The organism is Serratia sp. PAMC26656 (assembly GCF_016469055.2).
Classification (GTDB): Bacteria; Pseudomonadota; Gammaproteobacteria; order Enterobacterales; family Enterobacteriaceae; genus Serratia; species Serratia plymuthica.
Map to the genome: position 1 here is coordinate 2,220,168 of NZ_CP150486.1, position 226,659 is coordinate 2,446,826.

217 protein-coding genes, 3 tRNA genes, 7 pseudogenes and 1 other annotated feature (2 of these 228 running past the window's edge) are annotated in these 226,659 nt (G+C 55.8%); of the genes and pseudogenes, 119 read left to right on the forward strand and 108 right to left on the reverse strand.

What is annotated here, in order from left to right:
- From JEM67_RS11440 to JEM67_RS11465, 6 genes are all read left to right on the forward strand, one after another.
- Positions 1-647, forward strand: the 3' portion of a protein-coding gene (locus tag JEM67_RS11440) for a NupC/NupG family nucleoside CNT transporter (protein ID WP_199638844.1). The gene continues 625 nt to the left of window position 1, outside the view; only the last 647 of its 1,272 coding nucleotides appear in the window; its start codon lies beyond the left edge, outside the window; it ends in the stop codon at positions 645-647.
- Complete coding sequence (locus JEM67_RS11445; RefSeq protein WP_199638846.1) at positions 644-1,096, forward strand: DUF1097 domain-containing protein; 453 nt, start codon at positions 644-646, stop codon at positions 1,094-1,096. The genes JEM67_RS11440 and JEM67_RS11445 overlap by 4 nt, the downstream gene beginning before the upstream one ends.
- Before the next feature lie 74 nt (positions 1,097-1,170).
- Positions 1,171-1,485 (forward strand): ArsR/SmtB family transcription factor, encoded by a 315-nt coding sequence (locus tag JEM67_RS11450; protein WP_199638848.1) that lies wholly within the window; start codon positions 1,171-1,173, stop codon positions 1,483-1,485.
- Positions 1,482-1,826, forward strand: coding sequence for an SRPBCC family protein (locus JEM67_RS11455; protein WP_199638850.1), 345 nt, complete (start codon positions 1,482-1,484; stop codon positions 1,824-1,826). Before JEM67_RS11450 ends, JEM67_RS11455 begins: the two co-directional genes overlap by 4 nt.
- Positions 1,827-1,868: 42 nt before the next feature.
- Positions 1,869-2,462 carry an ATP-dependent Clp protease proteolytic subunit gene (locus JEM67_RS11460; protein WP_199638852.1) on the forward strand — a complete coding sequence of 198 codons (594 nt, stop codon included), beginning with the start codon at positions 1,869-1,871 and terminating at the stop codon, positions 2,460-2,462.
- A 146-nt stretch (positions 2,463-2,608) separates the two neighbouring features.
- Positions 2,609-3,541, forward strand: coding sequence for a GGDEF domain-containing protein (locus JEM67_RS11465; RefSeq protein WP_013812501.1), 933 nt, complete (start codon positions 2,609-2,611; stop codon positions 3,539-3,541).
- 309 nt (positions 3,542-3,850) lie between these two features.
- Here JEM67_RS11465 and ychF read toward each other — a convergent pair whose 3' ends face one another.
- A complete protein-coding gene (gene ychF, locus JEM67_RS11470; RefSeq protein WP_006324802.1) occupies positions 3,851-4,942 on the reverse strand; it encodes a redox-regulated ATPase YchF in 1,092 nt (363 codons plus the stop codon).
- Positions 4,943-5,273: 331 nt separating this feature from the next.
- Here ychF and JEM67_RS11475 point away from each other — a divergent pair, with 331 nt between their 5' ends.
- Positions 5,274-6,803 carry a SulP family inorganic anion transporter gene (locus JEM67_RS11475; protein WP_199638854.1) on the forward strand — a complete coding sequence of 510 codons (1,530 nt, stop codon included), beginning with the start codon at positions 5,274-5,276 and terminating at the stop codon, positions 6,801-6,803.
- Positions 6,804-6,842: 39 nt separating this feature from the next.
- Here JEM67_RS11475 and pth read toward each other — a convergent pair whose 3' ends face one another.
- Entirely contained in the window at positions 6,843-7,433 is a 591-nt protein-coding gene (pth, locus tag JEM67_RS11480; RefSeq protein ID WP_041416052.1) for an aminoacyl-tRNA hydrolase, read from the reverse strand.
- A gap of 313 nt (positions 7,434-7,746) precedes the next feature.
- Here pth and ychH point away from each other — a divergent pair, with 313 nt between their 5' ends.
- Positions 7,747-8,025 carry a stress-induced protein YchH gene (ychH, locus tag JEM67_RS11485; RefSeq protein ID WP_199638856.1) on the forward strand — a complete coding sequence of 93 codons (279 nt, stop codon included), beginning with the start codon at positions 7,747-7,749 and terminating at the stop codon, positions 8,023-8,025.
- A 185-nt stretch (positions 8,026-8,210) separates the two neighbouring features.
- Here ychH and prs read toward each other — a convergent pair whose 3' ends face one another.
- The 3 genes from prs to lolB all read right to left on the reverse strand — a co-directional run bounded on the left by prs (position 8,211) and on the right by lolB (position 10,817).
- Positions 8,211-9,158: a ribose-phosphate diphosphokinase gene (prs, locus tag JEM67_RS11490; RefSeq protein WP_004943207.1), complete on the reverse strand. Its 948-nt coding sequence runs from the start codon at positions 9,156-9,158 to the stop codon at positions 8,211-8,213.
- Positions 9,159-9,330: 172 nt separating this feature from the next.
- Positions 9,331-10,197, reverse strand: a complete 867-nt coding sequence (ispE, locus tag JEM67_RS11495) for a 4-(cytidine 5'-diphospho)-2-C-methyl-D-erythritol kinase (RefSeq protein ID WP_199638859.1) — start codon at positions 10,195-10,197, stop codon at positions 9,331-9,333.
- Positions 10,194-10,817, reverse strand: a complete 624-nt coding sequence (gene lolB, locus JEM67_RS11500) for a lipoprotein insertase outer membrane protein LolB (protein ID WP_013812506.1) — start codon at positions 10,815-10,817, stop codon at positions 10,194-10,196. The genes ispE and lolB overlap by 4 nt, the downstream gene beginning before the upstream one ends.
- 486 nt (positions 10,818-11,303) lie before the next feature.
- On the opposite strand from lolB, the gene JEM67_RS11505 reads away from it, so the two are divergent.
- The 7 genes from JEM67_RS11505 to kdsA all read left to right on the forward strand — a co-directional run bounded on the left by JEM67_RS11505 (position 11,304) and on the right by kdsA (position 17,781).
- On the forward strand, positions 11,304-12,056 hold the full coding sequence (locus tag JEM67_RS11505; RefSeq protein ID WP_199638861.1) for a lytic polysaccharide monooxygenase: 753 nt from the start codon (positions 11,304-11,306) through the stop codon (positions 12,054-12,056).
- A 329-nt stretch (positions 12,057-12,385) separates the two neighbouring features.
- Positions 12,386-13,648, forward strand: a complete 1,263-nt coding sequence (hemA, locus tag JEM67_RS11510; protein WP_006324808.1) for a glutamyl-tRNA reductase — start codon at positions 12,386-12,388, stop codon at positions 13,646-13,648.
- Positions 13,649-13,679: 31 nt separating this feature from the next.
- Positions 13,680-14,765: a peptide chain release factor 1 gene (gene prfA, locus JEM67_RS11515; RefSeq protein ID WP_199638863.1), complete on the forward strand. Its 1,086-nt coding sequence runs from the start codon at positions 13,680-13,682 to the stop codon at positions 14,763-14,765.
- Complete coding sequence (gene prmC, locus JEM67_RS11520) at positions 14,765-15,598, forward strand: peptide chain release factor N(5)-glutamine methyltransferase (protein WP_199638865.1); 834 nt, start codon at positions 14,765-14,767, stop codon at positions 15,596-15,598. The genes prfA and prmC overlap by 1 nt, the downstream gene beginning before the upstream one ends.
- Positions 15,599-15,646: 48 nt before the next feature.
- On the forward strand, positions 15,647-16,045 hold the full coding sequence (locus JEM67_RS11525) for a SirB2 family protein (RefSeq protein WP_013812510.1): 399 nt from the start codon (positions 15,647-15,649) through the stop codon (positions 16,043-16,045).
- Positions 16,042-16,851 carry an invasion regulator SirB1 gene (gene sirB1, locus JEM67_RS11530; protein ID WP_004943232.1) on the forward strand — a complete coding sequence of 270 codons (810 nt, stop codon included), beginning with the start codon at positions 16,042-16,044 and terminating at the stop codon, positions 16,849-16,851. Before JEM67_RS11525 ends, sirB1 begins: the two co-directional genes overlap by 4 nt.
- A gap of 75 nt (positions 16,852-16,926) precedes the next feature.
- Complete coding sequence (kdsA, locus tag JEM67_RS11535) at positions 16,927-17,781, forward strand: 3-deoxy-8-phosphooctulonate synthase (RefSeq protein ID WP_004943235.1); 855 nt, start codon at positions 16,927-16,929, stop codon at positions 17,779-17,781.
- 49 nt (positions 17,782-17,830) lie between these two features.
- Here kdsA and dauA read toward each other — a convergent pair whose 3' ends face one another.
- From dauA to JEM67_RS11555, 4 genes are all read right to left on the reverse strand, one after another.
- A complete protein-coding gene (gene dauA, locus JEM67_RS11540; RefSeq protein ID WP_199638875.1) occupies positions 17,831-19,519 on the reverse strand; it encodes a C4-dicarboxylic acid transporter DauA in 1,689 nt (562 codons plus the stop codon).
- A 231-nt stretch (positions 19,520-19,750) separates the two neighbouring features.
- A complete protein-coding gene (locus JEM67_RS11545; protein ID WP_013812512.1) occupies positions 19,751-20,236 on the reverse strand; it encodes a heme-degrading domain-containing protein in 486 nt (161 codons plus the stop codon).
- A 119-nt stretch (positions 20,237-20,355) separates the two neighbouring features.
- Positions 20,356-23,835, reverse strand: coding sequence for a transcription-repair coupling factor (mfd, locus tag JEM67_RS11550; RefSeq protein ID WP_199638877.1), 3,480 nt, complete (start codon positions 23,833-23,835; stop codon positions 20,356-20,358).
- A 233-nt stretch (positions 23,836-24,068) separates the two neighbouring features.
- A complete protein-coding gene (locus JEM67_RS11555; RefSeq protein ID WP_199638879.1) occupies positions 24,069-25,052 on the reverse strand; it encodes a threo-3-hydroxy-L-aspartate ammonia-lyase in 984 nt (327 codons plus the stop codon).
- Positions 25,053-25,139: 87 nt separating this feature from the next.
- Here JEM67_RS11555 and JEM67_RS11560 point away from each other — a divergent pair, with 87 nt between their 5' ends.
- The 7 genes from JEM67_RS11560 to JEM67_RS11590 all read left to right on the forward strand — a co-directional run bounded on the left by JEM67_RS11560 (position 25,140) and on the right by JEM67_RS11590 (position 31,663).
- A complete protein-coding gene (locus tag JEM67_RS11560; RefSeq protein WP_199638881.1) occupies positions 25,140-25,781 on the forward strand; it encodes a helix-turn-helix transcriptional regulator in 642 nt (213 codons plus the stop codon).
- 117 nt (positions 25,782-25,898) lie between these two features.
- Positions 25,899-27,101: a lipoprotein-releasing ABC transporter permease subunit LolC gene (gene lolC / locus JEM67_RS11565; RefSeq protein ID WP_199638883.1), complete on the forward strand. Its 1,203-nt coding sequence runs from the start codon at positions 25,899-25,901 to the stop codon at positions 27,099-27,101.
- A complete protein-coding gene (gene lolD / locus JEM67_RS11570; protein ID WP_006324815.1) occupies positions 27,094-27,798 on the forward strand; it encodes a lipoprotein-releasing ABC transporter ATP-binding protein LolD in 705 nt (234 codons plus the stop codon). Before lolC ends, lolD begins: the two co-directional genes overlap by 8 nt.
- Positions 27,798-29,045: a lipoprotein-releasing ABC transporter permease subunit LolE gene (gene lolE / locus JEM67_RS11575; protein ID WP_199638885.1), complete on the forward strand. Its 1,248-nt coding sequence runs from the start codon at positions 27,798-27,800 to the stop codon at positions 29,043-29,045. The genes lolD and lolE overlap by 1 nt, the downstream gene beginning before the upstream one ends.
- Before the next feature lie 55 nt (positions 29,046-29,100).
- Complete coding sequence (gene nagK / locus JEM67_RS11580) at positions 29,101-30,018, forward strand: N-acetylglucosamine kinase (protein WP_199638887.1); 918 nt, start codon at positions 29,101-29,103, stop codon at positions 30,016-30,018.
- An 11-nt stretch (positions 30,019-30,029) separates the two neighbouring features.
- The gene (gene cobB / locus JEM67_RS11585) at positions 30,030-30,866 is read left to right on the forward strand and encodes a Sir2 family NAD+-dependent deacetylase (protein WP_013812519.1); all 837 of its coding nucleotides are present in this window, start codon (positions 30,030-30,032) and stop codon (positions 30,864-30,866) included.
- 83 nt (positions 30,867-30,949) lie between these two features.
- Positions 30,950-31,663 (forward strand): MurR/RpiR family transcriptional regulator, encoded by a 714-nt coding sequence (locus tag JEM67_RS11590; protein ID WP_199638889.1) that lies wholly within the window; start codon positions 30,950-30,952, stop codon positions 31,661-31,663.
- Between the two features lie 18 nt (positions 31,664-31,681).
- On the opposite strand, the gene JEM67_RS11595 is transcribed toward JEM67_RS11590, so the two are convergent.
- Positions 31,682-33,067 carry a glycoside hydrolase gene (locus JEM67_RS11595; RefSeq protein ID WP_199638891.1) on the reverse strand — a complete coding sequence of 462 codons (1,386 nt, stop codon included), beginning with the start codon at positions 33,065-33,067 and terminating at the stop codon, positions 31,682-31,684.
- 25 nt (positions 33,068-33,092) lie between these two features.
- Positions 33,093-34,652, reverse strand: a complete 1,560-nt coding sequence (locus JEM67_RS11600) for a PTS transporter subunit EIIC (RefSeq protein ID WP_199638893.1) — start codon at positions 34,650-34,652, stop codon at positions 33,093-33,095.
- Positions 34,653-35,013: 361 nt separating this feature from the next.
- Here JEM67_RS11600 and pepT point away from each other — a divergent pair, with 361 nt between their 5' ends.
- A complete protein-coding gene (gene pepT, locus JEM67_RS11605) occupies positions 35,014-36,249 on the forward strand; it encodes a peptidase T (RefSeq protein ID WP_013812523.1) in 1,236 nt (411 codons plus the stop codon).
- Between the two features lie 81 nt (positions 36,250-36,330).
- Entirely contained in the window at positions 36,331-37,419 is a 1,089-nt protein-coding gene (locus JEM67_RS11610) for a malate/lactate/ureidoglycolate dehydrogenase (protein WP_199638895.1), read from the forward strand.
- A gap of 46 nt (positions 37,420-37,465) precedes the next feature.
- Here JEM67_RS11610 and JEM67_RS11615 read toward each other — a convergent pair whose 3' ends face one another.
- Both JEM67_RS11615 and JEM67_RS11620 read right to left on the reverse strand, forming a co-directional pair.
- Positions 37,466-38,305: an MBL fold metallo-hydrolase gene (locus JEM67_RS11615; RefSeq protein ID WP_199638897.1), complete on the reverse strand. Its 840-nt coding sequence runs from the start codon at positions 38,303-38,305 to the stop codon at positions 37,466-37,468.
- Complete coding sequence (locus tag JEM67_RS11620; RefSeq protein ID WP_199638899.1) at positions 38,298-38,843, reverse strand: sugar ABC transporter; 546 nt, start codon at positions 38,841-38,843, stop codon at positions 38,298-38,300. Before JEM67_RS11620 ends, JEM67_RS11615 begins: the two co-directional genes overlap by 8 nt.
- A 141-nt stretch (positions 38,844-38,984) precedes the next feature.
- On the opposite strand from JEM67_RS11620, the gene JEM67_RS11625 reads away from it, so the two are divergent.
- Complete coding sequence (locus JEM67_RS11625) at positions 38,985-39,887, forward strand: LysR substrate-binding domain-containing protein (RefSeq protein ID WP_199638901.1); 903 nt, start codon at positions 38,985-38,987, stop codon at positions 39,885-39,887.
- Positions 39,888-40,070: 183 nt separating this feature from the next.
- On the opposite strand, the gene JEM67_RS11630 is transcribed toward JEM67_RS11625, so the two are convergent.
- The 6 genes from JEM67_RS11630 to JEM67_RS11655 all read right to left on the reverse strand — a co-directional run bounded on the left by JEM67_RS11630 (position 40,071) and on the right by JEM67_RS11655 (position 47,550).
- Positions 40,071-41,192, reverse strand: a complete 1,122-nt coding sequence (locus JEM67_RS11630; protein ID WP_122288614.1) for a cupin domain-containing protein — start codon at positions 41,190-41,192, stop codon at positions 40,071-40,073.
- Positions 41,193-41,276: 84 nt separating this feature from the next.
- Positions 41,277-42,734: a two-component system sensor histidine kinase PhoQ gene (phoQ, locus tag JEM67_RS11635; protein WP_041416559.1), complete on the reverse strand. Its 1,458-nt coding sequence runs from the start codon at positions 42,732-42,734 to the stop codon at positions 41,277-41,279.
- A 5-nt stretch (positions 42,735-42,739) separates the two neighbouring features.
- The gene (phoP, locus tag JEM67_RS11640) at positions 42,740-43,411 is read right to left on the reverse strand and encodes a two-component system response regulator PhoP (protein WP_004943295.1); all 672 of its coding nucleotides are present in this window, start codon (positions 43,409-43,411) and stop codon (positions 42,740-42,742) included.
- A gap of 351 nt (positions 43,412-43,762) precedes the next feature.
- Positions 43,763-45,034: a c-type cytochrome gene (locus JEM67_RS11645; RefSeq protein WP_199638903.1), complete on the reverse strand. Its 1,272-nt coding sequence runs from the start codon at positions 45,032-45,034 to the stop codon at positions 43,763-43,765.
- 20 nt (positions 45,035-45,054) lie between these two features.
- Positions 45,055-46,833, reverse strand: coding sequence for a GMC family oxidoreductase (locus JEM67_RS11650; RefSeq protein WP_199638905.1), 1,779 nt, complete (start codon positions 46,831-46,833; stop codon positions 45,055-45,057).
- A complete protein-coding gene (locus JEM67_RS11655) occupies positions 46,834-47,550 on the reverse strand; it encodes a gluconate 2-dehydrogenase subunit 3 family protein (protein ID WP_199638907.1) in 717 nt (238 codons plus the stop codon).
- Positions 47,551-47,859: 309 nt separating this feature from the next.
- Between JEM67_RS11655 and JEM67_RS11660 the strand changes: the two genes are divergently transcribed.
- From JEM67_RS11660 to JEM67_RS11670, 3 genes are all read left to right on the forward strand, one after another.
- Complete coding sequence (locus JEM67_RS11660) at positions 47,860-49,377, forward strand: PLP-dependent aminotransferase family protein (RefSeq protein WP_199638909.1); 1,518 nt, start codon at positions 47,860-47,862, stop codon at positions 49,375-49,377.
- Between the two features lie 136 nt (positions 49,378-49,513).
- Positions 49,514-49,966: a GNAT family N-acetyltransferase gene (locus tag JEM67_RS11665; RefSeq protein WP_013812531.1), complete on the forward strand. Its 453-nt coding sequence runs from the start codon at positions 49,514-49,516 to the stop codon at positions 49,964-49,966.
- Between the two features lie 21 nt (positions 49,967-49,987).
- Positions 49,988-50,689 carry a GNAT family N-acetyltransferase gene (locus JEM67_RS11670; RefSeq protein ID WP_199638911.1) on the forward strand — a complete coding sequence of 234 codons (702 nt, stop codon included), beginning with the start codon at positions 49,988-49,990 and terminating at the stop codon, positions 50,687-50,689.
- A gap of 58 nt (positions 50,690-50,747) precedes the next feature.
- Here the strand turns inward: JEM67_RS11670 and purB are convergent, their stop codons facing one another.
- The 5 genes from purB to rluE all read right to left on the reverse strand — a co-directional run bounded on the left by purB (position 50,748) and on the right by rluE (position 55,102).
- Positions 50,748-52,118, reverse strand: coding sequence for an adenylosuccinate lyase (purB, locus tag JEM67_RS11675; RefSeq protein WP_013812533.1), 1,371 nt, complete (start codon positions 52,116-52,118; stop codon positions 50,748-50,750).
- Between the two features lie 22 nt (positions 52,119-52,140).
- A complete protein-coding gene (hflD, locus tag JEM67_RS11680) occupies positions 52,141-52,767 on the reverse strand; it encodes a high frequency lysogenization protein HflD (protein WP_126482148.1) in 627 nt (208 codons plus the stop codon).
- A gap of 2 nt (positions 52,768-52,769) precedes the next feature.
- Positions 52,770-53,873, reverse strand: coding sequence for a tRNA 2-thiouridine(34) synthase MnmA (gene mnmA / locus JEM67_RS11685; protein ID WP_004943312.1), 1,104 nt, complete (start codon positions 53,871-53,873; stop codon positions 52,770-52,772).
- A gap of 94 nt (positions 53,874-53,967) precedes the next feature.
- Positions 53,968-54,414, reverse strand: a complete 447-nt coding sequence (locus tag JEM67_RS11690) for an NUDIX hydrolase (RefSeq protein ID WP_199638913.1) — start codon at positions 54,412-54,414, stop codon at positions 53,968-53,970.
- Positions 54,415-54,475: 61 nt separating this feature from the next.
- Positions 54,476-55,102 (reverse strand): 23S rRNA pseudouridine(2457) synthase RluE, encoded by a 627-nt coding sequence (rluE, locus tag JEM67_RS11695; protein WP_199638915.1) that lies wholly within the window; start codon positions 55,100-55,102, stop codon positions 54,476-54,478.
- A gap of 132 nt (positions 55,103-55,234) precedes the next feature.
- Between rluE and icd the strand changes: the two genes are divergently transcribed.
- Positions 55,235-56,488, forward strand: coding sequence for an NADP-dependent isocitrate dehydrogenase (icd, locus tag JEM67_RS11700; RefSeq protein ID WP_004943319.1), 1,254 nt, complete (start codon positions 55,235-55,237; stop codon positions 56,486-56,488).
- Positions 56,489-56,588: 100 nt separating this feature from the next.
- Here the strand turns inward: icd and JEM67_RS11705 are convergent.
- Together JEM67_RS11705 and JEM67_RS11710 are read right to left on the reverse strand one after the other, a co-directional pair.
- Positions 56,589-57,168 (reverse strand): annotated as a pseudogene (locus JEM67_RS11705) (phage integrase Arm DNA-binding domain-containing protein).
- A complete protein-coding gene (locus JEM67_RS11710; protein ID WP_199638917.1) occupies positions 57,149-57,394 on the reverse strand; it encodes an excisionase in 246 nt (81 codons plus the stop codon). Before JEM67_RS11710 ends, JEM67_RS11705 begins: the two are co-directional and overlap by 20 nt.
- A 154-nt stretch (positions 57,395-57,548) precedes the next feature.
- Here JEM67_RS11710 and JEM67_RS11715 point away from each other — a divergent pair.
- Positions 57,549-57,953, forward strand: a pseudogene (locus JEM67_RS11715) (SOS response-associated peptidase family protein); the annotation flags it as partial.
- A gap of 170 nt (positions 57,954-58,123) precedes the next feature.
- On the opposite strand, the gene JEM67_RS11720 reads toward JEM67_RS11715, so the two are convergent.
- On the reverse strand, positions 58,124-58,969 hold the full coding sequence (locus tag JEM67_RS11720; protein ID WP_199638919.1) for an alpha/beta fold hydrolase: 846 nt from the start codon (positions 58,967-58,969) through the stop codon (positions 58,124-58,126).
- Between the two features lie 103 nt (positions 58,970-59,072).
- Between JEM67_RS11720 and JEM67_RS11725 the strand changes: the two genes are divergently transcribed.
- Positions 59,073-59,459 (forward strand): winged helix-turn-helix transcriptional regulator, encoded by a 387-nt coding sequence (locus JEM67_RS11725; RefSeq protein ID WP_013814503.1) that lies wholly within the window; start codon positions 59,073-59,075, stop codon positions 59,457-59,459.
- Positions 59,460-59,481: 22 nt separating this feature from the next.
- Here JEM67_RS11725 and JEM67_RS11730 read toward each other — a convergent pair whose 3' ends face one another.
- Complete coding sequence (locus tag JEM67_RS11730) at positions 59,482-60,393, reverse strand: LysR family transcriptional regulator (protein WP_199638921.1); 912 nt, start codon at positions 60,391-60,393, stop codon at positions 59,482-59,484.
- Positions 60,394-60,511: 118 nt separating this feature from the next.
- Between JEM67_RS11730 and JEM67_RS11735 the strand changes: the two genes are divergently transcribed.
- Together JEM67_RS11735 and JEM67_RS11740 are read left to right on the forward strand one after the other, a co-directional pair.
- Positions 60,512-61,393 (forward strand): MBL fold metallo-hydrolase, encoded by an 882-nt coding sequence (locus tag JEM67_RS11735; RefSeq protein WP_199638923.1) that lies wholly within the window; start codon positions 60,512-60,514, stop codon positions 61,391-61,393.
- Between the two features lie 12 nt (positions 61,394-61,405).
- On the forward strand, positions 61,406-62,383 hold the full coding sequence (locus tag JEM67_RS11740) for an alpha/beta hydrolase (RefSeq protein WP_199638925.1): 978 nt from the start codon (positions 61,406-61,408) through the stop codon (positions 62,381-62,383).
- A 416-nt stretch (positions 62,384-62,799) separates the two neighbouring features.
- On the opposite strand, the gene JEM67_RS11745 is transcribed toward JEM67_RS11740, so the two are convergent.
- Entirely contained in the window at positions 62,800-63,237 is a 438-nt protein-coding gene (locus JEM67_RS11745) for an RrF2 family transcriptional regulator (protein WP_426406344.1), read from the reverse strand.
- 77 nt (positions 63,238-63,314) lie between these two features.
- Here JEM67_RS11745 and JEM67_RS11750 point away from each other — a divergent pair, with 77 nt between their 5' ends.
- The 4 genes and pseudogenes from JEM67_RS11750 (at position 63,315) to JEM67_RS11765 (ending at position 67,253) form a co-directional block, all read left to right on the forward strand.
- On the forward strand, positions 63,315-64,292 hold the full coding sequence (locus JEM67_RS11750; RefSeq protein ID WP_426406356.1) for an alpha/beta fold hydrolase: 978 nt from the start codon (positions 63,315-63,317) through the stop codon (positions 64,290-64,292).
- Positions 64,293-64,707: 415 nt separating this feature from the next.
- A pseudogene (locus JEM67_RS11755) lies at positions 64,708-65,569 on the forward strand (portal protein); the annotation flags it as partial.
- Between the two features lie 612 nt (positions 65,570-66,181).
- Positions 66,182-66,424 (forward strand): hypothetical protein, encoded by a 243-nt coding sequence (locus JEM67_RS11760; RefSeq protein ID WP_199638931.1) that lies wholly within the window; start codon positions 66,182-66,184, stop codon positions 66,422-66,424.
- A 445-nt stretch (positions 66,425-66,869) separates the two neighbouring features.
- Entirely contained in the window at positions 66,870-67,253 is a 384-nt protein-coding gene (locus JEM67_RS11765) for a hypothetical protein (protein WP_199638933.1), read from the forward strand.
- Between the two features lie 216 nt (positions 67,254-67,469).
- Here JEM67_RS11765 and JEM67_RS11770 read toward each other — a convergent pair whose 3' ends face one another.
- The gene (locus tag JEM67_RS11770; RefSeq protein ID WP_199638935.1) at positions 67,470-67,682 is read right to left on the reverse strand and encodes a hypothetical protein; all 213 of its coding nucleotides are present in this window, start codon (positions 67,680-67,682) and stop codon (positions 67,470-67,472) included.
- Between the two features lie 197 nt (positions 67,683-67,879).
- Between JEM67_RS11770 and JEM67_RS11775 the strand changes: the two are divergent.
- Positions 67,880-68,014, forward strand: a pseudogene (locus JEM67_RS11775) (NADP-dependent isocitrate dehydrogenase); the annotation flags it as partial.
- 1,246 nt (positions 68,015-69,260) lie between these two features.
- Here JEM67_RS11775 and JEM67_RS11780 read toward each other — a convergent pair.
- Positions 69,261-69,863, reverse strand: coding sequence for a helix-turn-helix transcriptional regulator (locus tag JEM67_RS11780; protein ID WP_233527860.1), 603 nt, complete (start codon positions 69,861-69,863; stop codon positions 69,261-69,263).
- A 206-nt stretch (positions 69,864-70,069) separates the two neighbouring features.
- Between JEM67_RS11780 and JEM67_RS11785 the strand changes: the two genes are divergently transcribed.
- Positions 70,070-70,936, forward strand: a complete 867-nt coding sequence (locus tag JEM67_RS11785; RefSeq protein WP_233527861.1) for a hypothetical protein — start codon at positions 70,070-70,072, stop codon at positions 70,934-70,936.
- 100 nt (positions 70,937-71,036) lie between these two features.
- On the opposite strand, the pseudogene JEM67_RS11790 reads toward JEM67_RS11785, so the two are convergent.
- Positions 71,037-71,297, reverse strand: a pseudogene (locus JEM67_RS11790) (SOS response-associated peptidase family protein); the annotation flags it as partial.
- A gap of 244 nt (positions 71,298-71,541) precedes the next feature.
- On the opposite strand from JEM67_RS11790, the pseudogene JEM67_RS11795 reads away from it, so the two are divergent.
- The 3 genes and pseudogenes from JEM67_RS11795 to tolA all read left to right on the forward strand — a co-directional run.
- A pseudogene (locus JEM67_RS11795) lies at positions 71,542-71,637 on the forward strand (hypothetical protein); the annotation flags it as partial.
- Between the two features lie 281 nt (positions 71,638-71,918).
- The gene (locus JEM67_RS11800) at positions 71,919-72,410 is read left to right on the forward strand and encodes a hypothetical protein (protein ID WP_199638942.1); all 492 of its coding nucleotides are present in this window, start codon (positions 71,919-71,921) and stop codon (positions 72,408-72,410) included.
- Positions 72,411-72,563: 153 nt separating this feature from the next.
- Complete coding sequence (tolA, locus tag JEM67_RS11805) at positions 72,564-73,112, forward strand: cell envelope integrity protein TolA (RefSeq protein WP_199638944.1); 549 nt, start codon at positions 72,564-72,566, stop codon at positions 73,110-73,112.
- A 102-nt stretch (positions 73,113-73,214) separates the two neighbouring features.
- On the opposite strand, the gene JEM67_RS11810 is transcribed toward tolA, so the two are convergent.
- The 5 genes from JEM67_RS11810 to JEM67_RS11830 form a co-directional block, all read right to left on the reverse strand.
- Entirely contained in the window at positions 73,215-73,394 is a 180-nt protein-coding gene (locus tag JEM67_RS11810; RefSeq protein ID WP_199638946.1) for a hypothetical protein, read from the reverse strand.
- 147 nt (positions 73,395-73,541) lie between these two features.
- The gene (locus tag JEM67_RS11815) at positions 73,542-73,754 is read right to left on the reverse strand and encodes a hypothetical protein (RefSeq protein ID WP_013812545.1); all 213 of its coding nucleotides are present in this window, start codon (positions 73,752-73,754) and stop codon (positions 73,542-73,544) included.
- A 136-nt stretch (positions 73,755-73,890) separates the two neighbouring features.
- Positions 73,891-75,003 (reverse strand): AI-2E family transporter, encoded by a 1,113-nt coding sequence (locus tag JEM67_RS11820; protein ID WP_199638948.1) that lies wholly within the window; start codon positions 75,001-75,003, stop codon positions 73,891-73,893.
- 577 nt (positions 75,004-75,580) lie between these two features.
- Positions 75,581-76,039 carry a GNAT family N-acetyltransferase gene (locus tag JEM67_RS11825; RefSeq protein WP_199638950.1) on the reverse strand — a complete coding sequence of 153 codons (459 nt, stop codon included), beginning with the start codon at positions 76,037-76,039 and terminating at the stop codon, positions 75,581-75,583.
- Between the two features lie 356 nt (positions 76,040-76,395).
- Positions 76,396-76,959 (reverse strand): MFS transporter, encoded by a 564-nt coding sequence (locus JEM67_RS11830; RefSeq protein ID WP_233527862.1) that lies wholly within the window; start codon positions 76,957-76,959, stop codon positions 76,396-76,398.
- 222 nt (positions 76,960-77,181) lie between these two features.
- Between JEM67_RS11830 and JEM67_RS11835 the strand changes: the two genes are divergently transcribed.
- The 6 genes from JEM67_RS11835 (at position 77,182) to JEM67_RS11860 (ending at position 82,559) form a co-directional block, all read left to right on the forward strand.
- Positions 77,182-78,219 carry a LacI family DNA-binding transcriptional regulator gene (locus tag JEM67_RS11835; protein WP_199638952.1) on the forward strand — a complete coding sequence of 346 codons (1,038 nt, stop codon included), beginning with the start codon at positions 77,182-77,184 and terminating at the stop codon, positions 78,217-78,219.
- Between the two features lie 203 nt (positions 78,220-78,422).
- Positions 78,423-79,346 (forward strand): TIM barrel protein, encoded by a 924-nt coding sequence (locus JEM67_RS11840; protein ID WP_199638954.1) that lies wholly within the window; start codon positions 78,423-78,425, stop codon positions 79,344-79,346.
- 14 nt (positions 79,347-79,360) lie between these two features.
- Positions 79,361-80,533, forward strand: a complete 1,173-nt coding sequence (locus tag JEM67_RS11845; RefSeq protein ID WP_199638956.1) for a Gfo/Idh/MocA family protein — start codon at positions 79,361-79,363, stop codon at positions 80,531-80,533.
- A gap of 153 nt (positions 80,534-80,686) precedes the next feature.
- Positions 80,687-80,896: a hypothetical protein gene (locus JEM67_RS11850; protein ID WP_004943339.1), complete on the forward strand. Its 210-nt coding sequence runs from the start codon at positions 80,687-80,689 to the stop codon at positions 80,894-80,896.
- Between the two features lie 147 nt (positions 80,897-81,043).
- A complete protein-coding gene (locus JEM67_RS11855) occupies positions 81,044-81,787 on the forward strand; it encodes a DUF3658 domain-containing protein (RefSeq protein ID WP_199638958.1) in 744 nt (247 codons plus the stop codon).
- A 127-nt stretch (positions 81,788-81,914) separates the two neighbouring features.
- The gene (locus tag JEM67_RS11860) at positions 81,915-82,559 is read left to right on the forward strand and encodes a Qnr family pentapeptide repeat protein (protein WP_199638960.1); all 645 of its coding nucleotides are present in this window, start codon (positions 81,915-81,917) and stop codon (positions 82,557-82,559) included.
- Positions 82,560-82,597: 38 nt separating this feature from the next.
- Here the strand turns inward: JEM67_RS11860 and JEM67_RS11865 are convergent, their stop codons facing one another.
- Both JEM67_RS11865 and JEM67_RS11870 read right to left on the reverse strand, forming a co-directional pair.
- Positions 82,598-82,927 (reverse strand): DHCW motif cupin fold protein, encoded by a 330-nt coding sequence (locus JEM67_RS11865; protein ID WP_013812555.1) that lies wholly within the window; start codon positions 82,925-82,927, stop codon positions 82,598-82,600.
- Positions 82,928-82,974: 47 nt separating this feature from the next.
- Positions 82,975-83,595, reverse strand: coding sequence for a LysE family translocator (locus tag JEM67_RS11870; protein ID WP_370576194.1), 621 nt, complete (start codon positions 83,593-83,595; stop codon positions 82,975-82,977).
- Between the two features lie 399 nt (positions 83,596-83,994).
- Between JEM67_RS11870 and cspE the strand changes: the two genes are divergently transcribed.
- Complete coding sequence (gene cspE, locus JEM67_RS11875; RefSeq protein ID WP_004943356.1) at positions 83,995-84,207, forward strand: transcription antiterminator/RNA stability regulator CspE; 213 nt, start codon at positions 83,995-83,997, stop codon at positions 84,205-84,207.
- Positions 84,208-84,609: 402 nt separating this feature from the next.
- Here cspE and JEM67_RS11880 read toward each other — a convergent pair whose 3' ends face one another.
- The gene (locus tag JEM67_RS11880) at positions 84,610-85,290 is read right to left on the reverse strand and encodes a hydrolase (protein ID WP_199638964.1); all 681 of its coding nucleotides are present in this window, start codon (positions 85,288-85,290) and stop codon (positions 84,610-84,612) included.
- A gap of 268 nt (positions 85,291-85,558) precedes the next feature.
- Here JEM67_RS11880 and JEM67_RS11885 point away from each other — a divergent pair, with 268 nt between their 5' ends.
- Positions 85,559-85,987 carry a universal stress protein gene (locus JEM67_RS11885; RefSeq protein WP_199638966.1) on the forward strand — a complete coding sequence of 143 codons (429 nt, stop codon included), beginning with the start codon at positions 85,559-85,561 and terminating at the stop codon, positions 85,985-85,987.
- 330 nt (positions 85,988-86,317) lie between these two features.
- Positions 86,318-87,073: an SDR family NAD(P)-dependent oxidoreductase gene (locus JEM67_RS11890; protein ID WP_013812558.1), complete on the forward strand. Its 756-nt coding sequence runs from the start codon at positions 86,318-86,320 to the stop codon at positions 87,071-87,073.
- A gap of 39 nt (positions 87,074-87,112) precedes the next feature.
- On the opposite strand, the gene JEM67_RS11895 is transcribed toward JEM67_RS11890, so the two are convergent.
- From JEM67_RS11895 to puuD, 4 genes are read right to left on the reverse strand one after another with little or no spacing between them, the layout of a single operon-like run.
- Positions 87,113-88,393: an NAD(P)/FAD-dependent oxidoreductase gene (locus tag JEM67_RS11895; protein ID WP_199638968.1), complete on the reverse strand. Its 1,281-nt coding sequence runs from the start codon at positions 88,391-88,393 to the stop codon at positions 87,113-87,115.
- Positions 88,394-88,404: 11 nt separating this feature from the next.
- Complete coding sequence (gene puuC / locus JEM67_RS11900; RefSeq protein ID WP_199638970.1) at positions 88,405-89,901, reverse strand: aldehyde dehydrogenase PuuC; 1,497 nt, start codon at positions 89,899-89,901, stop codon at positions 88,405-88,407.
- Positions 89,902-89,916: 15 nt separating this feature from the next.
- Positions 89,917-90,474, reverse strand: coding sequence for an HTH-type transcriptional regulator PuuR (gene puuR, locus JEM67_RS11905; RefSeq protein WP_006320460.1), 558 nt, complete (start codon positions 90,472-90,474; stop codon positions 89,917-89,919).
- Complete coding sequence (gene puuD / locus JEM67_RS11910; RefSeq protein WP_199638972.1) at positions 90,471-91,232, reverse strand: gamma-glutamyl-gamma-aminobutyrate hydrolase; 762 nt, start codon at positions 91,230-91,232, stop codon at positions 90,471-90,473. The genes puuR and puuD overlap by 4 nt, the downstream gene beginning before the upstream one ends.
- A 239-nt stretch (positions 91,233-91,471) precedes the next feature.
- Between puuD and JEM67_RS11915 the strand changes: the two genes are divergently transcribed.
- From JEM67_RS11915 to JEM67_RS11935, 5 genes are all read left to right on the forward strand, one after another.
- Positions 91,472-92,890 carry a glutamine synthetase family protein gene (locus JEM67_RS11915; RefSeq protein WP_013812562.1) on the forward strand — a complete coding sequence of 473 codons (1,419 nt, stop codon included), beginning with the start codon at positions 91,472-91,474 and terminating at the stop codon, positions 92,888-92,890.
- A gap of 302 nt (positions 92,891-93,192) precedes the next feature.
- Positions 93,193-94,563, forward strand: a complete 1,371-nt coding sequence (locus JEM67_RS11920) for an APC family permease (protein ID WP_199638974.1) — start codon at positions 93,193-93,195, stop codon at positions 94,561-94,563.
- 92 nt (positions 94,564-94,655) lie between these two features.
- Positions 94,656-95,549: an aromatic amino acid DMT transporter YddG gene (gene yddG, locus JEM67_RS11925; RefSeq protein ID WP_199638981.1), complete on the forward strand. Its 894-nt coding sequence runs from the start codon at positions 94,656-94,658 to the stop codon at positions 95,547-95,549.
- A gap of 72 nt (positions 95,550-95,621) precedes the next feature.
- Positions 95,622-95,894: a hypothetical protein gene (locus JEM67_RS11930; RefSeq protein ID WP_013812566.1), complete on the forward strand. Its 273-nt coding sequence runs from the start codon at positions 95,622-95,624 to the stop codon at positions 95,892-95,894.
- A 389-nt stretch (positions 95,895-96,283) separates the two neighbouring features.
- Complete coding sequence (locus JEM67_RS11935) at positions 96,284-97,165, forward strand: nucleoside-specific channel-forming protein Tsx (RefSeq protein WP_041416058.1); 882 nt, start codon at positions 96,284-96,286, stop codon at positions 97,163-97,165.
- 53 nt (positions 97,166-97,218) lie between these two features.
- Here JEM67_RS11935 and JEM67_RS11940 read toward each other — a convergent pair whose 3' ends face one another.
- Positions 97,219-97,398, reverse strand: coding sequence for a hypothetical protein (locus JEM67_RS11940; RefSeq protein ID WP_006324851.1), 180 nt, complete (start codon positions 97,396-97,398; stop codon positions 97,219-97,221).
- A gap of 469 nt (positions 97,399-97,867) precedes the next feature.
- On the opposite strand from JEM67_RS11940, the gene JEM67_RS11945 reads away from it, so the two are divergent.
- Both JEM67_RS11945 and JEM67_RS11950 read left to right on the forward strand, forming a co-directional pair.
- Entirely contained in the window at positions 97,868-98,371 is a 504-nt protein-coding gene (locus tag JEM67_RS11945; protein ID WP_013812568.1) for an anti-virulence regulator CigR family protein, read from the forward strand.
- Between the two features lie 129 nt (positions 98,372-98,500).
- Complete coding sequence (locus tag JEM67_RS11950; RefSeq protein WP_199638983.1) at positions 98,501-99,031, forward strand: chorismate mutase; 531 nt, start codon at positions 98,501-98,503, stop codon at positions 99,029-99,031.
- Positions 99,032-99,040: 9 nt separating this feature from the next.
- On the opposite strand, the gene JEM67_RS11955 is transcribed toward JEM67_RS11950, so the two are convergent.
- The 4 genes from JEM67_RS11955 to hutC all read right to left on the reverse strand — a co-directional run bounded on the left by JEM67_RS11955 (position 99,041) and on the right by hutC (position 103,799).
- Positions 99,041-100,576, reverse strand: a complete 1,536-nt coding sequence (locus JEM67_RS11955; RefSeq protein WP_199638985.1) for a serine hydrolase domain-containing protein — start codon at positions 100,574-100,576, stop codon at positions 99,041-99,043.
- 325 nt (positions 100,577-100,901) lie between these two features.
- Positions 100,902-101,702, reverse strand: a complete 801-nt coding sequence (gene hutG / locus JEM67_RS11960; RefSeq protein WP_199638987.1) for an N-formylglutamate deformylase — start codon at positions 101,700-101,702, stop codon at positions 100,902-100,904.
- Positions 101,699-102,922, reverse strand: coding sequence for an imidazolonepropionase (gene hutI, locus JEM67_RS11965; RefSeq protein WP_004943404.1), 1,224 nt, complete (start codon positions 102,920-102,922; stop codon positions 101,699-101,701). The genes hutG and hutI overlap by 4 nt, the downstream gene beginning before the upstream one ends.
- A 160-nt stretch (positions 102,923-103,082) precedes the next feature.
- Positions 103,083-103,799 carry a histidine utilization repressor gene (gene hutC, locus JEM67_RS11970; protein ID WP_233527870.1) on the reverse strand — a complete coding sequence of 239 codons (717 nt, stop codon included), beginning with the start codon at positions 103,797-103,799 and terminating at the stop codon, positions 103,083-103,085.
- Positions 103,800-104,014: 215 nt separating this feature from the next.
- Here hutC and JEM67_RS11975 point away from each other — a divergent pair, with 215 nt between their 5' ends.
- From JEM67_RS11975 to JEM67_RS11990, 4 genes and pseudogenes are all read left to right on the forward strand, one after another.
- Positions 104,015-105,385 carry a formimidoylglutamate deiminase gene (locus JEM67_RS11975; protein ID WP_199638991.1) on the forward strand — a complete coding sequence of 457 codons (1,371 nt, stop codon included), beginning with the start codon at positions 104,015-104,017 and terminating at the stop codon, positions 105,383-105,385.
- Positions 105,385-105,948 carry a HutD/Ves family protein gene (locus JEM67_RS11980; protein ID WP_199638993.1) on the forward strand — a complete coding sequence of 188 codons (564 nt, stop codon included), beginning with the start codon at positions 105,385-105,387 and terminating at the stop codon, positions 105,946-105,948. Before JEM67_RS11975 ends, JEM67_RS11980 begins: the two co-directional genes overlap by 1 nt.
- A gap of 45 nt (positions 105,949-105,993) precedes the next feature.
- Positions 105,994-106,235: pseudogene (locus JEM67_RS11985) on the forward strand (ABC transporter substrate-binding protein); the annotation flags it as partial.
- Between the two features lie 102 nt (positions 106,236-106,337).
- On the forward strand, positions 106,338-107,339 hold the full coding sequence (locus tag JEM67_RS11990) for a LacI family DNA-binding transcriptional regulator (protein ID WP_199638995.1): 1,002 nt from the start codon (positions 106,338-106,340) through the stop codon (positions 107,337-107,339).
- A 49-nt stretch (positions 107,340-107,388) separates the two neighbouring features.
- On the opposite strand, the gene JEM67_RS11995 is transcribed toward JEM67_RS11990, so the two are convergent.
- From JEM67_RS11995 to JEM67_RS12040, 10 genes are all read right to left on the reverse strand, one after another.
- Positions 107,389-108,831 (reverse strand): glycoside hydrolase family 32 protein, encoded by a 1,443-nt coding sequence (locus JEM67_RS11995; protein WP_199638997.1) that lies wholly within the window; start codon positions 108,829-108,831, stop codon positions 107,389-107,391.
- Positions 108,828-110,087 (reverse strand): MFS transporter, encoded by a 1,260-nt coding sequence (locus JEM67_RS12000; protein ID WP_199638999.1) that lies wholly within the window; start codon positions 110,085-110,087, stop codon positions 108,828-108,830. The genes JEM67_RS11995 and JEM67_RS12000 overlap by 4 nt, the downstream gene beginning before the upstream one ends.
- A 191-nt stretch (positions 110,088-110,278) precedes the next feature.
- Positions 110,279-111,061 carry an SDR family NAD(P)-dependent oxidoreductase gene (locus JEM67_RS12005; RefSeq protein WP_013812584.1) on the reverse strand — a complete coding sequence of 261 codons (783 nt, stop codon included), beginning with the start codon at positions 111,059-111,061 and terminating at the stop codon, positions 110,279-110,281.
- Positions 111,062-111,121: 60 nt separating this feature from the next.
- Positions 111,122-112,456 carry a hypothetical protein gene (locus JEM67_RS12010; protein WP_199639001.1) on the reverse strand — a complete coding sequence of 445 codons (1,335 nt, stop codon included), beginning with the start codon at positions 112,454-112,456 and terminating at the stop codon, positions 111,122-111,124.
- An 18-nt stretch (positions 112,457-112,474) separates the two neighbouring features.
- The gene (gene hisD / locus JEM67_RS12015; RefSeq protein WP_199639003.1) at positions 112,475-113,803 is read right to left on the reverse strand and encodes a histidinol dehydrogenase; all 1,329 of its coding nucleotides are present in this window, start codon (positions 113,801-113,803) and stop codon (positions 112,475-112,477) included.
- Positions 113,804-113,812: 9 nt separating this feature from the next.
- Positions 113,813-114,583: an ABC transporter ATP-binding protein gene (locus tag JEM67_RS12020; RefSeq protein WP_199639005.1), complete on the reverse strand. Its 771-nt coding sequence runs from the start codon at positions 114,581-114,583 to the stop codon at positions 113,813-113,815.
- Positions 114,583-115,455: an ABC transporter permease gene (locus tag JEM67_RS12025; protein ID WP_199639007.1), complete on the reverse strand. Its 873-nt coding sequence runs from the start codon at positions 115,453-115,455 to the stop codon at positions 114,583-114,585. Before JEM67_RS12025 ends, JEM67_RS12020 begins: the two co-directional genes overlap by 1 nt.
- Positions 115,456-115,519: 64 nt before the next feature.
- A complete protein-coding gene (locus tag JEM67_RS12030; protein ID WP_199639009.1) occupies positions 115,520-116,521 on the reverse strand; it encodes an ABC transporter substrate-binding protein in 1,002 nt (333 codons plus the stop codon).
- A 266-nt stretch (positions 116,522-116,787) separates the two neighbouring features.
- Positions 116,788-118,098 carry an MFS transporter gene (locus tag JEM67_RS12035; protein WP_199639011.1) on the reverse strand — a complete coding sequence of 437 codons (1,311 nt, stop codon included), beginning with the start codon at positions 118,096-118,098 and terminating at the stop codon, positions 116,788-116,790.
- Positions 118,099-118,190: 92 nt separating this feature from the next.
- Complete coding sequence (locus tag JEM67_RS12040) at positions 118,191-118,889, reverse strand: DAPG hydrolase family protein (protein WP_199639013.1); 699 nt, start codon at positions 118,887-118,889, stop codon at positions 118,191-118,193.
- Positions 118,890-118,982: 93 nt separating this feature from the next.
- On the opposite strand from JEM67_RS12040, the gene JEM67_RS12045 reads away from it, so the two are divergent.
- Entirely contained in the window at positions 118,983-119,645 is a 663-nt protein-coding gene (locus tag JEM67_RS12045; RefSeq protein ID WP_199639015.1) for a TetR/AcrR family transcriptional regulator, read from the forward strand.
- Positions 119,646-119,648: 3 nt separating this feature from the next.
- On the opposite strand, the gene JEM67_RS12050 is transcribed toward JEM67_RS12045, so the two are convergent.
- Positions 119,649-120,563 carry a LysR family transcriptional regulator gene (locus JEM67_RS12050; RefSeq protein WP_013812592.1) on the reverse strand — a complete coding sequence of 305 codons (915 nt, stop codon included), beginning with the start codon at positions 120,561-120,563 and terminating at the stop codon, positions 119,649-119,651.
- Positions 120,564-120,711: 148 nt separating this feature from the next.
- On the opposite strand from JEM67_RS12050, the gene JEM67_RS12055 reads away from it, so the two are divergent.
- A complete protein-coding gene (locus tag JEM67_RS12055) occupies positions 120,712-122,109 on the forward strand; it encodes an amidohydrolase family protein (RefSeq protein WP_199639017.1) in 1,398 nt (465 codons plus the stop codon).
- Between the two features lie 146 nt (positions 122,110-122,255).
- Here the strand turns inward: JEM67_RS12055 and pckA are convergent, their stop codons facing one another.
- Positions 122,256-123,875, reverse strand: a complete 1,620-nt coding sequence (pckA, locus tag JEM67_RS12060; RefSeq protein ID WP_041416061.1) for a phosphoenolpyruvate carboxykinase (ATP) — start codon at positions 123,873-123,875, stop codon at positions 122,256-122,258.
- Between the two features lie 491 nt (positions 123,876-124,366).
- On the opposite strand from pckA, the gene JEM67_RS12065 reads away from it, so the two are divergent.
- Entirely contained in the window at positions 124,367-125,710 is a 1,344-nt protein-coding gene (locus tag JEM67_RS12065; RefSeq protein WP_199639019.1) for a 2-hydroxycarboxylate transporter family protein, read from the forward strand.
- Between the two features lie 207 nt (positions 125,711-125,917).
- Here JEM67_RS12065 and JEM67_RS12070 read toward each other — a convergent pair whose 3' ends face one another.
- A complete protein-coding gene (locus JEM67_RS12070; protein ID WP_004943477.1) occupies positions 125,918-126,127 on the reverse strand; it encodes a hypothetical protein in 210 nt (69 codons plus the stop codon).
- Between the two features lie 168 nt (positions 126,128-126,295).
- Here JEM67_RS12070 and JEM67_RS12075 point away from each other — a divergent pair, with 168 nt between their 5' ends.
- Positions 126,296-126,460, forward strand: a complete 165-nt coding sequence (locus JEM67_RS12075; RefSeq protein ID WP_199639021.1) for a hypothetical protein — start codon at positions 126,296-126,298, stop codon at positions 126,458-126,460.
- 30 nt (positions 126,461-126,490) lie between these two features.
- Here JEM67_RS12075 and yniD read toward each other — a convergent pair whose 3' ends face one another.
- The gene (gene yniD / locus JEM67_RS12080; protein WP_020438901.1) at positions 126,491-126,598 is read right to left on the reverse strand and encodes a small membrane protein YniD; all 108 of its coding nucleotides are present in this window, start codon (positions 126,596-126,598) and stop codon (positions 126,491-126,493) included.
- Positions 126,599-126,928: 330 nt separating this feature from the next.
- Between yniD and JEM67_RS12085 the strand changes: the two genes are divergently transcribed.
- Together JEM67_RS12085 and JEM67_RS12090 are read left to right on the forward strand one after the other, a co-directional pair.
- A complete protein-coding gene (locus tag JEM67_RS12085) occupies positions 126,929-127,321 on the forward strand; it encodes an ASCH domain-containing protein (protein ID WP_013812597.1) in 393 nt (130 codons plus the stop codon).
- A gap of 1 nt (position 127,322) precedes the next feature.
- Positions 127,323-127,925 (forward strand): C39 family peptidase, encoded by a 603-nt coding sequence (locus JEM67_RS12090; protein WP_199639023.1) that lies wholly within the window; start codon positions 127,323-127,325, stop codon positions 127,923-127,925.
- Between the two features lie 54 nt (positions 127,926-127,979).
- Here JEM67_RS12090 and JEM67_RS12095 read toward each other — a convergent pair whose 3' ends face one another.
- The 10 genes from JEM67_RS12095 to yebS all read right to left on the reverse strand — a co-directional run bounded on the left by JEM67_RS12095 (position 127,980) and on the right by yebS (position 139,850).
- Complete coding sequence (locus JEM67_RS12095) at positions 127,980-128,219, reverse strand: YebV family protein (protein ID WP_004943489.1); 240 nt, start codon at positions 128,217-128,219, stop codon at positions 127,980-127,982.
- Between the two features lie 137 nt (positions 128,220-128,356).
- Positions 128,357-129,289, reverse strand: coding sequence for a Csu type fimbrial protein (locus tag JEM67_RS12100; protein WP_199639025.1), 933 nt, complete (start codon positions 129,287-129,289; stop codon positions 128,357-128,359).
- 19 nt (positions 129,290-129,308) lie between these two features.
- Positions 129,309-131,798, reverse strand: a complete 2,490-nt coding sequence (locus JEM67_RS12105; protein ID WP_199639027.1) for a fimbria/pilus outer membrane usher protein — start codon at positions 131,796-131,798, stop codon at positions 129,309-129,311.
- Between the two features lie 7 nt (positions 131,799-131,805).
- Positions 131,806-132,570: a fimbrial biogenesis chaperone gene (locus tag JEM67_RS12110; RefSeq protein ID WP_013812601.1), complete on the reverse strand. Its 765-nt coding sequence runs from the start codon at positions 132,568-132,570 to the stop codon at positions 131,806-131,808.
- A 23-nt stretch (positions 132,571-132,593) separates the two neighbouring features.
- A complete protein-coding gene (locus tag JEM67_RS12115) occupies positions 132,594-133,142 on the reverse strand; it encodes a Csu type fimbrial protein (RefSeq protein ID WP_013812602.1) in 549 nt (182 codons plus the stop codon).
- Between the two features lie 5 nt (positions 133,143-133,147).
- Positions 133,148-133,651, reverse strand: coding sequence for a Csu type fimbrial protein (locus tag JEM67_RS12120; RefSeq protein ID WP_013812603.1), 504 nt, complete (start codon positions 133,649-133,651; stop codon positions 133,148-133,150).
- 2 nt (positions 133,652-133,653) lie between these two features.
- Positions 133,654-134,193, reverse strand: coding sequence for a Csu type fimbrial protein (locus JEM67_RS12125; protein WP_013812604.1), 540 nt, complete (start codon positions 134,191-134,193; stop codon positions 133,654-133,656).
- Between the two features lie 272 nt (positions 134,194-134,465).
- Entirely contained in the window at positions 134,466-135,902 is a 1,437-nt protein-coding gene (gene rsmF, locus JEM67_RS12130) for a 16S rRNA (cytosine(1407)-C(5))-methyltransferase RsmF (protein WP_199639030.1), read from the reverse strand.
- 101 nt (positions 135,903-136,003) lie between these two features.
- A complete protein-coding gene (locus JEM67_RS12135) occupies positions 136,004-138,634 on the reverse strand; it encodes a PqiB family protein (RefSeq protein ID WP_199639032.1) in 2,631 nt (876 codons plus the stop codon).
- A complete protein-coding gene (yebS, locus tag JEM67_RS12140) occupies positions 138,603-139,850 on the reverse strand; it encodes a membrane integrity lipid transport subunit YebS (RefSeq protein WP_041416567.1) in 1,248 nt (415 codons plus the stop codon). The genes JEM67_RS12135 and yebS overlap by 32 nt, the downstream gene beginning before the upstream one ends.
- A 604-nt stretch (positions 139,851-140,454) precedes the next feature.
- Between yebS and JEM67_RS12145 the strand changes: the two genes are divergently transcribed.
- The 5 genes from JEM67_RS12145 to htpX all read left to right on the forward strand — a co-directional run bounded on the left by JEM67_RS12145 (position 140,455) and on the right by htpX (position 145,374).
- Positions 140,455-140,952 carry a GAF domain-containing protein gene (locus tag JEM67_RS12145; RefSeq protein WP_013812608.1) on the forward strand — a complete coding sequence of 166 codons (498 nt, stop codon included), beginning with the start codon at positions 140,455-140,457 and terminating at the stop codon, positions 140,950-140,952.
- A gap of 95 nt (positions 140,953-141,047) precedes the next feature.
- Positions 141,048-141,758 (forward strand): RNA chaperone ProQ, encoded by a 711-nt coding sequence (gene proQ, locus JEM67_RS12150; protein WP_004943519.1) that lies wholly within the window; start codon positions 141,048-141,050, stop codon positions 141,756-141,758.
- Positions 141,759-141,777: 19 nt separating this feature from the next.
- Entirely contained in the window at positions 141,778-143,823 is a 2,046-nt protein-coding gene (prc, locus tag JEM67_RS12155) for a carboxy terminal-processing peptidase (RefSeq protein ID WP_199639034.1), read from the forward strand.
- A 95-nt stretch (positions 143,824-143,918) separates the two neighbouring features.
- Complete coding sequence (locus JEM67_RS12160; protein ID WP_199639036.1) at positions 143,919-144,299, forward strand: DUF4260 domain-containing protein; 381 nt, start codon at positions 143,919-143,921, stop codon at positions 144,297-144,299.
- A gap of 196 nt (positions 144,300-144,495) precedes the next feature.
- Positions 144,496-145,374, forward strand: coding sequence for a protease HtpX (gene htpX, locus JEM67_RS12165; protein WP_004943526.1), 879 nt, complete (start codon positions 144,496-144,498; stop codon positions 145,372-145,374).
- A 48-nt stretch (positions 145,375-145,422) separates the two neighbouring features.
- Here the strand turns inward: htpX and JEM67_RS12170 are convergent, their stop codons facing one another.
- Entirely contained in the window at positions 145,423-146,817 is a 1,395-nt protein-coding gene (locus tag JEM67_RS12170) for an MFS transporter (protein ID WP_013812611.1), read from the reverse strand.
- A 230-nt stretch (positions 146,818-147,047) separates the two neighbouring features.
- Here JEM67_RS12170 and kdgR point away from each other — a divergent pair, with 230 nt between their 5' ends.
- Entirely contained in the window at positions 147,048-147,839 is a 792-nt protein-coding gene (kdgR, locus tag JEM67_RS12175) for a DNA-binding transcriptional regulator KdgR (protein ID WP_199639038.1), read from the forward strand.
- 127 nt (positions 147,840-147,966) lie between these two features.
- On the opposite strand, the gene JEM67_RS12180 is transcribed toward kdgR, so the two are convergent.
- From JEM67_RS12180 to JEM67_RS12195, 4 genes are all read right to left on the reverse strand, one after another.
- The gene (locus tag JEM67_RS12180) at positions 147,967-149,358 is read right to left on the reverse strand and encodes an L-cystine transporter (protein WP_199639040.1); all 1,392 of its coding nucleotides are present in this window, start codon (positions 149,356-149,358) and stop codon (positions 147,967-147,969) included.
- A gap of 182 nt (positions 149,359-149,540) precedes the next feature.
- Positions 149,541-150,089 carry a metal-dependent hydrolase gene (locus JEM67_RS12185; RefSeq protein WP_004943534.1) on the reverse strand — a complete coding sequence of 183 codons (549 nt, stop codon included), beginning with the start codon at positions 150,087-150,089 and terminating at the stop codon, positions 149,541-149,543.
- Between the two features lie 448 nt (positions 150,090-150,537).
- A complete protein-coding gene (hxpB, locus tag JEM67_RS12190; protein ID WP_004943536.1) occupies positions 150,538-151,203 on the reverse strand; it encodes a hexitol phosphatase HxpB in 666 nt (221 codons plus the stop codon).
- Positions 151,204-151,266: 63 nt separating this feature from the next.
- A complete protein-coding gene (locus JEM67_RS12195; protein WP_199639042.1) occupies positions 151,267-152,559 on the reverse strand; it encodes an HdeD family acid-resistance protein in 1,293 nt (430 codons plus the stop codon).
- A 195-nt stretch (positions 152,560-152,754) separates the two neighbouring features.
- Between JEM67_RS12195 and JEM67_RS12200 the strand changes: the two genes are divergently transcribed.
- Positions 152,755-153,315 (forward strand): YniB family protein, encoded by a 561-nt coding sequence (locus JEM67_RS12200; protein WP_013812616.1) that lies wholly within the window; start codon positions 152,755-152,757, stop codon positions 153,313-153,315.
- A 40-nt stretch (positions 153,316-153,355) separates the two neighbouring features.
- Here the strand turns inward: JEM67_RS12200 and JEM67_RS12205 are convergent, their stop codons facing one another.
- A complete protein-coding gene (locus JEM67_RS12205; protein WP_199639044.1) occupies positions 153,356-154,225 on the reverse strand; it encodes a fructosamine kinase family protein in 870 nt (289 codons plus the stop codon).
- Between the two features lie 256 nt (positions 154,226-154,481).
- On the opposite strand from JEM67_RS12205, the gene JEM67_RS12210 reads away from it, so the two are divergent.
- Positions 154,482-154,931 carry a GNAT family N-acetyltransferase gene (locus JEM67_RS12210; RefSeq protein ID WP_199639046.1) on the forward strand — a complete coding sequence of 150 codons (450 nt, stop codon included), beginning with the start codon at positions 154,482-154,484 and terminating at the stop codon, positions 154,929-154,931.
- A 36-nt stretch (positions 154,932-154,967) separates the two neighbouring features.
- Here JEM67_RS12210 and JEM67_RS12215 read toward each other — a convergent pair whose 3' ends face one another.
- The 5 genes from JEM67_RS12215 to ghoS form a co-directional block, all read right to left on the reverse strand.
- Positions 154,968-155,828, reverse strand: a complete 861-nt coding sequence (locus tag JEM67_RS12215) for a metal ABC transporter permease (protein WP_199639048.1) — start codon at positions 155,826-155,828, stop codon at positions 154,968-154,970.
- On the reverse strand, positions 155,828-156,688 hold the full coding sequence (gene yfeC / locus JEM67_RS12220) for an iron/manganese ABC transporter permease subunit YfeC (protein ID WP_199639050.1): 861 nt from the start codon (positions 156,686-156,688) through the stop codon (positions 155,828-155,830). The genes JEM67_RS12215 and yfeC overlap by 1 nt, the downstream gene beginning before the upstream one ends.
- Positions 156,688-157,578, reverse strand: coding sequence for a manganese/iron ABC transporter ATP-binding protein (locus JEM67_RS12225; RefSeq protein ID WP_013812621.1), 891 nt, complete (start codon positions 157,576-157,578; stop codon positions 156,688-156,690). Before JEM67_RS12225 ends, yfeC begins: the two co-directional genes overlap by 1 nt.
- Positions 157,575-158,519 carry a metal ABC transporter substrate-binding protein gene (locus tag JEM67_RS12230; RefSeq protein ID WP_013812622.1) on the reverse strand — a complete coding sequence of 315 codons (945 nt, stop codon included), beginning with the start codon at positions 158,517-158,519 and terminating at the stop codon, positions 157,575-157,577. The genes JEM67_RS12225 and JEM67_RS12230 overlap by 4 nt, the downstream gene beginning before the upstream one ends.
- Before the next feature lie 131 nt (positions 158,520-158,650).
- Positions 158,651-158,950, reverse strand: coding sequence for a type V toxin-antitoxin system endoribonuclease antitoxin GhoS (gene ghoS / locus JEM67_RS12235; protein WP_013812623.1), 300 nt, complete (start codon positions 158,948-158,950; stop codon positions 158,651-158,653).
- Between the two features lie 109 nt (positions 158,951-159,059).
- Here ghoS and JEM67_RS12240 point away from each other — a divergent pair, with 109 nt between their 5' ends.
- The 6 genes from JEM67_RS12240 (at position 159,060) to JEM67_RS12265 (ending at position 166,712) form a co-directional block, all read left to right on the forward strand.
- Positions 159,060-159,725, forward strand: a complete 666-nt coding sequence (locus tag JEM67_RS12240; RefSeq protein ID WP_013812624.1) for a transglycosylase SLT domain-containing protein — start codon at positions 159,060-159,062, stop codon at positions 159,723-159,725.
- Positions 159,726-160,034: 309 nt separating this feature from the next.
- Complete coding sequence (locus JEM67_RS12245) at positions 160,035-160,754, forward strand: gluconate 2-dehydrogenase subunit 3 family protein (protein WP_199639052.1); 720 nt, start codon at positions 160,035-160,037, stop codon at positions 160,752-160,754.
- A gap of 2 nt (positions 160,755-160,756) precedes the next feature.
- Positions 160,757-162,538 (forward strand): GMC family oxidoreductase, encoded by a 1,782-nt coding sequence (locus tag JEM67_RS12250; RefSeq protein WP_199639054.1) that lies wholly within the window; start codon positions 160,757-160,759, stop codon positions 162,536-162,538.
- Between the two features lie 12 nt (positions 162,539-162,550).
- On the forward strand, positions 162,551-163,888 hold the full coding sequence (locus JEM67_RS12255; RefSeq protein WP_199639056.1) for a cytochrome c: 1,338 nt from the start codon (positions 162,551-162,553) through the stop codon (positions 163,886-163,888).
- Positions 163,889-164,143: 255 nt separating this feature from the next.
- Entirely contained in the window at positions 164,144-165,427 is a 1,284-nt protein-coding gene (locus tag JEM67_RS12260) for an HAAAP family serine/threonine permease (protein ID WP_199639058.1), read from the forward strand.
- A gap of 151 nt (positions 165,428-165,578) precedes the next feature.
- Positions 165,579-166,712 (forward strand): ABC transporter substrate-binding protein, encoded by a 1,134-nt coding sequence (locus JEM67_RS12265; protein ID WP_199639060.1) that lies wholly within the window; start codon positions 165,579-165,581, stop codon positions 166,710-166,712.
- A gap of 38 nt (positions 166,713-166,750) precedes the next feature.
- Here JEM67_RS12265 and JEM67_RS12270 read toward each other — a convergent pair whose 3' ends face one another.
- A complete protein-coding gene (locus JEM67_RS12270; RefSeq protein WP_233527865.1) occupies positions 166,751-167,437 on the reverse strand; it encodes a MarC family NAAT transporter in 687 nt (228 codons plus the stop codon).
- Positions 167,438-167,573: 136 nt separating this feature from the next.
- Positions 167,574-167,792 carry a hypothetical protein gene (locus tag JEM67_RS12275; protein WP_013812630.1) on the reverse strand — a complete coding sequence of 73 codons (219 nt, stop codon included), beginning with the start codon at positions 167,790-167,792 and terminating at the stop codon, positions 167,574-167,576.
- A gap of 377 nt (positions 167,793-168,169) precedes the next feature.
- Between JEM67_RS12275 and thrS the strand changes: the two genes are divergently transcribed.
- The 8 genes from thrS to ihfA all read left to right on the forward strand — a co-directional run bounded on the left by thrS (position 168,170) and on the right by ihfA (position 175,475).
- A complete protein-coding gene (thrS, locus tag JEM67_RS12280; RefSeq protein WP_013812632.1) occupies positions 168,170-170,098 on the forward strand; it encodes a threonine--tRNA ligase in 1,929 nt (642 codons plus the stop codon).
- A gap of 3 nt (positions 170,099-170,101) precedes the next feature.
- Entirely contained in the window at positions 170,102-170,653 is a 552-nt protein-coding gene (infC, locus tag JEM67_RS12285) for a translation initiation factor IF-3 (protein ID WP_013812633.1), read from the forward strand.
- 98 nt (positions 170,654-170,751) lie between these two features.
- Positions 170,752-170,949 carry a 50S ribosomal protein L35 gene (gene rpmI, locus JEM67_RS12290; RefSeq protein WP_004943591.1) on the forward strand — a complete coding sequence of 66 codons (198 nt, stop codon included), beginning with the start codon at positions 170,752-170,754 and terminating at the stop codon, positions 170,947-170,949.
- Positions 170,950-170,992: 43 nt separating this feature from the next.
- Complete coding sequence (gene rplT / locus JEM67_RS12295; protein ID WP_004943595.1) at positions 170,993-171,349, forward strand: 50S ribosomal protein L20; 357 nt, start codon at positions 170,993-170,995, stop codon at positions 171,347-171,349.
- Positions 171,350-171,462: 113 nt separating this feature from the next.
- Positions 171,463-171,585, forward strand: a sequence feature (Phe leader region).
- Positions 171,467-171,511 carry a pheST operon leader peptide PheM gene (pheM, locus tag JEM67_RS12300; protein WP_121608962.1) on the forward strand — a complete coding sequence of 15 codons (45 nt, stop codon included), beginning with the start codon at positions 171,467-171,469 and terminating at the stop codon, positions 171,509-171,511. (Overlaps the previous feature by 45 nt.)
- A gap of 203 nt (positions 171,586-171,788) precedes the next feature.
- Positions 171,789-172,772 (forward strand): phenylalanine--tRNA ligase subunit alpha, encoded by a 984-nt coding sequence (pheS, locus tag JEM67_RS12305; RefSeq protein ID WP_199639062.1) that lies wholly within the window; start codon positions 171,789-171,791, stop codon positions 172,770-172,772.
- A 14-nt stretch (positions 172,773-172,786) separates the two neighbouring features.
- Entirely contained in the window at positions 172,787-175,174 is a 2,388-nt protein-coding gene (pheT, locus tag JEM67_RS12310; RefSeq protein WP_199639064.1) for a phenylalanine--tRNA ligase subunit beta, read from the forward strand.
- 4 nt (positions 175,175-175,178) lie between these two features.
- A complete protein-coding gene (gene ihfA, locus JEM67_RS12315) occupies positions 175,179-175,475 on the forward strand; it encodes an integration host factor subunit alpha (RefSeq protein WP_004943604.1) in 297 nt (98 codons plus the stop codon).
- Positions 175,476-175,687: 212 nt separating this feature from the next.
- Here ihfA and JEM67_RS12320 read toward each other — a convergent pair whose 3' ends face one another.
- On the reverse strand, positions 175,688-175,816 hold the full coding sequence (locus JEM67_RS12320) for a hypothetical protein (RefSeq protein ID WP_013812635.1): 129 nt from the start codon (positions 175,814-175,816) through the stop codon (positions 175,688-175,690).
- 232 nt (positions 175,817-176,048) lie between these two features.
- On the opposite strand from JEM67_RS12320, the gene JEM67_RS12325 reads away from it, so the two are divergent.
- The 15 genes from JEM67_RS12325 to JEM67_RS12395 all read left to right on the forward strand — a co-directional run bounded on the left by JEM67_RS12325 (position 176,049) and on the right by JEM67_RS12395 (position 191,523).
- Positions 176,049-176,504 (forward strand): DUF2502 domain-containing protein, encoded by a 456-nt coding sequence (locus JEM67_RS12325; protein WP_199639066.1) that lies wholly within the window; start codon positions 176,049-176,051, stop codon positions 176,502-176,504.
- A 175-nt stretch (positions 176,505-176,679) separates the two neighbouring features.
- On the forward strand, positions 176,680-177,687 hold the full coding sequence (gene btuC, locus JEM67_RS12330; RefSeq protein WP_004943610.1) for a vitamin B12 ABC transporter permease BtuC: 1,008 nt from the start codon (positions 176,680-176,682) through the stop codon (positions 177,685-177,687).
- Positions 177,688-177,728: 41 nt separating this feature from the next.
- Positions 177,729-178,280, forward strand: a complete 552-nt coding sequence (locus JEM67_RS12335; protein ID WP_199639068.1) for a glutathione peroxidase — start codon at positions 177,729-177,731, stop codon at positions 178,278-178,280.
- A gap of 19 nt (positions 178,281-178,299) precedes the next feature.
- Positions 178,300-179,055, forward strand: coding sequence for a vitamin B12 ABC transporter ATP-binding protein BtuD (gene btuD, locus JEM67_RS12340; protein ID WP_199639070.1), 756 nt, complete (start codon positions 178,300-178,302; stop codon positions 179,053-179,055).
- Positions 179,056-179,443: 388 nt separating this feature from the next.
- Positions 179,444-180,598: a UDP-4-amino-4-deoxy-L-arabinose aminotransferase gene (gene arnB, locus JEM67_RS12345; RefSeq protein ID WP_199639072.1), complete on the forward strand. Its 1,155-nt coding sequence runs from the start codon at positions 179,444-179,446 to the stop codon at positions 180,596-180,598.
- Positions 180,585-181,565, forward strand: a complete 981-nt coding sequence (gene arnC / locus JEM67_RS12350) for an undecaprenyl-phosphate 4-deoxy-4-formamido-L-arabinose transferase (protein WP_199639074.1) — start codon at positions 180,585-180,587, stop codon at positions 181,563-181,565. Before arnB ends, arnC begins: the two co-directional genes overlap by 14 nt.
- Positions 181,565-183,547 (forward strand): bifunctional UDP-4-amino-4-deoxy-L-arabinose formyltransferase/UDP-glucuronic acid oxidase ArnA, encoded by a 1,983-nt coding sequence (gene arnA, locus JEM67_RS12355; protein ID WP_199639375.1) that lies wholly within the window; start codon positions 181,565-181,567, stop codon positions 183,545-183,547. Before arnC ends, arnA begins: the two co-directional genes overlap by 1 nt.
- Positions 183,544-184,449: a 4-deoxy-4-formamido-L-arabinose-phosphoundecaprenol deformylase gene (gene arnD, locus JEM67_RS12360; RefSeq protein WP_199639076.1), complete on the forward strand. Its 906-nt coding sequence runs from the start codon at positions 183,544-183,546 to the stop codon at positions 184,447-184,449. Before arnA ends, arnD begins: the two co-directional genes overlap by 4 nt.
- Entirely contained in the window at positions 184,446-186,110 is a 1,665-nt protein-coding gene (gene arnT, locus JEM67_RS12365) for a lipid IV(A) 4-amino-4-deoxy-L-arabinosyltransferase (RefSeq protein ID WP_199639078.1), read from the forward strand. Before arnD ends, arnT begins: the two co-directional genes overlap by 4 nt.
- Positions 186,107-186,454, forward strand: a complete 348-nt coding sequence (arnE, locus tag JEM67_RS12370) for a 4-amino-4-deoxy-L-arabinose-phosphoundecaprenol flippase subunit ArnE (RefSeq protein ID WP_199639377.1) — start codon at positions 186,107-186,109, stop codon at positions 186,452-186,454. Before arnT ends, arnE begins: the two co-directional genes overlap by 4 nt.
- The gene (gene arnF, locus JEM67_RS12375) at positions 186,451-186,843 is read left to right on the forward strand and encodes a 4-amino-4-deoxy-L-arabinose-phosphoundecaprenol flippase subunit ArnF (RefSeq protein WP_004943631.1); all 393 of its coding nucleotides are present in this window, start codon (positions 186,451-186,453) and stop codon (positions 186,841-186,843) included. The genes arnE and arnF overlap by 4 nt, the downstream gene beginning before the upstream one ends.
- Before the next feature lie 173 nt (positions 186,844-187,016).
- Complete coding sequence (locus JEM67_RS12380; protein ID WP_004943635.1) at positions 187,017-187,481, forward strand: NlpC/P60 family protein; 465 nt, start codon at positions 187,017-187,019, stop codon at positions 187,479-187,481.
- Positions 187,482-187,538: 57 nt separating this feature from the next.
- A complete protein-coding gene (locus JEM67_RS12385) occupies positions 187,539-188,552 on the forward strand; it encodes a lipoate--protein ligase A (RefSeq protein WP_199639080.1) in 1,014 nt (337 codons plus the stop codon).
- Between the two features lie 544 nt (positions 188,553-189,096).
- On the forward strand, positions 189,097-189,837 hold the full coding sequence (locus JEM67_RS12390) for an EAL domain-containing protein (RefSeq protein ID WP_199639082.1): 741 nt from the start codon (positions 189,097-189,099) through the stop codon (positions 189,835-189,837).
- Positions 189,838-190,080: 243 nt separating this feature from the next.
- On the forward strand, positions 190,081-191,523 hold the full coding sequence (locus JEM67_RS12395; protein ID WP_199639084.1) for a protein adenylyltransferase SelO: 1,443 nt from the start codon (positions 190,081-190,083) through the stop codon (positions 191,521-191,523).
- 34 nt (positions 191,524-191,557) lie between these two features.
- On the opposite strand, the gene JEM67_RS12400 is transcribed toward JEM67_RS12395, so the two are convergent.
- The 9 genes from JEM67_RS12400 to ppsR form a co-directional block, all read right to left on the reverse strand.
- Complete coding sequence (locus JEM67_RS12400) at positions 191,558-192,343, reverse strand: heme ABC transporter ATP-binding protein (RefSeq protein WP_199639086.1); 786 nt, start codon at positions 192,341-192,343, stop codon at positions 191,558-191,560.
- A complete protein-coding gene (locus JEM67_RS12405) occupies positions 192,336-193,340 on the reverse strand; it encodes a FecCD family ABC transporter permease (protein ID WP_199639088.1) in 1,005 nt (334 codons plus the stop codon). Before JEM67_RS12405 ends, JEM67_RS12400 begins: the two co-directional genes overlap by 8 nt.
- On the reverse strand, positions 193,340-194,170 hold the full coding sequence (locus JEM67_RS12410) for a heme/hemin ABC transporter substrate-binding protein (protein WP_199639090.1): 831 nt from the start codon (positions 194,168-194,170) through the stop codon (positions 193,340-193,342). Before JEM67_RS12410 ends, JEM67_RS12405 begins: the two co-directional genes overlap by 1 nt.
- A complete protein-coding gene (locus JEM67_RS12415; protein ID WP_199639092.1) occupies positions 194,167-195,201 on the reverse strand; it encodes a hemin-degrading factor in 1,035 nt (344 codons plus the stop codon). The genes JEM67_RS12410 and JEM67_RS12415 overlap by 4 nt, the downstream gene beginning before the upstream one ends.
- A 63-nt stretch (positions 195,202-195,264) precedes the next feature.
- Positions 195,265-197,307 carry a TonB-dependent hemoglobin/transferrin/lactoferrin family receptor gene (locus JEM67_RS12420; protein ID WP_199639094.1) on the reverse strand — a complete coding sequence of 681 codons (2,043 nt, stop codon included), beginning with the start codon at positions 197,305-197,307 and terminating at the stop codon, positions 195,265-195,267.
- A gap of 93 nt (positions 197,308-197,400) precedes the next feature.
- Positions 197,401-197,586, reverse strand: a complete 186-nt coding sequence (hemP, locus tag JEM67_RS12425) for a hemin uptake protein HemP (RefSeq protein WP_370576191.1) — start codon at positions 197,584-197,586, stop codon at positions 197,401-197,403.
- 170 nt (positions 197,587-197,756) lie between these two features.
- Positions 197,757-198,242 (reverse strand): glutathione peroxidase, encoded by a 486-nt coding sequence (locus tag JEM67_RS12430; protein ID WP_013812654.1) that lies wholly within the window; start codon positions 198,240-198,242, stop codon positions 197,757-197,759.
- A gap of 125 nt (positions 198,243-198,367) precedes the next feature.
- Positions 198,368-199,414 (reverse strand): 3-deoxy-7-phosphoheptulonate synthase, encoded by a 1,047-nt coding sequence (locus JEM67_RS12435; RefSeq protein ID WP_013812655.1) that lies wholly within the window; start codon positions 199,412-199,414, stop codon positions 198,368-198,370.
- A gap of 235 nt (positions 199,415-199,649) precedes the next feature.
- Positions 199,650-200,471 carry a posphoenolpyruvate synthetase regulatory kinase/phosphorylase PpsR gene (ppsR, locus tag JEM67_RS12440; protein WP_013812656.1) on the reverse strand — a complete coding sequence of 274 codons (822 nt, stop codon included), beginning with the start codon at positions 200,469-200,471 and terminating at the stop codon, positions 199,650-199,652.
- 25 nt (positions 200,472-200,496) lie between these two features.
- Here ppsR and JEM67_RS12445 point away from each other — a divergent pair, with 25 nt between their 5' ends.
- Positions 200,497-200,784 carry a hypothetical protein gene (locus JEM67_RS12445; protein WP_199639098.1) on the forward strand — a complete coding sequence of 96 codons (288 nt, stop codon included), beginning with the start codon at positions 200,497-200,499 and terminating at the stop codon, positions 200,782-200,784.
- 218 nt (positions 200,785-201,002) lie between these two features.
- Entirely contained in the window at positions 201,003-203,381 is a 2,379-nt protein-coding gene (gene ppsA, locus JEM67_RS12450) for a phosphoenolpyruvate synthase (protein WP_199639100.1), read from the forward strand.
- 469 nt (positions 203,382-203,850) lie between these two features.
- Here ppsA and ydiK read toward each other — a convergent pair whose 3' ends face one another.
- Positions 203,851-204,951 carry an AI-2E family transporter YdiK gene (ydiK, locus tag JEM67_RS12455; RefSeq protein ID WP_013812658.1) on the reverse strand — a complete coding sequence of 367 codons (1,101 nt, stop codon included), beginning with the start codon at positions 204,949-204,951 and terminating at the stop codon, positions 203,851-203,853.
- 311 nt (positions 204,952-205,262) lie between these two features.
- On the opposite strand from ydiK, the gene ydiJ reads away from it, so the two are divergent.
- Entirely contained in the window at positions 205,263-208,319 is a 3,057-nt protein-coding gene (gene ydiJ / locus JEM67_RS12460) for a D-2-hydroxyglutarate dehydrogenase YdiJ (RefSeq protein WP_199639101.1), read from the forward strand.
- Positions 208,316-208,732: a 1,4-dihydroxy-2-naphthoyl-CoA hydrolase gene (menI, locus tag JEM67_RS12465; protein ID WP_013812660.1), complete on the forward strand. Its 417-nt coding sequence runs from the start codon at positions 208,316-208,318 to the stop codon at positions 208,730-208,732. Before ydiJ ends, menI begins: the two co-directional genes overlap by 4 nt.
- 57 nt (positions 208,733-208,789) lie before the next feature.
- Here menI and JEM67_RS12470 read toward each other — a convergent pair whose 3' ends face one another.
- Positions 208,790-209,194 (reverse strand): hypothetical protein, encoded by a 405-nt coding sequence (locus JEM67_RS12470; RefSeq protein WP_085116573.1) that lies wholly within the window; start codon positions 209,192-209,194, stop codon positions 208,790-208,792.
- A 556-nt stretch (positions 209,195-209,750) separates the two neighbouring features.
- Here JEM67_RS12470 and sufA point away from each other — a divergent pair.
- The 7 genes from sufA (at position 209,751) to JEM67_RS12505 (ending at position 216,732) form a co-directional block, all read left to right on the forward strand.
- Complete coding sequence (sufA, locus tag JEM67_RS12475) at positions 209,751-210,122, forward strand: Fe-S cluster assembly scaffold SufA (RefSeq protein ID WP_004943698.1); 372 nt, start codon at positions 209,751-209,753, stop codon at positions 210,120-210,122.
- A 14-nt stretch (positions 210,123-210,136) separates the two neighbouring features.
- On the forward strand, positions 210,137-211,633 hold the full coding sequence (gene sufB / locus JEM67_RS12480; RefSeq protein WP_004943701.1) for a Fe-S cluster assembly protein SufB: 1,497 nt from the start codon (positions 210,137-210,139) through the stop codon (positions 211,631-211,633).
- A 42-nt stretch (positions 211,634-211,675) separates the two neighbouring features.
- Positions 211,676-212,422 (forward strand): Fe-S cluster assembly ATPase SufC, encoded by a 747-nt coding sequence (gene sufC / locus JEM67_RS12485; RefSeq protein WP_013812662.1) that lies wholly within the window; start codon positions 211,676-211,678, stop codon positions 212,420-212,422.
- Positions 212,397-213,683, forward strand: coding sequence for a Fe-S cluster assembly protein SufD (sufD, locus tag JEM67_RS12490; protein ID WP_199639103.1), 1,287 nt, complete (start codon positions 212,397-212,399; stop codon positions 213,681-213,683). The genes sufC and sufD overlap by 26 nt, the downstream gene beginning before the upstream one ends.
- Positions 213,680-214,900, forward strand: a complete 1,221-nt coding sequence (gene sufS / locus JEM67_RS12495; protein ID WP_199639105.1) for a cysteine desulfurase SufS — start codon at positions 213,680-213,682, stop codon at positions 214,898-214,900. Before sufD ends, sufS begins: the two co-directional genes overlap by 4 nt.
- A 98-nt stretch (positions 214,901-214,998) precedes the next feature.
- Positions 214,999-215,415, forward strand: a complete 417-nt coding sequence (gene sufE, locus JEM67_RS12500; RefSeq protein ID WP_199639107.1) for a cysteine desulfuration protein SufE — start codon at positions 214,999-215,001, stop codon at positions 215,413-215,415.
- 303 nt (positions 215,416-215,718) lie between these two features.
- The gene (locus JEM67_RS12505) at positions 215,719-216,732 is read left to right on the forward strand and encodes a L,D-transpeptidase family protein (protein WP_199639109.1); all 1,014 of its coding nucleotides are present in this window, start codon (positions 215,719-215,721) and stop codon (positions 216,730-216,732) included.
- Between the two features lie 137 nt (positions 216,733-216,869).
- Here the strand turns inward: JEM67_RS12505 and JEM67_RS12510 are convergent, their stop codons facing one another.
- The 7 genes from JEM67_RS12510 to JEM67_RS12540 all read right to left on the reverse strand — a co-directional run bounded on the left by JEM67_RS12510 (position 216,870) and on the right by JEM67_RS12540 (position 221,519).
- Positions 216,870-217,106, reverse strand: a complete 237-nt coding sequence (locus JEM67_RS12510; RefSeq protein ID WP_004943717.1) for a major outer membrane lipoprotein — start codon at positions 217,104-217,106, stop codon at positions 216,870-216,872.
- A gap of 308 nt (positions 217,107-217,414) precedes the next feature.
- Entirely contained in the window at positions 217,415-218,827 is a 1,413-nt protein-coding gene (gene pykF, locus JEM67_RS12515) for a pyruvate kinase PykF (RefSeq protein ID WP_199639110.1), read from the reverse strand.
- A 403-nt stretch (positions 218,828-219,230) separates the two neighbouring features.
- Complete coding sequence (locus JEM67_RS12520) at positions 219,231-219,536, reverse strand: cupin (protein ID WP_199639112.1); 306 nt, start codon at positions 219,534-219,536, stop codon at positions 219,231-219,233.
- Positions 219,537-219,679: 143 nt separating this feature from the next.
- Positions 219,680-219,756 (reverse strand) — tRNA-Val (locus tag JEM67_RS12525).
- Positions 219,757-219,776: 20 nt separating this feature from the next.
- Positions 219,777-219,853 (reverse strand) — tRNA-Val (locus JEM67_RS12530).
- Between the two features lie 20 nt (positions 219,854-219,873).
- Positions 219,874-219,950: transfer RNA gene (locus JEM67_RS12535), tRNA-Val, on the reverse strand.
- Positions 219,951-220,142: 192 nt separating this feature from the next.
- Entirely contained in the window at positions 220,143-221,519 is a 1,377-nt protein-coding gene (locus JEM67_RS12540) for an MATE family efflux transporter (protein WP_013812669.1), read from the reverse strand.
- 242 nt (positions 221,520-221,761) lie between these two features.
- On the opposite strand from JEM67_RS12540, the gene JEM67_RS12545 reads away from it, so the two are divergent.
- Positions 221,762-222,412, forward strand: coding sequence for a riboflavin synthase subunit alpha (locus JEM67_RS12545; RefSeq protein ID WP_199639114.1), 651 nt, complete (start codon positions 221,762-221,764; stop codon positions 222,410-222,412).
- Between the two features lie 28 nt (positions 222,413-222,440).
- On the forward strand, positions 222,441-222,737 hold the full coding sequence (locus tag JEM67_RS12550; RefSeq protein WP_013812671.1) for an I78 family peptidase inhibitor: 297 nt from the start codon (positions 222,441-222,443) through the stop codon (positions 222,735-222,737).
- Between the two features lie 75 nt (positions 222,738-222,812).
- Here the strand turns inward: JEM67_RS12550 and cfa are convergent, their stop codons facing one another.
- Together cfa and punC are read right to left on the reverse strand one after the other, a co-directional pair.
- Entirely contained in the window at positions 222,813-223,964 is a 1,152-nt protein-coding gene (cfa, locus tag JEM67_RS12555) for a cyclopropane fatty acyl phospholipid synthase (RefSeq protein ID WP_199639116.1), read from the reverse strand.
- A 341-nt stretch (positions 223,965-224,305) separates the two neighbouring features.
- Complete coding sequence (gene punC, locus JEM67_RS12560) at positions 224,306-225,514, reverse strand: purine nucleoside transporter PunC (protein WP_199639118.1); 1,209 nt, start codon at positions 225,512-225,514, stop codon at positions 224,306-224,308.
- A 124-nt stretch (positions 225,515-225,638) separates the two neighbouring features.
- Here punC and punR point away from each other — a divergent pair, with 124 nt between their 5' ends.
- A complete protein-coding gene (gene punR / locus JEM67_RS12565) occupies positions 225,639-226,583 on the forward strand; it encodes a DNA-binding transcriptional activator PunR (protein ID WP_199639120.1) in 945 nt (314 codons plus the stop codon).
- Here the strand turns inward: punR and purR are convergent.
- Positions 226,580-226,659, reverse strand: partial view of an HTH-type transcriptional repressor PurR gene (gene purR, locus JEM67_RS12570; RefSeq protein ID WP_004943736.1) — the 3' end only. 946 nt of this gene lie beyond the right edge of the window; the window shows 80 of its 1,026 coding nt (coding positions 947-1,026); its start codon lies off the right edge, out of view; its stop codon occupies positions 226,580-226,582. The genes punR and purR overlap by 4 nt on opposite strands.

Here is a 226,659-nt window from a genome sequence, read left to right on the forward strand (position 1 = left end):
CGATCCCCGGCGGGATATTGTTTGCGCGCATGCTGAGCCCGGCCACCGAAGCTTCGCAGGTGGCGTTTAGCCAGATGTCGTTCAGTGACAAACGCCCGGCGAGCATTATTGAGGCGGCGGCGAGCGGTGCCATGCTGGGGCTGAAAATTGCGGTTGGCGTTGCCACCGTGGTGATGGCGTTTGTGGCGTTGATTGCCCTGATCAATGGCCTTATCGGTGGCGTGGGCGGTTTGTTGGGCTGGCAGAGCCTGAGCCTGGAAAGCCTGTTCGGCTATTTGTTCTCGCCGCTGGCTTACATTATGGGCGTGAACTGGGATAACTCGGGATTGGTCGGCGGGTTGATTGGCCAAAAATTGGCGATCAACGAGTTCGTCGCGTACCTGAACTTCTCGGCGCATCTCAAGGATACGGCGGCAGCGCTGGATCCCAAAACCATCGCCGTGATTTCCTTTGCCCTGTGCGGGTTCGCCAACTTTGGTTCGATCGCCGTAGTGGTGGGAGCATTCAGCGCGGTTGCGCCGGAGCGCGCTTCGGATATCGCCCGTTTAGGGATGCGCGCCTTGCTGGCGGCGACGTTGTCCAACCTGATGAGCGCCACCATCGCCGGGCTGTTTATCGGCCTGGGCGCGTTGACGATAGCGTCATGAGCAATACCAGACGCTTGCTCAGCCTGGCGCTAAGCACCGGGGTTTTATCAGGTTGCTGGGCCTGGATGGCCGGGCAACTTCAGCTTGCGGGCTGGATAGGGTTTTTAGGCAGCACGACCTATTTCGCCATCCCGCATAAAGGCCCGGCCGGTTTGCTGCGTGGCATGGTGGCCAACATCAGCGGCGTGCTGTGGGCAGCCGGCGCCATCCTGTTAACGGCCTCGGCGGGCGCAGTGTACGGCGGTATTCTGACCGGTCTGATTTCGTTTGCCCTGTGCGCGCAGTCCCGCTTACCGCTGCTGGGTTTTGTGCCTGGCAGTTTTATTGGCGCTTGTGCCATGTTTGGGGCATCGGCCGACGGGCTTGCGGTAATTGAAGCGTTATGCCTGGGCGGCGTGATGGGGTATTTGATGCAAGCCGGCGGCCTGTGGCTGGCAAACTTTCGGTAGCCTGCGAAGACGCGTTGATAAGAATTTTGTGCTGTAAACTTGCGCATTAGATAAGTGAATACTAATGTGTAGTCATGAATGAAAATGAGATCTTCAAAGCGCTGGCGGATCCCACCCGTCGCGCCATCTTCGAAAAGCTGGCGATTGGCAGCATGAATGCCAGTGCGCTGCGTGAAGGCATGCAAATCAGCCAATCGGCCATGTCCCAACACCTGGCGGTGCTGCGCCAGGCCGGGCTGGTGTGCGAGGAGCGGCAGGGGCGTTTCGTCTATTACGAAGTCGATCCCCAGGGCCTGGCGCTGATCGCCCGTTGGCTGGATAAGTATCGCGCCTTCTGGCCGGCGCAGATAGACAAGCTGAACATTTTGCTCAAGGACATGGACCAATGAACGACATCGGCAGCGAAACACGGGGCGAGCCTTTGGTTCTCGAATATCGGCTCGATGCACCGCCGGAGAAAGTCTGGCGGGCGATCGGCATCCCTGAGTTGCGTGAACAATGGTTGCCACAACAGGTTTTGGTCGATGCCGAGCCTGTAGTTTCGATACCGGGTGAGGAAATCCGCTATCGGATGCGCGATGACGAACCGCCATTCCTCGAAAGCACGGTAACGTTGCAAATCCGGCCCGGCGCCGATGGCGGCTGCCTGTTGCGCATTATCCATCGATTGGACGACGCACGCCTGACGGCAGCCAACGACAGCGGCCAACCCCTTATGCGCGCCGCCTGACCCCTTCATTCATCAACTGTATCTGCAAAACGGAGTTCACCTATGCGTGAAGCGATGCTGCTCGTCCCGACGGTGGTAGAACAATCCAGCCAGGGGGAAAGGTCCTTTGATATTTACTCGCGGTTGTTGCGCGATCGCATCATCTTTCTGAATGGCGAAGTCAACGACGCCATCGCTGAATTGGTCTGTGCGCAGTTGCTGTTCCTCGAGGCGGAGAACCCGGAAAAACCCATTCATCTCTACATCAATTCACCCGGCGGTGTCATTACCAGCGGCTTCGCCATTTATGACACCATGCGATTCATCAATGCGCAGGTGCATACGCTGTGCATGGGAACCGCCCGCTCTATGGGGTCGTTTCTGCTGATGGCGGGGGCGCCGGGCCACCGCGCGGCATTACCCAATGCCAGCCTGCATGTTCATCAGCCGTTGGGCGGCTTTCAGGGCCAGGCATCGGATATTTTTATTCATGCCGAAGAGATGCGACGCACCAAGGAGCGGGTGGTCCGGCTGTATGCCGAACATTGCGGCCACAGCGCTGAAGAGGTTGAACACGTGCTGGATCGCGACCGTTTTATGACGGCCGACGAGGCGGTTGAGTGGGGGCTGGTGGATCGGGTGCTGGTGCGGCGATAGCCGGGGCGAGGGAAAACATAAAAAAACCATTGTCTTTTTCCAACGGCTAAACTTATAGATGAAGCAATGTTAATTAACTGTACTATCTAGATGTTATACCCTTTAAAAACAGCGATTCTCTATTCAATCCTACTGACGGAATTTGCATGAAGATTGAAATTCTTAAACAGGCAGTTATGGATTCGCGAGATGGCATCACCATCTCCGATAATTGCGTTGACGATAATCCGCTGATTTTTGTAAATCCTGCTTTTGAGCGCATGACCGGTTACTCGTTTGAAGAAATCACCAACATTAACTGCCGATACCTGCAAAAAAACGATCGAGAACAGCCTGAACTTGAAATTGTTCACAACGCCATTAAAACAGGGGAGTACTGCCTGGTAACCTTGCGAAACTACCGTAAGGATGGAACGATGTTTTGGAATGAGTTAAGCATATCTCCAATTCATGATGAAAATGGCGTTGTAACCAATTTTTTAGGTATACAAAAAGATGTAACACCTCGGATGATAATACAGCAGCAACTTCGTGAGGAGCATCAGTCCCTCGAGGAAATGAAGGCACACTTCGAACAACTATCCATAAAAGATGGACTGACAGGTATTTATAATCGTCGTTTTTTTGATACGCAGTTCGAGATTCAATGCAAAATTGCCTGCCGCAACAGCGAATCATTAACTCTTGCCATGATTGATGTTGATAACTTCAAGTCATTCAATGATATTTATGGACATCCAGCTGGCGACGAAGCATTAATACGTGTCGCTGATAGTTTGAATAAGTTTTTCCAGCGAGGCTCTGATTTTGCAGCCAGGTATGGCGGCGAAGAATTTGTAATTATTTCCAACGGCATGACAAAAGGCCAATCAGCTCGACACGCCGAAATTCTATGTCAATTAGTGCGAGATTTGAGAATACCGCACTCCGCTTCCAGCACAGGATATTTAACGATAAGCGTTGGTTTTTCAGTACATAAATTTAGTCCACTGCAGCCGCATAACGTACTACTGGCCCGAGCCGATAAAGCCCTCTACATAGCTAAAAAACGGGGTAAAAACCAATTTTGTACTCTTTAGATTCTGTACGAAGTTCTGGAGAAAATGGTTTTTCAACATTATGTCGCGCCCTAAATGCCTGTTCTAATCGTCAGCATAATTCATTACTGATCTTAATTTAGCAACCGTAGTAGTACGCCATCTTCGCTTTGAGCCGAATCTTCCGCTCTAAAACCCCAGTAAACTCATCGGTGTACTCAATTTTAGCTGCGCTCCTACGACATCACCTGAGACACTATGAAATGAAAAATCCACGCAATTGCGTGGATTTTATAGGTTTTTGTGATTTTCATGAGATTCAATGAAACCTCATGAGGCAACAAAATTTATTTAAACGTTGAACAAGAAGTTCATCACGTCGCCATCTTTGACGATGTAGTCTTTGCCTTCCGAACGCATCTTGCCGGCTTCTTTGGCGCCTTGCTCACCCTTGTAGGTGATGAAGTCCTCAAACGCGATGGTTTGCGCGCGGATAAAGCCTTTCTCGAAGTCGGTGTGGATCTTGCCGGCCGCTTGCGGGGCGGTAGCGCCTACCGGGATGGTCCAGGCACGCACTTCTTTTACGCCGGCGGTGAAGTAGGTTTGCAGGTTCAGCAACTCGTAACCGGCGCGGATCACGCGGTTCAGACCCGGCTCTTCCAGGCCCAGTTCGGCCATGAACTCGGCGCGGTCTTCGTCTTCCAGCTCGGCGATGTCGGATTCCACGGCGGCGCACACGGCAACCACTACGGAGCCTTCGGCGGCGGCGATTTCACGCACTTTGTCCAGGTATGGGTTGTTCTCGTAACCGTCTTCGTTGACGTTGGCGATGTACATGGTCGGTTTCAGCGTCAGGAAGCTCAGGTAGCGGATAGCCGCTTTATCTTCTTCGGTCAGGTCCAACGCGCGCAACATACCGGCGTTTTCCAGCTGCGGCAGGCATTTTTCCAGCGCGGCCAGTTCGGCTTTCGCGTCTTTATCGCCGCCTTTGGCTTTCTTCTGCACGCGGTGAATGGCGCGTTCGCAGGTGTCGAGATCCGACAGCGCCAGTTCGGTGTTGATGACTTCGATATCGTCAGCCGGATCAACCTTGTTGTTCACGTGGATGATGTTGTCGTTTTCGAAGCAGCGTACCACGTGGCCGATAGCTTCGGTTTCACGGATGTTGGTCAGGAACTGGTTGCCCAGGCCTTCGCCTTTGGATGCGCCCTTCACCAGGCCGGCGATGTCGACGAATTCCATGGTGGTTGGCAGGATGCGCTGAGGCTTGACGATCTCGGCCAGCTTGTCCAGACGCGGATCGGGCATCGGCACCACACCGGTATTAGGTTCAATGGTACAGAACGGGAAGTTGGCTGCTTCGATACCCGCTTTGGTCAACGCGTTGAACAGGGTGGATTTACCTACGTTAGGCAGGCCGACGATACCGCATTTGAATCCCATGTTGTTATCACCTTAAATATCTTGACTATCAGCTAGTTAGAGTTAACTCGCTGCATAAATGGCAGAATAATGCGGCCATTATACACGTAATGGGCGTTTTTCTCGATCTGGCTGTGTACGGCGGGAAAATGCGGCGGCGGGGCCGCTTTGCATTGAGATTTGGATCACATTTACACATACTGCGCTTCTGATTAACCTACAGGAAACGTGCCGGATGTCCTTCTTGCCCAGTCCACCCTGAGTTGCCTCTCTGCCGTGGTTTGCCGCGCCATGCGGCCCTGGTTCCCGTTCAGCGGGGATGTATTTCTTATCTGTCGGAAGTGAATAACTCATGTTTAACCTGAGCAATATCAGGCTGTCGGACGTCAAAAACGAAGTCCTGGCGGGCTTTGTAGTGGCGGTATCGATGATCCCGGAGGCGGTCGGCTTCTCGTTGGTCGCCGGGCTTTCTCCGATCGTCGGGCTGCACACCGCTTTTATTATCGGCCTGGTGACGGCGCTGTTCGGCGGCAAACCGGGCATGGTGTCGGGGGCTGCCGGTTCGATCGTGGTGGTGTTGATGAGCCTCGCGGCGCAGCACGGCATGGGCTACGTGCTGTGGACGACGATTTTCGCCGGCGCTATCCAAATCCTGATCGGTGTGTTCCGGTTGGGCAAATTTATTCGGCTGGTACCGCTGCCCGCCATACATGGTTTTGTTAACGGCCTGGCGATTGTCATCATGCTGGCGCAACTGCATATGATTGCCGGGCAGGGGCCGTTGATGTACGGGCTGGTGGCGCTGGCGATCCTGGTGGTGGTGTTCTTCCCCCGGCTGACGCGTGTGATCCCGGCTTCGCTGGCGGCGCTGATCGTGGTTTCCGCATTGGCTGTCGGGCTCAATCTGCCTACGCTGCGGGTTGGCGATCTGGCGGATATTTCCGGTGCCTTGCCGCATTTCAGCTTGCCGATGGCGCCGTTCAGCCTGGAAATGTTGAAAGTGGTACTGCCGTACGCGTTGGTGATCGCCCTGGTCGGCCTGATTGAATCGCTATTGACCATGACGGTGCTCGACGAAATGGGCGGCAAGAAGGGCAACGGCAACCGCGAGAGCATCGCTCAGGGCGCAGGCAACACGATTTGCGGCCTATTTGGCTGTTTTGCCGGCTGCGCGATGATTGGGCAATCGATCATCAACTTCACCTCCGGCGGCCGCGGGCGTATTTCCGGCATAGTGGGGGCGTTGCTATTGATCTTGTTTGTGGTCAGCCTGTCGGGTTATATCGGCCTGCTGCCGGTGGCGGCATTGGCCGGGGTCATGCTGGTGGTCTGTTACAACACCTTTGAATGGAGTTCGCTGCGCCGTCTGCGCCGCATGCCGAAGATGGATGCGCTGGTGATGTTGCTGGTTACCCTGATCACCATCTTTACCGATCTGGCGGTGGCGGTAATCAGCGGGGTGATTATCTCGGCGCTGGTATTTGCCTGGCAGCAGGCACGCATCCGTGTTCGTCAGCGCCAGGTGGCGGGCGATGTGGCGGTGTATCAACTCGACGGTCCGCTATTCTTTGGCTCCACGGCGGCGTTTGCCGACCTGTTTGAACCGAAAAACGATCCGGAAAACGTGGTGCTGGATTTTGCCGGCACCCGGGTGATGGATTCCAGCGGGGTAGAGGCGATCGACAAGCTGACGGCGCGTTATCTGGCGGCGGGGAAATCCATCCGCCTGCGTCACCTGAGCGGCGATTGCGTGCGCTTGTTGAAACAGGCCGGTCCGTTTTGCAGTCATGAGCTGGATGACCCGCAATATTATGTGGCCGAAGAAGGGTATCAGACCGATGACAGTAACGTCGGCGAAGAAACCTTCAAGGTGCGGACGTAACGCCGCTAGCAGCGGGCTCGATGCCCGCTGCGGCAACCCTCAGGCCTGCGCCTTGAAGCTGTGCAGGCGGCGAACGGTTTTCTCCAGCCCGTCAGTCATCAGAACTTCAGTGCAGCGAGCTGCTTCATCTATCGCTTCATCAATCATTTTTTGCTCGCTGGCCGGTGGCTTGCCGAGCACAAATCCTACGACCTTGTTTTTATCGCCCGGATGGCCAATGCCAATGCGTAAACGGTAAAAGTTCGGGTTATTGCCGAACTTGTTCTGGATATCCTTCAGCCCGTTGTGGCCGCCGTTACCGCCGCCGAGTTTGATTTTGGCGACGCCCGGCGGGATATCCAGCTCGTCATGCGCCACCAGGATTTCGTCCGGCTCGATGCGGTAGAAATTGGCCATCGCCAGCACCGCTTTGCCGCTCAGATTCATAAAGGTGGTCGGTACCAGCAGACGCACATCGTTGCCTGCCAGGTTCAGCCGCGCGGTGTAGCCGAAAAACTTGCTCTCTTCCTTCAACTGCTGGTTATGGCGCTGGGCCAGCAAATCTACGTACCAGGCGCCGGCGTTGTGCCGCGTCTGGGCATATTCAGCGCCCGGATTCGCCAGGCCGACTATCAATTTAATACTGCTCACTGGGAAATTCGCTATGATCGAGATAATGGAAAAGGTATTAGTCTACCTGCCGCCGCCGCGAATGACAAAATCCTGATGCCCAACCCTGAGTATTGATTCAGAGATAGGCTGAAAATTGAATAATTCATTAGAAAAACCATTCAATTTCTCGGCTAATAAGCAGGATAAGGTAAAGATTTGTCACGTTTTCTTTACCATTTGTGATCGTCTCCGCAAACCCCTTGTCGGACCAGGGGCTATACTTAATTTATCAAAGTGGGTTAACCCTTTGCTGAGTTATCCCGGTTGGCATAGAGTGCAATGGAGGTGACAAATGAAACGTAGAAACGCGTGCAGAATGGGCAACTTTTTTATGGGGCTGGGGTTGGTCGTGATGATCGGCGGCGTCGGATACAACATTCTTGCTGAAGTATCGCAGCTCGATTTACCGCAACTTTTCGCCCATGGCGCCATCATGAGTATTTTCGTGGGTGCGTTGTTGTGGCTGGTCGGTGCCCGTATCAGCGGCCGCGAGCAGATTGCCGATCGTTATTGGTGGGTAAAACACTTCGATAAACGCTGCCGAGACAGTCAGCATCGTTCGTCGCATTGAGTAAAAAAACAGAAAGGAAACGGCATTACGGCAAAGGAGATCTGCCGCGCACTCAGGTCTAAGGTCATGTTTGACTACGAGTAGAAAACCCGTTGCTGCTTGCGCACCAACGGGTTTTTCTTTATCTGCTGCCGGGCAATAGGTTCTTCCGGTACGGCAGGGCGCCGCACCGAAAAGAAAATGAATTAATGCTCGAACATCGCAGAGATTGACTCTTCATTGCTGATACGGCGGATGGCTTCAGCCAGCATGCCGGACAGCGTCAGAGTACGTACGTTTTTCAGTGCCTTGATTTCTGCAGACAACGGAATGGTGTCGCAGACGATCACTTCATCAATCACCGAGTTCCTGATGTTTTCAACGGCGTTGCCGGAGAAGATCGGGTGCGTCGCGTAGGCAAATACGCGCTTGGCACCGCGTTCTTTCAACGCTTCAGCCGCTTTACATAAGGTACCGCCGGTGTCGATCATGTCGTCAACCAGCACGCAGTCACGGCCTGCCACGTCACCAATGATGTGCATCACCTGAGAAACGTTCGCACGCGGGCGGCGTTTATCGATGATAGCCATATCGGTATCGTTCAGCAGTTTGGCGATAGCGCGGGCGCGCACTACGCCGCCGATGTCCGGGGAAACCACGATTGGGTTCACCAGATTCTGTTGCAGCATGTCTTCCAGCAGGATCGGGCTACCGAACACGTTATCTACCGGAACATCGAAGAAGCCTTGAATCTGTTCAGCATGCAGATCCACCGTCAATACGCGGTCAACCCCTACGCTGGAGAGGAAATCGGCGACAACCTTGGCCGTGATTGGCACACGTGCAGAACGCACGCGGCGATCCTGGCGGGCATAACCGAAGTAAGGGATAACAGCAGTAATACGACCTGCGGAGGCGCGACGCAGGGCATCTACCATAACAACCAGTTCCATCAGGTTGTCGTTGGTAGGGGCACAGGTGGACTGGATGATGAAAATATCACCGCCGCGTACATTTTCGTTGATTTGCACGCTCACTTCGCCGTCGCTAAAACGACCTACAGCGGCGTCACCAAGGCTGGTGTACAAACGGTTGGCAATACGTTGTGCTAGTTCCGGGGTGGCGTTACCAGCAAAAAGCTTCATATCAGGCACGAGAAGAACCTCAGGCATGCGTCCAGAGAAGATATTGTCGTACGGCCTTCGCTAAGGGGCAGTTAACGATGCCGGCGCAATATCATACGGGTGTGTAAAAACTAACTTGAAACCGTAGCGGCGCAGGGATTACAGGGCCAGGTGTGCATGACCCTGCGCAGCGAAACGAGAACTACGGTTCAATCTGCCCGGAACGGATGCGATGTAGTGGAGAGACGTTAACGCCACGCGCTACAAAACCACACAACCACTCCGGAGCTTGATTTAACACCTGACGGGCGGCGATTTCTGTGTCGAATTCAGCAAACACACATGCACCTGTGCCAGTCAGGCGTGACGGCGCGTATTCTAACAGCCAAGAAAGAAGCTGTTCAACCTCGCGAAAACGTTTTCTTGCTATTGGTTCGCAATCATTTGCGTAAGTTGCCTGCAACAGCACATTTAACGGGCGAACTGGGGTGTTTCTTTTTAATTCCGCGTCGCCAAAAATAACCGGGGTAGGGATGCTGACGCCCGGATGCGCCACCAGATACCACTTTTCCTCCGGGTTTGCCGGCTGCAACCGTTCGCCGATGCCTTCGGCAAACGCCGCATGACCGCGCACAAAGACCGGGACGTCGGCGCCCAGAGTCAACCCCAGTTCCGCCAACTGATCGTCGCTCAGCCCGCAATGCCACAGCTCATTCAGCGCCACCAGCACTGTGGCGGCGTTGGACGAGCCACCGCCCAGCCCTCCGCCCATCGGCAGGCGCTTATCGATACTGATATCGGCGCCGCGCGGGAGCGTTTTCAGTCCGTGACTATCGCAATGCTGTTGCAGCAAGCGTGCGGCACGGACGATCAGGTTTTGCTCGTCCGGCACGCCATCCACCGGCGTCAGCAGGCGGATGCGGTCATCGGGCCGCACGTCAAGGGTCAGCGTATCGCCGTAATCCAGAAACTGGAACAGCGTCTGCAGCAGGTGGTAGCCGTCTTCGCGACGGCCGGTAATGTACAAAAACAAATTAAGTTTAGCGGGAGATGGCCACTGGCGGATCATTTGAGGGTCCAGTTATCCATTTTCAGTTTGATGCGTTGATCGCCCTGTTTCAGTTCCAGGCGGCTTGGCAGCTGCGGCTTGAGATCGCTGTTGTAATCTTGGTAATCCACGGTCCAGGTCTGGCCGCCTTGCTGATAAGTCAGTTTGCTCAGACGGTACTGGTCATCCAGCGTGAAATCATTGGCCTCGCCCGGCAGGCCGAGCATCCACTGACGCAGGTTATCCAGCGGGATTGCCATGCCGGTCAGTTTGCGGATCATTTCTTCGGCATTGTCGCTGACATAGCGTTTGCCCTGGTTATCCGTCAACTGCACCACGTTTTGTTGTACGTTCAGGTCAAGTTCGGTGCTGCCAAGCGGGTTGGTCAGCAGCAGGCGGTAACGTTCCGGCGAATATTGCTGCCAGAAGAAGCGCGCATAGACTTTTTTCTGGTCCGACAGATAGGCGAAAGAGCCACGGGTCTGATATTGCCCGAGCTGTTGCACCGCTTGCTCGTGAGCGCGCCACTGCGGTGAGGTTGGGCTGGTAGCCGGGCCGCTTGGCTTGGTGGTGGTACAGGCGGCCAGCACCAGGCTGGCCAGCGGGATCAGACGTAGCAAACTAACTTTGCGGATTGGCATAACTTTCTCTTGTCCTTTTGTCCTTGCGGGCATGCGCAGCGAAATCTGTTTTCAGCGTTCACGCTAGCGGGGGAACGCGATAGCGTCAACACGGCCCGTTCTGAATATCACCGTCTTTTTGCGGTGATAACAGGCGCTTTGACGGCTGGGCGGCTGAGCTTTGGGTTGCCATAAGATTAACACAATCGCCCGGTCGTGCTGCGCTGGCCGCGAGAATATCTTCGGTTGTAGCCCACGGCGGCGTTGTGCCAAAACAGCATATATTAGCAATTAAATTAACGTTTAATGAATAATAGCTGCGTATATATGCGTATTTCATTCGATAATCAGTGATAATTGATTAATTTTATTTATGCAACTTACTGAGGGGATGTCTATGCTGGTAAAGCCAAATGGATAGCAGGGCTATCCTGCTGCGCATCATCTGCGTCACGCAGGCGATGCGGGCATCTCAACCCCTATACATAATGAAATAAGGTATTTCGTATGAAAAAGCGTTTTTCTCTGTTGGCAGGAATGCTGTTTGCATTAACGATGCCGGCGCATGCCGCCGAGAATACCGAATCGAAAGCGATCGGGCCAAAGCATGGCGCTACCTTGATTCCCAAGGCGCGTCAGGTGATTTGTGAACAGGACGGCGGCTACAACCACCCGGATGATGGCTCGAACATGCCTAATGCGGCCTGCAGAAATGCCTTTTTGTACAAAGCGGAAACCATTCCTATTTGGGAGCGCCGCCAGATGTTTACCGAATGGCCCGCTTACTCGCAAAACCTGGCAGGCACCCAGCATCCGTCAGACAAGGTCCCCGATGGCCAGCTTTGCTCGGCGGGCATCGCCAAGTTTGAAGGCATCGACCAGCCGCATGCCGACTGGCAGGTGAGCAGCGTCTCGGTAAAAGACGGCCAGGCTACGCTGTACTTCGACGCCACCCAGGTGCATGAGCCGAGCAAGTGGACGGTGTCGCTTGCCAAGCCGAGTTTCAATGCCGCCACGGATACGTTGAAATGGAGCGATCTGACACCGCTTGAGGTGACTAAAGTGATAGTTCCGCCGCCGGCCAAAGGCAACCATGTCAAATATGCCGGCGTCTACCAGATTGACGTCAAGATCCCGGCCGATCGTGCCGACGGGAAGCAAGCGCTGTTGTATGTGCAGTGGGAGCGGCAGGACCCAGCAAGAGAAACCTTTTTCAGCTGTAGCGACGTAAGGTTCAACGAGGTCTCCGCAGCTAAATAAGCCGCGGCAGCCTAAAAGTGCCGGCGCAGCATGCCGGCACCGTAACCGGCGATGAAGAGAGCTCTGCTTACTATTTGGGCGACCATAACCGTTCAATCAGGATAACTTATTGATGAATACTGTGCGGATCGTCGCGTTTCAAACTAAAATTTAGTGTGCTTACTGATCTGGATATAATTTAACTTTTTGAATTTATTATTATTCATTGATTGGTTTCGGCTATATCAGTGATTGAACGGAAGATGCGGTTGTTACTTTTATTGATCCCGCGCATCAAGTAGAATGCCGTTCAACGAGAACCCGTACCAACAGAAGTATTACTCGAAGCAATGACCCTGCTGGCGTTAGGTATAAATCACAAAACCGCTCCGGTTTCTCTGCGTGAAAGGGTGACCTTCTCCCCAGAGTCTATCGATCAGGCGCTGACCAGCTTGCTCCAACAACCGTTGGTGCAGGGCGGTGTGGTGTTGTCTACGTGTAACCGCACCGAGCTTTATCTCAGCGTGGAGCAACAGGAACACCTTCACGAACAGCTGGTAGCCTGGCTGTGTGAATACCATCACCTGCGTCCGGAAGAAGTGAGCAAAAGCCTGTACTGGCACCACGGCAACGACGCCGTGAGCCATCTGATGCGCGTGGCCAGCGGGCTGGATTCGTTGGTATTGGGCGAACCGCAAATCCTTGGGCAGGTGAAAAAAGCCTTCGCCGAGTCGCAACGCGGCCAGTCGCTTTCCGGCGAGCTTGAACGCCTGTTCCAAAAATCCTTCTCCGTCGCCAAACGCGTGCGCACCGAAACTGAAATCGGCGCCAGCGCAGTTTCCGTGGCCTTCGCCGCCTGTACGCTGGCGCGCCAAATCTTCGAGTCGCTGGCCGATCTGAACGTGCTGCTGGTCGGCGCCGGTGAAACCATTGAACTGGTGGCGCGTCATCTGCGCGAGCATAAAGTGCGGCATATGATTATCGCCAACCGTACCCGCGAACGCGCCCAGTTGCTGGCAGACGAAGTCGGCGCGGAAGTGATTACGTTGCCGGAAATCGACGAACGTCTGGCGGATGCCGACATCATCATCAGTTCTACCGCCAGCCCGCTGCCGATCATCGGTAAAGGGATGGTGGAGCGTGCCCTGAAAGCGCGTCGCAACCAGCCGATGCTGCTGGTGGATATCGCCGTGCCGCGCGATATCGAGCCGGAAGTGGGTAAGCTGGCGAATGCTTATCTGTATAGCGTGGACGATCTGCACGCGATCATTCAAAGCAACCTGGCGCAGCGCAAAGCCGCGGCGGTGCAGGCAGAAACGATCGTTCAGCAGGAAAGCACCAACTTTATGGCCTGGCTGCGCTCGCAGGGCGCGGTGGAAACCATCCGCGACTATCGCTCGCAGGCCGACCAGATCCGTGCCGAAATGGAAGCCAAAGCGCTGGCCGCCATCGCGCAAGGCGCTGACGTGGAACAGGTTATCCACGAACTGGCCCACCGGCTGACCAACCGCCTTATTCATGCCCCTACCAAATCCCTCCAGCAGGCCGCCGGCGATGGCGACGTGGAGCGGTTGCAATTATTACGCGACAGCCTCGGGCTGGATCAGCATTAGTTTTCTCTTTTAACAGGGTTTAATACCACGCATGAAGCCTTCTATTGTTGCCAAACTGGAAGCGTTACAAGAGCGCCATGAAGAAGTGCAGGCGCTGCTCGGCGATGCCGGCGTTATTGCCGAGCAGGATCGGTTCCGCGCCCTGTCGCGCGAATACTCGCAACTGACCGATGTCAGCCGCTGTTTCCTGGAATGGCGTCAGGTGCAAGAGGATCTGGCTACCGCAGAAATGATGCTGGACGATCCTGAAATGCGCGAGATGGCGCAGGAAGAGATGAAGCAGGCCAAGGCAGCGACGGAAGAACTTGAACAGCAGCTGCAAGTGCTGCTGCTGCCGAAAGATCCGGATGACGAACGCGGTATCTTCCTGGAAGTGCGCGCCGGTACTGGCGGTGACGAAGCGGCGATCTTCGCCGGCGATCTGTTCCGCATGTACAGCCGCTATGCTGAAACGCGCCGCTGGCGCGTCGAGATCATGAGCGCCAACGAAGGCGAACATGGCGGTTATAAAGAAGTGATTGCCAAGGTCTCCGGCGACGGCGTCTACGGTCAACTGAAATTTGAGTCCGGCGGCCACCGCGTGCAGCGCGTACCCGAAACCGAGTCGCAGGGGCGTATTCATACCTCCGCCTGCACCGTGGCGGTGATGCCGGAAGTGCCGGAAGCCGAATTACCGGAGATCAATGCGGGCGATTTAAAAATCGACACTTTCCGCTCCTCCGGTGCCGGCGGCCAGCACGTCAACACCACCGACTCGGCGATCCGTATCACCCACTTGCCGACCGGCATTGTGGTGGAGTGCCAGGATGAGCGTTCACAGCACAAGAACAAAGCCAAGGCGATGTCGGTGCTGGGCGCACGCATCCGTGCTGCCGAAATGGCCAAGCGCCAGCAGGCAGAGGCGTCAACCCGTCGCAATCTGTTGGGCAGCGGCGATCGTTCCGACCGTAACCGCACCTACAACTTCCCGCAGGGAAGGGTGACCGATCACCGCATCAACCTGACGATTTACCGTCTGGACGAGGTGATGGAAGGCAAGCTGGACATGCTGATTCAGCCGATCGTGCAGGAATATCAGGCCGATCAGCTCGCTGCGCTGTCCGCAGAGCTTGAGTAATGGATTATCAATCCTGGCTGAAGGCGGCAAGTGCGCGGCTGACGCAGAGCGAAAGCGCCCGACGTGATGCCGAGATCCTGCTGGGCTTCGTGACCGGCAGGGCCAGGACCTTCCTGATGGCGTTTGGTGAAACCGTTTTGACGTTGCAGGAACAAGAACAGTTGGAAAGGCTGCTGGCGCGCCGCGAACGTGGCGAACCTGTGGCTTATTTGATTGGCGAGCGCGAGTTTTGGTCGCTGCCGCTGTCGGTATCACCCGCAACCCTGATCCCGCGTCCGGACACCGAATGCCTGGTGGAACTGGCGCTGGAGCGCTTGCCGCCTTCTCCTTGCACTATCCTCGATCTGGGCACCGGCACCGGCGCCATTGCATTGGCGCTGGCCAGCGAGCGCCCGGATTGCGCGGTGACCGGCGTTGATTTACAGCCGGAAGCGGTGGCGCTGGCGCAACATAACGCGCAGAAGCTGGCAATCGGTAACGCGCAGTTCTTGCAAGGCAGTTGGTTCGAACCGTTGGCCGGCCAAACTTTCGCCCTGATCGCCAGTAACCCGCCTTATATCGACGCCGCTGACCCGCATCTGGCGCAAGGCGATGTGCGTTTTGAGCCAAGCAGCGCGCTGGTGGCGCAACGGCACGGGCTGGCGGATTTGGCCGCCATTGTGCAGCAGGCACCGCATTATCTGCAGCCACAGGGTTGGCTGTTGCTTGAACATGGCTGGCAGCAGGGGGAAAGCGTACGCGCGTTGCTGCAGGCTGCCGGTTTTATTTCGGTCGTTACCCGCCGTGACTACGGCGATAACGATCGCGTGACGTTTGGCCAATGGCCGCAGTAACTGAAAACCAACAATAACGAAGCACACAGCGAATAAAAAGGAAGCGATATGGCAGTCTACACGGCGTTAAAAAATCTGCATCTGTTGACGGTCGCCCTCAGTATTACCTTGTTTGTTTTGCGTTTCTTCTGGAAGTGGCGCAATTCGGCCATGCTGAACAAGCGCTGGGTGAAGATAACGCCGCACGTTAATGATACGGTGTTGTTCGCCAGCGGTATTGCACTGGTGGTGATGTTCAAGCTGTATCCGCTGCTGGGCATGGACTCATGGCTGACCGAGAAGCTGTTTGGCGTTATTATCTATATCCTGCTTGGCTACGTCGCATTGGGCAAGAAGACCAAAAGCCAGAGCCTGCGCACTTTGGCGTTTGTGCTGGCGTTGGGCTGTCTGTACCTGATAATTAAACTTGCCACGACGAAATTACCCTTTCTGATGGGATACTTATGAGTAGCATTGCTGATTTTGAATTTAACACCTCGCTGCTGAGCGAGGGCGTAATCCTGGTATCGCAGTCGGTGCGGCGTGATTTCCCCGTCGCCGAAGTCGAACGCAAGCTGCAACAGCTGGTCGACGACGCGCGCGCGGCCATGCCGCAGGATCTCAACCAGGAACAGCAACTCGACGCACTCATTGAGCTGTTCTTCAAAACCTGGGGTTTTGGCGGCGCAGGCGGCGTGTATCGCCTGTCCGACGCTATCTGGCTCGACAAGGTGCTGGAGGGGCGTCAGGGCACGCCGGTCTCGCTTGGCACCATTTTCCTGCATATCGCCCATCATCTCGATTTGCCGCTGTTGCCGGTTATTTTCCCCACCCAACTGATCCTGCGTGCAGATTGGCTGGATGAAGAAATGTGGCTGATCAACCCGCTGAACGGCGAAACGCTGAACGAGCATCAGTTGGAAGTGTGGATCAAGGGCAACCTGGGTCTGGGCGCTGAGCTGGAAGACGACGATCTCGATGAATCAGAAAACGTCATGGTGGTGCGTAAAATGCTGGATACGCTGAAAGCCTCCCTGATGGAAGAAAAACAGATGGAGTTGGCCCTGCGCGCCAGCGAAACGGTGCTGTGTTTCGATCCGGACGATCCTTATGAGATCCGCGACCGCGGGCTGATCTACGCCCAGTTGGAATGCAACCATATCGCGATTTCCGATCTCAACTATTTTGTCGAACAGTGTCCTGAAGATCCGGTCAGCGAAGTGATCAAAGTGCAGATCCACTCGATTGAACCTAAACAGGTTACGCTGCATTAATTCATTTAAAATACCCGGTGAATTTCAAGCCGCGGCCTGTAAGGCGACGGGTATAACATCAACAAAGGCGAAAGCATGAAACAGAAAGTAGTTAGCATTGGCGACATCAACGTAGCGAACGATCTGCCGTTTGTGCTGTTTGGCGGGATGAACGTGCTGGAATCGCGCGATTTGGCGATGAGCATCTGCGAGCACTACGTCACCGTGACGCAAAAACTGGGCATTCCTTACGTTTTCAAAGCCTCTTTTGATAAAGCCAACCGTTCTTCCATTCACTCGTACCGTGGTCCGGGCTTGGAAGAGGGGATGAGAATCTTCGAAGAAATCAAAAAAACCTTCGGCGTGAAAATCATCACCGACGTGCACGAAGCGTCACAGGCGCAGCCGGTATCCGAAGTGGTTGATGTTATCCAACTGCCGGCATTCCTGGCGCGCCAGACCGATCTGGTTGAAGCTATGGCGAAAACCGGCGCGGTGATCAACGTCAAGAAGCCACAGTTCGTCAGCCCAGGCCAAATGGGCAACATCGTCGACAAGTTCAAGGAAGGCGGTAACGATCAGGTGATCCTGTGCGATCGCGGCAGCAACTTTGGTTACGATAACCTGGTGGTCGACATGCTCGGCATCAACGTGATGAAGAACGTGACCGGTGGCCACCCGGTGATCTTCGACGTTACCCACGCCCTGCAGACCCGTGACCCGTTTGGCGCCGCTTCCGGCGGTCGTCGTGCGCAGGTTGCCGAACTGGCGCGCGCCGGTATGGCGGTGGGTCTGGCCGGTCTGTTTATCGAAGCGCACCCGGAGCCGAACAGTGCCAAGTGCGACGGTCCATCCGCGTTGCCGCTGGACAAGCTGGAGCCGTTCCTGGTGCAGATGAAAGCCATCGACGATCTGGTGAAGAGCTTCCCAGAGCTGGATACCAGCAACTAAGCCGATTTTCGGCGTATAAAAAAGCCCGACTCGTCGGGCTTTTGCTTTTTTAAGCGTCCAGCGCTGCCAGCGCTTCCGACAGCGTTGAATAGAAATACAATTTTCCCTCGATCGGTTGCACCCGCGCCCGCGCCAGCGTTTTCAACGGCTGGAACGGAATATCGGTGATCGCCAACTGCTTGCCTGCGGGCAAGGCCTCAATAAAACGTTGCAGGGCGGTTAACCCCCCTGCGTCCAGCACCGGCACCGCGTCCCATTGCAGCACAATCACGTCATAGTTTTCACTGCGCACCAGCAATTCATTAAAAATGCGCTCGGCGGCAGCGAAGAACAGCGGGCCGTTCACTCTCAGCACCAGGCGGCCGTTTTCGGCGCTCAGTTCGCTCAGCCGGGTCATGCGCGCAATGCGGCGCATAAACAGCAGCGAGGCCAGCACTATGCCCACGGTAATGGCGATCACCATATCGAACAGCACCGTCAGCGACATGCACAGCAACATCACCAGAATGTCGTCCTTCGGCGCCCGGCGCAGCAGATAAACCACCTTGTGCGCTTCGCTCATGTTCCAGGCCACCATCAGCAACAGCGCCGCCATTGCCGACAACGGCAACCAGGACAGCCACGGCGCCAGCACCAGCAACGCCAGCAGCACCAGCAACGCATGGATAATCGCCGATACCGGCGAGGTAGCGCCGGCGCGCACGTTGGCCGCCGAACGGGCGATGGCGGCGGTGGCGGTAATGCCGCCAAAAAACGGCGCGATGAGATTCCCCGCGCCCTGGCCGATAAGTTCGGTATTGGAATTGTGTTTTTTGCCGGTCATGCCGTCCAGCACCACCGCGCACAGCAGCGATTCAATCGCGCCCAGCATCGCCATGGAAAACGCCGCCGGCAGCAGGGCGGAGAGGGTCTGCCAGCTCAGCGGCATCGGCTTGCCGTCAGCGGCCGGCAGATCCCACGGCAGCCTCAGCTGCGGTAAGATCGGCGGGATGCCGTGCCCGCGGCTGCCATCGGCCAGCAGGTAACTGAAACGGGAACCGATGGTCGCCACCTGATGGTCAAACAGCGCCAGAATGCCCATGACCGCCATCCCCGCCAGCAGCGCGGGCAGATGGCCGGGCACCCGCACGCCGAGCTTCGGCCAGAGCACCAGGATCAGCAGCGTGACTGCGCCGATCAGCGTATCGCCGACATCCAGCGTCGGCAGCGCCTGCAACAGGGCGTAAACCTTGCCGACATAATTTTCCGGCATCGTCGCCAGTTGCAGGCCGAAGAAATCCTTCACTTGCAGGGTGGCGATGGTGATGGCGATCCCGGAGGTAAAGCCCAGCGTGACGGACAGGGGAATATATTCAATCAGACGGCCGAAGCGAGCCAGCCCCATAATCACCAGAAACACGCCGGAAAGCAGGGTTGCTATCAACAGACCGGAAAGGCCGAACTGCTGCGATACCGGGTAGAGGATCACCACAAAGGCGGCGGTGGGGCCGGAGACGCTGTAGCGCGAACCGCCGCTGATGGCGATGACGATGCCGGCGACCGCCGAGGTGTAGAGCCCGTACTGAGGGGGCACGCCGCTGGCGATCGCCAGAGCCATCGCCAGCGGGATGGCGATAATGCCGACGGTGACGCCGGCGATGGCGTCTTTAAGCAGGCGTTGCAGGGAATAGGGGTCTCGCCAGCAGGCGTCAATCAGCGCGCTGAACGGCCGGATGCCGTTAATTTCATGCGTTTTCATCTAAGGTACGGACCAAGTCTATAAAAGAGAACGGAATGGCGGGCCAGGTAAGGTCCGTCTCGAATAGCTGATAGACAGACTACGCCAGTTGCGGCGGCGATTCCTAGATATACATCAAACGGACGCAGAAAATCGGAGTTGCGCTATTTTGCTTGGGTGGGGTCAGCGGGAAAAGCAGGCCAGCCGCGGATAAGGCGGCCGACAGGGAGAATATAAAGAGACTTTTACGGCTTAATGCACCGAGGGCAGGGATAAACCGAGAAAATGTGCCAGCGTGCCGACCAGCAGATTATGGTCCTCCAGCTGCGGTGAACCGGAAATGCTTAGGGTGCCGATGCAGCCTATGCCCGCCAGATTGATGGGAAAAGCGCCGCCGTGCACCGAGTAGTCGCGTACGCTCAGGCCATAGCGCTCCTCCAGCGTCGCCTGCCGCTGTTGCAAGCGCAGGCCGATCGCGTAAGAGCTTTTGTGAAAGTGATTGACCACGTTGCGTTTGCGTCGCACCCAGTCGGCGATGTCCGGCGTGGTGCCAGGCATCGCGTAATAGAACAGCGTCTGCCCGGCCAGCTGGATTTCGATGGCGATACTCAGATGCCGTTGCTCTGCGGCGGTCTTCAGCGCCGTGCCCAGCTCCCAGGCGGTCGCATGGTCAAAATGGCTAAAGGTCAGCGTGGCTTCCTGTTCGCTGAGCGCACGCAACTCATCATCAGTATTCATGGCTACCCCCGTTAATCTTGGCTGCGGACAGAGTATCCCGAACTGAAAAAACGGGATAGACAGCTTGGCGATAACTTAGAACCGCAGCCGGGCAATATAGCTGCCGCCGGGGCCGACAGTCAGGCCGCCAACGTGTGCTCGCGGAATGCGGTCAAGAGCTCCTCTGTGAACTTCAGGCGCTTCTGTCGATCGGTCAGGTCCAGCATAAACTTCAGCTTGGTCGGTCCATCCAGGCGATAAATTTGCGGATTGCTTTGCAGCAAGCCGATAAGGTAACCCGGATCGACCCGATTCTTCTCGCCAAATTCGATAAACCCACCGCGCTCGTTCCCCTCTATGCGCTTAATCCCCAGTTTCTGCGCATGTTGGCGCAGCGCCGCGCTTTGCAACAGGTTGCGCGCCGGATCCGGCAGCAGGCCGAAACGGTCAATCAGTTCCACTTTCAGCTCTTCCAGTTCACCGTCGTTTTTCGCGCTGGCGATGCGTTTATAGAACGACAGACGGGTGTTCACGTCCGGGATAAAATCGTCAGGCAGCAGGGCCGGCATGCGCAGCTCCACTTCGGTTTGGTTGCTGGTGAGATCTTCCAGCGACGGCTCGCGGCCGTTTTTCAACGCGTCGACCGCGCTTTCCAGCAGTTCCATGTACAGCGAGAAGCCGACGGTGGTCATCTGGCCGCTTTGATCTTCACCCAGCAGCTCGCCCGCGCCGCGGATTTCCAGGTCATGGGTCGCCAAGGCAAAACCTGCGCCGAGATCTTCGAGCGAAGCGATGGCTTCCAGCCGTTTGTGCGCGTCGGTGCTCATGGCCTTCGGATTCGGCGTCAGCAGATAGGCGTAGGCCTGATGGTGCGAGCGGCCTACGCGGCCACGCAACTGATGCAACTGCGCCAGCCCGAAGCGATCGGCGCGCTCGATGATAATGGTATTGGCGCTGGGAATATCAATGCCGGTTTCGATAATGGTGGTACAGACCAGCACGTTAAAACGCTGGTGGTGGAAATCGTTCATCACCCGCTCCAGATCGCGCTCGCGCATCTGGCCGTGGCCGATGGCGATACGCGCTTCCGGCACCAGCTCAGCCAGTTTCTCCGCGGCCTTCTCGATGTTTTCCACGTCGTTGTACAGGTAGTAAACCTGGCCGCCGCGCAGCACTTCACGCAGGATCGCCTCGCGAATGACCAGGCTGTCGTACTCGCGCACGAAGGTTTTCACCGCCAGACGGCGGGCTGGCGGGGTCGCGATAATCGACAGGTCGCGCATGCCGCTCATCGCCATATTCAGCGTACGCGGGATCGGCGTGGCGGTGAGCGTCAGGATATCCACATCGGCGCGCATCGCCTTGATGCGTTCTTTGTGGCGCACGCCAAAACGGTGTTCTTCATCGACGATCAGCAGCCCCAGATCTTTCCAGCGCAGATCGCTCTGCAACAGTTTGTGGGTACCGATAATAATGTCCACTTTGCCGTCGACGGCGTCGTCCATGATCTGTTGCTGCTCTTTGGCGCTGCGGAAACGCGACATCATCTCGATGCGAATCGGCCAGGTGGCGAAGCGGTCGCGGAAGTTGTCGAAGTGCTGCTGCGCCAACAGCGTAGTGGGCACCAGCACCGCCACCTGCTTGCCGTTTTCCACCGCCAGGAAGGCCGCGCGCATCGCCACTTCGGTTTTGCCGAAGCCGACGTCGCCGCACACCAGCCTGTCCATCGCCAGCGGCTGGCACATGTCGCTCAGCACAGCGTTGATTGCCTGTTCCTGGTCTGGGGTAGTTTCAAACGGGAAGCTCTGGCAGAACAGCTGATACTGTTCGCGGTTGTGTTTGAAGGCGAAACCGGATTTGGCGGCGCGCTGGGCGTAAATATCCAGCAGCTCGGCCGCCACGTCCCGCACCCGCTCCGCGGCTTTTTGCCGTGCGCGCGTCCAGGCGTCACCGCCCAGCTTGTGCAGCGGCGCATTTTCATCTGCGCCACCGGCATAGCGGCTGATCAGGTGCAGCGAAGAGACCGGCACATAAAGTTTGTCTTCACCGGAGTAGGACAAGATCAGGTATTCGGCCTTGATGCCGCCGGCTTCCAGCGTCGTCAGGCCAACGTAACGCCCGACGCCGTGCTCCAGATGCACCACCGGCTGGCCGGGGTGCAGCTCCGCCAGGTTGCGGATCAGGGTATCGGTATTGATGGTGCGGCGATTGTCCTGTCGGCGGCGGCTGACGCGTTCGCCGAGCAGATCGCTTTCGCAGATCAGCGCCCGGTTGCGCATGCCGTCGAGGAAGCCGCGCTCGGAGGCGCCGACCATCATGTAGCGGCCGGCCGGTTCCGCCTGATCGAGATGTTGAATTAACGACGTGCCGAGTTTGATGCGGCCGAGCAGGTCTTGCAGCGTTTCGCGGCGGCCCTCGCTCTCGACCGAGAAAATCACGCTGCCGTCAAAGTTTTCTATAAAGCGGCGCAGTTGGTCCAGCGGCGCTTTATTCTGGGCTTGCACCGCCAGATCCGGCAGCGCGCGATAGTCCAGATTGGTGTTGCCGGCTTTGGCTGGCAGCGCTTCGGTTTTGAGTGCCATGCGCGGCCAGGCTTTCAATTCGCCAAACAGCGCGTCAACCCGCAGCCAGAGGCTGTCCGGTGCCAGCAGCGGGCGCATCGGATCGACGCGGCGGCTTTCGTAACGCTGGTTGACGTCCAGCCAGAAGCGCTCGGCGGCGCTCTCCAGGTTGCCGGTGTTGACGATCAGCGTGTTGGCCGGCAGGTAGCTGAACAGCGACGGCAGCGGCTGGCTGAAGAACAGCGGTTGCCAGTATTCGATGCCGGCCGGCCAAGTGCCTTTGCTCACCTGCTGGTAAATATGTTCGGCGTCGCGGCGCACCTCAAACTGTTCGCGCCACTGGCTGCGGAACAGCTCGATGGCGGTTTTGTCGGTCGGGAATTCATGGGCCGGCAGCAGGTTGATGGCCTCGACTTCGCTCAGCGTGCGCTGGGTGTCGACGTCAAAGATGCGCAGGCTGTCTATTTCATCGTCGAAGAAATCGATGCGGTAAGGCTCTTCGCTGCCCATCGGGTACAGATCGAGCAGCGCGCCGCGGGTGGCGAACTCGCCGTGCTCCATCACCTGATCGACGCTGCGGTAGCCGGCTTGTTCCAGCTGGGCGCGCAGTTTTTCGCGCGACAGGCGCTGACCCTTTTTCATCACCAGCGCGTGGCCGTGCAGGAATTCGTGCGGGCAGACGCGCTGCATCAGGGTATTGACCGGCAGAATGATGACGCCGCGCACCATGGTCGGCAGGTGGTACAGGCTCGACAGACGGGCGGAGATAATTTCCTGGTGCGGCGAGAAACTGTCGTAGGGCAGGGTTTCCCAGTCGGGCAGCGTGGTCACCATTTGATCGGTAAACTGCTGGATTTCGTCGCGCAGTCGCAGGGCGTTCTGCATGTCCGGGGCGATCAGCATCACCGGCCCGTTATGACGTTCGACGATCTCGGCGCACTCCACGGCGCAGGCCGCGCCGGTTAGTTGCCCCAACTGGCGCAAATCGCCTGCGCGATCGGGCAGGGAATAACGGGAGGATGACGATGCAGAACGGTTACGGTTATCGGAGGTGCTCATTAAGGTATCTTTAATCAATGTGTTAAATTTCGCCCTGGCACAAATAACAAAGCGCCTTTACCCGGTAATACTAGCCCACTGGCCAGCAAACTGACATAGGTAAAAGCGCCATATCCGTCGTCTTTCAAGCGGCAACGTCGTTAGAATCATTATGGCTAGGGCGCAGCATGCCGTGCCCCCTATCGGGTTTGGGCGAACGGGGCGCCAGGGGGCGCGGTAACCCACTGAAGGTATTATTCTTGCGCGCCCATAGCGAGGTATTGCGCGATTTTATCCACATCGACGTTGCCGCCGCTGACAATCACCCCGACTTTTTTACCGCGCAAATCCAGCAGCGAATTCATTGCCGCCGCTGCGGCCAGGCACCCGGTTGGTTCGACCACCATTTTCATCCGTTCCATAAAGAAGCGCATTTGCCGACACAACTGCGCGTCGGTGACCGTCAGAATGTCCTCTACGTACTGCTGGATGATCGGGAAGGTGAGTGTGCCCACCTGCTGGGTTTGCGCGCCATCGGCGATGGTTTTCGGCACCGGAATGCGCACCGGCTGCCCGCTGCGAAAAGCCTGCTGCACGTCGTTGCCTGCCTGCGGCTCCACGCCGTACACCCGACAGCCCGGCGACCAGTGGCGGGCTGCTATCGCACTGCCGGAAAGCAGGCCGCCGCCGCCGGTAGACACCAGCAACACGTCCAGCGGGCCGACTTCTTCTATCAGCTCTTTGGTGGCGGTGCCTTGGCCGGCCATCACCTGCGGGTAATCATAGGGGGGGACTATCGCCAGGCCATGCTCTGCGGCCAGCCGCTGGGTAATCTCTTCGCGGTTCTCGCTGTGGCGTTGGTAAATCACCACGTTGGCCCCGTAGCCGCGTGTCGCTGCCAGCTTGGTTTCCGGCGCGTCGTTCGGCATGACTATGGTGACGTTGACGCCCAGCTCCCGCGCCGCCAGCGCCATGGCCTGCGCGTGGTTGCCGGAGGAAAAGGCAATCACTCCGGCCTTGCGCTGCGCCTCGCTCAGTTGCGCGATCGCGTTGTAGGCCCCGCGGAACTTAAAAGCCCCGACGCGCTGGAAGTTCTCGCATTTGAAGAACAGTTTTGCGCCGGTGAGGTTGTCGGCCTGATGCGACGTCATGACCGGCGTACGGATGGCATGCCCGGCCAGAATTTCGGCGGCGGTAGAGATGTCGGCTGCGGTGATACAGTGGGGCGTTGAACTCATGGCGACCTCGCGCTGGTGAAAGGGGGGATTGATTACCCGGAATTTTTAACTTACTCTTTGTAAAGTTTTTGTCAAATGGTTAAGTCAATGAGCGATCTCAGGCAGGAAAATGCGCTGTTACTGCGCGAAGCGGAAAAAATTGTCCAGGCGCTGGGCATGATGTTTGCCCCCAGTTGCGAAGTGGTATTGCACGATCTGACACAACCGGACCATGCTATCGTCGCCATCGCCAATAATCTGTCGAACCGCCGCATTGGTGACGCCGCCAGTGAAATGGGGTTGGAGCGCATTGCCTCGCCGGACTTCCCGGACGTGGTGCAAAACTATGCCAATGCCTTCCCGGACGGACGCCCGGCCAAAAGCACCTCAATCGGCCTGCGTAACAGTGAAGGCGTCTATGTGGCGGCCATCTGCCTGAATCTGGATGTCTCGATCTTCAACAGCGTCACTGCCATCCTGCAGCAATTGACCGCCGTAGTGCAGAGCACACCTCAACCGGTCGCCGAGGGTGTGCGTTCGTTGTCGGACATCGCCTCAGTGATCAACAATTTTGCTGCCTCGTATGCCACCGCGCCGCGCGCACTCTCTTCCGACCAGCGTTTTCAGGTGATCCAGCTGTTGAAGCAGCAGGGCTATCTGCAACTGCGCGGGGCGGCCACCATGGCGGCGGAGGCGTTGGGCATTTCACGGGTGTCGGTTTATAACCTGTTAAAGCGGGATGCCGGGTGACGTGCTGCCGCAAGCGCGATCGACGGAATAAAAGGCGTCTGGGTGGTTCCCTAAACGAGGTATAGCCTTTATTATCCTTGATCACTTTGTTTAAGCTACGGCAACAAAACGGATTTCATGTATCAACCTGTCGCGTTATTCATTGGCCTGCGCTACATGCGCGGGCGAGCCTCAGACCGCTTCGGGCGGTTTGTCTCCTGGCTGTCCACCATCGGCATTACGCTGGGGGTCATGGCGTTGGTCACCGTTTTGTCGGTGATGAACGGTTTTGAAAAAGATCTGGAAAACAACATCCTTGGCCTGATGCCGCAGGCGTTGATCACCAGCCCGCAGGGGTCGATCAATCCCCAGCAGATCCCGGCCTCGATGGCGCAGGGGTTGCAGGGCGTCAGCCGCGTTGCGCCGTTGACTACCGGCGACGTGGTGCTGCAAAGCGCCCGCAGCGTGGCGGTCGGCGTGATGCTCGGGGTGAACCCGGACGAAGCCGATCCGCTGACGCAGTATCTGGTGAACGTCAAACAGCAACAGCTGCAGCCGGGCCAGTACAACATCATCATCGGCGAGCAGCTTGCCGGGCAACTGGGCGTCAAACGCGGCGATCAACTGCGGGTGATGGTACCGAGCGCCAGCCAGTTCACGCCGATGGGCCGTATCCCCAGCCAGCGCCTGTTTACCCTTGTCGGCACTTTCCACGCCAACAGTGAAGTGGACGGCACCCAGATGCTGGTCAATCAGCAAGACGCTTCGCGTCTGATGCGCTATCCGGCCGGTAATATCACCGGCTGGCGTCTGTTCCTGCAACAGCCGCTGACGGTCGATACCCTCAGCCAGCAAAAACTGCCGCAGGGGACGCAATGGAAAGACTGGCGTGAACGCAAGGGGGAACTGTTCCAGGCGGTACGCATGGAGAAAAACATGATGGGGTTGCTGCTCAGCCTGATCGTGGCGGTGGCGGCGTTTAACATCATTACTTCGCTCGGCCTGCTGGTGATGGAGAAGCTGGGCGAAGTCGCCATTCTGCAAACCCAGGGCCTGACGCGCCGACAGGTCATGTCGGTGTTTATGGTGCAGGGCGCCAGCGCCGGCATTATCGGTTCGCTGCTCGGCACGCTGCTGGGCGTGCTACTGGCCACCAACCTGAATAACCTGATGCCGATCCTCGGCGCATTGATTGACGGCGCGTCGCTGCCGGTGGCGGTCGATCCGCTGCAGGTGACGATTATCGCCGTGGCGGCGATGGCGGTATCCCTGTTGTCCACGCTTTACCCTTCATGGCGCGCTGCCGCCGTACAACCCGCTGAGGCTTTACGTTATGAGTAACCATCTTTTGCTGCAGTGCGAAAACCTGTGCAAGACCTATCAGGAAGGCAACCTGCATACCGACGTACTGCGTAATGTCAGCTTTGCCATGCAGCCGGGTGAGATGATGGCGATTGTCGGCAGCTCGGGTTCCGGTAAAAGCACCCTGTTGCACCTGCTGGGCGGGCTGGATTCACCGACCTCCGGCGAAGTGATCTACAAAGGCCAGTCGCTGAATACCCTGTCGTCGGCGGCCAAGGCTGAACTGCGCAACCGCCAGTTGGGCTTTATCTATCAGTTCCACCACCTGTTGCCGGACTTTACCGCGTTGGAAAACGCCGCGATGCCGCTGTTGATCGGCGGCATGAAACCGGCCCAGGCGCAGGACAAGGCGCTGGAAATGCTGACGGCGGTCGGGCTGGAAAAACGCAGCAAACACCGGCCTTCGGAGCTGTCCGGCGGCGAGCGTCAACGCGTGGCGATCGCCCGTGCGTTGGTGAATAACCCGTCACTGGTGCTGGCGGACGAACCGACCGGTAACCTCGACAAGCGCACCGCCGACAGCATCTTTGATCTGCTCGGTGAGCTGAACGTGCGTCAGGGCACCGCCTTCCTGGTGGTGACCCATGATCTGCAACTGGCCAAGCGTCTCAGCCGTCAGCTGGAAATGGCCGACGGCCACCTGCAGGCGCAACTGACCCTGATGGGAGCCGAGTAATGGCGGGTGCGTCACTTTCCTTTTTGACGGCGCTGCGCTTTAGCCGGGGCCGCAAGCGCGGCGGCATGGTGTCGCTGATTTCGGTGATCTCCACCATTGGCATTGCGCTGGGCGTGGCGGTGTTGATCGTCGGGCTGAGCGCGATGAACGGCTTCGAGCGCGAGCTGAAAAACCGTATTTTGGCGGTAGTACCGCACGGTGAGATTGAACCGGTGAAACAACCGTTCAAAGACTGGTCGTCAATCTTGCCGCGGGTGGAAAAGGTGCCGGGTATCCTGGCCGCCGCTCCCTATATCAACTTTACTGGCCTGATGGAAAACGGCGCGCAACTGCGTGCGGTTGGCGTCAAAGGGGTCGATCCGCAACAGGAAAGCCAGCTCAGCGCACTGCCGCAATACGTGCAGGGCGATGCCTGGGCCAATTTCAAAAGCGGTGAACAGCAGGTGATCCTCGGCAAGGGCGTGGCCGATGCGCTGGGCGTGAAGCAGGGCTCTTACGTCACGGTAATGATTCCCAACAGCGATCCGCAAATGAAGCTGTTGCAGCCAAAACGCATCCGTCTGCATGTGACCGGCATTCTGCAACTGAGCGGCCAACTGGACCACAGCCTGGCGATGGTGCCGCTGGCCGATGCCCAGCAGTATCTGGACATGGGCGACAGCGTGACCGGTATCGCGATTAAAGTTAACGACGTGTTTGCCGCCAACAAACTGGTGCGCGACGCGGGCGAAGTCACCAATTCCTACGTCTACATCAAGAGCTGGATCGGCACCTACGGCTACATGTACCGCGATATCCAGATGATCCGCGCCATTATGTATCTGGCGATGGTGCTGGTGATTGGCGTTGCCTGTTTCAACATTGTCTCCACGCTGGTGATGGCGGTGAAGGACAAGAGCGGCGATATCGCCGTGCTGCGCACTTTGGGCGCCAAAGACGGTTTTATCCGCGCCATATTCATCTGGTACGGCCTGCTGGCCGGGCTGGTGGGCAGCGTAAGCGGCGTGGTGGTCGGGGTGATCGCCTCGCTGCAACTGACCAATATCATCAAAGGATTGGAAAAACTGATGGGGCACTCGTTCCTGTCGGGAGATATCTACTTCATCGACTTCCTGCCTTCCGAGCTGCACTGGCTGGACGTGGTGATTGTATTGGCGACCGCATTGGTGCTCAGCCTGTTGGCCAGTTGGTATCCGGCCAGGCGCGCCAGCCGTATCGATCCGGCGCGCGTGTTGAGCGGACAATAACGAGAATCAGGGGTGGCGGAAACGCCGCCCCCTTTTTTTAGCCTGAGGGTGGGTTATGTACTACGGTTTCGATATGGGTGGCACCAAAATTGAGCTGGGCGTGTTTGATGCGGATCTGAATCGCATCTGGCAAAAACGGGTGCCGACGCCGCGTGACGATTACCGGCAATTGCTGACCACGCTGCGTGACCTGACCCTTGAGGCGGATGAGTTCTGCGGCCAGCGGGGCAAAGTGGGTATCGGCATTCCGGGGTTGCCCAATGATGACGGGACGTTGTTCACCTCCAATGTACCGGCGGCGATGGGGCAGCCGCTGCCGCGCGATTTGGCGGCGCTGATTGGTCGCGACGTGCGCGTCGACAACGACGCCAACTGTTTTGCGCTGTCGGAAGCCTGGGACGAAGAGTTCCGTCGTTATCCGACCGTGCTGGGCATTATTCTGGGCACCGGGGTGGGGGGCGGGCTGATCGTGGAGGGCAAAGTGGTGTCCGGGCGCAATTACATCGCCGGCGAATTTGGCCACTTCCGCCTGCCGGTAGATGCGCTCGAGGTACTGGGGCGTGATATACCTCGCGTTGCCTGCGGTTGCGGTCATCAGGGTTGCATCGAAAAGTACATATCGGGCCGCGGTTTTGAGTGGATGTACGCTCACTTTTATCAGCAGCACTTGCCTGCGCAGCAGATCATTGCGCATTATCAGGCAGGCGAGCTGCAGGCGGTGGCTCACGTTGAGCGTTTTATGGACGTCCTGGCAATATGCCTGGGGAATCTGCTGACCATTATCGATCCGCATCTGGTGGTGATCGGCGGCGGGTTATCGAATTTTGAAGCGATCTACCAGGCGTTGCCACAGCGATTGCCGGCGCACTTGCTGCGCGTGGCCAAGCTGCCGCGGATCGAGAAAGCACGCTATGGCGATGCCGGCGGCGTGCGCGGGGCGGCGTTCCTCAATTTGGAAAACAGGGAAAGGTAAGGAGAGAGTTAATGCACACTCGCCATCGGTTGTGTCAGTTTCGTAAGAGCAAGCATGTGCTGCATCAGCGCTTTCGTTCACGTATTTTCCATCGCGACACCATGGCGGCGGCCGAGCTGAAAAAGCCGTTTGTGGTGGTGTTGACCGGGGCCGGGATTTCAGCGGAATCGGGCATCCGCACCTTCCGCGCTGCGGATGGGCTGTGGGAAGAACACCAGGTGGAGGATGTCGCTACGCCGGAAGGCTATAAGCGCGATCCGCAACTGGTGCAGGCGTTTTACAATGCGCGCCGCCAACAGTTGCAAACGCCGGAAATCGCGCCTAATGCCGCGCACCGCGCGCTGGCGGATTTGGAAGCCTGGCTGGGGGATAACTTCCTGCTGGTGACGCAGAATATCGATAACCTGCATGAACGCGCCGGCAGCAAACGGGTGCTGCATATGCACGGCGAATTGCTGAAAGTGCGTTGCACCAGTTCCGGGCAAGTATTTGATTGGCCGGAAGATCTCAGCGTGGACGATCGTTGCCATTGCTGCCAGTTCCCGGCCCCGCTGCGCCCGCACGTGGTGTGGTTCGGCGAAATGCCGCTGGGCATGGACGAAATCTATCAGGCGCTGGCCAAGGCCGACTTCTTTGTCGCTATCGGCACCTCGGGCCATGTTTATCCGGCGGCCGGTTTTGTGCACGAGGCCCGGCTGGGCGGGGCGCATACCATGGAACTGAATCTGGAACCCAGCCAGGTGGAAAGCCAGTTCGATGAAAAACACTATGGCCAGGCCAGTGAAGTGGTGCCGCGCTTTGTGCACAAATTCCTGGTAGGAAAAGTCGAACGGGCCGATCGGCCCTAATCTGCAGTTCAGAGCGTAGCCCGCTGCGCTCTGCTCTTGCCTGCCGAGCGGCCGTTATTTTTACTGAATGGGCAGGGGGCGCGGTGAATTTCAAACAGGTATTCAGCCAGGCGGATCTGAGCAAAACGGATCTCACCATCCTCAACGCTATTTTCGACAACCCGGACGCTTGCATCGATGACGGCATCCGGGCGGTTTCCGTCCGCTGCCACAGCTCGCCCTCGACGCTGGTGCGGCTGGCAAAGAAACTCGGTTTTCGCGGTTATCTGGAACTGGTGTATTTCATCAAGTTCAACCTGGTGATGGCGCCGGCGTCGCAGGGGGAATCGCAACAGGTCGCACCGGCCGATGAAAAGCAGCAGGCGCAATTTCTCGATATGCTCGACAGCGGCAAGATCCTGATCCACGGCAGCGGCTTCTCGCAGTTGGTGGCGCAGTATATGTACAACAAATTCATGACGCTGGGCATCGATAGCTATCTGTCGCTGTGGCCGGATTTCGAGATCCTCGATCAGAAGATGCGTTTCCGTTTTGACATGGTGATTGTGATTTCAAAGTCAGGCAACAGCAATTCGGCACTGAGCTGGAGTGAGGCGGTAAAGCGTAACAACATCCGGCTGGCGGCGTTTTGCGGCGACGGCGACAGCCCGCTGGCGCGGCAGGCAGACATGACCTTTCTTTATGAAGACCGGCAGAAGTACGACCACGATATTTACTACCCCAATCCGTTTTTCGGCCATTGCCTGCTGGGGTTTGAGAACCTGGTCAAGGCCTGGTTTGAACGGCGCATCCCCTGAGGGCATGCGCCGCGTCGCTTAACGCCAGTGCTCGGCATACGGGTGATGGGCCTGAAGATATTCCTCGACCAGGGTTTTCGCCAGCGAATAGGAATTCACCAGCGGGTGCACCATCAGCGCTTTGATGGCCTTTTGGCGATTGCCCTCCAGGATGGCCGCGACCGCCAGGCGTTCGTATTCTTTGACCTGCGCGATCAGGTTCTTCTGGGTATCGGGGATATCGCGCATTTTCACCGGGTGAATGCCCGCGTTGCTCAGTTCGCAGCTGATTTCGATCACGTCCTCCGGGTGCAGGAAATCGAGCGTGTCATTGTTTTGCATCGACACCACCACGCGTTTTTGCTGACCGTTATTCACCGCTTCCAGAATGTCTATCGCCACTCCGGCGTAACCGCCGCTGTCTGGCTGTTCGATAAACTGTTGCAGCGTCAGCATCGCACGTTCTTTCACTTTGCCCTGGCTCGATTCGCGCTGCATATAAGAGTTTTCACGCGTCAGATAGTGGCTGAAATACACGCTGAAGGCCTGATCCAATTGGTGGGGGATGTCCAGTTCGGCAAGGTCCGCCAGCATTTGCCGGTTAATCTGCGCAATCTGTTCGCCACGGGTTTCCCCGGCACCGACGATGGCGGCGATCGCCTGTTCGCGGTAGTAGTAATAATACAGGTACTCGTTGAGCATCAGGTTGTCGGACAGCGCCACCAGCTCCGGCGAGAAATATTTCATGCAGGTATCGCGGTACAGGCGCGGGTCGGCCAGCAATTGCCCTGTGACGTCCTGGCCGTTGACCCGCACGTTGCGAAACCACGACAGGTGGTTCAGCCCAAAACAGTCGACGCTCAACTCGGCCTCGCGGCAACCCAGCAGCGCTGCCAGTTCACGGATAAATTCGCTGGGCGCGTCGCAAATGCCGTACACCTTGAGCTTGAAACCGGATTTGATGATCGCCTCGGTCACCATGCCGGAAGGATTGGTGAAGTTGAACAGCACCGCGTCCGGCGATGCCACCTGTTCGATCAGGCGGCAGTAATCGATGATGGCTGGAATGGAACGCATCGCCATGGCGAAACCGCCCGCGCCGGTGGTTTCCTGCCCCAACACCTGATGGTTGAGCGCGATGCGCTCGTCATGAATGCGGCCTTCCTCGCCGCCGATGCGCAACGTGGTGATGATGTAATCGGCACCGCTCAGTGCCTGGCGGGCATCGCTGCTCAGGCTGAAGGCGATGTCGCTGCGGATGCGCTCGAACACTCCCTGTGCGATAGCGCCGTAAACGGCGAGTTTTTGCCGGTCGGTATCCATAAACACCACTTCGGTCACGCCAATGCGGTGCGCGTTATAGGCGATGGATTTGGCCAGGAACGGCGAACGTACGCCGCCGCCGCCCAGAACGGTTAATTTCATGACATGTCTCCCTATGAATAAAACGTTATAATGCCGCTAAATATTTTTCGACCTGATTCTTTACCTTGCCGACGGTGACGCCATAGATCACCTGGACTTCACTTCTATTTTTCACCACGCCTTTGGCACCGGTGCTTTTTAATGCGGGCTCGTCAATAAGCTGCATGTCCTTTAATTCTACCCGCAGCCGGGTAAAGCAGTTGTCGACGGAAATAATATTGCTCTTGCCGCCGAGGGCGCGAATAATAATGCCGCTTAATTCGTTCGGCAGGTTTTTGCTATTTTGGTAGTCCTGTTTGGAATAGAGTTTGACCTCATCGTCATCCTCACGCCCCGGGGTTTTTAAGTTGAGTTTCAGCACCAGGGTTTTGAACACCAGGTAATACACGGCGAACTGCACCAGACCAATCACCACATACAGTGGCCAGCGTGTGAGAGTGACCGGCAGCGGCAGGTTATACACCAAAAACTCGATCAGGCCGCTGGCGCCCCACGGGCGTACTTCGAACAGATTGCACGCCACCTGCGACAGCGCGGTCAGCACCGCGTGGATCACCCACAGCAGCGGTGAAATGAACAGAAAGGTGAACTCTATCGGTTCGGTAATGCCTACCAGAATAGAGGTGGTGATGGCCGGGATCAGTATGGCTTTGGCCAGCATTTTCTTCTCGGGCCGGGCGGTGCGGTAGAAGGCCAGCGCCGCGCCGGACAGACCGAAGATGGTCACCATGCCCTGTTGCGAAAAGCGCAACGCTTCGTTCATCAGCGGAGAGATGCCGGGGTCGCGCATATAGGCGAGGAAAATCGCCTGTGAACCGGACACCGTGTGGCCGTCCTGGACTATCGAACCCCCGATGCTGGTGAGCTGAAACGGCGACCAGATAAAGTGATGCAGCCCGGTGGGGATCAGGAATTTCTCGAAGAAACCGTAGACGAACACGCCGAGCGAATCGGAACTTTTCATAAAGCCGGTCAGGGCGATCAGGCCGTGTGAAATGGCCGGCCACAGGTAGCTGAAGCCGACGGCGTAGAGCATAATCACCGGCGTCATGGCGATCAGCACCAGTTTGGAACCGCCGTAGACCGAGAACACGCCGTTTAGCTCTACGTTGCACAGTTTGTTGTGCACCCAGGCGATGGTGATGCCGAGGATCAAGCCGAGGAAAATGCCCATATCCACCACGGTAAAGCCCAGTAGCTCGGTTTGTCCGGTGCCGTAATATTCCCCGTTAATTTTCTGCGCGACGTGGCCGCTCAACTGCAAATAAGATGCGTTGGCACCGAGGAACATAATAAAGCACATCACGGCAACCAGCGCCGCTTCGCTTTTTTTATCCTTTGCCAGGCCGTAGGTGATGCCAATACAAAAAATGAGCCCGAGGTTGCCAAACAACGGCCAAAAGGTATCCCCGATCATTTTGCCAATATGAAATACGCCGGAGTTTTCATTCACCAGCGTGGCGTTGGTAAGAATAGAACTTAATGCCAGGATCAAGCCAATCACCGGCAGAAAAAATATCGGCCCCATCATGGCTTTTGAGAAAGTCTGCAGCTTGCTTAAGATATTATCAATAATACCTTTCATGGCAGTTCCTTTTTTATATTTTAGTGGATAACGACGTTGCTGATAAAACTCCCCGGTGTGGCGAAAATAAAAGCATAAGAACGTGGTAATCTTTGCCTTGAATTAGTTATAGGTGGAATAATTTGGCGTTGCAATCGGTTGCCCGAAAAAGGTACCTGTGGTCAGCGGCTGACAACAGGTACCCGGCGTGAAGGGGATCACATCAGGGCGCCGGTGGCCTCCAGGCTGGAGACCGCCGGTGAGATTGCACACATCTCGGGAATTAATGATTTCCGTTAATTCTGGTTAAAAATGACCTGTCTCAATATTTGATCCGGATCGGTTCCGCATAATGAAATGCGATATTCTGAGGACGGATGCCATGAATAAACTACTTGATCGCTTTTTTAACTACGTCTCTTTCGACACGCAATCTAAAGCGAACGTCAAACATGTGCCGAGTACCGACGGGCAACTGAAGCTGGCGCGTGCGTTGCAACAGGAAATGATTGAACTGGGGTTTGAACGGGTGTCGCTCAGCGAGCACGGCTGTGTGATGGGGACTTTACCAGGCAACGTTGCCTGGCCGGTGCCGGCCATTGGATTTATTTCTCATCTGGATACTTCACCGGACTTCACCGGTAAGCACGTTAATCCGCAGATTGTCGAAAATTACCGCGGCGGCGATATTGCCCTGGGCATCGGCGATGAAGTGCTGTCGCCGGTGATGTTCCCGATCCTGCACCAAATGCTGGGGCAGACGCTGATCACCGCGGAGGGCAAAACGCTGCTCGGCGCCGATGACAAAGCGGGCATTGCCGAAATACTGACCGCCATGGTGCGCTTGCAACAGAGCAACATTCCGCACGGCGATATACGCGTGGCCTTTACCCCGGACGAAGAGGTGGGTAAAGGGGCACAGCTGTTTGACGTAGAAGAGTTCAACGCCGAGTGGGCTTATACCGTCGACGGTGGCGGCGTCGGGGAGCTGGAATGCGAAAATTTCAATGCGGCCTCGGTGACCATTAAAATTGTCGGCAACAACGTTCATCCCGGCAGCGCCAAAGGAGTTATGGTTAACGCGTTGTCGCTGGCGACCCGGATTCAGCAGACGTTACCGGCGGATGAAACCCCGGAAACCACCGCTGGCTATCAGGGGTTCTACCACCTCAGCAGCATCAAGGGGAGCGTTGAACGTGCCGAAATGCACTATATCCTGCGTGATTTCGAGCGCGAAGGTTTTGAAGCGCGCAAACGTCGGATGATTGAAGTGGCGCGCCAGGTGGGCAAAGGCCTGCCGCGCGATTGCTACATCGAAGTGACGATCGAAGACAGTTATTACAACATGCGCGAGCATGTGGCTGAGCATCCGCATGTGATCGCGTTGGCGCAGCAGGCGATGCGTGATTGTGACATCGAACCGATAATGAAACCGATTCGCGGCGGCACCGACGGGGCGCAGTTGTCGTTTCGTGGCCTGCCATGCCCGAACTTGTTTACCGGCGGCTATAACTTTCACGGCAAGCACGAGTTCATCTCTCTTGAGGGCATGGAGCAGGCGGTAGCGGTCATCATGCGTATCGCGGCGCTGACGGCCGAGCGCGCCAGAGAGCGTTGATTGTCGTTGTCATCATTGCTTGCCGCAACAACGATTTGCTCCTAGTGTTTGTGAACATCTTTCAGCGCAAGGACCTGCATTATGAGCACCGAACACCGTATCGACAGCCAAAGCCTTGAACAATTTGTACAGGCCATTTGGCGCCATGCCGGCAGCATGGATCGGGAGGCCACGCTGGTGGCGGAGCATTTGGTGCAGGCCAATCTGGCCGGGCATGATTCGCATGGCGTCGGCATGATCCCAAGCTATATGGCGTCGCTGGCGGAAGGGCAGTTGCAGCTTAACGTTCATGCCCAGGTGGTGCGTGATGCCGGCGCGGTGCTGACGATTGACGGTGGCCAGGGATTCGGCCAGGTGGTGGCCAGTGAAGCGATGGACAAGGGGATCGAGCGCGCCCGTCAGTTGGGGTTGGCGGCGGTGGCTTTACATAACTCTCACCATATCGGCCGCATCGGCCACTGGGCCGAGCAGTGCGCGCGCGCCGGTTTTATCTCCATTCATTTCGTCAACGTGGTGGGTGATCCTATGGTGGCACCGTTCGGCGGCAGCGATCGCCGCTTTGGCACCAACCCGTTTTGCGTGATTTTCCCGCGTGAGGGTAAAAAACCGCTACTGCTGGACTTCGCCACCAGCGGCATCGCCTACGGCAAAACGCGCGTAGCCTACAACAAAGGCCTGAGCGTGGCACCGGGCTACCTGATTGATCAACAAGGCCGGCCGACCACGGAACCCAGTGTGATGCACGAACAACCTTTCGGATCGCTGCTGCCGTTCGGCGCCCATAAAGGCTATGCGTTGGCTACCCTGTGCGAAATTCTTGGTGGTGCGCTCTCCGGCGGTCGCACGACTCATGACGCCACGCTGAAATCCGACAGCAGCGCCATTTTCAACTGCATGACCACCATCATCCTCAACCCGGAAGCCTTTGAAGCGCCCGAGATGCAGACCGAGGCCGAGGCCTTTATCGACTGGGTCAAGGCTTCGCCGCCAAGCGACGGCAAGCCGATTGAGGTACCGGGCGAATGGGAAGACGCAAACCGTGAGGCGCGGTTGCAGCGGGGGATCCCGATAGACGACAACACCTGGCGGCAGATTTGTGCGGCAGCGAAACAGGTCGACATGCCGGAAAACGAGCTGGACGGCTACCGGGCGCAGGCGTTGCCGGTATAAAAATGGCCCGCGACCGTGCACAGGCGGGCAGAGGAAGGGATGACGCTCAAGATTCGTAAGCTATTTTGTAGCTCTTGCCTGTCCGCTCGATACGTGCAAAGCCGAGCTCCCCCAGGTGCATGCCGGCGATAAGCGTTTTGTCCGAGCTGACGGCATCCAACAGCTTTGATCGTGTGTCGGCGGAAACCAGCGGATCCTGGTCAAATGCAATGGATACGTCGGGACGAGCAATCTGGATATGGGGGAAATGAACGATATCCCCCCAAATCAACAGACTGCTGCTATCGGATTCGAGCCGATAACCGGAATGCCCTGCGGTATGCCCCAGAAGGGGGATCGCACTGATGCCAGGGAGAACTTCATTATCCGTAAATGTGTGAATCCTCTCCCGATATTTATCGAACACTTTCCGTGCAAACAGAAAATTTCCGCGAGCACGCTCACTCGCCCGGCTGAGGTTGCTGTCGTCCTCCCAGAAAGAGACCTCATGCTGGTGGACCACTAACGCTGCATCGGAAAAGGCGGCTTCCCCTGACGGATCCACCAGCCCCCCGACATGGTCGGGATGCGCATGAGTCAGAAGGATCGTGTCAATGTCGCAGGGTTGTACGCCGGCAAGTGCAAGATTCGCTTTCAGCTTGCCGCCCCATTGCTTAAATCCCCCAGCCCCCGCGTCAATCAAGATCGTGCGGCCACGGCCCCGAACCAAGTAACAATTGATATGTAGAGAAGAGGGATCCTTCACACCTGCGTCTTGTTGCAATTTTGACGCATCCCTTAGATCGATATTGGAGAGCGAATCGAGACCCGTGGAAAGGTAACCGTCACTGATGGCCGTGATCGAAAATGCCCCAATCTGCCGGCTTGGAAATGTCATGTTATTCATCACCGTATTCCTCACTAATACTGCCTTTCGTCAGTTGATTCGTCATTGGCACATAGCGGTGGACGCCCTTCGGAAGCGGTTCCAAGCCCAGGTCAATGGCGCGCTCCAGCTTCGCCAACCACCGAACTTCAGGGAATCGCTCCAGGGCGACAGCCTGCATCCGATAAGGCGTGAGGCCCATTTCGACGAGCGGCTCTGGGCCGACTGCACTCGTCACCAGATGTTCGTGTTCACCGAGGGTCGGGGCACGATCAAGCTCACCATAAAGATTGCGGTGCCAGTCGGTGATGTGCTGTTGCCAGCGCGCGAAATTGCCGCCGCCTTTCTGACGATACTCATCTCCCTGGAGCACATCGAGACTGTCGATCGAATGAAGGGCGAGGTAGGCAGGGCAACCGGCGCTCAACGCCTTGAAACGCTGCGAGGTATGGAACCCGCTCACCGAAATGAGCGCGGGCAGTTTTTCCTGGCTATAAAACTTATTCCACTCTGCTTCACTGGCGGGATCGGCAAAGCTGCATTCGACTGTATAAATCATTAGATCCCTCTCGACCGGAGGCCTTATTGACGTTAAATCATGGTATGGCGCTAAAGGCAGCGAATAAATCGATTTTTCGGTATGCTTCAGTGACAGAAAATCAAGGTGGGCCAGCCACTGGGGCCCCAATCAGGAACGCTTATGCGCCGGAAGATCCCTAGCAATACTTCATTGATGGCATTCGAGGCTGCTGCTCGTCATGGCAGCTTCGCTCGCGCGGCGAACGAACTGTCTCTAACCGAAGGCGCTATCAGCCGTCAGATTGGTCGCCTGGAAGCCTTCCTGGGTGTCACGCTGTTCGAGCGAATCGGAAATCGCGTCCGGCTCCTGCCGAACGGGGCACGCTATGCGACCCAAATCCGTGAGTTGCTCGACCGCCTGGATCGAGACAGCCAGTACCTGACAGGACAGCCGAGCGATGGCGCAAGCCTGGACATTGCTGTCATCCCGACTTTCGCGATGCGATGGCTCATTCCTCGCTTGTCACGCTTTCGGCAGCAGCATCCGCACATCACTGTGCATCTCTCCGAACGCATGGAACCCTTTGTCCTGGCCGGGAGCGGATTCGATGCTGCAATCCATTTCGAGCACCCGGCCTGGACGGGAATGCGGACTCACCCTCTGTTGGATGAGGTGCTGGTGCCGGTTTGTCATCCTGACATTCTGACAGGAGGCGAGGGGACAAGCGCACTGGATAACCTGCCGCGTCTGCACCGTCGACAGAACCCCGAGGCTTGGCAACGCTACTCTCAGGAGACGGGGATCCCTTTGACTCATCCTGCGATGGGGGCACGCTACGATCTTCATGCCATGTTGATCGAAGCGGCATTGGCCGGCCTTGGTGTTGCGCTGGTGCCGCGCCTCTATGTTGATACCGACCTTGCGCGCGGAAGGCTGGTCGCGCCGTGGCCCGAGGGGAAAACGATCGCCAAAACCTTCTGTCTCGTTCTCCCTGAATCGATCGGATTAAGCAGCGAGCCCATACAAGCGTTTGCTCAATGGATACTGGACGAAGCCAAGAAAGGGACGAGGGTTGAGTCGTAGGAAATGTTTCTCCTCTCTTTATTAGCTTATTAGCTCGAATTCAGGAAAACACCGGCATAGGTTTATGCTATTAATCTTTTGATAAGCATTGTGTATTTCCCCTCGACGTAGTTCGGTGTTGGAGGCGTGATGAAAAAAAAGCCACCTGCCGAAGCGGGTGGCTCTATCCGACAATTATCGGGTTCAGTCGTTGAAGTACCAGTAACCGCTGTTGATCAGCGCGGTGAGTGTGGCCAGGAACGACGGATCGTCGATGGCGTCGCCCAGCATGGCGGCGTTAACGCTGAAGTGCTGACACAGCGCATCGGCGGCTTGCAGATGTTCGGTATCAATCAGCTCGCCATTCACAAAGCACCGGTCGCCAACGCGCAGCACGCGCAGGCCACCCAGGCGTTGCAAGGGTTCACCCTGTTGCAGCAGCTCGTAGATTTCTCCGGCCTGATACGGCGGCTCCGGCGGCGCTGCGTCCAGCTCGTGGCGAGTCTGAGAAATAAACTCACCGAACCAGTGCTGGAAGTGTTCCGGTTGCTGAACCAGATCCAACATCATTTGACGCAGAGCGTCGACTTCCTGCGGCAAGATCTGCGCCGGTTGGTCGCGCAACTGAATGTCCGGATCGCTGTAACGTTGGCTGCCCAGTTCGCGTGCCAGCACGTAATCGGCAAAGCCGCTGATCAACTCGCGGCCGTTCGGTGCGCGGAAGCCCACCGAGTAATTCAGCGCATTTTCCAGCGCGTAGCCTTCATGCGGGAAGCCCGGCGGGATATACAGAATGTCGCCCGGCTCCATTTCTTCGTCGATAATGGCGTCGAAAGGCTCAACCTGCAGCAGATCCGGATGCGGGCAGTGCTGCTTCATCGGCACCTTCTCGCCTACGCGCCAGCGGCGTCGGCCGGTGCCCTGAATGATAAAAACGTCGTACTGATCGAGGTGCGGGCCAACGCCGCCGCCCGGGACCGAGAACGAAATCATCAGGTCGTCCATCCGCCAGTCCGGCAGTTGGCGGAACGGACGCATCAGCGCGCTGGAAGGCTCATGCCAGTGGTCCACCGCCTGTACCAGCAGCGACCAGTTGTTCTCGCTCAGGTGGTCAAAGCTCTCGAAGGGACCGTGCGCAACCTGCCAGCGGCCGTCCTGGTGGCTGACCAGACGGCTGTCCACTTCGTTTTCCATCGCCAACCCGGCCAGCTCATCCGGGGAGATTGGATCGATAAAGTTTTTGAAGCCGCGCTTCAGAATTACCGGACGCTTTTGCCAGTAACGTTGCAAAAAGTCGTTCCAGTCCAGATCTAATTGATAATCCATGTTCTATTCCAGCAGAAAGGAGTGAGCCTGAGTGCGATTATAACGGAAGTTTGGCCCCGAGGATCGGGGCCGGAACGACAGAATTTATTCGTGATGATGGGAATCGTGCTGACGGGCGAAGGTGACCTGCATGCGCGCGCCGCCAAGCGGGCTGTCGCTGATGGTGATGGTGCCATCATACTGCTCGATAATCTCCGTCGCGACGGATAACCCTAACCCCTGGCCGGGGCGCAGGGTGTCTACGCGCTGACCACGTTGGAAGATCAATTCGCGTTTGCTTTCCGGGATGCCCGGCCCGTCGTCGTCGATCACGATGGTGAGGTTTTTATCGGAGTGGAGTGAGGTAATTTCAACGAACTCCAGGCAGTATTTGCAGGCGTTTTCCAACACGTTGCCCATCACTTCCATAAAGTCGTTCTTTTCGCCCATAAAGGTCACTTCCGGCGAAATATCCAGCGTGATCACCACGCCTTTACGCTGATACACCTTGTTGAGCGCTACGGTGAGGCTGTCCAACAGCGCGGGCACGGAGTGGATCTCACGGGTCAGCACCGTTTGCCCCGAACTGATGCTGGCGCGATGCAGGTAGTAGCCAATCTGCTGCGAAATGCGGCTGATTTGGTCCAGCATGATCGGTTCGACCTCTTCGATAGTGGTCTGCTTGCCGGTGCGCAACGACCGCAGCGTGGTTTGCAGCACCGCCAGCGGCGTTTTCAGGCTGTGGGTCAGGTCGGACAGTGTGGTGCGGTACTTGGTGTAACGCTGGCGCTCATTGCGCAGCAAAATATTCAGATTGCGCACCAGCCCGCGCAGCTCGCTGGGGGGATTTTCGTCGAGCTGCTCGCGTTCACCGTTCTCCAGCTCGCCCACCTGATTCACCAGCGCCTTGATCGGGCGCAGGCTCCAGTAAGCCGCCAGCCACAACAGCGGCACCACCAGCAGCAGGTTGGCCAGCAGCACATAGCTGAACCATTCCCAGACCACGTCCGAACGCTGCAGCTCCTGCGGAATGGTGTCGACCACCACTATGGTCAGCGCGGGCAGCCGCGAGGTTGCCGCGTAGGTGTTGACCGCCACTGAGTGGGTCAGCGCGTTTTGGTCGTTGTCGTCATAGTTTTTCAGCTGATCCTGGGCTTTGGGGTTGTTGCCCAGCACTTCGCTACTGATGCGGGTATCGGTATCGATTTCGTAGAAGTCGGATTTCTCCAGCCACTCTTTGTTGATGCGCTTTTCCAGCTCCGGCAGCTTGCGCTGGCTCCACAGCAGATTGCCCTTGTCGTCGTAAATAAACACCAGGGTAGGGAAGTTGAGATCGATATCGGGAGGAATGGCGATGGTGAGCTTGTTGTCTTTCCACTGAGCCAGGCTGAAGAACAGGTTGCTTTCACCCCGCAGCAGGCGGAAGGCGGTCTTGTCGAAGCTGACGATATAACCGACTACCGCAACCAGGCCGTAAGACAGCGACAGCGCCAGGATCACCCCGGCGGTCGCCATCAAAAAGCGTGCGCGCAGTGAAAAAGGTTTTTTATCTTTGTTGAACATCATGTTCACTTCGCATCAAAACGATAGCCCTGGCCACGAACCGTGGTGATCACTTCCTGCGGGTATTCAGCCTGCAATTTTTTGCGCAGGCGGCCCATCAATACGTCGATAGTGTGGCTCTCGCGCAGTTCTGCATCCGGATACAGCTGCAGCATCAGCGAGTCTTTACTGACTACTTTGCCGGCGTTACGGATCAAGGTTTCGATGATGGTGTATTCAAATGCGGTCAGTTTGATTTGCTGTTCGCCAACGCTCAACTCGCGGCGCGACAGATCGATCTGGAACGGCGGCAAGACGATCACCTGGGATGCCAGGCCGCTGTTGCGGCGCATCAACGCCTGCATGCGGGCGATCACTTCCTCTAGGTGGAACGGTTTGGTGACATAGTCGTCGGCACCGGCTTCCAGCACCGCCACTTTGTCCTGCCAGCTTTCGCGCGCGGTCAGCACCAAAATGGGCAGCTTCATCTGGTGAGCACGCCAGCGGCGGATCAGGCTCAGGCCATCTTCGCCCGGCAGGCCGAGATCGACAATTGCGATGTCCGGCGCATGTTCCTGCAGGAAATAGTCGGCTTCCTTGGCATCTTCCGCAGCATCGACCTGATGGCCCATCTCGCGCATCTGTACGGAAAGGTGGTGGCGCAGCAAACCGTTATCTTCAACAACCAATACTCGCATGGCGGACTCCTGTGACTATGCGGGTGAACATCCTGTCACCCCGCTATAAAGGTAACACGCTCTTCAGCGTGTGAGGGATAGCGTGCGGCTACCTTACCCATTGATCGTGAATGTTGACGTTATGGTAGGTAGAACCCGCTGTTACCGCAAGAGACGCAGAGCGTTGGCGGGAAATAAGCGCTATCGATTTTATGTTCGCCGTCATTATCGGCAACGGCTAATAAACGCCGGATAAACAATGGCGGAGCAAAGTTAAACCAAACTTAAACCGTCGGGTGTTGAAGGATTGGCCTAAGGCGCAGGTTACTGCGGGATGAAAAGTGACGGGCGCATAGGCTGCGCCCGGGGGAATTACTGCTGAGTGGGTTTAACTGCGCTGTTTTTACGGATCTCCCGAACCTGTTCTGCGGTCACCGCCGGGGCTTGGTTGCCCCAACTGCTACGCACAAAACTGGCAACCTGGGCGACTTGTTCGTCGCTCAGCCGCCAGCCGAAGTCCGGCATGGTCAGCCCGGTGGGGGCGCTGACGGTCATCGGCGTACGGGAGCCGTTGATAATAATGCTGATCAGCGAAGAAGGATCCTCGTCTAACAGCGCCGGGTTGTGCGCCAACTGCGGGAAGGTATCGCGATAACCCAGGCCATCGCTGCGGTGGCAGGCGGCACAGTTATCCAGATAAGTTTGTGCGCCGGGCCGGCTGAGCTCGCCGCTAAACAGCGATTTCGCCGTTTTGGCGTCGGCCTGCGGCGACTTTTGCCGGCTGTCACCCGGCAGTGATTGCAGGTAGCCGGCGATCGCCTGCAAATCGGCGTCGCTCAGGTGCTGGGTGCTGTCCTGCACGACGTCTACCATTGAGCCAAAAGCGGCAAACCGTGGGTTGTGGCCAGTTTTCAGGAAGCGGGTGATATCTTCCGTTCGCCAATTGCCCAGCCCGTCGACCGGGTCTGCGCGGAGATTGGCGGCGTGCCAGCCCTCCAGCGTGCCCCCGCTCAGATAGGCGCTGTCATTCTGGGTGAGCGCCTTCTCCTGGAAGCCGATGCCACGCGGCGTGTGGCAGGTGCCGCAGTGCCCCAGGCCCTGAACCAGATAGGCGCCGCGGTTCCATTCTGCGCTCTGCTTGGCATCCGGCCGGTAGCTGCCGTCCTCGCGAAACGCCAGATTCCATAGCGCCAGCGGCCAGCGCATATTCAGCGGCCAGGGAATATCACTGTCCTTATTTTTCTGTGCTACCGGCTTGACCTGATGGGTGAAGTACAGATACAGATCACGCACATCCTCGTCGCTGATTTTGGCAAATGACGGGTAGGGCATGGCCGGATACAGCCGGGTGCCATCGCGTGCCACGCCTTTGCGCAATGCGTCGCTGAACTCTTGCAGGCTGTATTCGCCGATGCCGGTCTGTTTGTCCGGCGTGATATTGGTGGAGTAAATGGCGCCGATCGGGGTGGTCATTTTCAGACCGCCGGCAAAGGGAACGCCGCCGGGGGCGGTATGGCAGGCGGCGCAGTCGCCCGCACGCGCCAGATATTCTCCGTGCTGGATCCTTTGCGCATCGTCGGCTGCCTGTGCCACACCGGCGCTCAGCATCAGCAGCGCTAACAGCGAGGGGGTAAATCCTTTCATATAAGCTCCTTATGATGCCGTCAGGCCTGAACCAGCGGGCCGGGGTTCTTCAGATACTGATTACGGATCGCCTCGGCCGAATGGTAGGCCAACGCGCCGACGATGCCGGTAGGGTTGTAGGCCAGGTTCTGCGGGAAGGCACAGGCGCCGGTGACAAATACGTTTGGCACATCCCAACACTGCAGATACTTATTCACCACGCTGGTGGCTGGGCTATCGCCGATAATGGCGCCGCCGGTCGTGTGCGTTGACTGGTAGGGCCGCACATCGTAATGGTCACCGGTTTTCTTCACCGAAACCGCCATCTGTTTGGGTTTCATGGCGTTGGCGATATCCACCATTTTGCCGGTGATGTGCTGCGTCATTTTGATCTCATTTTGCTTCCAGTCGAAGGTCATGCGCAGCAGCGGCAGGCCGTAAGCGTCCTTGTAGGTCGGATCCAGATCCAGATAGCAATCGCGGTACGGCATCACCGAGCCTTCGGAGCCGATGCTCATCGAGTGCGGGTAGTTATCCTTGATGCCCTGTTTCCAGCCGCTGCCCCAACCGGGAGTGCCTGGCGGTAGCATCATTTGCTGAATCGGCCGCCCGCCGGTACGGGTAGCGGAGATATAGGCGCCGCCGATAAAGCCCAAATCGGCATGATCGAAGTTTTCGCCGTTCAGATCGTCGATCACCGTGCCGGCCGCGCCTGCGCCGATAAACGGATTGAAATGGGTATCCTGGTCGTAAAACAGCGAAATGCCGCTGTTCATCTGGTAGGCATAGTTCTTGCCGACCACGCCTTCGCCGGTCACCGGATCGTAAGGTTTGCCGATACCCGAGAGCAGCAGCAGGCGGACGTTATGCAACTGGAAAGCGCTGAGGATCACCAGATCGGCCGGTTGCTCGATCTCTTGCCCCTGCGCGTTGATATAGGTGACACCGGTGGCTTTCTTGCCGCTGCTGTCCAGATTCACTTTGATCACCTGCGCCTGGGTGCGCAGCTCAAAGTTATTACGTTTGGTCAGCACCGGCAGGATGGTGCTCTGCGGCGACGCCTTGGAGTACATAAAACAGCCGAAGCGCTCGCAGTAGCCGCAGAAATTGCAGGGGCCGAGCTGGACGCCGTAAGTATTGGTGTAGGGTTTGGAGCAGTTGGCTGCGGGAATGGCAAACGGGTGATAGCCCAGGGATTCGGCCGCCTGACCAAACAGCGAACCGGAGTAGAGCTGCTTGAGTGCCGGGGTCGGGTATTCACTGCTGCGTGGCCCTTCGAACGGATTGCCGCCTTTGATGATGTTGCCTTGCAGGTTACCGGCCTTACCGGCGGTGCCGCAGACTTTTTCGAATTTGTCGAAGTAAGGTTCCAACTCCTGATAGCTGAGCGGATAATCCTGCAACGTCATGCCTTCCGGGATCCATTTAGCACCGTATTTTTCCGTGAGGGTGGTGTGCAGCTTCAGATCGGAAGGCAGTGCACGCCAGTGCATGCCGTTCCAGTGAACGCCGGCGCCGCCAACGCCGTTGCCCGGCAGAAATGAACCGAGCTGGCGATAAGGCACCGCGAAGTCGGCAGGAGTGTGGCGCACGGTCACCGTTTCATTTGCCATTTCCTGCGCCAGCTTCAGGCGGATGCCGTAGGTCAGTTCGTCGGCAATGCGCGGGTAGGCGAAGTCCGGATAGGTATCACGCCGTTCGCCGCGTTCAAGTGCCAGCACGTTCAGGCCGCTTTCGGTCAACTCCATTCCCATTATGGCGCCGGTCCAGCCAAACCCGACGATCACCACGTCTACCGGTGGTTTTTTAATTACGCTCATTTATGCATTCCTTTTGCTTGAGATACTGACCGGGCCGAGAGGATAAGGCTGATTGGGCCGGTTGACCCAGTCGGTGTAATCCGCCCGTGCGCCGGGAAAACCAATCAATTTCCATGAGGCCAATGTCTGGTTGCCGCCGTGAACCGGATCGGCCAGATAGCCCTCTTTGGTATTGGCCAGCAGTTGATTGAAAAACAGCGCGCCGGGCAGGGCATCGGAATCCAGCTGGCCGTGTTCCAGCGCGGTCAGCAACTGTTCCTGCTCGGCGTGGCCGAGATCGGCAAAGGCTTTTTGGAACTGCCGCCGGCAGTGGGCATTAACCTCGCGAATGCCGGTTCGATAGGTTTCACGTGGCGTCAATTTGGATTGGTAGCCTAACTCTGGCGCGGAGGGCACGAACGGCGGGTGCATATACCACAGCCCGCCGTGGCCGTACGGGGTTTCCATTTGCCTGTCGATAAACACCGGCACGTCCTGATCCACCGCGCCGGGGCCGTTAGCATCTCCCGGGATGAGCCGATCGCAGGCTGCCAGCAGAAAACGCCATTCGTCGTTGTTGAAATAAACCGGCACATAGTGGGCAGAGACGCCGGCGGCAGGCGCGGCTTTGGCTTCCAGTGCCATCATGCCGCTACTCGCGGCGGCCAGCGGGATTAACGCCAGGGTCTTTTTTAGAAAGTTACGCCGAGGCGGCGTGGGGTTGTGCTGTTGCGACATAATTCCACCTTGAACAATGTTTCACAATAAACGCCCGCGCAGGCAATACGCGCCTGCACCGCCGCTATCCAGCGGCAGTAAACGGGCAGGGTCGGGGTATTAAAATTAGATCAACCATATAATTAGCTTGCTACTTGTATGGTTGTTTTAGTGTAGATCTTGCACAGCAAATGAAACAATCAATGATCTGTTTCAAAACATTTTGTTCACAATAGGCAAGGCTTAGAGCGATGACCTGATATGCCCGCTCAGAGGGGGAAATAAGGTAAAGTGAGGCAGTAAAGCCGCCCTCTCTTGACCCGGAGCACCATGAAACACAGCAGTGACAGCAGCCCACCCACTTCCCCGGCCGCCCTACAGGCAAGCTTTGCCCGGCATTTGCAACAGGGCATGACGCGCAAAGCGGCGCTGCATCTGGCCATCAAACAGCAGGTGACGGCGGGGGAACTGCAATATCTGGCGAAACTTCCTCCCAGCCGGGTACTGGCTGCCGGGCTGGGCGTTTCTCGCGATACCGTCGAGGTGACCTATGCCCAACTGGAAGCCGAAGGCTACATTGCCCGCGCGGTGGGGCGCGGCAGCTTTGTCAGCTATCAGCGAAGCACCCTGATTGGCCGCGAGCTGTTGGCGGCGGATGATGCCGAAAGCGCATTGCTGGCGGAACGGGAACTGAGCGCGCATGGCCGCTCGTTGCTGGTGGCCGCCCATGCGCCGCATACCAGCCGTGCCAGTTCGCTCACGCCGTCACTGCCTGACCTGCGGCTGTTCCCGATAGATAGCTGGTTGCAACTGGAAAGGCTGGCGGTTCGGCAGTACGGCGAACGTCTGTTGGGCTATGCCGATCCCCAGGGAGTGGTGGAGCTGAGGGGCGAAATCATTGAGTATCTGCGGCGCGAAAGGGGCGTTAAGGCCAGTGTGGAGCAGGTGATCGTGGTGACCAGCTCCCAACAGGCGCTGTCGCTGTGTACCCAGGTGTTGTTCAATCCTGGCGACAGGGTATTTGTCGAAGAGCCGGGTTATCAGGGGGCGAAAAAGCTGGTGCAGTCTGCGGGGATCATCGCCCAGCCTGTCGCGGTCGATCATGACGGAATGGATATTGACGCATTAATTGACGCGCGCCACCGCGGGCGGGGCGTGTATGTCACGCCATCTCATCATTATCCGCTGGGGCACTCGCTCAGCATCGACAGAAGATTGAAACTGCTGGAATGGGCGCAGCAGCACAAGGCCTGGATTATTGAAGATGATTACGATTCCGAATTCAATTATGACGGGCTGACCAGGGCTTCGCTGCAGGGGCTGGATAAATACCAACGCACGCTGTATATCGGCACTTTCAGCAAAACCCTGTTCCCGGGGCTGCGCATCGGTTTTATCATCGTTCCGCCACAGTTAATCAAACCGATGGTGGCTGCCAAACAATTCCAGGATGGTTATACCTCTGCATTGCCGCAAATGACCCTGTTCCGCTTTTTAAACGGCGATTTTTATGCCGAACACTTAAGGAATATGCGCAAGCTGTATAAGGCCAGGCTCGATATTCTGCATGCGGCGGTCCATCAGTATCTTACTGCCTGGACCCGGCCGCCGCTGCCGCAGGGCGGACTGCAATTGGTGTGCCCGTTGGCGGATGCGGCTACCGAGCGGCGTTTGATTCAGGCCGCCGCCGCGCAGGGAATGAAGGTCTATGGGCTGGCGGATTTTTACACCGGCCAACCTCGGGAAGGGGCGCTGGTGTTTGGCTTCTCGGCCTACACGCCGGATGAAATCGTAAAGTTCATCAAAAAATTATCCTCTATTTTCAGCGCGCTGCCGCAGGCCGATTAAAAGGCGTTTATGTCGTCAAAATTGGTCTGCTCACTGTTATGAATTGGTCTGTATTCAGCCCGCAATGGCCGGTGTACCCTGTTGGTATCAGGTTATTTCTCCTGTGGAAATAATATCTTAAAACCAGAGAGGCACTATGCACCCGGTAAACAATGGCGTTGTGGTACGCAAAATACAAAACGGCGATAAATCGCAGTGGTTGGATCTGTGGCAGGGATATCTTCATTTTTATCGTGCGGACATTGCCGCGCAGGTCACCGAACACACGTTTGAACGTTTATGCTCGGATCAGCAGGTTTATGGGCTGGTGGCGGAGGACGCAAACGGCAATCTTCTGGGGTTGATGAACCTGATTTTCCACCCTTCAACCTGGAGCTCCGCCGGTTATTGTTATATTGAAGATCTCTATGTTTCCCCTGTGGCGCGCGGCAAGAAGGTGTCCGAGAAGCTATTTGAGCAGGCTTATCAGCTTGCCAATGAAAGGGGCAGCGACCGGGTTTACTGGATGACGCAGGAATATAACGCCCCGGCGCGTTCGCTGTACGACAAAATAGGCAAAAGAAGTTCGTTCATCATCTATACCCGTTAATTACAGGCTGCGAGGGGCTTTATGGCGTTCAATCAATTCGGGCAGCCGGTGGGCGAGCCATTAACCGATTGGCGGGCACCGCAACGGCCTGCCGGAGAGCCGCTCGACGGGCGCTTTTGCTTCATGAAATCGCTTGATCCGCAGCGGGATCACGCAGCCCTGTTCCGCGCATTCCAACTGGCCCCGGATGGCCGCGACTGGACCTATTTATCCATCGAACGGCCGGACAGCCCGGCGGCGATGTTGCAGCACCTGATTCAGCTTCAGGCCAACCCTGCGTTGGAGAACATGACGGTGTTCGACAGCGCAAGCCACGCACCGGTCGGCACCGTAGCTTATATGCGCATCGATGAAGGCAACGGCGTGCTGGAGATTGGCCACGTCAGTTGGTCGCCGGCGATGAAACAACGCTCCAGCGCAACGGAGGCCGTCTATCTGATGCTGCGCCACCTGTTCGATGATTTGGGGTATCGCCGCTGTGAATGGAAATGCGACAGCCACAACGCGCCGTCCAGACAGGCGGCGGCAAGGTTCGGTTTCAATTACGAGGGCCGGTTCAGGTATGCGGTGATCACCAAGGGCCGCAGCCGCGATACCGACTGGTTCGCCATCACATCGGATCGCTGGCCGGCCATTAAAGCCGCCTTCGAGCAGTGGTTAAGCCCGGGCAACTTCAACGCGCAGGGGCAGCAGAAACAACGGTTGCAGGCGTTTATGCGTTGAGGCTCTACAATACGAAAGGCGGCCATTTGGCCGCCTTTGTGCTTTCTAACCAGACCGATTATTTCAGCTCGTCAACCATGGTGGCGGCGCGGCCAATGTAGTTAGCCGGGGTCATGGCTTTCAGGCGGGTTTTCTCTTCTTCCGGCAGCGCCAAACCGTCGATAAACGCCTGCATGCCGGCGGCATCCACGCGCTTGCCACGGGTCAGCTCTTTCAGCTTCTCGTACGGCTTTTCGATGCCGTAACGGCGCATCACGGTCTGGATCGGCTCGGCCAGCACTTCCCAGTTATGATCCAGCTCGTCCAGCAGGTGCGCCTGGTTGACTTCCAGCTTGCTGATGCCTTTCATGGTCGCCTGATAGGCGATCAGCGCATAGCCCAGGCCCACGCCCAGATTACGCAGCACGGTGGAGTCGGTCAGGTCGCGCTGCCAGCGGGAAACCGGCAGTTTGCTGGCCAGATGGCCCAACACTGCGTTGGACAGGCCCAGGTTGCCTTCGGAGTTTTCGAAGTCGATCGGGTTGACCTTGTGCGGCATGGTGGAAGAACCGATTTCACCGGCGATGGTCTTCTGCTTGAAGTGATTCAGGGCGATGTAACCCCAGATATCACGGTCGAAGTCGATCAGGATGGTGTTGAAGCGCGCTACGCAGTCGAACAGCTCGGCGATGTAGTCGTGCGGTTCGATCTGAGTGGTGTACGGGTTCCAAGTGATGCCCAGCGAGGTAACGAAGGTTTCGCTGAACTGGTGCCAGTCCACTTCCGGATAAGCGACGATGTGGGCGTTGTAGTTGCCGACCGCACCGTTGATTTTACCCATGATCTCAACGCGTTCCAGCTGACGGAACTGGCGTTCCATGCGGTAGGCCACGTTGGCGAATTCTTTACCTACGGTCGACGGGGTCGCCGGCTGGCCGTGGGTGCGGGACAGCAAAGGAATATCGCGATATTCCAACGCCAGGCCCTTGATCGAATCGATGATTTTGCGCCAGTACGGCAGCACCACGTCCTGACGTGCGGTTTGCAGCATCAGCGCGTGGGACAGGTTGTTGATATCTTCTGAGGTGCAGGCAAAGTGGATGAACTCGGAGACCGCCTGCAGGGCAGGGACGGCTTCCACTTTTTCCTTCAGGAAATACTCAACCGCTTTCACGTCGTGGTTGGTGGTGCGTTCGATAGTCTTGATGCGCTGCGCGTCTTCTTCGCTGAACTCTGCGACGATCTTGTCGAGGAAAGCGTTTGCGTCGGCGTCAAAAGCGGGAACTTCCTTGATTTCTGCGCAGGCGGCCAGTTTTTGCAGCCAACGTACTTCAACCTGCACGCGGAATTTCAGCAGACCGTATTCGCTGAAAATGGTGCGCAGTGCGCTGACTTTATCACCGTAGCGTCCATCAACGGGTGAAACGGCGGTCAGTGAGGATAATTCCATCGGTAGCAACTCCTGGGATCGATTAACAATGAGCAACGATATTTTGCGCCTGTTTAAACAGACGATTACGAGAAAACATTAATTGCAGGCGGCTGCCGCCAACCTGTTGCCACAGCACGGCGGCACGAATGCCGGCCAGCAGCGTGGCGCGAACCTTGGCCTGCACCTGCGTGTTCTGCAGGATAGCCGGCGAACCTATCACCTGGATGCGCGGTCCGAGCGGGCTGACCACATCGACATAAATGCCGGCCAGCGCGCTGATAATAGTGTCTGATTCCAAATCAAAATGCGCCAACTGGCGCTCCAGCTGGCCGAGGCGTTCGCCAAGCTGGTTCATCGCCTGCTTATTGGCGTTGAGCTTGCGCTCCAGCACCATCAGGCTGATGGTGTAGCGGGTCAGTTCGGCGCCCGGCCCCTTGTTATTGGCATTGAGCACGCCCATCAGCGTCTCGAGGCCCATTTTCAGGTTGCGCTCTTCGCCGCCGAACACCGCCAGCGTGGAAGGTGGATCCATTTGCAGCAGGCTGCTCAACGAGACATGCAAGGCGTCTTTATCGCATATCCCCTCGTGCGCCAGTTGCTGGACCAGACGCGCTGACTGGCTGATTCCAGCCATCGCCAGCGTAATGTCATAATAATTTTTCGCCACGGTTACTCCTGTAAACGCTGTTCGATAATGCCGCCACCGAGGCAGATTTCGTCCTGATAAAACACGGCTGACTGGCCTGGGGTGACGGCGGCGACCGGCTCGTCGAAACGCACTTCGATGCGCTGGTCATCCAGTGGCGTAACGGTGCACGGGATATCCTGCTGGCGATAACGGGTTTTCACCGTACAGCGCAATGGCCCGCTCAGCGGCAGGCGATCGACCCAATGCAGCTGCTGCGCGATCAGGCCGGTAGACATCAGGCGCGGATGATCATGCCCCTGAGCGACCACCAGCACGTTGTTGGCGACGTCTTTGTCTACCACGTACCACGGATCTTCGCTGCTGTCTTTCATGCCGCCAATGCCCAGCCCTTTGCGCTGGCCGAGGGTGTGATACATCAGCCCCTGGTGCTCGCCGACGGTCTGGCCATCGACGTTGACGATAGGGCCTGGCTGCGCCGGCAGGTAGCGGCCGAGGAAATCACGGAATTTGCGCTCGCCGATAAAGCAGATGCCGGTAGAGTCTTTTTTCTTGGCGGTAACCAGCTCCAGCTGCTCGGCGATGCGGCGCACCTCCGGCTTTTCCAGTTCACCAACCGGGAACAGGCTTTGCGCGACCTGCTCGTGGCTCAGGGTATACAGGAAGTAGCTCTGGTCTTTGTTGCCGTCGACGCCGCGCAGCAGGCGGCTTTTGCCGTCCACGTCCTGGCGGCGCACGTAGTGCCCGGTGGCGATAAAGTCCGCCCCCAGATCTTCTGCGGCGAATTCCAGGAAGGCTTTGAATTTGATTTCTTTATTGCACAGGATGTCCGGGTTCGGCGTGCGACCGGCCTTGTACTCTTCGAGGAACAGCTCAAAAACGTTGTCCCAGTACTCTGCCGCGAAGTTCACCGTATGCAGCTCGATGCCGAGTTTGTCGCACACGGCCTGCGCATCGGCCAAATCGGTCGCTGCAGAACAATATTCTTCGTCATCGTCCTCTTCCCAGTTCTTCATAAACAGCCCAGCGACCTGATAGCCCTGTTGCTGTAACAGATAGGCAGTAACGGAAGAGTCGACGCCGCCGGACATACCGACGATTACTTTTTTCTGGCTGTTATCTGACATGGGAGTCTCACGAACTTGAACACGAACCGTGCGATAAAAAACAAGCGCAGGATTTTACCACGTTGGCCGCGCCGGCGCACGGCACTTATTCATCTCAGAACGGCCAATTATAGCTGCCGACCAAGGAGAGCGGGTAGCGCTCCGGCTGCTGGTAACAACGGAGACTTTCCGCAACCAGCCCGGAACGCAGGTTGGGTGCCTGCAAAATCTCTTCGGCGCTAAGCCACAGGCAGCGGTCGATATCGCTGTCTTGCGGCTCGGTGGGCAGAGGGTGCTCCAGCTCAATGACAAAACAAAAACGCAAAAACGGCGTGTTGTCCGGGGCGATCCACTGGTGCAGTTTGAGGAACGACTGCGGCGTGGCGCGGATGCCGGTTTCTTCCCACAGTTCGCGTTCGGCGGCTTGCACCAGGGTTTCATCGGCCTCCAGGTGGCCGGCCGGCTGATTCCATAACGCTTTGCTGTTGATGGTCTCTTCGACGATCAGAAATTTCCCGGCGGCGTGAACCACGCAGGCGACGGTGACGTGCGGTTTAAACATAACGGCCCCTTACAGCGGCTGGTTGATGTGTTGGCATACCCTTGGTTTTTCCCGCGGCTGGCTACAGTGAATCAAGGGTTTTCCATTCGCCAGGTTGCAATGCACCCAGGGAAAGCTCGCCCATACTGTAGCGAATCAGGCGCAGGGTAGGGAACCCGATATGCGCCGTCATGCGACGCACCTGGCGATTTCGGCCCTCGAACAGGGTGATTTTCAACCAGGCGGTGGGGATCGCCTTGCGTTCGCGGATCGGCGGGTTGCGCGGCCACAGCCATTCCGGCTCGCTGACCAACTCCACGCCGGCCGGCAGAGTGGGGCCGTCTTTGAGCGTAACGCCGCTGCGCAGCGGTGCCAGATCGGCTTCCTGCGGCGCGCCCTCAACCTGTACGTAATACACTTTACCGGTGCGTTTGCCCGGCAGGGTGAGCTGCGCTTGCAGCTTGCCGTCATTGGTCAGCACCAATAATCCTTCGCTGTCGCGATCCAGTCGCCCGGCGGCGTATACATCGGGAAAAGGAATGTATTCTTTCAGCGTGGCGCGGCCGGTTTCATCGGTAAATTGGGGGAGCACATCGAAGGGTTTATTGAATAACACCACGCGGCGCGGACCCTGTGCTACAGCAGGTTTGGCGGCGTTTGGCTTGCTGAATCGTTTAACGTTGTGATTTTTAACAGGGAATTTTTTCATAACAGTTGAGATTACGGATGATAGGCGCATTATAACTGAATCCGTTTCGGATTGGCGCGGACTGAATATTCGAGTAGTATCTACACGCATCTTACAAAGCATTAACAAAAATTGCGCTTGAAGGAGAGGTTGATGGAAAGCAAAGTAGTTGTTCCGGCAGAAGGTAAACAGATTACGGTCGATGCCCAGGGTAAACTGGTTGTTCCGAATAACCCGATCATCCCGTTCATCGAAGGCGACGGCATTGGCGTTGACGTTACCCCTGCTATGATTCACGTGGTTGATGCGGCTGTGAAAAAGGCCTACCACGGCGAACGTAAAATCTCCTGGATGGAAATCTACACCGGTGAAAAATCCACTCACGTTTACGGGAAAGACGTGTGGCTGCCGGAAGAAACCCTGGATCTGATCCGTGACTACCGCGTTGCCATCAAAGGCCCGCTGACTACCCCGGTCGGTGGCGGTATTCGCTCCCTGAACGTGGCTCTGCGCCAGCAACTGGATCTGTATGTGTGTCTGCGTCCGGTGCGTTACTACCAGGGCACCCCTAGCCCGGTTAAACAGCCAGAGCTGACCGACATGGTGATCTTCCGCGAAAACGCCGAAGACATCTATGCGGGTATCGAATGGAAAGCCGGTTCTGCCGAAGCAGACAAAGTGATCAAGTTCCTGCGCGACGAAATGGGCGTGAAGAAAATCCGCTTCCCGGAACAATGCGGTATCGGCGTCAAGCCATGTTCCGAAGAAGGGACCAAACGTCTGGTGCGTGCGGCGATCGAATATGCCATCACCAACGACCGTGACTCTGTGACCCTGGTTCACAAAGGCAACATCATGAAGTTCACCGAAGGTGCCTTCAAGGATTGGGGCTACGAACTGGCGCGCGAAGAGTTCGGCGGCGAACTGATCGACGGCGGCCCGTGGCTGAAAATCAAGAACCCGAACACCGGTAAAGAGATCGTGGTTAAAGACGTGATCGCCGACGCCTTCCTGCAGCAAATCCTGCTGCGCCCGGCGGAATACGACGTGATCGCCTGTATGAACCTGAACGGTGACTACATCTCCGACGCCCTGGCCGCACAGGTTGGCGGTATCGGTATCGCACCAGGCGCCAACATCGGTTCCGATTGCGCGCTGTTCGAAGCGACCCACGGCACCGCACCTAAGTATGCCGGCCAGGACAAAGTGAACCCAGGTTCCATCATCCTGTCCGCAGAAATGATGCTGCGTCACATGGGCTGGTTCGAAGCGGCTGACCTGATCGTTAAGGGCATGGAAGGCGCCATCGCTGCCAAGACCGTGACCTATGACTTCGAACGCCTGATGGAAGGCGCTAAGCTGCTGAAATGTTCAGAGTTTGGCGACGCTATCGTTAAACACATGTAATTTTCAGCATTGCTGAAAATGTCAACGGGGGCTTCGGCCCCCGTAGTTTTTCCCCCCTCAAAAAATTCTTCTGCAAAACTGCTTAAAAATTGACCTAATTTCATATGCCCACAACCTTCCATTCTTTACCTCGAGCATCATTGTAGCGGTCAGTTTGACGCTGGCTTTTATGTCCTAATAAATCCTTGGTATTAACTTTTCGCTCTCTGTATACGCGTTCCGAAAGCGACCGAATTTCATGAAAAGTAGGGGGCGATCCTTTGTCCCATGACAACCCCGATAGCTCCCGAATTTTTTAAAGCTGGGGCTGATCGTGTTGGCTTGAACCATACCACCACGGCTATTTTCTGTTTAACTGTATTTTCTGTGATTTCCTTTGCTGCCTTGCGCTCCTCCTGAATATCAATATAGCGATCAAGCCACGTCGAAACACTAATGCTACCGCCAATAGCACGGACTAAGTTGTCCCGCACAGCTAAGGTATTCTGTAACTGCTGTTCGGAAAATCTGGCATTTGCCTCGATCGCTATTTCTTTCGCTTCTTCTGCGTTGGTTCCTAATCCGTGCACATCCCCAGTAATAGGATGCATATACTTCCAGTAAACGCGTTGAGTTCTCTTATCTGTGCTGCAATAAAGCCCAGGTGTGTCTAATGCATACTTACGTGGCCTTGCCATTATTTAATATCCTTAGCAAACGGGGGTCGTCATTTTTATTTGTCACAGGTTTGCATGACAGGCCAATATACCGAGCCCCTTTTTCAACACGCCAGTAACGGCCAGCTTTTTGAGGTGGTGGATAGATCATTTTATTCTTCGCATATGAAAGAAGCGTGTCATAACTTGGGCATGTTTCTTCACCGAATTCCTCGATCGCCCAATCCTTTAATAATTGAGTTCGTGCCATATATAACCCTCTATATATGAGGCTGTAGCATTGCTACGCCCTTATTATTGTCGTTAAAAATTTGATATGAAGGGGCTGTGATTGGATATTAAAAATCGCCGGTTGACGGTTTAGGTTAAAAAGGAAAGCTATATATCAAAGCCATGGTGATTCTATGTGCGGACGATTTGCTCAGGTACAGACACGGGCCGACTATCTCGATTATTTGGCATCAGAGCTCGAATATGCTGATGCTCTGGATACTGTGCCTATCGGACGGTATAACGTTGCACTTGGTACCCATGTTTTACTCATCAATCAGCACGATATCTAGCTCCATATGGATCCGGTTCTATGGGGATACGGCCCTGATTGGTGGCTTGAGATGAAGCGGCAGCCAGTACTCAATGCACGTGTCGAAACGGCTGCAAGTAGCCGGATGTTTAAACCGCTGTGGGATCATGGCCGCATGCTGGTTGTCGCCGATGGCTGGTACGAATGGAAGAAGTCACCAGATGATCCGAAGAAGAAACAGCCGTATTTTATCCATTCGGATGGGCCGATATTCTTTGCTGCTATCAGTCGATTTTATTCCGAGCAGCACGCGACCGGTGTGAGCGGGCAAGCCGTCCTTTGGGCATGCACCGCACGTTTTTAATGCCTCCACAATTGCCTTTCGCTCCTCTAATAAGTCGCTCTACTATTTTTTAATGAATTTGTAGATGAGGGAATGTTGCTACTGGACGTTCATCACAGAAACGTGCGCAGTTGAGCGACCAGAGCTGCCGGTTGTTCCAGAGGGATAAGGTGCGCGCAGTCGGTAAGGGTTATTTCCGTCAGGTCAGCGGTTACGCTGCGCAATTGGCCTGCCAGGGCGCTGCCTACAATGCCGCCAGCGATGGCCATGACGGGTAATTCGAGTTTGTTTTCCGTAACCATGTCTTTAATCTGACGTGCATTTTCGGGGAGGGCACGGTAATGTTCGAAACCGCAGCGCATAGCGTCACGGTTGCTGTAAGCATCAATGAATGCTCTGCGAATCTCGGTTGCGACGCCTTTGCGTCCTTTAGTTCCTGACAGCAAGAATTCATCAATATACGCTGCTTCGTTACCCTCCAGAACCTTCTCGGCGAACCCAGGGACTTGATGGAAACCGAACCACCACGGTGGTCCATTTTTCACGAAGGCCTCAGCGCCAGGGAGGGTTCCGAGTAGTCCTTCCATAACTACAAGCTTGCTGGCTCTGGCAGGATGGCGTGCAGCGAGCATCCAGGAGACAGCGACGCCCAAATCAATCCCCACAATCCCTGCAGTTTGCAGATCCAATGCATCCAAAATCCCGGCCGCATCATCGGCAAGCGTATGCAGGTCGTAGCCCCTTTCTTCTCTTGCGCTGGCACCCAGACCGCGCAGATCGGGGGCAATGACGGTATAGTTTGATTGCATCTTCTTCATGACATCACGCCAGATTTCCCAGGTATGGGGCCAACCGTGTAAAAAGAGGATAGCCGGGCCTGAGCCGCCAGTGGCCACGTTGAGTGTTGTATTGTTGACGCCGATACGCCGAATACGAAAATGATTTGTATGTATGTTCATATACCACCTGATGGATGATTGTTACTGGAGGTGATAGCATGCCTAAGTTGTACCTTGGTATCAATTAGATACCAGAATGTCACTTAGAAACCTTGAGGTAACCATGGATTTACGAGGGCCATTTTCTATCGCGTGCCCGACTCGCGAATTGTTGGATCAACTTGCCGACAAGTGGTCAATGCTTGTGCTGATGGCAGTGAGAGAACATCCGGTGCGCTTCAACGCGCTAAAACGCGCTATAGAGGGAATTAGTCAGAAGGTGCTAACACATACATTGCGGAAACTGGAATGCAACGGACTGGTCACGAGGACGGTGTTTGCTGCGGTACCCGTCAAGGTAGAATACAGCATCACCCCCCTCGGTGAGTCGTTGGTAATTTTACTAGCCCCCCTAAGGGAGTGGGCAATTGAAAATCTGCCTCATGTCGAACAGGCCCGTAAGCTGGCAGCGGCCAGCAGACAGCCATCAGATATTCCGTCCGAAGACTGAGTGCGGTTTGACACAGAAGACGTTAATTGAGGTCAGTTATTGCCATATCATTAAACTGTCCCCGGACCCAGTCGGAAAAGAGCCTGACCCGTGGCGCAAGCTGGCGGTTTTCAGGCCATGCAATATGAACCGGCAGTTTATCCACTTTCCACTCATCAAACAGGCTGACAAGTTCCCCTTTTATTAACGCATCTTTCACCAGAAATGCGTAGGTTGTTACAATGCCTAATCCCGCCCGTGCAGCACACAATGCCGCAAAAGCATCGTTTACGGAAATCTGAAACGGCCCTTGAATGGCAAAAGATCCATTATCTTTTACCAGTTGGTGCTCAAAACTCCTGCCGCTTTGCGGTGACCTGACCTGAATCAGATAATGCTTCAAAAGCTCAGACGGGTGAGTAGGTCTCCCATTCTTTTCCAGATATTGTGGTGCGGCGCAAACAGCCATCGGCAATGTACCGAGCGAGCGTGAAATGAGCGTATCATGACGCAACGCACCAACACGGATCACGCAGTCAATCTGATTATCTATAAGGTCGCTGGTACGATTACCAATGCTTGTGATGACCTGCAGGTCCGGATAGCGGTTCATGAAATCAGGAATGCGAGGGATAATCAGGCAGTACGCCAATGCACCTGGCATCTCAACCCTCAACTGCCCACGCCACGTTGCATCAGAGCCTGACACGCTATTATCAAGCCTTTCGGCCTGTATCAGCAGGTCCTGAGCCCCTTTATAGTACGCCTCTCCCTGTTCAGTCAGACGGAGCCTGCGAGATGAGCGGTGCAGCAGTTTTACACCCAGCTCTGCTTCCAGTGCCTGGATTTGTCGCGTCACCGTTGATTTAGGTAATCCGAGGCTTTCAGCCGCACGTATGAAGGCGCCGGTTTCTACAACCCGTAAGAAACTGCGCATTGTGGAAAATTTATCCATAAACCACCTTATCGTTGCTCTATTTGCAATTTAAGTTTGCCTGCTGCCCAGTTGTTCATCATGTTTCGCAAATGCGAAGATAATGCCATCAGCAGTAAATAAACGAAAGGAAAGGCTTATGAATGACCTGTTAACCTGGCAAGTAGCCGGAGCAAAAATCACAAAAATCCCGGAACAGCAGAGTACCGGCATTCCGGCGACGTCCCTGTTTCCGCAATGGAATCGTCAGACAGTTTCAGCGTTCGCTGAACATCTCAAACCGAACTGCATAGACCTGCAAACTGAAACACTAACGCTCAGCACGCACAGCTGGCTTGTTGAAAGAGACGGTAAGTTCATCATTATTGATACAGCTTCCGGTAACGGCAAGGATCGTCCGGGTAACCCTAAATTCCATCAGATGAAGAGTGACTGGCTGAAAGCACTAAGAAGCGCCGGAGTTACTCCTGAGCAGGTGGACGCCGTGGTGCTGACGCATCTTCACGTCGATCACGTGGGCTGGAATACGATTTATTGTGAGGGGGAATGGATACCTACATTCCCAAATGCCCGTTACTACTTCTCTGCACAGGAATACACCTTCTATCAGGATCCAGAAAATGTAATGCGACCGAGCATTGGTGCATTGGAGGACAGTGTTATCCCGGTGGTGGCATCGGGGCAGGCAGTGCTGCTGGATGAACACGCGGCTGAGATTTTTCCCGGACTGTGTATTCACAGGACTCCGGGGCACAGCGTTGCTCACTTAGCTTTCAGCATGTCACGCGGGGGGGAAACCGCTCTGTTCTGGGGAGATATTGCGCATAGCCCTCTGCAGGTCTGTCTGCCGCAGTGGAACAGTAGCTACTGCGAGTTTCCCGATACTGCGCAGCAATCCCGCCGGGACATGCTGAGTTTTGCCGCAGAGACCGGCGCACTGGTTTTCACCTCACATTTTCCGGATCGCTCTGTCGGAAAATGCGTATCCATAAATGACCAGCTGTACTGGCAGCACGCATAACAGGAGAAGAACATGTCATCTTTAATGCCACTGTTTAGTGAGGCTTTCGCTATCGATTCAGATACCACAGACATTAAGCTGTGGTTGCGTCATCGGCGGTTGGCCGATATAAGCGTATTCGACACTGCGCATACGGTGATCCTGATGCACGGCGCGACCTATTCATCAGGGAGTCTATTTGATACGCAAATTGAAGGTGAATCCTTTATGGATTATCTCGCCGCCTCCGGTATGGACGTTTGGGCCCTTGATGTTCGCGGTTACGGTGGCGCATCCAGAATGGCTTCATTCGATGCCCCTGCTCTGGAAAATCCGCCTTCCGCGCGCGCCGAGGTAGCAGCAGGCGATCTCGGCAATGCCATTGATTTCATCCTTCAGCAACAGGATCTGACACAGCTTAATATCATTGGTATGTCGTGGGGCGGAACCGTATCAGCACTCTATACCACGCTTAATCCCTGGAAAGTGCGCCGGCTTACATTGATCGCGCCGCAGTGGCTTCAGGAAGGCAAGCCTGCGCTCGACCCCGGCGGTGCCATTGGAGCATGGCGAGACATCGACATTGATGCCATCGAAGCCCGCTGGTTGAGGAGCGTACCTGACGAGAAAAAACATGACCTGATCCCTTCAGGAGGATTCAGCCAGTGGGCCACACAAACGCTTTCTGACGAGCCCAATCCGCAGTTAAAGGTGCAGCGTAAAATCCGCGCCAGCACTGGCCCTATCCAGGATACCCGAGACTACTGGTCAGTGGGTATTCCTGTTTACGATCCGGGGGATATCAGGGTTCCGGTCCTTCTTCTGCATGGCGAGTGGGATCAGGATGTACCTGTTAATGCCACACTGAACTGGTTCCTGCGCGCTACCGGCGCACCGTGGAAACGTTGGGTGGAGATAGGTGAAGCTACCCACATGATGGTGCTGGAGAAAAACCGTAAGCAGGTTTTTGCCCTGTCCCGTGATTTTATCACCCAGATACTTAACGTCTGATCGGTAATTTTCTCACTGCTTACAGCCATGCCCCCCTCACCGGCAGGGAGAGGGGGGCATGGTCATCGATTATTTGGAACCGTTAAATACATATCGTGCTATAGAGCTTTAGTCCGACCTGAACGCTCGTCCGAGCTAATCACCATCAAGTGGCTCGGTGATGTAGACGTCAACGATATTGTCTAGCGTCCAGCGCGCTTTATCTTCAAGCTTGCGACCATTGTCGATAATCCGAAACTTCCCGAGGGGCAGCTTCCCCTGGTGACCCCACGCGCGCCCCGTCCGTCATCAAGATAGGCTATCACTGGTCGTAAACCTTCCGCAGTGAATCTACCTGAATTGCCGGTGGCGGGCAGCAACGCCAGATCATTCCCTATTTCACGTTGCACTATTGAGTACAATTCACAGGTTTTTTTCTATTTATGCGATAAGTCCCCAGGGAGTAAAGAAATCATCTGCGCAAGCTCGGATAGTGTATGCCCTTCTAATCGAGCCAGCAGGACTTGCTCTGAATCGTGCATAGCCTGGACGATAAATCTATTCACAAGGCTTTCCACCGGGCATTGAGGATTGTCATCGGCCGGAGCAATGGTAAAGACCGCGCCGTGAGGGATCGCGTCATACACATCCTTTGCGGTCGTGGCGCTCAAATCTCGCGTGAGTGACCATCCCCCATTACGCCCCCCTTTTGAAGTGACAAGACAAGCGTCATGCAGAGCGGCCATAATCCGACGTACAACTACCGCATTGGTGTGTAACATCTTGGCGAGGTTTTCGGACGTTGTGGTCCCTCCACGCAAATACATGTGGATTAACACATGAAGTAAACGGGCAAGGCGGGTGTCGTATGCCATAATAAACTCAAATTTTTGTGTAACAGTAATAGTTACGATAACAGACTTTCATCCAAAAATTTGAGTGAGGATTATTGATGAGCGATTATAACCAGCGCTATGTGGAGGCCAATGGGCTCCAGATTCAAATCACCGAAGCGGGCGAAGGCCCCTTGGTGATCCTTTGCCATGGTTTTCCTGAGACAGCCTATGCCTGGCGGCATCAATTGTCTGCACTTGCCGAAGCAGGTTTTCGAGCGGTAGCGCCCGATTTACGAGGTTACGGCAACAGCGATAGTCCAGCCAACGTAGCTGATTTCACTACTTTAGATATCGTGAGTGACCTTGTTGCCCTTGTCGATGCCGAAGGGGTGAGTGAAGCGGTGATCGTGGGAGGGGATTGGGGCGCAACGATTGCCTGGCAAGCCGCGCAGGTGCGGCCCGATCGATTCCGTGCTGTGGTTGCGCTTGGTGTACCGATGATGGGACGTGCGCCGGTTGCACCGAGTCAGATATTCCCGCAAACCGCGACGGCAAGCTTCTACACTCACTACTTCAGTCAGTCAAACGTAGCCGAACAAGAGTTCGATAGGGACACCGCTTCAACCCTTCGGAAAATCTACTTCGCAGCATCTGGAGATGCTGGGCCTCGATCTGATCCAAACACCCCTAATCCATTTGGAATGGTAGATCGAGGACAGGGGCTGCTCGACTCGCTTCCAGATCCTGAGGTACTCCCATCTTGGCTTAAACAAGCCGATCTGGACATTTTCGTGGGGAGCTTTCGGAAGAGCGGCTTTCGAGGGGGGCTCAACTACTACCGGAATTTGGATCGGAATTGGATGCTACAGGGCGCTTTCGTAGGAAAGCGAGTCGAGGTACCCGCACTCTTCCTCATAGGTGAGCGAGATACGGGTCTTGCTATCCCTGGTATGGACCAAATCATTAAGGCGATGCCCGAGCTGGTGCCTCAATTGCGTTCCGCTGAGGTAATTCCTGGAGCAGGACACTGGTTGCAACAGGAGGCGCCTAGAGAAGTCAACAAAGCGCTTGTCCACTTCTTACGTACCCTTTAAGGTGAAAGTCGCATGCGATGAGAACATGTATTTTCCCCTGGAGACAAAGGGGGGAGCGCTGTGGTAAGTGCCTCAAAAAGGTCATTCGGACCGGGGAATGCAGACATGGACCTTAGCCACTTGGACTGTCCCCACGACAGTAGATATTCCTACCCTCACGACGAGGTCTGTTCGACGATCTCCGGACTGACATCGCCGAGGAGACTGCGGCGGCGGGCCCGGGTGTAGAACACTTCCAATGTAATCGAAGATGTCGGCGAAGGCCATCGAGTGGATGAATCCAGTTCTGCGGAGCTGGGTGAGCTACTTTATGTGGGCTAAAGCAAGTGGCCGCTTGAGGACTTGATAGTTGGGTATGGCATAAACTTCGTTATATCATCAGACGTCAATGGAAGTGGCGGCCAGGCCCATGACGGTGCAGCAGGATTTTCAAGTCGCCCAGCAGCAATTTATGGTGATGCAGGAGTCCATGAAACTTATTCAGGACGGCATGGGTGTGTACTCCGCGTTTCTGGGGCAGGACTCCAGCGCCTCGAGTGGCATCGCTATAAGCAATCTGGTAGAGAGCAAGGTGCCACGACACCGGCAGAAATCAACGACAACTACCAATTCGCCTGCCAGCAGGTGGGTCAGCTGTTGTTATCGTATCTGTTGGAGGACTTGAGCCGCCGTCGTAATCACAAAGTGGTGATCAACAGGGATGATAAGCGGCACCGTAAAGAGATCATGCTGAATGTCAAGGATGAGCAGGGGCCGATGAATAACGACGTATCACGGCTACGCGCTCATATCGCCCTGGCACCTATTCAGCAGACGCCGGCGTATAAATCTCAACTGGCAGCGCGGATGTCTCAGGTGATTACCGGCCTGTCGCCGGAAGTGCAGGCGACAGTGCTGGATATGTGGGTGGAATTGCTGGATGTTCCGAACAAGCAGGAGTTCATTGAGCGGACACACCGAAAGCGCCAGACGAAATGATGCCAGAAGAGCAGCAGGCGGCATAACAAGAGCAGCAAATGCAACAAGCACAGCAAGAGCTGGCGATGCGGGAGATTGCAGGGAAGGTTGCCAAGCTGGAAGCGGAAAGCAAGCGGATTTCTGCTCAGGCAGAACGTAATCAGGCATTAGCTAACGGCCAGCGCTTCAGTGATGCTCATACGCAGGCGCAGACGGGGCAGATATTGCAGCAGATGGAGAACGTGTCTGCTGAGATTAATGCGTTGAATGACCAGATGCTGCAAACTATTCAGGGCGAGATCGACACCATACCTTTATGATTCTCTTCCAAAGAGGCTTGATAGGGGAGGCCAAGTGCCAAACCTTTCTTTTCTAATAATATCGAGTATTCTCCCTGCAGAGAGGAATACAAATTTGATAAAATAAGCTGCAATATCATTAGAATAAGCACGATGATTTGAACGAAATTCATTTCGCCAGACATCATATAGGCGAGAATTTCTTTCCAGGATGCTCCTAACATCCATAGGATGTGGCCAGTGTGAAAGATAGCTATAGTGCAACCAAGCATAGCTAGTCTGATTGTGGTTTTGCTCGGGCGCTGAACTGTAGTAACCAGCAATAGAGTTAAATTTAGAAAAGCAAAATGGAGCCCATTCATTATGGATACCTCATTTTTTGCTTGAACATAGAAATAATACGCCCTAAATTTCGAAATGATATCAAGCCTCGCCGCTAAAAAGCGGGGCTTTTTTATTTCCCTCGGTCAAGATCAGTGTTGTTGTGCTTTTCTTTGAGTAATTGTCCGCCTCGTGCGGGCATTTTTGTTTGTGCCGCTATGCACTTTGGCATCAGAGCGCTTATTCTCACGGGCAGCGATACGCCTTTCCATTTCGGTTCCATCCGACAAATAGACATGCAGGAGTAATGACGTGGATATTGATAATTTAACGGGTAATGAGACGGCAGAAGAACTTGAAGCCTACCTCGAAAGTCTGGGGGAACTGGAGATTTCAGATGAAGTGGTGGTTCCTGCTGGTGCTGAAAAACCTGGAGTGCAGGCTGTCGCGACTGTTGAGCAGGTTAAAACGGGCGAGACTGAAGTCACACCGACGCCGGGTGTAACTGTTGAACAGGCCGGAGTAAGCAATGCAACGGGCAGCAGAGCAGAATAGAGAGGATAGATCGCTTTATGGCGCAGCGTAATAAGCTAGTGCAGCAGGCGGTTGAGAGGGTGAATCCGTATTTTAATAAGTGATGTTTACTTGTGTTTTTTTCATGCTTGATCTGACACTTTTTCTGCGCTGACGAAGGATTGTTTTGGTCGTCTAAAATTAAATGGGCGGTGTATAATGGGCTTGGAAATAATAACAATATAAAATAGAGATCTGTCGGAATTATTAACTTATTGAATAATTGACCTGCTTTTAAAAGCGACGTACAGGATGTTGTAACCACCGAGATTGCACTGTATTCTCGTTTGTGAGATATACTTTTTGGAGTGGTTTGCATTCTAGTGATTATCTGCCATGCTGTTTTATCAGGCTATTTTATCGAATAATAAACATAGCCTGTATATTATTTTTTCTGCGATCAATACTATGATTTCTGGAGGATGAAATGGGTAATCTATACGTGACAAATGTTACAGGCGCTCAGATTTCAGTAAATAAATTAATTATCAATGCAGAAAATATCAATCCAGCCGCACAGAAGTTGAGTTCAGGTTCAACGGCCAATTGGGCATATACTGAATTTACAGCGGCGGACTTTGATGACATGATATTAAGAATAAGCTTTGGTAATTCAGACTATATGATTGATTTAAATAGAAGCCATTTCTTTGGAGACAACGACGGTGCGTATCCCGGTGCAGATTATGATATTAACTTCGTACTAATGGGGTTTAATGGCAACGAGATATCGATTATGATGGTTTATCGCACTTCTGCTGGTGGTGCTTTTAATTATTGTGACGATGTTAAGTACTTGCAAAAGTATTAATTATCATGATAAAAATACGAGCCAAAATAGTGGTTCGTATTTTTCATTGGTATTGGTTGGGATTTGATAAGTGGAAGCAACTTATGAGGGACAGAACTTTACATGTCAAATATTCCCTCTTTCTTATCCTTACATAATTCTATAAAAGTTATTGATGGCAATCCCCATGTTATGGGGGGGTAGGGCTCCAATTTAAAAGAACCATTCACTCTAATATCATTTTAGTGACTGATGGATAGCGGCGAAGATGAACAGAACAAAGAAAAATCCAACGATTCCAAGGATAATACTGGTGTTACTGTCCAGAACCATACGGCCCTTGCCTGCAAGCATGTAGGCAGCGATGAGGAAGGGGATGCAGAACGCCGGGTGTATCATCACCATAACGGCGGCAAGGATAAGGCAGATAACGAAGATTGTGGATGTCATAGAGTTCCTGTTGTTAAATTTTAGCCAGGATTGTTAATTGACTTTTGTGATTAAAATACATACAAATACTTTCAGTAAAATTCAAAGCAACCTTTTGAAATCCCTAAGATTTACCGATCATGAAATTCAGGTGTATTTTCCAAAGTTACTTTGAGCTTTACTTATATAAAACATATGGTTAAAACGAATATTGCATTATATTGCTGCGTCACATGGGCTGGTTCGAGGCGGCAGACCTGATTGTTAAAAGCATGGAAGGCGCAATCGCTGCCAAGACCGTGACCTATGACTTCGAACGCCTGATGGATGGCGCTAAATTGCTGAAATATTGATGGTTTGCGCCGCTATCGTTAAACACATGTAATGGTGTTTGAATAAGAACGGGAGCCTTAGGGTTCCCGTTTTTTATTATTCAAACTGCAACGGTTATCAAAACTTGGTCATTTTGATACTTACCTAAACCTATACTCATATTGAGTAAGGCTGAGTGGCATTTTTGAGCGAGGAGCGGAAGTCCATAATCATTCCCACTTTTGGCGAGAGCAATACTAACATCCGGGTGCTTTAATTAATGGACAACTGGCTAGTCGGAGGTGCAGGGTTTTGACATATGTCTCATGTATCTATTGACCATTATTTCCAATCCGTGGAAGTGCGTTGCAACGAATGTAATTCTACCAACCTCAGGAAGTTACGTTGTCGCGACTCAATTGTCTTACGCTGATTTTGTGTCATCCGCCGGGCTGTTTAATGCGTTGACTGGCGAAGTAATGGGGTACGAAGATGGCCGGGTTATGCAAGCTGGAGTATCTCCTACAGGGGCATTGGTTGACCTGAGTGGAACATCAAACTATCTCTGGATTGGTACCACTTACCTTGCCTAAGCGGGCAATCTTAACGTCTGTAACGGTACGTTTGCGAGTGCTCGTTGTTTGAACCAGGTAACAGAGAACGACGCGATACTGCTATCAAACCGCACATCAGCATGGCCGGGATGGACCCCGGCAACTCTCCAAAAACCATCTTTATTTGCCGATTAATGTACTGAATTTTTGATGTTTGCCAGAGCTTTCCACCACAAAAAGCTTTCGCTTGTACTATATAAAAAACAGCAACAAGGAAACGTTATGATTTTCTTTTATCCAACACCAAACCCGCGAAAATTCGAACTCCCGTTGTTATCAGACAAAGTGCCGACGGGTTTCCCAACTCCTCCAGCTGATTACATCAGTTCACGCATCGACCTGAACGAGTACTACATCAGCCATCACTAGCGCATATCCATGATTCCATAAGGGCTTAAACATTCTTCTTGTAGTAATTTAATGAATTTGGCCACCTGAACAGAGGTGATGTTCTCACCTCAGGACAATGCAGACCCCCTCTACCTGTCAATATGAATGAACCGGAAACGTACACTTCACTTTGAGGTTTTTCATTTGCTTTCTAGTGTCGGAACCATCAGAAATACAGCATTTATAATGTGAGTTGGCCAGTTTGTATGGCTTTAATAATGGCGGCACTTCTTGAATTTGTGTTGAATTTCTGACGTACTTTTTTAAAGTGGAAGTTAACATTTTATTCTGAACAGTTGATTATTTTTGAAATTTCCCAAGTTGTTTTACCCATCAGATACCAGGAGCAAATTTCTTTTTCTCTGTTGCTTAACGTAATGGTATTACGTTTGCATTTTAGTATGTGAAAGTAATGTACTATTGCATCCCGTAACGCAATCGATCTACCGATATATTTATTTATTTTATTAATGCAGTCACTCTCATTGCAATGAAATGACAGCATCAGGATCCCAAATTCATTGTTGATACCATGCAGGGGGAAAGATACACTATGGTGAATTCCATATCTTTTAAGATCATGAAAAAAAGTTGATTTTGTCTCCATCGTGTTCCCGCTCCACACTAGCGGGATAATGTTGTGCAAGCAATATTCCACGACGGGATTCTGACTTATGCACTGTTTTTCACTTTGTTCTTTTAAAAAAGACTCATCATAATTTGTAATAATAATTGGGTTTTTTATTTCATTTTTAGTATCTGAATAAATAAGATAATACCACTCAACCTCTATAGCTGATTTCATCGAGTGAAGAAGCCTGTGGATATCATCAAAACTATCCACGGTAAAGCTTGAATAAAAATCATATAAGTCAACTGAAGCCATGGTTACCATTCCATTTATTTAATCGGTGAAATTTTATTATTTACAAGACTAGTGTACAGCCAGAGACTGACAACTATCTCTTTTGATAGTTGCGACATGATAATTTCGGTGAAAAAATTCATATTGAAGTTCAGTCAAAATAACACTCATGGTAATTACATATGATGATGAAATTTCAATGCGAATTTAATTTTAAGAGAGGGCTTATGAAACGAACTACCGTTATTTCACTTCTTGGAATGGTGTTTTTTTCGGCAAATGTATTTGCTGCAGAATCAGAAGTCAGTTCGGAGGTAAAAGATGATATTGCTGATGTACTGACTGCACAATACAATAACATAGCCAAAGACTGTGGAGATGAGCAATCTCCAGCATTTCTTTGCTCCGGCGTGTTAATGAGAGGGACGAGACCCGGAGTTGATTTCTGGAGGCTCAATCCATCATCGATAAAAAACAATGGTGTGTCATTCTCTTACTTGCGTAAGGATGCTAAATTCAACACTACAATTGCTAGTGCCAACGGGTTTATTCTTTTTCCGGGTAAAATGACGCCAGCAGAGGACGAACAGGTTTCGGTATTATGCTCTTATGCGCTCGATGCAAATACGTGGGGGAGACAGGGAAACTACTGTGGTTCGCCTCCTTCGCCTGAGAAAGGGCAGTCATGTCAGGACTTTGGCGTATTTACCGCTCATCAGTTAAATAAAGCGATTGCCAGAAGGTCAGCCTGGGGGGTATGTGCATTTGATGTCAGACCTACGGCAAAAAAACCGGCTGATGCGTTTTATCAGACATTGCTCGCGATGCCGTATCTTGGAAATGGATTAAATTATAACGAAATTATGGTTAAACCTTGGGATGAAAATAATCCGAAGGGCATACCCATTGAAGCACTGTTTTACCTGAATGGAGGGGGACTAGTGTATGCACAGCAGGATCAGCGTAGCTACAAAAATACAACAGGTAAAATTTTACCTATCGTTAAAATTGAGCTCCCTAAAGGCGTCAGCGTGCAACAATCGACAGATGCGATCTTTAGCTATGAACCAAAAGATCAGGTGGTTGAGAAATAAACGATAGACTCTCCCTGATGATGTGCTGTAAATAACAATACCGCCCGTCGGAATATTTCGCCGTAAGTCCCCGTTATCCAAGCGTGGATTTACGGCGCATTGTAGTGGCTGCGGTTCCAATGCGTGCATTGATAACCGGCTGGCGTTCCATTTCTTTCCACCATTCAGGGTCGTAACCCCACTCGAGAGGATCGAGGTGCAACTTATCGTTTCGCTGGTTAAGCATCAGAACTCGGGTACCTGGCGCCACGTTGTAGCGACCGATCGGAACATTATCCAGCGTGCTGGCAAATTCAAGGTCGGAGGCGAGCACGTCGAGATAGTCGGTGCAGGTCTGTACCTGGGCAAATCGTCCACACATAACCACCCCTTTTCGGTGCGGATTTAGGGTAAGTATAGGGGATGTTTCTCGAAGGGTTTCTGATCAGCATGAGAGGATTCGCCCCTCATCCCTACACCCCATAACTGTGTATAGGAGCAAAAAAACATTATCAAAACCCGATAAGCATTTCTTGAAATCAATGGGTTATAAACAGTGTCAAATGATGCAAACTTACTGTTTAAATCGAAATAATTAAATTCAATTTGTTATTAATAGCCATCTACTGTTGCGCCACATGGGTTGGTTCGAAGTGGCCGACCTGATTGTTAAGGGCATGGAAGGCGCAATCGCCGCAAAGACCGTGAGCTATGACTTCGAATGTTTTTATCTATGTTGCCACGAACGATTGTTATTGCGTTTATTACCCTTGTTCTTATTAAATATTAGTGTGCTTATTTTTATCTTGGTTGGTATTTGTCTGTCCTCCTGTGATTTTATGCGCCAGGTGATATCAACTTTGAAAGTAACAAGATGAAATGAAAGGTAACGCATTGTGTGACATTGAGTTTAATATGATTTTCGCCCGCTGTTTCATTGTGCTGGGCATTAATTTTGGCTATCTTTGAATGCCTAACGGATAATTTAATATGGAAGAGTGATATGAAAACCATGTTGGCTATGACGCTGGTTGCCTTAATTTCTGTAAGTGCAGCGAATACGGATGCTGCGACCACCAAAACGGTGAATGGGAAGCTTGAAACAGGCTTTGGCAACCCAACGTACAAGCAAGTGCTACATTATCGCAAGATGTATGAGAAAAAACCTTTCCCTGATGCTGAGATTTATTACTACGATAACGGCGTCTATAAAATCATTTCGCAGGGGGAAGACCATTATGGACTCTATGTGCTGCAGGGTGGATTTCAAGAACAGACTTATACCATAAGATTTGTTTCCTTGCCGTCCGCCGACTGGGGGAGTAAAACAGCATTTCATCAGTTGACTTTTATTAAGAATGATAAAGGCAGTGATGGTGTGTTTATCCAGAATGCGATTGTTGATACCGGCGAGGCAATTGCTCAGCAGAATGGCACTTTTTCTCTGGAAGAGAATAAGGAGAAGGACCCAACGAATAAACGGTGGGGAAGTTAATTTACAGCCAAACTCAAACATCAGGGCGACTCAATAGTTTTGATTCTACCCTGAGTAAACTGAATGCGCCCCGGTTTGAAGTGACAGTCACCGGCAGTCATTCAAGCCCTGGTATCCGTCGGGGCTTTTCTTCTGCCTCGAACGCCTGATGGCATGCGCTTTCCTAATGTAGGTTTGCAATACAGTGATCTAAGCCTGCTTAAATTTGCCTGTGTTGGTTTATTATTCTTTCCTGTGGATATTCTATTAAAGAAGGGAATCATGAAGAGAGTTCATTTGGGGCTTGAGATTTGTGCACCGGCATTATCGCTTGTTATCGCCGCGCTGTTGTTGACGGGGTGTGCGAAGACGAGTTCCGTGAATAAACCTGTGCCGTCTGATGAGGGTGTCGATGCGATGTTTGCCGCCTTCGAAGGTAAAACAGCGCCTCAACCTGGGGCGGAGGCCAGCCAGTATGCTATGCAGATACAATCCGCTATTCAAAGCCATTTTCAAGATACCGGCTCATATACCGGTAAGCGATGCGCTTTAAGAATTATGCTGGCACCGGATGGGATGCTTTTAGCTGTGCGAGCCGAAGAGGGTGACCCTGATCTTTGTCGTGCAGCGATAAAGGCGGCCACAAAGGCCCGTTTTCCCAAACCGCCTTCACCAGCCGTTTATGATGCCTTGAAAAATCCTATATTGGAATTCCGTCCCTGAGCACCTGAATGAGCGGGGGAAAACGCGTCAACGCTATTTAGGCCGAGTCAATTTGAATAAAAACGGGAGCCTCTGGGCTCCCATTTTTTATGATCAACGTCCTTATTTCATTTCTTTCAGTTTGGCGCGTGCAGCCCAAGCAATGGCGACCATGCTGATAGCGCCGACAAATTTGGGCCATTGAGCACAGGCGAAGAATTGTTCACTTATTTCTTTGCTGAGGGCAATGCAGGTGTAAACGGTGGCGAAGGTAAACCACGCTTTGATCCAGGCGGCGCTCATGGGACATCCTTTTCGAGAGATAAGGATGAAAATATCACCCCTTTTACATTAACAATCAAGCCTCTCTCAGCCGCTTTCTGGGGCTGCTGCACGATGACGTTAACCCTATCCCCTAAACGGCGTTTCTACCCTGATACTGACCCCCGGCTAATAAAGCTTTATGTCCACTTCCTGCTGTTTCAGGTAGGTACTGACATAGCCATAGGCGCAGTAAAAGGCCAGCAACGACAAGATGAGCACCGCGAAGGATGCCTTGAATTTGACGTCACCGTCTTTCGACATTTGGTAGGCGCAATAGATAAAAGACAGCAGAAACAGCAGAGTAAAGATTATTGCTAATGTGGCATATAAGATAAGCATGGCTCAACACGGTCTTCCCTGTGAGTGTTACAACGCAAGCTCAAGGATAACATAAGGGGTTCGGCGTAACGCGATGGCAAACGTTGGGGGCCTGAACAGGCCCCCGGAATTAACAAAACCAATGCTTCAACGCAGCTTAACCGGCATCAGGATGATTCTTGCCTTCTTCGATAAAGGCTTCATCAATCTCGTCGGTGGTCTCCTCACTGTCGCGGCCGGAAAGGATATTCCAGCAGGCGATGAACAACGCGGCGATCAACGGGCCGATAACGAAGCCATTGATGCCGTAAATCTCCATCCCGCCCAGCGTGGAAATCAGGATGAGGTAATCCGGCATCTTGGTGTCTTTGCCGACCAGCAGCGGGCGCAGAATATTGTCAACCAGCCCGATAATCACCACGAAGAACCCGACCAGGAATGCACCTTGCCACAACATGCCGGTAGCGAAGAAATAGATGGCTGCCGGCACCCAGATAATGGCGGAACCGACGGCGGGGATGATGGACAGGAAGGCCATCAGCGCGCCCCACAGCAAACTGCCATCGATGCCGGTGATGTAAAATGCCAGACCGCCGAGGGCGCCTTGCACAATCGCCACCACCACGGTGCCTTTCACCGTAGCGCGGGACACGGCGGCGAACTTCACGAACAGGTGGTGTTTAACGTGCTCGGACAGCGGCAGCGCTTCAAGCGCCAGTCTCACCAGATAGGGGCCGTCTTTCAGCAGGAAGAACAGCAGATAGAGCATGATGCCAAAACCGACGGCAAAGTTGAACGTGCCTTTGCCGATCAGGAATACGCTGCCCGCCAGGAATTGCCCGCCCTTGAGCGCCACTTCGGAAAGCTGCTTTTGTATTTCCGCGGCGCTGTCGAGGTTATGCTCCGCCAGAAAATGCCGTGCCCAGCTGGGTAAATGCTGCATCACTTCGGCCAGCATCGCAGGCAGTTGGGTATTGTTGTTTTGCAGCTTTTCGTAGAGAACGTTGAATTCAAGCGCCAGCGACGAAGCGATGATCGCCAACGGGGTGAACACAATCAGGCAGATCACCAGCAATGTTAACAACGAGACCAGACCGTTGCGGTCGCCAAGGTATTGCTTAAGCTTGTTTTTCAATGGGTGGAAAATCACGGCCAATATGATGGCCCAGAGCACTGACGAATAGTAGGGACCCAATACGTCCAGAAAAGCGGCGGTTACGATGAAAAGGATCAGAATAAAGAATCCCTTTGAAATACCTTTAGACATCATATCAGTCCCTCTGATGATAGATTTTATCGGTGAATCTTGGCGCTCACCGACATTGACGAGCAGTGAAAAACAAACCATAGCATCACAATGACTTAACAGTTAGCGGATTGTTGGTGAACGGGGGGTCTCTAGCCTGTAAGCCGGGTTGCTCACGGATTTTTGTATGAATTATCAATAAACCTTATTGATTGTGTTTCATTTTGTGAGTTCGCCTTGATGAGAAGAGGCGGGTTATCTACGTTTTAGGAGAACGTATTTTCACCTGAAACGCAGAGGTAGGCAAATGATTGAGCATAAACGACTTAGATTCATTGAGATAATGGTTGCGATCGCTTTTGGCGGTTTGGTGATTTACCTGATGGCCACGGGCGCGTTGTCCTTGTCAGGGCTGGAGCACCATTGGCCATATCCATCAAGATAACTGTAGTGACTTGCCAGGGTATGCGGAACACGGCGGATAAAAATAACATTACGCTGTTCAGACGTTGCGTTCGGGCGAGGAAAGTACGGCGGAGATCCATAAGCTTAAACGCCGGCCGCTGAATCTCCCGCTCAGATCGGATGTCTTTCATCACGCCTAACCTAACAGGCGTTTCATCATATAAATGCTCAGTGGATCAGGCGAGTAATTGCCAAAGCGCGTTGTCTGTCGGTAGCCGGCTTTTCGGTACAGGCTAATCGCTTCGGGTTGGTTAACGCCGGTTTCCAAATACAGTTCGCCATATCCCAGCGATTGCGCTTTCTGCTCGATTACCTCGATCAATCGGTGCGCAATACCTTGCCCGCGAAAACGCGGATCGACGTACATGCGTTTGATCTCCGCAATTTTACCCTCAGAAATATACAGGCAGCCGCAACCCGCATAGTCGCCCGCGCTTTTTGCGACAAAAGCGCAGGTTTCCGACGTCATTTCCTCAACCGACACCGAATAGAACGAATCGGCGGGGTAAAGCGGTTGCTGGTAGTCGTCCAACGCCGTCACCAGCGCAGCAAAACCGGTATCGGTTACCGCGGTTTCTTCAATAGATACGGCCATTTTCGCTCCCATATAACTGTGGTCATCCTGATAACCACAGTATCACAGCGATTACAGCGTTCCTTTCTGGATAAAGGCCCACAAAAACTGAAAGTGAGCAATGACTGCAATGTTTTGTCGATGGGGTTGAGAAAAACCCTCGATATCATCGCCGATGGAACAGATCAGGAATACCTTGCGGAAAATGGCTTCTGGGGCCAATACCGAATGTGGCGAGTGAAATAATCACTATGGGAATACAAGGCCGCAAAAGCGGCCTCTTTTACTGTTACTGTCGGGTTGATAGTCGCGATGCCAACGCTACCCCCAACGCGGCGGCGGCCAGTACCATTGCGGCGGGTGCGGACCAGCCGGCATTAGCGACGATGCCGCTTATCGCTATGGGGGCGCTCGCCATCCAGCTTTGTTGCCAGCCGCCGAGCAACGGGCCGAAAAAACATTGAGAGGGCGATACCCGCCGGCATAAAGGTGCTCCAGATGCCAAACACCAGATTACGTTTTTGCGGCTGAACCACGCGATTGAGAATCGCTGGGGCGGCGACCACTACGATGACGAAACCCAGGCCCTCAATAAACCGCGTGGCGATCAGTCCGTTGAAGTTATGCAGGCCGGCGCCGACAAAGCTGGCGGCACTGATAATCACCAGTCCAAGGCACAGCAAGCGGCGATCGCCCCAGCGACGGACCAAAATGCCGACAAGAATGCCGCTGAACACGCCAACGAAAGGGAAGGCCGAGATTATCCAGCTTAATGACTCCAGCGAGCGGCCGAACTCGCGTTGCAACTCCGGTAGTGCAATCGTTGCTTTGCCAACCTGCAGGGCTGCCGCAATACCGGCGAACACTATGTTCAGGATCGCCGGCCACTGGGTGGCATTGGGTGCCGCATACTCGATGGCGTCGGATTTTGTCGATATCATGATTCGCTCCGGGGGATAAAATCAGACTATGCGTTATGGCGAAAATAGCAGCAGTTCAATTGTTGCTTCACCTGCCCCAAAAACGTTCATTTCGAGCTTTCTACCGCTCCCCACAACGACTCAACTCGCTATTAACGCGCCCGATCACACAAAACCCCTGGCCGGGTTTCCTCCGTCATCGACACCATGATAGTTTTTATCAAAATCATGATGAGGAAGAGTATGGCAGGCAAGAAAACCACCATGAGCGCCATCGCCCGGGAGGCACGGGTCGGCATCGCCACGGTTGATCGGGTGATAAACCAGCGTGCTGCGGTACGGCCGGAAACGGAGCGCAAAGTTATTGCGGCGGCGAAAAAACTGGGTTTTGCCCTCGAAAAGTCTCACCGGTTGTTTGAGGCGGCCGGGCAGTCGCCGGTGCGGCTCAAAATGGGCTTTATCCTGCTGCGCCGCGAACATTCTTTCTATGCGCAGTTAGCGGAAAGCCTGCTGGAACAGGCCGCGCCGTACTGCGATCCGGCCCATCCGCCGCAGTTCATTTTTCATGACATCAGCGCGGTAGGCGATACCGCCGCTGCCATTACGCAACTGAGCCAGAGCATGGATGTGATGGGGGTGGTAGCGCTGGATAACCCGATGATCCGTTATGCGGTCGAAGAAGCCAGTCGCCTGGGCGTTAAGGTGTTTACGCTGCTGTCGGATCTGTCGGTGCACAGCAGGGCCGGTTATGTTGGCCTGGATAACCAGCAGGCCGGTCGCACCGCGGCCTGGTCGGTAGAGCGCATGTGTCGAAATCAGGGGAAAATTGGGGTTATCATCGGCGATAATCGCTTCCTGTGTCAGGAAACCTGCGAAATCAGTTTTCGCTCTTACCTGCGCGAACACCTGAGTGGTCACCGGGTGCTGGAGCCGCTACGCAGCTATGAACGGGCCGAAAGCGCCAGACAGGTAACCTTGAGCATATTGGCGCAGCACCCCGAATTGGTGGCGTTGTACGCGCCCTGCGGCGGCGTGGAAGGGATTATCGCCGCGTTGCGGGAGAGCGGCAGGCAGCACGACGTGATGCTGGTTTGTCATGGCCCGGTGGAAAACGCGGAGATGGCGTTGATCGACGGCACGCTGGATCTGATGTTGACGCATCGCATTCATGAATTCGCCGCGTCGGTCATCAACACCTTTGTCGCCGCCGGCGGCGGCGAACACCCTGGTTTTATGCAGATCATTAACCGCTTTGATCTGATTACCAAAGAAAATATCTGATCGCCGGCCCCGCTGCGGGCCGTTTCCCCCTGAGTTGCCGTCGATGTCTTGCAGGTCAGGGCCTGTCTGCATTTGATAAAAAAATATCATTTAAGCTATCAAATTTAACGCGATCTCCATCAAAAAATGAAAGTTTCATCATTGATGGTTTCGAAATATTTGTTTGATACTGGCGTCACACCCACCTCGAAACGGAATGAAAAATGACCTTGCCTATCGCTAATGCCCCCTGCAGTTGGGGAGTGGATGATCCCAAAAATCCTTATCTTCCTCCTTACGCCCAAGTGCTGCAGGAGGCGAGCGCCGCAGGCTATCACAGCATTGAGCTGGGGCCGTGGGGCTACCTGCCAATCGAGGCCGCGACCCTGACCGCAGAGTTGCACCGCCACCAGTTGTCGCTGGTGGCCGGCACCATTTTTGACGATCTGGTCAGCGAGCAGAACTTCGCGCACATCCTGGCGCTGACCCATAACATTTGTCGCAATTTGTCGCAGGCGCCCAAGGCACATCCCATTTGCGAAGGCCATTTCTCGCCACCGTATCTGGTGATAATCGACTTCGGCAATCCACAGCGGGCCAGGTTCGCCGGGCAGTCATCACAGGCACCGCGGCTGGCGCCAGACGACTGGAACCGGATGATCGGCCACATCAAAACGGTCAGCGAGATTGCCTGGCAGGAATATGGCGTCAGGCCGGTGATCCATCCGCATGCCGGCGGCTGCATCGAGTTCGCCGATGAGATCGAACTGTTGGTCAGCCAAATTCCGTACCAAACCGCCGGATTATGCCTGGACACCGGGCACCTGTATTACTCCGGCATGGATCCGGTCATCTGGCTCGAACGCTATTTCTCCCGGATTGATTACCTGCATTTCAAGGATGTTAACCCGCAGGTGTTCAATGACGTGCTGAAACGCGGGCTGGATTTCTTTACCGCTTGCGCACAAGGGGTGATGTGCCCACTGGGGCAGGGTGCAATTGATTATCCAGCCGTGCGCGAATTATTGACGGCGCGCGGCTATCAGGGCTGGATCACTATTGAGCAGGAACGGGATCCGCGTCAGGTGCAGGGCAGCCTGCAGGATGTGACGGAAAGCCTCAATTATTTGCGAACAGTCGGTTTTTAATCGGGAGAAACGTGATGATCAACGGCATTAAACCTCTGGAACGCTCCCTGCGTTGGGGCATGGTCGGCGGTGGCGGCACCAGCCAAATCGGTTATATCCACCGTTCTGCGGCGCTGCGCGACGGCACTTTCGCTCTGTTGGCCGGCGCGTTCGATATCGACGTGTCGCGCGGGCGCAGTTTTGGGCAAAGCCTGGGAGTGGCAGCGGACCGCTGTTACCCGGATTACGCCACGCTGTTTCGGGAAGAAGCCGCCAGGGCAGAGGGTATCGAGGCGGTTTCCATCGCCACGCCAAACAACACCCACTTTGCTATTTGCCAAGCGGCGCTGGAAGCGGGTTTGCACGTGGTGTGCGAAAAACCGCTGTGCTTTACCGCCGAGGAGGCGCAAATACTGGTCGAATTGAGTCAAAGGCAGCATAAAATTATCGGCGTCACCTACGGCTATTCTGGCCACCAGTTGATTTTGCAGGCCCGGCAGATGATTGCCGACGGCCTGCTGGGCGACATTCGCATTATCAACATGCAGTTCTCTCACGGGTTCCACGCCGCGCCGGTAGAGCAAGAGAACCCCAGCACGCGTTGGCGGGTGGATCCGCGTTTTGTCGGTCCCAGCTATGTATTGGGTGATTTGGCTACCCATCCGCTGTTCCTGGCGGAAACCATGGTGCCGCAATTGAAGATCAAACGTCTGATGTGCAGCCGCCAGAGCTTTGTCAAAACCCGTGCGCCGCTGGAAGACAATGCCTACGTGTTGATGGAGTACGACAACGGCGCGGTCGGTTCAATGTGGTGTTCGGCGGTCAACAGCGGCTCGATGCACGGCCAGAAGGTGCGCATCGTCGGCGAGAAGGCCAGCCTGGAATGGTGGGATGAACAGCCTAACCAAATGCGATTTGAAGTACAGGGCGAGCCGGTGCGCATTCTGGAGCGGGGCATGCCTTACCTGAATCACGCTGCGTTGGCGGACGACAGGATTGGCGGCGGTCATCCCGAGGGGCTGTTCGAAGCCTGGTCAAATCTGTACCGACGTTTTGCGCTGGCGATGGACGCCACCGACCGGCGGGACGAGGCTTTCCTGGCAGATTTCTGGTACCCCGACGTGCATGCCGGGGCGATGGGCGTGCGTTGGGTCGAAAACTGCGTGCGTTCCGCCGATGCCGGCGCCAGCTGGGTTGAGTTTCGCTAAAGCCCTGCAAGCGAGGTGGAGCCTCGGCGACATCATTTTAGTTCGCTTTTTCGCCACCCAGACGCCAGAGGGACGATACAGTGATCTGCCTCATTAGAGAAAGGGGGGAAAGGCTGATAGGGTAGGGGTTGGCCCAATCACAAGGAGAGAACGATGTTAGAGCAATACTACCCGGCGACGATGAGCTCCAAACCCGTCACGGACGAGCAGCATAAAAGGCTAGTGGCCGTGCAGGCGGCGCTGGAGCTGATCAAGGCCACCTTGTCCGATACCAACGACGGCAACGGCGTGGATTTTCAACTGAAAGCCGCCGAAAAGCACATTGGCCCCATGGCGGATGCCATACAGGAAGCCTTGAAGTAAGCTCCTGCCGCCCATAATCAACCGCCCCTCTGGGCGGTTTTTTGCATTTTGTCCGGCATATTCGGATTGTTTGTCATAGAGCGAAACGGGAAAAGTTGTAAAATCGACCTCAGGATTATCTTAGGAAAGAGCGTGAGGAGAACGTTGATGAAGGATGTGCATATCGCACTGTCGGGCAGCTGTGTACGGTTGGCTTACCCGGGAGAAGACGTACTGGATTTTCCCGACCGGCTGTCATTCGGGCCGCTGTATGCGCTCGACGACGATGGCGCGTTGCAGGCCAGAACCCGCTGGTTGCGCGATTTATACCAATCCGTTCACGCGCCTGAGTGGGACACTTCCGAAGAGAGCCAGGCGGGGATGGCGACGTTAAAAGCGCAACTTGCCGCCGTTACCGGGCAAGTGACCCTGTGGGTTGGCGATAACGCCGATGAACAGCTGATGCTGCGTGCACTGCTGCCGCTGCTTGGCGAACGCCCGATCTTTGTCGTCAACGTAACCGAACACACCGGGCGGCCGAGCACCCACTGGTGTGCGACGGAAATGCTGGAACCCTTGTGGATCCGGCGGCGTGAACTGACGTCGGCAGACAAAACCGCGCTCACCGCCGACTGGCATCGTTTGTTGGTGGAGAATGCCCCGGTGCGGATTTTTGCGGAAAACGCGGTTCGCGGTCAGGCGCAGGATTTTCATGACCGTCAACTGCTTGACGCCTGCCCTGACGATTACACCCAGGGTTCGCGGGTGGTGGGCGAGGCGATGGTGAATTCACCTTATCCGGTGGGGGACACCTTTTTGAATTTCCGTCTGTACGCCTTGATTGCACAGGGGGCATTACAAGCTCAGACTGCCGGCATGAACATGAACCGCATCAAGGTCAAACTGGCATAAATTCCCTCATGCTGCACGCGGATTTTTTGTGCCTTCCTGCAGAGAAAATAGGCCAAAGCGGTTTTCCCGGCCGTGCGGATCGGCTTATAATACGTCATTAGCTGTATAAATAAACAGGTTGGTTGCAATGACGTTGGCTTTGGATGGTGAAAAAATTGGCCGTAACCGGTTTACCGGCGAGAAGATTGAAAACGGCACTTTCCGTAACAGTGATTTCTCGGGGGCGGATCTGACCGGCACCGAGTTCATCGGCTGTCAGTTTTATGATCGCGAGAGCCAGCAAGGCGGCAATTTCAGCCGCGCGCTGCTGAAAGACGCCAGCTTCAAAAACTGCGATTTATCGATGGCTGATTTCAGAAATGCCCATGCGCTGGGCATTGAAATTCGCGAGTGTCGTGCACAGGGCGCCGATTTTCGCGGTGCCAGTTTTATGAACATGATCACCACGCGTACCTGGTTCTGCAGCGCTTACATCACCAAAACCAACCTCAGCTACGCCAATTTTTCGAAAGTGGTATTGGAGAAGTGCGAGCTGTGGGAAAACCGCTGGAATGGGGCGCAGATCCTCGGTGCGACCTTTAGCGGCTCCGATCTTTCCGGCGGCGAATTTTCTTCATTCGACTGGCGTGCCGCCAACTTTACCCATTGCGACCTGACCAATTCTGAATTGGGTGAGCTGGACGTGCGCGGCGTCGATTTGCAGGGGGTAAAACTGGACAGTTATCAGGCGTTCCAGATCATGGAACGCCTGGGCATCGCGATTATCGGTTAGGGCCTAAGGCAGGCAACGCCGGCAATCTGGCGCAGGCATTAATCGACGATAAACAGTCGCGCACCGCCTTGCGTTGACGAGCGGTGCGGTTCGGCGTCGTCCGCCACCTGATAGCTCATGCCCGGCAGCAGAACAAAGCGTCGGCCATCGGCCAACTCGGTATGCAATTCACCGCTCAGGCACAGAAGAATATGACCTTTGGTACACCAGTGGTCCGCGAGGTAGTCGGCCGTGTACTCAACCATTCTGACGCGCAGGTCGCCAAACCGGCGAGTTCGCCAATAGGCCATGCCGGTAATGCCTGGGTGCTCCGTTGCGGCGATGTCTTGCCAGTCAGTAATGCCGAAGGGGAGGTCGGTTATTTTCATGGTTTTTCCTGGTAAACAGCCTGATAAATTGGGTACATCACCCATCGTCAACGCAGTAACTGCCGTATTCCCAGCCCGACGATCAACGCACCGCAAATCCTGTCGATATGGGCTTTGCTGCGGCGATAGGCGCTGGCAATAGGGACGTGCGACAGCACCAGAACGACCAGTCCATACCAACAACCGGCAATCACCGCCACTTCCGCCAGCATGGCGGCGAAGGTCGCCGCTGAGACATGCGCCGGTGCCGCTGACGAGAATACCGCCGCGTAGAAGGCGACAGATTTAGGATTGGCAATATTGGTCGCGATCCCCTGTACAAAAGCGACGCGTGATCCGCTTTTTTCACGGGCGCTGGCGCTTATCAAACCTGAGACAGGTTTTGCTTTGGCGAACAGACGGCAACCAAACCAAATAAGATAGCCGGCACCGGCGATTTTGACTGCCATCGCCAGCCAGGGGAACAGGGCAAAAACCAGGCCGATGCCGAGAATCGCGCCGCTGGCCCAGAACAGATTGACCAGCACGATACCGGCTACCAGAGCGAAAGCTTCCGCCCGGCGTGCAGATACGGCTTTATGCGCTACGGCGACAAAGTTGGGGCCAGGCACCACTACGCCGACCACATACAGGGTGAAAACGGCGATTACCGCGGACATATCGATCATCATGCTACAGCCGATCAGAAAGGAACATGTCAGCAGTTTTATAATGAATCGCGGCCACAATCCATCCTGATATCCGTGCGGAGCGGAAAATTTTTCTTCCGTCTTTATGCTGCCTTTCTCAGCGGCGAGCTTTCATCGTGTTGAACGTAATAAATTCATAGGGTGTATAAATATAATTATAAATATTCCTTGCTTAAATAATCTAGCTGTGTGTAAATAGCGTCATCGGTTTGTAGTACAGACCTTATGAAAGCAGTTTTAGTAAAGCAGTTCTCAGTATTAGTGATATCCCATAGATACCTCTTCTCCCGCGAATTACCTTCTCTAGTGCCCAATAAGTTTCCAACAAAAACAGACCTCTATCGCCTTATGGCGTCTCAAAATATAAAGGAAATATCTATGTCTACTAAAATGACTGGTTTGGTAAAATGGTTTGATGCAGGTAAAGGTTTTGGTTTCATCTCTCCGGCAGACGGCAGCAAAGACGTGTTCGTGCACTTCTCTGCCATTCAGAGCAATGATTTCAAAACTCTTGATGAAGGCCAGCGCGTTGAGTTCACCATCGAAAGTGGTGCAAAAGGCCCTTCAGCAGGCAACGTAGTGGTTTTATGATTTTAAGGTAATGTTTTATTTCTTGCGATAGCGATGATGGCTTAAGCCGGAGCGGATGAGAAATAAAAGCGTTGCTCGAATAAACTCCGGGATTACCCGGAGTTTATCAAAGTCTGAATATTTCGCTCTATTTGAGTAGCGGGAAATATTGGCAACAGAAAAACAGATTGGCGTCGCCGCGTTAATAACGACACTGATTCAGTCTTTTTTTCTGTTGTGAAAAGGTTGTGCTTAGGCTGCGTAACGTTGGAGTGTTCGATGGACGCTTACGCCATAACATGACGGTCGGGAAAGTAACCGGCAAACATTGATGACCCTGGCTAAACACCGGGGTTTTTTTATGCTTATCGCCCCGGCGAACAGGCTGGCCCAATGTGAAGCGGGCCAGCCATAACATGACCGTTACCCGCGCTGGGAATCCAGCACTTCATTATTTTTCACCACGTCCTGGGCTTTAACGTAATTTTCAATCAAGAGTTGATACGCCGGGAAGATTTTGGTGTAAACCTCGGCCCATTGCTGTGCATCCTCGCGGTTCCAGCTACCCTGCAGTTCAGAGGCCACGCCAGCGGTATCGATAGGCACGACACCAGCCTGAACCACGCGTGCCAGAGTGATCTCCTGCGCCATTTTAGAATAGGTGCCTGAGGCGTCGATGACGGCAAATACCTTATAGCCTTCGGCAACGGCGCTGATCGACGGGAAGGCCATGCAAACGCTGGTAATGGTGCCGGCGATAATCAGGGTTTTGCGCCCGGTAGCTTTAACGGCCGCAACAAAGTCCGGGTTATCCCAGGCGTTGATCTCGCCTTTGCGCGCAATATATTGTGCGTGAGGTGCATTTTGGTGGATCTCAGGGATCAAAGGGCCGTTAGGGCCTTGGGGTACTGACGCCGTGGTAATTACCGGCAACTTACTCAGAGTAGCGATACTGGCCAGTGCACCGGCGCGAGCGCGCAGTTCGGTCATGGGCATATCGCCGACGGTTTGGAACAGACCACTCTGGTGGTCAATCAACAGCATGACCGCGTCATTGGCATCAATAACAGGACGTTGACCATTAAAGTTTGCTGGGGTGCTCATCTTGTTTTCCTCTGTAATCGGGGGTGTTGATAACAATTAATTTTGCCTAACCAAGACGTAATCTCAGTGCTTACGAACAGTGTAGGGCCAGGGGAAAATTCCGCTAGAGAGGTAACTCAGGATTCATCGTTCTATAAAAAGAACGATAAAGGCAACGTGCAGGCGATAATTTCAGCGCTGAACTAAACTTGAACTGTATAAGAAGCACGTGAAAAGCCCCTGTCGGGGGCGCTATTTGTGTTCATCAGCGCAATGTGGAGGCTGCATCATGGCTTATCAACATATCGTTGTCGCAACCGATCTCAGCGAAGACGCGGAATTTCTGCTCGGTAAAGGCGCCGGGCTGGCCAGCGCGCTCAATGCCAGGTTATCCCTGATCTATATCGATATCCACCGAACCGGCTATTACGCCGAACTGGGCGTGGGTGAATACCACTACACCGACTTTACTTTTTCGGAACGCGTGAAAAACATGCTGAACGCGATCAAGGACCAGTGTTCCTATCCGGTTGAAGAGGTGATTATCGGGCGTGGTGAACTGACGCAAGAGCTGAATAGGGCGGTGAAGGAGAAGGGCATTGATTTGGTGATTTTTGGTCATCATCAGGATATCTGGAGCCGGTTGATGTCATCGGTGCGACAGGTCATCAACCACCTGCAGGTTGATCTGTTGGTGATCCCCATCGACAAGAAATAAGCCTGTTCACCGCCGCTGCTCAACGAAGCGGGGATGATGTCCTATTACTGCCGCTTATCCAATGAACGGCGGTGTAGGGATGTTATTGAACTTATAGATTCCTGATAGTTCCTCATCGAAATAGTCCCGCCTCTTGATTTTATTAACGTGATCAAAGCATTGGCTTAATTCTGATAATGCCTCGCCTTGCGTATTGAATTACCGGTATATACCTCTTTATGATTAATAAACCGCACGTTTTGACTGGCTCTTGCCCTCCATGAGTTTTATCCTCGGATCTCAGCAGGATTTGTATGATTTATAGAAATACATTCACATGGAGGAGGTTTCATGCGTTTCGACAATAAAGTGGTAGTGATCACCGGCGCAGGCAATGGCATGGGGGAAGCGGCGGCACGCCGATTTTCCGCCGAGGGAGCTGTGGTGGTGCTTGCGGACTGGGCGAAGGACGCGGTAGATACCGTTGCCGCCTCACTGCCGAAAGGCAGGGCGCTGGCGGTACACATCGACGTTTCCGACCCGGTTGCGGTTGAAAAAATGATGAACGAGGTGGCGGCAAAACTGGGCCGCATCGACGTGTTGCTGAACAATGCCGGCGTACACGTGGCGGGTACAGTGCTGGAAACCAGCGTGGCCGACTGGCGACGCATCGCTGGGGTGGATATCGACGGCGTAGTATTCTGTTCCAAATTCGCCATGCCTTATCTGCTGAAAACCAAGGGTTGTATCGTTAACACCGCCTCGGTATCCGGCCTGGGGGGCGACTGGGGCGCGGCATATTACTGTGCGGCGAAAGGGGCGGTGGTCAACCTGACGCGCGCCATGGCGTTGGATCACGGCGGTGACGGTGTACGCGTGAACTCGGTGTGCCCGAGCCTGGTGAAAACCAATATGACCAATGGCTGGCCGCAGGAGATCCGCGACAAGTTCAACGAGCGCATTGCGTTGGGGCGTGCGGCAGAGCCGGAAGAAGTGGCGGCGGTGATGGCGTTTCTGGCCAGCGACGACGCCAGCTTTATCAACGGCGCCAACATCCCGGTTGACGGCGGCGCGACCGCATCAGACGGTCAACCGAAGATCGTTTGATCCTTGGCATAAAGGGCCCAGCATGCTGGGCCCCTTGCATCACACCCCCATCCGATCCCGCAGCGTATAGTAAGCGGCGCCAATTGCGGTGAACGGAATTTGCAGATTGCGGCCACCGAAGAACGGCAGGTGCGGCAGCTTGGCAAAGGCATCGAAACGCTCCGCATCGCCGCGCATCAGCTCGGCAATCAGCTTGCCCGCCAGATGGGTACAGGTCACGCCGTGACCGCTGTAGCCCTGCATGTAATACACATTATTCTCCAACCGGCCGAATTGCGGCATGCGCGACAGCGTGAGAAGGAAGTTACCGGTCCAGCGGTAGTCGATGCGAACGCCTTTCAACTGCGGGAAAGTTTTCAACAGTTTTGGCCGGATCAGATTATCGATATCGTCCGGATCGCGTGCGCCATACACCACGCCGCCGCCGTACAGCAGGCGGTTATCGCCGGTAATGCGGTAATAATCCAGCAGGTAGTTGCAGTCTTCCACGCAGTAATTCTGCGGGATGAGCGACTGCGCTACTTCCGGCGCCAGCGGTTCGGTAGCGACCACCTGCGTGCCGCACGGCATGCTGCGTTTCGCCAACCGGGGCTCCAGCTTGTCGCCCAGATAAGCATTGCCGGCCACAATCACATAGCGGGCCTTCACCTGGCCATCGGCGGTGTTGACAAGCGCCGGTTCGCCGTGGCGAATATGGGTCACCGCCGACTGCTCGAAGATGCGCCCGCCCTGCAGGCGAATCGCCTCGGCTTCACCGAGCGCCAGATTCAGCGGATGAATATGGCCGCCGCTGTGATCCAGCAGCGCGCCGACGTAACGTTCGCTGTTCACTTCCTCACGGATGCGCTCTGCGTCCAGCAACTCCAGTTGGGTATTGCCGTAGCGCTCCCAATGTTGTTTCTGTTCAATCAGTGCATGATATTGCCGGTTGTTCAGCGCGGCGAAGATGCCGCCGGGGCGATAGTCGCATTCGATGGCGTATCGCTTGATACGACTGCGAATGATCTCTGCGCCTTCGAACATCATGCTGCCGAGCATCCGGGCGCTTTCTGCGCCATAGCGTTCCTCGATGACGTCAATGTCGCGGCTGTAGGAATTCACCAACTGGCCGCCGTTACGGCCGCTGGCGCCGAAGCCGATACGGGCGGATTCCAGCACCACCACGTTGTAGCCCGCCTCTACCAGGAATAGTGCAGAAGACAGACCGGTGTAGCCACCGCCGACGATACAAACATCGCATTCAATAGATTCATTCAGTTGCGGGTAGGGCTGATGGCTGTTGGCCGAAGCCGCATAATAGCTTTTTACGTGTTCAGTCATGATAGGGGCTCTTATTCCAGCGAAATCCAGGTGGTTTTCAGTTCGGTGAATTTATCCAGCGCGTGCAGCGATTTGTCGCGGCCATTGCCGCTTTGCTTGTAGCCGCCAAACGGCACGGTCATGTCTCCGTCGTTGTAGTTATTGACGAAAACCGAACCGGCTTTTAACTGTCGAGCCATGCGGTGGGCGCGGGACAGGTCGCGCGTCCAGACGGCGGCTCCCAGGCCGTATTCGCTGTCGTTGGCTAATTGCAATGCCTGCTGTTCGCCGTTAAAGGACGTCACCGCCAGTACCGGGCCGAAAATCTCATCGCGCGCCACGCTCATGGCGTTATCCACCTGGGTGAGAATGGTTGGGCCGAGATAACCGGCATGGCCGCTACGCGGGTGCTCGCGGCCATCAAGAAACAGCGCTGCGCCTTGGCTCAACCCTTGCTCGATATAATCGGCCACTTTTTCACAGTGAGCCTGATCGATCAGCGTGCCCATCACCGTGGTCGGATCGAGCGGATCGCCCGGTATAAAGGCTGCCGCATGCTTGCGCAGGGCTTGCAAGAATTCCTGCTGAATGCTCTCTTCCACCAGCAGCCGGGTGCCGGCGATACACACTTGGCCCTGATTGTAGAAGATACCCGCCGCCGCGGCCTGTGCCGCTTTATCCAGATCCGGGCAGTCGGCAAAAATGATATTGGCGCTTTTGCCGCCGGCTTCCAGCCATACCCGTTTCATATTGGATTGCCCGGCGTAGATCATCAGTTGTTTGGCGACCAGGGTGGAACCGGTGAAGGTAAGGGCGTCGACGTCGTTATGCAGCGCCAGCGCCTTGCCCGCATCGTGGCCGTAGCCGGGGATGATGTTCAGCACGCCGTCCGGCAACCCGGCCTGTTGCGCCAGCTTGCCCAGATAGATCGCGCTCAGCGGGGATTTTTCCGAAGGTTTGAGGATCACGCTGTTGCCGGTGGCCAGCGCAGGGCCGAGTTTCCAGCAGGCCAGCAGCAGCGGGAAGTTCCAGGGTACGATAGCGCCAACCACGCCGATCGGCTCGCGTTCGATCAGCGCCAGTGCATCGCCGCCGGTGGGGGCGATTTCGCCGTAGACCTTGTCGACAGCTTCGGCGTACCAGCGCAGACAGCGGATAGCGCCAGGCACGTCGTCGCGCAGGCTGTGGAGGATCGGCTTGCCGGTATCCAGCGTTTCCAGCAATGCCAGTTCCTCTTGGTGCTGCTCCATCAATGCCGCCAGTTGCAGCAAGGTCGCCTTGCGTTGCGCCGGTGCGGCCCGTGACCAGTCGCCGCGCTCAAACACCTCGCGCGCCGCGCTGACAGCCAGATCGATATCGGCGCTGCTCCCCCGCGCCACCTGCGTCAATTCGCGCTGCGCGGCAGGATCCTCAAGGGTAAAGGTTTCGCCTTCAGCGGCCTGTTGATAACGGCCATTAATAAAGAGTCGGTTCTCAATATTCAGGGCTTGCGCCCGGTGTTGCCAATACTGCAGGTGATGGAAGTCCATGCTTTGCTCCGTTGATCAGAATGTCGTCGGGGTATGGGCGCTGATAATCCGGCAAATCCGCGCCGACGTGTTGCTGAAACTGTGGGGAATGCCGGTGTTGATGGCGTAGCTCTGGCCGGCCAACAGGTGATAGTTCTGCCCGTTGACCTGCAGCAGCACTTCGCCTTCCAGCAGGGTGCCGATCTCTTCCCCCTGATGTTTGATACGTTCGCCGGTAGTGGTGCCCGGCTCGTAGGTTTCGATCATCATCGCCAGCGTGCGGTTGGGGTCGCCGTTGTGGATCAGCTTCATCGACACCCCCTGGCTGCCAATCTCGATCAGGTCTTCATGATCGATGACAATCCGCGTTTCATCCGGTTTTTCCGGCTCGGCGAAAAATGCCGATAGCGACAATCCATACACCGTCAGCAGTTTTTGCAGTGTGCTGATGGCCGGGCTGACTTTGTCCTGTTCGATAGTGCTGATGGCGCTGTGGGTTAATCCAGACAGTTCGGCGGCGCGGCGCTGTGACAACCCTAGTTGCTGACGGATCTGCGACAGACGTTTCCCCGGTGCCAAGCTGACATCGCTCATAGGCGTTTTTCCTTTTGGTAGTGCCGGCAAGCGGTAATGAAGCCTTCAAACAACAGGCGCGACAGGGCGTACTCCTCACTGTTCCATTCCGGGTGCCATTGCACGCCCAGCGCGAAGGGCTGGTCACGCAGGCTGATCGCCTCCACCAGCCCATCGGCGGCATGGGCCTCGATGCGGACGTTGGGGCCGAGGGTTTTTGACCCTTGCCCGTGCAGTGAGTTGACCCAGAATCTGTTGCAATCCGGTATCAGTTGCGACAGCAGCCCGCCATCCTGAACGATGACTTCGTGGGCGGGGGCGTATTGTTGATCCAGCGGCAGCTCGTGATCTTCACGGTGTTCGAGCAGTTCGGGCAGTTCAAACAAACGACGATGCAGCGTGCCTTGGGTGGCAACCACCATTTCCTGCATGCCGCGGCAAATGGCGAAAAGGGGAATGTGCCTGTCGAGCGCATGGCGGATCAGCGCCAGGCTCAATTCATCTCGCCCGGGATCGGCGTCAGGCTCATCGCCGTTTTCACCATAAAGGTGCGGCTGCACGTTACTGGGGCTGCCGGGCAGCAAAATGCCATCGAGGTGCTGCAACAATTCTTCCAGCAGTGTGGGCTCCGCCAACGCGTGCGGCAGGGCGATCGGCAACCCTCCGGCGGTGATTACTGCATTCAGGTACTTTTCTTGCAAGGTCTGGGTGAGATGCTCGTTTAACCTATACCTGCACATCACTACGCCGACCATTGGTCTGTTAAATATATTGCCCATACTATCCCCTTGGGTTGTTCGAAATTATGAACGATAAACTTCTTTAGTGCCTTTTTCGTTCAATATTTTATAAATCTAGCAGTCAAATGGGCAATATTCAAACTCAAATTAACACTTGCAAAACAATTTTGTTGCAACTATGTTTCATTGGTGGGCATTATATTGAACGCGATGGTCAAAAAACATCGACGGCAATAAGTGTGAGAACCACTGACAAAAACATAAATGGCGGGTGAATCATGCAGACCAACATAGTAGAAGTGGAAAACTTTGTTCAGCACAACGAAGAAAGGCGAAGTAGCGCGTTCCAGCGTGAAGTGAAGAAGTACCTGGAACGTTATCCATTGACTCAGCACGTTGATGTTCTGCTGACCGATCTCAACGGCAGTTTTCGCGGCAAACGCATACCTGTCAGTGGCCTGAGCAAGCTGGAGAAAGGCTGTTACTTCCCGGCGTCGGTGTTTGCGATGGATATTCTCGGTAACGTAGTAGAAGAAGCCGGACTGGGGCAGGAACTGGGTGAGCCGGATCATATCTGTGTCCCTGTGCCGGGCACGCTGACGCCGTCGGCGGCGGATCCGCAATATATCGGCCAGGTACTGCTCACCATGCTGGATGAAGAGGGCACTCCCTTTGACGTTGAACCGCGTAATGTGCTGAACCGAGTGTGGCAGCGTTTGCGTCAGCGCGGGCTTTCCCCCGTAGTAGCGGTAGAGTTGGAGTTCTATCTCATCGATCGTCAACGCGACTCAGAGGGCTATCTTCAGCCGCCGTGTGCGCCGGGCACTCAGGAGCGCAATACCCAGAGTCAGGTGTATTCCGTCGACAACCTTAATCACTTTGCCGACGTGCTGAGCGACATCGACGAGCTGGCGCGTTTGCAAGGCATCCCGGCGGACGGCGCGGTGGCGGAAGCCTCACCCGGCCAGTTTGAGGTAAACCTGCATCATACCGATAACGTTCTGCAAGCCTGTGACCACGCGTTGGCGCTGAAGCGCCTGATCCGCATGGTGGCGGAAAATCACAACATGCACGCCACCTTTATGGCCAAGCCCTATGAAGAACACGCCGGCAGCGGCATGCACGTGCATATCAGCATGCTCGACAAACAGGGCAACAACGTATTAGCCGATGACGATGGCGAAGATTCCGCGCTGCTGAAGCAGGCGCTGGCGGGGATGATCGCCCTGATGCCTTCTTCTATTGCGCTGCTGGCACCCAACGTTAACGCCTATCGCCGCTTTCAGCCAGGCATGTACGTGCCGACCCAGGCTTCCTGGGGCCATAACAACCGTACCGTGGCGCTGCGCATCCCCTGCGGCGATCGCGACAATCACCGCGTGGAGTACCGCGTGGCCGGTGCCGATGCCAACCCTTATCTGGTGATGGCGACCATTCTGGCGGGTATTGTTTACGGGCTGGAAACGCCGTTGCCGCTGCAAGAGCCGGTGACCGGCAACGGATTGGAGCAGGAAGGACTGGCGTTCCCGATCCGCCAGAGCGATGCGCTGTACGAATTCGAGCATCAACCGGTGCTGAATGCGCTGCTCGGCGAAAGGTTCAGCCATGTTTACCTGGCCTGTAAAACGGATGAGATGGTGCAGTTTGAGCGCCTGATCACCGAAACCGAAATCGAGTGGATGCTGAAAAACGCCTGACCCCGCTCCCGAACTTACCGCGCGCGTCTGGCGCATTCCGCCGGCTATCCTGTGGCCTGCGAAGCTGCGCGCAGCGGTACAGCATTTCTTCCATCTGGGCGTACAGGACGCCGGCGAGGAAATAATCATGACAGCCATTACCCTTCCGTCAGTCAGCGCGGACGCGTGTCCGTGCCGCAGTGAATACGGGCCATCCGCAGGCCTCCGCTATCGCTTTTCCCGCCGCCCGAGCAGCAGTTTCCCCGCGGCCTCTCTGAATGACGTTAAACGGTTACCAGCAGAGGACAACGAGGGGAAGCGCTATGACGATTAATGCCACTGACTGTAATCCGGCGGCCAAGCCGCAGCTGCGCAAGACCCTTAAACTGTGGCAGGTGGTGATGATGGGCCTGGCGTATCTGACGCCGATGACGGTGTTCGATACCTTCGGCATCGTGTCCGGCGTCACCGACGGCCATGTGCCTTCTTCCTACCTGTTTGCACTGGTCGGGGTACTGTTTACCGCCATCAGCTACGGTAAGCTGGTACGCCAGTTTCCGACCGCCGGCTCTGCTTACACCTACGCGCAGAAAGCGATCAACCCGCACGTCGGTTTTTTGGTCGGCTGGTCCTCGCTGCTGGATTACCTGTTCCTGCCGATGATCAACACGTTGTTGGCGAAGATTTACCTGACCGCGCTGTTCCCCGAAGTCCCTCCCTGGATTTGGGTGGTAGGATTTGTGATCATCATGACGGCCATTAACCTGAAAAGCGTCAATCTGGTGGCCAATTTCAATACGTTGTTCGTACTGGCCCAGGTGGCGATTATTCTGGTGTTCATCTACCTGGTGGTGCACGGCCTGCGCAACGGCGAAGGGGTAGGAAGGGTATGGAGTTTGCAGCCGTTCATCAGTGAGAACGCGCATCTGTTGCCGATTATCACCGGCGCTACCATCCTGTGCTTCTCGTTCCTCGGTTTTGATGCGGTCACCACCCTGTGTGAAGAAACGCCCAATGCCGCCAAGGTGATCCCGCGCGCAATTTTCCTGACCGCGCTGTACGGCGGGGTGATCTTTATCAGCGTGTCGTTCTTTATCCAGCTGTTTTTCCCTTCCATTCAGCGTTTTCATCAGCCGGATGCGGCGTTGCCGGAAATCGCGCTGTACGTGGGCGGCAAGCTGTTCCAGGCCATCTTCCTGTGCACCACCTTCATCAACACGCTGGCTTCCGGTCTGGCTTCGCATGCCAGCGTTTCACGGCTGCTGTATGTGATGGGGCGCGATAACGTGTTCCCGGAAAAGTTCTTCGGCTATATCCACCCGAAATGGCGCACGCCGGCATTGAACGTACTGATGGTCGGGCTGGTGGCGCTGTCCGCGCTGTCTTTTGATCTGGTCACCGCCACGGCGCTGATCAACTTCGGCGCGTTGGTGGCCTTTACCTTCGTTAATCTGTCGGTTATCAGCCATTTCTTTATTCGCGAGGGGCGCAACAAAAGCTGGAAGGACCGTTTCAACTACCTGATCCTGCCGCTGATTGGCGCGTTGACGGTGGCGGTGCTGTGGTTGAACCTGGAAAAAAGTTCGCTGACCATGGGGCTGATCTGGGCGGCGCTGGGCTTTGCTTATCTGGTGTACCTCACCCGGCGTTTTCGCCAACCACCGCCGCAGTTTGAGCGGCAGCCGCAGCAATAACGACATCAGGCGGGTTTTTCCCGCCTTTCTTTTTCTGCCGCCCGGCAGTAGAGTGAAAATCCCGATAAAAAATAACCCATTGGATCGTCTTCATGTTTTCTTTACCCACCCAGCATAAAGCCACGCTGTTCGGTTTATTGGCGATCCTGCTGTGGAGCAGCGTCGTTGGTCTGATCCGCAGCGTCAGCGAAGGGCTGGGGCCGATTGGCGGTGCGGCGATGATCTACAGCGTCAGCGCGCTGTTTTTGCTGCTGGTGCTGCGTTTGCCGAATTTGCGCCATTTTCCCCGTCTTTATCTGATCCTCGGCAGCCTGCTGTTTGTCAGCTATGAGATCTGCCTGTCGCTGTCTCTGGGTTATGCCAATACCCGGCTGCAGGCGATAGAAGTGGGGATGATCAACTATCTCTGGCCCTGTTTTACCGTGCTGATGGCGCTGGTGTTCAACGGGCAAAAAGCCAAATGGTGGCTGTTGCCTGGCTTGCTGTTGTCGCTGTTCGGTATTGGCTGGATCATGAGCGGCGAGGGCGGATGGTCGCCGGCGCAGATGCTGGAGAATGTGCGCAGTAACCCGCTGAGTTATTCGCTGGCTTTCAGCGGCGCAGTGATTTGGGCGCTGTATTGCAATCTGACCAAAAAAATTGCGCAGGGCAGCAACGGCGTGGTGCTGTTTATTGCGCTGACCGCCGTGGCGCTGTGGCTGAAATATGCCTTCAGCGACGAAAGCGGCATGCAGTTCACCTGGCCGGTGACCCTGACGCTGCTGTGTGCCGGCGCGGCGATGGGGGCCGGTTACGCGGCGTGGAACGTCGGTATTTTGCACGGCAACATGACACTGCTGGCGACGGTATCCTATTTTACGCCGGTGCTGTCGGCGGTATTTGCCGCGCTGGTGCTCGATACTTCGCTAACGGTCAGTTTCTGGCAGGGCGTAGTGATGGTCGCGTTCGGCTCGCTGATCTGCTGGCAGGCAACCCGAGGAAAGTAACGGAAATTTTCAGTCGACCCTGGGATAGTGGGCTAGAATTTAACTATTGATTGTGCCTGAAGGAACATAAAAATGAGAGACGATATCCAATTCATTCAGCAGCCAGTGATTGACGATGAAAACTATATGCGCGGTGATACTGTGCGTCTGACCACCGCTAATTTGCGTCATGAATACCAGCTTGATGTCGGCATTCTGCGCCGGGAAGGCAAGTTGATTTTCGGTTCCGTGGTTGCCGCTGCGCCGAAGGTGGACATTCCCCCTAAAGAGTGGGAGGTGGCTCCGGGGCAGGAAGTGGTTTTCCGCCAGGAAAATATTGCCAAAGCGGTGCCGGGCGTGCGTTGAGTTTTCCACGACCATCAGACCCATTTTCCACTCATCTCTTTTCTTCAGCCGGCCATTTTTGAGCCGGCTTTTTTTGGCCTGAAAATGCCATCCGCACTCATTTTGGGTGTCGCGCATAATTGGCACAAAAACTGCTTTATAAATCACCGAGCATGACAAAAATCACATCGATCGTGAATTTGCATGAAACATAATTTGACAAATGTGAACGCAATCGATTACCTATTCGCGAAATGCATAACTGGATCACAGATTATTACACTCAGTGATTTCTATAATGCGCGCGTCGCCCGAGAAGTTTGTCAGCGGGGCAACGCCAGGTGTCGTCAGACTCATTGTCATCTTTTCTAACGGGCAGGAAATGGCCCTTTAAGCATGTGGTAATAAAAATGAAAAAAATAGCTCTAGCAGCAGGTGTATTGCTCGCCGCGTCTTACAGTGCATCATCAATGGCTGATAGCAAAGACAGCGAATTCGTCTCGGATTGGTGGCACCAGAGCGTTAACGTGGTGGGGAGCTACCACACCCGTTTCGGACCTCAGTTGAACAACGATGTGTATCTTGAGTATGAAGCCTTCGCCAAAAAAGATTGGTTCGATTTCTATGGCTACGTCGACGTGCCTAAATTCTTCGGTGTCGGCAACACGCCGGATCGCGGGATTTGGGACAAGGGCTCACCGATGTTTATGGAGATCGAGCCGCGCTTCTCCATCGACAAGCTGACCGGCACCAATCTGGGCTTTGGCCCGTTCAAAGAATGGTACTTCGCCAACAACTACATCTATGATCTGGGCCACAACGCCGATGGCCGTCAGAATACCTGGTACATGGGCCTGGGTACGGACATCGATACCGGCCTGCCGATGAGCCTGTCGATGAACATCTATGCCAAATACCAATGGGAAAACTACCAGGCTGCCAATGAGAACAGCTGGGACGGTTACCGTTTCAAGGTGAAATATTTTGTGCCGTTGACCCAGCTGTGGGGCGGTAATTTGAGCTACATCGGTTTCACCAACTTTGACTTCGGTTCCGATCTGGGCAAAGACAGCAACTGGACCGACGGTACAGGCAAACAGGTACGCACCAGCAACTCGATCGCGTCCAGCCACATTCTGGCGCTGAACTACGATCACTGGCACTACTCGTTCGTGGCCCGTTACTTCCATAACGGTGGCCAGTGGCAGGACGGCGCGGAGATCGGTACGCCGCAGGGCCCAATTAAATCTACAGGCTGGGGTTACTACCTCGTGGCCGGTTATAACTTCTGATTTTCCGTGGTATCAGAAACAGAAAACCCCGCGTTGCGGGGTTTTTTTTGTCATCACTGAGCTTGTTCACCGGGTAAATGTCTCACCGGCATAAATAATCGTCCTTTGATTACATGGCATTCATTATCGATCCAATGGATGATTTGTTCACGGCTCACGCCTTCGGATTGCGCGTAGCGGTGAAGATCGCCATTAAAGTGCTGAGTGATGTATTCCATGAGGGTCATTTGCATGTCTTTTGCTCCTGAACGCCCACCCGTTGCCAACTGGCCACCGTGGGAGGTTGAGGTTTCTCAGACGCTGAATTTAAAGTATTGGCTACCAAATCTCAACATAAAGCACCGGGTTGGTGCGACAGGCGTCAAATTTAGCAGAAAAAAGAATCCCGCACGGAGAGGCGGGAAGCATTCAGTTTATCATTCTGGACGATAAAATAAGATTTGAGGTGCGACGAAAAAGAGCAGACTAACTCTTTTTGTTACCTTTCCAAGGTACTGGAAGACTTATTTTGCCGCAAGAAAAATCTTGTCGCCAAATTCGGTTTTTTCGAATAGTTTTGCGCAGGAATAATCTTTCATCACTTTCCTTACGCTTGCCAGCCCGCCTGCCTTGTCAGGGTTCCTTATCTCGGATTTTTCCTCATCCTTTATGGGGGGAATTAACGCTATAGTTAATGCAATACCCCAAGCAGGAAGTCATAACATGAACAAACGTCGTACTACTCTCACGGCGCTGGCGTTGATCGTATCGTTGGGCCTGTCCTCTGCGCCGGCGTTCGCCGATAAGGGCGGCAATGGTCACGGCAATGGTAATGGTGGCGGTCACGGTAATAGTCAGGGCAACGGTAATGGTCACGGCAATGGCAATAGCGGTGATCACGGCAAGGGCAATAAAGACAACGGCTACAAAGCCAAAGGTGACGAACGCGATCTGGTGTCGGTGAATATCTCTCACGACCGGGTGCGTTCGCTGGCGCTGAATTACGGTCTGACCGGCTATCGTTCTCTGCCGCCGGGCATTGCCAAGAACCTGGCACGCGGCAAACCATTGCCTCCAGGCATCGCCAAGAAAATGGTGCCGTCTTCAATGCTGCGCGACCTGCCGTCCTATCCGGGTTACGAATGGCGGATTGCCGGTAACGATCTGGTGCTGGTGGCGCTGAGCACCGCCATTGTGGCCTCGGTGATTAACGGCGTGTTTGACTAACGCCGGCCTCTTCGGCTCAAAGCCTCGCTTCGGCGGGGCTTTTTTCTTTCCGAGGGAGAGTTGCCTGAGCGGCGGCGATTGTGATGAACTCTGTTTTCTTTATTTTGGGCAAACAAAAAGGAAAGGGTTATGTTCAGAGCGTTATTGTTCGTCTGCTGTCTGGCCAGTTCTTCAGCGCTGGCGGCCGACGGGGCGCAGCTTGGCGAATTGGTCAACCAGCGTCTGGCCTATATGAAAGACGTCGCCGGTTACAAAGCGCAGCAGCATTTGCCGATCGAGGATCTGGCGCAAGAAACCAAGGTGCTGGCGAGCACAGAAGCGGAGGCGGGCAGGTTAGGGTTGGCGCCGCGCTCGGTGCGACCGTTTATTGTAGCGCAGATGGACGCCGCCAAGGCGATTCAGTACCGCTATCGCGCAGACTGGCTGGCGACGCCGGAAAGCGGTTGGCAACCGCGCCCGCTGAACAGCGTGCGGCCGCAAATCGCCGAGTTGAGCAATCGCATTCTGCAACGGCTGGCGCAGCAATTAAAGGCCGGGCCGTTGACGGAACAGGCTCGCGGCGCTTTTGTCAGCGCCATTCGTCAGCCTAATCTCAGCGATGCCGACAAGCAGCGGTTGTTCACCGCCTTGCTGGCGGTCAGGGCCGACAAGGCGGGCTGAGCGGCGTCGCTAATCTCGGCCGGCGCTGCTGCGCTGAAAGGTCAGCACCCGGCTGCGGTTGGCGATCAAATCCACGCTGTAGCCGCGAAAGTATAAACAAAAGCGTTTTAGCCACGGGCCGTCGTGGCTTTCCACCAGCATACGGCCGTTGCTGAGTGAGCTGACGGTGCCGCTCTGCGTCGCCGGACCCACGCCGATGTGTATTTGATTGCCGCAAATCTCGAAGGCGGTGCGGTACTGCGGGTGATACCAGAAACCCTGAACATGTTTCAGGCAGTCGCCGTTGGGCGTTACCGGCAGAAAGCTGCGCGCCACGTGGCCCACTTCGCCTTCAACCGCTTCACCGGTCCATTTCAGCCGCATTGGCATATGGGCAGAAAGCGACACCGCGTAGCCGTCGTCGGCCTGATACAGCGGCTCGCCGGTCCCCAAATAGGTCACATTGCCGTCCTCTACCTCCAGCCAGTAAGGTTCGGCCACCGTAGCGTAAATGCCGTCGGGAATGGCGGTGCTGCGCTGCGGTAACGCCTCATCGAGCAGGGCGGCCATCACCTGTAGCGCCATGCCAAAGCTGTCGCAATCCTCGCGGTTGGCCACCAGCGCTACCCCAGCCTGCCGATCGGGTGCCAGCAGGAAATAGCTTTTGTAACCGGCGTGTGAGCCGCCGTGGCCCAGCAGCCTATAGGTACCGAGCGGGGTTTGCGCCAGCCCCAGACCGTAAGCGCTGAGCTGGCCCTGATTGAGCCGCCGTGGGGCGCTGAGCTGCGCCAACACGCCGTGGCCCGGGCCTTCATCCGCCAGCAGCGTTTGTAGCCAGCAAGTGAGGGCATTGGCGCTGCCGGTCAGGCTGCCGGAAGCGGACAGATGCAGGCCGGCGCTGGCCAGTTGCCAACCTTGCGCGGAACGCCAGTAACCGGGTGCCAGCCCAGGCACCACGTCAAACCAGCTTTCGGGCGCCCGCAGCTGAACCTGCAGCGGTTGGGCAATATGCTGTTGCACCAGTTGATCGAAATCGTAGCCTTTGGCTTTCAGCGCCGCCTCAACCAGCCGGTATCCGGTATTGGTGTAGGCGACTTCGCTGCCGGCCGGATAATTGAGTTCACGCAGGCCCTGAAGGAACTGCATCACCGGCTGCGCATCGCTGCGGGTATGCACCGAGATGCCGAGCAGCCCCAGCGTTTCACGCACGTCGGGCAGTCCGCTGGTCATGTCCAGCGCCTGGCCGACGGTCACGTCCGCCAGCGGAGCATGCAGTTCAGGCAGTAAATCGCCGAGGCGATCGCGTAAATTGAGGGCGTTGCCGGTGGCGTTCAGCGCCAGCGCGGCGAAAATATGTTTGGTGACTGAGGCGTAGCGCACCACGCTGTCGGCGGTAAAGGGGGTGTTTTGCGCCAGATCGGCCAGGCCGGCGCTGGCGGTCGCCCGTATCTGCCCGGCGTCGAACAGGGTTATTGCCCCGCCGGGTTCGCCATCGGTGCGCCAATTCGCCAACAGCCGATCGGCAACGGCCTGTGCGGCACGCCAGTTTAACGGGGTTTCAGACATGGTAGCCTCCAGAGTAGGTCATCAATTTGGGCCTTGCGCCGTGCACCCGGATCCCATAGCCGCCTGGGGCGCCGGGATAGGGGGGGGACGGGAGTTTATACCCAGGTAATCGCCGGGCTTTTCGGCAGAGTGTGGCGTACTGCGCGATCCCTATGCCGCTGTTTTGTGCGTTGTCCGACCAGGTACAAGGGTTTTCACTCAAACTGCGATGCAGTGCGCAAATTGAAGCCAGGGAAGGAAAGGAGGCATGATTTATGCCGCAAAATCAGGAGGGGAAGTGACGCCGGGGCAAGACAAGCGGCCCCGGCTTGGCATAGACGGTGGGTTAATGCGGTTGCCCGCAGGACAGCAGACTGTCGATCATTTGCTTCAGCAGGCGTTGCAAAGTGGCCGCACGCTGCGGCTCGAAGGCAAAGGGATACTGTTCGGACATGTAGTTCACCTGCGCCAGCTCCAGTTGAATCGCATGCTGCTGTTGCTGCGGCTGACCATAAGCACGGGTGATGTACCCGCCTTTAAAGCGGCCGTTAAGCACATGCGTGAACTGCTGTTGCTGTTCGCAGCAGGCCACCAGGCGATCGCTCAGCGCCTGGGCGCAGCTTTCGCCGCCGTTGGTGCCCAAGTTGAGATCCGGCAACTTGCCGTCGAACAATCGTGGGATCACCGAGGCGATGGAGTGCGCATCGAACAGCAATGCGTAGCCGTGTTTGGCTTTCAGTCGCGTCAGTTCATCCTGCAATTGCTGGTGGTAGGGCTGCCAGATTTGCTGTAAATAACAGGCACGCTCTTCGTCCGACGGCGCTTTACCCGGCAAAAAGCTCGGGCGGCCGTCAAACAGCACGTCAGGGTACAGACCGGTGGTGGCGGTGGCGTACAGCGGCTTATCGTCCGCCGGGCGGTTCAGATCGATGACAAAACGCGAGTAGTTGCCGACCAGCACGCTGGCACCCATAGTGCGGGCAAACTCATACAGCTGCGGGATATGCCAGTCGGTATCGGGCAGTGGCCGCGCCTCTTCGGTCAAACCGGCTTCGACTGCCGGCGTCAATCGGGTGCCGGCATGGGGAATGCTGATCAGCAGCGGCAGGCTGCCGGCCTGGAAATCATAGGGATCGCGAATGGTCATTGACGTACTTCTCCTCGGAAAATCACCGTACAGGGCAGTTGTCCGCCCAACCAGTAAGCCAGTTCAGCCGGCCGGGAAAGCGGCCAGTGTACAAAATCCGCCACCTTGCCGGTTTCCAGCGTGCCGTGGCTGTCCTGCAGGCCCAGCGCTTTGGCCGCGTGAACCGTTACGCCCGCCAGCGCTTCTTCCGGCGTCAGGCGGAACAGCGTGCAGGCCATGTTGATCATCAGACGCAGCGACAGCGCCGGGGAGGTGCCTGGGTTGGCGTCGCTGGCGATCGCCATTGCCACCCGGTGCTTGCGGAACAGATCCACCGGCGGGCACTGGGTTTCGCGCAGCAGGTAATAAGCGCCGGGCAGCAGCACCGCAACGGTGCCGGCATCGCCCATCGCCCGGGCATCTTGCTCGGTGGCATATTCCAGGTGATCGGCGGAGAGCGCATGGTGATGCGCCGCCAACTCGCTGCCGCCGAGGGCGGAAAGCTGTTCGGCGTGCAGCTTCACGGGCAGGCCGGCGGCTTCGGCGGCGGCGAACACCCGCTCAACCTGCGCCGGTGAGAACGCCAGATGCTCGCAGAAGGCGTCGACCGCATCCGCCAGCCCGGCGGCGGCGGCCTGAGGAATAATGGTGTTGCACACCAGATCGATATAATCGTCGGCGCGATTGGCGTATTCCGGCGGCAGCGCGTGGGCCGCCAGGCAGGTGGTTTTCACCTCTACCGGCAGCATGTCGCCAAGTCGGCGCGCCACGCGCAGCATTTTCAGTTCGCTTTCCGGCGTCAGCCCGTAACCGGACTTGATCTCCACGCAGGTTACACCTTCCGCCAATAGCGGCCGTAAACGGAACAGAGCTTGCTCGAGCAGCGCCTCTTCGTCGGCGTCGCGGGTGGCTTTGACCGTGGAAATGATGCCGCCGCCCTGGGCTGCGATCTCGGCATAACTCACGCCGTTCAGGCGCTGTTCGAATTCGCCGCTGCGGTTGCCGCCGAACACCAGATGGGTATGGCAGTCGACAAAGCCCGGCGTGATGATGCCGCCGTCGAATTTCACCCTTTCATCGGCGATCAGCCCCGCAGGCAGCGCGGCATATTCGCCCACCCAGACGATTTTGCCTGCGCGCACGGCGATCGCGCCATCGCTGAGGGTGTGATACTTGCCGTCGCGCATGGTGACGATGTCGGCCCCGTGCCACAGGCTGTCGCAGTGAATCTCAGACGTCATTGCTTTCCTCCGCCGGAGCCTTGGCTCCCACATGGTTGTATATACAATTAAAAACAACCTAGCGCATTCACCGGTTTGTCACAAGAGGCGGGGTAAAAATTTGTTATCGGGATGTGATCGCGGAAGGAGGGCGGGCGCAAAGGCTGCACCCGCAGAGGAATTAAACGTCGCTGGTGAAACGGCCGAACAGCTGATAGCGGCTACCGGGATACAGCAGGCGCGCCGAGGTGACGACGTTTTTGCCGGACCAGGTGCGGCGGTGAATCAACAGACCAGGTTCGTGATCTTCCAGTTGCAGCAGATCGCGCTCATGGCGGGTGGGTACTACCGCTTCCACGATGTGCTCGCCGGCGGTCAGCGGGGCGGCTTGCGTCAGGTAGGTATACGGCGTCACGCGGTCGAAATCCTGCTTCATGTAATCGGGCGCCACTACCGGATTGACGCAGCGGTCTTCCACCTGCACCGGCAGGTCGTTTTCGTAATGCACGATCTGCGAATAGAACAGCTGCTGGCCGGGTTGAATACCCAGCGCGAGCGCTTCTTCTTCGCTGGCCGGGCGCGCTTTCAGCTGCAGGATCTTGCTGCTGTGGCGATGGCCGCGTGCGGCGATTTCGTCGGCGATGTTATGCACTTCCAGCAGCGCGGTATGCGCTTTGGCCTCGGCGACGAAGGTGCCGACGCCTTGCATGCGGATCAGAAAACCTTCGCTGGTCAGCTCGCGCAGCGCGCGGTTGATGGTCATGCGGCTGACGCCCAGTTCCGCCACCAGTTCACTTTCAGAGGGCACGCGCTGGTGCGGCAGCCAGTGGCCCGCACGGATTTGGTTTACGATCGCCTGCTTGACCCGTTGGTAGATCGGGGCGGGGGTATCGCTCATTGCAGCAGCCAGTTGTAACAGGGTCTGTTGATCCACCACGACGTTAACCTCGTCAAATAAAAAAATAATAACACCAGTTTACTGTTGATGTCGGCGTATGTATATGTATATACAACTAAGGGCCGGTTCGCCATAGCAATGCGATGGGCCTGTGCATTTTCGGATGCGTGATCCTCGCGCGTTATTAGCCGTTACATTAACAGTGGAATACTGCCATGCCTGCTTATTTTGCCTCACGCGCTCTGCTCCCTGAGGGGTGGGCGCATAACGTCCGTCTGGACGTCGATGCGCACGGTCACCTGGCTCAGGTGATTGCCGATTCAGATCCCGAAGGTTGCATTCGCTTGCACGGCGATGTGGTGCCGGGCATGCCGAACCTGCATTCCCACGCCTTTCAGCGTGCGATGGCCGGGCTGGCAGAGGTCGCGGGCAACCCGCAGGACAGTTTCTGGACCTGGCGCGATCTGATGTATCGCCTGGTACAGCGACTGACCCCGGAGCAGGTGGAAGTTATCGCCCGACAACTGTATATCGAAATGCTGAAGGGGGGATATACCCAGGTTGCCGAGTTCCACTATCTGCATCATGGCGCCGACGGCAATCCTTACGCCGATCGCGGCGAAATGACCGGTCGGCTCAGCCTGGCGGCGCAGCAGGCCGGGATCGGCATGACCTTGCTGCCGGTGCTGTACAGCTACGCCGGTTTTGGCGCTCAGCCCGCCCAGCCGGGGCAGAAACGTTTTATTCAGGATGCAGACAGCTACCTGCAACAGCAGCAGGTGATTGCCCGCCAGGTGGCGGACCAACCGCTGCAAAATCAAGGTCTGTGCTTCCATTCCTTGCGTGCGGTGGAACTGAGCCAGATGCAGCAAATCCTGGCGGCGTCGGACAGCGCCTTGCCGGTGCATATTCATATCGCCGAACAGCAAAAAGAGGTCAATGATTGCCTGGCCTGGAGCAGTCAACGCCCTGTGGCCTGGCTCTATGAGCACATGCCGGTGGACTCGCGTTGGTGCCTGGTGCACGCCACCCATCTCGATCGCGCAGAGCTGGAGCAATTGGCGCGCAGCCAGGCGGTGGCCGGCCTGTGCCTGACCACCGAGGCCAACCTGGGCGATGGCATTTTCCCCGGTGACGCCTATCTGCACCGTCAGGGGCGTTGGGGCATAGGTTCCGACAGCCACGTGTCGCTCAACGTAGTGGAAGAACTGCGCTGGTTCGAATACGGCCAGCGACTGCGCGATCAGCGCCGCAACCGCCTGACCACGCCACAACAACCGGCGGTGGCGGACGTGTTGTACCAGCAGGCATTGCAGGGCGGTGCGCAGGCCTGCGGCGCGCCAATCGGCCGTTTGCAGAGCGGCTACCGCGCCGACTGGCTGGTACTGGATGGCGACGATCCTTATCTGGCCGCAGCACCCGATGCCTCGATCCTCAACCGCTGGCTGTTCGCCGGTGGCAAAGAGCAAATCCGCGACGTTTTCGTCAGCGGTCGTCAGGTGATCGAACAGGGGCGTCACGCGTTGCAACAGCAAAGCAGTGCGGAATTCCTGCAAGTACTGAAAACTTTCCAGCAGGAGGCGTGATGGGCCTGACCCGTTTTGATTTTGATTCCCTGCCGGTGACGCCCTGGCGCAACGGCGGCGGCGAAACCCGTGAGATAGCCTGCTGGCCGGCGGGTGCACAAGATTTTGACTGGCGCGCCAGCATTGCCACCATCGCGCAGGACGGCCCATTTTCGGCATTTGACGGCATCGACCGCTCGATTACTCTGCTGGAGGGCGACGGCGTGCATTTGTTCAGCGCCGGGCACATCGATCACCGATTGTCGCAGGTTGGCGAGCCGTTCGCCTTTTCCGGCGACGTGGCGTTGAACGCCACGCTGCTGGGCGGCGCCAGCCAGGATTTCAACATCATGACCCGGCGCGGGCGCTGGGCGGCCAATGTGCAGCGTATTACCGCCGGCGTGGCATTGCCGGCTGGCCACGCCGGTGTGCTGTATGTGTTGCACGGAACCTGGTCATTGGCGGGCGGCGTCACGCTGTCGGCGCGTCAGGGCGGCTGGTGGTCGGCCGAACGTCACGACGGGCAGTTGACGCCGCTGGCGAAAGGCAGCCTGGCCCTGTGGGCTGATATTCACCCGGTTTAATCCGCTCACCCGGCAGGCGGTGCCCTTGCTCCAATGAGGTGCGCCGCCTGGCACGCCAACGGTGTGCCAATCACTCAAATCGTGCAGTTGGATAAGTTCTACGGGGCCGACGGGCAGGCGGTGTACAACGGCATCAGCAGCGTGGCAGAGCTGAAGGGCAAAACGGTGGGTGTCGATGCGCCCGGCACCCATCTTATTTTGCGCTGGCGTGGATCCTGGACAAAAACCACGTGACGCTGAAAGACGTCAAGCCGGCCACCTTGTTACCGCAGGCGGCGGCGCGAGCTATGCCGCGGGCACATGATCTGGCAGGCTGAGTGTGCAAGGGGTAGAGTCCGGCGTTAAGTTATGGGATTATTTGGTTTTCTATCCTACACAGAGAAGGGCGCATGGCCTCGCTGAAAGACGTTGCAAAACTTGCCGGGGTGTCGCTGATGACAGTTTCCCGCGCCATCAACGAGCCAGGCAAACTGCGGCCAGACACCTACCAGCGCGTCAAGCTGGCGATTGACCAACTGGATTACGTGCCCGATCTCTCGGCGCGGCGCATTCGCGGCGACAGCAACCGGGTGCAGACGCTCGGCGTGCTGGCGCTGGACACCGCCACCACGCCGTTCTCGGTGGAAATGATCCTGTCGATCGAAAAGACCGCGCGCGAACACGGCTGGAACAGTTTTGTCGTCAACCTGTTCGCCGACGACAGCGCCGAACACACTATAGACTTGCTGCTGGCGCACCGGCCGGATGGGGTGATTTTCACCACCATGGGGCTGCGACAGGTCACCGTGCCGCCCAAGTTACTGGATAAAAAGCTGGTGCTGGCCAACTGCGTCAGCCAGGGAAATAGTGTTGCCAGCTACATTCCGGATGACGAACAGGGCCAGTACGACGCCATACGCGCGCTGATCGCCAAAGGCTACCGTGCGCCGCTTTGCATTCATCTGCCGGAAAATACGCTGGCAGCCGGGCTGCGCCGTCGCGGGCTGGAGCGCGCCTGGTGTGACGCGGGCGGTGATGTAGACCAACTCAAGCAATATCACCTTGATTTGAGCGACGGCGATGAGCGCTACCGCGATTGCGTGGCCTTGCTGGAACGGCATTTCGCACCGGGACGGCGCGATTGCGATGTAGTGGTGTGCGGCAACGATCGGGTGGCGTTTATGGTGTATCAGGTGCTGTTGGCGCAGGGCTGGCAGATCCCGCAGCAGGTGGGGGTGCTGGGCTATGACAACATGGTCGGCATCGGTCAACTGTTCCTGCCGCCCTTGACCACGGTGCAACTGCCGCATTACGAACTGGGTCGTCAGGCGGCGCTGCATCTGATTAACCAGTTGGATCACTGCGAGACGGTGAAGGTTGCTTGCCCGCTGTTGCTGCGCGAGTCGATGTGATCAAACAGGGCACGACAAACGTGCCCTGCCAGTCAGGCGCCGAGGGCTATCAGGCCCAGATGCTTTTCAGTTCCCACCCCTGTACCGCGCCAAACTGCGCCTGGCCGCTTTCGGCAAACAGGCTCACGCCGCGCTGGCCATCGGTCGGGTAGATGCGGCTGGTCAGGCAGGCAACGCCCTGATTGACGAACACTTCCAGCGATGAACGGTCTATAAACACGCTCAGCGACAGCGTGTCGCCCGCCGGCAGCGGCACGCTGCGGCAACCGCACAGACCCGGTTCCTCGCTGAAACGCTCCAACACCAGCCTGTGGGCCTGGTTGTCCACGTACAGCCGCGCGGCGTTGCCAATGGCGATACCGTAGCGTTCGGCATCGCTGGCGACCAGACCCAGCGACAGCGTCAGCTCTTGCACGTTCTCCGCCAGAAGCTGGCGTTGGTTGCGCAGTTGCGCTGCGGCAAACGTCTGCGGTATGCCGCGCAGCGCCGCCAACTCCCGCGCCGGGTTCATCAGCACATCGCCTTCGGCATTCAGCGTCAGTTCGCGGGGCAGGGTAAGCGCGCCGGCCCAACCGTGCGCCTTGCTCGGCATCGGCGATTCCCACATGTCCATCCAGGCGAACAGCAGGCGGCGACCGTCGGCGGCGGTAAAGGTTTGCGGCGCATAGAAATCATGCCCGGCGTCCAGTTCGCAGAAAGGTTGAGTGACGTTGAAATCAGCGCCCGGCTGCCAGTGACCGAGCAAATAGCCGCTCTGGAAGCGGTTACGGTGGCGGTAGCCCTGCGCCGCCAGCCCCTGCGGCGAGAACAGCAGCACCTGTTTTTCGCCGAGAGGGAAGAAATCCGGGCACTCCCACATATAGCCCTGATGCAGCGTCTGCGCGCCGTCCAGCACGCGGTCAAACTGCCAGTCACGCAGATCTTTTGAACGATAAAGCCGTGCCTGCCCGAGGCCGTTTTGTTTGGCGCCGACCACCATCCACCAGCCGTCATTCTCGCGCCAGACCTTGGGATCGCGGAAATGCTGAATGCCTTCCGGCGGCGCCAACACCGGCCCGTGCTTGACGAAATGTACGCCGTCCTCGCTGGTGGCCAGGCACTGTACCTCGCGCACCTGATCGTCATCGCCCACTTTGTCCAGCCAGACGTGGCCGGTGTAGATCAGCGTCAGCACGCCGTTATCGTCCACTGCGCAGCCGGAGAAACAGCCGTCTTTGTCGTAGTCGTCGCCGGGCGCCAGGGCTATCGGCTGGTGCTGCCAGTGCGCCAGATCCCGGCTGATGGCGTGGCCCCAGTGCATCGGTCCCCAGTTTTCGTCGTAGGGGTGGTGTTGATAGAACGCATGATAAACGCCGTTAATGTACACCAGCCCATTGGGATCGTTGATCCAGCCGGCGGCAGGCGCCAGATGAAACTGCGGGTAGTAATCGTCTTGACGCTGTGCGCGCAGGGTTTCGACCGCATGGTCGGCTTGAGCTAAGGCATTGTTCATTGGATTGGCTCACTTGATTTTATCGTGGATTGAAATTGAGGTGCGCGGGCGGGAGTCTCGCCGCGCAGCAGGAAGCAGGAAACCAGCGTGGTACCGGCGACGGCGCAGCCCATCAGCAAATAGGTGTCGGCAAAGCCGATGCGGTCGTAGCCGAGACCGGCCAGCGGCGCCAGAATGCCGGCGACGATCTGGCTGATAAACTGGAAGCCCACCAGGTACAGCGTGGAGGACAGGCGGCTGTCAAAGCGGGTGGTGATGTATTTGAACATGGCTACCAGCAGAATCGGCAGCTCCACGGCATGCAGAAGTTTCATGGCGGAAATCATCAGCGCGCCGTTGGCGAGGCCGGAGCCGAACATGCGAAACGCCATCACGCTGCTGGCCAGCAGCAGGCTTTGCTTGATGCCGATGCGGTTGACCAGCAGCGGCGCCAGGAACATGCCGCCGGCTTCCAGAAACACTTGCAGCGAGTTAAGGAAACCGTACATGCGGTTGCCTTCCTCGTGGGTCGCGAACTGCGAAGCGAAGTACACCGGGAACTGCTGGTCGAAGACGCCGTAGATGCTGGTGCCGAGCACGAACACCACCAACGCCCAGAACCCCGGCAGGCGCAGCAACGCCAGGGCGTCCTGCAACTTCAGGTTTTCCGGTTTGCCGTATTCCAGCCCGGCCATGGCATTGGGTTTCAGCTCTCGCACCTGCCACAGCAACAGCAGGAATACCGCCGCCGAGGCCGAGGCAATCCAGAAATTGATGTTCGGGTTGATGTTATAGATAAAGCCGGCAAAGAAGGTGGCGCTGGCCCAGCCCAGCGAGCCCCACATACGCGCCCGGCCGAACTCGAAACCGACGATGCGGCTGACGCGCTCGGTATAGGATTCCAGCGCGCCAATGCCGGCGTTGAACGCCAGGCTGACGAACAGGCCGCCAACCAGTGCGCCGGCCACCAGATTGGTTTGCAGCAGCGGGGCGTAAACATAGATAAAGAACGGCCCGGTGAGCAACAGCAGCACGCCGACAAACAGCAGCAGATGCTTACGCAGCCCGAGTTTGTCCTGAATAAACCCGTACAGCGGTTGCACGCACAGCGCCATGATCGACATGGCCGAGAAGATCAGGCCGGTTTCGGTGCCTTTCAGGCCGATTTTCTGGTTTAGCCAGATGGAGATCAGTGAGAAGCTGGCCGACCAGGTAAAGAAGAAGAAAAACAACAGGCCGCTTAGAAGTACATAATATTTTTTTGTTTCGCGGTTCATGTGAGATGCCCTGATGGATGATGTCAGCCTTATTGTTAACGTTAACCTTTCGCCAAATAAAGCCACCAACGTCAGGGATTGCGATGTTAATCACAAAAGTTAACGTTAACATATTTGCGTTGTGATCGTCATCACTGGATGGATGCAAGGCGCTGGAGAGTGGGCGGGATATCGCCCACGCCTGCGTTTATTCAGATGCTGGCCAGATAGCCGCCGTCGACATACAGGATCTGGCCGGTGATGTAGGCCGCCGCCGGGCCGGCGAGGAAAATGGCCGCACCGGTAAGGTCGCTCAGCTTGCCAAAACGGCCTAGCGGAATTTTATCCTGCATGGACTCGCGCCAACCGTTGTCCTGGTAAAACACCTCGGTCATCGCGGTCTGAAAATAGCCTGGCCCGATGCCGTTGACCCGGATCCCGTAGGTAGCCCATTCGCTGGCCAGCGCACGCGTCATGCCGGCCAGCCCGGATTTTGACGCGCCGTAGGCGGTAGCCCCCGGCACGCCGACTTCGCTGGTCAATGAGCACAGGTTGATGATGCTGCCGCTGCCCTGTTTGACCATCAGGCGCGCCGCCGCCTGCGCGCAGAAGAAAGCGCCTTTCAGGTTGGTGCCGACGATGCTGTCCCACAGCGTTTCATCCACCTCCAGCGACGGGCACAAGCGTTCGATACCGGCGTTGTTGATCAGGATATCCAGCGGTTTGCCCGCCAGCGTGGCAAAGGCGGTTTCAATCGACGCCGGATCCTGGACATCCAACAGCAGCATTTCCGGGTGTTCTCCCCAATTATTCAGCTGTTGTACCACCTCTTGCAGCGCGGCGCGTTGTCGCCCGGCGACGATCACCTGCGCACCGGCCTGCGCCAGCCCGATCGCCAGCGCCTGACCAATCCCTCGCGTAGCGCCGGTGATCAGTGCACGCTTGCCGAGCAATGAAAAGGGGGCCAGGCCCGGCGGCAAATGGGTGTTTTGCATAAATTCTCCTCAGGGAACCACCAGGGTTTCAACACGTCTGTGCCCTAAAACGCGCGGCTTTCATACTTTACCGCCGAACTGCGGATCTATGGCGGTGAACCAGCGGCTGGCAACGTCCTTACCGTCGACGGGTTCGCTGCCCAGCATCATGGCGATGGCGAAGCCCAGCGCCGAGCTTTCCGGCGTATGGTCGCTGCCGCCACCGGCGCGGAGATCGAGCACCAGCGTCGGGCAGCAGAACAGCGCCAGCCGCATCAGCCGCCGCCAGTTATGCGGCAGCCAGCCGCGCGCCGTCAGTTCGCTGAGCAATGGCCGCCAGTACAGCGCGCCTTTGTCTTGCAGGAAGGCGGCGCGCAATGGCGTCAATTGCCAGTCATGCTCGACGATCAGCCGTTGCCCCTCCAGCCGGGCAGCCACCCGGTAATGCGTCGCGCAGCGCTGCGGTTCGTACAACCAGAATGGGTGAGCGAAAATATTGTGGAAAGTCGCTTTGATCTCCGCCAGCAGCGCCGGGATATTGCGCCCGGCGAAGGCTGGATCGAAGCTGACCAACTGCGGCGGCGGGCGATCGGTTTCGTACCATACGTTGGCGTTGTGCGCATCGCCGTGGGCGATCACCACGCCGTGCTGCGCCAGTTCGGCCGGAGCCAACAGTTCACCGGCCTGCAACAGCAGTTCACCCAGCGTATGGCGATAGCGCACGCCGTTGATTTCCCACTGGAGGTCTTGCAATTGCGCCCAGCTCAACGCTTGCTGCGCCAGTTGGAAGGTTTTACCTACGTAGAACTGCGCCACCCGGCCGCCCAATCCCGGTGTGGCGCCAGGGCTGACCAACCGGTGATGAAACAGCTGGTGGATCGGCTCGCGCGCTACCGCCGCAGACTGGCCGATTTTTAGCGTTAGCAGCGTCATCCGCAGGATCTCGGCATCGGCGCGGTGCTGTGCATCGACCACCGGGGCCATCAGCGGCCAGCTCTGTTGCAGTTCAATCTCGCGGCACACGTCGGCCAGCCGCCGATCGTGGCGCAACCGGTACAGCAGGATCTGCCGCCCCGGCTCACCGCTGGCATACAGCGGCACGTCGACGCGGAAACCGTTATTGCGCAACAGCTCGGCGTTGTAATACTCCTCGATGGTGTGGTCTTCACCTTCCTCGTGGTGATATTTAAAGAACAGGCCGCGGCCGTCGGCCAATTGCAACTGGCCGTTCAGCGAGTTCAGGCTGTACTGATCGCGGTTGATGGTCAACTCGCCCACCGCCACCCCGGTGATCTCCAGCACCAGTTGGCGCAGTTTGTCTGCCGCCTGCTGCCATTCGCCGGCGTGGGTCAGCGCTCTGGCCTGCGCCGCCAAGGGTTCGCCCCGGGCGGTGCGGGGAATAGGATTATCGGTCATCGTAACCTCACTGCCTGTTCAGGACTGACGATCGAGCAGGGTTTTACGCAGCGGTGACACCGCCAGCGCGTGTGCGGGGAAGCCTTCATACAGGGCAAACCCGTGCGCCTTTTCCGCCAACGCGTCGTAGCCGCTGCGGGTGACATAACCCACCGAAATACGCTTCATGTAGTCGAATACCGACAGCGGCCCGGCCACTTTGGCGGCGGCATTGGTCGGCAGCACCGCATTGGGGCCGAGCACAAAGTTGCCTAACGTCACCGGGGTGTAATTGCCCAGCAGGATTTCACCGGCGTTGCGAATTTGGCCCATCACCGCCAGCGGCTCTTCCGCCAGGATCTCCAGATGCTCCGGTGCGTAGCCGTTAACAAACTCCACTGCGGCGGCGAAGTCCTGCGTCAGCACCACACCGCCGTGGGCACCGCACAGCACGCTTTGCGAGAAGCCGGCGCGTTTCTCGTCCAGTTGCGCCCAGTAACCCGGCAGCGCGGCGATCGCCTGTTCGGCTACCTGGCGGCTGGAGGTCACCAGCCAGGCGGAGGAGTCCGGGCCATGTTCCGATTCAATGATCAAGTCCAACGCCGCCAGCGCACCGTTGGCGCTGCCATCGGCCAAAATAATGCTTTCGCTGGGGCCGGCCGGCACGCCGGGATCGATCATCTGCGCCAACTGGCGTTTGGCGGCCACCACCCAGGGGCTGCCGGGGCCAACGATCTTCAGGCACTTAGGCACTGTCTCAGTGCCATAAGCCACGGCCGCTACCCCCTGTGCGCCGCCGCACTTGTAAATTTCGCGGATGCCGACCAACTGCGCCGCCACCAGCGTGGCATCATCGACTCTGCCATCCGGGCCGGGCGGGGTGATCACCACCGGCCGGGGTACGCCGGCCACCAGTGCCGGGATCGCCGTCATCAGCAGCACGCTGGGGAACGAACCTTTGCCGCGCGGCACATAGCAGGCCACGGAATCGATCGGCAGGTGGCGATCGCCGGCGAAAGCGCCGGGCTGCATCTCTTTCAACCACATTTCTTCCGGTTTCTGCGCTTCGTGAAACGCGCGGATATTGCCGGCGGCATAGGCGATAGCGGCGGTGACGGCGGGATCCAGCCGCGCCATGGCGTCGTCGAACTCGCTCTGTTCGACGCGAATCGACATCCGCTCGGCCTGCACGCTATCGAATTCCCGTGCGAAGCGCTGTAGCGCGGCATCGCCTTCACTTCGTACCGCCGCGATAATCGGCTGCACCCGCTCGATAAAGAACGACAAGTCGGCTTCGGTGCGTTGGAACAGGGCTTCCGGCAATTGCCGGCTGTGGCTGAGATCGTGAAAGGTCACTGTGTGCGACATGCGGTGCTCCTAAGCTAATTCGTGTTGGGAAGCCTGTTCCCGGATAGATTTCAGAACCTGACGTTGCAGATCGATATAGCGTGCGTCCCCGCTCACTTCTTCGCTGCGTGGGCGCGGCAGATCGACCTGAAAGGTGGTATTGATTTTGCCCGGCCCCATCACCACGATGCGATCTGACAGGTACACCGCTTCTTCGATATCGTGGGTGACAAACATTACCGTCAGGCGATGGGTTTCCCAGATGCGCGTCAGCAGCAGCTGCATCTGGTGGCGAGTCATGGCGTCGAGCGCGCCGAAAGGTTCATCCATCAGCAGGATTTTCGGCCGGTAGGACAGCGCGCGGGCAATCGCCACCCGCTGTTTCATGCCGCCGGACAGTTCGTTGGGATAGGCATCGGCGAATTCTGTCAGCTTGACCAGCGCCAGGTGATCGCCGGCGATGTCACGGCATTCGCCGCGGTTATAGCCTGCCGCCTTCAGAGCGAATTCAATATTCTGGCGGGCGGTCAGCCACGGCAGCAGAGTATAAGACTGGAACACCACGCCGCGATCGATACCCGGCCCGCGGATGTCCACGCCGTCAACGCGTACGCTGCCGCTGTCGAAATCCTCCAGCCCGGCGGCGATCGACAGCAGGGTGCTTTTACCGCAGCCGGAACTGCCGACCACAGAAACGAACTCGTTGTCGTGCAGCGTCAGATCGATGTCATGCAATACCTGACGCGATCGCTTGCCGACCTGAAAGCTTTTGTTCAGACCATTGAGGGTTAGGGTCGCCATTATTTACGCCTCGCGTTGTAGCGGAACAACACGCGCTCGGCGGCGCGCATCAGTTGATCGGTGATCAGCCCAAGCAGCCCCAGCAACAGGATGTAGCCGATAATGGTGTCGGTCTGGAAAAAGCGCTGCGACACCACGATGCGGTAGCCCAACCCTGAGGTGGAGGCCACCAGTTCCGCCAGCACCAGCCAGGTCCAGGCCCAACCGAGGCTGATGCGCAACGCATCCCAGATGCCCGGCAGCGCGCTGGGCAGCACGATCTTTAACAGGATATTGCGGTCCGGCATGCCGAGCGTGCGCCCCAGGCCGACAAAATCCCCCGGCACGCGCTTTACGGTGTCGATCACCATCAGCACCTGTTGAAAGAAGGTGCCGATCCAGATGATCAGGAATTTCTGTACGTCATCGGTGCCGGTCCACAAAATGGTCAGCGGCACAAAGGCCACCACCGGCATATAGCGGACAAAATCCACCAGCGGTTCGGTGACCGCTTTGAAAAAACCGTAACAGCCGGCCAATACGCCGATGACAATGGACATCACCGACGAAATCAGGAAGGCCACCGAGATGCGGTACAAGCTGCTGCGAATATCGCTCCACAGCGTGCCGTCCTGCGCCAGGCTGACCATACGGCGCCATACGCCGTCCAGCGTGGGCATAAAAATCGCCGGTACCGCGCCGCTGCGGGTCGCCAGCCACCAGCTCAGCAGCAGCAGCGCGAACACCGCCACGGCGATGGCGACGAACAGCCCGCGCGACGGCGTTTTGCCGATCACCATCAGCCCAAGTGGCTTGCGCCTGCGCCGCCCTGGCGGTGGGGCGTTGTTCAGATGCGTGCGCGCGTTAGGCGCATCCAGTTTTATCGAGCTCATCGGGTCTTTCCTCTGATGGGGAATTGCGCCGGTCATAAAAACCGCCGGCCGGCGCTAATCCGGCTTACAGACCGTTAACGAATCGCGCGTCGATGAGGTTTTCCGGCGTGACCGGTTTGCTCACCAGCTTGGCTTCTGTGGCCGCTTTCAGCACATGGGCGAAGGTGTGTTTGGCGAAGTGCTCGCTCAGGACCTGCTTGTTTTCCGCCAGCGAGTAGTACTTCACGCCGTCAAACGCACTGGCCAGATCGGCCGGGCTGGCGCCAACCTGTTTGGCGATGATTGCCCGGTCCGCCGCGGTGTTGTGCTGATAATGCCGTAACGCGGCATCCCAGCTTTTAATCATGGCGGTGACCTGGCCTGGTTTGGTCTTGATCACCTCGTCGCGCACCACCAGCACGTCGCTGATCAGGCCCGGATCGGACTCGCCGCTGTACAGCATTTTCACGCCGGCATCCTGTTTCTTCGCCATGCTCAGGTAAGGTTCGTAGGTGACGGCGGCGCTGACGCGTTTGGCGATCAGCGCGCTGCCTGCGGCGTCGGCAGGCATCGGCACAGGCACGATGTCACTCCATTTCATTCCTGCGGAGGCGAGGGCGCTGTGCAGCAGGATGTCGCTGGTGGTGCCTTCTTCGTATGCCACCTGTTTGCCTTTCAGATCGCTCAGCGTTTTGATGCCTGGGCCGACAATCAGCGCGTCGGCGGTTTGGCTTTGATCAAGCAGCAGCACGATTTTGACCGGCAACCCGGCAGACACCATGCCCATGGCGGTGTGGGTGGCGATATTGGCGGCATCGATCTGGCCGCTGGCCAGCGCGGCGTTGATGTCTTTATCTTCGGCGAAGTTGATGATATCCACCTTGTCCAGCCCCTGTTGTTTGAACAGGTCAAGGCTATTGGCTACGTGCCACTGGCCGTAGCCCAACCAAGGTTCAATGCCCATTTTGAAGGTGCCGGCCTCCGGCTTGGTCAGCGGTGTTTCGGCGGCGAATGCCGGGGTGGCAAGCATGCTGAGGCAGCAGGCGGTGGCGAGCATTTTTTGCAGCGTTTTTATGGGTTGCTTCATGGGGAACCTCGTCTTTCGCACTGGTGAGTAATAGTGATGTCCGTGTCGGTAATGTCCGTCCATGTATATACAAGGCGGAGCAAGTTAAGGGCCAACTGCGAATAGTGGCGGGAGTTATTTTTCAAATTATTAATAACTATAAATAATCAGTCGTTTTGCTGGCGGGACGAGAGGGGCGTTGAAACGGGGGCTGGGGGTATGCACTATAACGGCGCACAAAAAATGCGCAAAGGTTCGAACTTGGGGCGCTATGCGCCCCTTCGGGATTAACGCTCGTTCAGCGAGCGCAGATGATCGTCACGCCGCAGGGTCATCAGTGCGAACAGGCTGACCACCGAGGTGGCGACCACGTAGTAAGCCGGGATGTCGAGGTTGCCGGTCTGCTTGATCAAACCGGTGATGATTAACCCCGCTGAACCGGAAAATACCGCGTTGGACAACGAGTAGGCCAGCCCCAGACCGGTATAGCGCACTTTGGTCGGGAACATCTCTGCCAGCATCGCCGGGCCGGGGCCGGCCAGCATCCCGACCACCGCGCCGGCGATCAATACCGCGATGCCTTTGGTCAGCAGCGAGCTTTGCGGGTCTTGCAGCAAGTGCAGCAACGGGAAGGTAAACAGGATCACCGCGATGACCGCCACCAGCATCACCACTTTGCGCCCCAGCTTATCGCTGAGAATGCCGGCGGGCAGAATGGTCAGAGCGAAGCCGACGTTGGCCAACACCGTGGCCACCAGCGCCTGCTGGAAGGTGGCGTGCAGTGAGGTTTGCAGGTAGGACGGCATCACCACCAGGAAAGTGTAACCGGCGGCGGACCAGCCCATCATGCGGCCAATGCCGATCAGAATGGTTTTCAGCATGCCGCCCAGCCTCGCTTCCGGCACTTGTGCCGTTTCACCGCCGCCTTGTTGCGCCTGTTTAAAGGTCGGTGTTTCCTGCAGTTTCAGCCGCAGCCACAGCGCCACCGCGCCCATCGGCAACGCCAACAGGAAGGGAATGCGCCAGCCCCACTCATGTAACTGTTCCGGGGTCAACAGCGCGGCCAGCAACGCCACCAACCCGGCACCGGCTAACAGCCCGAACGCCACGGTCAGCGATTGCCAGGCACCGTACAGCCCACGTTTCCCCTTGGGCGCGAACTCGGTCATCAGCGACACCGCACCACCGAACTCGCCGCCGGCGAACAGCCCCTGAAACATGCGCAACAGGGTCAGCAGCAGCGGGGCGGTGACGCCGATAGAGGCATAGGTCGGCATCACGCCGATCAGGGCGGTTGCCAGGGTCATCAGCAGCAATACCGCAATCAGCGTCGGTCGGCGGCCGATCCTGTCGCCGATGCGGCCGAAAATCACCGCGCCGATCGGGCGGCAGAAAAATGCCAGCGCGAAGGCGGCGTAGGTGAGGATCAGACTGGTGATTTCACTTTCACCCTGCAGAGTGAAAAAATTGGCGGCGATGACGGTGGCCAGAAAACCGTAAACGCCAAATTCATACCATTCGATAAAGTTGCCGACCGATCCGGCCAGCAATGCCTGGCGTGACTGGCGTGCGTCGATAACCGTCGTTTGTGTGTCCATTCCCGTTCCCGTGTGTTTGAATTGTTGTCATCCACTTCTAAATTCATATGACAAAACAATCAATTATTTTCAACGGGAAGTGTGAAGGGGGTTCACCAGGGTAACGGCGCCGCCTCACGACCATTTTCGGCGTAGTACAACGACGGCAGGAACTGCGCCAGATAGCTGAATTCGTTATAGCAGTGGCGCATCAGATTAAAGCCAATCTCGTCCGGCAGCTCGTCATGCGCGTTCGCACAGGATTTACCCAACAGGAAGCGGCTGCGCAGCACGCAGCCGTAGGGCGTGTCACGCGCCAAATGCAGCATTTCACCGTCGCGGGGATCACCGTTGTCATCCAGCGCTACCTGCTCGCCGAAGCCGATGCGGGCGCAAATGGCGGCAGATAGCGCCTGGGTGTCGCGCGCCTGTTGCAGCGGTTGCGCGGCAAAAAAATCTTCGGCGGCGTGAAACTTGAGGCGAGCCGGCACCGGCGGCAACTCCGCCAGCCATTCCACCGCGTTGATGCTGGCGCCAATGTAGCTTTCGCCTTTTTTCCAGTGCCCGTCCCAGCCGCGGTGCTCAACGTGATCGTGCGGATGCCACCAGCGAATGTGCTGGGTGGTCTCAAAAAAGGTAAACCACCAGTCCAGCATGCGGCCCTTGCAGCCGGGCAGGTCGGTGCGGATCGCCACGGTCAGCAAACCGTCGGTGCTGCGCGTCAGCCCCATCTCCAGCAGCAGCGGTTTCGGTTTAAGCAACGCGTTGATATCATTAACGCCCCAAGGGAGCATCAGCGATTGATGTGTCATAGCGGTCATCCTTATAAATTAGGAAACGATATTGGTTTCCTAATTAAGGCTATGCCGGTATGCTGTCTCTGTCAACGATTTCGAGGAACTATCATGGCAAATGAAAAGGATGCCGCACCGCGCTCGCGCGGAAGGCCTTCGGCCCCGGAGGCGGAGCTGCGCGCGGTGGCGGTTGAGGCCACTCTGGCGCTGTTGCTGACGCAGGGGTATGCCGCCACCACCGTGGATGCGGTGGCGAAACGGGCCGGTATGGCCAAGAAAACCCTGTACCGTTTTGCCGAGAACCGCGATGCGCTGGTGATGCAGGCGATAGCCAGTTGGACCGACGCCTTTCGGCCGGCGTTTGAACAGGATGCGCAGCGGGCGGCAGAGGTGCAGCCGCTGCTTGAGCAGGGTTTGCGCGCCATTGCGCATCACGTGTTGAGCGCGCAGGCGGTGGGGGTCTTTCGCCTGTTGCAGAGCGAGTTTCCTGGGCGGGAAGCCCTGTTGGCGGCCTATCAGCGTAACGGCATTGAACGCGGTCGGGCCATTGTGGCGGACTGGCTGCAACGCCAACAGCGGCACGGCTGGTTGCGTGAGTTGGACTGTGCGCAGACCAGCGATTTACTGTTGGCGATGGTGATGGCCGAACCCTTGCGCCAGATGGCGCTTGGACTGTTGCCGCCGGGCAGCGACATCGACACTCGCATTACGGCGGCATTGACGCTGGTGCTGCCGGGGTTAGTAGGGGATGCCATGGCTTCACAGAATCGATAAATGTCATCGGTCCACTCGCGTTGACCGATCAACCTTTAATAATCCGGTTATCCAGTCAGCAAATGCCTGCACGGCTGGCGAGAGAAAACGTTGATGCGGATAGAGTAAGGTCACCGGCACGGATGCGGGTTGACAGTCCGCCATAACTTCGATCAACCGGCCTTCCTGCAGATGCTCGGATACCACTCTCTCAGCAAGTTGTGCCAGCCCGAATCCTTCAAGACACATTTTTATGTAGAGTCCCGTCTCATTGACGGCTGCAATGCCGCTGACCGGTACCGATATTTTTTCAGCGCCGCTGAGGAAGCACATTTCACCCGCTCGCCTGGTGTGTCCTGAAAAATAATGGATGGCCCGGTGGTGAGACAAATCTTCTGGGGTCTGTGGAATACCGTTCTCGCTGAGATAGGCCGGGGAAGCACACGTCACCCAGCGAAACCGCCCGAGTGGGCGAGCAACGAGCGTTGAGTCATTGAGCACTCCTGTCCGAATGACGCAATCTACGCCCTCCTGAACGAGATCGACCTGCCGATCGTTGACGCCTATCATCAGGTAGATATCCGGGTACCGTCTGTAAAAGTCTTTCAGGTTTGGCATGACGACAAAATGTGCAATGCCTCCAGGCATATCAACCCGCAAACGTCCCTGCGGCCGTTTTACGGAATCAGTCAGGCTGGACTCGGTATGCTCAATCAGCTCGAGTATTTCCCGACACTGCGCCAGATACTGTGCGCCCTCGGTCGTCAGACTGACCCGCCGCGTTGTTCTGTTCAGCAGCCGCACCTGCAGATATTTTTCAAGATTTTTAATCGTGCTGCTCACCGTTGAGGCCGGTAAAGAAAGCGTTTCCGCCGCGAGAATAAAGCTCCCTGCCTCTGCCACTCGGACGAAAATCTGCATTGCCTGGATACGGTCCATATTTTTTTTCCTTAAGCCGCAACGAAAGCAAGCGGGGGGCACATTATTGTTCGTAATTACTGAATAATGAAAACAGTTTAGCCATCTTTTTTGGAAGTATCACTTTCCGTACCTTTGCTTCACAACATTCAAGAAAGGTGAACCGAAGATGACTGATTATACCCGGAATATCGTACAGACCCCTGACTCGCCGGCCCCCCGGACGCTTATCCGGGGAGCCACTGTTCTCAGCATGGACGGTGATATTGGCAATTTGATCAGCGGCGATATCCTTATCGAAGGCAGCACTATCACGGCCATAAATGAACACATTGAGGCCAGCGACGCCGTTGTTATCGACGCGTCCGGCATGATTGCCATACCCGGCATGGTCGATACGCATCGTCACTCATGGGAGGGGCAATTGCGCCGGCTTAATCCGAATGCCGCAACGCTTGAAGACTACTGCAACGCTACGCACTACTCTTTTGCCAAATACTATCGCCCGGCTGACATGTATATCGGCAACTTGCTTACTGCTCTGGGCTGCATCGATGCCGGCATCACCACCGTGATTGATAATTCGCACAACAGTCGCACCGGCGCACACTCCGATGCAGCCGTCGAGGCGCTTATTGACGCCGGTATCCGGTCCGTACATGCCTCCGGCGCACCCGTGTCCGGAGAATGGGACAAGGCGCACTGGCCCGGCAATCTGGCGCGCCTGCAGGAAAAGTATTTCAAAAAAGGAGACAACAACCTGATCTCGCTGGCCGTGATGGCACAGCTGGAGCCTGAACTGTGGGCTGAAGCCCGGCGACTTGGCCTGCCGATTATCACCGAGTTTTTCGGGGGAGAAATGGCGGCAGAGCTGGAAGGGCTACACCGGAAAGGACTGCTGGGCTCTGATAATATCTTTAACCACTGCACCGCACTGCCGGATGCCGGATGGCAAATTCTGCGTGAGGCGGGCGTGCGAGTTAACGTGTGTCCGCGCTCAGATGCGCACTACGGCATCGAGGATGGGATGTTCGCTATGCAGTCAGCCCTGCGTCACGGTATCAGCCCGGGGTTGAGCGTGGATAACGAAACGTCCTACAGCGGCGACATGTTTATGGAGATGCGGGTGGCATTTTATCTTCAGCGCGTCAAGGGCATGCACCAGCGGCAGTGTTGCGGATCAGAACATCATCCGGTGACCCTGCAGGCCCAGAACCTGCTCAAAGCCGCCACTGCAGACGGCGCTGCCTGTGCAGGATTGCAGGACAAAATCGGCAGCCTGGCACCAGGAAAACAGGCCGACCTGATCCTTATACGTACCGAGGACATAAACCTTTACCCGTCAGGCAACGCATTCGGTACCGTGGTGCACGCGACCGAACGCAGCAATATCGATACGGTCATGATTGGCGGACGCGTGGTCAAGCGCGCCGGCAAGGTACTGGGGGTGGACAGCGAGCGGCTCCGTGCGGCGATCGACGAGTCCCGTCAGCATCTTTTTGCAGCTGCAGGCTACCGGCCCGACATTTTTGCCGAGACGTTTGTGCCGCTTGAGTCGGCCCGGTAAGGAGGAGCGAGATGAGCGCAGTCTATTATCTGCCGGTCATCGGCGCGGGATTGGGCATTATCCAACACCCCGTGGTTTCACCCATTCAGGAGGAATCATGGAAATAAAAAGGGCGCCTTCAGGCGCCCGGATAAAACAGGGAGTGTTTACAGTTTCGGCCCGGCGTTCACCAGCTTTTCGCCTGCCGGAGTCACAGTGTATTTAGCGAAGTTATCGATAAAGCGCTGTGCCAAATCCTGTGCTTTTTCCTGCCACAGCGATTCATCGGCGTAGGTTTTGCGCGGGTCGAGGATCGAAGGATCGACGCCCGGCAGCGCCGTCGGGACCGCCAGGCCGAAAATCGGCAGGGTGAAGGTCTCGGCGTGCTCAATCTCACCGTTCAGGATCGCGTCGATAATGCCGCGGGTGTCCTTGATGGAGATGCGTTTGCCGCTGCCGTTCCAGCCGGTATTCACCAGATAGGCCTGGGCACCGGCCGCTTCCATGCGTTTCACCAGCACTTCGGCGTACTGCGTCGGGTGCAGCGTCAGGAACGCGGCGCCGAAACAGGCGGAGAAGGTGGGGGTTGGCGCGGTGATGCCACGTTCGGTACCGGCCAGCTTGGCGGTAAAACCGGACAGGAAGTGATACTGGGTTTGTTCCGGCGTCAGGCGCGAAACCGGCGGCAACACCCCGAAAGCATCCGCCGTCAGGAAGATGATCTTCTTGGCGTGGCCGGCCTTGGACACCGGCTTGACGATGTTTTCGATGTGGTCGATCGGGTAGGACACGCGGGTATTTTCGGTCTTGCCGGCGTCATCGAAGTCAATGCTGCCGTCTGCCAGAACCTGCACGTTTTCCAGCAGCGCATCGCGACGAATGGCCTGATAAATTTCCGGCTCTGCCTGCTGCGAGAGCTTGATGGTCTTCGCATAACAGCCGCCTTCAAAGTTGAACACGCCGTCGTCATCCCAGCCGTGTTCGTCGTCACCGATCAACTGGCGCTTGGGATCGGTGGAGAGGGTGGTTTTGCCGGTGCCGGACAGGCCAAAGAATATCGCCACGTCGCCTTGTTCGCCGACGTTGGCCGAGCAGTGCATGGAGGCGATGCCCTGCAGCGGCAGCAGGTAGTTCATGATGGAGAACAGACCCTTTTTCATTTCGCCGCCGTACCAGGTGCCGCCGATCAGTTGGATACGCTCGGTCAGGTTGAAGGCGACGAAGTTCTCGGAATGCAGCCCCTGCTGTTGCCAGTCCGGGTTGGTGCATTTGGCGCCGTTCATCACCACGAAGTCCGGTTCGAAACCGACCAGTTCGGCGTCGCTCGGGCGGATAAACATGTTCTTGACGAAGTGCGCCTGCCAGGCCACTTCGGTAATGAAGCGCACCTTCAGGCGGGTATCGGCATTGGCTCCGCAGAACGCATCCACCACAAACAGGCGTTTGCCGGAGAGCTGATTGCCCACCAGGGTTTTCAGGTGCTGCCAGACTTCCGGCGACAGCGGTTGGTTGTCGTTTTTGCCGGTGCCGTTATCGGACCACCAGACGGTATCGCGAGTGGTGTCGTCACGAACGATGTATTTGTCTTTCGGGGAACGGCCGGTGAATTCGCCGGTATCGACGTTGACCGCGCCCAACTGGGTCAGCGTACCGCGTTCCAGCGCCGGCAGGTCGGCGCGGGTTTCCTCGGTAAACAGTTGTTCGTAACTTGGGTTATAGACGATCTCGGTAGCCTGATGGATACCGTAGCGGGCCAGTGTTTGTGGGGTAACAGCGATTGAAGACATATCTACTTCCTTATCGGTTCTATGCCCGTAGCCTTTCAAGCCGTGGAGTCGTTGGCAAAAATGAAAGCCATAGGGCATATATTATGTGCCTCACTCCTGCACGGTGCCGCGTGCAGAGAAGAGGCTCGGGTACAGCTGACCGGATTCAGCTAATTACTGCTCCGGTTCTCATTAATAAACGCACGGATTTTTACTTCCATCTATAGCATAGCAGTGAATTTTAACCTGATTAATTTAATTACAAAACGCTGACGATAATTAATTAAAACCAACATTGACTGGGGCTCACAATATTGAATTAACACGACGCAATTTAGTTTTGTATTTTTATTTTTTATCATATTGTCTGAGCTGTCCACTGTTTTTTCCATTATTAAAAAACGAAAATACGCAATAAAATTTATGGTAAACATTTGTTTTTGTTTAATAACGATCTTCGCTTGTGGTTAGGCGAACCGTTCCGCACCGAACACTTGTCAGCAGGGTGAATAATGAAACAGATAAATGCAGACGTTACCTGTGAAAAAAATATGCCACTACCTGATTCATCAGGGTTAATTAATCAAATTCGACAAATGGATATCGGCGCGGTTCCGGTCGCGTTGTTTATCACTATTTGCGCAATTGTTACCGTGTCGGCCTACGCCAACTTCTTGCCGAAAAATATGATCGGCGGCCTGGCGGTGATTATGACGCTGGGTTTTGCACTGGCGCATTTAGGCAAAAGTATTCCCGTGTTGCGCGATATCGGCGGCCCGGCCATTTTGTGCCTGATGGTGCCTTCGGTTCTGGTTTACTTTAACGTCTTCCAGCCTAACGTGATGGGTACCGTCCATCTGCTGATGAAAGAAGCCAACCTGCTGTACTTCGTTATCGCCAGTTTGGTGGTAGGCAGCATACTCGGCATGAACCGGGTGATCCTGATCCAGGGCATGATCCGCATGTTCGTGCCTTTGGTGGTCGGGACGGTAACGGCGGTGGCCACCGGGTTGCTGGTGGGCAAGCTGTTTGGCTTTACCTTCTATCACACCTTCTTCTTTATCATCGTGCCAATCATCGGTGGCGGCATAGGTGAAGGTATTTTGCCGCTGTCGCTGGCGTATTCCGCCATTTTGGGATCGACGCCGGACGTTTACGTGGCGCAATTGGCGCCGGCGGCGGTGCTGGGGAACATCTTCGCTATCGTCGCGGCTGGGGTTCTGGCGCGTATCGGCCTGCAGCGCAAAACGCTGAGCGGGGACGGCATGCTGATCCGCTCGGCGCAGGAAAACGCGGTGTTCGCCATCAAGGAAACCAACGGCAATGTCGATTTCCAACTGATGGGCGGCGGGCTGCTGGTGATCTGTGCCTTCTTTATCGTCGGCGGTCTGTTTGAACACATTGTGCACATTCCCGGCCCGGTGCTGATGATTCTGTTTGCCGTCCTGTGCAAATATTGCCGGGTGATCCCGGTCTCGATGGAAACCGGCGCGCACAGTTTTTATAAGTTCGTTTCTACCGCGCTGGTGTGGCCGCTGATGATTGGCCTGGGCATGCTGTATGTCCCGCTGGAAAGTGTGGTGGCGGTGTTTTCGGTGGGCTATGTGGTGGTCTGCGGTTCGGTGGTGTTGTCGATGGGCGTGGTGAGCTTCCTGATTGCGCCTTACCTGAAAATGTACCCGATTGAAGCGGCGATCGTCACCTGCTGCCACAGCGGGTTGGGCGGTACCGGTGACGTGGCGATCCTCTCTGCGTCCAACCGTATGGGGCTGATGCCGTTCGCGCAAATTGCCACGCGTATTGGCGGTGCTTCGACGGTTATTGGCGCAACGTTATTGCTGGGTTGGTTAATCTGAGCCCAAAATTTATGATGGAAAACCGGGGGCATTCCTCGGTTTTTTATTTTGCTGCTGATAGACCAGAGCAACAAAAATAGGGATTTTTGGCAAAAACGCGATAATTCCTATTAATTTCATCGGGGCAGCCTGACATAGTAACGCTCAGAAGGCCGGGCTTGCATACCTCGGGCTTCTGCCGAATCGCCAACCATTCCGGTTGGCGATTCACTTTCCATCTTTCAGCATGTTGATTGCCGCACCGATCAGGATCCGGCGTTCGATATCGTTGCTTTCAGCCAACTGCCGCGCCAGGTGCTTCGCCAGCGTTTCTACCGATAACACCTCGCCGCGATGGCGCAGTTGCATCACGCTGTCACCGATCAAACGGGCGACCTCATCCCACACGGGTTTTATCTCCTGCTCCGAGAACATCATCGTTTACCTCGGCTGGGTGATTTTTGGTCAATGTAGCAGTTGGGCCCGGGGTTCGCCACTGCACCGGTCGCACAACGCTAAAACCGGAAGCATAAAAAATAAGGCATCAGTGTTTCTTCTGGTTTTTTCGCCCAATACTTAGCTTGTCGAATATCTGGAGGGTGCGTGATGAAACTGGTCGATCAACTGGCGGAATACTATCGCCTGAGCCGGCAGGCAGAAGTGCAAAATCGGTTGTGCCGTCTGTGGTTGCCGCAGGGGGAGGCACGAATAGCCTATCTGCGGGAGCTACTGGAGCCGGTGGCTAAAACGCCGGGCGAACGACGTAACTGAAAATAGCGCCGGCGTTCGGTCGGGTGGGCGTTAACCGAAGACCATTGCCGCCCAGCGCAATAACAACAGTGCGACGCAGATTAACAACAAAATCAAAAACATTTTCCAGTGCTTGGTGCGCATGCGTTTGGTTGCCAAGGTGATCTCCTGTTCTATTGATCAGCTGAAATACCAGCCGCCGATAACAAAGAGAGCAATCACGACCAGCGCAATGACTTTTAATAAGTCACTGAAGGTGTCATCGGGGTCTTTGTCGTCATTTTTCATTTTACCGCCTGGCCATAAGCCATGGTGTGGATGTCGTCCACAGTATGCCTGTTGTCCCGGCGCAGGCACAGAGATTTACCGTAAAAAGCCTGTGAATGGTATGGGTTTGCGTCGCCGTGCGGTGAATTCGGCAGGTGCAGGCGGCGGGGAATACGTTGTACTATTCTCTCTGCACAATGATTCATTTAATAAGGTAAGGCAATGGCAGAAGCAATTCCGAAGAAATATGAGAACACCGAGCGTTGGGCGTTCGGCAACACCGAGCAGCAGGCTGATGATGTGGTCAAGCTGATCCTCAATGGCACCAAGACCGCCACCTGTTCCAATCTTGACGGGGAAGGTATCCCGCTGGCCGGCGACGTGTTTGTGGTGGTTGACGGTAAAAATGTTCCGATCTGTGCGGTAGAACTGACCACCGTGGAGATGAAAACCTACGATCAGGTTGATGAAGCGCATGCCTATGCCGAAGGGGAAGGCGATCGTTCATTGGCTTACTGGCGTAAAGAGCTGCAGAGTTTCTTTGAAGAGTACGACCTGTTTTCGCCGGATATGACGCTGGTGCTGATGAATTTCAAAGTGATAGAGACTTTCTGATTTGACGAGCGCGGTCCCCTACGTTTGCCAATGGGCGACGCCTGAACTGGCGGCCGATCTGATTGCCGGGCGTGCGACATTGGCGCAAGACGTCAACTGGGCACGCAGCGGGGCGCGCGATCGGGCGGAATATATCGAATGGGCCAATCACGTTTGCGGCATGGCCTGCCTGAAAATGGTCCTGAGCCACCGCGACGGCGATGCGCCGCCGGTGTTGGAGCTGGCGCGCCGCAGCCTGCCGTACGGTGCCTATGTGCGTGATGGCGAGCACATCAAAGGGCTGATCTACGCGCCCTTTGTCGACTATGTGCGTGAGCAGTTTGCGTTGGACGCCGAGGTTCGGGTCGGCCTCGACGTGGAAGCGTTGCCGCAATTGCTGGCGCAGCGACGCTATTTTATGGCTTCGGTGCACCCAGGCATTCGCCAGCCCGATCGGCACCCGCCGCAGCGGGGCGGCCATCTGGTGCTGGTCACCGCCGTTGAGGCCGAGAACGTGACCTTTCACAATCCTTCCGGCGACAGCCAAGCCACGCGCCAACAGGTGATGCTGCCGCTGAGCCGTTTTGGCCGTTTCTTCGCCGGTCGCGGTATCGCCATCACATAAAAAAACGCGCCGTGTTCCCTGTGGTACACGGCGCGTTTTTCAGTTCATCGTTGTTCATGCCAGCCGCATCACCCAGGCATCGGATTGCCGATCGTAATGCTGCTTAAACAGCAGCGAATGCTTGCCATCCAGCGTCGCCGGAATGCTGGTGTGTTCATCCCAACCGTCTAATTGCATGCACAGGTCGGGATCCGACTTGCAGGGAATGGTCAGCGTGCTGGCCTGCTCGGACGAGGAGGACAAATGCGCATCATCAACCTCAAAACTGCCTATTTTTACCACGGTTTTGCCCATTGGAACTCCTTGCTCGATTTTCTGGTATGAGGTATGACCAGTTGAGGTCACCTCTATGAGCATAGCCAAATGAACAAAAAATGCCACATAAAAAATACAAACTGGCAACAATCGCCGCAAACGACTAGCGCATGAGGCTAATATTCCACGACAAAGCTGAGATTGTCCTGATAGGCGCCGACCGGCCTTTCGGTTTGCGCAGCGTTAATGACCGCCAGATAGGGAATGCTTTGCGCCAGCCCAGTGCCGGCGCCGCTTTGCTTATTGGTGCTGTCCCAGACGGTGGTGGTGTTGGGCAGGTAAATTTGATATTGCATAAAATTGCTGGTGCCGCTTTTCATCTGCCGCCAACCGGTGACCGGGTTATTGCCGTTGGTGAAATAGGTGTTGTAACCCTCGGTTTTGGTGCAGGTGAGGGTGATGCTCTGGTTCACCGGATTAAACTGGCCCACCAGCGCCATGCTGCCAAAGTTGACGTTTTGCGCGGTGCCAAGCAGGCAGTCTTTGGTGATCACGGCGGTAACGGTGACGGTACTGGTTTTGTTGACGCCGTCCCACCAGATGCACAGACCGAGCACGCCCAGACCGCAGATATGGTAGTTCCAGGTCAGGTTGACGGTATCGGTATAGGTGCCGGACCGTACGTTCGCCCCGGCGGTGGTCTTGATATACATCGGGAAGTTGACGTTGGAGGAAATCAGAATCAGCGACAGCAGGTTCAAAGAGCTGTAGTCGATAGTTTGCCCGACGCTGAACGCGTATTGGTAATTCGAATCGGGGTAAATCAGGTACGGAATTTGATCGCCGGAACCGTCGGTGTTGGCTATCGCCATGTTGTGGGTGGTCGAGGTGATTTTCACCGTCACGGTATTTTGCGTCAGCAGCGACAGGCCGAGGCCGGTGCAGTTCAGTCCGGCGGTACCCTGGGCGCTGGTCGGGCCGTTGTAGACGCTGAAAGAGCTGCCGCCCGGCAGCGTCACGCTGCCATTGGTGGTGGTGCAGTCAGCCAACGCCCGCTGACTTGCCAGTAGCATCAGCGTCAGTAATATCGCTTTGAATCCCCGAATCATATCTTTCTCCATAAATGGGTTACTGGCAAACGATCGGCCCGATGCTCTGGATGCCCTGCGTTTTTGTCAGGCTGAACTGCGCCTGACAAGGTGCGCTACCGTCTGCGGGAATAACGCTCAACCGGTTGTGCTGCTGCACCGGATCCAGATAGGCCATGCCGTCCCAACCGACATAGCTGCGTTGACTGCTGCCGGTCACCGCAACCTCGCTGCCGTTGGCCAGCGGTTTGCCTTGCGCATCGACCAGTTTGACGTCGGCGGCGGAGATCGGCTGAACCGGAAAATCGACCAGGAAACCGCTGTGATCGCGGATCGCCACGGTTTTTTCGACGGTAGGAATGGCAACGTCCGCAGGGAGGTTGAGCGGGTCGATCTGGAATTTGGCGTGGTAATACGAGGTCACAGTCGGCACCAGAAGGTAGCCTTTGGCGTTGGTCACGCCGATCAACTGATTTTCATAGCGCACCGGAATGTCCGGGTAGCCTTGGGTTGAGACCAGCGCGAAGGCGTCGTTAATGGTGTTGGTGGCGTACAGATCGCCTTTCATCATGACCAGCGAGCCGCTCACTTCTCCCCAGCGGGTATTGTCGTCGCTGTTGCCGTACATTCCGGCGCGGGCCTCGAGTACACGGGTGCGCCAGGTCATGTCGGCCTGACGGTAGCTGCTGCTGTTTTGTCCATCCGCGTAGGCCAGGTTCCAGCCCAGGCCACCGTCGGTCGGCGCGGCGCGGCTGTAGCTGACGCGTTCGCTCCAGCGGTTATTGTTGTCGCGGGAAGCGCTGACGCTGGCAGTGCCCCAACTGTCGAAGGGAATGGAGAGCTGTAGTTGGGTACTGTAACCGCTGCTGCCGATCTCCCGGTTGACCGAGGCATACAGGCTCATGTTGCGCCATAACGACAGGCTGTAGGAGACGTTGACCAGTCGGGTGCGCGTGCCGATAGCGTCACGCACGTCGAAATAGCCGGCGCCAATGCTGCCGGCGCGGCCAAGGCCGAGGCTGCCGGTGAGTTGATCGGTACGGCGGCTTAGGCGGTAGTCGCTCTTATAAACCGAAACATCGCCAAAGCCGGCACTGCGCAGGATGCGCTGGGCGTTGAGGCTGAAATACCGGTTGCTGTAGGTGTAGCCGAAGCTGCTTTGATCGCCCCGGTTGCTGGTGTATTGGTAGACCGCTTGCGGATCGGGCTGCGGCAATGGTTGGCCGGTCAGCGGATCGTAATAGTTTATCTGTCGCGAAGATTGATAATCGTTAAACGCGTTGTCGCCGGCCTGGCTGTAGCTGTACGACGCGTTGAACACGCCCCACTGGCCGAGTTTGATATCGGCACCTGCACCGCCCACCGCCAGTTCCGCCGCCGCTTCGGCGCGGCCTTCCATCGTCAACCAGTCCGTGACGCCGTAACGTCCGCTGCCGCTGGTGACCCATTGGCCGTAATCGGCTGAATTCAGGCCATAATTTCGGCGCAGGGCGCCGGCGGAAACGCTGAAATCGCTCATGCCGGCTTGCAACAGGTTGCTGGCGACATAAAAAGGCACCAGGGTGCTGACCTGGCGGCCCAGCGCGTCGGTGGTGACCACCCTGGCCTCGCCCGCGCCGTTGATGTAGGGCACCGTATCCAGGGTGAAGGGGCCTGGATTGACGCTGGTGGTGCTGTTTTTATAGCTGTTGATATACAGATCGACGCTGCTGGGCACCGCCGCCTGGCCGGAAAACTGCGGCAGCGGATAGGTGATCAGGTCTGGGCGGGCGGTAAAATTACGCGCCAGTTGGATGCCGCCAATACGTACGGCACTGCTCCAGGGCAGTGAGCCGGTGGTGAGATCGCCGGCGGTATAGCTGAGCAGACGTTCATCATCCGTGTAACGCCACTGGCTGTCGTAACGAATATACCGGCTCTCCTGGCTATCGCTGCTGGAGCGGTTAAAGCTGCCACGGAAAATGCCGGTGTTCGCCACCACGCCAAAACCGTCAAACAGCCGCTGTTCGCTCCAGGCGGAAAGGTAGCCCGGCTGGCCGTTGGCGTTGCTTTGGCTGGCGTAAACATCGTAATTGAACAGCAGGCCGAGGCTGCTTTGCGCCGGCAGGCGATCCAGCGGATTCTGCGCGTTGAATTTTTGTTTGGGTAGCCAGTCGTTGGGGATGTTGATCAGCAATTGCTGGGTTTCGCCGCTGTAAGTGACATCCACCTGCTTCAACAGGTCGACCGCAATTTCTTTTGCCTGCTTGTCCGCCACCGGCAGGCCGGCGTCAATCAATTGCTGCGGCGTGAGATAATAGTGGCCGCCACGGTAGTTCACCGGCACCACTTTGCCGGTCTGGCGGCCATTGACCACCGGCTCCAGATACAGGGTGGTATCCGGCATGCTGAAGGCGCTGGGCGGCGGCGGCAAATCATCGGCGCGCGCAAGCGGCGCCCACGGCGTAGCCACCGCGCACAGTATGGCGAATGCCAACGGCTTCAGCCCGAATCCGTTGCTCCTGAGTGACGGCGTCCCTGTTAACCGCATGTGAAACTCAGTAAGACGAGAAGGTTATCGGTTGTTTATTGTCATTGACCGTAGCCTGCAGTTTACCGCTGCTGAAACTGCCTGAAGGCGGCACGGCAAAGCGCATTTGCGAACCGGGCAACACGTAACCCATCAGCCCGGCATTGAGCGTTTTTCCCTGTATCGTCACTTTGGAGATGCGTGCGTGCACAATGCCCTGATTACGCACTTCCAGCCAGCGTTGGCTGCTTTGCTGCAATAGCCGGTAACTGAGTTGCGGTTGGTTGGCGGTGGCGTAGTCGCGAGGTTTTTCAGAATCCGGCTTGGTCCAGACGCCCTGGCCGCTGACAAACAGCGGCACGGAATAACGCATCTGGAATTTCAGCCCCATCTGGGCACCGGCGGGCGTGGATGAGCTGTCGTTTTCTTTTACCGGCACTTCATCAATCAGAATGCGGTAGGCACGTTCCTGGCCGGCGGGCGGCGGGGTCTGCTTAATCAACCGGATCAGTTGGCGCTTGCCCGGCGCTATCGAGGCGACCGGCGGGCTGGCGATCACCTCGCTCTGGTTACTGTAATCGTCTTTGCCGTCGGTTTGCCTCCAGCCAAGCACCCGTACCTGCATGTAGACCGGTTTAGTGTCGCGGTTTTCCAACCACAGCGCCGTTGCGGGCTGTTGATCTTCAATTACCGGATCGATGGGCCAAATCAGAATCGACGCTGCAGCCAGTGCCTGTTGCTGGCCGACAAGCAGCAGCGCTGCCGTCAACGGCAGACGGAAGGGAATTCGCATAGCTAAATCCTTATTCAAAGTACTTAATAAGTTACCGTCAGTAAGACCGTATCGTTGTAAGTGCCACTGGTGGGCAGGGTACTGGCCGAAAACAAACGGGCATAAACTTTTATTTCCTGAGTACTGCCGGTGGCGGCGATCACTTGCGCAGCGCCACCGTTGCCGCCATCGCCCCACAGCGTGGAGTAGTTGTTGTCCTGGTAGAGTTGATAAAGCAGCGTCTCCGTGGTCAGGGTATTTTTTAGTTTTCGCCCTGCGGAGAGGGAACCGGTGATGTTGTTGCCGACGCCAAGCGCCAGCGTGACGCTCAGGCCCGGGTTGCAACGTAGCAGCACTGAACCGGCCCCGGCGCTGGAAACGATGCTGATATTGCTGGCCAACGAAGAGATCTGACCAAAGCTGAGGGTGCCGAAGGTGGTGACATCGCTGTTGCCGCTGCCCAAGACGCAACCTTTGACTACCGTTGCATTGACGGTAAGGGGCGTGCTCTTTTGCAAGTCATTGACACCGGTGTCACCGATTGCCGGGGCCGCCGTCATCCCGAGCAGTAGCACGCAGGCTGAAATGCGCATTGCCGTTACCAATTGATGGTCACCTGTACGGTATCGGTGTAGCTGCCGACCGGCGGGGTGGATTGCACCGGGATCATGCCATACACCGGCAACCAGTTATCCTGGCCGTTAGCGGTTTGGGATACCCCGGTCAGGTTATCCCAAATGACGCTATGGGCGCTGTTGGTGTACAGGTTGTAGTTTACCCGTTGGCTGGCGGCGCTTTGCAGGTAGCGGGCTGCGGTGTTGCCGCTTTGCCCACCGCCAAGCAGCACGTTGTAGCTGGTGCCGTTGTTGCACTTAACGCGGATGGCACCGGCATTTTGTTGCCCGGCTACGCTGACGGCGGTAGTGAGAAAATACACCGTGCCAAAGTTCAGCGAGCCGAAGCTGACGTTGCCCCCCGAGCTGCTGCCGGCTTCGCACGCATTCAGCAGAGTGGCGCTGACGCCAATATTGGCGGTTTTGCTATCGGCATAAACCGCCAGACTTAACGCCAGTAATCCGCAACCGAAAACCGCCTGCCGCACCCTTACCAGGTTACCGTCATCGTCACGGTATCGTTATAGGTATCGGCCGCCGGAGTGCTGCCCGCAGCCGGGACACGGCCGTAAACAATCAGAGGAACTGCCGCGCCGGTGCCGGTGCCGGTTCGGGCGTTAGCGCCGCTGCCCCAGGCGGTAGCGCGGGCTTGATCCTGGTAGAGGTTGTAATTGATAAAGGCGCCGGCGGCGCTGGCCATGCGGCGCTGAGTGCCGGAGGTCACGTGCAGCCCGTTGTCCAGCGCTACGGTATAGTCGGTCCCGCTGGTACAGGTCAGCGACAGCGTGCCTGCGCCGCCGGAACCGGTTGCGCTGGCGTCGATAATATTTGCAAGCGAGGAGTAGGTGCCAAAGCTGATGGAGCCAAAATCATTGACTGAGCCGCTGCTGTTTCCGCCACCCACGACGCAACCTGCGCCAATGGTTAACGTCACCCCCAGGTTGCCCTGAATGGTACCCGCTGCGTTGGCTGCGCCGTTTGCGCACAGCAGGGTTGCTACCGAGGCCAATGCCACCAGAGTATTTTTCATTTTTTGTTCCTTGCTGTGCCAGAGAGAGCCGCAAAGCGCCATCCAAAAAAGGTTGAACGCATTAATTTCTTTATAGGTTAATTAATAGGATAAGAATTCAGAATTGTCTTGGTGGGGGGGGCTAAAAATTTTCTTTATTTTGAAAGGTATCAATATTGTGCAGTCTGGGAAGCGGAAAGGCGTAAATGTAGAATCATTAGAAGGGTAATGCTTACCCTTAGGAATATTATTAACGGTATTAATTGGCCGGGATTTCCCGGCCAATTAATAAATTATTGATGGAAATCCAGTGTGCCGTCGCGGACCAGTTCGCGCGGCAGGTTGTTTTTAATGCGGCTGCCGATACGTTTGGCGATACCCAGCGGTTGCTGTTGGTAGGTCAGGATGCATTCATCGCTCTGCGGCGGTGGCTCCGGATACAGATCGCGGCCGTGATACCACTCTTGCGCCAGCGCGGCGTCCAGCTCGAAACGCTGTTTGCCGTCGGCGGTGGCCAGCGCGATAACGGCTTCATGCTGCCAGCGGTATCCTTTAGGGAAACACTCGGCCAGCTTCACCCCGATGCGTGAGAAGCGCACTTTGCTGATCAGCGGCTCCAGTTCGGCAGGGAACAGCCAGATCTCTTTATCGCGCGCCCACAGTCGGCTGGTTTCATCCCAGGCGAGCCCCGAGGTTGCTGCGGCCTGGCTAACCACGGTCGAATCCTTGCCGGAAAGCGGGGTGAACGGGAATTTGCCCAGTTTGTAACTCGGTTTCGGCAACGGGGTAACAGAATGGTTCTTGCGCAGGCGTGCCACGAAAAAGCCCTCGCTGTCGTAGATCTGCGGGAAGACGTGCAGGAAGCCTTCGGTGGTAAGCGCCTTTTCCGCACCGGGGAACAGCTCGCCCAGCGGTTCAATGCTCACCGCATCGCCGTAGGTCGCCAACAGGCCGTTGACGATTTGCTGATTTTCCTGCGCGTTGAGCGTGCAGGTGGAGTAAACCATGACGCCGCCAGGGGCCAGAGCGTGGAAAGCGCTGTCGATCAGTTCGCGTTGGGTTGCCGCAATAGCGGCAACGCTTTCCGGCGACCAGTTGCTCATGGCGTCCGGGTCTTTGCGCACCACGCCTTCGCCGGAGCAGGGGGCGTCCAGCAAAATGGCATCAAAGCTTTCCGGCAGCGCCGCGCCGAACACCCGGCCGTCAAAGTGGGTCAGCGCGACGTTTTTTACGCCACAGCGGCTGATGTTGGCGTGAAGGACTTTAACCCGGCTGGCGGAGTATTCGTTGGCCACGATACCGCCCTGATTGTTCATCAACGCGGCAATCTGGGTGGTTTTGGAACCCGGCGCTGCGGCGACGTCCAGTACCCGATGCGGTTTTTCCCGATCGGCGAACAGTGCGCTGACGGGCAGCATTGAGCTGGCTTCCTGAATGTAAAACAGGCCGCTCAGGTGTTCCGCCGCGCTGCCAAGCCGCAACTCTTCATCCTCACGCTCGATCCAAAAACCTTCCGCACACCAGGGAATGGGTTCCAACCGCCAGTCATAATTGTTCACCAACGCCTGAAAATCGGCGACGCTGATCTTCAACGTATTGACCCTCAGGCTGCGGCGCAGCGGGCGTTGGCAGGCGGCTATAAAATCGTCCATCGACAGTTCGGCGGGCATGACGGCGCGCGTCGCGTCGAGAAAAGCGGGAGGCAAAAAAACGGAGGCAGGTTTGGCCACGGGGCGAGCTCTCTGGCAACAATCAAAATAAGGGCGGGATTCTAGCATAAAACGGGCCGACAGGGGGAGTGGGTCCCCCCTGCCGGCATTGGGTTACGCGCTTAATCCCTTGGGATTGCGGTGCCCCATTCCTTCCAGTCTTTCGGCTCTTCCGCATTCAGCATGAAGTGCTTGTTCGGCGTCGATTTAGGCGCCAGCGGAATGGTTGGCGGGGTGGCGAAGGCAATGCCGCCGCGGATGAACTGCTGGAAGGTGCCGCTCTTGATCACGCCGCCGGTCAGGCCGAACTGCAAGTTGTAGCCGGAGGCCAGCCAGAACACGCTGTTGTTGCGCACCAGGTGCTGATATTTCTTGCTGATGCGCAGCGCAACGTGGACGCGGTCGGACATGGCGCCGAGATAGAAACCGGTGATGGTACCGACCTCCATGCCACGGAACAGCACCGGCGTGCCGACCTGCAGCGAGCCGGTTTCCGCTGCGTCGAGGATCACGCTCAGGCCGTCCAGATAGCGTGAGTCGGTGATGCTGGCTTCCTGCAGTTCGAAGCTGCGCAGTTCGCGCCCTCGGCCTGGTTCAACGTTGATATACGGCTGCAGCAACGTATCGAGGTTGCTGACCCCCGCCGCAGAAATTTCCGGCGACACTACGGAGAAACGGCTGCCCTGACGTGCGAAGGTCTGTACGTATTCCGGATACAGCACCGCTTTGGCCAGCACTTCGTTGCGCTCCGGCGCCAGTTTGAGCGAATCCACCTGGCCAATATCGATGCCGAGGTAACGCAGCGGCATGCCGGGCGACAGCTTGCTGGCATCGTAAGTTCTCAGGACAATCTGGCTGCCTACCGCGCGGGCGGCGGTTTCATTGGCATACAGCACGCGTTTGGCGCCTTTATCCAGCGTCACGCCCTGCAAATTGTCGAAGCTGATGGCGCCTTTCAACGCCCGGTTGAGCGGCGAAGCCTGCACCGACAGGCCGCTGCCGTTCAGTTGCACCTTGGCGCCGCCTTCGGCCCAAAAGATGCTTTCGCTGGTCAGCAGTTTGCGGTATTCCGGGCTGATATAGACGTCCACCTCAAACTCGTTGGCTTTCGGGCGAACGTTAACAATTTCGCCCACCTGGAATTTGCGGTACAGCACCACCGAACCGGTCTGCACGTCCGGCAGGCTGACGGCATTCAGCGTGAGGGTTGGCGTTGGGCTGTTGCCGATAATGCCGGCCTCGGCCTTCTCGGCGTTGGCATACAGCGGATACTGGCCGACCGGCTCACCCTTGCTGCCGGGGATGATGCGCACGCCGCCATCCAGCCACTCTTGCGCGCTGGCGCCCAGCACTTCCATGCCGTCGATCCCCAGCTTGACGTCGACGCGGCTGTTGACCACGAATTTGCTGTCTTTATGCAGCAGGCGGCGGTATTGGGCTTCGACGGCGGCGGTGAATACTACGCCGCTGTCGGTCAGTGTGCGGCTCATCACCTGGCCGACCTTGACGCCGTGCACAATCAGCGGCTGGCCTACGTCGATGCCATAGCTTTGCGGGGCATTGAGCGTCACGGTCAGCACACCCGGCTGTTGCAGCAGGGTTTCGCTGCTGTCGAGTACGTTGAAATGCTGCTGCGGTTCTCCGTCACCCGGCACCAGTTCCAGGGTATTGCCGGTCAGCAGTTGGCTGATTTTGGCGTCGTTAAGACTGAGGCGCGGGCTGCGCATCACAATGCGCGTGCCGCTGCGCATCAGGTCCACCACGGAGGGATCGACGGTCAGTTCGCCGCTGACCTTACTGTCCTGCTGCAGCGTCAGCTTGGTCAAGGTACCCACCTGCAGCCCCTGGTAAATCAGCGGCGTGCGGTTCTCGCTGAGGTTATTGCCGCTCGGCAGATCCAGCGTAATGTTCACGCCGCGTTGGCTGTGCGCCAGATCCGGGTACAGGTCATAGCTTTGGTCGGCCTTGGCCTGTTGACCGTCGGGCGGGGAGTCAAAGGCGATTGCGCCGTTGACCAGCGCCGCCAGGCTCTCAACCTGTACCGAGGCGCCCGCCAGGCTGAAATCGCCCTTAAAGCCTGAAACATTCCAGAAGCGGCTGTTACCTTTCACCAGATTGGCGAAGCGGCGGTCGATCAGCACGTCGACAGTAACGCCCTTATTACCTTCGGCGATGGTGTAGTCGTAGACTTTGCCGACCGGAATCTTACGGTAATACACCAGCGAACCGGTATTGAGCGAACCGAGGTCGTCGGCATGCAGGTGAATCATCAGTTCACCGGTGTTCAGACGGTATTTGGGTTGGGTATCGAGCGCGGTGAAATGGGTTTGCTCTTTGCCGCTACCCGGCATCATACCGATGTAGTTACCGCCGACCAGCGCGTCCAGGCCGGATATCCCGGCCAGTGAGGCTTTTGGCGTAACCAACCAGAATTGGGTACCTTCGCGCAACGAATCTTCCAGATCGCTCTTGATGCTGGCTTCAACCACAATGCTGCGCAGATCCTTGCTCAGGCTGATGGACTGCACTGTGCCGACTTCCACCCCCTGATAGCGCACAGGGGTACGGCCCGCGACGATGCCCGCCGCAGACTGGAAATCGATGGTGACCGTGCTGCCGCGTTCCTGAAAGTTGCTATAAACCAGCCATCCCGCGATCAGCAGGGCGATAAACGGCAGTAACCAGAATGGCGAAATGCGGCGCTTGTTTTTGACCCGCGCTTCAGTCGGTGTATTCGGCGTTTCCTGTTGCATGTGCATCCCAAATCAATCGGCTATCCAGCCACTCTACGGCAAGAATAGTTAAAATGACCGCAGAACCAAAGTAAAAGGCTGCCGGCCCCATAGTAAAAGATAACAGCTGGTCGCGATTCACCAGCGACATCATCAACGCAATGACGAACAGATCGAGCATGGACCAGCGACCGATCCAGGTGACCAGTCGCAGCAGACGAATGCGCGTCTTCAGGCTGTGCGAGGTCTTGAAGTGTATGCTGAACAGCAGGGTGATCAGCACGATGACTTTGGTAAAGGGTACCAGCACGCTGGCGATAAAAACGATAGCGGCGATCGGTGCGTTGCCGGAGGTCGCCAGCGACACGACCCCGGAGAAAATGGTGTCTTCGAGCCGTGCACCGTTGGCGTAAACGATGGAAATCGGCAGCAGGTTGGCCGGGATCAGCAAGATCATCGCCGCAATCAGCGCCGCCCAGGTTTTTTGCAGGCTATAAGGCTGGCGGTGACACATGGGAATATGGCAGCGCGGACAGCGCCCACGCTCGTCCGGATAGCCGGTGAAATGGCACGACAGGCAAACATGCAGTGCCGCCGGCGGGCCTTCCGGCTGTTCCTGCGGGTAATAGCGCTCCCACAGCTGCTCCAGATTGAGGTGAATCAGGGTCAAGATACTGAGCAGCGTGAGCGACAGATAGGCTATCAGCGCGCTGCCGGCCTGGATATCGGCATACTCTTTGACTTTTATCGCCGCTACCGCCATGCCGATCAGGTAAATATCGAGCATCACCCATTCTTTCAACCGCTCCAGCATCAGCAGTACCGGCCGTAAATTCATGCCGATGGCGTGGCCGAAACGCAGGTAAAGCAGCGACAGCGCCAACGTCAAGGGGGCACCCAGGGTACAGAACGCCACCATGCTGGCGGTGAGCGGGTCGCCCTGGCGGCTCATCTGCCAGATGCCTTCCAGCAGGCTGGCGTCAATGCGCGTGCCCAACAGGCGGATGCTGATCAGCGGCTCGCTGAAGGCGAACGGCATCAGCAGCAGCATGGCGACCGCCATGGCGGTCAGGCGGGTCATCGACCAGTCGCGGCCATGTACCACTTTAGCATTGCAGCGTGGGCAGTAAGCGGCTTGATTGCCGTTCAGCGGCGGCAACACGAACAGCAGGTCGCATTCGCAACAACGCTGGTGGCGTGCTTTGGAAAGAGGGCCGGTGATCGCGTGTATTTTCATCATGACAAAGCTGCTCTAAAGCCCGCCGGAGGGATAGCGTGGCTGAAAAATAAACCTGCTGTAACCCGCTTCGGGTAACGCGCGGCGCGGTAAACAGGGTTTCTGCGAGGCAAACATACCTTGCCCGGCAGGGGTTTGTGAAGCAACAGATGAATAAGCCGATGGCTATACGCATTTTTTGTAGGAAGCACAATGCGGGCCGACGCTCGCCGCTGCATTTGCTGGGGTGGCCTTTCTGGACATGACTTCATTATAGCCACGGCGGCCATTTGCGGGCTGCCGGCGGAGGCAACGGATGGCTGGTCTTGCGCGTCGTTGAGCGTCATAACATACCAATGTATTGATATTAAAAGAATAAATTTCAGGGCGTTTGAGCCGCAGTTCCTTGCGCTAACTCCCTGTTTCAAAACGTCTCATGATTGCTTTGGACAACGCGGCGCAATAGCAATTATGCTGGAGGCAAGCCGACAGGAAAATGGCAAGACAGCGAAACTACCTGCATGATATACAATAGAAAATCAAATCTATTGTAGCTTGCGCACATTATGACTGGTTCCTGTGTTTCTCTTTACTCAGCACGGGAATAGATAACCATGGTTAACAAATGACAAAAGAAGAATTCTACGCGGAATTAAAACGCGATTTGGGTGCGTTGCTCGACGGGGAAACCAACTTCATTGCCGCACTGTCCAACGCCAGCGCCTTGATTAATGAGCGTCTTGACGACGTCAATTGGGCCGGCTTTTACCTGATGGACGGCAACCAACTGGTGCTCGGTCCGTTCCAGGGGAAAATCGCCTGCGTGCGCATTCCGGTGGGCAAGGGCGTATGCGGAACCGCGGTGGCGGAAAATCGCGTGCAGCGCGTTGGCGACGTCCATGCATTCCCGGGTCACATCGCCTGCGACGCGGCCAGTAATGCGGAAATCGTACTGCCGCTGCAGGTTAGCGGTCAGATCATCGGCGTTCTTGATATCGACAGCACAGTTTATCAACGTTTCGACGAACAGGACCAACAGGGTCTGGAAGCAGTGGTGGCGGGGCTTTGCGTGCAACTGGAACACTGTGATAGTGCGAAATACATCACTGTGACGGCAAGTTGATCTACGGTTAACGTGGCATTTACCGATGACGTCATTATAATGACGCCTGTTCATGCCTGTGGCTTGTTGGCAACCCGTTGTAATCAGGAAATTTCATGGAAAATCAACCTAAGTTGAACTCTAGTAAAGAAGTCATTGCTTTTCTTGCCGAGCGTTTTCCGCTCTGCTTTAGCGCCGAGGGCGAAGCTCGCCCGTTGAAAATCGGTATTTTTCAAGATCTGGTAGAGCGTGTTCAGGGGGAAGAAAGCTTAAGCAAAACGCAATTACGTTCTGCACTGCGCCTGTACACCTCAAGCTGGCGTTATCTGTACGGTGTCAAAGTTGGCGCGCAGCGCGTCGATCTGGACGGTAATCCGTGCGGTGAGCTGGAACAGCAGCATGTCGACCATGCCCGCCAACAGCTTGAAGAAGCCAAAGCGCGCGTTCAGGCTCAGCGTGCCGAACAAAATGCCAAAAAACGTGAAGCTGCCGGTGAATCAGCCGATGCCGAGCCACGCCGTCCACGTCCAGCCGGTAAAAAACCTGCTGCGCGTCGCGAAGGCGGAGCCGCACCGGAGAACCGCAAGCCGCGCCCACAAACTCGCCCACAGCAAGCTCGCCAACCTCGTGCAGCAAAAGAGGAAAGCCAGCAGCGTCATGTGCCAGTCACGGATATCTCTAAACTGCAAATTGGCCAAGAAATCAAAGTCAGAGCAGGCCAGAGCGCGATGGATGCAACCGTACTTGAAATCGCTAAAGATGGCGTACGTGTGCAGCTCTCTTCCGGTCTGGCGATGATTGTGCGCGCAGAACACTTGCAGTTCTGATACGGAGGCCAACCAAGGCATGAACAAATTTGTCAGATTAACAGCAGTCGCGGGTCTGCTGTGGGCGGGTGTCAGTTACGGAGCGGATACAGCCAACATCCGCATCGACCAACTGCCTCAGCTTCATCAGGAACCGCAGCATGCTACTGTGAGTGAGCGCGTAACCTCGCGCTTCACTCGCTCTCATTACCGCCAGTTTGCCCTCGATGCGGATTTTTCAGGCAAGATCTTCGATCGCTACCTGAATATGCTGGACTACAACCATAACGTGTTGCTGGCCTCCGACGTGGCGCAGTTCGCCGACAAGCGCAATCAGCTGGGCGAAGAACTGAAAAGCGGTAAGCTGGATACGCCATACGCGCTGTACAATCTGGCCCAGAAACGCCGTTTTGAGCGTTACACCTATGCGTTGTCGTTGCTCGAAAAGCCGATGAACTTTACCGGCAACGAAACTATCGATCTCGACCGCAGCAAAACGCCGTGGCCGAAAGACAAGGCCGAACTGGACAGCCTGTGGGATGCGAAAGTCAAATATGACGAGCTGAACCTCAAGCTGACCGGCAAAACCGACAAAGAAATCCGCGAAACGCTGATCAAACGTTATCAGTTCGCCATTAAGCGCCTGACGCAAAGCAACAGCGAAGACGTGTTCCAACTGGCGATGAATGCCTTTGCGCATGAGATCGACCCGCACACCAACTATCTCTCCCCGCGCAACACCGAACAGTTCAACACCGAGATGAGCCTGTCATTGGAAGGCATTGGTGCGGTGCTGCAGATGGATGACGATTACACGTTGATCAACTCCATGGTGCCGGGCGGCCCGGCCGCGAAGAGCAAGGCGATCACCGTGGGCGACCGCATTGTCGGCGTCGGCCAGACGGGTAAACCTGTGGTCGATGTTATCGGCTGGCGTCTGGACGACGTGGTTTCCCTGATCAAAGGGCCGAAGGGCAGCAAAGTGCGTCTGGAAATCCTGCCAGCCGGCAAGGGCACCAAAACCCGCGTAGTGACGCTGACCCGCGAACGTATCCGCCTGGAAGACCGTGCGGTGAAAATGACCATCAAGACCGTCGGCAAAGAGAAAGTGGCGGTGATGGACATTCCTGGCTTCTACGTGGGCCTGACCGATGACGTAAAAGTGCAACTGCAGAAGATGGCCAAGCAGAACGTCAAGAGCCTGATCATCGATCTGCGAACCAACGGCGGCGGCGCGTTGACCGAAGCGGTCTCGCTCTCCGGCTTGTTCATTCCGAGCGGCCCGGTGGTGCAGGTGCGTGACAACAACGGCAAAGTGCGTGAAGACGCGGACACCGACGGCATCGTTTACTACAAAGGCCCGCTGGTGGTGCTGGTTGACCGCTTCAGCGCCTCTGCTTCCGAGATCTTTGCCGCTGCGATGCAGGACTACGGCCGTGCGCTGATTGTTGGTGAACCGACCTTCGGTAAAGGTACGGTGCAACAGTATCGCTCGCTGAACCGCATTTACGATCAAATGCTGCGGCCGGAATGGCCGGCGCTGGGCTCGGTGCAATACACCATCCAGAAGTTCTATCGCGTTAACGGCGGCAGTACCCAGCGTAAGGGCGTAACGCCGGACATCTTGATGCCTACCGGTGTCGATCCAGCGGAAACCGGCGAGGCGTTCGAAGATAATGCCATGCCTTGGGACAGCATCAATGCGGCTACCTACAGCAAAACCGGCGACCTGACGGCGTTCGATCCTGAACTGCTGAAAGACCATGAGCAGCGAATCGCCAAGGATCCGGAGTTCCAGTACATCGCGCAGGACATCGCTCATTACAAGGCGCTGAAAGACAAGCGTAACATCGTCTCACTCAATCTTGTTCAGCGCGAGAAAGAGAACCACGATGATGACGCTACCCGTTTGCAGCGCATCAACGATCGTCTGCAGCGTGCCGGTAAAAAACCGTTGAAGGCGTTGGAAGATTTGCCGAAGGATTACCAGGAGCCGGACCCATACCTGGATGAAAGCGTGCATATCGCGCTGGATCTGGCTCACCTTGAACAGGCGCAGCCAACCCAGCAGCCGGTGGCGAAGTAACGCAGCCGGGTAAATAAAAAAACGCACCTTCGGGTGCGTTTTTTGTTAAGCGCCGCTGAAGGCGCATTTAGGCGTCAAACATCCTGTGAGGCAAGATGAGCGAGCTAACTCCCCCGATGCGCGTTACTCTGCGGCTTGAGTCGCTGCTGGTTCTGTTGGTGTCCGTAGCGTTGTATCACCACCGGGATTACAGCGGGTGGCTGTTCGCTGGTTGTTTCCTGATACCGGACATTTCATTCCTGGGCTATGCGTTTGGCAAAAAGGTGGGGGCGATCGGTTATAACCTTGCTCATTCCTATATCGGTCCGGCGCTGTGCGCCTTACTGTTTGTCTTTTTCCTGCAGCCGTTCTGGCTGATGACGGCGCTGATTTGGAGTGCCCATATCGGCTTTGACCGCACCTTGGGTTACGGGTTGAAATATGCCCAAGGTTTCGCCTATACCCACCTTGGGCGTTTGAACAACAAACACCGCTGATTTGCCGCAGAAAAACCACCGCATTACGCAACAATCGTTTACAATTTGAAAAGCCATGCTGGAACGCCGATTTTGTAAAGTTTCGTATTTTTAGTAGGTTAATGGCGTGCAACTCTTGAAACTGTGACGAATGCCCATACGATCTAGGGTATCCGAGACAGTGTTTTGTTAACATTTATGAGGAAGTAAACATTTTATGATGCGTATAGCTCTGTTCCTGCTCACCAACCTGGCGGTGATGTTGGTTTTCGGGCTGGTGCTCAGCCTGACAGGAATCCAATCCAGTAGCGTTCAGGGTCTGATGATTATGGCCGGTCTGTTTGGTTTCGGCGGTTCGTTTGTCTCCTTGCTGATGTCCAAATGGATGGCGCTGCGCTCCGTAGGCGGGGAAGTGATTGAACAGCCGCGTAACGAAACCGAAAACTGGTTGCTGGAAACGGTGCGCCGCCAGTCGCAGCAGGCAGGCATTGCCATGCCGCAGGTCGCTATTTATCACGCACCGGACATTAACGCTTTCGCTACCGGCGCACGCCGCGATGCCTCGCTGGTTGCCGTCAGTACCGGCCTGTTGCAGAGCATGAGTCGGGATGAAGCGGAAGCGGTTATCGCACACGAAATCAGCCACGTCGCCAACGGCGACATGGTTACCATGACGCTGATTCAGGGCATCGTGAACACCTTCGTGATCTTTATCTCGCGCCTGATTGCGCAAGTGGCCGCCGGTTTCCTCGGCAACCGCGACGGTGAAGGCGAGAGCAACGGCAACCCGATGATTTACTTCGGTGTGTCGATGGTGCTGGAATTGGTGTTCGGCATTCTGGCCAGCATCATCACCATGTGGTTCTCACGCCACCGTGAGTTCTACGCCGATGCAGGTTCCGCCAAATTGGTGGGCCGCGAGAAGATGATTGCTGCGTTGCAGCGTCTGAAAACCAGCTACGAGCCGCAGGAAGCGGGCAGCATGATGGCGTTTTGCATCAACGGCAAATCCAAGTCGTTCAGCGAACTGTTCATGTCGCACCCACCGCTCGACAAGCGTATCGAAGCGCTGCGTTCAGGTCAGTACCTGAAGTAACGCTGAGAAGGTTAGAAACCCCGGCTTGCCGGGGTTTTTTTATGTCTGCTATTTGGCCTGCGGGCTGTGTTCCACCGGCTCCGCGCGCGGTTGGGTGATACGCAGGCTGCTGACCGCTGCCGCCAGCGTGGCGAAGGTACCGGCGAGGATCAGCGAGGCGTGCGTACCGGAGGTGGGGAACAGGTTGAACATCAGCGCCACCAGCGCGGCGCCGGAGGTTTGTCCTAACAGGCGGGCGGTGCCGAGCATGCCGCTGGCTCCGCCGCTGCGGTTGCGGGGCGCGGCAGAAATAATGGTGTGGTTATTGGGTGACTGGAACAGCCCGAAGCCGGCGCCGCACAGCACCATGCGCCAGATGATGTCCAGATCCGACGGGTTATGCGGCAGCATCGCCAGCAAGAACAGCCCTAGCGCAAACACTCCCAGCCCGATACAGCCTAATAACCCAGCGTGAACGCGCTCCACCAGCCGCCCGGCGATCGGCGCCATGACGATAATCGCCAGTGGCCAGGGTGTCAGCAGCAGCCCGGTAGCCACCTCATCACGGCCCAACGTGCTTTGAAGAAAGAACGGCAACGAGACCATTGCCAGCATTTGCGCAGCGAAGGAACAGATCGAGGTACCCATCGACAGGGCGAAAATCGGGATGCGCAACAGGTCGACCGGCAGCAGTGGAAACTCTTGCCGCAGCTGGCGGCGGACGAAGAAGAAGCCGATCACCAGCAGTACGGCGATCTCGCTGAATATCAGCGTCAGGCTCTGGCCCTGGGCAAAGCCGCTGATGGCCGTGATCAGCAGCCCGAAGGTCAGGGCGTTCATCACGGCGCTGGTCGGGTCAAAACGCTGATTGCTGCTTTTCTGGCTGTTGGCGGGCAGGTACTTCATCCCCAGCGCCAGCGCCACAATACCAATCGGCAGATTTATGGCGAACAGCCATTGCCAGGATGCCACGGACAGTATCGCCGCCGCTACCGTGGGGCCCGCCGCCGAGGAAAAAGCGACAATCAGTGAGTTGATGCCCATGCCGCGCCCGAGAAAGCGCTGCGGATAGATAATGCGGATAAGCGCAGTGTTGACGCTCATGATGGCGGCGGCGCCAAACCCCTGCAGCACGCGGGCTATGGTCAATGTCACCAGCGAATCGGATAGGGCGCAAAACAGCGAGGTAATGCTGAAGACCAACAAGCCGGCCTGATAGATACGGCGATAACCAATCAGGTCACCGAGCGAGGCCAGCGACAGCAGTGAAATGGTGATGGCCAACTGATAGGCGTTAACCACCCAGATCGAACTGGCCGGGCTGGCGTTCAGATCGCGTGCGATGGTGGGCAGCGCCACATTGGCGATCGCACCGTCAAGCACGGAAACGGTAATGCCCAGGGCGATAGCGAGGATGGCCCCATAGCGTTGTGGGACGGGGAGGCCGTCAGTACAAGAACGCATGTTGATCTCGAAGGTATTAATACAGGGGAGTATTAACATGCTAATCATATTCGTCGGTAATTGCACCTTCAGTGGCCGGCTCAATTGTAATAACCGATGAGAATGAGAGTCTAATTCATTCATATTCAAGCATTTTTTCTTGGTTTCATTGCGCGGTGTCAGGGCTTGCGCGTATACTGAAACCCGTGTTCAAATTTCTTAAAACAGAAAAGCTGAGTAGGGTATTTACTATGGCTAACGCAGATTTAGATAAACAACCGGATTCTGTTTCATCAGTGCTGAAAGTGTTTGGTCTCTTGCAAGCACTGGGCGATGAACGCGAAATCGGCATTACTGAGCTTTCCCAACGGGTGATGATGTCCAAAAGCACCGTCTATCGTTTTCTGCAGACCATGAAGTCGCTGGGCTATGTGTCGCAGGAAGGGGAATCGGAAAAATATGCGCTTACTCTCAAGCTGTTTGAACTCGGCGCCAAGTCGCTGCAGAACGTCGATCTGGTCCGCAGCGCCGATATTCAGATGCGCGAGTTGTCGAATCACACCCGTGAAACCATTCACCTCGGGGCGCTGGATGAAGACAGTATTGTCTACATCCATAAAATCGACTCGATGTACAACCTGCAGATGTATTCCCGCATCGGCCGCCGTAACCCATTGCATAGCACCGCCATCGGTAAAGTGCTGCTGGCTTGGCGCGATCGGGCGGAAGTGGAAGCAATCCTGTCGCAGATTGAGTTTACCCGCAGTACTCCAAATACCCTTACCAGCACCGCTGCGCTGCTGTCAGTATTGGAACAGGTGCGCGAGCACGGAGTGGGTGAAGACATTGAAGAACAGGAAGAGGGGCTGCGTTGCATTGCGGTGCCGGTATTCGATCGCTTTGGCGTGGTGATCGCCGGGCTTAGCATTTCGTTCCCCACTATCCGTTTCTCCGAAGATGCCAAGGCGGATTACGTTAAACGCCTGCATACCGCCGCGCGTAACATTTCCGAGCAAATGGGCTACCACGATTACCCCTTCTGATCCTGCCGGTGGTTGATGCGTAAAGGTGCGCCGCTCACGGGAGCGCCTTTATCCTTTAAATGAACCGCTGTCGCAGACATAAAAAAACCGGAGCATCGCAGCTCCGGTTTTTTATTGCGGACGACACTTACTGGTGAGCCAGTTCCACTTCGTCTTCGCTGTCCATAATGCTTTTGTCCGTCTGCTTCATCAACTGGCTGGTGACGGTGCCGGCGGTCATTGAACCGCTGACGTTCAGCGCGGTACGGCCCATGTCGATCAGCGGTTCGACCGAAATCAGCAAAGCGACCAGCGTGACCGGCAGGCCCAGCGCAGGCAGTACAATCAACGCGGCGAAGGTGGCACCGCCGCCCACACCGGCAACGCCGGCAGAGCTGATGGTGACGATACCCACCAGCGTGGCGATCCACACCGGATCCAGCGGGTTGATGCCAACGGTTGGGGCAACCATAACCGCCAACATCGCCGGATACAGACCTGCACACCCATTCTGGCCGATGGTAGCACCGAACGAAGCGGAGAAGCTGGCGATGGATTCCGGTACACCCAGGCGGCGAGTCTGCGCTTCAACGTTCAGCGGAATGCTGGCGGCGCTGGAGCGGCTGGTGAAGGCGAAGGTGATGACCGGCCAGACCTTGCGGAAGAATTTCGCCGGGTTAACGCCGGTGAAGGCCAGCAGCAGGGCGTGCACCCCAAACATGATTGCCAGACCGAGATAAGACGCCACCACGAAGCTGCCGAGTTTGACGATGTCATGGATATTGGAACCGGCCACCACTTTGGTCATTAACGCCAGTACGCCGTACGGAGTCAGTTTCATCACCAGGCGCACCAGCTTCATTACCCAGGCTTGCAGGGTGTCGATAGCCACCAGCACGCGCTGGCCTTTCTCTTTATCGTCTTTCAACAATTGCAGCGAGGCCACGCCCAGGAAGGCGGCGAAGATCACTACGCTGATGATCGAGGTCGGGCTGGCGCCGGTCAGATCGGCAAACGGGTTTTTCGGCACGAACGACAATACCAGCTGCGGTACGGTCAGATCCGCCACTTTACCGACGTAGTTGCTCTGGATCGCCGCCATGCGCGCGCTTTCTTGCGTGCCTTGCACCAGGCCTTCTGCGGTCAGGCCAAACAGGTTGGTCACCAGCACACCCACCAATGCGGCGATAAGCGTGGTGAACAGCAGAGTACCGATAGTCAGGAAACTGATCTTGCCCAGTGAAGAGGCATTGTGCAGCTTGGCTACCGCGCTCAGGATTGAGGCAAATACCAGCGGCATTACGATCATTTGCAGCAGTTGCACATAGCCGTTACCGACAATGTTGAACCAACTGATGGATTCTTTCAGGATCGGGTTATCCGAGCCATACACCAGTTGCAGGCCCAGGCCGAACACTACGCCCATCACCAGGCCGACCAGCACTTTTTTCGCCAGGCTCCATTGCTTATGGCGGGTTTGCGCCAACAGCAAAAGGAGGGCGACAAAAATCACCACGTTAATTACCAGCGGAAAATTCATCCCCAATGTCTCCAATCATTTTTCTTATATAAAAACGGCTACGCGCCAAGGTGTAGCGAATCAAATATCGTAACAGTTTGCGCAACAGCTCACTTATATCCAAATGGAATTTGATATAACTTTGAATATGAATTTGTTTAATTAATATACTTGATGAATGCTTGGTAGCCGGTTTTTTGTGATCACAGTCTGATATTTTTGATTTGCTCAAAATATGACTGCACGGGAATGGTGCATCCCCCCTGCCAGTAGATGGCGAAGGCCACCAGGCAGAGGCAAAGGGCGCGCTCCAGCTGGTTGCCTTTCTGAGAATTTAGCACCGGCAGGCGAAAACGCCAGCGACAGGGCCAGAGCAACGGTACGCCGGCAGGGGTGAGCATATCGGCCAGCAGGTGGCTGAAGTAGCCAATAATCATCGCATGCAGAACGTCGGGCGGGATCGGCCAACTGCGCGGTACATCTAATTGGAACAGCGCCATACCGCCGGCGATCGCCAGCAGGCTGTGGGTGAAACCGCGATGCCCGAAGGCACGGGAGATGGGAATGGCAATCCAGCGCAGGCGTTGGCCCAGGACCGATTTGGGATGATCGATATCGGGCAGCAGTGAGGTTAGCAGTGCGGCAGGAATAATGTGCCACCAGTCGCCGGTGGCCAGTTCCGGTGTCACCTCGGCCTTCTTGGCGAAAATCGCGCAAGCGACAGAGAAAATAAGATGTCCTTCCGCGGTCATGCTGTTGTTGTTCCGGCTGATAAACTGTTAATTTATCCAGTATATGGGAAAATTAACAGTTGCGGAAGCGGTTACCCTGTAACTAATTGTTTGTTTTACCCGGTTTTACAATGAGTTGTTACGTAAAAGGTTAAGCATTGACCGTTGTGGATGCCGTGGACGATCGCGAGGAATGCGTTGACTACCTTCCTCCAATAGATCTCGACTGAGGGCATGCGGGAGAAAGCGCCGAGCGGCAGAGTTGCGCTGCGTGGCAGTGACAGCGTTCGCCGGCCACCCGGCGCTTTCTGGATGTCCCAGCATAGAGACGGTGGCACGTTAATTCAATAAAAATGAAATAATGTTTTATTTATTTTTAGGTCTAAGGCAGAATTTTGAAAATTAGCGGGAGGAACCCGGAGATAAAAGGGAGAGGCAGGGCGGCAGCGGGATAACGCCGCCCCGAAGATTACGCCAGATGGCCGGGAGTGAGCTGTTCGAGGGTATCGAGTTTATGGTCCGCCAGTGCCCAGCGCGTGTCGTGGCGATATTCTTGCGCCGGGATGACGATAGAACGCATTCTCGCGGCCTTGGTGGCAATCATACCGTTGAACGAGTCTTCCAGCGTGATGCAGCGCAACGGATCGCTGCCGAGACGTTCGGCGGCGATAAGGTAAACCTCCGGGTGCGGTTTGCTGTAAGGCAGATATTCGGCGGACACCAGTTGATCGAAATACCCCGCCAGATCGAACATCTTCAACACCTGTTGTTGCATGTGCAGCGGCGATGCGGAGGCCAGGCCAATCTTCAGATCCAGACTGCGGCACAGTTCCAACGCCTGTTGCACGCCCGGCAGCAACGGCCGTTTTTCATGCACCAGCTCAATGGCGCGTTCAATAATCCGCGCGGAGACCTCCTCCAGCGAAACGCCTTGCCACGGCATGGCCTGAAACCACATTTTCACCACCAGATCGATGCGTAACCCGAGGGTGTCCGGCAGTTTATGACGGTCAGACAGATCCAGCCCCAGCGCGCCAAAGATATCCAGTTCCGCCTGTAGCCACAGCGGTTCTGAGTCGATCAACAAACCGTCCATATCAAAAATAGCGGTTTCAATGCGTTGCGAATAGGCCATTAGCGATTAACTCCTGCCGGCGTCGGTGAATGTGCCACCACTTTATCATCGCCGGTAACCAGACTAAAATTTTTGCCTGCCTGATTGCACCACATTCGCTCTGGACGCCTTACCGAAACGCAGGATTCGCCACAGATCGCGCAGTTTTGACCACCAGCGCTGATGCTGTCGCTCGGTCACCTGCTGCAGCATGCGCGCATAGTCCAGCACCAACCCCGGCGTCCAGGTCATGGTCTCGCCGCGGCTACGCAACACTGCCAGCATCCACAGGTTGGGGTCGAGGATCAAAAACAGAAAACGCCGCCACAGAGGCTTGTCGCCCAATACGCCCTCCAGCGCACTGTCCAGCGCCAGGATCACCGTGGTGGAACAGTTGCGGCGCGTCAGGTTGTAGGTTGTGTCCTGGCGATACCCTTGCCAGAAGGCGTGCAAGGCAGAGGGGTTATAACGGCGGAACTGGATTTTCTTGTCGGGTGCGCACCAGGCCGCCACCTCTTGCTGCAAGCCGGGCAGAAAGCGACCTTCGACGTTGTTTTGTTCGCCGGAGTGCAGTAACTGACGGAAATCCTGCACTGAATGGCTGATGTCATTCAGCGGATAATGGCTGATGTACAAATCCGGGGCCAGCGCCAGAGCGGCATGCCCGGTGGAGATATGGCCGCCGCTATCTACTGCGGCGATATAGCGGTCAACAATGTAGCGCCGGCGCGCATCTTTCGCTGTCGCCACCGGTGTCCAGACATAGACCGTCAAGGGGGCGGCCTGAACCGTTAGCGCAGCAGCAGGCTGTTGTCGGTTCAGGGAGAAGCTCTCCAGCCGCTGCGCAATGCGCAGTAACGCCCAGCCCGACAGCAAAAGCATGACGCCGACGCAAAAGGGGACCGTCATGCGGTGCGGCACCGGCCAGCCGGTAAAAATAAACAGCGACAGCAAGATTTCGAAACCGCCCGCCAATGCGACCAGTTTCCAGCGGCTGTGCTGGATCAGGGTAGAAGAGGCGATACGCACTGAGCCGTCCAGCAACAACGCGCTACCGAACACCAGCGTGGCGACAATATTGTCGTCTGCGGGGACGTCCAGCACCAAAAAAGCCATCATCAGAAATCCCAGCCCCTTCAGCAATACCGGTCGGCTGGCGGCGGAGCCAATCACCAGTGCGGCGGAGATCGCCACCAGTCCCTCGAGCGCCAGCACCACCGCCAGTGCATCCAGCGCCAACACCGAGCGGCCATCTTCTAGCACGTCAACTAACATCAGCAGACCGACGGCGATCCATGCCCAGCCAAACAGCAACAGCGCACGCCGCTGGCCGCGCAGCGCCTGAGGGCCCAATAACAAGATGATAAGGCGAATCATGACGCCCCCATTCCGAATGGATTGAGTTAACTATATAGCCATTTAACGAGAATGCGCTGTCGCCGTTAAGTTGTTGAAAACGGATAATCCCGGCTACGCTTGTAGCACAGCAAGGCTAAAGAAAACGGTGGGCGAGTTTCAGTAACTACAGGTAGACTTAGCCAATTACGGTTACGTCGCTTACAAGGGGAACACATGACGTATCAACAGGCTGGGCGCATCGCCATTGTGAAACGTATTCTTGGCTGGGTAGTTTTCATCCCTGCGTTGCTGTCAACGCTGATCTCGCTGCTGCTGTTTTTCTATCAACACAGTGAGAAGACCAAAGGCATCAATGCGGTGATGCTGGATTTTGTCCACGTCATGGTGGACATGGTGCGCTTCAATACGCCGTTCCTGAATATCTTTTGGTATAACTCGCCGGTGCCGGACGTAGCGAAAAGCCTGTTCAGCGGCGCCAATTTGATGTTTATCGTTATCTATTTTTTGATTTTTGTCGGGCTGGCGTTGCAAGCCTCAGGCGCACGCATGTCGCGCCAGGTGAGGTTTATCCGTGAAGGCCTGGAGGACCAGATGATCCTCGAGCAGGCCAAGGGCAGTGAAGGGCATACGCGTGTGCAACTGGAAGAGCGCATCACGCTGCCACGCCACACCATTTTTCTGCAGTACTTCCCGTTGTACATTCTGCCGGTCGTGATCGCGGTCATTGCCTGGTTCGTCATCAAGTTACTCGGCCAACTGGCCGGCGCGGCTTAAGACCAGGCCAGGTCAAGGCGCTGGATTCAGCGCCTTGACACTATCGGGCTTGAGGATGCAGCAACGCGTCTATTGCACGTTGCGCCTTGACCAGATGCTGGCCGCCGAACAGGTTGCTGTGGTTAAGCAGGTAATACAGCTGATACAGCGGCTGGCGTTCAATAAAGCCATGTTCCAACGGCCAGACACTCTGATACCCGTCATAAATCTGCGGCGGGAGCTCAGGGTGCAGCGGCAGCATCGCCAGATCGCACTCGCGATCGCCCCAGTAGCTGGCAGGATCGAACAGGATCGGACCGTCGGCGGTCATGCCGCAGTTTCCCGGCCACAGGTTACCGTGCAGCAGTGAAGGTTGCGGCTGATGGTGCTGCAGGCGTAAATACACTACGTCGATAATTTCATCAATATCACCAAAGGTCATGCCTTTCTCCGCCGCCAACTGCAACTGCCAACCGATGCGCTGCTCGGCAAAGAATTCCGACCAGCGGCGCTGCCAGGCATTGGGTTGCGGGGTGGTGGTCAAATCGTTATCGAAGTCGAGGCCGAACTGTGGCTGTTCACTCCATTTATGCAGATGGGCCAGCTGTTGGCCGAGGCAATGAGCGTCGTGGGCGTTGAAGGGTTTCAGCGGCTGGTATTCCAGCAGCAGGAAGCTGTAGTCACGATCGCTGCCGACGCCATAAACCTGCGGCACCCGCACGGTTTTACTGCGTGCCAGTAAGGCCAGCTGATCGGCTTCGGCGGTAAAGATCGGTAGCATTTCGCGGGCATCACATTTGACAAATACCTCGTTGTCACCGTAACTCACGCGCCACGCCGGATGGATTTCTCCCCCGGGCAGTTCAGTCCTTTCGCGGATTTCTGCGCTGCCAAGATGTTCACTTAACAGACGGCTAACGGCTTGCCACATGGTACACCCCCTCTGTGTTGCCTGCGAATTCATTAGGTTAGCCTCTTTACCGTTCCGAAAACACGACCTGGCGCACAGCTGGCACCGACGGCAGGCGATTTTTTCGCCAGTCGCGTTTGCTCAAAGTATATACGCTATTGATTCATTTAAGCACGTGGCCTATTGCAACTTCGTGGCACCGGAGCGATGTTTATCAGGTTGGCGCCAGAGGGGTACTTATAGAATGATATTTTATAATCAATAAGATGAGGGAGTTATGGAGCAGAACCCGCAGTGGCAGCGCGACGAATACCTGATCGATACGGATAAAAGTGAATTAAATTTGGCGTTCACCCACGCATTTTTGACCACCTCGAGTTGGGCGTCAGGCATTTCGCAGGAGACGGTGCAACTTTCCATCGACAACAGCCTGTGTTTTGGCCTCTATCATTACCGGCAACAGATAGGTTTTGCGCGTCTGGTGACGGATTACGCCACCTTCGGTTATCTGTGCGATGTGTTTGTCGCGCCGGATTATCAGGGGCGTGGGCTGGCCCGCTGGTTGATGGACTGCACGCTGGAACATCCCGTGCTGCAGCGGTTGCGGCGCGTTATGCTGGTGACCGGTACCGCGCCGTGGCTGTATCAAAAAGTGGGATATGAAGCGGTGAATCGTCAGGACTATGTCTGGCATATCGTCCGGCCAGATATCTACCGGCAGCAATAACGCTTGCGGCGGTGAGGGGGCGCACCGCCGCAAGCGTTAAGGTTTCTCGCTGAGCAACGCCTCTTCGTGACGTTGTAACGGCCTGAGTTTGCTGTAGAACAGGGCGACAATAAAAGCAACTGCTTGGACGATCACAATACAGGGGCCGGTGGCACCGTCGATGTGAAAGCTGATCAGGGTGCCGAGCACGCAGGAGAATACCGACACCAGAGTTGCGATGATCAGCATGCGATCAAAACTGCGACACAGCATAAAGGCAATAATGCCTGGCGCTATCAGCATCGCAATCACCAGTATCACCCCGACTGCCTGCAGAGAAGCGACAATCGTCAGCGCCAGCAGGCACAGCAGCCCATAATGCAGCAGTTTTACCGGCAGACCGATGACTCTGGCATGGCTCGGGTCGAAACAGTAGAGCATCAGATCTTTGCGCTTGAGCAACACCACCACCAGCGTGATGCCGGCAATCAGCAGCGTTTGTTTCAGCTCGGCGTCGGTAATCCCCAGCATATTGCCGAACAGGATGTGGCTCAGATGCTGATCGGTATCGACGCGGGAAAACAGTACCAGCCCGAAGGCGAACATGCCGGAGAAAACGATGCCCATCACCGTGTCCTCTTTCACCCGGCTGTTCTCTTTCAGATAGCCGGTGGCTACCGCGCAGAAAATGCCGGAGAAAAACGCGCCGATAACCACCGGGATGCCAAGCACGAACGCCACGACAATGCCGGGCAGAACAGCATGAGAGATAGCATCGCCCATCAGCGACCAGCCTTTGAGCACCAGATAGCACGACAGCACCGCACACACCACGCCGGTAACGATAGCGGCCAGGATCGCCCGCTGCATAAACGGGTAGGCGAAGGGTTCGCTGAGCAGTTGATACAGGGTTTCCATCAGTGGCCTCCGGTCTGTTCACGGGCTACGCGGCGCCGGGACGCCAGCAGGCCGTGTTTGGGGGCGAAGAAAAACGCCGTCAGAAACACCAGCGTCTGCAGGGTCACGATCACGCCGCCGGTAGCGCCGTCAAGGAAGAAGCTCAGGTAGGCACCGACACCGCTGGTCAGCGCGCCGATGACGATGGCGATGATCACTAAACGGCTAAAGCGGTCGGTCAGCAGATAGGCGGTGGCGCCTGGCGTAATCACCATGGCGATCACCAAAATCGCCCCGACGGTTTGTAATGCCGCGACGGTGCAGGCGCTGAGCAGGGTGAAGAACAGGATTTTCATCCGCAGCGGCGACAGACCAATCGACACCGCGTGGCTTTCGTCAAAGAACACCGCCAGCAGGTCTTTCCACACCAGGCACAGAATCAGCAGCGAGACGCCGATGATAATCTCGACTTGCAGTACGTCTTCGTCGGCGATGCCGAGAATATTGCCGAAGATAATCGACTGCACGTTAATCGACGTAGGATTGAGTGAAATGATCAGCAGCCCAACGGCGAAGAAGGTCGAAAAAATAAAGCCGATGATTGCGTCTTCGCGCAGGCGGGTGACGTGGCGTACCAGCGTCATGGCGAGCGCGGCCAGCATGCCGGTGAAGAAGGCCCCGGCGGCGTACGGCAGACCAAGGGCATAGGCCCCGGCGACGCCAGGCACCACCGAGTGCGACAGCGCATCGCCCATCAGCGACCAGCCTTTCAGCATCAGATAGGCCGACAGGAACGCGCAGGCGGCACCGACGATGGCGCTGACCCAGATCGCTTTGACCATGTAGTTGTAATTGAAGGGTTGCAGCAAAATGTCCAGCATCAGAGTTGCTTCTCCTTTGGCTGGCTTTGCGCCGGAGGGTCGCTCTTGGTATGGCCATAGAACACCGCCGGACGTTCGTCATCGGTCAATACCGTCACGGTGCGCGGATCGTTATCGTCATGCAGATCCGGGCCGGACAGGTTGATATGGCGCAACACGCCGCCGAACGCCTGCTCCAGGTTGCTTTGGGTAAAGGTGGTTTCGGTTGGGCCGGCGGCCAGCACCGTGCGGTTAATCAGGATCACCCGGTCGCAGAATTCCGGCACGCTGCCCAGGTTATGGGTGGAAACCAGGATCAGGTGACCCTCATCACGCAACGCGCGCAGCAGATCGATAATTGCGTTCTCGGTTTTGACGTCCACGCCGGTGAAGGGTTCATCCAGCAGCAGCACGGAACCTTGTTGCGCCAGCGCCCGCGCCAGGAACACCCGTTTTTTCTGCCCACCGGAAAGCTCGCCGATCTGGCGGGTGCGCAGTTCGCTCAGGCCAACGCGCTCCAGAGCCTTGTCGACGCGCAGTCGGTCTTCCCGGGAGGGAATGCGCAGAAAATTCATCTTGCCGTAGCGGCCCATCATCACTACGTCTTCCACCAGGACCGGGAAGTTCCAGTCGACGTCTTCGGTTTGCGGGACATAGGCAATAATATTTTTTTTCAGCGCTTGCGCCACCGGTTTGTCGTTCAACTGCACACGGCCGGTGGTGGGTTTGACCAGCCCCATGATGCTTTTGAACAGCGTCGACTTGCCGCTGCCGTTGACGCCGACCAACGCGCAAATGGCGCCGCCGCTCAGGTTAAAACTGGCGTTGTGGATCGCGGTATGGCCGTTGTTATAGGTCACGGTAACGTCATCCACGATCAGCTCAGGGCGGACAAAAACCTCGGTGGTCATTGATCAAATCCTTTGGCGATGGTTTGTACGGTGACGTTCAGCAGGTCTATATACGTCGGTACCGGGCCGCCCTGGGTGGACAACGAATCGACATACAGCACGCCGCCGTACTTCGCTCCGGTTTCTTTCGCCACCTGCCTGGCCGGTTTGTCGGAGATGGTGCTTTCGCTGAAGACCACCGGAATGCGGTTGGCGCGAACGGCGTCGATGACCCGACGAACTTGCTGCGGCGAACCTTGCTCGTCGGCGTTAATTGGCCACAGATAGACTTCTTTCAACTGATAGTCTTTCGCCAGATAGCTGAATGCGCCTTCGCTGGTAACCAACCAACGTTGGGCTGCGGGAATACGCGACAGGCGCTCGCGCAGCGGGGCATCCAGTGCGCTGATTTTGGCGGCATAGGCTTTGGCGTTGCGGTTATAGGTTTCTGCGTTGGCCGGGTCGTGCTGCACCAGGGCTTTACGGATGTTTTCTATATAGATGAGCGCATTGCTGGCAGACATCCAGGCATGCGGATTCGGGTTGCCGTTATACGGCCCTTCGCGGATTGGCAGCGGGGTGATGCCTTCGGTTACCACGGCGGCGGGAACCTGTTTGATGTTCTCGAAGAAGCGTTGGAACCAACGTTCGAGGTTCATGCCGTTCCACAGGATCAAATCGGCGTGCTGCGCTTTAACGATATCGCGTGGCGTTGGCTGATAATCGTGGATCTCCGCTCCCGGTTTGGTAATAGACTCAACCACCGCGGCGTCGCCGGCCACGTTTTGAGCGATGTCCTGAATGATGGTGAAGGTCGTCACCACGCGCAGTTTCTTTTCCGCTAAAGCGGGATTGCTGGCGAGGCCCGCGACAAGCAGCAGCCACAGCAGGGCAAAAGGGCGGTAAAACGCCGTAGCCTGAATGAGTGGCTGGCGGGGAAAAGCGCGTTGTTTCAAAAACATGGTGACATCTCCTGGCTCAAATGAAAAATGATTATCAATATCATTTATAGCAAAGTCAAGCGTCACCTTCAGGCTGACGGCAGGTTATCAATCCATTGCAAAAATAATACCGTCAGGTGAGTTATAGCATTTTATGTATCAGTATGTAACCGCTTAACGTACTCCTCATAGCGGGCTATGTCGACTTCCGGCGTTTTCCCCAGGGCAACCTCCCCGAGCTTTTGCGCCAACTGTTGTACATCCTGTTGATCCAATGAGGTTATAAACGCAAAACTGTTGCTGCTCAACGGATGCGGAATGCCCTGTTCATCTGTCACCGAAGTGACAAATCCATCGCGGGTTAATTGTCCGGTAAGCTTGGCCAAATCAGCCAATCCTTCTTCCTGATAGCGGAAAGTCACCACAAAACACGTCGTCGCAGATTGACTCATAAATCACCTCTTGGTATATGAATAGCTTGAGATTAGACCAAAAAAATTATGCAGGCGTCCTTACAAGTTGTATATGCTACGCAACCCATTGAAAGGAGTGAGGGATTCTGTGAAAACAAAAATCGGTTGCCTGACGGCAATTTTGCTTTTGTCGGGGTGCGCCAAAGACCCGCAAACGACAAGTACTATTTCAGGCAGTGGCACATCGCGCGGCGGTTGGTTAAAAACTCCCCCGCAGGCTCCGGTTAACCGCACAGGGACGCCGATAGCCTATAACGATTACATTCGTCAGGCCGCCAGCAGTTATGGCGTTGACGAAACGCTGATTAAAGCGATTATTCAGGTGGAGTCCGGGTTTAACCCGAACGTGGTCAGCACCTCGAACGCCGTGGGATTAATGCAGCTGAAACCTTCAACCGCCGGGCGTGATGCCTATCGTATGAAAGGAAGAAGTGGGCAGCCCAGCTCGCGTGAGTTGAAGGATCCGGCGGTCAATATTGATCTGGGAACGGCCTATATCAATATTCTTCAAAGCCAGCAGCTAGCCGGGATCAACAACCCACAGACCTTGCGTTACGCCACCATCGTTTCTTATGTCAATGGGGCAGGTGCCATGTTGCGCACGTTCTCATCAGACAAGCGTGTGGCGGTAAACCGCATTAATCAGATGAGCCCGGATGAGTTTTACCAGCACATCCAGAAAAAGCACCCGGCCCCGCAAGCGCCGCGCTATTTATGGAAGGTCACGACGGCCTATCAGGCGATGTCGCAGTAAGCTTTATTTCTCACTAAAACCGGTCGCTCCCAGCGGCCGGTTTTTCTTTATCGACGCGACAACATCGCGACGTATCTCGCATTTTTCGTTATTTCCCATCCTGTTACCTCAAAAACCGCACAAATAGTTAATTTTACATTAACGGTCATTTCTTTACGCTCATTCAATAAGTTACCGGTAACATTTTAGCTTGAGTTCACAAAGTAACCTTCAAAAAATAGACAAATACGTAACAAATTATTTTTAAATCCCGCAATGTTCACAAGGTTGAGGTTAAATAGTTGTGATTATCTTTGGATGGAATGTGACATGTCGGACGATAAAACTAACAACTCACGGCGCGATTTCCTGCTGAAATCGATGACTTTAATTCCCGCAGCGGTGATTGGCGGCAGTGGCGTCACTGCCCTGACGACACCCATGCCTGCTGTTGCAGCTACAGACACCCCAACGGACTACCAGCCCACGTTTTTCACCCCGGAAGAATGGGCATTTATCAAGGCTGCTGCGGCGCGCCTGATCCCGGCTGACGATCGCGGCCCTGGTGCCCTGGAAGCCGGCGTGCCGGAGTTTATCGATCGCCAGATGAATACCCCGTATGCCACCGGTTCAATCTGGTACATGCAAGGGCCATTCAACCCGGATGTGCCGAAAGAGATGGGTTACCAGCTACCGCTGGTGCCGAAACAGATTTACAACCTGGGCATCAGTGACGCCGATGCCTACTGCAAGAAAACCGCCGGCAAACCCTTTGCCGAGCTGGACGCTGCACTGCAGGATGCGCTGCTGCAGAAGTTTGAATCAGGTGAGGCGGAGTTCTCGCAGTTACCGGCCAAACTGTTCTTTTCCTACCTGTTGCAAAACACCCGCGAAGGTTTCTTTAGCGATCCAATCCATGGCGGCAACAAAGACATGGTTGGCTGGAAGCTGATTAATTTTCCGGGCGCGCGCGCCGACTTTATGGACTGGGTTGAGCGAGGGGAACGTTATCCCTTCCCGCCGGTATCAATTCGTGGGGAGAGGGGGTAACAATGGCAACGGTAATGAAAAAAGTGGACGCGGTGATCGTCGGCTTCGGCTGGGTCGGCGCGATTATGGCCAAAGAACTGACCGAGGCGGGCCTGAACGTGGTGGCGCTGGAGCGCGGCCCGATGCGCGATACCTATCCGGACGGCTCCTACCCACAGGTGATTGACGAGCTAACCTATAATATCCGCCGCAAATTGTTCCAGGATCTGTCGAAAAGCACCGTGACCATTCGGCATAACACCAGCCAAACCGCAGTGCCTTATCGCCAACTGGCTGCCTTCCTGCCGGGCACTGGCGTAGGTGGCGCGGGCCTGCACTGGTCCGGCGTGCATTTTCGCGTTGACCCGATCGAGTTGCGCATGCGCAGCCACTATGAAGAGCGCTACGGCAAGAGTTTTATCCCGAAAGACATGACCATTCAGGACTTCGGCGTGACTTACGACGAGCTGGAGCCGTTCTTCGATAAAGCCGAAAAAGTGTTTGGCACTTCCGGCACCGCCTGGACGGTAAACGGGCAGAAAGTGAGTCAAAAGGGCGGTAACCCGTTCGCGGCCGACCGGTCGAATCCTTTCCCGCTGCCGGCGCAGAAGAATACTTTTTCGGCGCAGCTGTTCGAGAAGGCGGCGCGGGATGTGGGTTATCACCCGTATAATCTGCCTTCCGCCAACACCTCGGACTCCTATACCAACCCCTACGGCGCGCAGATGGGGCCGTGCAACTTCTGCGGTTTCTGCAGTGGTTACGCCTGCTACATGTATTCCAAGGCATCGCCGAACGTCAATATTTTGCCGGCGTTGCGCATGGAGAAGCGCTTCGAGCTGCGTACCAACGCCAACGTGCTGAAAGTGAACCTGAGCGCTGACAAATCCCGCGCCACCGGCGTGAATTATGTCGATGCGCAGGGCCGCGAAATTGAACAGCCAGCGGAACTGGTGATCCTGGGTGCTTTCCAATTCCACAACGTGCATCTGATGCTGTTGTCCGGCATTGGTAAACCTTACGATCCGGTGACCGGCGAGGGCGTGGTTGGGCGTAATTTCGCCTATCAGAACTTGACCACCATTAAGGCATTCTTCGACAAAGACGTGTTCACCAACCCGTTCATCGGTGCCGGCGGCAACGGCGTCGGGGTGGACGATTTCAACGCCGATAACTTCGACCATGCCAAAGAAGGTTTCGTCGGCGGTTCGCCATTCTGGGTCAACCAGGCGGGCACCAAACCGATTTCCGGCTTGCCGACGCCTCCTGGCACCCCAGCCTGGGGCAGCAAGTGGAAAGCGGCAGTGGCGGACGCCTACACCCATCACGTGTCGATGGACGCCCACGGCGCGCACCAGTCGTACCGCAGCAACTATCTGGACCTGGATCCCACCTACAAGAACGTGTTTGGTCAGCCGCTGCTGCGCATGACGTTCGACTGGCAGGAAAACGACGTCAAGATGGCGCAATTCATGTACGACAAAATGGCGCCGATCGCCAAAGCGATGAACCCGAAATTGATCGCCGGCAGCCCGAAAAATGCCAACAGCCATTTTGACACCACCAGTTACCAGACCACGCACATGAACGGCGGTGCGGTAATGGGAGAAGATCCGAAGACCAGCGCGGTAAACCGCTATCTGCAAAGCTGGGACGTGCACAACGTGTTTTCCATCGGCGCGTCGGCCTTCCCGCAGGGGCTGGGTTACAACCCGACCGGCACCGTGGCCGCGTTGGCTTACTGGTCTGCCCGCGCGATTCGCGAGCAGTATCTGAAAAACCCAGGCCCTCTGGTGCAGGCATAAGGACGGCGATCGATGAAATCATTTGTTCCCGCACTGGTTCTCAGTGCATTGAGTTTTTCCGTTTGGGCGCAGGACGCCACGGTCAGCAGCGAGTTGATCAAACGCGGCGAGTATCTGGCGCGTGCCGGTGACTGCGTGGCCTGCCACACCAACGGTAAAAGCGGTAAAGAGTTTGCCGGTGGTTTGGCGATGGAAACGCCGATCGGCACCATTTACTCCACCAATATCTCGCCGGATAAAAAAACCGGTATCGGTGATTACAGCTTTGAAGACTTCGATAACGCGGTGCGCAAGGGCGTAGCCAAAAACGGCAGCACTTTGTACCCGGCAATGCCTTATCCGTCGTTCGCGCTGGTGAAAGAGGACGACATGCGCGCCATGTACGCTTATTTCATGCACGGCGTGCAGCCGGTGGAGCAGGCTAATAAGGATTCCGATATCCCCTGGCCGCTGTCAATGCGCTGGCCGTTGAGTATTTGGCGCGGCATGTTTGCACCGACGCCGGCGGATTTTGTCGCTGACGCCAAAGCCGATTCGGTGGTCGAGCGCGGTCGTTATCTGGTGGAAGGATTGGGGCACTGCGGTGCCTGTCACACGCCGCGCAGTATCACCATGCAGGAAAAATCGCTGAGTAATAACGACGGCGACAACTACCTGTCCGGCAGCAACGCGCCGATCGACGGTTGGGTAGCCTCCAGCCTGCGCGGAGACACCAAGGACGGATTGGGGTCCTGGAGCGAAGCCGAACTGACCGAGTTCCTGAAAACCGGTCGCAACGATAAATCCATCGTGTTTGGCGGCATGAGCGATGTGGTTGAACACAGCCTGCAGTATCTCAGCGATGAAGATCTGACGGCGATCTCGCGCTATCTGAAAACACTGCCGCCGAAAGATGGCAAGCAGCAGGCGGCACCGGTCGAGGATAGCGTTGCCAAGGACCTGTGGCGCGGTAACGACAGCAAGCCAGGAGCGGCGTTGTACGTCGATAACTGCGCGGCCTGTCACCGTACCGACGGTGTGGGCTACAAACGCGCCTTCCCGGCACTGAAGGGCAACCCGGTGGTGCAAACCGACGATGCGACCTCGCTGATCCACATCGTGCTGACCGGCAATACCACGCCGGCGGTGAAAGGGGCGGTGTCCAACCTCACCATGCCGCCGTTCGGTTGGCGCCTGAACGACCAGCAGGTGGCGGACGTAGTCAACTTTATCCGTTCCAGCTGGGGCAACAGCGCCAAGCCTATCGATGCCTCGGACGTGGCCGACGTGCGTAAAGATCGCACGATGATCCGCAATGAGAAGGAGATGGGTAGCGCCGAAGTGCCGGAGCATCCGGACGCCAACAAGTAAACCGCCAGGGGCCTCCAGAGGCCCCTGTTTTTTGCCTCTCGCCATCGATTCCCGCACTGAAAATCGCTCATGAAGCGCGCAGTTAGCCGCCAAGAGATAGACCCGAGCAGCGTTTTTAATTATCCTTTGCCATCCTTTTATCAAGCACAAGAATGAAATACTGCATTAATCCCTTGATTAATGTTAAAAAATTCGCGGAGAAGGATATCCCATTGAGCGCAATCGTTGTCGCTGAAGAGTAAGGTGAGCTTTCCTATGAGTACGATTTCTCCCGATTCAGGTACGCAGGCCGCTACCCAAGCGGCCAAATGGAACAAAACCGATACGGTGTGGATGTTTGGCCTCTATGCCACCGCTGTCGGCGCAGGCACGTTGTTCCTGCCGATCAATGCCGGTTTGAACGGCCCGCTGGTGCTGTTGCTGATGGCACTGTTTGCTTTTCCTCTGACCTATTTACCGCATCGCGCACTGAGCCGCTTTGTGCTTTCCGGTTCCAGCCGCGACGGCAATATCCATGATGTGGTGGTCGAACACTTTGGCGTGCTGGCGGGTAAAATCATCATGGTGTTGTACCTGATGGCATTTTTCCCGATCGTGCTGGTATACAGCATTTCGATTACCAACGCCCTGGACAGCTTCTTGATCCATCAGTTTCACCTGACGCCGCTGCCGCGTATCTGGCTGAGTCTGGCGGTGGTGGTGGTGTTGAATCTGGTGCTGCTGCGCGGTAAAAACGCGATTGTCGCGGCGATGGGCATGCTGGTGTTCCCGCTGCTGGTGTTCCTGATGGGCATTTCGCTGTACCTGATGCCGACCTGGCAGACGGCGAACTTCGTCAGCGGCCTGGCCAACACCCAGCTCAGCAGCCCGGATTTGTGGCATTCGTTGTGGCTGGCGGTACCGGTGATGGTGTTTTCCTTCAGCCATGCGCCGATTATTTCGTCCTTCGCCTCTACCCAGAAAAGCCTGTATGGCGACAAGGCTGAACGCCGCTGCGCACGCATCATGCGTTATAGCTACGTGCTGATCTGTGTCACCGTGCTGTTCTTTGTCTTCAGTTGCGTGCTGAGCTTGTCTCATGCGGACATGCAGCAGGCGAAGGATCAGAACATCACCGTGCTGACCACGCTGGCGAACAAATTCTCCAATCCGCTGATTGCCTATCTTGGCCCGGTGATGGCGATACTGGCGATGTCCAAGTCCTACCTCGGCACCTCGCTTGGCGTTACCGAAGGGGCGACCAGCCTGATTGACGGTTTGACGCGAGCGGTCGGTAAGCCGTTAAGTTCGCGCATCACGCACCGCCTCTCCGCCGTACTGCTGTTCCTGCTCACCTGGGCAGCCACGGTCTGGAACCCTAGCGCGTTGCATATTATCGAAACCATCAGCGGCCCGCTGATTGCGGTAATCCTGTTTATTTTGCCGATGTACGCGGTGCGTGCGGTACCCGCGATGCGTCGCTACCGTGCGCCGAGCAACATCTTCGTGCTGGTGATGGGCCTGATTGCGCTTTCTGCGCTGATTTACGGTCTGGTTTAACCTCTGTGGCGCGCCGAAACCGGTGCGCCAAGTTTCCTTCTGATTCACATCCATTTTCAATTAAACCGTCATCTGCTTAGCGTTGCCTTTGATAATAGAAGCCATTCTCATTATTATTTACCGAGAATTTTTCTACGCTAAGGAGCTTTACGTGCATCGTCGAATCACCCTGCTGGCATTGGCCTGCGCCTGCGTTTTATCTGCTCAGGCGATGGCGACCACCTATCCGTTGACCCTGACCGACACTTCCGGTGAAAGCGTGACGATTAAACAAGAGCCGAAACGCGTTGTGGTGCAGGACGGGCGCGATATTTTGACGCTGGCTTTGCTTGATCGCGCCGATCCCTTCACCCGGCTGGTGGCGTGGAACAACCTGCTGAAGAAAAGCGACGGTGAAACCTGGAAAATCCTGCAGAGCAAATGGCCTGAGGCGAAGAACATTATCGATATGGGCTTCAGCGACAAGGGCGAGATCAATCTGGAAAGCGTGATAGCGAAACACCCCGATCTGATGGTGGCGCAGTTGCGTTCCAAACCGTCGTTGAGCCAGACCGGCGTACTGGACAAGCTGAAAGCGTTGAACATTCCGGTGTTGTTTATCGATACCATGCTGAAGCCGGTGGAAAACACCCCGAAAAGTATCCAACTGTTGGGGGAGACCCTGAACCGCGAGAGCGAAGCGAAGCAATACACCGATTTCTACCAGCAGCATTATCAGAGCATCCTCGATAAAACCAAAACGGTGGAGCCAAAGCCGCTGGTGTTTATCGAAGCGAAAGCCGGTTTGAACGGGCTTGAGTCTTGCTGCTTCACGCATTCGCACGTCGGCTGGGGTGGGATGGTCGAAGCCGTGGGTGCTCGCAACCTGGGTTCCGAACTGCTGCCCGGTGCCACCGGCGACGTCTCGCTTGAAAAAGTGATCAGCATGAAGCCGGATGCCTATATCGTTTCCGGCTCCCAGTGGGCCAGCAAAACCAATGCTGCGGTGCCCTTTGGTTATGGCGTTACCCAGCAGCAGGTTGACGAGGCTTTCAACCGCATGAAACAGCGTCCGGGTTTTGCCCAACTCTCGGCGGTGAAAGAGGGCCGTTTCTACGGCATTTACCACAACTTCTATAATCACCCGTACAACATCGTTGGGTTGGAGTATCTGGCGAAGTTTATCTACCCGAATCAGTTCACCGCGTTGGATCCGGCGAAAACCTATAGCGAGATCCTCAGCCGCTTTACCGAAGTGCCGGAAGGCAAGGGGATTCTGGGTGCTCAGGCACCGGTAGGGAAGTAAGCATAGCGGGCGCGGTTCACTGAGCCGCGCCCGTTTTATCAGGCCGCAGGTGTGTAGGTGGAGATAATCTCCAGCACGCCGTTGATAATGAACTGCACGCCCATACACACCAGCAGGAACCCCATCAGGCGCGAGATCGCTTCAATCCCGCTCTTGCCCACCAGACGCATAATGGCACCGGAGCTTCTCAGGCAACCCCAGAGTATTACCGCTACCGACAGAAAAATCGCCACCGGCGCCACCAACAGTACCCAGTGCTCAAATCCCAGCGTGTTAGCTTTAATGCTCGACGCCGAACTGATGATCATGGCGATGGTGCCGGGACCGGCGGTGCTTGGCATGGCCAGTGGCACGAAGGCGATGTTGACCGAGGTTTTTTTGCGCAACTCGTTTGACTTGGTTTCCACCTCCGGCGCATTTTCTGCACTTTGCTGCGGAAAAAGCATGCGAAAACCGATAAACGCCACAATCAGCCCGCCGGCGATGCGCAGGCCGGGAATGGAGATACCGAAGGTGTTCATGACCAACTGACCGGCGTAGAACGCAACTGTCATGATGAGGAAAACATAGACCGACGCCATCAGCGACTGCTGATTGCGCTCTTCACGTGTCATATTGCCCGACAGGCCGAGCAACAACGCCACGGTGGTAAGCGGGTTGGCAAGCGGCAGTAACAGCACCAGACCCAATCCGATGGCCTGGAATAACTGCATGATACTCGACATAAAGCAGACCCCTGTTTTCAGTTAACGCCGTAATGCAGCGCAAAATAGTAGAGTAGCCTGCCGGGAGATCACGGGCAATGGTGAGAGAGGGATATCATGTGAAAATACACCATGTTGACGGTGTATGCGGCCCCGATCAGCCCCGTGTATCGGGTGGCATCAATTCAGGTGCCGTGTCGTCGGAGGCGTCGTCGTTCACACAGTCGTTGGCAATGTCCGGGGTATCTTCGCACTCCATCGGCGGTTCGTTGACCGCAATGGCTCGTGGGTGGCGATCGGTGCCGAGGTGAAGCAGAGTGAAACTCGCCACCAGCACTACGCAGACGCCAACAAGTAACTTGAATAACCGGTTCATGATGCGAGGGTATGTCTCAATTCAGCCGTTAGTGGCGACAGAATAGCGGTAGCGGGCAAGCTTCGCCATAGCTGATTTACGCAATGTTATTACTTGCTCATTGCGGATAAACCGTTCACCAAGATTTTAAAATACGCCGGCCGGCAAATGAGCGCGAGCCTGACAAACTCTCCGGTAGATGGCGCGCTAATCATAGTGTTACACTGCCCGTTCCGTTATGGCGTCGCACCATGGCACACCGTAAATTGTGTGCTTATGAGGGTACATATTTGGCAGAGTGAAGCTGAATAGCGTTCATAACAACATGTAGTTAAACGATATTGTATTTCTTCATGTGATCTGTCGTGTGGGTCACCACTGTAGATAAGGAATCATTAATGCCTGTTATTACTCTTCCTGACGGAAGTCAGCGTCATTTCGACCGCGCCGTTTCCCCCCTGGATGTTGCCCTTGATATCGGCCCTGGTTTGGCCAAAGCCTGTATTGCCGGCCGTGTAAACGGTGAACTGGTTGATGCCGGCGATCTGATCGAATCCGATGCGCAACTGGCGATTATCACCATCAAGGACGCCGAAGGCCTGGAAATCATGCGCCACTCCTGCGCGCACCTGTTGGGCCATGCTATCAAGCAGCTGTGGCCGGACACCAAAATGGCTATCGGCCCGGTGATCGACAACGGTTTCTACTATGACGTTGATATTGACCGTACCCTGACGCAGGAAGACCTGGATCTGCTGGAAAAGCGGATGCATGAGTTGGCCGATAAAGATTATGACGTCATCAAGAAAAAGGTCAGCTGGCAAGAAGCCCGCGACACCTTTGCCGCACGTGGTGAAAACTACAAAGTGGCGATTCTGGATGAGAACATCAGCCATGACGACCGTCCTGGCCTGTATCACCATGAAGAATATATCGACATGTGCCGCGGTCCGCACGTGCCGAACATGCGTTTCTGCCATCACTTCAAACTGCAGAAAACCTCGGGCGCCTACTGGCGTGGCGACAGCAAAAACAAAATGCTGCAGCGTATCTACGGTACTGCCTGGGCAGACAAGAAACAGCTGAATGCCTACCTGCAGCGTCTGGAAGAAGCCGCCAAGCGTGACCATCGCAAGATCGGCAAGCAGCTCGACCTGTATCATATGCAGGAAGAAGCGCCGGGTATGGTGTTCTGGCACAACGACGGCTGGACGATTTTCCGCGAGCTGGAAGCCTTTGTGCGCATGAAGCTCAAAGAGTACCAGTATCAGGAAGTGAAAGGGCCATTTATGATGGACCGTGTGCTGTGGGAAAAAACCGGCCACTGGGAAAACTATAAAGACGCCATGTTCACGACCTCGTCGGAAAACCGCGAGTACTGCATCAAGCCGATGAACTGCCCGGGACACGTGCAGATTTTCAACCAGGGCCTGAAGTCTTACCGTGACTTGCCGCTGCGTATGGGCGAGTTCGGCAGTTGCCACCGCAACGAACCTTCGGGTTCTCTGCATGGCCTGATGCGCGTGCGTGGTTTCACTCAGGATGACGCCCATATCTTCTGTACAGAAGAGCAGGTGCGTGCCGAAGTGAACGAATGCATCAGAATGGTCTATGATGTTTACGGCACCTTTGGCTTCGAAAAGATTGCAGTTAAACTCTCCACCCGCCCTGAGAAGCGCATCGGCACTGACGATATGTGGACTCGTGCGGAAGAGGATCTGGCTGCTGCGCTGACCGAAAACGGGATTCCGTTTGAATATCAGCCGGGTGAGGGCGCCTTCTACGGACCAAAAATTGAATTTACTCTGCATGATTGTTTGGATCGTGCATGGCAATGTGGTACCGTGCAGCTCGATTTCTTCTTACCGGGCCGTTTAGGCGCGTCGTATGTTGGCGAAAACAACGATCGCGTGGTACCGGTAATGATTCACCGTGCTATTTTGGGCTCCATGGAGCGTTTCATCGGTATCCTTACCGAAGAGTACGCAGGGTTTTACCCAACCTGGATTGCTCCGGTGCAGGTGGTGGTGATGAATATCACCGATAGCCAGTCTGATTATGTCCAGCAATTGACCAAAAAACTGCAAGATGCAGGGATTCGTGTTAAAGCGGACTTGAGAAATGAGAAGATTGGCTTTAAAATTCGCGAACATACTTTACGTCGGGTTCCTTACATGTTGGTGTGCGGTGATAAAGAGGTCGAATCAGGCAAAGTTGCCGTTCGTACCCGCCGTGGCAAAGACCTGGGAAGCCTCGACGTAAACGAAGTCGTAGACAAGCTGCTGAAAGAGATTCGCAGCCGTAGTCTTCATCAACTGGAGGAATAAAGTATTAAAGGCGGAAAACGAGTTCAACCGGCGCGTCCTAATCGCATTAACAGAGAAATTCGCGCGCAAGAAGTTCGCCTAACCGGCGTCGATGGCGAGCAGATTGGTATTGTCAGTCTGAATGAAGCTCTTGAAAAAGCTGAGGAAGCGGGCGTTGATTTAGTAGAAATCAGCCCAAATGCCGAACCGCCAGTTTGCCGAATCATGGATTACGGCAAATTCCTCTACGAGAAGAGCAAGTCGACCAAAGAACAGAAGAAGAAGCAAAAAGTCATTCAGGTCAAGGAAATCAAATTCCGTCCTGGTACCGATGATGGCGACTATCAGGTCAAACTACGCAACCTGATTCGCTTTCTGGAAGATGGCGATAAAGCCAAAATCACCCTGCGTTTCCGCGGACGTGAGATGGCGCACCAACAGATCGGTATGGAAGTGCTTAATCGCGTCCGTAAAGACCTGTGTGAAGATTCTGATTTGGCCATTGTCGAATCCTTCCCTACGAGGATCGAAGGCCGTCAGATGATCATGGTGCTCGCACCGAAAAAGAGACAGTAAAGGCTTCCAAGTAATCAAACCCGCGCAGCGCTTGCGTTGTGTGGGTTTTATTCGCCTTACTGATCGTTGTTTAACAATGCGAAGTGGATTTAATTAAAATGCCAAAGATTAAAACTGTACGTGGTGCAGCCAAACGCTTCAAAAAAACCGGCAGCGGTGGTTTTAAGCGCAAGCATGCTAACCTGCGTCATATTCTGACCAAAAAAGCAACCAAGCGTAAACGTCACCTGCGTCCGAAAGGCATGGTGTCTAAAAACGATATGGTCCTGGTTGTTGCGTGCCTTCCGTACGCATAAGCCATTTTTTTTGAATCCAGAATAAGACTTTAGGAGAGAGCATATGGCTCGCGTAAAACGTGGTGTAATTGCACGCGCACGTCACAAGAAAATTTTAAAACAAGCGAAAGGTTACTACGGTGCCCGTTCGCGCGTTTATCGTGTTGCCTTCCAGGCAGTAATCAAAGCAGGTCAGTATGCTTACCGTGACCGTCGTCAACGTAAGCGTCAGTTCCGTCAGCTGTGGATTGCACGTATCAACGCAGCAGCTCGTGTGAACGGCCTGTCTTACAGCAAATTCATTAACGGCCTGAAAAAAGCCTCTATTGAAATTGACCGTAAGATCCTGGCTGACATCGCAGTCTTCGACAAAGTGGCCTTCGGCGCACTGGTTGAGAAAGCGAAAGCAGCACTGGCGTAAGTCAGTAAAAGAGGGAGCTTGCTCCCTCTTTTATCTTTGTTTTTCAGTACAAATATTGACTTTTATTGACCGCCGCTATATCACTGGTGGGCAATCAATCGACAAGGTTAAGCAATCATGCACGCTGTTATTTTTCGTTTCTTTTTTTACTTTAGCGCCTGATCTCAGGAGGCTTTGCGCGTAAGAAAAGAAACGAAAAGTAGCGCCTAAGCCTCCCCTGTGGAGGCTTTTTTGTTTTTGGCCATACCCTTTGTCTTTCAAACTACAGCGGCGTTGGCCGCGTGTGTTCACCCCAGTCACTTAGTTATCTAAGCTCCCGGGGATTCACCCACTTGCCGCCTGGCTGTAGCTTGAAATCCTGTGGGTATGACATAGGCCAGATAACATACAATTATCAGTCATTACTTAGGGCCATACCGGCCAGAGGAAGAGGAAAGCAATGCCACATCTCGCAGAGCTGGTTGCCAATGCTAAAGCAGCCGTAGAAGATGCCCAGGATGTTGCCGCGTTGGATTTGGTACGCGTCGAATATTTAGGCAAGAAAGGCCATTTTACCTTGCAGATGCAATCGCTGCGTGACGTGCCGGCGGAAGATCGCCCGGCGGCCGGGGCGGTGATCAACCAGGCAAAACAAGCGGTGCAGGATGCGCTGAACGCGCGTAAAAACACGTTGGAATCCGCTGCGCTGAACGAGCGTCTGGCTGCAGAGACTATTGACGTTTCCCTGCCAGGCCGTCGTATGGAAAATGGCGGGCTGCATCCGGTGACCCGCACCATCGATCGTATCGAAGCCTTCTTTGGCGAACTGGGCTTCTCAGTCGAGACCGGACCGGAAATTGAAGACGATTATCATAACTTCGACGCGCTGAACATCCCCGGGCACCACCCGGCGCGCGCCGATCACGACACCTTCTGGTTCGATGCCACGCGCCTGCTGCGCACTCAGACTTCCGGCGTGCAGATCCGTACCATGAAGAGCCAACAGCCGCCAATTCGCATTATTGCGCCGGGTCGCGTTTACCGTAACGATTACGACCAAACGCACACCCCGATGTTTCATCAGATGGAAGGCCTGATTGTCGACAAAGACATCAGCTTCACCAATCTGAAGGGCACGCTGCATGATTTCCTGAATAACTTCTTTGAAGAGGACTTGCAGGTTCGTTTCCGTCCGTCGTACTTCCCGTTTACCGAACCGTCCGCTGAAGTGGACGTCATGGGCAAAAACGGTAAGTGGCTGGAAGTTCTTGGCTGCGGCATGGTGCATCCGAACGTTCTGCGCAACGTGGGCATCGACCCGGAAATCTATTCCGGCTTTGCTTTCGGCATGGGCATGGAGCGTCTGACGATGTTGCGTTATGGCGTCACCGACCTGCGCGCGTTCTTCGAAAACGATCTGCGTTTCCTCAAACAGTTTAAGTAAGGCGGGAATATCACATGAAATTCAGTGAACTCTGGTTGCGCGAGTGGGTAAACCCGGCCATCAGCAGCGAAGCATTATCCGATCAAATCACCATGGCCGGCCTGGAAGTGGACGGCGTGGAGCCAGTAGCCGGCGTCTTCAACGGCGTGGTGGTTGGCCATGTGGTTGAATGCGGTCAGCATCCAAATGCGGACAAACTGCGCGTGACCAAGGTTAACGTAGGCGGCGACCGCTTGTTGGATATCGTCTGCGGTGCGCCGAACTGCCGGACTGGCCTGAAAGTGGCCGTTGCCACCGTGGGCGCAGTGCTGCCGGGCGATTTCAAAATCAAAGCCGCCAAATTACGTGGCGAACCTTCTGAAGGCATGCTCTGCTCGTTCTCCGAATTGGGCATTTCCGGCGATCACGACGGTATTATCGAACTGCCGGAAGATGCGCCGATTGGCACCGACATCCGTGAATACCTGAAGCTGAACGACAACACGATCGAAATCAGCGTGACGCCTAACCGCGCCGACTGTCTGGGCATCATCGGCGTAGCGCGTGATGTTGGCGTGCTGAATCAGGTGGCACTCACCGAACCGGACATGAGCCCGGTTGCCGCCACTATCGATGATACGCTGCCGATCCGCGTTGATGCGCCGCAGGCGTGCCCGCGTTACCTGGGTCGCGTAGTCAAAGGCATCAACGTTAAGGCTGCCAGCCCGCTGTGGATGCGTGAGAAACTGCGTCGTTGCGGCATCCGCTCCATTGACGCGGTGGTTGACGTTACCAACTACGTGCTGCTGGAACTGGGTCAGCCAATGCACGCCTTCGACCTGAGCCGCATTGAAGGCGGTATCGTGGTGCGTATGGCCGAAGAAGGGGAAACCCTGACGCTGCTGGACGGCAATGAAGCCAAACTGAATGCAGACACCCTGGTGATTGCCGATCACCAAAAAGCGCTGGCGATGGGCGGCATCTTTGGTGGTGAACATTCAGGGGTGAATGACGAGACCCAGGATGTGTTGCTGGAGTGCGCCTTCTTCAGCCCGCTGTCGATTACCGGCCGTGCGCGTCGTCAGGGCCTGCACACCGACGCTTCACATCGCTATGAGCGTGGCGTTGACCCTGCGCTGCAGTACAAGGCGATGGAGCGCGCTACCCGCCTGCTGATTGATATCTGCGGCGGCCAGGCCGGCCCGGTTATTGATGTCACCACCGAAAGCGAATTGCCAAAGCGCGCCACTATTACGTTGCGCCGTGAAAAGCTGGATCGTTTGATTGGTCATGTGGTACCAAGCGAGCAGGTGAGCGATATTCTGCGTCGTCTGGGTTGTCAGGTGACCGAGCAGGGCGATAACTGGCTGGCGGTGGCGCCGAGCTGGCGTTTCGATATGGAAATCGAAGAAGACCTGGTAGAAGAAGTCGCGCGCGTTTATGGCTACAACAATATTCCTGACGTGCCGGTACGTGCCGATCTGGTCATGACCAAGCACCGCGAAGCCGATCTGACGCTGAAACGCGTGAAAACTCTGCTGGTCGATCACGGTTTCCAGGAAGCGATCACCTACAGCTTCGTTGATCCTAAAGTGCAGGCCTTGCTGCACCCGGGCGAAGAGGCGTTGATCCTGCCAAGCCCAATCTCGGTAGAGATGTCGGCTATGCGTCTGTCATTGTGGACCGGCCTGCTGTCTGCGGTGGTGTATAACCAGAATCGTCAGCAAAGCCGCCTGCGCCTGTTTGAAAGCGGGTTGCGCTTTGTGCCTGATACTGCGGCAAATCTGGGTATCCGTCAGGATGTCATGCTGGCAGGGGTGATTGCGGGCCATACGCATGAAGAACACTGGGATCTGGCGCGTAAGCCGGTCGACTTCTATGATTTAAAAGGCGATCTGGAGTCGGTACTCGAACTGACCGGTAAATTATCCGAAATTCAGTTCAAAGCCGAGGCCAATCCGGCATTGCATCCTGGGCAAAGCGCGGCGATTTATTTACAGGGTGAACGCGTAGGTTTCATCGGTGTGGTTCATCCGGAACTTGAACGTAAACTGGATCTTAACGGCCGTACAGTGGTGTTCGAACTGGAGTGGAACAAGGTCGCAAGCCGCGCCGTGCCTCAGGCGCGGGAGATTTCTCGCTTCCCGGCAAACCGCCGCGATATCGCCGTTGTGGTGGCTGAAAACGTCGCCGCAGAAGATATTTTGGCAGAGTGTAAGAAAGTTGGCGCAAATCAGGTAGTTGGCGTAAACTTGTTTGATGTGTACCGTGGCAAGGGCGTAGCGGAGGGCGATAAGAGCCTGGCTATCAGTCTGGTATTGCAGGATACCGCTCGTACACTGGAAGAAGAGGAGATAGCCGCTACCGTTGCAAGATGCGTAGAGGCTCTAAAACAGCGATTCCAAGCATCCTTGAGGGATTGAACCTATGGCGCTTACTAAAGCTGAAATGTCAGAACACCTGTTTGAAAAGCTTGGGCTTAGCAAACGGGATGCCAAAGACCTGGTAGAACTGTTTTTCGAAGAGGTACGTCGTGCTCTCGAGAACGGTGAGCAGGTTAAACTGTCAGGTTTTGGCAATTTTGATTTGCGTGACAAGAACCAACGTCCTGGGCGTAACCCGAAGACTGGCGAGGACATTCCGATTACGGCGCGCCGCGTGGTCACTTTCCGTCCGGGACAAAAGCTGAAAAGTCGGGTAGAGAACGCCAGCCCGAAAGAGTAAGTTGCATGAAACCAAAAAGGCCGCTTTGCGGCCTTTTTCTTTTTTTGAGTTAAATTAGGCGTATTCTTAAATTATGCCGCCACGATATTTTTCAGGTGGTGATATTAATCCCTCTTGTTCAGACTAAAATAATATGTTTGTTGCGGATTATTCTTATGGCTATTTTGTGTTAATTACTTTTTGAATAAAAAAAGGGCCGAGGCCCCTGATGGTTAATAATGATTATAGTAGTGACCCGGTCCGCCGCCACGGTGCCCGCCGCCGTGTGGGCCGAAGCAGCAGGCGCTGAGCGCGGAAGCCAGTACGGCAACGGTCAATAACATTCCAATGCGCTTAATCATAATAATGTCTCTCCGGTGGTTGTTGGCTTAATTATAAATAGCCTGGTGGCGATAAGTACGTCAGTTATTTGTTAAAGGTTGTCAGCAATTATATTAATTAAACGGCAGGGCTGGAGTGTATGGATTTCGTAAGGGAGATGAAAACGATCTGAAAATAGGCATTGGTGAGATAGGCGCTAAATAAATGCGCTGATATAACCACTCAAGCGAGAAAATAAAGTGAGAACATAAAATGAAAAAGTTCCTGTTGCTGGTTTGTTTACCGTTGCTGCTGCCGGTGGCTGCGCAGGCGGATGTCTCTATTGATATCAACGTGCCGGGCGTTTCGGTACATCTGGGCGATCAGGACCGCCGGGGCTATTATTGGGATGGTTACGACTGGCGTCCGCCGCAGTGGTGGCATGCTCATCAGGGCCGCGGCATGGGTGAGCGGAATAACCATGGCATGTACTGGGACGGAGGCCGTTGGCAACCGAAGCCACCGCGTGGTTATGAGCACCGTGGCCCGGATCGCGACGGTAATCCGTTCCGTGGCGAACGCGATAATCATGATAACGGCAACCGCCATGACAATGGTCGTGGTAACGAGCAGGGCCGCAGTAACGATCAAGGCCGTGGCAATGACAATAGCCGCGGTCACGGCAATGGCGAACCCTATCCGCCGAACGGCAATGGCCCGCGCCCTTAATTAATTTTACAGCGGCTGTTTTTGCCATCACCTGTGGGTGACGGGCAGACGCAGCCGCCGTTTTCCTGTCATTGTGCTTATGCAATGCTTCCCCTTCTGGCGCTAACCCCCTAATATTTGACCCAGACGTCAATCATTCGGCCGTAAATACGGCCTGCAGGGAATCGCCGCGCCAATGCTGACCAGCCAAACCTTTTCTTTATTGCTCCAAAACCAACGCACTCGCGACAAACGCCATCTGTGGCTGTTGATGCTGGGCGTTGCGGTGGCTTTTGTTTTCAGCCTCAGTGCCGGCGATATCTGGCTTTGGCCCTCACAGTGGCTGAGCGAGCCCGCGCAGCTGTTTGTCTGGCAGTTGCGGTTGCCGCGTGCGCTGGCTGTGATGTTGGTAGGCGCCAGCTTGGCGGTGGCCGGGGCAGTTATGCAGGCGTTGTTCGAAAACCCCTTGGCCGAACCGGGCCTGTTGGGAGTCGCGAACGGCGCCGGCGTGGCGCTGGTGCTGACGGTGTTGCTGGGCAACGGTTTGCTGCCGGTGGCGCTGATGAGCCTGAGCGCCATCGTCGGCGCGTTAATCATGACTTTTCTGCTGCTCAGTTTTGCCCGCCGTCGGCGGTTAACCAATGCGCGCTTGCTGTTGGTGGGGGTTGCGCTGGGCATCGTTTGCAGCGCGGTGATGACCTGGGCGGTGTACTTCAGTTCCAGCCTGGATCTGCGCCAACTGATGTATTGGATGATGGGCGGGTTTGGCGGTGTTGACTGGCGGCAAAAGTGGTTGGTGCTGGCCCTGCTGCCGGTACTGCTTTGGTTGTGTTGCCAAGGCAAGGCGCTGAACTTTATGGCCCTGGGGGAGATTCAGGCGCGTCAGCTCGGGCTCTCTTTGCATCTGTGGCGCAACCTGTTGGTGTTGGCGATTGGCTGGCTGGTGGGCGTCAGTGTGGCGCTGGCCGGGGTGATTGGTTTTGTCGGACTGGTGATCCCGCATATGCTGCGCCTCAGCGGTCTGACCAACCAGCGTTACCTGCTGCCCGGATGCGCGCTGGCCGGTGGCGGCGTGTTGCTGGCGGCTGATGTGGTGGCGCGCATCACCCTGTTGTCGGCAGAATTACCCATTGGGGTGGTAACTGCCACCCTCGGAGCACCGTTATTTATCTGGTTACTGACCCGGGTAAAAAGCGTAAGGTAGTTTCTTCTGTTCACCTGCAAACAAAACAAGAGGATAAAGCTATGTCTCAACCTATCTATGACATTCCGGTAAACACTATCGAAAATCAATCTACCACCTTGGGCGAATTTGAAGGCAAAGCGCTGTTGGTGGTTAACGTGGCGTCGGAATGTGGCTTGACCAAGCAATATGAAGGGCTGGAAGCCTTGTACGAAACCTATCGGGCCCAGGGTTTTGAGGTGCTGGGCTTCCCGTCCAATGAGTTCCTGGGGCAGGAACCCGGCAGCAATGAAGAGATCCTGGCGTTTTGCCGCGGAACCTTCGGCGTACAGTTCCCGATGTTCGCCAAAATTGAAGTGAACAGCGACGACCGCCATCCGTTGTATCAGGCGTTGATTGCCGCAAAACCGCAGGCGGTCGCGCCAGAGGGCAGCGAGTTCCTGACGCGTATGAGCAGCAAAGGCCGCGCACCGAAGCAAACAGGCGATATCCTGTGGAACTTTGAAAAGTTCCTGATTGGGCGCGATGGTCAAGTGATCGAGCGTTTCTCGCCGGACACGACGCCGGAAGATCCGACGCTGGTAGCCGCTGTCAAACAGGCGCTGGCCGGATAACAAGGAGCGGTAATCCATCATGCTGCAGCTCAGTCAGGTTGGGGTAGAAGGGCGTTTGGCCCCGTTTTCAGCGCAGGTTGATGCTGGGTTGCAGTATCACCTTATCGGCCCGAACGGCGCCGGTAAAAGTACGCTGCTGGCTCGGCTGGCGGGCATGCTGCCCGGTTCAGGGGAACTCTTGCTGGCGGGGCAACCGCTGGCCGGCTATCAGGGGAGTGAACTGGCGCTGCGTCGCGCTTACTTAAGTCAGCAGCAGCCCCCTGTCGCGTTGATGCCCGTGTTCCAATACCTGGCATTACACCAACCGGCGGGCGCCGCTGAAACTGCGGTGGAGAGCACCATCCTCTATCTTTGCCAACGTTTAAAGCTGATGGATAAATTGCCACGTATGCTGACTCAGCTTTCTGGCGGTGAATGGCAACGGGTGCGTCTGGCTGCGGTGTTGCTTCAGGTGTGGCCGACGGTTAACCCCTACAGCCAACTGCTGCTGCTGGACGAACCGACCAATAGTCTGGACGTGGCGCAGAAGGTAGCACTGGATCGCCTGTTGCGTGAGTTTTGCCAGAGCGGTCGCAGTGCTTTGGTTTGCGCGCACGATCTCAACCATACTTTGCAGCAGGCCGATCGGGTTTGGCTGTTGCACGCCGGCCGGCTGGTCGCGCAGGGCGTTACACGAGAAGTGATGGAACCGGTATTGCTTTCACAGATTTATGACGTCGACTTTCATCTGCAGGCGGTTGGCGATCAGCGCTGGATCATGACCAAGACGGCGTAGCGCGAAAATCGGCTTAAACGTAAATTAAACGGACCCGATATAAATAGACGGCTAACCTTAAGCCGTTATTTCTTTTTCTCTTTTAAATTAACTCCCCCGCCTTGAAAACCGTCGCTGACGTGCTACGCTGATTTAGTTCAAATAAAATAAGTAAGTAATTATTTATAAGTATAATTAATTGATTTTAATGAATTATTTATTCCTTGATGATGAATCTCTTAAATCTGATAGCCAACTGGCAATTAATCTTACCTTAAGGTTTAGTTAAGCTTGCGGCCGTACATTGGCAACCAATCCACCAGGAACGATTCTCTCTGGCGTTTAATATTCGTTAAATGAAAGAGATCTACAGTGTCATTAAAGAAATTTGATACGTTTGGGGTTAACTATGGATGAATTTTTACCTTTTTCTCGCCCTGCCATTGGCGACGAAGAGATCGCAGCGGTAGAAAAGGTATTGCGCTCTGGCTGGATCACCACCGGGCCGCAGAATCAGCAATTGGAAAACGAATTCTGCTCCACCTTCGGATGTAAACACGCCATAGCCGTTTGTTCCGCCACTGCGGGCATGCACATCACCCTGATGGCGCTGGGCATTGGCCCGGGTGATGAGGTTATCACACCTTCGCAAACCTGGGTTTCCACCCTCAATATGATTGAATTGCTTGGCGCAACGCCGGTGATGATTGATGTTGATCGCGATACGCTGATGGTCAGTGCCTCCGATGTCGAAGCGGCCATTACGGCTAAAACCAAAGCCATTGTCCCGGTGCATTACGCCGGTGCGCCGTTGCAGATGGACGCTTTGCGCGATGTGGCAGCGCGCCACAACCTCCCCCTGATCGAAGATGCTGCCCATGCGGTGGGTGCCCGTTACAACGGCGAGTGGGTCGGCGCACGCGGCACGGCAATTTTTTCCTTCCATGCGATTAAAAACCTGACCTGCGCCGAGGGTGGCCTGATTGCCACCGACGACGATGCGCTGGCCGATCGCGTGCGTTGCCTGAAGTTCCACGGACTGGCGGTTGACGCCTTCGATCGCCAACAACTGGGGCGCAAGCCGCAGGCAGAGGTGGTGGAACCGGGCTACAAATACAACCTTTCGGATATTCACGCGGCCATCGCTGTCGTGCAGTTAGCTCGTCTGCCGCAGTTGAACGCCCGTCGCAAAGCGCTGGCCCAGCGTTATTTGGCCGCGCTGGAAGGTTCGCCTTTCCAGCCGCTGGGGCTGCCTGATTACCCGCATGATCACGCCTGGCATCTGTTTATGGTGCGTGTTGATGCCGAACGTTGCGGCATCGATCGCGACCAGCTGATGGAACGCCTGAAGGCGTTGGGTATCGGTACCGGTCTGCATTTTCGCGCTGCCCATACCCAAAAATTTTACCGCGAACGTTATCCGCAGCTGTCGTTGCCGAACACCGAATGGAACTCGGCGCGTCTGTGTACCTTACCGTTATTCCCTGATATGACCGACGGCGATGTAGATCGCGTGGTCAACGCCTTATCTTCTGTTGTGGAGTCGTTACGTGTCTCGCGTTGAACCGATAAAAAAAGTTTCGGTGGTGATCCCGGTATACAACGAGCAGGAAAGTTTGCCCGCCTTGCTTGAGCGTACTACCGCCGCCTGTAAACAACTGACTCAGCTTTATGAAATTATCCTGGTCGATGACGGCAGCAGCGACGACTCCGCCGATATGCTGACCGCTGCGGCAGAACAACCGGGCAGCTGCGTGATTGCCGTTCTGCTGAACCGTAATTACGGCCAACATTCGGCGATCATGGCCGGCTTCAATCAGGTGAGCGGCGATTTGGTGATTACGCTGGACGCCGATTTGCAAAACCCGCCGGAAGAGATCCCGCGCCTGGTGCGGGTCGCAGAAGAGGGTTATGACGTCGTGGGTACCGTGCGCGCCAACCGTCAGGACTCCTGGTTCCGCAAAAGCGCCTCACGCATCATCAATATGATGATCCAACGTGCCACCGGTAAATCGATGGGCGATTACGGCTGCATGTTGCGCGCCTACCGCCGGCATATTATCGAAGCCATGTTGAATTGCCACGAACGAAGCACCTTTATCCCAATCCTGGCGAACACCTTTGCCCGGCGTACCACCGAAATCGACGTGCTGCACGCCGAACGTGAGTTTGGCGATTCCAAATACAGCCTGATGAAGTTGATTAACCTGATGTACGACTTGCTCACCTGCCTGACGACAACGCCGCTGCGTTTGCTCAGCGTTGTAGGCAGCGTGGTGGCGCTCTCAGGTTTTGTGCTGGCGGTAGTGCTGATCGCCCTGCGTTTGATTATGGGGCCCGAATGGTCGGGCGGCGGGGTGTTCACGCTGTTTGCGGTGCTGTTTACCTTTATTGGCGCTCAATTTGTCGGCATGGGTCTGTTGGGAGAATACATAGGTCGTATTTATACCGACGTACGCGCTCGTCCTCGTTATTTTGTTCAGAAAGTGGTCGGCGAACAGCCGGTTCACAATACTCAGGAAGAAGAATGATGAAAGCTATTGTATTTGCTTACCATGATATTGGCTGCGCGGGTTTGAAAGCGCTGACTGACGCAGGCTATGACGTTCAGGCGGTATTCACGCATACCGACGATCCTGGTGAGAACAACTTCTTCTCCTCCGTAGCCCGTTTAGGCGCTGAATTGGAGTTGCCGGTCTATGCGCCGGAGGACGTTAACCACCCGTTGTGGATCGAGCGCATCCGTCAGATGCAACCGGACGTTATTTTCTCATTCTATTACCGCAACCTGTTGAGCGATGAGATCCTGTCGCTGGCACGGCTTGGCGGGTTCAACCTGCACGGCTCGTTGCTGCCGCGCTACCGCGGCCGCGCACCGGTGAACTGGGCGCTGGTCAATGGCGAAACCGAAACCGGCGCTACGTTGCATAAGATGGTCAAACGCCCGGACGCCGGGGATATCGTTGGCCAGCGCAAAGTGACGATCGCCGCTGACGATACGGCGCTGACGCTGCATAAAAAAGTGCTGGAAGCGGCACAGACGCTGCTGAAAGATGAACTGCCTAAGCTGAAAAACGGCACCGCCTCATTCACTGCGCAAAATGAAGCCGACGCGAGCTATTTTGGCCGTCGCACCGCAGCAGACGGTGAAATTTTGTGGCATAAATCCGCACAGGAAATCAACAACCTGATCCGTGCGGTCACCGAGCCTTACCCCGGTGCATTCAGCTACCTTGGCCAGCGTAAACTGATCGTCTGGCGTGCCCGCGTGCTGGATGCCCAGCATGATAAACAACCGGGCACCGTGCTCAGCACCTCACCGCTGATCATCGCTTGCGGTGAAGGTGCGCTGGAAATCGTTGCCGGGCAAAACGAGGCAGGTCTGTACGTGCAGGGCAGCCGTCTGGCGCAGGAAATGGGCATTGTGACCGATGTGCGCCTGGCCGCGAAGGCCAATGCGGTCATGAAACGCAGAACCCGCGTGTTGATCTTGGGCGTTAACGGTTTTATCGGTAACCACCTGACAGAACGCCTGCTGCGTGACGATCGTTACGATATTTACGGTCTGGATATCGGCTCTGATGCCATCAGCCGTTTCCTGGATAATCCGCGCTTCCACTTTGTGGAAGGGGATATCAGCATTCACTCCGAGTGGATCGAGTATCACATCAAGAAATGCGACGTGGTGCTGCCGCTGGTAGCCATTGCAACGCCTATCGAATACACCCGCAATCCGCTGCGCGTGTTCGAGCTGGATTTCGAAGAAAACCTGAAAATCGTCCGCGACTGCGTGAAATACAATAAGCGCATTATCTTCCCGTCCACCTCCGAGGTGTACGGCATGTGCGACGACAAAGAATTTGATGAAGACCACTCGCGTCTGATTGTCGGGCCGATCAACAAACAGCGCTGGATTTACTCGGTATCCAAGCAGTTGTTGGACCGAGTGATCTGGGCATACGGCGCCAAGGAAGGGTTGAAGTTCACCCTGTTCCGTCCGTTTAACTGGATGGGCCCACGCCTGGATAATCTGGATGCGGCGCGTATCGGTTCATCACGTGCTATCACCCAGTTAATCCTCAATCTGGTGGAAGGTTCGCCGATCAAACTGATGGACGGCGGGGCGCAAAAACGCTGCTTTACCGACATCAACGACGGTATCGAAGCGCTGTTCCGCATTATCGAAAACCGCGACGGTTTGTGTGACGGTCAGATCGTCAATATCGGTAACCCGACCAATGAGGCCAGCATCCGTGAACTGGCGGAAATGCTGCTTGAGAGTTTCAACAATCACCCGTTGCGCGACAGCTTCCCGCCGTTTGCCGGCTTTAAGGATGTAGAAAGCAGCAGCTATTACGGTAAAGGGTATCAGGACGTTGAGCACCGTACGCCGAGCATCAAGAATGCCCGTCGCCTGCTGGGTTGGCAGCCGACCATTGCGATGCAGCAGACCGTTGCCGATACGTTGGATTACTTCCTGCGCACTACCGTCCAGGAAGGTAAAGGTGCATGAAGAAAGTCGGCCTGCGAGTTGATGTAGATACCTTCAGCGGTACCCGTGAAGGGGTGCCGCAGTTGCTGGAACTGTTCGACAAGTACGATATTCAGGCCAGTTTCTTCTTCAGCGTAGGACCGGACAATATGGGGCGCCATCTGTGGCGCCTTTTCCGTCCGAAATTCCTGTGGAAAATGCTGCGTTCGAACGCCGCGTCACTGTATGGCTGGGATATCCTGCTGGCAGGTACCGCCTGGCCGGGGCGCAATATTTCCCGCAAGTTGGGGCCGTTGATGAAACGTACCGCCGAGGCCGGGCATGAAGTGGGGCTGCACGCGTGGGATCATCAGGGCTGGCAGGCGAACGTCGGCCGCTGGTCTGAGGCGCAACTGACGCAGCAGGTTCAACGGGGTGTGGATGCACTAACCGCCAGTACCGGCCAGCCGGTAAAATGCTCGGCGGTAGCCGGCTGGCGTGCGGATACGCGGGTGCTGGAGGTGAAGCAGCGTTTCGGTTTTCACTATAACAGCGACTGTCGCGGCACCCACCCATTCCGCCCGCAGTTAAGCGATGGTCGTCTGGGCACCGTGCAGATCCCGGTTACGTTACCCACTTTTGACGAGGTGATTGGCAGTGAAGTCAGTATGGCCGACTTCAACGATTACATTCTGCAAGCCATTGAAAACGACCAGGGCGTGCCGGTGTATACCATTCATACCGAAGTAGAAGGGATGTCGCAGGTAGCGATGTTCGAACAGTTACTGCAGCGCGCGCAACGACAGGGCATAGCATTCTGTCCGTTAAGCAAACTGCTGCCGCACGATTTGGCTTCATTGCCATTGGGCCGCATCAAGCGTGCTCCTTTCCCCGGCCGCGAAGGTTGGCTGGGTTGTCAAACCGATGTGAAGGACGATTCATGAAGGCGCTAAAAGGATCATGGGCCATCTTGCTGGCCATTTTTTTTGCTCTGGTTTACCTGATTCCCCTCAATGGGCGCCTGCTGTGGCAACCTGATGAAACCCGCTATGCCGAAATCAGCCGCGAGATGTTGCAGCGTGGCGACTGGGTAGTGCCCAATCTGCTTGGCCTGCGTTATTTTGAAAAACCGGTAGCCGGTTACTGGTTTAACAACATCAGCCAATGGCTGTTTGGCGAGACCAACTTTGCGGTGCGTTTCGGCTCGGTATTCAGCACCGGCATGACCGCGCTGCTTGTATTTGCGCTGGCGATGCTGATGTGGCGCAATGCGCGCCGCGCCAGCCTGGCGGTGCTGATTTTCCTGTCGATGGTACTGGTGTTCAGCATCGGTACCTACAGCGTACTGGATCCGATGATCTCACTGTGGCTGGCCGCAGCGATGGTCAGTTATTACCTGACGCTGAAAGCCACCACGGTCAAAGGTAAGCTGGGCGGTTACGTGTTGCTGGGTTTGGCCTGCGGCATGGGCTTTATGACCAAGGGGTTCCTGGCGCTGGCGGTGCCGGTGATTGCGGTGATCCCGATTGTCATTCAGCAACGGCGGATTAAAGATCTTCTTATTTACGGCCCGGTGGCGATCGTGGTGGCGGTGTTGCTCAGCCTGCCCTGGGCGCTGGCCATTGCCCAGCGAGAACCGGACTTCTGGAACTACTTCTTCTGGGTGGAGCATATTCAGCGCTTCGCCGAGGACAACGCGCAGCATAAGGCACCGTTCTGGTACTACATTCCGATTCTGTTTGCCGGGGTGCTGCCGTGGGCGGCGTTGCTGCCAGGGGCGCTGATCAAAGGCTGGCGTGAACGCATCAATCGCCCTGAGCTGTTTTTCCTGTTCAGTTGGGTAGTGATGCCACTGATCTTCTTCAGCATCGCCAAGGGTAAGCTGCCGACCTATATTCTGCCGTGCATGGCGCCGCTGGCGCTGTTGATGGCGGCCTATGCCGAGGATTATGCGGCTGCACTGCGCAGCAAGGCATTCAAAGTCAATGCGCTGCTGAACGGATTGTTTGGCGCGATCGGCGTATTGGCGCTGTTGGTTATCGGTAGTGGTCTGTTACCCAAGGTGCATTTGTTTAGCGCCCAGGAATGGCCGAAGATAGTGATCGGCATTATCGCCTTTGCCGGGTGGTTACTGTTCGCCGTGGTGTCGGTGCGTGATAATGCACGCCGCTGGCGCTGGGCTGCCGCCTGTCCGTTGCTGCTGTGTCTGCTGATTGGCTATGCGATTCCGCAACAGGTGACCGATTCCAAGTTGCCGCAAAACTTCGCACGGGTGAACATGGCAGAATTAAGCCATAGCCGCTATGTGCTGACAGACAGCGTGGGGGTAGCCGCCGGCCTGGCCTGGGAACTGAAGCGCAGCGACGTGCTGATGTTCAGCGAGAAGGGCGAAGTGTCTTATGGTCTGGACTACCCGGATGCCCGCAGCCATTTCATCAGCGATGAAGATTTCCCGCAGTGGTTGGCACAGGCGCGCAAGCAGGGCGATGTCTCGCTGGTATTGCAATTGTCGAGAGGGGATCACGTGCCGAAAAACTTACCGACCGCAGACAAGATTATTGAGATGAACCGCCTGGCGCTGGTTTGGTATCAACAGCAACCATGATGATCGGTTACCTGTTGGTGATTGTGGTCAGTCTGCTCACCTGCGGTGGGCAGCTGTGTCAGAAACAGGCCGCTCTGTGCTGGCAATTGCCGCCGGACGTCAGACGGGGGCCAACGCTGCGCTGGCTGACGCTGGCGGTGTTGCTGCTGGGGGCCGGCATGGCGGTGTGGCTCAACGTGTTGCAACGTTTGCCGCTCAGCCTGGCGTACCCGATGCTCAGCCTGAATTTTGTGCTGGTGACGCTGGCTGCCCGCTGGCTGTTTCAGGAACCGACCACTTTGCGCCACTGGTGTGGCGTAGCGTCCATTATGCTGGGGATCCTGTTGATGAGTGTACACCCATGAGGGGCTACGCCTGGGGCGCTGCCAGCGTATTGTTGGTGACGCTGGCGCAGCTGTTGATGAAGTGGGGCATGGCGCAGATCCCGCTGATGTCGTTCGCCGACGTGACATTGGCGCTGCTCATGCATTACTGGTTGCCGCTGCTGGCGGTGGGTTGCGGTATTTTTGGCTATGCGTTGTCGATGCTGTGCTGGTTCTTTGCGCTGCATCATTTGCCGCTCAACCGCGCTTATCCGCTGTTGAGCGTCAGCTATGCGCTGGTGTACCTGGCTGCGGTGATCCTGCCCTGGTTTAATGAATCCGCCACCCTGCTGAAAACGCTGGGCACGCTGTTTATCCTGTTTGGGGTGTGGCTGATTAACAGCAAGGCCGGGGTAAAAACGGCCCAATAGCGCAAAAATTGGCGCCAACGCGATTATCTCCTTCACAGTGCTTGCCTTTTTCCCCATGCGGGAGATAAATTAGCGCCAAATAGCTCTCTCCTAACGTGGCGCCGACTTTGCCTCGCTGGCGGTGTGGTTGACCGTGCGGCATGATGCGGCAACGGGTTCAATGAAGGGATATTATGCGGATGCGTGTTTGGTTTTTATTAGCCAGTTTAATTCTTGCCGGTTGCAGCAGCCATGCGCCGCCGCCAAGCGGCCGGTTGGCCGACTCGATCGTGGTAGTGGCTCAATTGAATGAGCAACTGCGGCAATGGTACGGCACGCCATATCGTTATGGCGGGATGGATCGCGGCGGTGTCGACTGCTCCGGATTTGTCTATCGCACCTTCCGTGACCGTTTCGATATGCAATTGCCGCGTTCTACCGAAGAGCAAACCGAGCTCGGCACAAAAGTCTCGCGTGATGAATTGATGCCGGGCGATCTGGTGTTTTTCAAAACCGGCGCGGGTGAAAATGGTTTACACGTGGGTATCTACGATACCAACGATCAATTTATCCATGCCTCAACCAGCCGCGGCGTTATTCGCTCCTCGCTGGACAATGTCTATTGGAAGCGAGCCTACTGGCAGGCGCGACGCATTTAACCTTAACTCTTTGATTCGGTGTATCATGGCGGCATCACGTCCTTAACGGTGACTGCCATGAATAGCCTACGCTTACTGATTTCCGACTCCTACGATCCCTGGTTCAATCTGGCCGTGGAAGAGTGCATCTTCCGCGAGATGACCACGCAGAAAATCCTGTTCTTATGGCGCAACGCCGAAACCGTGGTCATTGGCCAGTCACAAAACCCGTGGAAAGAGTGCAACACCCGACGGATGGAGCAGGATGGGATCCGGCTGGCGCGGCGCAGCAGCGGGGGCGGAGCGGTATTTCACGATCTGGGCAACACCTGTTTTACCTTTATGGCGGGGAAGCCCGGCTACGATAAAACCGTCTCCACCGGCATTATTCTGGCGGCGCTGACACGATTGGGGATCTCCGCCACGGCTTCAGGGCGAAATGATCTGGTGATCGACACCGCAGAGGGCGTGCGTAAAATATCCGGCTCGGCCTACCGTGAAACTCAGGATCGCGGGTTTCACCATGGCACGTTATTACTGAACGCCGATCTAAACCGCCTGGCGGATTACCTTAACCCGGACCCCAAAAAATTGCAGGCCAAGGGTATCAGCTCAGTACGCTCTCGTGTCGCCAACCTGGCGGAGTTCAGGCCTGATATCAACCACCAACAGATATGTGATGCTGTGACTCAGGCATTCTTTGAGCATTATGGTGACACCGCCAGGGCGGAAATCATCTCCCCCGATGTTTATCCCGATTTGCCGGATTTCGCCGCGCAGTTCGCCAGACAAAGCAGCTGGGAATGGAATTTCGGCAAAGCGCCTGCATTTAGCCATTTACTGAATGAGCGCTTTGCCTGGGGCGGGGTGGATATCTTCTTTGATGTGGAAAAGGGAGCCATTGACCGGGCGCAGATTTTTACCGATAGCCTTAACCCTGCGCCGTTGCAACAGTTGGCAGAGCGGCTGGTGGGATGCGCCTACCGCAGTGAGGCTGTGGCAAGTTGTTGCGACAGTTTGATCGCGCAGTTTCCCGAACATGCCGCCGAGTTGGCTGAACTGCGGCAATGGTTGGTCGAGACAATCAGATAACATTCAGGCTTCAATTATCCTGGGATGAGGCAGTTCATCCCTTTTTACGTCGTGCGGCCCCTACTTTCTTGTTGTATCTCATCGTCAAAAAAGGCGTAAATGCAGACTCAGCATAAATTCGCTAAAAATCAAGGTGGGCATTTTTTGGGTTGTTTCAATGCTGAGAATAACGCAGTGAATTGATGTGTTATCGAATTTAATCAGTTGTTATGAAATTGGAGCGTAATTGCGTTGAGTGCAAAAGATACGTTTTCAAACCGATAGGAATTTCTTTAATTAAAACAATGGAGATAAGTCAAATTTTAAGCATTACTCTATCCCTTAAGTGAAATGCCTCTCGATTTCATTCGCTCCGCTCTGATTTTGTCATAAGTTAAATTGTTTTTTATTCATTTTCTTGCGAACTACGCATAGCTTTAATCTATCAATTAAATGATAACTTATTGGTAATTACATTGATATTTCCGATTAATCTCAGGGGGATTGATCGATAAAATATATTGATATACGATCAGCTGCTCGCCATTCTGCCTGTGGCATTAAAATGAAAATTCAATTCGAAGCTGACTTTATTAGTCGCTATGTTTTTCAACCTGTTTACTCAATGGACGGCAGACTGCTGGCGGTAGAAATTTTATGCCGTTTCAATAGCCTGGACGGTGATTTAGCCATGCCGGCTGACATTGGGATTACGTTATTGACTCCCGCTCAAAGGGTTGAGTTATTTAACGAGCAATTGAGACTGGCGGAGCAACATGCCTGTTGGTTTATCGAGCACGACGTGCTGTTGACCCTCAATATCGAAGAAACCATTGTCGATGCGATCCTCGCTGACGATCTGCTGTGTCAACGCCTACGGCAGTGGTCGTTTATTGCATTGGAGATCAGTGAGGCCTTTCCGAATCTTTCGGCGGGAAAGAACAATACCAAGGTCAGCCGGCTAAGCGAAATGTTCACGCTGTGGCTGGATAATTTTGGTTCAGGGCAAGCGACATTGACCGCATTGTATGACGGGCTGTTCGACTATGTGAAAATCGACAAACATTTTTACTGGCAGCTGTTTGCCCACCAAGGATATGACGTAGTCATAGACTCGCTATTAAAGAATATCAACCTGCTGTGCAAGGGAGTGATTGTCTGCGGCATTGAGAAGAAGGAGTATTTTAATAAGCTCAGGCATGCCGGTGTTTTTGGTTTGCAGGGTTTTTTATGGCCCAGCGTTGGTGTGGATAATTTGGTCGCTTTGCGGGTCACACCTGAAGAGTTCAATAACAATAATCGATAGCGCTGCCCACCCCAGAGTAATAATGGATCGGGTGATTTTGCTGTGATTCCTGCCCTGTTATTTCTCATGAATTTCCCGCGGATAAAGCCTTCCGTTCATCGGCACAATCAGGCGTTTAAACCCTATCGATGCAAACGACTCTCCTCCGCCTCTGCCTGGATTCTCGACAGAGGTGTTCTCCCTGCATTTCCTCTGTGTTAATCCGCACGCCCAGGCTCTACACTAAGCGGATACGGAGGGCCTATGCCGCAGTTTGAAAACGCTTATCACCACCAGTTACCCGGTTTTTATACCGAATTGAAACCCACGCCGCTGAAGGGCGCTCGCCTGCTGTATCACAGTGAACCGCTGGCGCGAGAGCTGGGGTTGGACGAAAGCTGGTTTACCCAGGACAAGACCCCGATATGGTCGGGTGAAAGACTGCTGCCCGGTATGCAGCCGTTGGCGCAGGTGTACAGCGGCCACCAGTTTGGCGTGTGGGCCGGGCAATTGGGTGACGGCCGTGGCATCTTGCTCGGCGAGCAAAAGCTGGCGGATGGCCGCAGCATGGACTGGCATCTGAAAGGCGTGGGGCTAACGCCTTATTCGCGGATGGGCGACGGGCGTGCCGTATTGCGTTCGGCGATCCGTGAATTTCTGGCCTCCGAGGCGTTGCATCATCTGGGCATCCCGACCACGCGCGCGTTGACTCTGGTGACCAGCGAACAGCCCGTTTTCCGTGAACAACCGGAGCGTGGCGCGATGTTACTGCGCGTGGCGGAAAGCCATGTGCGCTTCGGCCATTTTGAGCATTTTTACTACCGCAAACAGCCGGAGCAGGTGCAACAGCTGGCCGATTTTGTGATCGCTCGCCATTGGCCGCAGTTGAAGGATCACGACGACGGCTATTTACCCTGGTTTATTGACGTTGTTGAACGCACTGCGCGCTTAATCGCGCATTGGCAGACCGTCGGGTTCGCTCACGGCGTGATGAACACTGATAATATGTCGATCCTTGGCATCACCATCGATTATGGCCCTTACGCTTTCCTCGATGATTACAAACCTGACTTTATCTGCAACCATTCGGATCATCAGGGGCGTTATGCCTTTGATAATCAACCCGCGGTTGCGCTGTGGAACCTCCACCGGCTGGCGCAGGCGCTGTCCGGGTTGATGACCACAGAGCAGTTGCAGCAGGCGCTGGCGGCCTATGAACCGGCGTTGATGCGAGCCTATGGAGAGCAGATGCGCGCCAAACTCGGCTTTTTCATCCAGTCGACTCAGGATAACGATCTGCTGACCGGGCTGTTGAGCCTCATGGCGCAAGAGGGGCGCGACTATACCCGTACTTTCCGCTTGCTGAGCCAGACGGAACAGCAACAGGCGCAGTCGCCGTTGCGGGACGAGTTTATCGATCGCGGCGCATTCGACGCTTGGTATCAGCAATATCGGCAGCGTTTGCAGCAAGAGCAGGTGAGCGACAGTGAACGGCAGCAGGCGATGAAGGCGGCAAATCCCAAATTAATCCTGCGCAATTATCTGGCGCAGCAGGCGATTGAGCGTGCCGAGCAGGATGATGTCAGCAAGCTGGCGCGCCTGCATCAGGCGTTGTTGACGCCGTTCGCCGATGCGCCAGAATACGACGATCTTGCCGCTTTGCCGCCGGATTGGGGCAAGCATCTGGAGATTTCCTGCTCGAGCTGAAATACCCGTCGTGTTTCATATTGCTGCGCCCCATTCACTGACGCAGATAAACCTGTGGTAGCGCCACTTCCGGGTGGTGCACCACGCCCAAATCGGCCTGATACCAGCGGGTCAGAATATCCGCCTGCAATACCTCTTGCGGCGTGCCCACGGCAACCAAATGCCCCTGATGCAGCAATAAAATACGGTCGGCATACAGCGCCGCCAGGTTCAGATCGTGCAGTACGCAGCACACCGCAATGGGCTGTTGCCGCGTCAGCGAACGCAACAACCTCAGCGTATGCTGCTGGTGGTAGAGATCCAGCGCCGAGGTGGGTTCGTCCAGGAACAACCAGGAAGGCGAGGGCTGCGGCTGCCAAAGCTGCGCCAGCACGCGGGCTAATTGTACCCGTTGCTGTTCACCGCCGGAAAGGCGGCGATAATCCCGCTGGGCCAGTTCAAGACAATCGGTTTGCGCCATCACCTGCTGCACCGCTTGCTGCACATGACGCTTGCCATGCGGTAACCTGCCCATGCTGACCACTTCCTCGACGGTAAACGAAAAGGCCAGATCGCTGTGCTGACGCATCACCGCACGTACCTTGGCTAACTGTTGCGGTTGCCATTGATCCAACGGCAACCCAAGAAGTTTGCACTCTCCGCAGCTCGGCGACAGGTAGCCGGTTAACAGACGCAGCAGCGTCGATTTCCCCGCGCCGTTCGGCCCGATAATCGCCACCATTTCGCCGCTGGCGATACTCAGCGAGACGTCGTTGATTAACCGGCGCGAACCCAGGCTGTAACGTAGCTGATGTGCCGTCAGGCTTGATGCATTACCCATCCGTACGCTCCCGCTGGCGCATGACCAGCCATAAGAAATAAGGCCCGCCAATCAGGCTGGTCATCAACCCGACCGGCATCTCCGCCGGCGCCACCAGCGTCCGTGCCAGCGTGTCGCTGACCAGCAGCAGGCAGGCGCCGCCCAGCGCGGAGCAGGGCAGCAGCCAGCGGTGGTCGCCGCCGAGCCGCATGCGCACCAGGTGCGGCACCACCAGGCCGATAAAGCCAATGACGCCGCTCATCGCCACCGCCGCGCCAATCAACAATGCGCTAAGCAGAAGCAGTTGCAGTTTGGCACGCTGGACATTCACGCCGAGGTAGTGCGCCTCTTCATCGCCCAGTTGCAGCAGGTTCAGGCAGCGCGCCTGTAACAGCGTCAGCAGGGTCGTCGGCAGGATCAAAGAGGCCGATACGATCAGCGTTGGCCACTGTGACTGGCTCAGGCTGCCCATCATCCACAATGAAAACTGACGTAGCTGTTGATCGCTGCTGAGATAAGACAGCACGCCGATGGCCGCCATGCACAGGGCGTTGATGGCGATCCCCGCCAGCAACAGGCGTGACAGGCTGCCGTGCCCGCTGCGGCTGATGCCGTAGATCAGCAGTGACACCAGCAGGCTGCCGAGGAAAGCCGCCAACATGTGGCCATACAAGGCAATCACCGGCGGCAGGGCCAGCGGCATAACGATAATCAGCGCGACAAACAGCGCACCGCCGCTACTGATGCCCAACAGGCTGGGATCGGCCAGCGGATTGCGGAACAGCCCCTGCATGACGGCGCCGGACACCGCCAGTGCGCAGCCGATGACCACCGTCAGCAGCACACGCGGCAAGCGGATGTTTAGCCAGATATGCCAAGAGGTATCGCTGAACGGCTCCTGCCACAGGGTACGAAACGACAGCGTCAGCGCGCCCATATTGGCGGCGCCCAGCGCCAATAGCGCAAGCAGCACCAACAGACCGGCAATGGTCATGCGCGCAGAGGTGCGGCCAGGCATTACTTTTGCTCCGCCGCATTACGCAGTTTGGCCAGCGCGGCCGGCGTTTCCAGCCCAAAGCCCAGCAGCGCCATGTCGTCGACCACCAACACGCGGTGGTTTTTGCCGGCAGGCGTGAGGGCAATCCCAGGCAGTTTCCACAGCTGCTCCAGGCCACCGAGGGTCTTGACGCCATCGGTGGTGACCAGCAGCAGATCGGGCGCGCTGGCGATCACGCCTTCTTGCGACAGCGGGCGGTAGCGGTTGAATCCTTGCATCGCGTTCTTCAACCCTGCGGCGGTGATGACCGCATCGGCGGCGGTATGTTGCCCGGCGGCCATCGGCGTAATGCCGCCGTGGCTCATGACGAACAACACCCTGATCGGCAATGAAGACGTGTTCACCTGCGTGAGCTGTTGTTGGTAACGCGCGCTCAATTGCTTGCCCCGGTCGGTGCGTTGCAGCGCCTGGGCGATGACCGCGATTTTTTCCGGCACCGCCTGCAAAGTGGTGTCGCCGGGAATTCGCACCACCTGCACGCCGCTTTCCTCCAACTGTTTGAGCACCAGCGCAGGTTCAGCCAGTTCGGTGCTCAGCACCAGTGTGGGTTTCAGCGCCAGAATGCCTTCGGCATTGAGTTGACGCATATAGCCGACATCCGGCAGCGGTTTCACGGCCGCCGGCTGCAGGCTGGTGCTGTCTCGTGCCACGATCTCATCGCCCGCGCCAAGGGCGAAGGCAATTTCGGTGACGTCACCGCCTATCGAGACAATACGTTCCGCCGCCGCAGCGGTGAACGGCAACGCCAGCGCAAGGCACAACGTCAGACGACGGGACAATGAAGATTTCATGCGGCAATGTCCTTGGGTTCAAGGGCGGCAACCTGCTCACGCCACTGGGTTTGTTCCGGCTGGCCCTCGGTACGTTGGCCGTAAAGTTGGGCGATTTGCGTACCGTCGGCGGCGAACAGCTCCAGGCTGGTGACGAAGCCGTCTTTGGTGGGTTTGCGGGTGATCCAGCTTTCTGCAATAGCGCCTTCGATCAGGTGCAGAGTGAAGCGGCGGTTAAACACGTTAATCCAACCTTCCTGCGGCATCAGCCGCTCGATCTGGCCGGTGAAGATCTGCACGCAACCTCGGTTGCCGACAAAAATCATGATCTCGTTCTGCAAGCTGTGCGCGGCATTGAGCAACTGCGCCAAGGCGTTGTTATCCACCTGGTACGCCAGATCGTTGCCGACGGCGCGGAAGGCCTGCTGACGCGTCAGCTTATGGCGGCCCAGCAATTGGAAGAACTGGTGAACGTCGGTCATTTCACGCCATTCCCGGTCAATTTTTTCGGCGTCCGGTGCGGCGTTACTGGTCGTGGAGTCTGCCGCTTTCAATGCCAGAGCCGGGTTTTCTGTGCTTAGGTGGCGTTCGACCAGCGCCATCCAGGCCCCCAGATCGGTTTCCTCGGTGGTGTACACCTTATGCAAGGCGTCGCCCTGATGATCGAAGAACTGAATGCTGTGGCGTACGCCGCGCTTGTTGGTTTCGCTCATGGCAAATACGCTGGCCCACTGGTTGAGGAACAGGCGCAAATCCAGCTCGCGGGGGTTAAGAATTAACCCCGCGTGGCCGTTCAGGTGTTGGTTAAGGTAGCGGCCCATTTGCTCATGTACCGCATAGCTGTTGCGAGTAATGGACTTGGTCACGCCAACCTGTTCCAGCTCGGTCAGCAGGGTACGTGCATCGGCTTGCAGGCGGCGGGTGTCTTCACCCACGCGGGCATGGGTCAGTTCCGCTTCGCTGACACCCAGCAGTTCCGCCAGATCGCGTGCGTATTTGCCAGGATTATCAATTTTTGCCTGCTGGTAACGGGCGTATAAGTTATTGCTCATCGGTTGTGCTCCTGTGTGCGGTTCACGCGGCGGGCAATCGGCTTGCCCGCCGTATTCAAAAGGTTACCACTGATAGCTGACCAGCAGTTTGGCGTTGCGGCCATCCTGCGGAATGCCCTGCGGCGAGTAATACTCTTTATCGAAGGCGTTGCCCAGCACCACTGTGGTGGTGACGCCCTGCAGGCGCTCGCGGCCTTTATAGCTCAGGTAGAAATCGTTAACGCCGTAGCCGCCTTGCTCGGCGGTACCGGTTTCCACACGCGTGGCGCGCTCGGCGAAGGTAGCGACCCAACCGGTCGACAGGCCGGTTTCACCCAACGGGATATCCAGCGTGCTGGTCACGGTGTCGGGGTTGATGTCGCTCAGCCACTCTCCGCTGTTGCCGTTCAGTTCCCCGTTGCGCGACTTATCCTTGCCGCGAGTGCGGTTGTAAGCCAGATCCCAATTAAACCACTGCGTTTGGTAGCTCAGGGACGTATCCCAGCCCCAAATTTTAGCGCGTGAGATATTTTGCGAAGACGTCTGGGTACGGGTGACGTACAGGCTAATGTAGTCCTTGGCGTCGGTATCGAAGTAGCTGGCTTTAAACTGCAGGTTATCTCCGGCCATCAACAGATCGTCAAAACGCAGGCCGAAACCGTACTCGGCGGTACTGGTGGTTTCCGGTCTCAGATTAGGGTTCGGCACCCAATAGTTGCCGGGGAAGTGGCGCGAATCATTGTACATTTCACCCATGGTGGGGGCGCGGAAGGCCTGAGAATAGGAGCCGAACAGCATCAGCCAGTCGGTTGGCGAATAAGTCAGTGCGCCGCGGGATGACCACTTGTCGGCATCGACGTCGTCGTGGCCTTGGCTGCTGCCCTTATAGTTATCGTAGCGGGTGCCGGCAAGCAGGGTGACAGGAATATCACGCAGCGTGATTTCGTCCTGCATCCAGCCGGAAGCGAAGTTGATTTTCGCCTGTGGGAAGCTGGTGGTAGCGCCGCCAGGATGTTGTTTTTGCTGGTAGCTTTCCGAGCCGTAGGTCAGCAGGTGCGAAGCAAAGCTGTCGGCAAACAGGCGGGTACGGTTCTCCAGCTTGGCCCCGTTGGTGGTTTGTTTGCGGAGTTCGTCCGTTGACGCCGCATTGTGAGCGTTGATTTTGACCTCAGAGGTGTACACCTTGACGTCGGCGTCCAGCCACGCCTGATCCAGAGGTTTTACTTTATAGCTCAATGCCGCATCACGCTGGATGGTAGAGCGGTTGGTCATCGGATTGCTGCTGGAATAATCCGGATCCTGCGGATTTTTCGGTTCGCGGGCGCTGTTATTGTAATAGCGCAAATCGCCGCTCAACGATTGGGCATCATCAATCTTCCAGGTGCCTTTGGCCAGCATATTACTGATGGTTTCATCGTTTGGCGCGTCAAAACCGTTGCCTTGGCGCAAATCGCCAACGTCGCGGGTGCCGAACGACAGCAGGCCGTCGAGATTGTCGGTCTTGCCATAGGCGCTGGCGCCCATACCCAGGCTGTGATCGCCGCTGCCGGCGGTACCGTAAACCCGGAACCCGTTGCCATGGCCTGGCAGCAGCAGATCGGCTGCATCCACGGTTTCATAAGCAATTACGCCGCCCAGTGCGCCGCTGCCATACAGCAGAGCCGAAGGGCCACGTACTACTTCAATGCGTTTTACCAGTGCCGGATCCAGGAAAGTACCGCCAATGTGGCCGGTATCGGTGCCCTGACGGATACCGTCTACCAACGTCAGTACGCCGTTTTTACCGTAGCCGCGCATGGAGACGTCCTGACCGTTGCTACGACCAGTGCCATTTACGGTAATGCCCGGCACGCGGCGCAGCATGTCGGCGGCGCTGGTGGCCGTCTGGCTCTCTGGGGTATTGCCTTCGATTACCGTGACCATCATCGGCGCTTCAAAACTGCTGCGCTGATTGCCGGTAGCGACAACGGTCATGGCGTCTTCGCCGGTTTTCTCGGTTTTTGCCGGGGCGGCGGCAGAAGAAGAAACTGTGCTGGTGGTTTGTGCAAAAGTCACCGTCGGCAGAGCGCAGGCAATCGCCAAACTCAATGCGGATAAACGCAGCCGGGTGTAAGGGGTCAGAGGCATGTCGCAACTCTCCATATGTTTTAAACATATCAATAGATTTGCTGGCTGCCTGGATCGAAGCGATCGGGGTGGCTGGCGTTGTGGAATAAGGGATTATTTGGTCAGGATTAATTTCCCGGCCTTGGTCTGCCGCAGTTGGTAACGCTGGCCCTGATGGAGGATGATCGCTACGCCGTCTGCATCAAGCAACTGCGCGCTGTCGTAGCAAGGAGGCGAGATCAGGCTGCGTTCAGCACCGGGGGCAGCTTTGCCCCGCGGGGGGGTATTGTGATTATCCATCGTCATTTGTTTATAAAACAGACCATTAAATGGTAATTAATATCATATTGATAATCATTATCATGTGGGCGAAAGGTTACATCAAGGAAAATTTTCTTACCGATGGAACCTTTTTGAACGAAGGGCTGTCGCTGCGGTCCGGGCACACCCGGACCGCAAACCAAGGGGGGTTATTTCAGCAGGGTTTCGATGTGGTCAAACAGGCGCTCAGGCTTGGTGATGGGCGCAAAACGTTTCACCCGCTGGCCGTCGGCGGTCAGCAGGAACTTGGTGAAGTTCCACTTGATGCGCTTGCTGCCAAGCACCCCCGGCCCGAGGCGTTTCAATTCGTTGAACAGCGGATGCGTGCCGGGGCCGTTAACCTCCACCTTGCTGAACAGCGGGAAACTGACGCCGTAGTTGAGCGTACAGAAATTGGCGATCTCCAGCGGATCCCCTGGCTCTTGCGCACCAAATTGATTGCACGGGAACCCCAACACCATCAGGCCGCGATCCCGATAGTACTGCCACAGGTTTTCCAGGCCACGGTATTGCGGAGTAAAGCCGCATTTGCTGGCAGTATTAACCACCAGATAAGCGCGGGCGGGAAAGTCGCCCAGCGTTTTGTGCTCCCCTTGCAGAGTGACGCAGGGGATGGATAACAGTGAATGGCTCATGCGGGAAACTCCACATCCTGTTGGCAGGGGCGCGGTTTATAGCGTCTGCGGGCTTGATTGGCGTAAGTATAGATGAGAGAAGGGAAAGTTGAAAAACCGGGGTGTCGCCACCCCGGAGAACAGGTTCAGAAGCGGGTATCCACCGCATCGGCCAACATGGCCAGCAGCTGTTCGCTGTCGGACCAGCTCAGGCACGGGTCAGTGATTGACTGGCCGTAAGTCAGCGGTTGACCGGCAACGATTTTCTGCGTGCCTTCCACCAGGAAACTTTCTGCCATCACGCCGGTGACGGCGGCGGAACCGGCGCGGATCTGCTGGCAGACATTCTCGGCTACTTCCAGTTGACGGCGATGCAGTTTCTGACAGTTGCCGTGGCTGAAGTCGATAACCAGATGCTCCGGCAGCTCAAATTCGCGCAGGCTGTCGCAGGCGGCAACGATATCGGTGGCGTGGTAGTTCGGCGTTTTGCCGCCGCGCATGATGATATGACCGTAGGGATTGCCGCTGGTCTGATAAATCGTCATCTGCCCGTTTTTGTCCGGCGACAGGAACATGTGGCCGGCGCGCGCCGCGCGGATAGCGTCAATCGCGATGCGGGTGTTGCCGTCGGTACCGTTCTTGAAGCCCACCGGGCAGGAGAGCGCAGAAGCCATTTCGCGGTGGATCTGGCTTTCGGTGGTGCGTGCGCCGATGGCACCCCAACTGATCAAATCGGCAATGTATTGGCCTACTACCATGTCCAGGAATTCGGTGGCGGTCGGCAGGCCGAGCTGATTGACTTCCAGTAACAGTCGGCGTGCCATTTCGATGCCACGATTTACCTGAAAGGTGCCATCCAGCGCCGGATCCGAGATCAGACCTTTCCAGCCCACCACGGTGCGCGGCTTTTCAAAATAAGTGCGCATCACGATTTCCAGGCGGTCCTGATAGCGAATGCGCAGCGCATTCAGACGGCCGGCATAATCGATGGCGGCGTCTAAATCGTGGATGGAGCAGGGGCCGATAACCACCAACAGGCGACGATCTTCGCCGGTAAGAATCTTTTCAATTCGTTGTCGTGACGCTGTCACGCTATCGGCAATTTCCGCCGAAATCGGCAGCTTTTCCGCCAATGCTTGCGGCGTGACGAGGCTGTCGATGCGCGCGGTCCGCAGTTCATCTGTTTTGTGCATGATTTTCTCTAAAGACTTTTCTTCGCTGCGGCAGGAGTGCCGGGAAGTGATGCCGATCACAATAACGTAAAAACCGGTGAATTCAACCGTAGAAATTGTGTTCTGTTGATCGAAGCCACTAAAAAAAGCACAAAAATCAGGGTCTGCGGGGAAATCAGCGGCAGACGGCAGGGAAAATACCCCTGCCGGGAGAGCGCACAGCTAGGCGCGTTGCCAGCGGCGAGCGCCATGCTGCCTAGAACATGCGGCGACTCATGCCAAGAATATCCAGGATTTTAGTGGAGATTTCCTCCACCGAATAGTTGGTGGTGTTCAGATAGCGAATCTGGTTCTTGCGGAACAGCGCTTCGACTTCGGCAAGCTCCATCCGGCACTGGCGAATTGAGGCATAACGGCTGTTTTCACGGCGTTCTTGGCGGATGGCGGCCAGCCGCTCCGGATCGATGGTCAGGCCGAACAGTTTATGCTGAAACGGTTTCAGCGCGGCGGGGAGATGCAAATTGTCCATATCGTCGGCGGTAAATGGGTAGTTGGCGGCGCGGATCCCGAACTGCATGGCCAGATACAGGCTGGTGGGGGTTTTGCCGCAGCGGGATACGCCCAACAGTATGACCTGAGCCTGATCGAGATTACGTAGCGATATGCCGTCATCATGGGCTAACGTGTAGTCAATGGCGGCGATACGGGCATCGTATTTGCCGAGGTTGCTGGCCGTCAGCCCGTGGGTGCGGTTCGGCACCGGCGTGGGTTCAACGTCCAGTTCGCCCTGCAGCGGGCCGACTAGCGCCTGAACGATATCCTGGCAAAAGCCTTCGCTCTGGGTGATGACATTACGCACTTCCGGCGAAATGATGGAATAAAACACCAGCGGGCGCACGCCGGTATCGCGATAAATATCGTTAATCTGTTGGCAGACTCCACGGGCCCGTGCTTCGGTTTCAACGAAGGGCAACGTAAAGGTGGTGGCCTTGACCGGGAATTGGGACAAAACCGCGTGGCCCAACACTTCGGCGGTGATCGCCGTGCCATCCGAAATATAAAAAACGCTTCTTTCCACCCGAGGCTCCTTACCTGAAACGGTGATGCAGTTGTATCGCCTGCTTAACCGTATCATGGGCTTCAGGCTTACCGGCGGTAAAGGGGCGGGCAAAAAAAATGTGATAATGCGGGCAGCGTTGGCCATTGATTGTCGAGGCAGGGGGAATAATGAGCCACAGGTTTTTAAGATGAAACGTTATTTTAATTTTTATGAAAAAGCAGGGTTTATTTTCAGCGATGGCATATTCAGCATATTGGCGTTATGTTCATCAAAGTCCATCCAGTTATTATGGCCTTTAAAACTGAAGTTTAAAAAATACTTAATTTGTTGAGATTTAAGCTTTTAGTGCCATAGGGAACGATTCCAGTCAAATTCAGGCTTTCAGGTAATTTTCCGAAAATCCACTTTCTTCATCGGGTTGATCGATTCACCTTTCCATTTCCTATGGATCATTGTGCTAGTCTGAGTTGGCTCCGTTTTGTCGGTGCCCAAGAAAGCAAACGAATTAAATCCGTCTATACCCTACTGATAGCAATAAGGATTGTCTCGATGTCCAACAATGGCCCAGACTTGCGTAATGTGCTTTGGTACAACCAGCTCGGCATGCACGACGTTGACCGTGTCGGTGGCAAAAATGCCTCCCTCGGTGAAATGATCACCAATCTTTCCGATTTGGGCGTGGCCGTGCCAAACGGTTTTGCCACCACCGCACAGGCGTTTAACGATTTCCTCGAGCAAAGCGGTGTTAACCAGCGCATCTATCAATTACTGGATCAAACTGACGTTGACGATGTTGCTCAACTGGCCAAGGCCGGTGCGCAAATTCGCCAATGGGTCATCGACACGCCATTCCATGCGGAATTCGAGCGTGAAATTAACCTGGCTTACCAACAGTTGGCGGACGGCGAGCCGGAAGCCTCGTTTGCCGTGCGTTCTTCCGCGACTGCGGAAGACATGCCGGATGCCTCTTTTGCCGGCCAGCAGGAAACCTTCCTCAACGTGCAGGGTATCGACGCTGTCATGGTGGCGATCAAACACGTTTTCGCCTCGCTGTTTAATGACCGCGCCATCTCGTATCGCGTACATCAGGGCTATGACCACCGCGGCGTAGCCTTGTCGGCCGGCGTACAGCGCATGGTACGCTCCGATCTGGCGTCTTCCGGCGTGATGTTCACCATTGATACCGAGTCGGGCTTTGATCAGGTGGTATTTATTACGTCCGCCTTCGGCCTGGGCGAAATGGTGGTGCAGGGCGCGGTGAATCCGGATGAGTTCTATGTGCACAAACCGACGCTGCTACGCGGCAATCCGGCTATCGTCCGCCGCAACCTCGGTTCGAAGAAAATCCGCATGGTGTACGCACCTTCGCTGGATCACGGCAAGCAGGTACAAATCGAAGATGTGCCAGAGCAGCAACGCAATCGTTTCTCTCTGACCGACCAGGAAGTGGAAGCACTGGCGCATCAGGCGATTTTGATCGAAAAACATTACGGCCGCCCGATGGACATCGAGTGGGCGAAAGACGGCCATACCGGAAAATTGCTGATTGTGCAGGCGCGTCCGGAAACCGTGCGTTCCAACGAGCAGACGATGGAACGTTATCAGCTTAACGGCTCAAGTACGGTGCTGGTGGAAGGGCGAGCTATCGGCCATCGCATCGGTGCCGGCCCGGTGAAGGTGATCCATAGCATCAGCGAAATGGATCGTATTCTGCCGGGTGACGTGCTGGTTACCGACATGACCGACCCGGACTGGGAACCGATCATGAAGAAAGCGGCGGCGATCGTCACCAACCGTGGGGGGCGTACCTGCCACGCGGCGATTATCGCTCGTGAGCTGGGTATCCCGGCGGTAGTCGGCTGCGGCAACGCCACCGATTTGCTGAAAGACGGCCAGAAAGTCACCGTTTCCTGTGCGGAAGGCGATACCGGCTTCGTGTACAGCGATATGATCGACTTTACCGTACAGAGCTCTGAAGTGACCGAATTGCCGGACCTGCCGTTGAAAATCATGATGAACGTCGGTAACCCGGATCGGGCTTTCGATTTTGCCCGTTTACCGAATGAAGGCGTGGGTCTGGCCCGTCTGGAATTTATCATCAACCGCATGATTGGCGTCCATCCAAAGGCGTTGCTGGAGTTCGATCAACAAACCCCGGCGCTGCAGAACGAAATCAAGGCGTTGATGCTGGGCTATGACCACCCGGTCGAGTTTTACGTGGGTCGCCTGACGGAAGGGATCGCCACGCTGGGTGCGGCATTCTGGCCGAAGCGGGTGATCGTTCGTCTGTCCGATTTCAAATCCAATGAATACGCCAACCTGGTGGGCGGCGAGAAGTATGAACCGCACGAAGAAAACCCAATGCTGGGCTTCCGTGGGGCAGGCCGCTACGTGTCGGACAGCTTCCGTGATTGCTTTGCGATGGAGTGCGATGCGGTAAAACGCGTGCGCAACGAAATGGGCCTCACCAACGTTGAGATCATGGTGCCCTTTGTTCGAACCGTGGCGCAGGCGGAGGCGGTGGTTGCAGAGCTGGCGCGTCAGGGTCTCAAGCGCGGCGAGAACGGCCTGAAAGTGATCATGATGTGTGAAATCCCATCCAATGCGCTATTGGCGGATCAGTTCCTGGAACATTTTGATGGCTTCTCGATCGGCTCCAACGACATGACTCAGTTGACGCTGGGGTTGGACCGCGATTCGGGCGTGGTGTCGGAACTGTTTGATGAACGCAACGAAGCGGTGAAGGCGCTGTTGTCGATGGCGATTCAGGCCGCTAAGCGTCATGGCAAATACGTGGGTATTTGTGGCCAGGGGCCATCCGATCATGAGGATTTCGCCGAATGGCTGATGGAGCAGGGCATTGACAGCCTGTCCCTCAATCCGGATACCGTGGTGCAAACCTGGATCAATCTGTCGAAGAAAAAATAACGCTTCACCGCAGATTAAGCGCTGACGTAAAACCGTAACTCAGGTTACGGTTTTTTTATTGCTGAATGTAAATGATGTGGGCGGGTGAATAAGCGTGGCTAAAAAAAGAATAAAAAAAAGCCCATCAAGAGACGGGCAAAGACTACACACAGCAATTCACATGTATGGCATTACATTGTTTGGAAAGCTTGCTTTAAAATCAGTGATTTGAAGCAATGGATGGTAATAATACTAGATATTTAAGGTTCGCTAGTCATTAAGAATCATCCTAATAAATACTTGCCTCATGATTTATTTTTAAGAACGCTTATTTTATCTTTATTGTATAAAGATGCATTCACTAAGCATGTTTAATTAATGTGCTATAGCGGGCGGTTATATTACGGCTTCGAATGAATTCGAAAGCAGGAAATGAACCGGGAGTCTTGCCGAGGGTATTCTGCCCGGTAACCCGGGCAGAATAGGGGAATTAGCGCTCTTCCAACTCTTTGGCGACGTCGTCCAGATCGGCCGTGGGTTCTGGCGCTTCGTCCATCCAGGCGGTGAGCAGACGATAAGATACCGCCAACACCACCGGGCCGATAAACAGGCCGATCATGCCGAAGGCCAGCAGGCCGCCGATAACGCCGGACAGGATCAGTAGCATCGGCAGATCGGCGCCCATGCGGATCAGCACTGGCCGCAGCACGTTATCCAGCGTGGCGACCACGCAGCTCCACACCAACAGTACGGTGCCCCAGGTGGTGTCGCCGCTCCAGTACAACCAGATAATCGCCGGTACCAGTACCAGTAACGGCCCCAATTGCGCCACGCAGCAAATGAATATCAGCACCGTCAGCAAGGTGGCGGCAGGAATGCCGGACACCGCCAGGCCAATCCCGCCCAGTACCGATTGCACCAGCGCCGTCACCACTACGCCCAGCGCTACCGCGCGGATCGCTTGGCCACCCAGCACCACCGCCGCGTCACCGCGCTCGGCCGCAAGACGCGCCGCAAAGTGACGAATACCCAGGGCGACTTGTTCACCGCGCGCATACAGCAGCACGCTGAACAGCAACATCAGCGTACAGTGCAGCAGGAAACGACCGATATGCGCTGCTTGCGCGACAAACCAGGTGGCGGTCTGACCGAAGTAAGGTTGGATTTTCGCCAGCAGCGCCGCGCCGCCGGCATTCACCAGAGTGTGATAGCTGTTATAAACTTTGTTGCCGATCATCGGGATCGATTGCAACCAGGCCAGATCGGGAATATGCAGCTTGCCGGGGGTGCTGGCCCAGGCAACGACTGGCGCGCTGTTGTCCACCACGCTGCTGACCAGCAGCGAAATCGGCAGGATGAACAGCAGGATCAGCAGCAGTGTCATGACGAGGACCGCCAGTGAGCGCCGGCCCCAGAGTATTTTTTGCAGTTTGATCAACAGTGGCCAGGTGGCGATGACCACCATGCCGGCCCAGGCGAAGCCGAGAATAAAGGGTTGAATGACCCAAAAACAGGCGACGATCATGATGGCGATAAACAGCACGCCAAAAATAATCCGTGGCAAATCGTATCGGGAGTGCGGGAGTGTCATGAATTAGGTTCTCATCCTGGTAAGTTAAATCCTTTGTACCCGCTAAGCATGGTGCATTTTCGCCATTTTTCACAATGCGGCGCACCTTTTATCGCACGCCATTCTGTAGCGGGGTAATTGTGATAATGTGAATGCCTTCACTAAACGAGTATGTTAGTTTTCAGCATCAATAAAAAGTAGGGTGGGTCTGAATATACCCTATGAATTTCAAGTTGCAGCCTACAACGCCGCAGCCTGAAAGGCGACGGGTAAAGACCTGATTCAGCGTATATTAGCGCATAAAAAATAGACAGACAGGGTCAAAAAAGCGAATGATCCCACAGATTTCTCAGGCACCCGGCCTCATTCAACGGGTGCTCGACTTTTTGGAAGCCTTAAAGCAAAACGGATTCAACGGCGATATTGCGACCAGCTACGCTGATCGGCTGACGATGGCGACCGACAACAGCATCTATCAGCTGTTGCCTGATGCGGTGGTGTTTCCCCGTTCCACTGCGGATGTGGCGTTGATTGCGCGCCTGGCGGGAGAAGAGCGCTTTAGTGCGTTGACCTTCAGCCCGCGCGGCGGCGGCACCGGCACCAACGGCCAGGCCCTCAACACCGGCATCGTGGTGGATATGTCGCGCCATATGAACCGCATTCTTGAAATCAATGTCGAGCAGGGGTGGGTGAAGGTTGAAGCCGGGGTCATCAAAGACCAGCTTAACCAGTATCTGCGGCCGTTCGGCTATTTCTTCTCGCCGGAACTTTCTACCAGTAACCGCGCGACGCTGGGTGGCATGATCAACACCGATGCTTCCGGCCAAGGCTCGCTGGTGTATGGCAAAACCTCCGATCACGTTTTGGGCCTGCGGGCGGTGCTGCTGGGGGGCGATATGATCGACACCCGCGCTATGCCGACATCGCTTGCGGAAACGATTGCTATGGAAGATACCGTTGAAGGCCGGATCTACCATAGGGTGCTGAATAGCTGCCGCGACCAGCGTGCGCTGATCCTGGAGAAATTCCCCAAATTAAACCGTTTCCTGACTGGCTACGACCTGCGGCATGTGTTCAGCGACGATCTGCAAACCTTCGATCTAACGCGGATCCTGACCGGTGCAGAGGGCACATTGGCGTTTATCACCGAGGCGCGGCTGGATATCACGCCGCTGCCGAAGGTACGCCGCCTGGTTAACGTGAAATATGACTCCTTTGATTCCGCCCTGCGCAACGCCCCGTTCATGGTGGAGGCCAAGGCGCTGTCGGTGGAGACCATCGACTCCAAGGTGCTGAATCTGGCGCGGGAAGATATTGTCTGGCATTCGGTGAGTGAATTGATCACTAATGTGCCGGATAAAGAGATGCTGGGTCTGAACATCGTCGAATTTGCCGGGGATGACAAGGCGCTGATCGACCAGCAGATGGAAACTCTGTGTCTGCGGTTGGACGAGTTAATCAGCGAGCAGCAGGGCGGCGTGATTGGCTATCAGATCTGCGGGGACCTGGTCGGCATCGAGCGGATCTATAATATGCGCAAGAAGGCGGTCGGGCTGTTGGGCAACGCCAAAGGGCGCGCCAAACCTATTCCTTTCGCCGAGGACACCTGCGTGCCGCCGCAGCATTTGGCTGATTACATTGTCGAGTTCCGCCAGTTGCTGGACAACCATAACCTCAGTTACGGCATGTTCGGCCACGTGGATGCCGGCGTATTGCACGTGCGACCTGCGCTCGACATGTGCGATCCGCAGCAAGAAGTGCTGATGAAGCAGCTTTCCGACCAAGTGGTGGCGCTGACCGCCAAATATGGTGGATTGCTGTGGGGCGAACACGGCAAAGGCTTCCGCGCCGAATACAGCCCGGAATTCTTCGGCGAGCAGTTGTACGAAGAGTTGCGCCGCATCAAGGCCGCATTCGATCCGAATAACCGCCTTAACCCCGGTAAAATTTGCCCGCCGTTGGGCGTTGATGCCCCGATGATGAAAGTGGACGCGGCCAAGCGCGGCACGCTCGACCGCCGTATCCCGGTAGAGGTGCGCACCTCGTTCCGGGGTGCCATGGAATGTAACGGTAATGGCCTGTGCTTCAACTTTGATGTGCGCAGCCCTATGTGCCCGTCGATGAAGATCACCGGCAGCCGCATTCATTCGCCAAAAGGTCGTGCGGCGCTGGTGCGCGAATGGTTGCGTCTGCTGTCCGAACAGGGGGTCGATCCGCTGGTGCTGGAACAACAATTGCCGCAGCAGCGTCTCAGCTTCCGTACCTTGATTGAGAAAACCCGCAACAGCTGGTATGCCGGCAAAGGCGAATATGATTTTTCGCACGAGGTGAAAGAGGCGATGTCCGGCTGCCTGGCCTGTAAAGCTTGTTCCACCCAATGTCCGATTAAAATTGACGTGCCGGGTTTCCGCTCGCGTTTCCTGCAGTTGTATCACACCCGTTATCTGCGGCCGGCGCGCGACTATATGGTTGCCGGGGTTGAAAGCTATACGCCGCTGATGGCGAAAGCGCCGAAGGTATTCAACTTCTTCTTCCGTCAGCCCTGGGTGCGTGAGCTGAGCCGCAACGCTATCGGTATGGTCGATTTGCCGATGCTCTCCAGCCCGACGCTGCGTCAGCAGCTTTCCGGCCACGGTGCCTTGACCATGACGCTGGAGCAACTTGAGGCGTTGAGCGCCGAACAACGTGAGCAACACGTGCTGATCGTGCAGGATCCTTTCACCAGCTATTACGACGCCAAGGTGGTGGCGGACTTTGTGCGGCTGGTTGAAAAGCTCGGTTACCAGCCGGTTCTGCTGCCCTTCTCGCCGAACGGCAAGGCGCAGCATATTAAAGGCTTTTTGACGCGCTTTGCCCGCACCGCGCGCAAAACCGCCGATTTCCTCAATCGGGTGGCCAAGCTCGGGATGCCGCTGGTCGGGGTCGATCCGGCGTTGGTACTGTGCTATCGCGACGAATATAACGAGATCCTCGGCGAAACACGCGGTGACTTCCAGGTACAACTGGTGCATGAATGGTTGCAACAACTGCTGGCGGAACGTGCTGAACAACCGGCGACCGGCGAGGCCTGGTACTTGTTTGGCCACTGTACCGAAACCACGGCACTGCCGGCCAGCGGCCAGCATTGGGCGTCGATCTTCTCCCGCTTCGGGGCCAGGCTGGAAAATGTCAGCGTGGGCTGTTGCGGCATGGCGGGCACCTACGGACATGAAGTGAAGAACCTGGAGAATTCGCTCGGGATTTATGAGCTATCATGGCATCAGGCGTTGCAACGTTTGCCGCGGCAACGCTGTCTGGCGACCGGCTATTCCTGTCGCAGCCAGGTCAAACGCATTGAGGGTAACGGCGTGCGCCACCCGTTACAGGCACTTCTGGAGATGATTGCGTGAAATTGTGGAAACGAGAAACGACGTTGGAGCAGTTAAACCGCTCCGGTGAGGGATGCATGGTGAGCCATGTGGGGATTCACTTCACCCGGCTGGAAGACGATCTTCTTGAAGCCACGATGCCGGTGGACCACCGTACCCGGCAACCTTTCGGGCTGCTGCACGGCGGGGCGTCGGTGGTGCTGGCGGAGTCGATGGGATCGATGGCCGGTTATCTGTGCAGCGAAGGGGAGCAGAAAGTGGTGGGGCTGGAAATCAACGCCAACCATTTGCGGGCGGTATTTGAAGGGCAGGTACGTGGCGTATGCCGTGCGCTGCACGTTGGCCGACGGCATCAGGTGTGGCAGATCGAAATATTCGATTCGCGCGACCGGTTGTGCTGCACCTCACGCCTGACCACCGCAGTCATCGACTGATCCTCCCACCCGCAGGCGCCTTTGCCTGCGGGTACTCCGTTGCCGTTCCGCAGACATTCACAGTTGGAATGGCACCCGCTTGACGAAATCCTTCTGGAAGGCGTTAGCCTTCTCCCAGGTGCCTTCCATCGCATATTTCTGGCAGATTAAGGTCAGGGTATGCCGGGCAAAATGATAGCTCTGAACCCGAAACAGCTGGCAGCGCTGCGGGTTGTTGATTTCGACGATCAGCCGGTTATGCAGTTTGCTGAGTGCGTGCAGATAGCTTTCATCATCGCCGTTTTCCAGGCACAGATTGGCCATGTTCAGGCTGACGTTATTGTAGCGTTTCAGATGGTTGACATTGCACTCTGGCCGCCTCAGCGACGCCTCCGCCATGTAGAAATCTACCGTGGCATCGCGCACGCTGAATTTATAGTCATCAATTTTGCCCAGCAGCCACGCATTCATCGAGATATTCATTTACTCGCGCTCACTTGTATTTGAATGATAATCATTATCATATTTACGGATGCGTTCGCGATCAATCATTCTGTTGAAATTTTTATCGGACACCGGGGGCTGCATTTGCTTTGCGGCGACCCAATATCAGTCAGTAGCGGCTAAACTTTAATCAATGACGGCGGTTTAGGCCGGTGCAGCCGGGTGGTGCAAACGACGGAAAACGCCGCTAATTGCCGATAAACGCATTTTTGAGACAGACAAAATGTTGAAATAGGTATTTTCTATGAATGTTTACATCGACAATAAAATCCGGCGGTGTAAAGGGGATGAGCCAGCGGCTGGGCGGTGAGGTGATTCAGGATATACAGTAAATTCATAAGGATAAAATGAGTGCGTCGCCACCGGACTGCGCCAGGCACCCCGACTGTCCCCTGTGCTTGCCGCCTGCGGCAGCAAAAAAACGGGCTTTTGGCGGATACCCCCGCAAAACAAACGGTTGAAGTGATAATTGTTATCACTAACATATAAGCAACCCAGATTGGCTGTGGTAAAACACGAGTGTGAGGTAGGCCCTATGCAAACGGAAAATGTCGGCACCTTTTCTCTGGACGAAAATGTCTGGCAAGGCATTTTGCTCAGCGACAACGCCGTACAACAAATAACTAAATTGATGCAGCAGGATCCGCAAGTGAAGGGGCTGCAACTCGGGGTGAAGCAATCAGGCTGCGCCGGGTTTGCCTATGTGCTGGATCTCACCCGTGCCCCGGCGGAAGACGACCTGCTGTTTGAGCGCGATGGCGCCAAATTGTATGTGCCGCTAAAAGCCATGCCGTTCATCGATGGCACCACGGTAGATTTTGTCCGTGAAGGGCTGAATCAAATATTCAAATTCAATAACCCTAAAGCTCAGCATGCCTGCGGGTGCGGCGAGAGCTTTGGCGTTTGAGCGATGCAATCAACATGACACGAAGCAATGTAGAAATGCCTAATGAAGTGCAGGCTTGGGTCAGCGAAGGTCGCTACAAAGAAGGCTTTTTCACCCAACTGGATACCGATGAATTGGCTACGGGCATCAACGAAGATGTGGTGCGCGCCATCTCGGCCAAACGCAACGAACCTGAGTGGATGCTGGAATTCCGCCTGGAGGCTTACCGTGCCTGGTTGCAAATGGAAGAGCCGCACTGGTTGAAAGCGAACTATGACCGGTTGAACTACCAGGATTACAGCTATTACTCGGCGCCATCCTGCGGCAGTTGCGACGACGCCTGCGGCTCCCAGCCCGGTGCCGAACAGCAACCCGGCGCGGCAACCGAAAACAGCTACCTGACCAGCGAAGTTGAACTGGCGTTTAACCAGCTCGGCGTACCGGTGCGTGAAGGCAGCGAAGTGGCGGTAGACGCGATCTTCGACTCGGTATCGGTCTCCACCACCTACCGCGAAAAACTGGCGGAAAGCGGGGTGATCTTCTGCTCGTTCGGTGAGGCGATTCAGGAATACCCGGATCTGGTGCGCAAGTACCTGGGCCGCGTAGTGCCGTCCAATGATAACTTCTTTGCCGCGCTGAACGCCGCAGTGGCCTCCGACGGCACTTTTGTCTATGTGCCGAAAGGCGTGCGCTGCCCGATGGAACTCTCGACCTATTTCCGCATTAACGCCGCCAAGACCGGCCAGTTCGAACGCACCATTCTGATCGCCGATGAAGGCAGCTACGTCAGTTACATCGAAGGTTGCTCAGCCCCGGTACGTGACAGCTATCAGCTGCATGCGGCGGTAGTGGAAGTGATCCTGCACAAAGACGCCGAAGTGAAATACTCAACGGTGCAAAACTGGTTCTCCGGCGGTGACAGCAAGGGCGGCATTCTCAACTTCGTGACCAAGCGCGCGTTGTGCGAAGGCGCAGGATCGAAAATGTCCTGGACCCAGTCGGAAACCGGTTCGGCGATCACCTGGAAATACCCGAGCGTAATCCTGCAGGGCGATAACTCGATCGGTGAATTTTTCTCGGTGGCGCTGACCAGCGGCCATCAGCAGGCGGATACCGGCACCAAGATGATCCACATCGGCAAGAACACCCGATCGACCATCATTGCCAAAGGCATCTCCGCTGGGCACAGCGAGAACACTTACCGCGGCCTGGTGAAGATCCTGCCGGGGGCGGAAAACGCGCGTAACTTTACGCAATGCGACTCGATGCTGATTGGGCCGGACAGCGGTGCCCATACCTTCCCGTACGTGGAGGCCCGCAATAACAGCGCACAGCTGGAACACGAAGCGACCACGTCGAAAATCGGCGATGACCAACTGTTCTACTGCTTGCAGCGCGGCATCAGCGAAGACAATGCCATTTCTATGATCGTCAACGGATTCTGTAAGGACGTGTTCTCTGAACTGCCGCTGGAATTCGCCGTCGAGGCGCAAAAGTTGTTGGCCATCAGCCTGGAACACAGCGTGGGCTAAACGCCGGATTTACAGCGCAGCAGCGCTACCTAAGGACACCGCATGTTAAGTATCAAGAATTTGAAAGTCAGCGCCGAAGGCAATGAGATCCTCAAGGGATTGAACCTGGAGATCAAACCGGGTGAAGTGCATGCCATCATGGGGCCGAACGGCTCGGGCAAGAGTACGCTCTCCGCCACCCTGGCGGGACGTGAAGAGTATGAAGTGACCGAGGGCGAGGTTACCTTCAAGGGCAAAGATCTGCTTGAGTTGGCCCCGGAAGATCGCGCCGGCGAAGGCGTATTCCTGGCGTTCCAGTATCCGGTGGAGATCCCCGGCGTCAGCAACCACTTCTTCCTGCAGACGTCGGTGAATGCGGTGCGTAAATACCGCCAGCAAGAACCGCTCGACCGCTTCGACTTCGCTGATTTCATCGAAGAAAAGATTGAGCTGCTGAATATGCCTCCGGATCTGCTGACCCGTTCGGTCAACGTCGGCTTCTCCGGTGGCGAGAAAAAGCGTAATGACATTCTGCAGATGGCGGCGCTGGAGCCGGATCTGTGCATCCTGGATGAAACCGACTCCGGCCTGGATATTGACGCGCTGAAGATCGTCGCCAACGGCGTTAATTCGCTGCGGGACGGCAAACGCGCCTTCATTATCGTCACGCACTACCAGCGTATTCTGGACTACATCAAACCGGATTATGTTCATGTTCTTTCCCAAGGGCGCATCGTGAAGTCCGGCGATTTCTCCTTGGTGAAACAGTTGGAGGAGCAGGGCTATGGCTGGCTTACCGACCAACAATAACTCGCGTGCGTTGCAACAGCTTTACAGCCTGTTCGAGGCCCGTGGCGGCGAACACTCCGCCCATGCTCTGGCGCATTGGCAGCAGGCTTTGCGCCTGGGCTGGCCGACGCGCAAACACGAAAACTGGAAATATACCCCGCTGGAGGGCTTGCTGGAGCAACAGTTCCTTGAGCCGCAGGCCGAGCCGATCGCTGCCGCACAACGCGATGCGCTGGCGCTGAATCTCGATGCTTATCGGCTGGTGTTTGTCGACGGGCGTTTCAACGCTGCGCTGAGCGACAGCGATCTGGGCGAATACCAGTTTGACGTCACTCCCTACGGCACGCCGCAGGCATTGCCTGAGCCGATCCAGCCTGAAATTTTTCTGCACCTGACCGAAAGTCTGGCGCAGGAAACCAGCATGATTCGCGTGGCGGCCGGCAAGATCGCTGCGCGGCCGTTGTACCTGCTGCACATCAGCAGTGGACGCGGCGCTGAGGGCGAAGTGAATACTGTGCATCATCGCCATCACCTCGACATTGGTCGCAATGCCCGGGCTGAGGTGATCGAGCATTATGTCAGCCTGAACGAGGCCGCGCATTTCACCGGTACCCGGCTGACGGCCAGCGTCGGGGACAACGCGGAACTGCGTCACTGCAAGCTGGCGTTTGAAAGCCAGACGAGCTACCACTTTGCGCATAACGACTTGGTGATTGGCCGTGACGCGCGGGTGAAAAGCGACAGCTTCCTGCTGGGGGCCGGTCTTACGCGGCATAACACCAGCGCACAGTTGAACGGCGAAGGCTCCAACCTGGCGATCAACAGCCTGGTACTGCCGGTGGGCAAGGATGTGTGCGATACCCGTACCTATCTGGAGCACAACAAAGGTTACTGTGAGAGTCGTCAACTGCATAAAACGGTGGTCAGCGATCGCGCCAAGGCGGTATTCAACGGCATGATCAAAGTCGCCAAGCATGCGATCAAGACCGACGGCCAGATGACCAACCACAACCTGCTGTTGGGTAAGGTGGCGGAGGTGGACACCAAGCCGCAGTTGGAAATCTACGCCGATGACGTGAAATGCAGCCACGGTGCCACCGTCGGGCGTATTGATGAAGAGCAACTGTTCTATCTGCAATCGCGCGGTATTGATAAACACGCAGCGCAGCAGATGATCATCTTTGCCTTTGCCGCTGAACTGACCGAGGGCATCGGCAACGATGTTATCCGCGAATGGGTGCTGACGCGCATAGCGCAACGCCTGCCGGGGGAGGCAGCATGAGTTTTCCGATTGAACGGGTGCGCAGCGAATTCCCCCTTTTGGCGCGTGAAGTCAATGGCCGGCCGCTGGCTTACCTTGACAGTGCCGCCAGTGCGCAGAAGCCGCAAGCGGTGATTGATCGCGAGCTGGATTTTTATCGCCATGGCTACGCTGCGGTACACCGTGGCATTCACACGCTGAGCGCAGAAGCGACGCAGGACATGGAGGCGGTGCGTGAGAAAGTGGCGGCGTTTATCAACGCAGCCTCGGCGGAAGAGATTGTTTTCGTCAAGGGCACCACCGAGGGCATTAACCTGGTGGCCAACAGCTTTGGCCGCCATTTCCTGCAGCCGGGTGACAGCATTATCATCACCGAGATGGAACATCACGCCAATATTGTTCCCTGGCAGATGCTGGCGCAGGAGCGCGGGCTTCATCTGCGGGTATGGCCGCTGCAACAGGACGGCACTCTGGATCTGGCACAGTTGCCGGGTTTGATCGACTCGTCCACCAAATTGCTGGCGATGACCCAGGTCTCCAACGTGCTCGGCACGGTGAACCCGGTGCGTGAAATCATCGCGCAGGCGAAGGCTGCAGGCCTGAAGGTGCTGATAGACGGTGCACAGGCCGTTATGCATCAGCGCGTGGATGTGCAGGCGCTGGATTGCGATTTTTATGTGTTTTCCGGCCACAAGCTGTATGGCCCTTCCGGTATCGGCATTCTTTATGGCCGCCAGGCGCTGCTGCAGCAAATGCCACCGTGGGAAGGCGGGGGAGCGATGATAAAGCAGGTCAGCCTGACTAACGGCACCACCTATGCCGAGCCGCCGTGGCGCTTTGAGGCCGGTTCGCCAAACGCGGCGGGCATGATGGGGCTGGGCGCGGCGATTGATTACGTTAACGCGCTGGGGTTGGAGGCGATACACGACTACGAACAGTCGCTGATGCACTATGCGCTCGAAGCGCTGAAACAGGTGCCGACGCTTAAAATCTATGGCCCGGCAGAGCGCGCTGGGGTCATTGCCTTTAACCTGGGTGAGCATCACGCTTACGACGTCGGCAGTTTCCTGGATCAATACGGTATCGCCATTCGTACCGGTCACCATTGCGCGATGCCGTTGATGGCGTTCTATAATGTGCCGAGCATGTGTCGCGCGTCGCTGGCGTTATACAACACCCGCGACGAAGTAGACCGGTTGGTAGCCGGGTTGCAGCGTATCCAAAAACTCTTGGGGTAGGTCGATGGGCGCCGTTTGTGGCGCTCTCTGGCGAAACAATGCCTGCAAACAGTGACGTGGGGCCGGCATGCGGCCCCTGAATGATTGAAAGGAACCTCATGGCGAACTTGCCGGATAAAGAGAAGTTGGTGCGTAATTTTTCCCGTTGTCTTAATTGGGAAGATAAGTACCTGTATGTGATTGAACTGGGCGCGAAGCTGCCGGTACTTGCCGAGGACGAACGTCAGGCGAGCAATCTGATTTCCGGCTGCCAGAGCCAGGTGTGGATTGTGATGCAGACTGACGAACAAGGGCGCGTCGAATTTCACGGCGACAGCGATGCGGCCATCGTCAAAGGGCTGCTGGCGGTAGTGTTTATTCTGTATCACCAAATGACGCCACAGCAGATTACCGAGCTTGATGTGCGACCCTTTTTCGCCGAACTGGCGTTGAGCCAGCATCTGACGCCATCGCGTTCCCAGGGGCTGGAGGCGATGATCCGCGCTATTCGCATTAAGGCCACCCAGTTGCTGTGAGTCTGCTTTGATATCCAGAAAGGCTTATTGATGCGTTGAATATATTTCTTGTGTCAGTGAGTCTTTACAAATCCCTTCCGATCCCCCCCTCTTTGCAACAAATCAGTGACATTTCAGCAGCTTGCTGATTGACGTTACATTGACAAAGCTGTCGCGCAATTACGTTATAACATGTTGATTTTTAGAGGACTTATTGCCTTTAACGCCAGCGTTGCTAGTATTAATCAGGTATTGTCTGATTTACCTGCCGTCAGGTGCCCGCTAGCCTTGTGGCCGAACCGTAATAAGCATATAGGGATGATAATGAAACGTGCGTTGAGTTTAATGGGCATGCTATTTGCCACCGTACTGACAGGCACCCAAGCCGCCAGCGCGACCGAGTATCCGTTGCCGCCGCCGGACAGCCGCCTGATTGGCGAGAACACCACTTACACCGTACCTAACGATGGCCGTCCGTTAGAGGCCATTGCCGCCGACTATCAAATTGGTTTGTTGGGCATGTTGGAGGCCAATCCGGGTACGGATCCGTTCTTGCCCAAGCCGGGTTCGGTATTAACCATCCCGACCCAAATGCTGCTGCCGGACACCAAGCGTGAGGGGATAGTGGTCAATCTGGCCGAACTGCGCCTGTACTACTACCCGAAAGGCGAGAATAAAGTGATTGTTTATCCTATCGGTATTGGCCAGACCGGCATGCATACGCCGCTGCAGGTGACCTCAGTCAGCCAGAAGATCCCGAACCCGACCTGGACACCAACGGCCAACATCCGTAAGCGCTATCAGGCGAAAGGCGTGACGCTGCCGGCGGTCATACCGGCCGGCCCTGAAAACCCAATGGGGCTGTTTGCCATGCGTCTGGCTATGGGGCACGGTGAGTATCTGATCCACGGTACCAATGCCAATTTCGGTATTGGCATGCGCGTCAGCTCCGGCTGTATTCGCCTGCGTCCGAAGGATATCGAAGCGCTGTTTAACATGGTGCCGCGCGGCACCCGCGTACAGGTGATTAACGATCCGGTGAAAATTTCCGTAGAGCCGGACGGCAAGCGTTACGTCGAAGTCCATCAGCCGCTGTCGAGAATCGAAAGCGACGATCCGCAGACCATGCCGATTACGCTGTCCAAAACCGAAAAAACCTTTGTCGAGGATTCGCAGACCGATCGTGCGGTGTTCGACAGTGCGGTTGTACGCCGTTCTGGCATGCCGGTACTGGTTAATCTGGGGCGGAGTACGTCTAAGGTGACTTTAACGCCTGTAGCCCCGCAGGGAGCGAATAAGGGCCTGTTCAAGGGGGCACCTATCAGCTCGGTGAATTAAATACGGGTCATAACTGACGATTCTGAGGGGGTTCAGCGTGCTGAACCCTTTTTTTCGCCTGTGGCGAGAGGAAAGGGGGAGCGCAAACCAAAAAAAACGGCGCACAATGTGCGCCGTTTTCAATAACCGAAGCTATCTTACTTTTTGTAAGCGTGAGCTTGGTTGTCCAGGCGCTGGTTAGCACGTGCTGCGTCGTCTTTAGCTGCTTGAACGTCAGAACGGATTGCGTTCACGTCGTTGCTCAGCTGGTCAACTTTAGCGTTCAGAGTCTGAACGTCAGAAGACAGTTGATCGATTTTAGCATTGCTAGAGCAGCCTGCCAGCAGAGTGGAACCCAGGATTACCGCGCCCAGTACCAGTTTAGTACGATTCATTATAACACCCTCTAGATTGAGTTAATCTCCATGTAGCGTTACAAGTATTACACAAACTTTTTTCGAAAGAGAATAATTTTTTTGTATTGGAGTGCTTTATTTTGATCGTTCGCTCAAACTTGCATCTTCTTTTGATGAATAGTTAAAAAATCTAGGGAAAACAGCTGGATTCCATGGGACAACTCCGATTTGTAATTAGCCAAATAATGAGCAATCGGCGGTTGCGTTTTTGGGAAAACAGTTTACTACTGCTAAAAAAAACGCCGCTAAGCGGCGTTTTGGTCAAGACAATTATGTCACGTTTTATATTACAGCACGTGAACCGAGGCAGTATTGGTGGTGCCGCTCGGTACCAGAGCGCCAGAAACCATCACCACAACGTCGCCTTTTTGCGCCAGGCCGCTGGCCAGCGCAGCTTCTTTGCCAATGCGATAGAAGTCGTCGGTAGAGGCGATTTCTTTGACCATTTGCGGCGTAACGCCTTTGGTCAGGATCAATTGGCGAGCGGTGACTTCGTTGGTGGTCAGCGCCAGGATCACGGCGTTAGGGAAGTATTTACGCACGGATTTGGCTGATTTACCGCCGCTGGTGGCAACCACAATCAATGGCGCATCCAGTTTTTCTGCGGTTTCAACGGCACCACGGCAGACGGCTTCGGTGATGCGCAGTTTGCGGTTGTCGTTCAGGCTGTCAATACGGCTTGGCATCACGCGATCGGTGCGCTCGCAGATGGTGGCCATAATGGTCACGGCTTCCAGCGGGTATTTGCCCTTGGCGCTCTCGCCTGACAGCATAACGGCGTCGGTGCCGTCCAGAATGGCGTTCGCCACGTCGCCGGCTTCAGCACGGGTAGGGCGCGGGTTCTTGATCATCGAATCCAGCATTTGGGTGGCGGTGATCACCACTTTACGTGCGCGATTACATTTTTCGATCATCATCTTCTGAGCGAAGATCACTTCTTCGACCGGGATCTCTACGCCCAGATCGCCACGAGCGACCATGATGCCGTCAGAGGCTTCGAGGATCTCGTCGAAATTGTTCAGGCCTTCCTGGTTTTCAATTTTGGAGATGATCTGAATCTGCTCGCCGCCGTGGGCTTTCAGATGTTCGCGGATTTCCAGCACGTCGGAGCGTTTGCGGATAAAGGACGCGGCAACGAAGTCGACACCTTGTTCACAGCCAAAAATCAGGTCGCGTTTGTCTTTTTCCGCCAATGCAGGCAGTTGGATGGAAACGCCCGGCAGGTTAACGCCTTTGTTTTCGCCCAGATCGCCGCTGTTCAGTACATTACAGATCACTTCGTTTTCGGTCACGTTAGTGACTTCCATGCCGATCAGGCCATCGTCAACCAGCACGGTATTGCCGATTTTCAGATCGGCGGAGAAACCGGCGTAGGTGACCGCAACGCGTTCGTTATTGCCGATAATGCTTTGATCGGTGGTGAAAGTGAAGGTCTGGCCGGCAACCAGCGCCGCGTCTTTACCGCCTTCCAGCTTCATGGTGCGGATTTCCGGGCCTTTGGTATCCAGCAGGATACCGGCGTTTTTACCGGTTTTCGCGATCACGGCGCGCATGTTCTTGATGCGGTTGCCATGTTCTTCATAATCGCCGTGGGAGAAGTTGAGGCGCATTACGTTCATGCCTGCATTGAGCAGGTTGGTCAGCATTTCTTCCGATTCGGTTTTTGGACCGATGGTACAAACAATTTTGGTCTTTTTCATGACGGAGTTTTCTACAAGTTGTGATGGATAAAAAACGAATAAAACCAGCGGCCAGGCCACCGGTATGGAATTTGAGTCGCGCCTGGTGGTGCAAAACACAGTTAAGGATAGGTGACCAGAGTTGAAATGGGGTGTAAAAATTCAGCCCGCGCCGGGGCGTAGGGATGCTGCGCAACATGATGAGATGAAAATGTGTTGTTATTGCGTTTTCGCAGATCAAGGGCTGAAACCATTCAACTGAAAGACGTTGCGCATTATAAAGGCTAAGCGACGGGAAACAAAATAAAAAACCGGTGTTCGGCGGCGGATCTGTCAAATCAGCAGCAAATGTGGCGCAAATGCAAATCACCAGCAGGTGTTTGTTGCGCAAATAACCTTACTGTGAACGCCACAATGAAGGCAATCAATCTGCCGTGGTGATTTCCAGCAGGGTTCCGGCAGTCAGGCAGAAGCATCCGCTGGCGATATTGGCGGGAATGGCGATAGTTTCCCCGGCCACCACCACCTGAGTATCACTGCCAACGGTGAACTCAAACTCACCGGAAACGACCCGTGTTTGCAATGAGTATGCTCGTTTTTGCAGTTGCCCGAAGGTGCCAGCCCCGAATTTGACTTCTGTAGCACGGGCGCCATCGCTCATTACGCCTTGTCGGCGGATGAGGCCGTTGTCGAGTGTTTCAAACGGAGTTTCTGCGGTAAATGTCAGCATTAAACCTGTCCTGTAAAAGGTGTTCGCCATGATGATATTCGGATTCGGCTAGCGGTTACAGAAGTAACGTTCGGGAATCGCATGGGCAGATTAGAGTAATGAAGGTATCGAATAGAAAGGGCAAACCTGAGGAAATAACGATTTGGTGCGTCCGAGTGGACTCGAACCACCGACCCCCACCATGTCAAGGTGGTGCTCTAACCAACTGAGCTACGGACGCACTGCACTGCTTTAGTAATTTGGTGCGTCCGAGTGGACTCGAACCACCGACCCCCACCATGTCAAGGTGGTGCTCTAACCAACTGAGCTACGGACGCACTGTACTGCTTTAGGAATTTGGTGCGTCCGAGTGGACTCGAACCACCGACCCCCACCATGTCAAGGTGGTGCTCTAACCAACTGAGCTACGGACGCATCTTTTCCTGTCTGTCATGGCTGACAGCGGGGACGAATATTAACGAGCTACCTGCGTGCTGGCAAGGAGAAAAACGTAATTTTATCCGGTATTTCACACGATTGCTGAGCTTATGTGCAGTGCGGCTGTTTTTTCCGCAAACACGGGCGAAGAAGCCACCGGCGGCTGAACAAACCGGCCGGTGGCGAAACTTAGCGGGCAGAACGCTGCAAGATCAACGCAGCGGGCTGTTTTTGCAGCCAGCGCATGCGCGCGGCCATCATGATGGCCGCAAAGGTCAGGCCGATGATAAAACCAATCCAGAAGCCGCTTGGCCCCATCGCCGGCACCAGGACATCGGTTAGCGCCAGTACGTAGCCGCTCGGCAGGCCCAGCACCCAATAAGCGATAAAGGTGATGAAGAAGATTGACCGGGTATCTTTATAACCGCGCAGAATACCGCTGCCGATCACCTGAATCGAATCGGAAATCTGATAAATGGCCGCCAGCAACATCAGGTGCGACGCCATGGCCACTACCGCCGGGCTGTCGTTATATAACAGAGCGATTTGTTCGCGGAAAGTGGCGGTAAACAGTGCGGTGCAACAGGCCATCAGGATGCCGACGCCGATAGCCGCATAGGCGGCAACCCGCGCGCCCTCGACCGAACCTTCACCGAGCCGATAACCGACGCGAATGGTGGCGCTGACGCCGAGCGACAGTGGCAACACGAACATCAACGCGCTGAAGTTCAGCGCAATCTGATGCCCGGCCACGGAAACGATACCGAGCGGCGAGACCAGCAGGGCGACGATGGCGAACAGCGTCACCTCAAAAAACAGCGCCAACGCCACCGGCAGACCGATGCCGATGAGGCGTTTCATCGCCGGCCAATCCGGGCTGCGGTTGCTGCCTTCATGCGGCAGGATGTCACGCTGCGACGGTGCGCGTTTTACATACCAGCGCATAGCCAGGAACATGAACCAGTAGACGCTGCCGGTCGCCACGCCGCAACCGACGCCGCCCAGCTCCGGCATACCGAACTTGCCGTAGATGAAAATATAGTTAATCGGGATATTGACCAGCAGCCCGAGAAAGCCAATCACCATGCCGGGTTTGGTTTTCGATAGGCCTTCACACTGGCCACGCAGCACCTGGAAGAACAGATAGCCCGGCGCGCCCCACATGATGGCATGCAGGTAGCCAACGGCTTTATCCGCCAGTTGCGGATCGATATTGTGCATCATGTCGATCACGAACTTGCTGTTATACAGCACGAAAATGATCAGGACAGAGACCGCAAAAGCCAACCAAAACCCCTGGCGTACCTGATGAGCGATGCGGTCGCGGCGGCCGGCACCGTTAAGCTGTGCGATCACCGGGGTTAGCGCCAGCAGCAGGCCGTGGCCGAACAGAATGGCCGGCAACCAGATAGAGGTGCCGACGGCGACGGCGGCCATATCCGTGGCGCTATAAGCGCCGGCCATAATGGTATCGACCACGCCCATTGCGGTTTGCGATATTTGCGCGATGATTACCGGAATTGCGAGGGCCAATAAACTACGCGCTTCAATGAAGTACTTCTGCACGCATACACCTTTTCTATTTATTTATGATTGAGAGGAGGGTCGTCGCGAAAGGACAACAATTAAAAATAGCGGAATTTTGTCAAAAAGATTGTACGCGCTCGGCGTCGTTAAGCAAAGGTTGTGACGAAATAGTTATTAAATGCGCAGGCGCGGATTTTTTGTCTCCCCGGGTTTGGTTTTCCACGCCAACTGGGGCAAACTGCCCCAAGCGCTTTAAACATTTTCAGAAAGAAGAGGCTCACATGTTCACCGGTATCGTACAAGGCACCGCGCCGCTGGTCGCCATTGATGAAAAATCCAACTTCCGTACCCACGTCATAGAGATGCCTGCGGAACTGCTGCCTGGGCTGGAGCTCGGCGCGTCGGTGTCCCATAACGGCTGCTGCCTGACCGTCACCGCGGTGGAAGGCAACCGCGTCAGTTTTGATCTGATCAAAGAAACGTTGCGCCTGACCAATCTTGGCGAGCTGGCTTTGGGGGACGTGGTCAATATCGAAAGGGCCGCCAAATTCAACGATGAAATTGGCGGCCACCTGATGTCCGGCCATATTATCTGCACGGCGGAAGTCGCCAAGATTTATACCTCCGAAAATAATCGTCAGGTATGGCTGCGCATGCCGGATGCGGAACTGATGAAATACGTTCTGCATAAAGGTTTTATTGGCATTGACGGTATTAGCCTGACGATCGGAGAGGTGGTGAATAACCGTTTCTGCGTGCACCTGATCCCGGAAACGCTTGACCGCACCACGCTGGGTAAAAAACGCCTGGGCGACAAGGTGAATATTGAGATTGATCCACAAACGCAGGCGGTGGTAGACACCGTTGAGCGGGTGTTGGCGAGCCGCGAAGCGGCAATGGCGACGGCGAGCGCGCTGACGCAGAAGATCTGACGGACAATAACCACAGAGGAGCAACCGCGTGAAGTTTTATGGGAAAACGTTGATGTTAACGGCGCTGCTGGCGCTGAGTGCCTGTAGCAGTTCACCTGAGCAGGGCGCGGCCAATCAGGCCGTTGATGCAGAAAGTGACACCTGCGGTGCCGCGCAATACCAGAGTTACGTCGGTAAACCGATGTCGGCGCTGGAAGGCGTTCAGATTGAATCTCAGGTACGCGCTATTCCGTACAATTCGGCCGTGACTATGGACTTTAACCTGCGTCGTCTGAATTTCCTGGGCGACAGCGATGATAAAATCATTCGGGTTTATTGCGGCTGATCAGCCATTGGTTAGCGAATAATATAAAACGCCCCCGGTAAAAACCGGGGGCGTTTCGTTATGGCATGGCATTAATCAGCGCGGGACGCGGATACCGCCTTCAATGCCTTTCGGGCTGAATACCACCTGCCACAATTGAATATCGCGCGCACGAAACGCACCTGCACAGGCGTTCAGATAATAGCTGAACATACGTTCGAAACGCTCGGAATAACGCTGGGCCAGTTGCGGCCATGCCTGTCTGAAACGCTCGTACCAGACCATCAGCGTGCGATCATAATCGGCACCAATATTATGCCAATCTTCCATCACGAAACGTCCCTCGCTGGCTTTGGCTATCTGTGTGACTGAAGGCAGGCAGCCATTCGGGAAGATATATTTGTTGATCCACGGGTCAACATTCATATCTGTCCGGTTCGAGCCAATGGTGTGCAGCAGGAAAAGGCCATCCGGTTTTAAATTACGCGCCACCACCTTGAAGTAGGTGCGATAATTTTTAGGGCCAACGTGCTCAAACATGCCGACGGAGGCAATGCGATCAAACTGCTGGTGCAGATCGCGGTAGTCCTTCAGCAGAATTTCAACGTCCAGCCCGGCGCAGCGTTCCTGCGCCAGCTTTTGCTGTTCGGCGGAAATGGTGACGCCAACGACGGAAACGCCATAGTTTTTCGCCGCAAAGGCGGAAAGGCCGCCCCAACCGCAGCCGATATCCAGTAATTTCATGCCCGGCTGCAGCTGCAGTTTCTCGCAAATCATTCGCAGCTTGGCTTCCTGCGCTTGTTCCAGCGTGGCTGCTTCTTTCCAATAGGCGCAGGAATATTGCATATAGGGATCGAGCATCAGCGTAAACAGATCGTTTCCCAGATCGTAATGCTCTTTACCGACAATCCAGGCACGTTTCTTCGATTGCAAATTGATTAATCGCGCGGCGGCAATACGCAGGATATCTTTCACGTGGTGGGGGAGTTTCTTTTCCAGGCCAGCGCCGACTACGTGTTGAAAGAATATATCCAGCCGTTCACATTCCCACCAGCCATCCATATAGCTTTCGCCCAGGCCGAGAGAACCTTCCTGCAGCACGCGTTTAAAAAAATCAGGATTTTTAATCTGAATATCGAAAGGACGTGAGCCGTTTATTTCTATACCGGCCATACTGAGCATTTCATGAGCGATACGGTACCATGGGTTGTCCTGAATGCTCACATCTTCTATACACGATGAACTCATAGCTTCTCCATCACCTTCTTCTGACTTATGACCCGCCAGAAAATAGCTTAGACAGTTTCTGCGGGCGCATACGTATACCTACGGTGAAAAGTCACCGTGGCGTCTGATATCCGACTATGAACAGAGGAAAATTTTAAGAAGGCTCCAGCGCAATAGGCGCGGATAAACTAATCCTTAAAAAAGTGTGACGCCATACGCGTACACAATAGCTACTTGTGATAATAAGACTATAAAAGTGTTATCTTTAAAGGTCGTTTTGAGTATAGGCTTGCCGAGGCGCTTACTCAACCGTAAATCGCACTCGGCAAAAATATTCTTTAAGTGATTATTAATGCAGATAATTATGACGCAGAGTTAGCATGTTCCTGTCGCACTGCCTGCGAATCATCGATCACTTTTCCCCGTTGCCACATATAGCCCAACGCGGCTAATACCACCGTTGAAACCATCACCGTTACCGTCGCCAACAGCGGTTGGGCTATAAAGGCCGAAACCAATAGGCTCGCTACAAAGCACAGGCCCAATTGCAGGGTATTTTGCAGCGCTGCGGCTTTACCGGTGCCTTCCGGGAACGGCATCAACGCATTCGCCACTACGATCGGGTAGCAGGCTCCGTTGACCAGCGCCATCAGGCAGAATGGAATCAGCAAGGTGGTGAGCGTGGGTTCGGTCAATGTCGCCACCAGATATAACGCCACCATACTAATGCCATAACCTACCAGCAGCCATGGCAGCAGGGTGTTGCCATTCATGCGGTTTAATGCCGTACGGCAACCGTAACCGCCCAATAAGAAAGCCAGCGTCTGCGGCACATAGCTCAGGCCTATATCATTGGGGCTGTAGCCCATATCGCCAAGAATAAACGGCGAACCGGTGAGCCAGGCAAAAAAGCCGGCAGAGCAGGCGGCAAAAATGGTGACGTTACCGCTGAATACCGGTGACTTCAGCAGTTGGAAGAAACTCAGGGTGTTTTTCTGAGTGGCCAATGGCGCGCTTTTGGCGCTTTCCTTCAGTAACAGCGTCGGCAGCAGCAAAATAACGGTGATACCCAGCAGCACGGCGAAAATGGCCCGCCACCCCATGTGGTTCAACAGCCAGGCGCCGACCAGTGGCGCCAGCGCAGGCGAAAGTGCCACCAGCGGCATAATGGTGGCGAATACGCGGTTGGCCTTGCCTTCACGGTAGCGGTCAATGACCAATGCCTGCCAGGTGACGGCGGCTGAGCACACACCGATCGCCTGGATAAAGCGCAGCGACCACAATTGGACGGCATTTTGCACCCACAGCATGCCAAGGCAGCCCAGGGCAAATAATGCCAGGCCAATCAGCAGCACGGGTTTACGGCCTAAATTATCGGAGAGCGGTCCCCAGAGCAGTTGAGCAAAGGCAAAACCGGCCAGGAAAATGCTCAGGCTGGCGCTGATTGCACCGGCGGAAATTTGCAGGTCTTGCTGCATGACGCCAAAGGCGGGCAGATACATGTCGGTGGCCAGGTAACCCAGCATGCTCAGGCCGGCAAGATAGAACATAAAACCAAAGGAATTTCGCATGGTATTTCTCATTAATCTTTTATTGTCGCAGGTTTTTAGCGCCAGCAAGTGTATCTGGCTGGATCTCTGCTTGTGAAACGGTAATATTTGCGAAGTGCTGTTAAAAAAATTGAAGGCAAAAACCATGTGGTCTGAATATTCGCTTGATGTAGTGGACGCGGTCGCCCGCACCGGCAGCTTCAGCGCGGCGGCGCAGGAACTGCACCGGGTGCCTTCGGCGGTTAGCTATACTGTGCGGCAACTGGAACAATGGCTGGCGGTACCGCTATTTGAACGGCGTCATCGCGATGTAGAACTGACGCCGGCCGGCACGCTGTTTATTCAGGAAGCGCGCGGTGTCATCAAAAAAATGCTCGACACTCGCAGACAGTGCCAGCAGGTGGCCAATGGTTGGCGTGGTCAATTAAAAATCGCGGTGGATATCATCGTCAAACCGCAGCGCTGCCGTCAGCTGGTGCTGGATTTTTACCGCCATTTCCCCGATGTCGAGCTGTTGGTCCAACCCGAAGTGTTTAACGGCGTATGGGATGCGCTGGTGGATGGACGCGCCGATATGGCGATCGGCGCTACACGGGCGGTGCCGGTTGGCGGTGGTTTTGCCTTTCGCGACATGGGCGACATGCGTTGGTTGTGTGTCGCCAGCCCACAGCATCCATTAGCGGGGTTGGATGGCCTGCTGAATGATGATCAGCTCCGGCCTTTCCCTTCGCTGTGTCTGGAGGATACGTCACGCAATCTGCCCAAGCGGGTTACCTGGACGCTGGACAATCAACGGCGGCTGGTGGTGCCGGACTGGGCCTCTGCGGTGGATTGTCTGTGTGCTGGGTTGTGCGTCGGCATGATGCCTGCGCATCAGGTGCTGCCGTTGGTGCAGCGTGGCGAGTTGGTGGCGCTGCAACTGCAACAGCCATTTCCCGCCAGCCCATGCTGCCTGACCTGGCAGCAGAATACCCCATCGCCGGCGATGGCCTGGCTGCTTGATTATCTGGGGGACAGCGACACCTTGAATCAGGAATGGTTAAGCGTAGTGACGCCGGAAACCGCCTTGGCTCCCGGCGCTGGCGACTAGCGGCGGTAATCGATGAAGGGACCGTCGGCGACCGAGCGGCGTTCAACCAGTTTCGGATGTACTTCAATGACTTGCG

Excerpts from the sequence above, each read along its gene's own strand:
- JEM67_RS11445 (WP_199638846.1), top strand. The coding sequence starts at position 644 with ATGAGCAATACCAGACGCTTGCTCAGCCTGGCGCTAAGCACCGGGGTT.
- JEM67_RS11450 (WP_199638848.1), top strand. The coding sequence starts at position 1,171 with ATGAATGAAAATGAGATCTTCAAAGCGCTGGCGGATCCCACCCGTCGC.
- JEM67_RS11455 (WP_199638850.1), top strand. The coding sequence starts at position 1,482 with ATGAACGACATCGGCAGCGAAACACGGGGCGAGCCTTTGGTTCTCGAA.
- JEM67_RS11460 (WP_199638852.1), top strand. The coding sequence starts at position 1,869 with ATGCGTGAAGCGATGCTGCTCGTCCCGACGGTGGTAGAACAATCCAGC.
- JEM67_RS11465 (WP_013812501.1), top strand. The coding sequence starts at position 2,609 with ATGAAGATTGAAATTCTTAAACAGGCAGTTATGGATTCGCGAGATGGC.
- ychF (WP_006324802.1), bottom strand. The coding sequence starts at position 4,942 with ATGGGATTCAAATGCGGTATCGTCGGCCTGCCTAACGTAGGTAAATCC.
- JEM67_RS11475 (WP_199638854.1), top strand. The coding sequence starts at position 5,274 with ATGTTTAACCTGAGCAATATCAGGCTGTCGGACGTCAAAAACGAAGTC.
- ychH (WP_199638856.1), top strand. The coding sequence starts at position 7,747 with ATGAAACGTAGAAACGCGTGCAGAATGGGCAACTTTTTTATGGGGCTG.
- ispE (WP_199638859.1), bottom strand. The coding sequence starts at position 10,197 with ATGATCCGCCAGTGGCCATCTCCCGCTAAACTTAATTTGTTTTTGTAC.
- lolB (WP_013812506.1), bottom strand. The coding sequence starts at position 10,817 with ATGCCAATCCGCAAAGTTAGTTTGCTACGTCTGATCCCGCTGGCCAGC.
- JEM67_RS11505 (WP_199638861.1), top strand. The coding sequence starts at position 11,304 with ATGAAAAAGCGTTTTTCTCTGTTGGCAGGAATGCTGTTTGCATTAACG.
- hemA (WP_006324808.1), top strand. The coding sequence starts at position 12,386 with ATGACCCTGCTGGCGTTAGGTATAAATCACAAAACCGCTCCGGTTTCT.
- prfA (WP_199638863.1), top strand. The coding sequence starts at position 13,680 with ATGAAGCCTTCTATTGTTGCCAAACTGGAAGCGTTACAAGAGCGCCAT.
- prmC (WP_199638865.1), top strand. The coding sequence starts at position 14,765 with ATGGATTATCAATCCTGGCTGAAGGCGGCAAGTGCGCGGCTGACGCAG.
- JEM67_RS11525 (WP_013812510.1), top strand. The coding sequence starts at position 15,647 with ATGGCAGTCTACACGGCGTTAAAAAATCTGCATCTGTTGACGGTCGCC.
- sirB1 (WP_004943232.1), top strand. The coding sequence starts at position 16,042 with ATGAGTAGCATTGCTGATTTTGAATTTAACACCTCGCTGCTGAGCGAG.
- kdsA (WP_004943235.1), top strand. The coding sequence starts at position 16,927 with ATGAAACAGAAAGTAGTTAGCATTGGCGACATCAACGTAGCGAACGAT.
- dauA (WP_199638875.1), bottom strand. The coding sequence starts at position 19,519 with ATGAAAACGCATGAAATTAACGGCATCCGGCCGTTCAGCGCGCTGATT.
- JEM67_RS11545 (WP_013812512.1), bottom strand. The coding sequence starts at position 20,236 with ATGAATACTGATGATGAGTTGCGTGCGCTCAGCGAACAGGAAGCCACG.
- mfd (WP_199638877.1), bottom strand. The coding sequence starts at position 23,835 with ATGAGCACCTCCGATAACCGTAACCGTTCTGCATCGTCATCCTCCCGT.
- JEM67_RS11555 (WP_199638879.1), bottom strand. The coding sequence starts at position 25,052 with ATGAGTTCAACGCCCCACTGTATCACCGCAGCCGACATCTCTACCGCC.
- JEM67_RS11560 (WP_199638881.1), top strand. The coding sequence starts at position 25,140 with ATGAGCGATCTCAGGCAGGAAAATGCGCTGTTACTGCGCGAAGCGGAA.
- lolC (WP_199638883.1), top strand. The coding sequence starts at position 25,899 with ATGTATCAACCTGTCGCGTTATTCATTGGCCTGCGCTACATGCGCGGG.
- lolD (WP_006324815.1), top strand. The coding sequence starts at position 27,094 with ATGAGTAACCATCTTTTGCTGCAGTGCGAAAACCTGTGCAAGACCTAT.
- lolE (WP_199638885.1), top strand. The coding sequence starts at position 27,798 with ATGGCGGGTGCGTCACTTTCCTTTTTGACGGCGCTGCGCTTTAGCCGG.
- nagK (WP_199638887.1), top strand. The coding sequence starts at position 29,101 with ATGTACTACGGTTTCGATATGGGTGGCACCAAAATTGAGCTGGGCGTG.
- cobB (WP_013812519.1), top strand. The coding sequence starts at position 30,030 with ATGCACACTCGCCATCGGTTGTGTCAGTTTCGTAAGAGCAAGCATGTG.
- JEM67_RS11595 (WP_199638891.1), bottom strand. The coding sequence starts at position 33,067 with ATGAAATTAACCGTTCTGGGCGGCGGCGGCGTACGTTCGCCGTTCCTG.
- JEM67_RS11600 (WP_199638893.1), bottom strand. The coding sequence starts at position 34,652 with ATGAAAGGTATTATTGATAATATCTTAAGCAAGCTGCAGACTTTCTCA.
- pepT (WP_013812523.1), top strand. The coding sequence starts at position 35,014 with ATGAATAAACTACTTGATCGCTTTTTTAACTACGTCTCTTTCGACACG.
- JEM67_RS11610 (WP_199638895.1), top strand. The coding sequence starts at position 36,331 with ATGAGCACCGAACACCGTATCGACAGCCAAAGCCTTGAACAATTTGTA.
- JEM67_RS11615 (WP_199638897.1), bottom strand. The coding sequence starts at position 38,305 with ATGAATAACATGACATTTCCAAGCCGGCAGATTGGGGCATTTTCGATC.
- JEM67_RS11620 (WP_199638899.1), bottom strand. The coding sequence starts at position 38,843 with ATGATTTATACAGTCGAATGCAGCTTTGCCGATCCCGCCAGTGAAGCA.
- JEM67_RS11625 (WP_199638901.1), top strand. The coding sequence starts at position 38,985 with ATGCGCCGGAAGATCCCTAGCAATACTTCATTGATGGCATTCGAGGCT.
- JEM67_RS11630 (WP_122288614.1), bottom strand. The coding sequence starts at position 41,192 with ATGGATTATCAATTAGATCTGGACTGGAACGACTTTTTGCAACGTTAC.
- phoQ (WP_041416559.1), bottom strand. The coding sequence starts at position 42,734 with ATGTTCAACAAAGATAAAAAACCTTTTTCACTGCGCGCACGCTTTTTG.
- phoP (WP_004943295.1), bottom strand. The coding sequence starts at position 43,411 with ATGCGAGTATTGGTTGTTGAAGATAACGGTTTGCTGCGCCACCACCTT.
- JEM67_RS11645 (WP_199638903.1), bottom strand. The coding sequence starts at position 45,034 with ATGAAAGGATTTACCCCCTCGCTGTTAGCGCTGCTGATGCTGAGCGCC.
- JEM67_RS11650 (WP_199638905.1), bottom strand. The coding sequence starts at position 46,833 with ATGAGCGTAATTAAAAAACCACCGGTAGACGTGGTGATCGTCGGGTTT.
- JEM67_RS11655 (WP_199638907.1), bottom strand. The coding sequence starts at position 47,550 with ATGTCGCAACAGCACAACCCCACGCCGCCTCGGCGTAACTTTCTAAAA.
- JEM67_RS11660 (WP_199638909.1), top strand. The coding sequence starts at position 47,860 with ATGAAACACAGCAGTGACAGCAGCCCACCCACTTCCCCGGCCGCCCTA.
- JEM67_RS11665 (WP_013812531.1), top strand. The coding sequence starts at position 49,514 with ATGCACCCGGTAAACAATGGCGTTGTGGTACGCAAAATACAAAACGGC.
- JEM67_RS11670 (WP_199638911.1), top strand. The coding sequence starts at position 49,988 with ATGGCGTTCAATCAATTCGGGCAGCCGGTGGGCGAGCCATTAACCGAT.
- purB (WP_013812533.1), bottom strand. The coding sequence starts at position 52,118 with ATGGAATTATCCTCACTGACCGCCGTTTCACCCGTTGATGGACGCTAC.
- mnmA (WP_004943312.1), bottom strand. The coding sequence starts at position 53,873 with ATGTCAGATAACAGCCAGAAAAAAGTAATCGTCGGTATGTCCGGCGGC.
- JEM67_RS11690 (WP_199638913.1), bottom strand. The coding sequence starts at position 54,414 with ATGTTTAAACCGCACGTCACCGTCGCCTGCGTGGTTCACGCCGCCGGG.
- rluE (WP_199638915.1), bottom strand. The coding sequence starts at position 55,102 with ATGAAAAAATTCCCTGTTAAAAATCACAACGTTAAACGATTCAGCAAG.
- icd (WP_004943319.1), top strand. The coding sequence starts at position 55,235 with ATGGAAAGCAAAGTAGTTGTTCCGGCAGAAGGTAAACAGATTACGGTC.
- JEM67_RS11710 (WP_199638917.1), bottom strand. The coding sequence starts at position 57,394 with ATGGCACGAACTCAATTATTAAAGGATTGGGCGATCGAGGAATTCGGT.
- JEM67_RS11720 (WP_199638919.1), bottom strand. The coding sequence starts at position 58,969 with ATGAACATACATACAAATCATTTTCGTATTCGGCGTATCGGCGTCAAC.
- JEM67_RS11725 (WP_013814503.1), top strand. The coding sequence starts at position 59,073 with ATGGATTTACGAGGGCCATTTTCTATCGCGTGCCCGACTCGCGAATTG.
- JEM67_RS11730 (WP_199638921.1), bottom strand. The coding sequence starts at position 60,393 with ATGGATAAATTTTCCACAATGCGCAGTTTCTTACGGGTTGTAGAAACC.
- JEM67_RS11735 (WP_199638923.1), top strand. The coding sequence starts at position 60,512 with ATGAATGACCTGTTAACCTGGCAAGTAGCCGGAGCAAAAATCACAAAA.
- JEM67_RS11740 (WP_199638925.1), top strand. The coding sequence starts at position 61,406 with ATGTCATCTTTAATGCCACTGTTTAGTGAGGCTTTCGCTATCGATTCA.
- JEM67_RS11745 (WP_426406344.1), bottom strand. The coding sequence starts at position 63,237 with ATGGCATACGACACCCGCCTTGCCCGTTTACTTCATGTGTTAATCCAC.
- JEM67_RS11750 (WP_426406356.1), top strand. The coding sequence starts at position 63,315 with ATGAGCGATTATAACCAGCGCTATGTGGAGGCCAATGGGCTCCAGATT.
- JEM67_RS11765 (WP_199638933.1), top strand. The coding sequence starts at position 66,870 with ATGGGTAATCTATACGTGACAAATGTTACAGGCGCTCAGATTTCAGTA.
- JEM67_RS11770 (WP_199638935.1), bottom strand. The coding sequence starts at position 67,682 with ATGACATCCACAATCTTCGTTATCTGCCTTATCCTTGCCGCCGTTATG.
- JEM67_RS11780 (WP_233527860.1), bottom strand. The coding sequence starts at position 69,863 with ATGGCTTCAGTTGACTTATATGATTTTTATTCAAGCTTTACCGTGGAT.
- JEM67_RS11785 (WP_233527861.1), top strand. The coding sequence starts at position 70,070 with ATGAAACGAACTACCGTTATTTCACTTCTTGGAATGGTGTTTTTTTCG.
- JEM67_RS11800 (WP_199638942.1), top strand. The coding sequence starts at position 71,919 with ATGAAAACCATGTTGGCTATGACGCTGGTTGCCTTAATTTCTGTAAGT.
- tolA (WP_199638944.1), top strand. The coding sequence starts at position 72,564 with ATGCGCTTTCCTAATGTAGGTTTGCAATACAGTGATCTAAGCCTGCTT.
- JEM67_RS11810 (WP_199638946.1), bottom strand. The coding sequence starts at position 73,394 with ATGAGCGCCGCCTGGATCAAAGCGTGGTTTACCTTCGCCACCGTTTAC.
- JEM67_RS11815 (WP_013812545.1), bottom strand. The coding sequence starts at position 73,754 with ATGCTTATCTTATATGCCACATTAGCAATAATCTTTACTCTGCTGTTT.
- JEM67_RS11820 (WP_199638948.1), bottom strand. The coding sequence starts at position 75,003 with ATGATGTCTAAAGGTATTTCAAAGGGATTCTTTATTCTGATCCTTTTC.
- JEM67_RS11825 (WP_199638950.1), bottom strand. The coding sequence starts at position 76,039 with ATGGCCGTATCTATTGAAGAAACCGCGGTAACCGATACCGGTTTTGCT.
- JEM67_RS11830 (WP_233527862.1), bottom strand. The coding sequence starts at position 76,959 with ATGATATCGACAAAATCCGACGCCATCGAGTATGCGGCACCCAATGCC.
- JEM67_RS11835 (WP_199638952.1), top strand. The coding sequence starts at position 77,182 with ATGGCAGGCAAGAAAACCACCATGAGCGCCATCGCCCGGGAGGCACGG.
- JEM67_RS11840 (WP_199638954.1), top strand. The coding sequence starts at position 78,423 with ATGACCTTGCCTATCGCTAATGCCCCCTGCAGTTGGGGAGTGGATGAT.
- JEM67_RS11845 (WP_199638956.1), top strand. The coding sequence starts at position 79,361 with ATGATCAACGGCATTAAACCTCTGGAACGCTCCCTGCGTTGGGGCATG.
- JEM67_RS11850 (WP_004943339.1), top strand. The coding sequence starts at position 80,687 with ATGTTAGAGCAATACTACCCGGCGACGATGAGCTCCAAACCCGTCACG.
- JEM67_RS11855 (WP_199638958.1), top strand. The coding sequence starts at position 81,044 with ATGAAGGATGTGCATATCGCACTGTCGGGCAGCTGTGTACGGTTGGCT.
- JEM67_RS11860 (WP_199638960.1), top strand. The coding sequence starts at position 81,915 with ATGACGTTGGCTTTGGATGGTGAAAAAATTGGCCGTAACCGGTTTACC.
- JEM67_RS11865 (WP_013812555.1), bottom strand. The coding sequence starts at position 82,927 with ATGAAAATAACCGACCTCCCCTTCGGCATTACTGACTGGCAAGACATC.
- JEM67_RS11870 (WP_370576194.1), bottom strand. The coding sequence starts at position 83,595 with ATGATCGATATGTCCGCGGTAATCGCCGTTTTCACCCTGTATGTGGTC.
- cspE (WP_004943356.1), top strand. The coding sequence starts at position 83,995 with ATGTCTACTAAAATGACTGGTTTGGTAAAATGGTTTGATGCAGGTAAA.
- JEM67_RS11880 (WP_199638964.1), bottom strand. The coding sequence starts at position 85,290 with ATGAGCACCCCAGCAAACTTTAATGGTCAACGTCCTGTTATTGATGCC.
- JEM67_RS11885 (WP_199638966.1), top strand. The coding sequence starts at position 85,559 with ATGGCTTATCAACATATCGTTGTCGCAACCGATCTCAGCGAAGACGCG.
- JEM67_RS11890 (WP_013812558.1), top strand. The coding sequence starts at position 86,318 with ATGCGTTTCGACAATAAAGTGGTAGTGATCACCGGCGCAGGCAATGGC.
- JEM67_RS11895 (WP_199638968.1), bottom strand. The coding sequence starts at position 88,393 with ATGACTGAACACGTAAAAAGCTATTATGCGGCTTCGGCCAACAGCCAT.
- puuC (WP_199638970.1), bottom strand. The coding sequence starts at position 89,901 with ATGGACTTCCATCACCTGCAGTATTGGCAACACCGGGCGCAAGCCCTG.
- puuR (WP_006320460.1), bottom strand. The coding sequence starts at position 90,474 with ATGAGCGATGTCAGCTTGGCACCGGGGAAACGTCTGTCGCAGATCCGT.
- puuD (WP_199638972.1), bottom strand. The coding sequence starts at position 91,232 with ATGGGCAATATATTTAACAGACCAATGGTCGGCGTAGTGATGTGCAGG.
- JEM67_RS11915 (WP_013812562.1), top strand. The coding sequence starts at position 91,472 with ATGCAGACCAACATAGTAGAAGTGGAAAACTTTGTTCAGCACAACGAA.
- JEM67_RS11920 (WP_199638974.1), top strand. The coding sequence starts at position 93,193 with ATGACGATTAATGCCACTGACTGTAATCCGGCGGCCAAGCCGCAGCTG.
- yddG (WP_199638981.1), top strand. The coding sequence starts at position 94,656 with ATGTTTTCTTTACCCACCCAGCATAAAGCCACGCTGTTCGGTTTATTG.
- JEM67_RS11930 (WP_013812566.1), top strand. The coding sequence starts at position 95,622 with ATGAGAGACGATATCCAATTCATTCAGCAGCCAGTGATTGACGATGAA.
- JEM67_RS11935 (WP_041416058.1), top strand. The coding sequence starts at position 96,284 with ATGAAAAAAATAGCTCTAGCAGCAGGTGTATTGCTCGCCGCGTCTTAC.
- JEM67_RS11940 (WP_006324851.1), bottom strand. The coding sequence starts at position 97,398 with ATGCAAATGACCCTCATGGAATACATCACTCAGCACTTTAATGGCGAT.
- JEM67_RS11945 (WP_013812568.1), top strand. The coding sequence starts at position 97,868 with ATGAACAAACGTCGTACTACTCTCACGGCGCTGGCGTTGATCGTATCG.
- JEM67_RS11950 (WP_199638983.1), top strand. The coding sequence starts at position 98,501 with ATGTTCAGAGCGTTATTGTTCGTCTGCTGTCTGGCCAGTTCTTCAGCG.
- JEM67_RS11955 (WP_199638985.1), bottom strand. The coding sequence starts at position 100,576 with ATGTCTGAAACCCCGTTAAACTGGCGTGCCGCACAGGCCGTTGCCGAT.
- hutG (WP_199638987.1), bottom strand. The coding sequence starts at position 101,702 with ATGACCATTCGCGATCCCTATGATTTCCAGGCCGGCAGCCTGCCGCTG.
- hutI (WP_004943404.1), bottom strand. The coding sequence starts at position 102,922 with ATGACGTCTGAGATTCACTGCGACAGCCTGTGGCACGGGGCCGACATC.
- hutC (WP_233527870.1), bottom strand. The coding sequence starts at position 103,799 with ATGAGCGATACCCCCGCCCCGATCTACCAACGGGTCAAGCAGGCGATC.
- JEM67_RS11975 (WP_199638991.1), top strand. The coding sequence starts at position 104,015 with ATGCCTGCTTATTTTGCCTCACGCGCTCTGCTCCCTGAGGGGTGGGCG.
- JEM67_RS11980 (WP_199638993.1), top strand. The coding sequence starts at position 105,385 with ATGGGCCTGACCCGTTTTGATTTTGATTCCCTGCCGGTGACGCCCTGG.
- JEM67_RS11990 (WP_199638995.1), top strand. The coding sequence starts at position 106,338 with ATGGCCTCGCTGAAAGACGTTGCAAAACTTGCCGGGGTGTCGCTGATG.
- JEM67_RS11995 (WP_199638997.1), bottom strand. The coding sequence starts at position 108,831 with ATGAACAATGCCTTAGCTCAAGCCGACCATGCGGTCGAAACCCTGCGC.
- JEM67_RS12000 (WP_199638999.1), bottom strand. The coding sequence starts at position 110,087 with ATGAACCGCGAAACAAAAAAATATTATGTACTTCTAAGCGGCCTGTTG.
- JEM67_RS12005 (WP_013812584.1), bottom strand. The coding sequence starts at position 111,061 with ATGCAAAACACCCATTTGCCGCCGGGCCTGGCCCCCTTTTCATTGCTC.
- JEM67_RS12010 (WP_199639001.1), bottom strand. The coding sequence starts at position 112,456 with ATGACCGATAATCCTATTCCCCGCACCGCCCGGGGCGAACCCTTGGCG.
- hisD (WP_199639003.1), bottom strand. The coding sequence starts at position 113,803 with ATGTCGCACACAGTGACCTTTCACGATCTCAGCCACAGCCGGCAATTG.
- JEM67_RS12020 (WP_199639005.1), bottom strand. The coding sequence starts at position 114,583 with ATGGCGACCCTAACCCTCAATGGTCTGAACAAAAGCTTTCAGGTCGGC.
- JEM67_RS12025 (WP_199639007.1), bottom strand. The coding sequence starts at position 115,455 with ATGAGCTCGATAAAACTGGATGCGCCTAACGCGCGCACGCATCTGAAC.
- JEM67_RS12030 (WP_199639009.1), bottom strand. The coding sequence starts at position 116,521 with ATGAAGCAACCCATAAAAACGCTGCAAAAAATGCTCGCCACCGCCTGC.
- JEM67_RS12035 (WP_199639011.1), bottom strand. The coding sequence starts at position 118,098 with ATGGACACACAAACGACGGTTATCGACGCACGCCAGTCACGCCAGGCA.
- JEM67_RS12040 (WP_199639013.1), bottom strand. The coding sequence starts at position 118,889 with ATGACACATCAATCGCTGATGCTCCCTTGGGGCGTTAATGATATCAAC.
- JEM67_RS12045 (WP_199639015.1), top strand. The coding sequence starts at position 118,983 with ATGGCAAATGAAAAGGATGCCGCACCGCGCTCGCGCGGAAGGCCTTCG.
- JEM67_RS12050 (WP_013812592.1), bottom strand. The coding sequence starts at position 120,563 with ATGGACCGTATCCAGGCAATGCAGATTTTCGTCCGAGTGGCAGAGGCA.
- JEM67_RS12055 (WP_199639017.1), top strand. The coding sequence starts at position 120,712 with ATGACTGATTATACCCGGAATATCGTACAGACCCCTGACTCGCCGGCC.
- pckA (WP_041416061.1), bottom strand. The coding sequence starts at position 123,875 with ATGTCTTCAATCGCTGTTACCCCACAAACACTGGCCCGCTACGGTATC.
- JEM67_RS12065 (WP_199639019.1), top strand. The coding sequence starts at position 124,367 with ATGAAACAGATAAATGCAGACGTTACCTGTGAAAAAAATATGCCACTA.
- JEM67_RS12070 (WP_004943477.1), bottom strand. The coding sequence starts at position 126,127 with ATGATGTTCTCGGAGCAGGAGATAAAACCCGTGTGGGATGAGGTCGCC.
- JEM67_RS12075 (WP_199639021.1), top strand. The coding sequence starts at position 126,296 with ATGAAACTGGTCGATCAACTGGCGGAATACTATCGCCTGAGCCGGCAG.
- JEM67_RS12085 (WP_013812597.1), top strand. The coding sequence starts at position 126,929 with ATGGCAGAAGCAATTCCGAAGAAATATGAGAACACCGAGCGTTGGGCG.
- JEM67_RS12095 (WP_004943489.1), bottom strand. The coding sequence starts at position 128,219 with ATGGGCAAAACCGTGGTAAAAATAGGCAGTTTTGAGGTTGATGATGCG.
- JEM67_RS12100 (WP_199639025.1), bottom strand. The coding sequence starts at position 129,289 with ATGATTCGGGGATTCAAAGCGATATTACTGACGCTGATGCTACTGGCA.
- JEM67_RS12105 (WP_199639027.1), bottom strand. The coding sequence starts at position 131,798 with ATGCGGTTAACAGGGACGCCGTCACTCAGGAGCAACGGATTCGGGCTG.
- JEM67_RS12110 (WP_013812601.1), bottom strand. The coding sequence starts at position 132,570 with ATGCGAATTCCCTTCCGTCTGCCGTTGACGGCAGCGCTGCTGCTTGTC.
- JEM67_RS12115 (WP_013812602.1), bottom strand. The coding sequence starts at position 133,142 with ATGCGCATTTCAGCCTGCGTGCTACTGCTCGGGATGACGGCGGCCCCG.
- JEM67_RS12125 (WP_013812604.1), bottom strand. The coding sequence starts at position 134,193 with ATGAAAAATACTCTGGTGGCATTGGCCTCGGTAGCAACCCTGCTGTGC.
- JEM67_RS12135 (WP_199639032.1), bottom strand. The coding sequence starts at position 138,634 with ATGCAACAGGAAACGCCGAATACACCGACTGAAGCGCGGGTCAAAAAC.
- yebS (WP_041416567.1), bottom strand. The coding sequence starts at position 139,850 with ATGAAAATACACGCGATCACCGGCCCTCTTTCCAAAGCACGCCACCAG.
- JEM67_RS12145 (WP_013812608.1), top strand. The coding sequence starts at position 140,455 with ATGACAAAAGAAGAATTCTACGCGGAATTAAAACGCGATTTGGGTGCG.
- proQ (WP_004943519.1), top strand. The coding sequence starts at position 141,048 with ATGGAAAATCAACCTAAGTTGAACTCTAGTAAAGAAGTCATTGCTTTT.
- prc (WP_199639034.1), top strand. The coding sequence starts at position 141,778 with ATGAACAAATTTGTCAGATTAACAGCAGTCGCGGGTCTGCTGTGGGCG.
- JEM67_RS12160 (WP_199639036.1), top strand. The coding sequence starts at position 143,919 with ATGAGCGAGCTAACTCCCCCGATGCGCGTTACTCTGCGGCTTGAGTCG.
- htpX (WP_004943526.1), top strand. The coding sequence starts at position 144,496 with ATGATGCGTATAGCTCTGTTCCTGCTCACCAACCTGGCGGTGATGTTG.
- JEM67_RS12170 (WP_013812611.1), bottom strand. The coding sequence starts at position 146,817 with ATGCGTTCTTGTACTGACGGCCTCCCCGTCCCACAACGCTATGGGGCC.
- kdgR (WP_199639038.1), top strand. The coding sequence starts at position 147,048 with ATGGCTAACGCAGATTTAGATAAACAACCGGATTCTGTTTCATCAGTG.
- JEM67_RS12180 (WP_199639040.1), bottom strand. The coding sequence starts at position 149,358 with ATGAATTTTCCGCTGGTAATTAACGTGGTGATTTTTGTCGCCCTCCTT.
- JEM67_RS12185 (WP_004943534.1), bottom strand. The coding sequence starts at position 150,089 with ATGACCGCGGAAGGACATCTTATTTTCTCTGTCGCTTGCGCGATTTTC.
- hxpB (WP_004943536.1), bottom strand. The coding sequence starts at position 151,203 with ATGGCCTATTCGCAACGCATTGAAACCGCTATTTTTGATATGGACGGT.
- JEM67_RS12195 (WP_199639042.1), bottom strand. The coding sequence starts at position 152,559 with ATGATTCGCCTTATCATCTTGTTATTGGGCCCTCAGGCGCTGCGCGGC.
- JEM67_RS12200 (WP_013812616.1), top strand. The coding sequence starts at position 152,755 with ATGACGTATCAACAGGCTGGGCGCATCGCCATTGTGAAACGTATTCTT.
- JEM67_RS12205 (WP_199639044.1), bottom strand. The coding sequence starts at position 154,225 with ATGTGGCAAGCCGTTAGCCGTCTGTTAAGTGAACATCTTGGCAGCGCA.
- JEM67_RS12210 (WP_199639046.1), top strand. The coding sequence starts at position 154,482 with ATGGAGCAGAACCCGCAGTGGCAGCGCGACGAATACCTGATCGATACG.
- JEM67_RS12215 (WP_199639048.1), bottom strand. The coding sequence starts at position 155,828 with ATGGAAACCCTGTATCAACTGCTCAGCGAACCCTTCGCCTACCCGTTT.
- yfeC (WP_199639050.1), bottom strand. The coding sequence starts at position 156,688 with ATGCTGGACATTTTGCTGCAACCCTTCAATTACAACTACATGGTCAAA.
- JEM67_RS12225 (WP_013812621.1), bottom strand. The coding sequence starts at position 157,578 with ATGACCACCGAGGTTTTTGTCCGCCCTGAGCTGATCGTGGATGACGTT.
- JEM67_RS12230 (WP_013812622.1), bottom strand. The coding sequence starts at position 158,519 with ATGTTTTTGAAACAACGCGCTTTTCCCCGCCAGCCACTCATTCAGGCT.
- ghoS (WP_013812623.1), bottom strand. The coding sequence starts at position 158,950 with ATGAGTCAATCTGCGACGACGTGTTTTGTGGTGACTTTCCGCTATCAG.
- JEM67_RS12245 (WP_199639052.1), top strand. The coding sequence starts at position 160,035 with ATGTCGGACGATAAAACTAACAACTCACGGCGCGATTTCCTGCTGAAA.
- JEM67_RS12250 (WP_199639054.1), top strand. The coding sequence starts at position 160,757 with ATGGCAACGGTAATGAAAAAAGTGGACGCGGTGATCGTCGGCTTCGGC.
- JEM67_RS12255 (WP_199639056.1), top strand. The coding sequence starts at position 162,551 with ATGAAATCATTTGTTCCCGCACTGGTTCTCAGTGCATTGAGTTTTTCC.
- JEM67_RS12260 (WP_199639058.1), top strand. The coding sequence starts at position 164,144 with ATGAGTACGATTTCTCCCGATTCAGGTACGCAGGCCGCTACCCAAGCG.
- JEM67_RS12270 (WP_233527865.1), bottom strand. The coding sequence starts at position 167,437 with ATGTCGAGTATCATGCAGTTATTCCAGGCCATCGGATTGGGTCTGGTG.
- JEM67_RS12275 (WP_013812630.1), bottom strand. The coding sequence starts at position 167,792 with ATGAACCGGTTATTCAAGTTACTTGTTGGCGTCTGCGTAGTGCTGGTG.
- thrS (WP_013812632.1), top strand. The coding sequence starts at position 168,170 with ATGCCTGTTATTACTCTTCCTGACGGAAGTCAGCGTCATTTCGACCGC.
- rpmI (WP_004943591.1), top strand. The coding sequence starts at position 170,752 with ATGCCAAAGATTAAAACTGTACGTGGTGCAGCCAAACGCTTCAAAAAA.
- rplT (WP_004943595.1), top strand. The coding sequence starts at position 170,993 with ATGGCTCGCGTAAAACGTGGTGTAATTGCACGCGCACGTCACAAGAAA.
- pheS (WP_199639062.1), top strand. The coding sequence starts at position 171,789 with ATGCCACATCTCGCAGAGCTGGTTGCCAATGCTAAAGCAGCCGTAGAA.
- pheT (WP_199639064.1), top strand. The coding sequence starts at position 172,787 with ATGAAATTCAGTGAACTCTGGTTGCGCGAGTGGGTAAACCCGGCCATC.
- ihfA (WP_004943604.1), top strand. The coding sequence starts at position 175,179 with ATGGCGCTTACTAAAGCTGAAATGTCAGAACACCTGTTTGAAAAGCTT.
- JEM67_RS12320 (WP_013812635.1), bottom strand. The coding sequence starts at position 175,816 with ATGATTAAGCGCATTGGAATGTTATTGACCGTTGCCGTACTGGCTTCC.
- JEM67_RS12325 (WP_199639066.1), top strand. The coding sequence starts at position 176,049 with ATGAAAAAGTTCCTGTTGCTGGTTTGTTTACCGTTGCTGCTGCCGGTG.
- btuC (WP_004943610.1), top strand. The coding sequence starts at position 176,680 with ATGCTGACCAGCCAAACCTTTTCTTTATTGCTCCAAAACCAACGCACT.
- JEM67_RS12335 (WP_199639068.1), top strand. The coding sequence starts at position 177,729 with ATGTCTCAACCTATCTATGACATTCCGGTAAACACTATCGAAAATCAA.
- btuD (WP_199639070.1), top strand. The coding sequence starts at position 178,300 with ATGCTGCAGCTCAGTCAGGTTGGGGTAGAAGGGCGTTTGGCCCCGTTT.
- arnB (WP_199639072.1), top strand. The coding sequence starts at position 179,444 with ATGGATGAATTTTTACCTTTTTCTCGCCCTGCCATTGGCGACGAAGAG.
- arnA (WP_199639375.1), top strand. The coding sequence starts at position 181,565 with ATGAAAGCTATTGTATTTGCTTACCATGATATTGGCTGCGCGGGTTTG.
- arnD (WP_199639076.1), top strand. The coding sequence starts at position 183,544 with ATGAAGAAAGTCGGCCTGCGAGTTGATGTAGATACCTTCAGCGGTACC.
- arnT (WP_199639078.1), top strand. The coding sequence starts at position 184,446 with ATGAAGGCGCTAAAAGGATCATGGGCCATCTTGCTGGCCATTTTTTTT.
- arnE (WP_199639377.1), top strand. The coding sequence starts at position 186,107 with ATGATGATCGGTTACCTGTTGGTGATTGTGGTCAGTCTGCTCACCTGC.
- arnF (WP_004943631.1), top strand. The coding sequence starts at position 186,451 with ATGAGGGGCTACGCCTGGGGCGCTGCCAGCGTATTGTTGGTGACGCTG.
- JEM67_RS12380 (WP_004943635.1), top strand. The coding sequence starts at position 187,017 with ATGCGGATGCGTGTTTGGTTTTTATTAGCCAGTTTAATTCTTGCCGGT.
- JEM67_RS12385 (WP_199639080.1), top strand. The coding sequence starts at position 187,539 with ATGAATAGCCTACGCTTACTGATTTCCGACTCCTACGATCCCTGGTTC.
- JEM67_RS12390 (WP_199639082.1), top strand. The coding sequence starts at position 189,097 with ATGAAAATTCAATTCGAAGCTGACTTTATTAGTCGCTATGTTTTTCAA.
- JEM67_RS12395 (WP_199639084.1), top strand. The coding sequence starts at position 190,081 with ATGCCGCAGTTTGAAAACGCTTATCACCACCAGTTACCCGGTTTTTAT.
- JEM67_RS12400 (WP_199639086.1), bottom strand. The coding sequence starts at position 192,343 with ATGGGTAATGCATCAAGCCTGACGGCACATCAGCTACGTTACAGCCTG.
- JEM67_RS12405 (WP_199639088.1), bottom strand. The coding sequence starts at position 193,340 with ATGCCTGGCCGCACCTCTGCGCGCATGACCATTGCCGGTCTGTTGGTG.
- JEM67_RS12410 (WP_199639090.1), bottom strand. The coding sequence starts at position 194,170 with ATGAAATCTTCATTGTCCCGTCGTCTGACGTTGTGCCTTGCGCTGGCG.
- JEM67_RS12415 (WP_199639092.1), bottom strand. The coding sequence starts at position 195,201 with ATGAGCAATAACTTATACGCCCGTTACCAGCAGGCAAAAATTGATAAT.
- JEM67_RS12420 (WP_199639094.1), bottom strand. The coding sequence starts at position 197,307 with ATGCCTCTGACCCCTTACACCCGGCTGCGTTTATCCGCATTGAGTTTG.
- hemP (WP_370576191.1), bottom strand. The coding sequence starts at position 197,586 with ATGGATAATCACAATACCCCCCCGCGGGGCAAAGCTGCCCCCGGTGCT.
- JEM67_RS12430 (WP_013812654.1), bottom strand. The coding sequence starts at position 198,242 with ATGAGCCATTCACTGTTATCCATCCCCTGCGTCACTCTGCAAGGGGAG.
- JEM67_RS12435 (WP_013812655.1), bottom strand. The coding sequence starts at position 199,414 with ATGCACAAAACAGATGAACTGCGGACCGCGCGCATCGACAGCCTCGTC.
- JEM67_RS12445 (WP_199639098.1), top strand. The coding sequence starts at position 200,497 with ATGCAGTTGTATCGCCTGCTTAACCGTATCATGGGCTTCAGGCTTACC.
- ppsA (WP_199639100.1), top strand. The coding sequence starts at position 201,003 with ATGTCCAACAATGGCCCAGACTTGCGTAATGTGCTTTGGTACAACCAG.
- ydiK (WP_013812658.1), bottom strand. The coding sequence starts at position 204,951 with ATGACACTCCCGCACTCCCGATACGATTTGCCACGGATTATTTTTGGC.
- ydiJ (WP_199639101.1), top strand. The coding sequence starts at position 205,263 with ATGATCCCACAGATTTCTCAGGCACCCGGCCTCATTCAACGGGTGCTC.
- JEM67_RS12470 (WP_085116573.1), bottom strand. The coding sequence starts at position 209,194 with ATGAATATCTCGATGAATGCGTGGCTGCTGGGCAAAATTGATGACTAT.
- sufA (WP_004943698.1), top strand. The coding sequence starts at position 209,751 with ATGCAAACGGAAAATGTCGGCACCTTTTCTCTGGACGAAAATGTCTGG.
- sufB (WP_004943701.1), top strand. The coding sequence starts at position 210,137 with ATGACACGAAGCAATGTAGAAATGCCTAATGAAGTGCAGGCTTGGGTC.
- sufC (WP_013812662.1), top strand. The coding sequence starts at position 211,676 with ATGTTAAGTATCAAGAATTTGAAAGTCAGCGCCGAAGGCAATGAGATC.
- sufD (WP_199639103.1), top strand. The coding sequence starts at position 212,397 with ATGGCTGGCTTACCGACCAACAATAACTCGCGTGCGTTGCAACAGCTT.
- sufS (WP_199639105.1), top strand. The coding sequence starts at position 213,680 with ATGAGTTTTCCGATTGAACGGGTGCGCAGCGAATTCCCCCTTTTGGCG.
- sufE (WP_199639107.1), top strand. The coding sequence starts at position 214,999 with ATGGCGAACTTGCCGGATAAAGAGAAGTTGGTGCGTAATTTTTCCCGT.
- JEM67_RS12505 (WP_199639109.1), top strand. The coding sequence starts at position 215,719 with ATGAAACGTGCGTTGAGTTTAATGGGCATGCTATTTGCCACCGTACTG.
- JEM67_RS12510 (WP_004943717.1), bottom strand. The coding sequence starts at position 217,106 with ATGAATCGTACTAAACTGGTACTGGGCGCGGTAATCCTGGGTTCCACT.
- pykF (WP_199639110.1), bottom strand. The coding sequence starts at position 218,827 with ATGAAAAAGACCAAAATTGTTTGTACCATCGGTCCAAAAACCGAATCG.
- JEM67_RS12520 (WP_199639112.1), bottom strand. The coding sequence starts at position 219,536 with ATGCTGACATTTACCGCAGAAACTCCGTTTGAAACACTCGACAACGGC.
- JEM67_RS12545 (WP_199639114.1), top strand. The coding sequence starts at position 221,762 with ATGTTCACCGGTATCGTACAAGGCACCGCGCCGCTGGTCGCCATTGAT.
- cfa (WP_199639116.1), bottom strand. The coding sequence starts at position 223,964 with ATGAGTTCATCGTGTATAGAAGATGTGAGCATTCAGGACAACCCATGG.
- punC (WP_199639118.1), bottom strand. The coding sequence starts at position 225,514 with ATGCGAAATTCCTTTGGTTTTATGTTCTATCTTGCCGGCCTGAGCATG.
- punR (WP_199639120.1), top strand. The coding sequence starts at position 225,639 with ATGTGGTCTGAATATTCGCTTGATGTAGTGGACGCGGTCGCCCGCACC.